General features: G+C 41.9%; 200 protein-coding genes (1 of these 200 cut by a window edge). 93 read left to right on the top strand and 107 right to left on the bottom strand.

Annotated elements, in window-relative coordinates; genetic code table 11:
• From IQ13_RS06220 to IQ13_RS06205, 4 genes are all read right to left on the bottom strand, one after another.
• Positions 1–191, bottom strand: the beginning of a protein-coding gene (locus IQ13_RS06220; protein WP_144885244.1) for a Gfo/Idh/MocA family protein. Its footprint begins 967 nt before the window's first position; 191 of the gene's 1,158 nt are visible here — the first part of the coding sequence; the start codon lies at positions 189–191; the stop codon falls past the left edge of the window.
• Positions 192–308: 117 nt separating this feature from the next.
• Complete coding sequence (locus IQ13_RS06215; protein WP_144885243.1) at positions 309–1,724, bottom strand: Gfo/Idh/MocA family protein; 1,416 nt, start codon at positions 1,722–1,724, stop codon at positions 309–311.
• Positions 1,725–1,758: 34 nt separating this feature from the next.
• Entirely contained in the window at positions 1,759–2,424 is a 666-nt protein-coding gene (locus tag IQ13_RS06210; RefSeq protein WP_144885242.1) for a gluconate 2-dehydrogenase subunit 3 family protein, read from the bottom strand.
• A gap of 43 nt (positions 2,425–2,467) precedes the next feature.
• Complete coding sequence (locus IQ13_RS06205; protein WP_144885241.1) at positions 2,468–4,216, bottom strand: GMC oxidoreductase; 1,749 nt, start codon at positions 4,214–4,216, stop codon at positions 2,468–2,470.
• A 277-nt stretch (positions 4,217–4,493) separates the two neighbouring features.
• On the opposite strand from IQ13_RS06205, the gene IQ13_RS06200 reads away from it, so the two are divergent.
• From IQ13_RS06200 to IQ13_RS06165, 8 genes are all read left to right on the top strand, one after another.
• Complete coding sequence (locus IQ13_RS06200; RefSeq protein ID WP_144885240.1) at positions 4,494–5,765, top strand: MFS transporter; 1,272 nt, start codon at positions 4,494–4,496, stop codon at positions 5,763–5,765.
• A gap of 125 nt (positions 5,766–5,890) precedes the next feature.
• Complete coding sequence (locus IQ13_RS06195) at positions 5,891–7,117, top strand: nucleoside permease (RefSeq protein ID WP_144885239.1); 1,227 nt, start codon at positions 5,891–5,893, stop codon at positions 7,115–7,117.
• A gap of 20 nt (positions 7,118–7,137) precedes the next feature.
• Positions 7,138–8,040 carry a hydroxypyruvate isomerase family protein gene (locus IQ13_RS06190; protein ID WP_144885238.1) on the top strand — a complete coding sequence of 301 codons (903 nt, stop codon included), beginning with the start codon at positions 7,138–7,140 and terminating at the stop codon, positions 8,038–8,040.
• Between the two features lie 71 nt (positions 8,041–8,111).
• On the top strand, positions 8,112–9,797 hold the full coding sequence (locus tag IQ13_RS06185) for a GMC oxidoreductase (protein ID WP_144885237.1): 1,686 nt from the start codon (positions 8,112–8,114) through the stop codon (positions 9,795–9,797).
• A 9-nt stretch (positions 9,798–9,806) separates the two neighbouring features.
• A complete protein-coding gene (locus IQ13_RS06180) occupies positions 9,807–11,489 on the top strand; it encodes a GMC oxidoreductase (protein WP_144885236.1) in 1,683 nt (560 codons plus the stop codon).
• Between the two features lie 36 nt (positions 11,490–11,525).
• Positions 11,526–12,164 carry a gluconate 2-dehydrogenase subunit 3 family protein gene (locus IQ13_RS06175; protein WP_144885235.1) on the top strand — a complete coding sequence of 213 codons (639 nt, stop codon included), beginning with the start codon at positions 11,526–11,528 and terminating at the stop codon, positions 12,162–12,164.
• A 72-nt stretch (positions 12,165–12,236) separates the two neighbouring features.
• Positions 12,237–13,139, top strand: coding sequence for a TIM barrel protein (locus tag IQ13_RS06170; protein WP_144885234.1), 903 nt, complete (start codon positions 12,237–12,239; stop codon positions 13,137–13,139).
• Between the two features lie 115 nt (positions 13,140–13,254).
• Entirely contained in the window at positions 13,255–13,680 is a 426-nt protein-coding gene (locus tag IQ13_RS06165) for a YybH family protein (RefSeq protein WP_144885233.1), read from the top strand.
• Between the two features lie 42 nt (positions 13,681–13,722).
• On the opposite strand, the gene IQ13_RS06160 is transcribed toward IQ13_RS06165, so the two are convergent.
• The 3 genes from IQ13_RS06160 to IQ13_RS06150 all read right to left on the bottom strand — a co-directional run bounded on the left by IQ13_RS06160 (position 13,723) and on the right by IQ13_RS06150 (position 15,327).
• Entirely contained in the window at positions 13,723–13,950 is a 228-nt protein-coding gene (locus IQ13_RS06160; RefSeq protein WP_144885232.1) for a hypothetical protein, read from the bottom strand.
• 84 nt (positions 13,951–14,034) lie between these two features.
• Positions 14,035–14,496 (bottom strand): hypothetical protein, encoded by a 462-nt coding sequence (locus IQ13_RS06155; protein WP_144885231.1) that lies wholly within the window; start codon positions 14,494–14,496, stop codon positions 14,035–14,037.
• A 60-nt stretch (positions 14,497–14,556) separates the two neighbouring features.
• On the bottom strand, positions 14,557–15,327 hold the full coding sequence (locus IQ13_RS06150; protein ID WP_144885230.1) for a glycoside hydrolase family 25 protein: 771 nt from the start codon (positions 15,325–15,327) through the stop codon (positions 14,557–14,559).
• Between the two features lie 126 nt (positions 15,328–15,453).
• On the opposite strand from IQ13_RS06150, the gene IQ13_RS06145 reads away from it, so the two are divergent.
• The 7 genes from IQ13_RS06145 (at position 15,454) to IQ13_RS06115 (ending at position 25,540) form a co-directional block, all read left to right on the top strand.
• Positions 15,454–16,581, top strand: coding sequence for a glycosyltransferase (locus IQ13_RS06145; protein ID WP_144885229.1), 1,128 nt, complete (start codon positions 15,454–15,456; stop codon positions 16,579–16,581).
• 56 nt (positions 16,582–16,637) lie between these two features.
• Entirely contained in the window at positions 16,638–17,708 is a 1,071-nt protein-coding gene (locus tag IQ13_RS06140) for an ABC transporter permease (RefSeq protein WP_144885228.1), read from the top strand.
• Between the two features lie 224 nt (positions 17,709–17,932).
• Positions 17,933–19,420, top strand: coding sequence for an MFS transporter (locus IQ13_RS06135; protein ID WP_144885227.1), 1,488 nt, complete (start codon positions 17,933–17,935; stop codon positions 19,418–19,420).
• Positions 19,421–19,430: 10 nt separating this feature from the next.
• The gene (locus tag IQ13_RS06130; RefSeq protein WP_144885226.1) at positions 19,431–21,188 is read left to right on the top strand and encodes a glycoside hydrolase family 13 protein; all 1,758 of its coding nucleotides are present in this window, start codon (positions 19,431–19,433) and stop codon (positions 21,186–21,188) included.
• Positions 21,189–21,209: 21 nt separating this feature from the next.
• Entirely contained in the window at positions 21,210–22,520 is a 1,311-nt protein-coding gene (locus tag IQ13_RS06125; protein ID WP_199758198.1) for a sugar porter family MFS transporter, read from the top strand.
• Between the two features lie 117 nt (positions 22,521–22,637).
• Positions 22,638–23,591 carry a carbohydrate kinase family protein gene (locus IQ13_RS06120; RefSeq protein ID WP_144885225.1) on the top strand — a complete coding sequence of 318 codons (954 nt, stop codon included), beginning with the start codon at positions 22,638–22,640 and terminating at the stop codon, positions 23,589–23,591.
• Between the two features lie 5 nt (positions 23,592–23,596).
• Positions 23,597–25,540 carry an alpha-amylase family glycosyl hydrolase gene (locus IQ13_RS06115; RefSeq protein ID WP_144885224.1) on the top strand — a complete coding sequence of 648 codons (1,944 nt, stop codon included), beginning with the start codon at positions 23,597–23,599 and terminating at the stop codon, positions 25,538–25,540.
• A 73-nt stretch (positions 25,541–25,613) separates the two neighbouring features.
• Here IQ13_RS06115 and IQ13_RS06110 read toward each other — a convergent pair whose 3' ends face one another.
• The 12 genes from IQ13_RS06110 to IQ13_RS06050 all read right to left on the bottom strand — a co-directional run bounded on the left by IQ13_RS06110 (position 25,614) and on the right by IQ13_RS06050 (position 39,864).
• Positions 25,614–25,889 (bottom strand): hypothetical protein, encoded by a 276-nt coding sequence (locus IQ13_RS06110; protein ID WP_144885223.1) that lies wholly within the window; start codon positions 25,887–25,889, stop codon positions 25,614–25,616.
• Positions 25,867–27,351, bottom strand: coding sequence for an alpha,alpha-trehalase TreF (treF, locus tag IQ13_RS06105; protein ID WP_144885222.1), 1,485 nt, complete (start codon positions 27,349–27,351; stop codon positions 25,867–25,869). The genes IQ13_RS06110 and treF overlap by 23 nt, the downstream gene beginning before the upstream one ends.
• Positions 27,352–27,376: 25 nt before the next feature.
• The gene (locus tag IQ13_RS06100) at positions 27,377–28,642 is read right to left on the bottom strand and encodes an MFS transporter (protein WP_144885221.1); all 1,266 of its coding nucleotides are present in this window, start codon (positions 28,640–28,642) and stop codon (positions 27,377–27,379) included.
• 59 nt (positions 28,643–28,701) lie between these two features.
• Positions 28,702–29,694, bottom strand: coding sequence for a LacI family DNA-binding transcriptional regulator (locus IQ13_RS06095; RefSeq protein WP_144885220.1), 993 nt, complete (start codon positions 29,692–29,694; stop codon positions 28,702–28,704).
• A gap of 134 nt (positions 29,695–29,828) precedes the next feature.
• The gene (locus IQ13_RS06090; protein ID WP_144885219.1) at positions 29,829–31,379 is read right to left on the bottom strand and encodes a vanadium-dependent haloperoxidase; all 1,551 of its coding nucleotides are present in this window, start codon (positions 31,377–31,379) and stop codon (positions 29,829–29,831) included.
• Between the two features lie 39 nt (positions 31,380–31,418).
• Entirely contained in the window at positions 31,419–32,348 is a 930-nt protein-coding gene (locus tag IQ13_RS06085; RefSeq protein ID WP_199758197.1) for a transporter, read from the bottom strand.
• Positions 32,349–32,388: 40 nt separating this feature from the next.
• Positions 32,389–33,498 carry a transporter family protein gene (locus IQ13_RS06080; RefSeq protein WP_144885218.1) on the bottom strand — a complete coding sequence of 370 codons (1,110 nt, stop codon included), beginning with the start codon at positions 33,496–33,498 and terminating at the stop codon, positions 32,389–32,391.
• Between the two features lie 36 nt (positions 33,499–33,534).
• Complete coding sequence (locus tag IQ13_RS06075) at positions 33,535–34,863, bottom strand: vanadium-dependent haloperoxidase (RefSeq protein WP_144885217.1); 1,329 nt, start codon at positions 34,861–34,863, stop codon at positions 33,535–33,537.
• Positions 34,864–35,147: 284 nt separating this feature from the next.
• The gene (locus IQ13_RS06070; protein WP_158637334.1) at positions 35,148–35,714 is read right to left on the bottom strand and encodes a hypothetical protein; all 567 of its coding nucleotides are present in this window, start codon (positions 35,712–35,714) and stop codon (positions 35,148–35,150) included.
• A 14-nt stretch (positions 35,715–35,728) separates the two neighbouring features.
• Positions 35,729–36,388: an HAD family hydrolase gene (locus IQ13_RS06065; protein WP_144885215.1), complete on the bottom strand. Its 660-nt coding sequence runs from the start codon at positions 36,386–36,388 to the stop codon at positions 35,729–35,731.
• A gap of 103 nt (positions 36,389–36,491) precedes the next feature.
• Complete coding sequence (locus tag IQ13_RS06055) at positions 36,492–37,673, bottom strand: energy transducer TonB (RefSeq protein WP_158637333.1); 1,182 nt, start codon at positions 37,671–37,673, stop codon at positions 36,492–36,494.
• A gap of 145 nt (positions 37,674–37,818) precedes the next feature.
• Positions 37,819–39,864 carry a kojibiose hydrolase gene (locus IQ13_RS06050; RefSeq protein WP_144885213.1) on the bottom strand — a complete coding sequence of 682 codons (2,046 nt, stop codon included), beginning with the start codon at positions 39,862–39,864 and terminating at the stop codon, positions 37,819–37,821.
• Between the two features lie 184 nt (positions 39,865–40,048).
• Between IQ13_RS06050 and IQ13_RS06045 the strand changes: the two genes are divergently transcribed.
• Positions 40,049–40,981, top strand: a complete 933-nt coding sequence (locus tag IQ13_RS06045; RefSeq protein ID WP_144885212.1) for a GyrI-like domain-containing protein — start codon at positions 40,049–40,051, stop codon at positions 40,979–40,981.
• 2 nt (positions 40,982–40,983) lie between these two features.
• Here the strand turns inward: IQ13_RS06045 and IQ13_RS06040 are convergent, their stop codons facing one another.
• The 4 genes from IQ13_RS06040 to IQ13_RS06025 all read right to left on the bottom strand — a co-directional run bounded on the left by IQ13_RS06040 (position 40,984) and on the right by IQ13_RS06025 (position 52,460).
• Positions 40,984–44,322 (bottom strand): VCBS repeat-containing protein, encoded by a 3,339-nt coding sequence (locus IQ13_RS06040; RefSeq protein ID WP_144885211.1) that lies wholly within the window; start codon positions 44,320–44,322, stop codon positions 40,984–40,986.
• Between the two features lie 32 nt (positions 44,323–44,354).
• Complete coding sequence (locus tag IQ13_RS06035; RefSeq protein ID WP_144885210.1) at positions 44,355–47,666, bottom strand: VCBS repeat-containing protein; 3,312 nt, start codon at positions 47,664–47,666, stop codon at positions 44,355–44,357.
• A 132-nt stretch (positions 47,667–47,798) separates the two neighbouring features.
• Positions 47,799–49,364 carry a RagB/SusD family nutrient uptake outer membrane protein gene (locus IQ13_RS06030; RefSeq protein WP_144885209.1) on the bottom strand — a complete coding sequence of 522 codons (1,566 nt, stop codon included), beginning with the start codon at positions 49,362–49,364 and terminating at the stop codon, positions 47,799–47,801.
• A 24-nt stretch (positions 49,365–49,388) separates the two neighbouring features.
• Positions 49,389–52,460, bottom strand: coding sequence for a SusC/RagA family TonB-linked outer membrane protein (locus tag IQ13_RS06025; protein ID WP_144885208.1), 3,072 nt, complete (start codon positions 52,458–52,460; stop codon positions 49,389–49,391).
• 266 nt (positions 52,461–52,726) lie between these two features.
• Between IQ13_RS06025 and IQ13_RS06020 the strand changes: the two genes are divergently transcribed.
• Entirely contained in the window at positions 52,727–53,716 is a 990-nt protein-coding gene (locus IQ13_RS06020; protein WP_144885207.1) for a LacI family DNA-binding transcriptional regulator, read from the top strand.
• Here the strand turns inward: IQ13_RS06020 and IQ13_RS06015 are convergent.
• Genes IQ13_RS06015 through IQ13_RS06005 form a run of 3 tightly spaced genes read right to left on the bottom strand, consistent with a single transcriptional unit; the run spans position 53,708 to position 56,528 of the window.
• Positions 53,708–55,147, bottom strand: a complete 1,440-nt coding sequence (locus IQ13_RS06015) for an O-antigen ligase family protein (RefSeq protein ID WP_144885206.1) — start codon at positions 55,145–55,147, stop codon at positions 53,708–53,710. The two genes, IQ13_RS06020 and IQ13_RS06015, sit on opposite strands and share 9 nt — an antisense overlap.
• Position 55,148: 1 nt before the next feature.
• Complete coding sequence (locus tag IQ13_RS06010; RefSeq protein WP_144885205.1) at positions 55,149–55,991, bottom strand: GumC domain-containing protein; 843 nt, start codon at positions 55,989–55,991, stop codon at positions 55,149–55,151.
• 60 nt (positions 55,992–56,051) lie between these two features.
• The gene (locus tag IQ13_RS06005; protein WP_144885204.1) at positions 56,052–56,528 is read right to left on the bottom strand and encodes an Lrp/AsnC ligand binding domain-containing protein; all 477 of its coding nucleotides are present in this window, start codon (positions 56,526–56,528) and stop codon (positions 56,052–56,054) included.
• 667 nt (positions 56,529–57,195) lie between these two features.
• Between IQ13_RS06005 and trmB the strand changes: the two genes are divergently transcribed.
• From trmB to IQ13_RS05975, 6 genes are all read left to right on the top strand, one after another.
• Entirely contained in the window at positions 57,196–57,903 is a 708-nt protein-coding gene (gene trmB / locus IQ13_RS06000; RefSeq protein ID WP_144885203.1) for a tRNA (guanosine(46)-N7)-methyltransferase TrmB, read from the top strand.
• 85 nt (positions 57,904–57,988) lie between these two features.
• Positions 57,989–58,210: a C1orf53 family protein gene (locus IQ13_RS05995; protein WP_144885202.1), complete on the top strand. Its 222-nt coding sequence runs from the start codon at positions 57,989–57,991 to the stop codon at positions 58,208–58,210.
• The gene (locus IQ13_RS05990) at positions 58,167–58,544 is read left to right on the top strand and encodes an MGMT family protein (RefSeq protein ID WP_144885201.1); all 378 of its coding nucleotides are present in this window, start codon (positions 58,167–58,169) and stop codon (positions 58,542–58,544) included. Before IQ13_RS05995 ends, IQ13_RS05990 begins: the two co-directional genes overlap by 44 nt.
• Positions 58,545–58,680: 136 nt before the next feature.
• Positions 58,681–59,385, top strand: coding sequence for an outer membrane beta-barrel protein (locus tag IQ13_RS05985; RefSeq protein WP_158637332.1), 705 nt, complete (start codon positions 58,681–58,683; stop codon positions 59,383–59,385).
• 99 nt (positions 59,386–59,484) lie between these two features.
• Positions 59,485–63,063: an amidohydrolase family protein gene (locus IQ13_RS05980; protein ID WP_199758196.1), complete on the top strand. Its 3,579-nt coding sequence runs from the start codon at positions 59,485–59,487 to the stop codon at positions 63,061–63,063.
• 123 nt (positions 63,064–63,186) lie between these two features.
• Positions 63,187–64,488 carry a sugar MFS transporter gene (locus IQ13_RS05975; RefSeq protein WP_242009489.1) on the top strand — a complete coding sequence of 434 codons (1,302 nt, stop codon included), beginning with the start codon at positions 63,187–63,189 and terminating at the stop codon, positions 64,486–64,488.
• A 50-nt stretch (positions 64,489–64,538) separates the two neighbouring features.
• Here the strand turns inward: IQ13_RS05975 and IQ13_RS05970 are convergent, their stop codons facing one another.
• The 18 genes from IQ13_RS05970 to IQ13_RS05885 form a co-directional block, all read right to left on the bottom strand.
• Positions 64,539–65,666: a hypothetical protein gene (locus IQ13_RS05970; RefSeq protein ID WP_144885199.1), complete on the bottom strand. Its 1,128-nt coding sequence runs from the start codon at positions 65,664–65,666 to the stop codon at positions 64,539–64,541.
• Positions 65,667–65,679: 13 nt separating this feature from the next.
• Positions 65,680–67,707 (bottom strand): OmpA family protein, encoded by a 2,028-nt coding sequence (locus IQ13_RS05965; protein ID WP_144885198.1) that lies wholly within the window; start codon positions 67,705–67,707, stop codon positions 65,680–65,682.
• A 37-nt stretch (positions 67,708–67,744) separates the two neighbouring features.
• Positions 67,745–68,770: a PorP/SprF family type IX secretion system membrane protein gene (locus IQ13_RS05960; RefSeq protein ID WP_144885197.1), complete on the bottom strand. Its 1,026-nt coding sequence runs from the start codon at positions 68,768–68,770 to the stop codon at positions 67,745–67,747.
• A 147-nt stretch (positions 68,771–68,917) separates the two neighbouring features.
• Positions 68,918–72,766, bottom strand: coding sequence for a T9SS type B sorting domain-containing protein (locus IQ13_RS05955; RefSeq protein ID WP_144885196.1), 3,849 nt, complete (start codon positions 72,764–72,766; stop codon positions 68,918–68,920).
• Positions 72,767–73,028: 262 nt separating this feature from the next.
• Positions 73,029–73,604: a DUF420 domain-containing protein gene (locus IQ13_RS05950; protein WP_144885195.1), complete on the bottom strand. Its 576-nt coding sequence runs from the start codon at positions 73,602–73,604 to the stop codon at positions 73,029–73,031.
• A 20-nt stretch (positions 73,605–73,624) separates the two neighbouring features.
• Entirely contained in the window at positions 73,625–74,323 is a 699-nt protein-coding gene (locus IQ13_RS05945; RefSeq protein ID WP_144885194.1) for an SCO family protein, read from the bottom strand.
• 83 nt (positions 74,324–74,406) lie between these two features.
• Positions 74,407–74,856, bottom strand: coding sequence for a cytochrome C oxidase subunit IV family protein (locus IQ13_RS05940; protein ID WP_144885193.1), 450 nt, complete (start codon positions 74,854–74,856; stop codon positions 74,407–74,409).
• Between the two features lie 37 nt (positions 74,857–74,893).
• Complete coding sequence (locus IQ13_RS05935) at positions 74,894–75,565, bottom strand: cytochrome c oxidase subunit 3 (protein WP_144885192.1); 672 nt, start codon at positions 75,563–75,565, stop codon at positions 74,894–74,896.
• A gap of 34 nt (positions 75,566–75,599) precedes the next feature.
• The gene (locus IQ13_RS05930; RefSeq protein ID WP_242009488.1) at positions 75,600–76,169 is read right to left on the bottom strand and encodes a cytochrome c oxidase subunit 3; all 570 of its coding nucleotides are present in this window, start codon (positions 76,167–76,169) and stop codon (positions 75,600–75,602) included.
• Between the two features lie 49 nt (positions 76,170–76,218).
• Entirely contained in the window at positions 76,219–77,139 is a 921-nt protein-coding gene (gene cyoE / locus IQ13_RS05925) for a heme o synthase (protein WP_242009487.1), read from the bottom strand.
• A gap of 38 nt (positions 77,140–77,177) precedes the next feature.
• On the bottom strand, positions 77,178–78,992 hold the full coding sequence (locus IQ13_RS05920) for a cytochrome c oxidase subunit I (RefSeq protein WP_144885191.1): 1,815 nt from the start codon (positions 78,990–78,992) through the stop codon (positions 77,178–77,180).
• 34 nt (positions 78,993–79,026) lie between these two features.
• On the bottom strand, positions 79,027–80,130 hold the full coding sequence (locus tag IQ13_RS05915; RefSeq protein WP_144885190.1) for a cytochrome c oxidase subunit II: 1,104 nt from the start codon (positions 80,128–80,130) through the stop codon (positions 79,027–79,029).
• A 52-nt stretch (positions 80,131–80,182) separates the two neighbouring features.
• A complete protein-coding gene (locus tag IQ13_RS05910; RefSeq protein WP_144885189.1) occupies positions 80,183–81,466 on the bottom strand; it encodes a quinol:cytochrome C oxidoreductase in 1,284 nt (427 codons plus the stop codon).
• Between the two features lie 38 nt (positions 81,467–81,504).
• Positions 81,505–82,170: a c-type cytochrome gene (locus tag IQ13_RS05905; protein WP_144885188.1), complete on the bottom strand. Its 666-nt coding sequence runs from the start codon at positions 82,168–82,170 to the stop codon at positions 81,505–81,507.
• A gap of 10 nt (positions 82,171–82,180) precedes the next feature.
• Complete coding sequence (locus tag IQ13_RS05900; RefSeq protein WP_144885187.1) at positions 82,181–82,771, bottom strand: DUF3341 domain-containing protein; 591 nt, start codon at positions 82,769–82,771, stop codon at positions 82,181–82,183.
• 35 nt (positions 82,772–82,806) lie between these two features.
• Positions 82,807–84,249, bottom strand: a complete 1,443-nt coding sequence (nrfD, locus tag IQ13_RS05895; protein WP_144885186.1) for an NrfD/PsrC family molybdoenzyme membrane anchor subunit — start codon at positions 84,247–84,249, stop codon at positions 82,807–82,809.
• Positions 84,250–84,406: 157 nt separating this feature from the next.
• On the bottom strand, positions 84,407–87,571 hold the full coding sequence (locus tag IQ13_RS05890) for a TAT-variant-translocated molybdopterin oxidoreductase (protein WP_144885185.1): 3,165 nt from the start codon (positions 87,569–87,571) through the stop codon (positions 84,407–84,409).
• A gap of 80 nt (positions 87,572–87,651) precedes the next feature.
• Entirely contained in the window at positions 87,652–88,896 is a 1,245-nt protein-coding gene (locus tag IQ13_RS05885; RefSeq protein ID WP_144885184.1) for a c-type cytochrome, read from the bottom strand.
• A gap of 245 nt (positions 88,897–89,141) precedes the next feature.
• Between IQ13_RS05885 and IQ13_RS05880 the strand changes: the two genes are divergently transcribed.
• The 3 genes from IQ13_RS05880 to IQ13_RS05870 all read left to right on the top strand — a co-directional run bounded on the left by IQ13_RS05880 (position 89,142) and on the right by IQ13_RS05870 (position 90,829).
• On the top strand, positions 89,142–89,426 hold the full coding sequence (locus tag IQ13_RS05880) for a DUF6787 family protein (RefSeq protein ID WP_144885183.1): 285 nt from the start codon (positions 89,142–89,144) through the stop codon (positions 89,424–89,426).
• Positions 89,427–89,468: 42 nt separating this feature from the next.
• Positions 89,469–90,032: a phosphoribosylglycinamide formyltransferase gene (gene purN, locus IQ13_RS05875; RefSeq protein ID WP_144885182.1), complete on the top strand. Its 564-nt coding sequence runs from the start codon at positions 89,469–89,471 to the stop codon at positions 90,030–90,032.
• A 62-nt stretch (positions 90,033–90,094) separates the two neighbouring features.
• On the top strand, positions 90,095–90,829 hold the full coding sequence (locus tag IQ13_RS05870) for a hypothetical protein (protein WP_144885181.1): 735 nt from the start codon (positions 90,095–90,097) through the stop codon (positions 90,827–90,829).
• Between the two features lie 50 nt (positions 90,830–90,879).
• Here the strand turns inward: IQ13_RS05870 and IQ13_RS05865 are convergent, their stop codons facing one another.
• Entirely contained in the window at positions 90,880–91,635 is a 756-nt protein-coding gene (locus tag IQ13_RS05865) for an FkbM family methyltransferase (protein ID WP_158637331.1), read from the bottom strand.
• Positions 91,636–91,725: 90 nt separating this feature from the next.
• Here IQ13_RS05865 and IQ13_RS05860 point away from each other — a divergent pair, with 90 nt between their 5' ends.
• The 3 genes from IQ13_RS05860 to IQ13_RS05850 all read left to right on the top strand — a co-directional run bounded on the left by IQ13_RS05860 (position 91,726) and on the right by IQ13_RS05850 (position 94,420).
• The gene (locus IQ13_RS05860; RefSeq protein WP_158637330.1) at positions 91,726–92,562 is read left to right on the top strand and encodes a class I SAM-dependent methyltransferase; all 837 of its coding nucleotides are present in this window, start codon (positions 91,726–91,728) and stop codon (positions 92,560–92,562) included.
• 83 nt (positions 92,563–92,645) lie between these two features.
• On the top strand, positions 92,646–93,740 hold the full coding sequence (locus tag IQ13_RS05855; protein ID WP_144885178.1) for a DUF695 domain-containing protein: 1,095 nt from the start codon (positions 92,646–92,648) through the stop codon (positions 93,738–93,740).
• A gap of 134 nt (positions 93,741–93,874) precedes the next feature.
• Positions 93,875–94,420 (top strand): DUF8685 domain-containing protein, encoded by a 546-nt coding sequence (locus tag IQ13_RS05850; RefSeq protein ID WP_144885177.1) that lies wholly within the window; start codon positions 93,875–93,877, stop codon positions 94,418–94,420.
• Between the two features lie 61 nt (positions 94,421–94,481).
• Here IQ13_RS05850 and ric read toward each other — a convergent pair whose 3' ends face one another.
• Positions 94,482–95,219, bottom strand: a complete 738-nt coding sequence (gene ric, locus IQ13_RS05845; protein WP_144885176.1) for an iron-sulfur cluster repair di-iron protein — start codon at positions 95,217–95,219, stop codon at positions 94,482–94,484.
• 50 nt (positions 95,220–95,269) lie between these two features.
• On the opposite strand from ric, the gene IQ13_RS21345 reads away from it, so the two are divergent.
• Entirely contained in the window at positions 95,270–95,407 is a 138-nt protein-coding gene (locus IQ13_RS21345; RefSeq protein WP_158637329.1) for a hypothetical protein, read from the top strand.
• On the opposite strand, the gene IQ13_RS05840 is transcribed toward IQ13_RS21345, so the two are convergent.
• Positions 95,399–95,872, bottom strand: a complete 474-nt coding sequence (locus tag IQ13_RS05840; protein ID WP_144885175.1) for a GNAT family N-acetyltransferase — start codon at positions 95,870–95,872, stop codon at positions 95,399–95,401. The genes IQ13_RS21345 and IQ13_RS05840 overlap by 9 nt on opposite strands.
• 41 nt (positions 95,873–95,913) lie before the next feature.
• Here IQ13_RS05840 and IQ13_RS05835 point away from each other — a divergent pair, with 41 nt between their 5' ends.
• The 11 genes from IQ13_RS05835 to IQ13_RS05785 all read left to right on the top strand — a co-directional run bounded on the left by IQ13_RS05835 (position 95,914) and on the right by IQ13_RS05785 (position 116,235).
• Positions 95,914–97,101 (top strand): dipeptidase, encoded by a 1,188-nt coding sequence (locus tag IQ13_RS05835; RefSeq protein ID WP_144885174.1) that lies wholly within the window; start codon positions 95,914–95,916, stop codon positions 97,099–97,101.
• A 108-nt stretch (positions 97,102–97,209) separates the two neighbouring features.
• Positions 97,210–98,400 (top strand): acetyltransferase domain-containing protein, encoded by a 1,191-nt coding sequence (locus IQ13_RS05830; RefSeq protein ID WP_144885173.1) that lies wholly within the window; start codon positions 97,210–97,212, stop codon positions 98,398–98,400.
• 19 nt (positions 98,401–98,419) lie between these two features.
• Complete coding sequence (locus IQ13_RS05825) at positions 98,420–99,604, top strand: acetyltransferase domain-containing protein (RefSeq protein WP_144885172.1); 1,185 nt, start codon at positions 98,420–98,422, stop codon at positions 99,602–99,604.
• Between the two features lie 10 nt (positions 99,605–99,614).
• Entirely contained in the window at positions 99,615–100,772 is a 1,158-nt protein-coding gene (locus tag IQ13_RS05820) for a serine hydrolase domain-containing protein (RefSeq protein ID WP_144885171.1), read from the top strand.
• 11 nt (positions 100,773–100,783) lie between these two features.
• Entirely contained in the window at positions 100,784–102,190 is a 1,407-nt protein-coding gene (locus IQ13_RS05815) for an APC family permease (RefSeq protein ID WP_144885170.1), read from the top strand.
• Between the two features lie 114 nt (positions 102,191–102,304).
• Positions 102,305–103,051, top strand: a complete 747-nt coding sequence (locus IQ13_RS05810; RefSeq protein ID WP_158637328.1) for a DUF2490 domain-containing protein — start codon at positions 102,305–102,307, stop codon at positions 103,049–103,051.
• A 78-nt stretch (positions 103,052–103,129) separates the two neighbouring features.
• Entirely contained in the window at positions 103,130–105,349 is a 2,220-nt protein-coding gene (locus IQ13_RS05805; RefSeq protein WP_144885168.1) for a penicillin acylase family protein, read from the top strand.
• A 26-nt stretch (positions 105,350–105,375) separates the two neighbouring features.
• On the top strand, positions 105,376–106,206 hold the full coding sequence (locus IQ13_RS05800) for an aminotransferase class IV (RefSeq protein WP_144885167.1): 831 nt from the start codon (positions 105,376–105,378) through the stop codon (positions 106,204–106,206).
• A gap of 110 nt (positions 106,207–106,316) precedes the next feature.
• On the top strand, positions 106,317–108,197 hold the full coding sequence (locus IQ13_RS05795; RefSeq protein ID WP_317129341.1) for a sensor histidine kinase: 1,881 nt from the start codon (positions 106,317–106,319) through the stop codon (positions 108,195–108,197).
• Positions 108,178–108,774, top strand: a complete 597-nt coding sequence (locus IQ13_RS05790) for a response regulator (protein WP_158637327.1) — start codon at positions 108,178–108,180, stop codon at positions 108,772–108,774. The genes IQ13_RS05795 and IQ13_RS05790 overlap by 20 nt, the downstream gene beginning before the upstream one ends.
• A 363-nt stretch (positions 108,775–109,137) precedes the next feature.
• Positions 109,138–116,235: a beta strand repeat-containing protein gene (locus tag IQ13_RS05785; RefSeq protein ID WP_144885164.1), complete on the top strand. Its 7,098-nt coding sequence runs from the start codon at positions 109,138–109,140 to the stop codon at positions 116,233–116,235.
• A 31-nt stretch (positions 116,236–116,266) separates the two neighbouring features.
• Here the strand turns inward: IQ13_RS05785 and IQ13_RS05780 are convergent, their stop codons facing one another.
• From IQ13_RS05780 to IQ13_RS05765, 4 genes are all read right to left on the bottom strand, one after another.
• Complete coding sequence (locus tag IQ13_RS05780) at positions 116,267–116,887, bottom strand: Zn-dependent protease (RefSeq protein WP_144885163.1); 621 nt, start codon at positions 116,885–116,887, stop codon at positions 116,267–116,269.
• Between the two features lie 14 nt (positions 116,888–116,901).
• A complete protein-coding gene (locus tag IQ13_RS05775; RefSeq protein WP_144885162.1) occupies positions 116,902–117,936 on the bottom strand; it encodes an LIC11966 family surface protein in 1,035 nt (344 codons plus the stop codon).
• Positions 117,937–117,954: 18 nt separating this feature from the next.
• Positions 117,955–120,024, bottom strand: coding sequence for a S41 family peptidase (locus tag IQ13_RS05770; RefSeq protein WP_158637326.1), 2,070 nt, complete (start codon positions 120,022–120,024; stop codon positions 117,955–117,957).
• Positions 120,025–120,142: 118 nt separating this feature from the next.
• The gene (locus tag IQ13_RS05765) at positions 120,143–122,161 is read right to left on the bottom strand and encodes an alpha-ketoacid dehydrogenase subunit alpha/beta (RefSeq protein WP_199758195.1); all 2,019 of its coding nucleotides are present in this window, start codon (positions 122,159–122,161) and stop codon (positions 120,143–120,145) included.
• A 112-nt stretch (positions 122,162–122,273) separates the two neighbouring features.
• Between IQ13_RS05765 and IQ13_RS05760 the strand changes: the two genes are divergently transcribed.
• Positions 122,274–122,633 carry a T9SS type A sorting domain-containing protein gene (locus IQ13_RS05760; protein WP_144885159.1) on the top strand — a complete coding sequence of 120 codons (360 nt, stop codon included), beginning with the start codon at positions 122,274–122,276 and terminating at the stop codon, positions 122,631–122,633.
• Between the two features lies 1 nt (position 122,634).
• On the opposite strand, the gene IQ13_RS05755 is transcribed toward IQ13_RS05760, so the two are convergent.
• The 5 genes from IQ13_RS05755 to IQ13_RS05735 form a co-directional block, all read right to left on the bottom strand.
• Positions 122,635–122,994, bottom strand: coding sequence for a phage holin family protein (locus IQ13_RS05755; RefSeq protein WP_144885158.1), 360 nt, complete (start codon positions 122,992–122,994; stop codon positions 122,635–122,637).
• 77 nt (positions 122,995–123,071) lie between these two features.
• The gene (locus IQ13_RS05750) at positions 123,072–123,470 is read right to left on the bottom strand and encodes a GxxExxY protein (protein ID WP_144885157.1); all 399 of its coding nucleotides are present in this window, start codon (positions 123,468–123,470) and stop codon (positions 123,072–123,074) included.
• A gap of 119 nt (positions 123,471–123,589) precedes the next feature.
• Positions 123,590–124,888 (bottom strand): M16 family metallopeptidase, encoded by a 1,299-nt coding sequence (locus tag IQ13_RS05745; RefSeq protein ID WP_144885156.1) that lies wholly within the window; start codon positions 124,886–124,888, stop codon positions 123,590–123,592.
• Positions 124,889–124,937: 49 nt separating this feature from the next.
• A complete protein-coding gene (locus IQ13_RS05740; protein WP_144885155.1) occupies positions 124,938–126,176 on the bottom strand; it encodes a M16 family metallopeptidase in 1,239 nt (412 codons plus the stop codon).
• Between the two features lie 105 nt (positions 126,177–126,281).
• Positions 126,282–127,466 carry an aspartyl protease family protein gene (locus IQ13_RS05735; RefSeq protein ID WP_242009485.1) on the bottom strand — a complete coding sequence of 395 codons (1,185 nt, stop codon included), beginning with the start codon at positions 127,464–127,466 and terminating at the stop codon, positions 126,282–126,284.
• 167 nt (positions 127,467–127,633) lie between these two features.
• On the opposite strand from IQ13_RS05735, the gene mqnC reads away from it, so the two are divergent.
• Both mqnC and IQ13_RS05725 read left to right on the top strand, forming a co-directional pair.
• The gene (mqnC, locus tag IQ13_RS05730; protein WP_144885154.1) at positions 127,634–128,758 is read left to right on the top strand and encodes a cyclic dehypoxanthinyl futalosine synthase; all 1,125 of its coding nucleotides are present in this window, start codon (positions 127,634–127,636) and stop codon (positions 128,756–128,758) included.
• 177 nt (positions 128,759–128,935) lie between these two features.
• On the top strand, positions 128,936–129,391 hold the full coding sequence (locus tag IQ13_RS05725; RefSeq protein ID WP_144885153.1) for a DinB family protein: 456 nt from the start codon (positions 128,936–128,938) through the stop codon (positions 129,389–129,391).
• 3 nt (positions 129,392–129,394) lie between these two features.
• Here IQ13_RS05725 and IQ13_RS05720 read toward each other — a convergent pair whose 3' ends face one another.
• Positions 129,395–129,781, bottom strand: a complete 387-nt coding sequence (locus IQ13_RS05720) for a winged helix-turn-helix transcriptional regulator (protein ID WP_144885152.1) — start codon at positions 129,779–129,781, stop codon at positions 129,395–129,397.
• Between the two features lie 120 nt (positions 129,782–129,901).
• On the opposite strand from IQ13_RS05720, the gene IQ13_RS05715 reads away from it, so the two are divergent.
• Positions 129,902–130,765 (top strand): SDR family oxidoreductase, encoded by an 864-nt coding sequence (locus IQ13_RS05715; protein ID WP_144885151.1) that lies wholly within the window; start codon positions 129,902–129,904, stop codon positions 130,763–130,765.
• A 109-nt stretch (positions 130,766–130,874) separates the two neighbouring features.
• Entirely contained in the window at positions 130,875–131,327 is a 453-nt protein-coding gene (locus tag IQ13_RS05710) for a GNAT family N-acetyltransferase (RefSeq protein ID WP_144885150.1), read from the top strand.
• Positions 131,328–131,330: 3 nt separating this feature from the next.
• Here the strand turns inward: IQ13_RS05710 and IQ13_RS05705 are convergent, their stop codons facing one another.
• The 9 genes from IQ13_RS05705 to IQ13_RS05665 all read right to left on the bottom strand — a co-directional run bounded on the left by IQ13_RS05705 (position 131,331) and on the right by IQ13_RS05665 (position 139,833).
• On the bottom strand, positions 131,331–132,059 hold the full coding sequence (locus IQ13_RS05705) for a 2-phosphosulfolactate phosphatase (protein ID WP_144885149.1): 729 nt from the start codon (positions 132,057–132,059) through the stop codon (positions 131,331–131,333).
• A gap of 60 nt (positions 132,060–132,119) precedes the next feature.
• Complete coding sequence (locus tag IQ13_RS05700; protein WP_144885148.1) at positions 132,120–132,593, bottom strand: SRPBCC family protein; 474 nt, start codon at positions 132,591–132,593, stop codon at positions 132,120–132,122.
• 126 nt (positions 132,594–132,719) lie between these two features.
• A complete protein-coding gene (gene gcvT / locus IQ13_RS05695; protein ID WP_144885147.1) occupies positions 132,720–133,805 on the bottom strand; it encodes a glycine cleavage system aminomethyltransferase GcvT in 1,086 nt (361 codons plus the stop codon).
• A gap of 206 nt (positions 133,806–134,011) precedes the next feature.
• Positions 134,012–134,902 carry a hypothetical protein gene (locus tag IQ13_RS05690; protein WP_144885146.1) on the bottom strand — a complete coding sequence of 297 codons (891 nt, stop codon included), beginning with the start codon at positions 134,900–134,902 and terminating at the stop codon, positions 134,012–134,014.
• 80 nt (positions 134,903–134,982) lie between these two features.
• Positions 134,983–135,453, bottom strand: coding sequence for a nuclear transport factor 2 family protein (locus tag IQ13_RS05685; RefSeq protein ID WP_144885145.1), 471 nt, complete (start codon positions 135,451–135,453; stop codon positions 134,983–134,985).
• Positions 135,454–135,563: 110 nt separating this feature from the next.
• Positions 135,564–137,807, bottom strand: coding sequence for a PspC domain-containing protein (locus IQ13_RS05680; protein ID WP_144885144.1), 2,244 nt, complete (start codon positions 137,805–137,807; stop codon positions 135,564–135,566).
• 19 nt (positions 137,808–137,826) lie between these two features.
• The gene (locus IQ13_RS05675) at positions 137,827–138,225 is read right to left on the bottom strand and encodes a PadR family transcriptional regulator (RefSeq protein ID WP_144885143.1); all 399 of its coding nucleotides are present in this window, start codon (positions 138,223–138,225) and stop codon (positions 137,827–137,829) included.
• Between the two features lie 294 nt (positions 138,226–138,519).
• Positions 138,520–139,344 carry a sterol desaturase family protein gene (locus tag IQ13_RS05670; protein WP_144885142.1) on the bottom strand — a complete coding sequence of 275 codons (825 nt, stop codon included), beginning with the start codon at positions 139,342–139,344 and terminating at the stop codon, positions 138,520–138,522.
• Positions 139,345–139,401: 57 nt separating this feature from the next.
• Positions 139,402–139,833 carry a putative signal transducing protein gene (locus IQ13_RS05665; RefSeq protein WP_144885141.1) on the bottom strand — a complete coding sequence of 144 codons (432 nt, stop codon included), beginning with the start codon at positions 139,831–139,833 and terminating at the stop codon, positions 139,402–139,404.
• 52 nt (positions 139,834–139,885) lie between these two features.
• On the opposite strand from IQ13_RS05665, the gene IQ13_RS05660 reads away from it, so the two are divergent.
• Positions 139,886–140,365: a hypothetical protein gene (locus IQ13_RS05660; protein ID WP_144885140.1), complete on the top strand. Its 480-nt coding sequence runs from the start codon at positions 139,886–139,888 to the stop codon at positions 140,363–140,365.
• Between the two features lie 67 nt (positions 140,366–140,432).
• Here the strand turns inward: IQ13_RS05660 and dnaN are convergent, their stop codons facing one another.
• On the bottom strand, positions 140,433–141,548 hold the full coding sequence (dnaN, locus tag IQ13_RS05655; RefSeq protein ID WP_144885139.1) for a DNA polymerase III subunit beta: 1,116 nt from the start codon (positions 141,546–141,548) through the stop codon (positions 140,433–140,435).
• Positions 141,549–141,711: 163 nt separating this feature from the next.
• Here dnaN and IQ13_RS05650 point away from each other — a divergent pair, with 163 nt between their 5' ends.
• From IQ13_RS05650 to IQ13_RS05640, 3 genes are all read left to right on the top strand, one after another.
• Complete coding sequence (locus IQ13_RS05650; protein WP_144885138.1) at positions 141,712–143,037, top strand: type III secretion system chaperone family protein; 1,326 nt, start codon at positions 141,712–141,714, stop codon at positions 143,035–143,037.
• Positions 143,038–143,064: 27 nt separating this feature from the next.
• Positions 143,065–144,168 (top strand): trypsin-like peptidase domain-containing protein, encoded by a 1,104-nt coding sequence (locus IQ13_RS05645; RefSeq protein ID WP_144885137.1) that lies wholly within the window; start codon positions 143,065–143,067, stop codon positions 144,166–144,168.
• Between the two features lie 154 nt (positions 144,169–144,322).
• Positions 144,323–145,579, top strand: coding sequence for a pyridoxal phosphate-dependent aminotransferase (locus tag IQ13_RS05640; RefSeq protein ID WP_144885136.1), 1,257 nt, complete (start codon positions 144,323–144,325; stop codon positions 145,577–145,579).
• A gap of 86 nt (positions 145,580–145,665) precedes the next feature.
• Here the strand turns inward: IQ13_RS05640 and IQ13_RS05635 are convergent, their stop codons facing one another.
• Entirely contained in the window at positions 145,666–146,130 is a 465-nt protein-coding gene (locus IQ13_RS05635) for a hypothetical protein (protein WP_144885135.1), read from the bottom strand.
• A gap of 135 nt (positions 146,131–146,265) precedes the next feature.
• Here IQ13_RS05635 and IQ13_RS05630 point away from each other — a divergent pair, with 135 nt between their 5' ends.
• The gene (locus IQ13_RS05630; RefSeq protein WP_144885134.1) at positions 146,266–146,592 is read left to right on the top strand and encodes an MmcQ/YjbR family DNA-binding protein; all 327 of its coding nucleotides are present in this window, start codon (positions 146,266–146,268) and stop codon (positions 146,590–146,592) included.
• A gap of 3 nt (positions 146,593–146,595) precedes the next feature.
• Here the strand turns inward: IQ13_RS05630 and IQ13_RS05625 are convergent, their stop codons facing one another.
• Positions 146,596–147,927, bottom strand: a complete 1,332-nt coding sequence (locus tag IQ13_RS05625; RefSeq protein ID WP_144885133.1) for a Gfo/Idh/MocA family protein — start codon at positions 147,925–147,927, stop codon at positions 146,596–146,598.
• A 111-nt stretch (positions 147,928–148,038) separates the two neighbouring features.
• On the opposite strand from IQ13_RS05625, the gene IQ13_RS05620 reads away from it, so the two are divergent.
• Positions 148,039–149,181, top strand: a complete 1,143-nt coding sequence (locus tag IQ13_RS05620) for a methionine aminotransferase (protein ID WP_144885132.1) — start codon at positions 148,039–148,041, stop codon at positions 149,179–149,181.
• 93 nt (positions 149,182–149,274) lie between these two features.
• Here the strand turns inward: IQ13_RS05620 and IQ13_RS05615 are convergent, their stop codons facing one another.
• Positions 149,275–150,822: a hypothetical protein gene (locus IQ13_RS05615; protein WP_144885131.1), complete on the bottom strand. Its 1,548-nt coding sequence runs from the start codon at positions 150,820–150,822 to the stop codon at positions 149,275–149,277.
• A 401-nt stretch (positions 150,823–151,223) separates the two neighbouring features.
• On the opposite strand from IQ13_RS05615, the gene IQ13_RS05610 reads away from it, so the two are divergent.
• On the top strand, positions 151,224–152,564 hold the full coding sequence (locus tag IQ13_RS05610; protein ID WP_144885130.1) for a M24 family metallopeptidase: 1,341 nt from the start codon (positions 151,224–151,226) through the stop codon (positions 152,562–152,564).
• Between the two features lie 109 nt (positions 152,565–152,673).
• On the top strand, positions 152,674–153,579 hold the full coding sequence (locus IQ13_RS05605) for a DMT family transporter (RefSeq protein ID WP_144885129.1): 906 nt from the start codon (positions 152,674–152,676) through the stop codon (positions 153,577–153,579).
• 66 nt (positions 153,580–153,645) lie between these two features.
• Here IQ13_RS05605 and IQ13_RS05600 read toward each other — a convergent pair whose 3' ends face one another.
• Positions 153,646–154,218, bottom strand: coding sequence for a hypothetical protein (locus IQ13_RS05600; RefSeq protein ID WP_144885128.1), 573 nt, complete (start codon positions 154,216–154,218; stop codon positions 153,646–153,648).
• A 403-nt stretch (positions 154,219–154,621) separates the two neighbouring features.
• On the opposite strand from IQ13_RS05600, the gene IQ13_RS05595 reads away from it, so the two are divergent.
• The 11 genes from IQ13_RS05595 to IQ13_RS05545 all read left to right on the top strand — a co-directional run bounded on the left by IQ13_RS05595 (position 154,622) and on the right by IQ13_RS05545 (position 165,556).
• On the top strand, positions 154,622–155,332 hold the full coding sequence (locus IQ13_RS05595; protein WP_144885127.1) for a GNAT family N-acetyltransferase: 711 nt from the start codon (positions 154,622–154,624) through the stop codon (positions 155,330–155,332).
• Positions 155,333–155,451: 119 nt separating this feature from the next.
• Positions 155,452–156,654, top strand: coding sequence for an argininosuccinate synthase (gene argG / locus IQ13_RS05590; protein WP_144885126.1), 1,203 nt, complete (start codon positions 155,452–155,454; stop codon positions 156,652–156,654).
• Between the two features lie 85 nt (positions 156,655–156,739).
• Entirely contained in the window at positions 156,740–157,729 is a 990-nt protein-coding gene (argC, locus tag IQ13_RS05585) for an N-acetyl-gamma-glutamyl-phosphate reductase (protein ID WP_199758194.1), read from the top strand.
• 71 nt (positions 157,730–157,800) lie between these two features.
• Positions 157,801–158,943, top strand: coding sequence for an aspartate aminotransferase family protein (locus IQ13_RS05580; protein ID WP_144885124.1), 1,143 nt, complete (start codon positions 157,801–157,803; stop codon positions 158,941–158,943).
• Between the two features lie 9 nt (positions 158,944–158,952).
• The gene (locus tag IQ13_RS05575; protein ID WP_144885123.1) at positions 158,953–159,177 is read left to right on the top strand and encodes a hypothetical protein; all 225 of its coding nucleotides are present in this window, start codon (positions 158,953–158,955) and stop codon (positions 159,175–159,177) included.
• On the top strand, positions 159,174–160,148 hold the full coding sequence (locus IQ13_RS05570; protein WP_144885122.1) for a Rossmann-fold NAD(P)-binding domain-containing protein: 975 nt from the start codon (positions 159,174–159,176) through the stop codon (positions 160,146–160,148). Before IQ13_RS05575 ends, IQ13_RS05570 begins: the two co-directional genes overlap by 4 nt.
• A 20-nt stretch (positions 160,149–160,168) precedes the next feature.
• Positions 160,169–161,389, top strand: coding sequence for an acetylglutamate kinase (gene argB / locus IQ13_RS05565; protein WP_144885121.1), 1,221 nt, complete (start codon positions 160,169–160,171; stop codon positions 161,387–161,389).
• A 10-nt stretch (positions 161,390–161,399) separates the two neighbouring features.
• Entirely contained in the window at positions 161,400–162,473 is a 1,074-nt protein-coding gene (locus IQ13_RS05560) for a M20 family metallo-hydrolase (protein ID WP_144885120.1), read from the top strand.
• Positions 162,474–162,618: 145 nt separating this feature from the next.
• Positions 162,619–163,011 carry a four helix bundle protein gene (locus IQ13_RS05555; RefSeq protein ID WP_144885119.1) on the top strand — a complete coding sequence of 131 codons (393 nt, stop codon included), beginning with the start codon at positions 162,619–162,621 and terminating at the stop codon, positions 163,009–163,011.
• 38 nt (positions 163,012–163,049) lie between these two features.
• Entirely contained in the window at positions 163,050–164,345 is a 1,296-nt protein-coding gene (argH, locus tag IQ13_RS05550) for an argininosuccinate lyase (protein ID WP_144885118.1), read from the top strand.
• Between the two features lie 50 nt (positions 164,346–164,395).
• Entirely contained in the window at positions 164,396–165,556 is a 1,161-nt protein-coding gene (locus IQ13_RS05545) for a hypothetical protein (protein WP_144885117.1), read from the top strand.
• 65 nt (positions 165,557–165,621) lie between these two features.
• Here IQ13_RS05545 and IQ13_RS21340 read toward each other — a convergent pair whose 3' ends face one another.
• On the bottom strand, positions 165,622–165,759 hold the full coding sequence (locus IQ13_RS21340; protein ID WP_158637325.1) for a hypothetical protein: 138 nt from the start codon (positions 165,757–165,759) through the stop codon (positions 165,622–165,624).
• Between the two features lie 429 nt (positions 165,760–166,188).
• Between IQ13_RS21340 and IQ13_RS05540 the strand changes: the two genes are divergently transcribed.
• Entirely contained in the window at positions 166,189–166,803 is a 615-nt protein-coding gene (locus tag IQ13_RS05540) for a hypothetical protein (protein ID WP_144885116.1), read from the top strand.
• A gap of 32 nt (positions 166,804–166,835) precedes the next feature.
• Here IQ13_RS05540 and IQ13_RS05535 read toward each other — a convergent pair whose 3' ends face one another.
• Positions 166,836–167,129 (bottom strand): hypothetical protein, encoded by a 294-nt coding sequence (locus IQ13_RS05535; protein WP_144885115.1) that lies wholly within the window; start codon positions 167,127–167,129, stop codon positions 166,836–166,838.
• A 257-nt stretch (positions 167,130–167,386) separates the two neighbouring features.
• Between IQ13_RS05535 and IQ13_RS05530 the strand changes: the two genes are divergently transcribed.
• Positions 167,387–171,148, top strand: a complete 3,762-nt coding sequence (locus IQ13_RS05530; RefSeq protein ID WP_144885114.1) for a DEAD/DEAH box helicase — start codon at positions 167,387–167,389, stop codon at positions 171,146–171,148.
• A gap of 150 nt (positions 171,149–171,298) precedes the next feature.
• On the opposite strand, the gene IQ13_RS05525 is transcribed toward IQ13_RS05530, so the two are convergent.
• Complete coding sequence (locus IQ13_RS05525) at positions 171,299–172,375, bottom strand: ligand-binding sensor domain-containing protein (protein ID WP_144885113.1); 1,077 nt, start codon at positions 172,373–172,375, stop codon at positions 171,299–171,301.
• A gap of 203 nt (positions 172,376–172,578) precedes the next feature.
• On the opposite strand from IQ13_RS05525, the gene IQ13_RS05520 reads away from it, so the two are divergent.
• On the top strand, positions 172,579–173,457 hold the full coding sequence (locus IQ13_RS05520) for a winged helix-turn-helix domain-containing protein (RefSeq protein ID WP_144885112.1): 879 nt from the start codon (positions 172,579–172,581) through the stop codon (positions 173,455–173,457).
• 66 nt (positions 173,458–173,523) lie between these two features.
• Here the strand turns inward: IQ13_RS05520 and IQ13_RS05515 are convergent, their stop codons facing one another.
• From IQ13_RS05515 to IQ13_RS05500, 4 genes are all read right to left on the bottom strand, one after another.
• Positions 173,524–175,641, bottom strand: a complete 2,118-nt coding sequence (locus IQ13_RS05515) for a hypothetical protein (RefSeq protein ID WP_144885111.1) — start codon at positions 175,639–175,641, stop codon at positions 173,524–173,526.
• Positions 175,642–175,920: 279 nt separating this feature from the next.
• Complete coding sequence (locus IQ13_RS05510; RefSeq protein WP_144885110.1) at positions 175,921–176,616, bottom strand: hypothetical protein; 696 nt, start codon at positions 176,614–176,616, stop codon at positions 175,921–175,923.
• A 312-nt stretch (positions 176,617–176,928) separates the two neighbouring features.
• Positions 176,929–177,612 (bottom strand): acyl carrier protein, encoded by a 684-nt coding sequence (locus IQ13_RS05505; RefSeq protein ID WP_144885109.1) that lies wholly within the window; start codon positions 177,610–177,612, stop codon positions 176,929–176,931.
• A gap of 176 nt (positions 177,613–177,788) precedes the next feature.
• A complete protein-coding gene (locus tag IQ13_RS05500) occupies positions 177,789–178,553 on the bottom strand; it encodes a hypothetical protein (protein WP_144885108.1) in 765 nt (254 codons plus the stop codon).
• 336 nt (positions 178,554–178,889) lie between these two features.
• Here IQ13_RS05500 and gloA2 point away from each other — a divergent pair, with 336 nt between their 5' ends.
• Positions 178,890–179,273: an SMU1112c/YaeR family gloxylase I-like metalloprotein gene (gene gloA2 / locus IQ13_RS05495; RefSeq protein ID WP_144885107.1), complete on the top strand. Its 384-nt coding sequence runs from the start codon at positions 178,890–178,892 to the stop codon at positions 179,271–179,273.
• 96 nt (positions 179,274–179,369) lie between these two features.
• A complete protein-coding gene (locus IQ13_RS05490) occupies positions 179,370–179,924 on the top strand; it encodes a cupin domain-containing protein (RefSeq protein WP_144885106.1) in 555 nt (184 codons plus the stop codon).
• Here the strand turns inward: IQ13_RS05490 and IQ13_RS05485 are convergent.
• The gene (locus IQ13_RS05485; RefSeq protein WP_144885105.1) at positions 179,921–180,559 is read right to left on the bottom strand and encodes a 3-keto-disaccharide hydrolase; all 639 of its coding nucleotides are present in this window, start codon (positions 180,557–180,559) and stop codon (positions 179,921–179,923) included. The two genes, IQ13_RS05490 and IQ13_RS05485, sit on opposite strands and share 4 nt — an antisense overlap.
• A 79-nt stretch (positions 180,560–180,638) precedes the next feature.
• Here IQ13_RS05485 and kdsB point away from each other — a divergent pair, with 79 nt between their 5' ends.
• Positions 180,639–181,367: a 3-deoxy-manno-octulosonate cytidylyltransferase gene (kdsB, locus tag IQ13_RS05480; protein ID WP_144885104.1), complete on the top strand. Its 729-nt coding sequence runs from the start codon at positions 180,639–180,641 to the stop codon at positions 181,365–181,367.
• Positions 181,368–181,498: 131 nt separating this feature from the next.
• Here the strand turns inward: kdsB and nadA are convergent, their stop codons facing one another.
• A complete protein-coding gene (nadA, locus tag IQ13_RS05475) occupies positions 181,499–182,512 on the bottom strand; it encodes a quinolinate synthase NadA (RefSeq protein WP_144885103.1) in 1,014 nt (337 codons plus the stop codon).
• Between the two features lie 594 nt (positions 182,513–183,106).
• Between nadA and IQ13_RS05470 the strand changes: the two genes are divergently transcribed.
• The 3 genes from IQ13_RS05470 to IQ13_RS05460 all read left to right on the top strand — a co-directional run bounded on the left by IQ13_RS05470 (position 183,107) and on the right by IQ13_RS05460 (position 186,255).
• A complete protein-coding gene (locus IQ13_RS05470) occupies positions 183,107–185,227 on the top strand; it encodes a peptidylprolyl isomerase (RefSeq protein ID WP_158637324.1) in 2,121 nt (706 codons plus the stop codon).
• Positions 185,228–185,388: 161 nt separating this feature from the next.
• On the top strand, positions 185,389–185,907 hold the full coding sequence (locus tag IQ13_RS05465; protein ID WP_144885101.1) for a DUF2480 family protein: 519 nt from the start codon (positions 185,389–185,391) through the stop codon (positions 185,905–185,907).
• A gap of 6 nt (positions 185,908–185,913) precedes the next feature.
• Complete coding sequence (locus IQ13_RS05460; protein ID WP_144885100.1) at positions 185,914–186,255, top strand: hypothetical protein; 342 nt, start codon at positions 185,914–185,916, stop codon at positions 186,253–186,255.
• A gap of 4 nt (positions 186,256–186,259) precedes the next feature.
• Here IQ13_RS05460 and IQ13_RS05455 read toward each other — a convergent pair whose 3' ends face one another.
• Positions 186,260–186,775, bottom strand: a complete 516-nt coding sequence (locus IQ13_RS05455) for a RidA family protein (RefSeq protein ID WP_199758193.1) — start codon at positions 186,773–186,775, stop codon at positions 186,260–186,262.
• Between the two features lie 10 nt (positions 186,776–186,785).
• On the bottom strand, positions 186,786–187,880 hold the full coding sequence (gene corA, locus IQ13_RS05450) for a magnesium/cobalt transporter CorA (protein WP_144885098.1): 1,095 nt from the start codon (positions 187,878–187,880) through the stop codon (positions 186,786–186,788).
• Positions 187,881–188,109: 229 nt separating this feature from the next.
• On the opposite strand from corA, the gene IQ13_RS05445 reads away from it, so the two are divergent.
• Positions 188,110–188,610, top strand: a complete 501-nt coding sequence (locus IQ13_RS05445) for a hypothetical protein (RefSeq protein ID WP_144885097.1) — start codon at positions 188,110–188,112, stop codon at positions 188,608–188,610.
• A 118-nt stretch (positions 188,611–188,728) separates the two neighbouring features.
• Complete coding sequence (locus tag IQ13_RS05440) at positions 188,729–189,862, top strand: hypothetical protein (RefSeq protein ID WP_144885096.1); 1,134 nt, start codon at positions 188,729–188,731, stop codon at positions 189,860–189,862.
• A 5-nt stretch (positions 189,863–189,867) separates the two neighbouring features.
• Here IQ13_RS05440 and feoB read toward each other — a convergent pair whose 3' ends face one another.
• Entirely contained in the window at positions 189,868–191,988 is a 2,121-nt protein-coding gene (gene feoB / locus IQ13_RS05435; protein ID WP_144885095.1) for a ferrous iron transport protein B, read from the bottom strand.
• 155 nt (positions 191,989–192,143) lie between these two features.
• Here feoB and IQ13_RS05430 point away from each other — a divergent pair, with 155 nt between their 5' ends.
• Genes IQ13_RS05430 through IQ13_RS05420 form a run of 3 tightly spaced genes read left to right on the top strand, consistent with a single transcriptional unit; the run spans position 192,144 to position 194,471 of the window.
• Complete coding sequence (locus tag IQ13_RS05430) at positions 192,144–193,781, top strand: M28 family peptidase (RefSeq protein WP_144885094.1); 1,638 nt, start codon at positions 192,144–192,146, stop codon at positions 193,779–193,781.
• 8 nt (positions 193,782–193,789) lie between these two features.
• A complete protein-coding gene (locus IQ13_RS05425; RefSeq protein ID WP_144885093.1) occupies positions 193,790–194,224 on the top strand; it encodes an IPExxxVDY family protein in 435 nt (144 codons plus the stop codon).
• A 13-nt stretch (positions 194,225–194,237) separates the two neighbouring features.
• A complete protein-coding gene (locus IQ13_RS05420; protein WP_144885092.1) occupies positions 194,238–194,471 on the top strand; it encodes a 4a-hydroxytetrahydrobiopterin dehydratase in 234 nt (77 codons plus the stop codon).
• 18 nt (positions 194,472–194,489) lie between these two features.
• On the opposite strand, the gene selD is transcribed toward IQ13_RS05420, so the two are convergent.
• Genes selD through rho form a run of 7 tightly spaced genes read right to left on the bottom strand, consistent with a single transcriptional unit; the run spans position 194,490 to position 201,309 of the window.
• Positions 194,490–195,551, bottom strand: a complete 1,062-nt coding sequence (selD, locus tag IQ13_RS05415; RefSeq protein ID WP_144885091.1) for a selenide, water dikinase SelD — start codon at positions 195,549–195,551, stop codon at positions 194,490–194,492.
• Between the two features lie 24 nt (positions 195,552–195,575).
• The gene (locus IQ13_RS05410; protein ID WP_144885090.1) at positions 195,576–196,469 is read right to left on the bottom strand and encodes a hypothetical protein; all 894 of its coding nucleotides are present in this window, start codon (positions 196,467–196,469) and stop codon (positions 195,576–195,578) included.
• 35 nt (positions 196,470–196,504) lie between these two features.
• Positions 196,505–197,998, bottom strand: a complete 1,494-nt coding sequence (locus IQ13_RS05405; RefSeq protein ID WP_144885089.1) for a MotB domain-containing protein — start codon at positions 197,996–197,998, stop codon at positions 196,505–196,507.
• Between the two features lie 28 nt (positions 197,999–198,026).
• Positions 198,027–199,088: a tRNA 2-selenouridine(34) synthase MnmH gene (gene mnmH, locus IQ13_RS05400; RefSeq protein ID WP_144885088.1), complete on the bottom strand. Its 1,062-nt coding sequence runs from the start codon at positions 199,086–199,088 to the stop codon at positions 198,027–198,029.
• Between the two features lie 14 nt (positions 199,089–199,102).
• Positions 199,103–199,294: a hypothetical protein gene (locus IQ13_RS05395; protein WP_144885087.1), complete on the bottom strand. Its 192-nt coding sequence runs from the start codon at positions 199,292–199,294 to the stop codon at positions 199,103–199,105.
• A 39-nt stretch (positions 199,295–199,333) separates the two neighbouring features.
• Positions 199,334–199,642 (bottom strand): hypothetical protein, encoded by a 309-nt coding sequence (locus tag IQ13_RS05390; protein ID WP_144885086.1) that lies wholly within the window; start codon positions 199,640–199,642, stop codon positions 199,334–199,336.
• Between the two features lie 17 nt (positions 199,643–199,659).
• Positions 199,660–201,309 carry a transcription termination factor Rho gene (gene rho, locus IQ13_RS05385; protein WP_144885085.1) on the bottom strand — a complete coding sequence of 550 codons (1,650 nt, stop codon included), beginning with the start codon at positions 201,307–201,309 and terminating at the stop codon, positions 199,660–199,662.
• A gap of 295 nt (positions 201,310–201,604) precedes the next feature.
• Here rho and asnS point away from each other — a divergent pair, with 295 nt between their 5' ends.
• Both asnS and IQ13_RS05375 read left to right on the top strand, forming a co-directional pair.
• Positions 201,605–203,041, top strand: coding sequence for an asparagine--tRNA ligase (gene asnS / locus IQ13_RS05380; protein ID WP_144885084.1), 1,437 nt, complete (start codon positions 201,605–201,607; stop codon positions 203,039–203,041).
• A gap of 53 nt (positions 203,042–203,094) precedes the next feature.
• The gene (locus tag IQ13_RS05375) at positions 203,095–203,763 is read left to right on the top strand and encodes a hypothetical protein (RefSeq protein WP_144885083.1); all 669 of its coding nucleotides are present in this window, start codon (positions 203,095–203,097) and stop codon (positions 203,761–203,763) included.
• Here IQ13_RS05375 and IQ13_RS05370 read toward each other — a convergent pair whose 3' ends face one another.
• From IQ13_RS05370 to IQ13_RS05355, 4 genes are read right to left on the bottom strand one after another with little or no spacing between them, the layout of a single operon-like run.
• A complete protein-coding gene (locus IQ13_RS05370) occupies positions 203,764–204,096 on the bottom strand; it encodes a DUF2304 domain-containing protein (RefSeq protein ID WP_144885082.1) in 333 nt (110 codons plus the stop codon).
• Positions 204,093–204,794, bottom strand: a complete 702-nt coding sequence (locus IQ13_RS05365) for a glycosyltransferase family 2 protein (protein WP_158637323.1) — start codon at positions 204,792–204,794, stop codon at positions 204,093–204,095. Before IQ13_RS05365 ends, IQ13_RS05370 begins: the two co-directional genes overlap by 4 nt.
• A gap of 2 nt (positions 204,795–204,796) precedes the next feature.
• On the bottom strand, positions 204,797–206,383 hold the full coding sequence (locus tag IQ13_RS05360) for a hypothetical protein (RefSeq protein ID WP_144885080.1): 1,587 nt from the start codon (positions 206,381–206,383) through the stop codon (positions 204,797–204,799).
• Entirely contained in the window at positions 206,380–207,438 is a 1,059-nt protein-coding gene (locus IQ13_RS05355; protein WP_158637322.1) for a DUF3089 domain-containing protein, read from the bottom strand. Before IQ13_RS05355 ends, IQ13_RS05360 begins: the two co-directional genes overlap by 4 nt.
• Before the next feature lie 64 nt (positions 207,439–207,502).
• On the opposite strand from IQ13_RS05355, the gene IQ13_RS05350 reads away from it, so the two are divergent.
• Positions 207,503–208,447 (top strand): isopenicillin N synthase family dioxygenase, encoded by a 945-nt coding sequence (locus IQ13_RS05350; protein ID WP_144885078.1) that lies wholly within the window; start codon positions 207,503–207,505, stop codon positions 208,445–208,447.
• A gap of 13 nt (positions 208,448–208,460) precedes the next feature.
• Positions 208,461–209,678: a chromate efflux transporter gene (gene chrA, locus IQ13_RS05345; RefSeq protein WP_144885077.1), complete on the top strand. Its 1,218-nt coding sequence runs from the start codon at positions 208,461–208,463 to the stop codon at positions 209,676–209,678.
• Here chrA and nadD read toward each other — a convergent pair.
• Together nadD and IQ13_RS05335 are read right to left on the bottom strand one after the other, a co-directional pair.
• The gene (nadD, locus tag IQ13_RS05340; RefSeq protein ID WP_144885076.1) at positions 209,658–210,245 is read right to left on the bottom strand and encodes a nicotinate (nicotinamide) nucleotide adenylyltransferase; all 588 of its coding nucleotides are present in this window, start codon (positions 210,243–210,245) and stop codon (positions 209,658–209,660) included. The two genes, chrA and nadD, sit on opposite strands and share 21 nt — an antisense overlap.
• 10 nt (positions 210,246–210,255) lie before the next feature.
• Entirely contained in the window at positions 210,256–210,489 is a 234-nt protein-coding gene (locus IQ13_RS05335; RefSeq protein WP_144885075.1) for a FeoA family protein, read from the bottom strand.
• Positions 210,490–210,544: 55 nt separating this feature from the next.
• Here IQ13_RS05335 and ybeY point away from each other — a divergent pair, with 55 nt between their 5' ends.
• From ybeY to IQ13_RS05315, 4 genes are all read left to right on the top strand, one after another.
• On the top strand, positions 210,545–210,976 hold the full coding sequence (gene ybeY, locus IQ13_RS05330; protein ID WP_144885074.1) for an rRNA maturation RNase YbeY: 432 nt from the start codon (positions 210,545–210,547) through the stop codon (positions 210,974–210,976).
• A 10-nt stretch (positions 210,977–210,986) separates the two neighbouring features.
• Positions 210,987–211,655, top strand: coding sequence for a CAP domain-containing protein (locus tag IQ13_RS05325; protein ID WP_144885073.1), 669 nt, complete (start codon positions 210,987–210,989; stop codon positions 211,653–211,655).
• Between the two features lie 72 nt (positions 211,656–211,727).
• Positions 211,728–213,596 carry a tRNA uridine-5-carboxymethylaminomethyl(34) synthesis enzyme MnmG gene (gene mnmG, locus IQ13_RS05320; RefSeq protein ID WP_144885072.1) on the top strand — a complete coding sequence of 623 codons (1,869 nt, stop codon included), beginning with the start codon at positions 211,728–211,730 and terminating at the stop codon, positions 213,594–213,596.
• Positions 213,597–213,822: 226 nt separating this feature from the next.
• Positions 213,823–216,282: a TonB-dependent receptor gene (locus IQ13_RS05315; protein ID WP_158637321.1), complete on the top strand. Its 2,460-nt coding sequence runs from the start codon at positions 213,823–213,825 to the stop codon at positions 216,280–216,282.
• A gap of 280 nt (positions 216,283–216,562) precedes the next feature.
• On the opposite strand, the gene IQ13_RS05310 is transcribed toward IQ13_RS05315, so the two are convergent.
• Positions 216,563–217,429 (bottom strand): helix-turn-helix domain-containing protein, encoded by an 867-nt coding sequence (locus tag IQ13_RS05310; RefSeq protein WP_144885070.1) that lies wholly within the window; start codon positions 217,427–217,429, stop codon positions 216,563–216,565.
• Between the two features lie 201 nt (positions 217,430–217,630).
• The gene (locus IQ13_RS05305; RefSeq protein ID WP_144885069.1) at positions 217,631–218,386 is read right to left on the bottom strand and encodes an acyl-CoA desaturase; all 756 of its coding nucleotides are present in this window, start codon (positions 218,384–218,386) and stop codon (positions 217,631–217,633) included.
• A 268-nt stretch (positions 218,387–218,654) separates the two neighbouring features.
• Here IQ13_RS05305 and IQ13_RS05300 point away from each other — a divergent pair, with 268 nt between their 5' ends.
• Positions 218,655–219,308, top strand: coding sequence for an outer membrane beta-barrel protein (locus IQ13_RS05300; RefSeq protein ID WP_158637320.1), 654 nt, complete (start codon positions 218,655–218,657; stop codon positions 219,306–219,308).
• 142 nt (positions 219,309–219,450) lie between these two features.
• Here the strand turns inward: IQ13_RS05300 and IQ13_RS05295 are convergent, their stop codons facing one another.
• The 4 genes from IQ13_RS05295 to IQ13_RS05280 are packed head-to-tail and all read right to left on the bottom strand — an operon-like array spanning position 219,451 to position 221,664.
• Positions 219,451–219,735, bottom strand: coding sequence for a hypothetical protein (locus IQ13_RS05295; protein WP_144885067.1), 285 nt, complete (start codon positions 219,733–219,735; stop codon positions 219,451–219,453).
• A gap of 38 nt (positions 219,736–219,773) precedes the next feature.
• Positions 219,774–219,959, bottom strand: coding sequence for a hypothetical protein (locus IQ13_RS05290; RefSeq protein ID WP_144885066.1), 186 nt, complete (start codon positions 219,957–219,959; stop codon positions 219,774–219,776).
• The gene (locus IQ13_RS05285; protein WP_144885065.1) at positions 219,940–220,215 is read right to left on the bottom strand and encodes a hypothetical protein; all 276 of its coding nucleotides are present in this window, start codon (positions 220,213–220,215) and stop codon (positions 219,940–219,942) included. Before IQ13_RS05285 ends, IQ13_RS05290 begins: the two co-directional genes overlap by 20 nt.
• Positions 220,216–220,227: 12 nt before the next feature.
• Complete coding sequence (locus IQ13_RS05280) at positions 220,228–221,664, bottom strand: NADP-dependent isocitrate dehydrogenase (protein WP_144885064.1); 1,437 nt, start codon at positions 221,662–221,664, stop codon at positions 220,228–220,230.
• Positions 221,665–221,754: 90 nt separating this feature from the next.
• Here IQ13_RS05280 and IQ13_RS05275 point away from each other — a divergent pair, with 90 nt between their 5' ends.
• Positions 221,755–222,678 carry a LysR family transcriptional regulator gene (locus IQ13_RS05275; protein WP_144885063.1) on the top strand — a complete coding sequence of 308 codons (924 nt, stop codon included), beginning with the start codon at positions 221,755–221,757 and terminating at the stop codon, positions 222,676–222,678.
• Between the two features lie 18 nt (positions 222,679–222,696).
• Here IQ13_RS05275 and IQ13_RS05270 read toward each other — a convergent pair whose 3' ends face one another.
• Both IQ13_RS05270 and IQ13_RS05265 read right to left on the bottom strand, forming a co-directional pair.
• Entirely contained in the window at positions 222,697–223,389 is a 693-nt protein-coding gene (locus IQ13_RS05270) for an SGNH/GDSL hydrolase family protein (protein WP_144885062.1), read from the bottom strand.
• 45 nt (positions 223,390–223,434) lie between these two features.
• Positions 223,435–224,202, bottom strand: a complete 768-nt coding sequence (locus IQ13_RS05265; protein ID WP_144885061.1) for a DUF3050 domain-containing protein — start codon at positions 224,200–224,202, stop codon at positions 223,435–223,437.
• 740 nt (positions 224,203–224,942) lie between these two features.
• Here IQ13_RS05265 and IQ13_RS05260 point away from each other — a divergent pair.
• The 3 genes from IQ13_RS05260 to IQ13_RS05250 are packed head-to-tail and all read left to right on the top strand — an operon-like array spanning position 224,943 to position 226,303.
• Positions 224,943–225,716 carry an HNH endonuclease gene (locus tag IQ13_RS05260; protein WP_144885060.1) on the top strand — a complete coding sequence of 258 codons (774 nt, stop codon included), beginning with the start codon at positions 224,943–224,945 and terminating at the stop codon, positions 225,714–225,716.
• Complete coding sequence (locus tag IQ13_RS05255; protein WP_144885059.1) at positions 225,713–226,033, top strand: hypothetical protein; 321 nt, start codon at positions 225,713–225,715, stop codon at positions 226,031–226,033. Before IQ13_RS05260 ends, IQ13_RS05255 begins: the two co-directional genes overlap by 4 nt.
• A gap of 54 nt (positions 226,034–226,087) precedes the next feature.
• On the top strand, positions 226,088–226,303 hold the full coding sequence (locus IQ13_RS05250) for a hypothetical protein (RefSeq protein WP_144885058.1): 216 nt from the start codon (positions 226,088–226,090) through the stop codon (positions 226,301–226,303).
• A gap of 36 nt (positions 226,304–226,339) precedes the next feature.
• On the opposite strand, the gene IQ13_RS05245 is transcribed toward IQ13_RS05250, so the two are convergent.
• A complete protein-coding gene (locus IQ13_RS05245) occupies positions 226,340–227,311 on the bottom strand; it encodes an SRA domain-containing endonuclease (RefSeq protein WP_144885057.1) in 972 nt (323 codons plus the stop codon).
• A gap of 387 nt (positions 227,312–227,698) precedes the next feature.
• On the opposite strand from IQ13_RS05245, the gene IQ13_RS05240 reads away from it, so the two are divergent.
• A complete protein-coding gene (locus IQ13_RS05240; protein ID WP_144885056.1) occupies positions 227,699–228,601 on the top strand; it encodes a carboxypeptidase-like regulatory domain-containing protein in 903 nt (300 codons plus the stop codon).
• Between the two features lie 243 nt (positions 228,602–228,844).
• Here IQ13_RS05240 and IQ13_RS05235 read toward each other — a convergent pair whose 3' ends face one another.
• Both IQ13_RS05235 and IQ13_RS05230 read right to left on the bottom strand, forming a co-directional pair.
• On the bottom strand, positions 228,845–229,741 hold the full coding sequence (locus IQ13_RS05235) for a DUF4382 domain-containing protein (protein WP_144885055.1): 897 nt from the start codon (positions 229,739–229,741) through the stop codon (positions 228,845–228,847).
• 125 nt (positions 229,742–229,866) lie between these two features.
• Positions 229,867–230,406 carry a nuclear transport factor 2-like protein gene (locus tag IQ13_RS05230; RefSeq protein WP_144885054.1) on the bottom strand — a complete coding sequence of 180 codons (540 nt, stop codon included), beginning with the start codon at positions 230,404–230,406 and terminating at the stop codon, positions 229,867–229,869.
• Positions 230,407–230,686: the final 280 nt, after the last annotated feature.

The raw sequence follows: 230,686 nt of genomic DNA, 5'->3' as shown, positions 1-230,686 counted from the left end.
TAATCGGTATAAATGCGCTCTTCATCCAAGAACAACATGTTGCCCGATTCAATGGCAACTGCAGGCACAGCACTAAGTGCACCTGCAACAAGCTCAACCTGTCCGTCCATATTTAATGCAATGCGGTGTACGGCGCCAATAAAAGCGTCCTTACCACCACCAATCATTGCCATGCGAAGTTTTCTGCTCATAGTATTAAAAGTTCAAAATGTTTTATACTCACTTTTTGTGAATGGTCAATGGTGAGTTGTGAATGATGCGAAGCTGTCAAAGGCTCTTTACCATTCACAACTCACCATTAGTTATTTTTACCAGCCTGTTCTGTACTCTCTTTTTACAAACTGATTTGCTTCGTCAAAGTTGGTGATTTTCATATTCTGTGCATCCCACAATAATTTTTTTCGGCCAAGATATTTATCACCCCATCCTGTAAGCTTTGGATTCTTGATCATCCATGAACGGATAGCCAAATTACCCATCAATATACTTTCTGTAAACGGACCGGCATATTCAAACGGCGAACTTGTTTCTGCATTACCATAACCAGCCATACACGCATTTACCCATTGTACATAGTGACCTTCAGGTACACGCTTCAATGTTTGCTTGGGTAATTTAGCTTCTTTCATACGACTTGTAGGTAACAAGCGTGGATTAGCACCATAACAATCGCACATCATTTTCCCTTTTGTGCCTTCGAAAATTACACCACCATCCCAGTTGCCCATTTCTTCATCGGGTAATAATTCTGCCGGACGTTGAGGTAACAAACCACCATCCATCCAGGTAACTTTTATTTCGCCTTTACCATCGGTACGTGGATAATTCAAATGAATAATCGATGCAGGCGGACAACTATCGATATATCCTGCTTCTGTCCAGGCACCTGTAAATTGATTAGGCAAACTACATTCTACTTCGTTCGGATAAAGAATGGGAAGTATACGATAGATAGGATCCATGATGTGGCAAGCCATATCACCCAATGCACCCGTACCAAAAGCCCACCAACCACGCCAGTTGAATGGATGATAAGCAGGATTATAATCTTCATACTTCGATGGACCAATCCACAAATCCCATTTCATCGTTGATGGAACAGTATGTGTACCGCTTGGTTTTGCTAAGCCTTGTGGCCATACGGGTCTGTTGGTCCATGCATATACTTTGGTTACTTTACCAATCAGTTTGGCATCGTACCACTCTTTCATGCTGCGTACACCATCGCCACTGCCGCCCTGGTTACCCATTTGTGTAACCACTTTGTATTTTTTTGCAGCTTCGGTAAGCATACGTGCTTCGTAAATATCGTGTGTTAACGGCTTTTGCACATAAACGTGTTTGCCTAACTGCATGGCTGCTAATGTAGCAACTGCATGTGTATGATCGGGAGTTGAAACCGATACTGCATCAATATTGTTTTTTTCTTTCTCCAGCATTTCACGATAATCGTAATAGAATTTTGCTTTGGAGAAACGCTTCATGGAGCCTGCTGCCTGTGCTTCATCTACATCGCAAAGCGCAACAATATTTACGTTAGGGCTTTTGGCAAACTCTGCCAGGTCACTGGCACCTTTACCACCGGCACCAATACCGGCGATGTTTAAACGATCGCTTGGTGCAATATAACCGGGGCCGCCGAGTACATGACGGGGTACAATAAAAAAACCGGCAGTTGCCACAGCTCCGGTACGGAGAAAGTCTCTTCTCGATTTGTTGCTCATAATAATAGTTGTTTGTATAGCTCGGAAAGTATGATCAGGTTGTTTTATCGAACGAAATACATTCTTTCAATTCTTTTTCGGTGTAGGAAAGTCCGTATTGTTTCAACACATCGTCGGGTACACCATTCCATTGGTTAGGTGTGTTACCCATGTACCCCAAATCTTTTACACCAATTTGTGAAGTATAAAATCCTGTTGCCGTGAGGTTACGCATCAGGTTAAAGAAAGCAACTCCTTGTTTCATTTCGGGTTTTGCTTTTTCAGGATAAGCAATATCATCTACAATAGCAATCTGCTGTTTGCTGTCGCAATCAATAAATGCTTTTTCAAAACGCTTGGTACTTTCAAGATCGAGCCAGCGCAAACCACCACGCATGGGTGTTTGGTGTTGCGGCATATCTTTTACAATAAACTCAATAAAGTCGGGTACACCGGCTTCTGTTGCACTGCCGCTAACATCATCCTTTGGTATAATAATGTCGCTAAGAACAGCTATTGTTGCCATTTCATGTTTGGAGAAAAAAGTCTCTGCCATTAGCTTGGCTTCAATCTCTGCTTCTTCTTTTGTACGATCGATGGTACTTGCAGGTGTTGCGGTTGATGCATTTACTTTTTCATCAGCTGTTTTACAGGCATCCACCAATACCGATGATGCAACGGTACCAACTAAAATGGCTTTAATGGAATCTCTTCTTTTCATAAAACAATATTTCTTGCAGCGGTGCAGAGTCCGCTGAGTTGGTTTATAAATTTCCTTTCTTCAATTCGCTTACAATGTATTCACTTGCACGCATGCTGAGGGCAAGAATGGTCCAGGTAATATTCTTATCGGCTTGCGATACAAAAGCAGCACCATCAACCACAAACAAATTTTTACAATCGTGAGCCTGATTGTGTTTATTTAATGCACTCTTCTTTGGATCATTCCCCATACGTGCAGTTCCAGCTTCATGAATAATTTTACCCGGAGTTTCCAACCCGTAACTGTTTTCCGGACCATCATCGCCACCCCAGGTAATAACAGCGCCCATGTTGTGCATGATTTCTTTAAACGTTTCCTTCATGTGTTTGGCCTGTTTAATTTCATGTTCACTCCACTTTACATTAAACTTCAAAACAGGAATACCGTACTGATCTACTACATCCGGATCAATGGCACAATAATTACTTTCTAAAGGAATGGCTTCGCCACGACCGGCCATACCAACATTGGCACCATAGAAATAACGGATATCTTCTTTCAATGATGCACCATAACCGCCCGCTTCTTTTTGTTTACCTGCAACAGCATACTTGCCATTGAGCATTTGAATGTTCATACCAAATCCATAAGCAGGTTGCCCCATGCCGCCCCAATACTCAATGTGATAACCACGGGGAAAATCAAGTTTCTTATTATCTAACCACCAAGGCGAATAAATATGCATACCACCCACACCATCTTCGTTGTATTTTTTACGACCAAACAATGTTGGCAGGTAACCACCCAACGCAGCACCGGTACTATCGTGTAAATATTTGCCAACTACATTGCTGCTGTTGGCCAAACCGTTTGGATGACGTGGCGATTTTGAATTCAATAATAAGCGTGATGTTTCGCAGGCACTTGCAGCAAGTATCACCACTTTGCCTTTTACCTGGTATTCGTTCAGGTCTTCTTTATTTACATAACTAACACCTGTTGCCAAACCTTCTTTATCCGTTAATACTTCACGTGCCATGGCATTGGCAATAACATCTACATTACCTGTTTTAAGTGCAGGGTAAATTAATACGTTGGTAGATGAGAAGTCGGCTTTTGCCACACTGCAGTTGCGGCCGCATTGCGAGCAATAAAAACAGGCACCACGTTCGGTAGTGCTTTCAATTTTCTTGGTAAGAATAGATAAGCGTGATGGAATAACCCGGACGCCTGATTGTATAGCAGCATTCTTAATAAACAATTCATGCAGACGTGGTTTTGGCGGAGGAAGAAAAAATCCATCCGGATCATTTTCCAAACCTTCGTTAGTTCCAAAAATACCAATCAGTTTATCTACACGGTCGTAATACGGTTTTACATCTTCGTAACCAATCGGCCAATCATCGCCTAAGCCATCAATGCTTCTGCGTTTAAAATCTTTTGGTCCGAAACGGAGAGAGATACGCCCCCAGTGATTGGTACGGCCTCCAAGCATACGTGCACGCCACCAATCCCATTGCGTACCTTTTTCTTTTGTATAAGGTTCGCCATCAAGCTCCCATCCGCCATAACATGCATCAAAATCGCCAAAGGGCCGATGTTTGGTACTGGCGCCACGGCGTTTACTTTCCCACGGGCCTTTTAATTGTGTAACATTTTTCTGCGGATCGTACATCGTGCCTGCTTCGAGCAAACACACTTTTAATCCAGCCTTGCTTAATTCGTAAGCTGCCATACCACCACCGGCACCAGAGCCTACAATAACAACATCATACGTTTTTGGCTGGACTTTTACCTGGAAATCTCCCATGACATGCAATTGGTTTGAAGGTTCTAAAGGTAATGACTAAATGAAAACAACAAATGCTAATTACACACGTAAGCCTGCCATTCCTGTAAATAAAGTTGTAATATAAAATAGTATCAACGAACGGCAATGCTGGTTTGATATTCATTAACATTTCAAACGTTTGCAAGTTTCCTTTGAAAAAAATTAAGGTTTGCACAATAAAGAAATAGCCTAAATTTAAAACCTCGATTTAATTGCCAATTAAAAGAAATCATAAACCAACTACAACCATTGCATCATGAACGCTATTAACCGTAACCAATTATTTATTGGAAGCTGTCTTGCCTTATTAGTTACTTCTCTTTCGTTTGGTATCAGGGCCGGTATTCTCGGAAAGCTTGGAACAGATTTTAATTTAAATGCAACACAGCTTGGTACGATTGCGGCCACTGCGTTTTGGGGTTTTCCGCTTGCTGTAATCATTGGTGGAATGGTGGTTGATTTGATTGGTATGAAACGTTTGCTGGAGCTTGCCTTCTTCTTTCACCTGGCAGGTATTTTATTGACCATTTTTGCAGGAGGTTTCTGGAGCTTGTTTTTTTCAACCTTATTAATAGGTATTGCCAACGGAACTGTTGAAGCTGCATGTAATCCATTGGTAACTACTTTGTATCCCGATAAAAAAACTACCAAACTCAATCACTTTCACTTGTGGTTCCCCGGTGGTATCGTTATTGGCACATTGATAAGCTTTTATTTTTCAAAGCTTAATATCAGCTGGCAAATACAAATGGGTATGATGCTGATACCCACATTGATTTATGGATTCCTGTTTTTAAAACTCAAATTCCCTGTTACAGAACGTGTGGCAGCAGGTGTAAGTACTGCTGAAATGTATAAATCACTGGGCAACCCTTTGTTCCTGTTTATGATCATTTGCATGTTCGGTACTGCTATTACAGAATTATTTACCGGCCAGTGGATTGATGTGTTGCTGCGTAATGTAACCGACAATGCGCTGCTTATTCTTACAGTAACAACATTTGTAATGGTAATTGGCCGGGGGTTTGCCGAACCAATTGTACACAGGTTATCGCCTGCAGGTGTATTGCTTATCTCAGCTATTTTATCAGCAGCAGGTTTGTATTTGTTGGGCCACAGCAGTGGTAACATGTTGTTTGTTGGTGCAATTGTGTTTGGTATGGGTGTGTGCTTTTTCTGGCCAACCATGCTTGGCTTTGTAGCAGAGTACTTGCCAAAAACAGGAGCTGTTGGATTGAACTTTATGGGCGGTGCAGGTATGTTTGCTGTATCGGTGTATATGATGTTTATGGGTAAGTTTTATGATGAAAAAATTATTGCAAAACTTCCTGCAAATTCTAACCTGGCCGATTACAATGCTGCTGCTCCCGGTTCGGAAATGGGAAAAGCATTAGCACAGGCAAAAGTTACAGCTGGTCCCGAAATAATAAATGCCACGCTTATTATTCCTATTGTATTAATTGTTGCCTTCGCTGGCTTGTATATTTATATGCGTGGTAAAAGCAAGCAAACGTTAGCAACAGCATAGTTGAAAAAACGAAGATTTTCACTATGCAGAAATAACATAAATTTAAACCCTCGTTAATGATAAGCAAGGTTTAGCAATAATGCTGAATACCTTTTTGAGCTAAAACCAACTTAAACCGATTTTGCATGTCTTCTACTACCCGTTTGCAATTATCCTTCATGATGTTTCTGGAGTTCTTTATCTGGGGAGGATGGTTTGTAACATTGGGTACTTTTTTAAATAACAATTTATCAGCATCCGGTGCTGAATCTGGACAGGTATTCTCAACACAATCATGGGGAGCTATTATCGCTCCATTTATTATTGGTTTAATTGCCGACAGGTTTGTAAATGCAGAACGTATTCTGGGTGTGCTGCATATTATTGGTGCGTTGCTGATGTACCAGATGTACAATGCAGAAAACATTGCAACATTTTATCCGTATGTATTGATCTATATGATCTGCTATATGCCAACACTGGCATTGGTAAACTCAGTATCCTTCAACCAAATGAAAAATCCGGAGAAAGAATTTTCGGTGATTCGTTTGTTTGGTACAGTAGGTTGGATAGCTGCCGGTTTATTGATCAGTTTCATATTTCATTGGGATTCTGCAGAAGGAACAAAAGAAGGTTTGCTCAAAAACACATTCCTGCTTTCTGGAGCAGCATCATTAGTGCTGGGCTTGTTTAGTTTTACATTGCCAAAAACGCCACCAAAAGGAAAAGGTACAAAAGTTACAGTAAACGATATCCTTGGTTTGGATGCATTAAAACTGTTGAAGGATAAAAACTTCCTCATCTTCTTTATCTCGTCTATTCTTATTTGTATTCCACTTGCATTCTATTATCAGAATACAAACTCATTTCTTTCGAGCATTGGTGTTGAAAATCCAACAGGTAAAATGACCATTGGCCAGGCATCGGAAGTATTGTTCCTGTTGTTATTACCCGTATTTTTTAACCGGTTTGGTTTTAAGAAAACAATATTAGTAGGCATGCTTGCATGGGCTGTACGTTATGTATTGTTTGCATTCGGCAACGCAGGCGATCTAACATTTATGTTATTAATAGGTATTGCCCTGCATGGTATTTGCTACGATTTCTTTTTTGTATCGGGACAGATCTACACCGACTCAAAGGCAGGCGAACAACACAAAAGTGCAGCACAAGGGTTAATCACTTTAGCTACTTATGGATTGGGTATGTTGATAGGTTTTGCAGTAGCAGGAAAAATTACAGACAGTTATAAGTTAGCCGATGGTACATTGGACTACAAAATGGTTTGGCTCATTCCCGCAGGAATTGCCTTTGCTGTGTTCTTGATCTTTGCCCTTTTGTTCAAAGACGAAAAAACAAATAAGACCGCTTAATAAAACAGAAAAAAATTTTCATGTCAAATCAATCAACCAGAAGAGACGCTATTAAAAAATTTGCAGCTGCAACCGTTGCATTAACTGCCGGCAATGCTGTAAGCGGCGGCACCATTGAACGTATTATGGAAGAGGATCAATATAAATTAAAGCGCAACATTAACCACTCGGTTTGTAAGTGGACACACGACTTTCTTTCGCTTGAAGAATTGTGTGTGGAAGTAAAGAAGATGGGCTTTTCTGCGATCGACTTGCTTACGCCAAGCGAATGGCCCATTGCCAAAAAGCATGGCATCCATGTTTCTATGTGCTACACCAATGGTAAGGTTAGTTTAACCGAAGGATGGAATAATAAAAAAAATCATGCACAGCTGATTGCTGCTTATACAGAAGCGATTCCGTTGGTTGCAGAAGCAGGTTATCAAAATCTTATTTGCTTCAGCGGCAACCGCAATGGTATGGACGATGAAACCGGTTTGCAAAACTGTGTAGAAGGCTTAAAGCAAATTATGCCTCTCGCAGAAAAGCACAATGTCATCATTCAGATTGAAGTGTTCAACAGCAAAGTGGATCATAAAGATTACATGGCTGATAATACTAAATGGACCATTGAATTATGCAAACGCCTTGGTTCGCCTAATTTTAAAATACTGTACGATATCTACCACATGCAAATCAGCGAAGGCGATATCATCCACACCATCAAACAAAACCATCAATACTTCGGTCATTATCATACAGCAGGTGTTCCCGGCCGTCATGAAATCATCGAAAACCAGGAGCTCTTTTATCCGGCCATTATGAAAGCCATTGTTGAAACCGGTTACAAAGGATATGTAGCACAGGAATACATTCCTACCGGTAAAACAAAAGAAGATAAACTGGCTGCTTTAAAAGATGCCATCAAACGATGCGATGTGTGACAGCATTATTTGATAATTATCAAACCAGCAAACAATCAAACCAAATACATTTAAAATTCTAAACTTGTCATATGCCTGAAAATAATGTCTACGATGCCATTGTGATTGGCTCGGGTATCAGTGGTGGTTGGGCCGCCAAGGAATTAACCGAAAAAGGTCTTAAAACAATCATGCTGGAGCGTGGTCGTAATATTGAACACATCAAAGATTACGTAAACGCTACCAAAGATTCCTGGGAGTTCCCGCATCGTGGTGCAAGACCAACACAGCAAATGATTGCTGATTACCCCGTATTAAAACGTGACTATCCCCTCAATGAAACTGTTCTTGATTATTGGGTAAAGGATAAAGAATGTCCTTACACAGAAGAAAAGCGTTTCGATTGGTATCGTGGTTATCATGTAGGCGGTCGTTCATTGATGTGGGGTCGCCAGAGCTATCGTTTCAACAAATGGGATTTTGAAGCCAATACAAAAGAAGGTATTGGTGTAGACTGGCCTATCCGTTACGATGATATTGCACCATGGTACAGTTATGCGGAACGTTTTGCAGGCATCCAGGGAACGAAAGATGGTTTGGAAGTATTGCCCGATGGCGATTTTATGCCGGGCATGGAACTGAACTGTGTAGAGAAAGAAGTAAAACAACGTTTGCTCGATCATTATAAAGGCAGCAGGCACATGATCATTGGTCGCAGTGCCAACCTTACACAACCACATAACAACAGAACCAACTGCCAGTACCGTAACCGTTGCTGGAGAGGTTGTCCGTTTGGTGGTTACTTCAGCACACAATCTGCAACCTTACCTGCAGCCATGGCAACAGGTAATTTAACACTGCGTCCTTTCTCGATTGTTACAAAAATTTTATACGATAAGGATAAAAAGCGTGCAACAGGTGTTGAAATACTCGATGCAGAAACCAATAAAACATACGAGTACAAAGCCAAGATTGTATTCGTTTGTGCATCGGCTTTTAACTCAACATGGGTGTTAATGAACTCTGCTACCGATGTGTGGGAAGGTGGTTTAGGCAGCAGCAGCGGCGAGTTGGGTCATAACGTGATGGACCATCATTTCCGTTGCGGTGCAAATGGTAAAGTAGAAGGTTTCAGCGATAAATATTTATATGGCCGCAGACCAACCGGTATTTACATTCCCCGCTTCCGTAATATTTATGATGATAAGCGTGATTACCTGCGTGGCTTCGGTTACCAGGGTGCTGCAAGCCGTGGCCGTGGAATTGAAGTGGCAGAATTCAGCATTGGTGCAGAACTGAAAGATGCATTAAGCGTACCGGCCGACGATTGGGGTATTGGTATTACAGCCTTTGGCGAAATGCTTCCTTACCACGAAAATAAAATCTCTCTCGACAAAACAGTAAAAGACAAATGGGGCTTACCTGTTTTGAAAATGGATGTAGAAATTAAAGAGAACGAGAAGAAGATGCGTATTGATATGATGAACGACGCAAAAGAAATGCTGGAGGCAGCCGGCGTTAAAGATGTAAAAACATACGATGCAGGTTATGCACCGGGCATGGGTATTCATGAAATGGGTACTGCACGCATGGGTCGTGATCCGAAATCGTCTGTACTCAACGGCAACAACCAGGTATGGGATGCGCCCAACGTGTTTGTTACCGATGGTGCATGTATGACATCAGCTTCTTGCGTAAACCCATCTTTAACGTATATGGCATTAACAGCACGTGCTGCTGATTTTGCTGTGAAAGAATTAAAGAAAGGTAACCTCTAAAAATTCATCATGGCAGATAATACATTTGATGCAATTGTAATCGGGTCGGGTATCAGCGGCGGCTGGGCAGCGAAAGAACTTTGCGAAAAAGGTTTGAAGGTGCTGATGCTGGAGCGTGGTGCAGAGCATAAACACATTGCCGATTACAAGACTGCAACCAAAATGCCGTGGGAGTTTGAGCACAGAGGAAAAACCACACAACAACAGAAAGAAGATTACCCGGTGATACACAGAGGTTGGGCAGCCAACGAACGTGTAATGGATGCATGGGCCAATGAAAAAGATTCGCCGTATACTGAAGTAAAACCATTTACCTGGTGGCGCAGTTACCGTATGGGTGGCCGCTCGGTGTTATGGGGCCGCCACAGTTACCGCTGGAGCGAACTGGATTTTGAAGCCAATGCAAAAGATGGTTTTGGTGTTGATTGGCCCATCCGCTATAAAGACCTTGCTCCGTGGTACGATCATGTTGAACGTTTTGCAGGCATCAGCGGTTCGCTCGAAGGATTGCCGCATTTACCCGATGGACAATTTCTTCCGCCTGTTCCGTTGAATATTGTAGAGAAAGATGTGGCTGCAAAGATCAAAGCCTTTTATAAAGGCGAGCGCCATCTCATCAACAGCCGTGTAGCGAACATAACAGTACCGCACGATCAACGTCCCGGTTGCCAGTTTCGTAACCGCTGCTGGGAGGGCTGTCCGTTTGGTGGTTACTTCAGCACACAATCATCTACCTTACCAGCTGCAGTAAAAACAAACAACTTAACAGTCCGGCCTTTATCCATCGTTACAAAAATTCTGTACGATAAAGACAAGAAAAAAGCAACGGGTGTTGAAGTGCTTGATACCATGGATAACAAAACCTATGAGTTTAAAGCAAAGATTGTTTTCGTTTGTGCATCGGCATTAAACTCTACCTGGTTGTTGTTTAATTCAGCTACCGATATATGGCCCGGCGGTTTAGGCAGCAGCAGTGGCGAGTTAGGACATAATGTAATGGATCATCATTACAACCTTGGAGTAAGCGGCGAAATAGATGGTTATGAAAACGTAACCGAATACGGTCGTCGCCCCGCAGGTTTTTACATTACCCGTTTTGCTAATTTACCCGGCGATAAAAAACGAAATTTTTTACGTGGGTATGGTTACCAGGGAAGTGCAAGCCGGCAAGGTTGGGGAAGAGTGGTTGCAGAGCTGAGCATTGGCAGCGAACTGAAAGAAGCACTCACAGAACCCGGCGGTTGGCGCATTGGTGCAACTGGTTTTGGTGAAATACTTCCTTATCACGAAAACAAAATTTCATTGGATCCTGAAGTAAAAGATAAATGGGGCTTGCCTGTTTTAAAAATGGATGCCGAAATGAAGGAGAACGAACTGAACATGCGCAAGGATATTAAAGAAGATCTGCAGGCCATGTTTGAAGCAGCAGGTGTAAAGAATATTTCTACGTACGATTCAGGACATGCCATGGGCCATGGTATTCATGAAATGGGTACTGCACGCATGGGTCGTGATCCGAAAACATCGGTACTCAACGGCAACAATCAGGTATGGGATGCGCCAAATGTATTTGTTACCGATGGTGCATGCATGACCAGCTCGTCCTGCGTTAATCCATCATTAACCTACATGGCATTAACGGCACGTGCTGCCGATTTTGCTGTGAACGAATTAAAAAAAGGCAACTTATAACTACTATAATCAATCACTTTTTAAACAACTTTTTATATGAATCGTCGTGATCTTTTAAAACAAATTGCACTGCTTACAGGTGGTGCTGTAATTGGTGGCGAATTATTTTTAACCGGTTGTAAAACCGGCGCTAAAGCCGATGCAGGTTTTACCGCAGCAAATATTTCGTTGCTTGATGAAGTGGCGGAAACCATTATTCCTGCTACCTCTACCCCTGGTGCAAAAGCAGCAAAGGTGGGCGAGTTTATGAAAGTAATGGTAACCGACTGTTACACACAAAAACAACAAGATGCTTTTGTAAGCGGCATTGGCGAACTGGATGAAGCCTGCAAAAAAATGCACAGCAAAGGTTTTATGGATTGTACACCGGAGCAACGCAAAGCCCTTTTAGTCAGTCTTGAAAAAGAAGCGAAGGAGTTTAACCAGAAACGTGATGAAGCCGATAAGCCATTGCGTGAAGAACACAAGAAGAAAAATGAAGCATTGGCATGGAAAGATCAAACTGAGTTTGAAGGATCGCCCAGCCATTATTATACAATGATGAAGCAGTTAACACTGCTCGGCTTCTTTACTTCAAAAACAGGCATGACCGAAACATTACGCCATGTACCTGTGCCCGGTAAATACGATGGTGCTTTCGCTTATAACAAAGGCGATAAAGCATGGGCTGAGTAAGCAATTTGTTTCGCTAAAATTTATAATAAATTTTTGCAGTGTTTACGCTGCATAAAAAAACGATTGATTCGTATGAGTTACAACCGCAGATCATTTTTAAAAACATCGGCAGCCGCAACAGCCGGTTTATCGTTGGCAGGTTTGCCTTTATTCTCTTTTGCAGATGATGCGGAAGCACGCAAGCTGCAATATGGTATTCAGCTGTACACTGTTCGTAATGATGTAGCTAAAAACCTTGCTTCCACACTGCAATACGTGGCCAAAGCCGGTTATTCGCAAATTGAGTTATACGGATTTGATGGAAAAGGATTCTTTGGCAAGCCGCCCAAAGAGTTAAGAGCCATGTTCGATGATTTGAAATTAAGTTCACCGAGCGGTCACTATAATTTTGGACCTGTGTTAACAGAAGGCAAACTTGATTTTTGGCAAAAGTCTATTGAGGCAGCCAACATCATGGGCAGCAAATACGTTACCATTCCCTGGTTAGATCCGAATCAACGTGGTGCTGATACATTACCAAAACTGGTTGACCTAGTGAATAAAGCTGCAGAACTTACAAAAGCAGCCGGTATGAAACTGGCTTACCACAACCACGATTTTGAATTTAAGAAATTGCCTGATGGTTCAACCTTCATTCAAACTTTATTGGATAAGACAGATCCTTCGCTGGTAGATTTTGAACTGGACTTATACTGGAGTTCGTTTATGAACGAAAATGCAGTAGAGTGGTTTAAAAAATATCCCGGTCGTTTTACACAGTGGCATGTAAAAGATGCAACGGTAAACGCAAAGGGTCAAAAAGAAAGTACACAGGTGGGCGATGGTACTATTGACTTTACCAGCATTTTTGCGCACAAGAAAACAGCAGGTTTGCGTTATGCTTATGTAGAGCAGGAAGCTTATACCATGCCCGAAGAAGAATGTATTAAAAAGAGCATTGCCTACATGAAGAAGAAAAAGTGGGGCAATAAATAAGCAACCTTATTCTATTGATAGTTTAGAGCCGTTTCAGCAAAACTGAAACGGCTTTTTTTTGATTTTACTTGAAGATGCGTGTAATTCGTGGCCGCTTTTTTTATTACATTCAGGTATGAAACAACTACTCCTGCTTACTGCACTGCTGTTTTCGTTCTCCTCTTTTGCGCAAACAAACGATGAACAACAGATACGTTCCATTTTAGCTGCACAAACCGAATACTGGAACAAAGGCGATATCGAAAACTTTATGAAAGGTTACTGGAACAACGATTCGCTGATGTTCATTGGCAAAAGCGGTATCACCTATGGCTATAACAACACACTGGAGAATTATAAAAAAGGTTATCCCAACCGTGATGCAATGGGCACACTTACCTTTCCCTTTATTCAGTTAAAGCGTATTTCTGCAGATGCATATTTTGTAATTGGTCAATGGCATTTAGCCCGACCCAAAGAAGGTGATGTGGGTGGACATTATACGTTGCTATTCAGAAAAATAAAAGGGAAATGGGTGATTGTTGCTGATCACAGCAGTTAAAATATGAAATGATACAGGCCATTGAAAATGTCCCGACTCATTTTACAACTTCCCCTTCCACAAACGATAATAGAAATAAATTAACCCGGCAAGCGAAGTCAAAAAAACAATGTAGTAAATAATATTGCCGATAGTTGGCGATCCTTCAAAGAAGCCCCAGTTGAGGTATAAACCAAAGGTCATGTGCAGCAGCAGGAACAACATGCCTACCGAAACGGTTTGTACAATCCGTTTCAGAAAATCCTGCGCTTCGGGTTCCATGCCACTCATGTTGTATAAATTTTAATGAAAGTTACGAACATAAAAAATGCTGTTGCACAAACTGTACAACAGCATAATGTATAAATTGTTTTCTTAGAGTGTAAAGCGAATAGCGAAACCACCCCAGTTGGCGTTAAAGCCATTACGGGTACCGCTGCCCAATTCAAAACTGGGTTGCCAGTCGAGCGCCAGGTTCAACGGCATATTGGTGAACTTATAGTCAACCCCCACTACTCCGTCAATACCTACAGCAGTAATGCCTTTGTACAAGCCCACATGCGCACCGGGGCCCACATACCATTTCAACGCACCTTCTGAGCTAAGGTTGCCATGTATTTCGTACAAGCCGGTAATGCGTGTACCATATCGATCGAAGTAACCGATAAACTCCAGCGCATTGTTGTCTTTAATAAATGTTTTAACGGATATACCACCCCCTGTCCAGAGTTTAGCACCAATGGCTGTTTTATAATCAGGACCTTCTGCTGTACTGTTTTGTGCAGAAGCGGCTAAAAAAATTGTTGCTAAGAAAAGTGTCAAGATAAGTTTTTTCATACGTGATCTGTTTTGTAAAAATTCGGTTTGTGTTACCGCTGTTCTGCGGCAAAAATATTACTATTTCAACAGCAGTTGCTGAAATTCTGTACTGTCGCCATTGAAAACATTAAAATCAACTTTACCTGCAATGCCATTTACACGGCCGCTTTCACTGTGCTGCCAGAAATGCCAGTTACGTTCAATACGTGGAGCAAGTGGGCGTAAATAATGCGCCACCCATAACGGGTATTCATCAAACGCATCATCGAGATAACGTTTATAAAAATCGGCATTGGTATAAATAATCGGCTTTACACCATAGGCAAGCTCCGCTGCATATAAAAAAGCTTTTACCCGTTGTTGCAATAGCGTTTTACTTACGCCATTTGTTTGTTCTACATCCAGCACGGGTGGTAAATCGCCTTTGGCAAGCTTCACCGTTTTAATAAAATTTTCTGCCTGTTTGGTTCCGTCTTTCGATGAAATAAAAAAATGATAGGCCCCACGTGTTACACCTGCTTCTTTTGCTTTACGCCAGTTCCGTTTAAAATGCGAATCGCTGCCACTGATGCCTTCGGTTGCTTTCATAAAAGCAAAACCAATCTGTACACCTGCTATATTCATGGCCTTCACCGATTCCCAGTTAATGGTTTGCTGGTAACGGCTTACATCAATACCATGCACATTGTATTTTGTAGGAATATCGATGCCAAACTCCTGGTAACGGATCATGCCAGCCTGGCGCTCCAGCCACCAGTTACGACCGTACAAAAAAACACCTGCGGAAAACACAAGAAAGATGAGTATCCAGGGAAGGTAGCGCAACGATTTATTTTTCTTTCGGGCCATAAACGGTTGCAAATCTAATTGGCCTGAAGCGCAAAAAAAGAGTTCGGTTGCATTTTAATTTTTTATTGACAGAACAGGCTTTGCAGATAAAGTTTACAGTTCGGGTATGGCTGCTTATTTTGCAGCATGTTGTGGCTGTTGCTCACTTGTTGTTTGTTACTACCGTATACAGTATTGCTGTTACTGTACCGTTATTGGTGGAGTAAAACAAAAACAGTTACTGTCAATCGTACATTTCAACCGTCAACCCGTTTCAGCATCATCATTCCTGCACGTAACGAAGAACAAAATATCAACGCCTGTTTGCAATCCATTGCACAGCTGAACTATCCCAACGAACTATTTGAAGTGATTGTGATGGATGATTTCAGCACCGATGCAACAGTTGCTACTGCACAACAGTTTCCGTTTGTAAAAGTGTTGGAGCTGAAAACATTGCTCAACGAAAAAATCAACTCGTATAAAAAGAAAGCGATTGAACTTGGAATCGTTGCTTCAACAGGCGATTATATTGTTACCACCGATGCAGACTGTATCGTTCCTGAAAACTGGTTATACAATTTCGCCTTCATCATACAGCAAAAGCCGACTGTTTTTATTGCAGCACCGGTTGCCATGAAAGAAGAACGCTCAGCGATTAAAGTATTTCAGTCGCTGGATTTTTTAAGTCTGCAGGGAATTACAGCTGCTTCGGTTGGTGCAGGTTTTCACAGCATGTGCAATGGCGCTAATTTGTGTTACAGCAAAGAAGCCTTTTACAAAGTAGATGGTTTTAAAGGAGTGGATCATATTGCCAGTGGCGATGATATGCTGCTGATGCATAAACTGTACAACCAATATCCCAACGAAGTGCATTACTGCAAAGCAGCAGATAGCATTGTACTGACGGAGCCCGTTGAAACGGTTGCAGCATTTTTCCGGCAGCGGATACGCTGGGCCAGCAAAGCAGATAAGTACGATGACAAACGCATCTTTGTTGTGCTGTTGTTGGTGTACCTGCTCAATGTATGGTTACTGGTACTTGCAATAAGTTGTTTCTTCATCAGTAACAATTTGCAATTGCTGTTACTGGCCTTGGGTATCAAAACAATTGCTGAGCTGTTTTTTCTTTTTCCGGTTGCCCGTTTCTTTCAAAAACAACAGCTGTTGGTCTGGTTTCCATTGGCACAACCTTTTCATATTGTGTATACGGTTATTGCAGGCTGGTTGGGTAAGTTTGGTAACTATGAGTGGAAGGGAAGAACAGTTCGTTAATCGACCCAGATGAATCGAATAATTAATTAGCTTCAATTTCTGTTCGCTACTATAACATGCAGGTACAAGATCAATCAAACATTCAAACGTTCTGGAAAAAACTGCGTCGCAATAAAGGCGCTGTGTTTGGATTGATCGTTATTGTTCTCGCCATTGTTACTGCGTTGTTTGCTTACGTACTTGCGCCTGATGCCACACCCGATGCCAATCGCATTATAGTTGAAATTGCAGCAAAGAAGCCGGGCTATCAACAACAGTTTTACCTGCAGGAAAAAGAAACAAGCCACAAAGGAAACTTGTTGTTTGGTAAAGAAGATGCTGTGCAATACATCCCCATCAGTTCGTACCAACAAAAACAGGATACCTTGTTTGTACAGAAATATGTAGATGATGGCGTTTCAGAACCGATGTATTTTCTGCTCAATGGAAAACAGGCTGCACAGCTTCTTACTACCAAAACCTTTTGGCTGGGTACTGATAAATTCGGTCGTGATATTCTCAGCAGACTCGTTGTTGGTGTGCGTGTTAGTTTAAGTGTGGGACTCATTGCTGTACTTATTTCTCTTACCGTTGGCATTTTTCTTGGTGCTGTTGCCGGTTACTTTCGTGGCTGGATAGACGAAGCCATTCTCTGGCTCATTAATGTGGTGTGGAGTATCCCCACTTTGCTGTTGGTGTTTGCTATTACGCTTGCATTGGGTAAAGGTTTCTGGCAGGTGTTTATTGCCGTTGGTTTAACGCTTTGGGTAAACGTAGCCCGTTTGGTGCGTGGACAAATCCTCAGCATTCGTGAGCTGAATTATATTGAAGCAACAAAAGCCATGGGCTTTTCGCACAGTCGTACCATCTTCAAACATATACTTCCCAACATCATGGGTCCGGTTATTGTAATTGCAGCCAGCAATTTTGCGAGTGCGATTGTTATTGAGGCTGGACTTAGTTTTCTGGGCGTAGGTGTGCAGGCACCACAACCCAGCTGGGGACTCATGATCAAGGAAAACTACAACTTCATCATCACCAATAATCCCATGCTGGCCATTGCACCTGGCATTGCCATTATGTTATTGGTACTTGCGTTTAATTTATTGGGCAATGGGTTGCGGGATGTGCTGGATGTAAGGAATTAAATAAGAAACCGTCATCTTGACGAAGGAAAGATCTCCTTAGCTTAGAAAATTTTGGAGTAAATCAGGAGAGCCTAATTTTAAGAGATGTCTCGTTCCTCGACATGACGAACCACTTTTCTTTTTCCCAACATCAACCGTTTGCAGGCTATGCGCAATCGGCAACTTCTTTTATCTTCATTACCGATTGCTGCCACGTGCAGTTAGTCCATATAAACCAACTGCGCATGTCTATCTCAAAACCACGTTTAAGCTTCTGGCAAATCATAAACATGAATGTTGGCTTCTTCGGCATTCAGTACAGCTTTGGTTTGCAGCAGAGTGCTGTTAATCCCATCTACGATTTTTTAGGTGCCAAGCCCGACGAAATTCCCTGGCTCAACTTAGCAGGTCCACTCACCGGTTTAATCATTCAACCCATCATTGGTGCATTGAGCGATAAAACATGGCATCCCCGTTTTGGCCGTCGTACACCTTACTTTTTTATTGGAGCGATGATCTGCAGTATTGCCTTGTTTCTGTTTCCGTTCAGCAGTGCGCTGTGGATGGCTGCCGGTTTATTATGGATACTCGACGCCGGTAACAACACCGCCATGGAACCGTATCGTGCATTCATTGCCGATAAGTTAGATGCTACACAACAGCCCACCGGTTTTCAGGCACAAAGCTTCTTTACCGGCTTTGGTCAAACACTGGCAAACGTTTCACTCTTTATCTTTCCGTTGATCTTTATTGGTAAAACAGGTAAGCTGCCAACGTGGGTATTTGCTTCGTTCTTTTTAGGTGCCGTTTGTTCCATCGGTTCTATCTGGTGGAGTATACGTACCACGACCGAAATTCCGCCGAGTGAAGAAGAGTTAAAAACATTTAATGAAAAAAACAAAGGCATGCCGCATCCGGCTGTACAATTTTTTCTTTCCATTATTACAACCGTTGTTGCTTATATCATCATTGCTGTTTTATTAATTCCGTCTTTGTTTGTAAAAGGATTGATGCGCCGTGTATTGAATTATGCAGAGCAACATCCCACACTTAAAATTCTGTTTGCACAGAATATTGAAATTGTAGATGCCATTACCAATATGCCGAAAGTAATGTGGCAACTGGCACTGGTGTATTTATTTCAGTGGTATGCGTTATTCTGTTACTGGCAAAACTCATCCAAGAGTATTGCATTGTCTGTTTGGAAAACTTCTCCTGAGCAGGATGCAGGCTTGTATGAAAAAGCAGTTAGCTGGACAGGACTTGTAAACGGCTGGTACAACGTCGTTACGTTTTTATGTGCATTTGTACTCGTGTACTTCGCCAAAAAATATTCGCCCAAACTGGTACACTTCGGTTGTTTGGTGTTGGCAGGTATTGGTTTACTCTTCTTTCCGTTTATTGAAAATAAATATTTGCTGTTCCCTGCCATTACCGGCTTTGGTATTGGATGGGCCAGTATGATGGGTATTCCTTATCTCATTGTAGTGAGCAAAATTCCGAAGGAACGTTATGGTGTGTACATGGGTGTGATTAACATGATGATTGTAATACCCATGTTCATTCAAACCACAACCTTTGGTTTTATTCTCAGAAATTTCCTGGGTAACAATCCCGGTAATGCCGTTGCATTTGCCGGCGTGTTCTTATTAATTGCTGCATTGCTTACGTTGCTCATTAAATCAGATAAACCGGCAGCAGATGCAACAGTGAGTTTTTCCGGAGGCCATTAAACAATTTGAAATGAACTATCTGCGTATTTTTTTATTGATGCTGTTGTTTGTGTGGGCACTCAGCTCCTGCAAAGAAAAAAATGCAACCGCTGCAAATCAAACAAGCATCCAAAATAAAACCTGGTGGAAAGAAGCGGTGATTTACCAGATCTATCCCCGCAGTTTTAAAGACAGCGATGGTGATGGAATTGGCGATATCAAAGGCATCATCTCTAAACTCGATTATATTCAATCGCTGGGTATTGATGCGGTGTGGCTGAACCCGATTTACGAATCACCCAATAAAGACAATGGATACGACATCAGCGATTACAGAAATGTATCGAAGCAGTTTGGCAGCATGAACGATTTTGATACGCTGTTGGCAGGATTTCATAACCGTGGAATAAAAGTGTTTATGGACCTGGTGGTAAACCATTGCAGCAATGAACATCCGTGGTTTAAAGAAGCAAGTAAAAGCAGGAACAGTCCTTACTATAATTATTTTCATTGGTGGCCCGCAGAAAAAGGAGAGCCGCCTTACCGTTTCAGCATCTTCGATGAGAAAGGTTATGGTTGGGAATTTAATAAAGCCACCAACTCATACTACCTGCATTACTTCGGCGATTTTCAACCCGATCTCAATTGGGAAAATCCAAAGCTGCGGCAGGAAGTGTATGATATTATGAAATTCTGGAGCAAGAAAGGTATTGATGGTTTCCGTATGGATGCATTGGCGTTTATTTCAAAAGATACGACCTGGCCCGGCTTACCTGCAGAATACAATGGCAACTGGCCGTTGTACTATGCAAGTGGTCCGCACCTGCACGATTATATCCAGGAAATGAACAAGGAAGTATTAACGCCTTACAAGCTTGCAACCGTTGCAGAAGCAATGGGCGATGTGCCACGGGTGAAAAAGTTTGTGGATGAAGACCGCAATGAGTTGAACATGGCGTACAATTTTGAAGCAATTGATTTTGGTTACTTACCCAACGAATATAAAATGCCCGACCCCAAAGGATGGGATTTGGTAAAGTGGAAACAGATTTACAAACGCTGGGACAGTGCATTCAGTGAAAAAGGATGGGGCACTGTTTATCTCGCCAATCACGATCAGCCAAGGATGGTTACACGTTGGGGAAATGATGCACCGGAGTTTCGTGAGCTTTCATCAAAAATGTTAAACACATTTATTCTTACCATGCGTGGTACTGCTTTCACTTATTACGGCGATGAAATTGGCATGAACAATATCAAGTTCGATAAAGTGGAAGATTACAATGATGTAGAACTGCTCACCAACTATGCACAGGTAAAAGCAAAGGGCGGCGATTTAAAACGTTTTCTCGAAGGCATGAAAATTTCTTCCCGTGATAATGGCCGTACACCTATGCAATGGGACAGTACAGCAGGTGCAGGTTTTACATTGGCAACACCCTGGTTAAAAATTAACCCGAATTATACAACGGTGAATGTTGCTGCTGCCGAAGCGAACAACAACAGTGCACTGCATTACTTCCGTAAGCTCACCAAACTGCGTAAAGCAAATGAAGCGTTGCAATACGGTACATTTACATTGGTTGATGCAGATAACCCCGATGTATTTGCATACACAAGAACACTCAACAACAAAATATTTCTGATACTGCTCAATTTTAAAAACAAAACTGCAACTGTAAAAACAGGTTTGGATCTGAGCAAAGGAAAAACCGTACTCAACAACTATGGATCAGCGAATGTGTCTGAAACACTGCAACCTTATGAAGCATCTGTCATTGAATTATAACCCGTCCAACTATTTTTGATTATGAACAAAAAAATCATTCTCTGGTCCATTGCTGTTGGTTTAGGAGGCTTGTTGTTTGGTATGGATGTAGCCGTTATATCCGGCGCAGAAAATGCCATTCAGCAACTCTGGCAACTCAGCGACTGGACGCATGGCACCGCCATTGCAATGGCTTTGTATGGTACTGCGTTCGGTGCTGCATTCGGTAACATTCCTGCAAACAAAATCGGTCGTAAAAAATCACTTATCTGGATCGGCATTATCTTTTTAGTATCATCGGTTGGTGCTGCATTGGCTCCCGACGTGTACTCCTTTATGTTCTTCCGTTTCTTAAGCGGTTTAAGTATTGGTGCATCATCAGTTGTTGCACCGGTGTACATTTCGGAAATTGCTCCTGCAAAATATCGTGGACGTTTAGTTATCTCGTTCCAGATGAACATCGTTGCCGGTATCCTGTTGGCGTACTTATCGAATTACTTATTGCAAGGCGTAGGTGGTGCAAACGACTGGCGCTGGATGCTGGGTATTGTTGCGTTGCCTTCATTGTTGTTCTCACTAATTATGATGGTTGTACCCGAAACACCACGCTGGCTTCTGTTGTTTAAAAACGATGAAGCGCATGCACGTGAGGTGTTGGCCATTACCGAAGATGATATTGATAAAACCATCAACGAAATAAAAGCATCGGCTACACAAACAAAAGAACCGCTGTTCAACAAAAAGTTTTACAAACCATTATTGCTGGCATTTTTGCTGGCAACATTCAATCAACTGTCGGGCATCAATGCCATTATTTATTTTGCACCACGTGTATTTGAAATGGCAGGACTTGCCAAAGCATCGGCCTTTCTTGGTACAGTTGGCATTGGTGTGGTGAACCTGGCGTTTACCATTCTAGGTTGGTCGTTGATTGATAAGTTTGGCCGACGCACACTCATGTTCATTGGCTCCATCGGTTATATCATTTCACTCAGCTTAATTGCATGGTCGTTCAACACCGGTGCAAGCGATTATATTGTGTACTATGTGTTCCTGTTTATTGCCGCACATGCAGTAGGACAAGGTGCGGTGATCTGGGTATTCATTTCCGAAATATTTCCCAACTCGGTGCGTGCTGCAGGCACATCATTCGGCAGTTTAACACATTGGGCATGGGCTGCAGTAGTGGCACAGGTGTTTCCTTATTTTGCCGGAAATGTAGGTGGTACAACCATCTTCGGTTTTTTTGCTTTGATGATGGTGCTGCAACTAATTTATGTATGGCGGATGATGCCCGAAACAAAAGGTATTGCATTAGAAGATATGGATAAAGCAACCGTTGTGTTGCATTAAACAAAAGCAGAGTAAAATACAGGAGTTGAAATGCTTAAAACTAATTCTTTAAAATAATTGCTGAAGCCCGGCCTCCCTCTCTAAAGGAGAGGGAACGAGGGTGAGGCTTGTTTTTGTATGGGAAAAATACTTTGTATTGGAGAAGCACTCATTGATATGATTTGTACCGACAAAGGAAAATCATTATCGGATGGTGAACATTTTTTAAAGAAACCCGGTGGTGCACCAACCAATGTTGCTGCTGCCATTGCTGCATTAGGTGGCGATGTTGATTTAAGTGCAAAAGTGGGTACAGATCCGTTTGGCGATCATTTGATACAGGTGATGAAGGATTTTCGAGTAAACACCGATCATGTAATACAGGATAAAAAACATTTCACCACGTTTGCCTTTGTATCGTTAATGGAAAACGGCGAACGTGATTTTTATTTTAACCGTGGCGCCGATGGCGAACTGAGTAAGCAGGAAGTGGATCGTATTGATCTTGCCAATTATTCGATTGTTCACTTTGGTTCGGCAACCGGTTTTTTACCCGGCCCCTTAAAAGAAGCATACGCTGGTTTGTTAAGCCGTGCATTGAAGCAACTGAATTTTGTGAGCTTCGATCCCAACTATCGTCACCTCTTATTCAAAGACAACCAGGATTCGTTTATTCTGCAGTCGTGGTACTTTATGCGGCATTGTCATTTCTTTAAAGTAAGTGATGAAGAAGCATTGATGCTCTCGAAAAAGAACACAGTAGATGAAGCAGCTGCACATTTTCTGGAACAGACCAATGCTGTATTTGCCATTACACTTGGAAAAGATGGTACACTGCTCGGTATGAATGGTGCTACTTGTGTCATCGACAGTATACCGATTACTCCTGTTGATACCACCGGTGCAGGCGATGCCTTTACCGGTGCTGTGTTGTTTCAGTTACGTAATTACAGTTTACATGAAATAAAACAATTACCTGCTGAAGAGTGGATCAGGATCATCATCAATGCCAACAAAGCAGGCGCCCGTACCTGTGAATATCTCGGCGCTATGGAAGCTTTTAAACATTTAAGCAGCGACATTTTCAATTAAGTTTTATGTACACATTTGGCGTGCACGAGCATATTAATGCATTATTGAAAGAACAAAAGATTGATGTGGGTGGTAAAGACAATTTGTTTTACACCCGCATGCTGGCGAATACTTCGCCCATTCTTGAATTGTATCTGCAACTGTACGAACATCATCCATCTGCAGAATTGTTGTTTGATGAAGTGGTGAAGACAATCATTGCTTCGTACAAAAAACGACCCGCTGTATTAAAGCAACGGGATATTCAAAAGCTGGAAAAAGAATATTGGTTTCTCAGCAACGAAATCAATGGTATGAGTTTGTATGTAGACCGTTTTGCAGGAAGTCTCAAAAACATGCAGACCAAGCTCGATTATTTTGAAGAGCTGGGTGTAAACTTCTTACACCTGATGCCCATTTTTGAAAGTCCGGCTAATGAGAGCGATGGCGGTTATGCTGTTTCCAACTTTCGTAAAGTAGATGAGCGTTTTGGTTCGCTTGAAGATCTGTTGCAGTTACAGGAAGAAATGCGTAAACGCAACATGTACCTCATGCTCGATATTGTGCTCAATCATACTTCGCACAAACATGAGTGGGCCATGAAGGCGAAGGCAGGCGAAAAGAAATACCAGGATTATTTTTATTTCTATAACGACCGTAGTGTGCCCGATCAATACGATCGTACCATGCCTGAAATTTTTCCGGAGAGTTCGCCGGGCAATTTTACGTACGTGCCTGAATGTAACAAATGGGTGATGACAGTTTTTCATAACTATCAATGGGATTTGAATTATACCAATCCCAATGTGTTTATTGAAATGCTCGACACCATTTTCTTCTTTGCTAATTTGGGTGTAGATATTTTACGTATTGATGCCCCGGCCTTCATCTGGAAACAACTCGGTACTACCTGCCAGAATTTACCACAGGCACATACACTGTTGCGTTTAATTAAACAATGTGTGCAGGTAGCTGCGCCGGGCATGGCATTATTAGGCGAAGCCATTGTTGCGCCGAAAGAAATTATGAAGTACTTCGGTACAGAACAATACACAGCACGTGAATGTGATTTTGCCTACAACGCAACACATATGGCTTTGCAGTGGGATATGCTTGCAACAGGCAACACCAAAGTAATGCTGGCAGCACAATACGAACTGTTGAAGAAACCATACGGAACATCGTGGATTACGTATACCCGTTGCCACGATGATATTGGTTTGGGTTATGATGATGCCATGATTGAGCAGGCGGGTTTTGAGGCATATGCACATCGCCGTTATCTGAAAGATTATTATTCCGGTGTGCATCCAGATACTCCTGCTGTTGGGGCTTTGTTCTCCAGCAACCCTAAAACAGGTGATGCTCGCATCAGCGGTTCACTGGCATCGTTGTGCGGTTTGGAAAAAGCACTCAACAATAAGAATGCAAAAGCGATTGATGAATCCATTCAGAAAATATTGTTGATGCAGGCACATAGTTTTTTCCTGGGTGGTGTACCGATGTTGTTTTATGGCGATGAGATCGGTTATACCAACGACTACTCTTATTTAAATGATGAAGGAAAAAGTTATGATAACCGCTGGATGCATCGACCAATCATTGACTGGCAAAAGAACGAACGCCGCAAACAGGACGGCGCTGTTGAGCAACGCATCTTCAGTTCAACCAAAAAATTACTGCAGCTACGTAATCAACTGGAGATGGTTGGCGATTACAGCAACATCACCTGGATTACACCGCACAATATTCATGTAGCCGCATACATGCGTGAACGTAACGGCAAGCGTATATTCTGTGTGTTTAATTTCGCAGGCAGTGCTTCATTCTTAACCTGGTTTGCATTCAAGGAAAAGGGGAATCCGCCTTCTGCATTATTCGATCACTGGAGCGGCGAAACATATACTGTTGGTAACGATCATGAATTTTTTGTGCTGCCGCCGTATGGGTTTGCATTGCTGGAGGGATGATGTGACCTGACAGGTTAAGCCTGCTTTTGGTATAACCTGATTAAAATCCAACTGCATGCGTTAGCCCAACCTGTCAGGTCAGGCTGAGCATTTGCTTAAAAGATGAAAGAAGAATAATCCCAATCACTTCACCTTTTACTTCAACAGCAATTTCATGATTCTGTTTGTGTAATTGCAATCGTCCTTTAAAGATGCTTGTTGTAGTTGATTGTATAAACAATTCAATGGCTTTCCTGTGTTCAATACGACAAACACATTCGCTATTGTGTTCATAAACAACAAAGCGAAGTTTACCGTTGTGTGGTTCAACAGCAAACGTAAATGCATCATTCAGTTGAATGGGCTTCATACTTCTTCATCAAAGCTAATAAAACGCCGTTGGTCCAGCCAAAACCATCCTGGCCTGTGTATTCACCGCCGCCGGCTTCAAGATGTGTATCCTCCACATTGTATTTTTCCATCAGCTTACCGGTGCGTGCAAACACATCTTTATTGAGTTTGATCCAACGCTTTGCAATTTCAGTAGCCAGCGCATGATGACCATAGTTTTCCAACCCCACAATACTCATCCATTGCAGCGGCGCCCAACCATTTGGTGCATCCCATTGCTGACCTGTTTCGTACAATGTAGTGAGCAAACCCCCATCTTTTAAAAACAATTGCTGTAATGCTGCAGCAACTGCATCGGCCTGTTGCTGTGTGGCAATACCAACAAACAAAGGTGCTGCCGTTGCAAGCGATTGTACATTGGTGCAACTGTTGGTAACCGTATCGTAATCGGTAAACAGTTGCAATGCATTATTCCAGCAATATTTGAGAATTGCCTGCTTTCTTTTTGCTGCTGCAGTTGTATACAAAGCAACATTTACCTCATCGTTACTCATGTTGTACACTTTTGCAAGCAATTGTTCCATGTTGTACAACAAACAATTCAAATCAACAGGTATAATTTCGGTTGTATGTATCGTTGAAAAATCGTTGATATTGCTGAACCAGCGACAACTGTAATCCCAACCCGACTCTGCACCTGCACGTAAATGTGCATACAAAGCATCAGTTGCTTGTGTTGCAACATGCGTTAACTCCACATCTTCACGAAACGATTCCGGTCTTGCGGTTGTATAGGCATCACAATAACGGTTCAATACCTCCCTATCATTCATCAGCACAACATGCTGTTCAAAACGATGTGTAGCGGATAACTGTTCACTTCCCTTCATCCAGAAAGTATACTCTTTCGCTAACGCATCTTTGTACTGCAATAAAACTGCTTCACCTTTTACCTCCGCCAATAACTGCAGCATAAACGAATAGAATGGCGGTTGTGAACGGCCGAGATAATAGGTTCTGTTTCCGTTTGGAATAAACCCGATTGTACGAATCAGGTGTGTGAAATTATTTACCATGCTTTCTAGCAAATCAATTCGTCCCGATTCTTTTAAACCCAGCATAGTAAAATAACTGTCCCAGTAATACACTTCCCGAAAACGACCGCCGGGCACAACGTATGCATTGGGCAATGGAAGCAGAGATCCGTTCTGTTGCAAATCGGGCTGACGAGTTAGTTCATTCCACAACGCATCAATATGTGCAACAATATTTTCTTTTGTTTCATGGTCTGCTGTTACAGCTTTAGCCGGGAGTTTAAAATGTTTTGCAACAAATTGCTGCAGGTTAAAGTTTGCTTTTTGTTTTTCTGCTGCATATTGTTGCAGAATAAACGTTGGAGGTGTAACAGGTACACAATCCACAAATGTTTTTCCATCTTCAAAAATGCGGCTCATCTGCACATCTTCAAATAACGGATGCATTTCAAATATCTCAAGCTGTTTCACCTTAATGTCCTCCTGTAGTTTTAATATCAACCAATGCACCTCCTTTTGGCTGCAAACGTTTAAACACAATCAGCAGCAAAATCAACACAACGATGGGTACCAACGATAAATAAAAAGCTGTTTCGCCGCCGTATGCCTGCGACAGATGCCCTGTAATTATGGAACCTGTTGAACCGCCCAATGCACTGAACACAACAATCAATCCGCTCATGGAACTGTGCCGGTGTGCAGGCAGATTACTGAGAATAACCGAATTGATAGCCGGATAGATGGGCGCCAGGAATAAACCGATCAACGGAAATGCAAATGCTACAACAGGTACATCGGCCAGTGTTTCTTTTACTCCTGCTGAAATATTCGCAGCCATCGGCATGGTGATGAGAACAATTACAGCAGCACAAAGCAGGCACACAACCAACACATAAATCCAATCGATCTTGCGTAAAAAGATACCTGCAAGAAATCTTCCTAACCCGATAGATGCTGAAAGAATGCTGGCCAACTGTATACTTAAGCTTGTGGAAATATTCAATACATCTTTATTGAATGTAGGTAACCAGCTCATAATGCTTTGTTCAATCAACACATAAAAGAACGCACTGAAAATAAATACCAGCACCAAAGGCAGAAAAATCAACCGGAGCATTTCAACAAAATCACTTGCTGCCGATTTATTTTTTTCCGCTTCTTTGATTGACGATTCATCAAGCTTTGTAGTAAGCAACAGTACAAATGCAGCTGCGGCTAATCCTCCAAGAATGTAATACGTGTTAAACCAGGTAAGCGATTTCGGATTACTGTTATCCACCATCGATGCAAACAGGAAGTAACCGGATAGTACGCCTACCATAAAAAACGATTCCAGAAAATTCATAAAACTGAGATGTTCGCTTTTCGATTTTGTTACCAATCCTATTGTTGCGAAGACACTCACCTTTATCAATGCAAAGCCAATACCGGCTGCAGCAAACAACATCTTCGTCATATAAAATGTTGGAAGCGACGGTATGCTTAAACACATTACAGCAACCAATGCAAGCGCAATAAGCATGGTGCGTTTATAACCGATCTTGTTTACATACGATGCAATCAGAAAAGAAGTAAAAGCAATGCTCATATCTTTAAATGCTTCGAGCACACTTGCAGAACTTTTGCTTACGTCAAAATTATTCTGCACCTGCAGTATAACAGTACCAACACTGTTAAGCAGTATGGCAAACACAAAGTAATTCAGGAAAAGCGAAAGCTTAATGCGAAAGGTTGACATGGCAAGTAGTATTGGGTTTTAAATATACCCGATACCATGCACTTACCAAAGCAATTACACTATAAAGAACCACCTTTTACCAACATTGATTCAATGCAAACGTTTTCGGCAACAGGTTCGCCTTTTAAACGTGCCAGCATTTGTGCGAAAGCCTGCTTTCCCAACTTGTATCCGCTTGTTTCTACGTACGTAACAACAGGGTTAAACAAGGTTGGAATAAAGCCATTGCTGATGCCAATAACTGCTACATCATCGGGTACTTTTACATTGCGTTGATGAATGGCACGCATCACGCCGATTAAAATTAAATCGCCCATACAAAAAATAACATCGGGTGGATTGGGAGATGCAAGTGCATCCAATACAATTTTTTCAGATGGCTCTGCCTGTTCGGGATAATCAACTGTAACAACAGCATCGGGCGCTTGTGCGTTCATTGTTTCAACAAAAGTTTTACAACGCACTTTTGTAATACTTAAATGCGGATGACCAAACAATGCCAATACATTTTTCTTTTTCTTTTCAATGATGGCCTCTGCTGCAATACGTGCAGCATCTGCGTCGCTTAAGCAAACAGTATGCACACCTTTTTCTTCGGGAACACGATCGAAGAAAACAACAGGCACATCCATATCTTCCATTTTTTTAAAATGAGAGAAATCGTCTGTTTCAATAGACACAGTAGCAAATAAACCCATCACCATATGTTTACGGAAAATGGCCATGTTAGCTACTTCAGTAGCCGCACTGTCGCCCGATTGCATGATCAATACGGTGTACCCATATTTTCTTGCTTCATCTTCTACGGCAGCAATAAACGAATCGTAAAAAAAGTTGGTAATAGTAGGTACCAGAATACCCAGCACATTGCTTTGTCTGGTACGCAACAGCACAGCATAACTGTTAGGTTCGTATTCCATAGCTGCTGCCAGTTCTTTTACTTTCAGTTTTGTTGCTGCTGAAATATCGGGATGATCTTTGAGTGCACGGGATACAGTAGAAATGCTGATGCCCAATGCTTCGGACAATTTTTTTAATGTGCTTTGCTGCATAGTTTCAATCAAATCAATAGTGATCCTAAAGATAACTTTTCCTGCATCATAACAAAAAGAAGCTGCTGTACATAAAAACTCCCCTGTAAAAACAGGGGAGCATAATTAATACTACCAATAGAAATAAAAAACTGTTAGTTAGCACCATCTGTATTAGCCCTCGCAATAGCATAATTACCAACTACATTACCGCACTTTAAACCTTCTTCACAATCGCTGCGGTAATGAATGGCTCCATACAAACGGGATAAAGAAGCTTCCTGCGCCATGGCTGCATACGCCTGTTTACGTTCAGGAATAATTCGTCCTAAAATAGTTGCAGCTGCACCACTAAAGGTTGAGTGACCACTTGTATAACTTGGAAAGTTCGGTAAACCTGTCCATGTTTTTATTGCAGGATTTACCTGCGATGGACGTGGATTGAAGTAAAAGAATTTCGCATCCCAGCAGGCGATTGCTGCATCCATCATACTCATGTTGAGCAATGCCATGTTACGTGCCCAACGCACTTCGCTGAAACGTTGTGCAATAAAATCATCGGCTGCAATGGCGTTCCAATGGCCGGGAGGTGTATGTGTAGCCAAACCATCGGCCCAATAATGCACAATCGCCAGTTGTTCACGTGTTGCATTTTTACTGTAGTATAATACTTCTGCTACTTCCTGTTTAAATTTTTCTGATTTGGTTGATGGTGGCGGACCGGGACGCACTGCAGTTACCAAGGTTGCAGAATCGAACAGCCAGGTACGTACACGACCAAACAGCGGTAGCATTGGCGGACGCTTTGGTGATTCCTGGCTGATCCACGGTATTTCGCCTGTTACTGCTGTTTGTGTTTCCATTTGCTGCCACAAGGTTGCATTACCAACAGCAGCACCTGCTCTGTCGCCTCTTGCACGTGTAACAAATTTTTGTGCTACTAAGCGGCCCAATGCTTCACCTGCTTCAATATCACTACGCACATTCATACCCGCCATAATTCTAGCATTCTTATGTTCTGTTGCCAGTTGCTGAATAGCAGCCTGCTCTCCGGGAAAAAATAATTTCAACAGCTCCACCATTACGCCAACCACCACTGCATCTTCACTCGGGTACGATGGTAAATCGCTTTGCGGCAACAAGGTTGTAATGGTATTGTTGATTTTATACGGTGCAGCACGATTGTATAATTTTTTGTAATGCCATGCAGCCACCAACGCATCGTATTGCGCAGCGCTTACATACGCATAGGCTCGTGATGCATAGGGCGGATTAGCAAATGGAAACTGCGGATTGTTAAACGGGTTATTGGCATCAGGTACGGGGTATGTACCATCCGCATTTTGATAAGGTGGCAGATTATATTTAGCCACCAGACCACGCATAATTTCGTTCCAGCGTAATACTGCACCTGCGCCCCAATACTTCATACGTTCTTCCTGCGCAGCCGTCATCGATTTCTGATATCCTTTAATTTCATTCAACTCCGCTGTATAACCCGGACCACTTGCTGCGCCGGGTGCTGCCACTGCAAATTCATCGGGAGCAGTAAGCAATATGGGTTTCCATGTTCCTGCATTTGCATCAATGTTCGACGGATTTAATGCAGGTGCATTTTTAGTGCGTTCTGTAATTTCTTTACTGCACGATGCAACAACTACAGCGAGCAGTAACAGATTTGTAATTCGTTTTATGTTAATGTACATGGTTTCGTTTTTACGTGTATAAAATCAGTTTGCGCAGCATTAAGCTTTCTTTTCTTTCTTGTTTAAGTTGAATACATAGAACACGGCGCCGTTGGCAGAAAAACTTTGTCCCATGTTTCTTCCTGCAACCACCTGGCTGGCACCACCTGTTAGCGAAAGCTGCGGCAACTTTTTAAATACATACTTGATATTAAAACCAAGCGATGTAGCATTCATACGATTACTGATGAAGGGCATATTGTTTTGTGTAATATCAAAACCACCTTTGGTTGTCCAGTTGTTGAGTACCGCTTCTGCAATTAACCATTGTGTACGGTAACCTGCACGGATGTTGTAGCTGGTTGCATTGGGCATGTCCACTTCATTGGAAAGAATAAAGCGATCGGTATAATACGAATCACGATCGAGTGTAACATTACTGCGCCATACATAAGTAGCTGATGCAGTTGCAAACCATTTGTTATCGTAATAATAATCGAGCATCAGCCTCGCCATTGCTGTTTTACTTTGTAAGCCGATTGATAGCGGCAACAGATCAGCATTATAATTGCTCATGGGTACAGAACCACCGAGTAAACCAATTAATGCCATACGACTGTCGCCGATCTTTTGGTTGATTGCACGATACTTTAACATCAGGCTTAAATCCTGCATATCGTTCTGGCCACGTAAGGTTCCTGCACTTGCTTTGGTAGTAACGTAGGGCACATTAAATAAAACGTTCAGTTTTCTGGTAGCGCCATAATTACCCATCACCGCAAACATTTGTGTAGAAACATGTCCAAGGTTGAGGTTTTCTCTTTTGTTTGTTCCTTCCCAATAATTTTTCCAGGTAGTGTAGGAGTAGCCGGGGCCTACGCAGAATGCGTTCTTCTCCATCATAATGGCATCAATATCTGTTTGGGCAGAAGATTGTTTTACAGCAATGCATAACAGCATTGTCCATAAAAATTTTATAGTCAACTTCATTTGATGATTGTTTTGCAACAGCTGTTGCGTTTACGAACAATTAAAACTTAACAGTACAACCAATATTAATCGAGTAATCGGAGAAAGCAGCATCTCCTTGTGTATAGATGCCCGTTGCTTTGGTACGCATTTTATCAGCATAACTCTGTGTGCGGTTTTTGCTGAACCAATAAGGCACCGTTGCAAACAGATTTACTTTTTTCAATTGATAAGCAACGCCGGGTTCTGCACCAAAAATGCGACCGGGACGACGGAAGCCGCTGCTGCCACCAATCAGATCTTCCGATGGTATTGCTTCTAAACGCACACCTGCTGATGCAGAGAATGCACCCAGCATCAAATTCAAACCACCACGAACCATGTATTGATCGGGCACACTCATTACACTGCTGCCGTATAAAATATTGGCATTGGTTGTTGTACCACCTCTTGCAGTTGATACGCCATTTTGTTCACGTGGATTACTGAGATAATAGAAATTACCATACGCACTCAGCTCTTTTGTAAATACATAATATCCGTTCAGCTCCAGTGAAATACCGGTGCCGCCATCACCCAGTTGAATCGATTGATCGACAGGACCCAGAACTTTTGTTGAATCGTTCTTCCAGAAAAAATCGTTGTAACGGTAATCGCCGGTTGGCAATTTCAATCCTAAACCAACCTGGATATTTCCTCTTCTGCTTTTTAATGGATCGAGCATCCAGCGATACGCTGTAATACGGATATCACCTATGCCGAATGAACTTGTTTCTCTTCTTGCATTCGGGCTGGTGCTGCTGTTACCGTAATGTTCATACATCGATGAACGACGGTTGGAGATGATGGGCATATTCACTGCAATCGACATACGGTTGTTGAGTTTACGTACCAGTGTAAAATCAACAGCATGTTGCCAGTTGCGTACATCGGTTCCTTCGGCTACACGATGTTTTTGTTCTTCGGTGCCCACAAAGTGGCGGAACGAATGGAAATATCGATAGCCTGTTGTAAGCTGCCAGTTATGACTGTCTGCCGAAGTATCGGCATGACTGCGTGTACACATGGCACCATTGCTGCGTACAGCTACGCAACCTTGTGCACACAGTTGTTGTGTAACAGCCAGCAATAACATGACTGATACTATTTGTATAGCAATTAATTTTTTCATGATGTTTGGTTGTTGTTGTGATTGTTAAGGTGCAGCTCAATTAGCTCTTAACCTGATACGTTGAACAATCAATTCGCCTACCTGCTTTCCTGCTTTCAATCCTTCATCGTTATCGAAACGATAGTGAATGCCACCATACAATCTCGACATGGCTGCTTCTGCTGCTGCCGCACGGAATGATTTAATTTCCCTGTTTGCAATACCAAACTCCAATAACGATGTATCGGTGAACGATAAGTTTTCACCAAACCACGAAGTCATAGTTTCGGCAGCTGCTGCAGAGTTGGTAGCATGGCCGCTTACATAAGAAGGAAAAGGAGGTGTTTGAATATACGGGCGCCATTCCTGGCTTACATGTTTATTAATAGCTGTTTCGGGACGAACGTAATTGCTCTTGTATTTTTCTTCCCATCCTCGAATGAAGGCATCAAAAAATGCAATGGATGTAAGTGCATACGCACCAACAGTTGAATTAAAATCGGCCTTTGCTGCTTTTGCTGCAATACCTACAATATTCAACCAGTGGCCCGGAGGCGAAAACTTTTTGGTAGCAAACATTACATGTCCGCTTACATTCATCTTAAACGGATTATCATCCCAGAAATCGGCAATATGTTTTTGTTCTTCTGTTAAACTGTCTCCCACATTTTTCACTTCCATCATGTATTTGTAATACACGCTGTTTTTGTTTGCAACATCAAATACCGGCGGACGAGGAATTTCGAATTGCGAAGAACTGTCCAATACCATTGGACGTATTTTACCCCAATGCGGCTCCACCGCAGTGGCGTACATAGGTGGTGTAGGTACCCAACGGCCATTTTCCTCACGTACGGTGAATTTTTCAGCACCACGTGTTTGTGCATAGTTATCTCCTTTGCTCCAACGTAATACAGCTGCAGCAATGCTATCCGAAAAAGCAATCGTATTCTCCAGCATATCAGACGGCATCCCGGCCGAGTCGGCGTTATTTTTTAACTCGTTGTAATAGTCCATCATGCTGCCTTCGGGAAATGTAACAGCGTTACCCACCTTTGTAAATGCCAGCAATGCAGCCAGTGAATAATCAACCGGTGCTTTACTTATATCGGGCTTGGGCATGGCGGGCATATGTTTTATTTGACCGCTCATGCTTCTGTAATTTTTATCGCCGGCAGCCACGCATTCGTAAGCTGCAATGTTTGCATACACATAATTACGTGCAGCAATCATGGGCGGAAAATTATTCTCCAATACTACGTTGTTGAGTTTCTTCACTGTTTTACTATACAACAACGGATCGTTGGTGTACGCTTTATAATCTCCTTTGGGTTTACATGCAATCAGGGATACAGCAACGAATGCTGCGAATACAATTTGTTTCATCTGCAATTATTTTTTCAGATTATCATTTCCAATGCTGTTGCCATCAAGTGCGATGGCTCATTTCATCTTCTAATGCTTGCTTTTTTTGAATAAGATCATGTACTGCAGCTGCAGTGGAAACAGGTTTATCCCAACTCACCGGGACGAGCCTGTTAAAAGAGCTATGCTTTTGCACTTTTACACATTGCACTATTGTACGTTTTAATGTAACGTTCTGCCACCCTCATAGCAGAGACGAAACAACAATACAATCTGCAGATCTGTAAAATTGTAAGGAAAAGCAATTAACCAAAAAGTTCGGGTGGTTGTTCTGCGGTAAGAAGAAATGCAGAACGTGTAGCTGCTGAAAAGGTATGGTTGAATGGTTGACGCAGTTGCTCCAATGCATCGAGCGACCAATGGCTCAACTGCTCACAGTAGTCAAATGAAAATGCTTTGTACGATGGGGCGGGTTGTTTACCCGATTTTTGTTCCTGCTGATTTTGCAGATCGTTGACAAGCTTGAAGAAATTTTCCCGGGCATTTACCAACCGGGCTTTATCGGTATCAGGAATACATTTATAAATCATTTCACCACCTTCGAGTTTACGCTCTACATATTTGTAATGCATACCGTTGATGGTGATTTCGCCACTTACACGTTCGAACTCTTTCCAATCGGTTTGATAAGGTAAGCTTACCGGTGCTCGCACTTCAATCAATGCGCTTGCATCGTAGTCGTTGTTATCAATCTTTTGTTCAAAATGGGTATCGGCTTTTTGCTGTACGTAATCCATCACTAACCGGTAACCAAACCAGTTAAACAGCAGTATGGAGAGAAAAAATATGGAAGCAAAAATTCTCAACAGCAATTCGTTAATGTGCTTTAAAGATAAAGTAATTCATCAATGTTGAGCACATTTAAGGCAGGAACTATTTGTAAAATATTCTCATATTCTCCGAAATCGTTTGCAGAAAAATGCCCGGTGATAGCTACCGCCTTCATTCCTGCTGCAAGGGCGGCTTCCACACCTTTCGGCGCATCTTCAAACACAATGCAATGCTCGGGTGGGGTGTTTAATTCGGCTGCCAGTTTCAACCAAGTTTCGGGGTGCGGTTTGCTCAGCTGTACATCATCAGCGCCAACAATGGCACTGAGGTAACGGCGCAGATCCAGTTTATCCAATGCAAAATCGATATTGGCCTGGTTACTGGCTGTACCGATGCCCATTGGAATATTTTTCTGCAACGCTAATTCTAAAAATTCACGTGCTCCTTCCAGCACCGTTATTTCGTTGCCATACAAAGCCCGGTAGCGTTCTTCTTTTGCGGCAACAATGGCTCTTGCTTCTTCTTCAGTAAACGTGCGGCCAGGAACAATGCGGTGCATCAGTTCGGCCCCGTTGCCATAGAGTTGGTTCATCAAAGCTTCCCCTTCAAGCGGACTGCCCATTTCTTTCACCACCAGCTGCCATGTTTTAAAATGTGCCGGCATGGTGTCGATGAGAGTGCCATCGAGGTCGAAGAGAAAAGCTTTAGTCTTCATGTAATTGACCAAGTATTATACGTTTGATTCCGTTCTTTAGTAATGAAACATTAAAATTGATCAGTAAACCTAATTTGCAATTCCTATAAAAGGAAATGCTTTTTTATTTTGTGACAGATTTCATAAAACTTTCGAGATAAAAATACTCCATTTCACTTGACGAGGCTATTTGTTTGAGGGCTATCGAACGCCCAATTTCACCAGCATACATTTTATGCAAATACTTTATTTCATTAATAGTATATGAAGAGGCAAAATAATTAGAAAGAATTCGTCTGAATTCAGAAAGGCCCTCTGCATAAAACATGGCTTTTGATTTATCATACTTAGTTCTTTCTTTTAACCCCAGAGGTCGGAATTTTCTATATATAACTGAATCAAAATAGAGATTTAAAATAGATGTATCCGTAATTCTATTCACCAATTGTGAAGCATATTGAAACTCCTTTGAACTCTTTACTACTTTAGAGTAGTTCTTACTTATGCTATTTATGATTTCTTCTTTGGGAGCAATATCTACTTTTGGTTCTATCTTACTTTTTTGAGTTTCAATTTTTGATTCTGACGAGCCATTTCTGCTAAACCGAATAACATAGTCAATATCTTCTTCAACCTGACGACCATTCTGTATGGCAGGAAGCCATTGGGGTGAATTTCTAAAAACCACTAGTGCAACAGAATCGCAGAACCTGTCTAATCCCCTTATAATCCTGATATTTTTTAAGTAGCCATTATTGCCGACAGTAAATTTTAAAATCAAAGACCCCTCCACGCCAGCCATTAAAGAAGAATCAGGATAGACAAGATTTTTTATGATATATTCTTTAAATTTTTTTTCGCCTCCAGGAAATTGAGATAAGACTTCAACCTTCGTAAAAATCCGGTTATTATCTTTATAATAATTGAATCTTTCCTTTTCAAGCTGTGGATTTACATCAATTATTGAGGCAGAGGTAATAACAGCAGAGTCAATTCTTTTTCTCTTGTTTAAAAAAACGAGCAGATAATTATTGTTGTTACATGCAATTTCTTCATCGATATAACCAACTGATGAGACAGTGATTTTACAAGACACTGGTACTTCCAACGAAAAATTTCCGTTTTTATCGGTTGCTGTACCAAAAGTTGTATTAGGAACTCTTATAGTTGCAGATGTGAGAGGCTCACCTGAAACAGATTCTACACTGCCACGGACCGTTATGAATTTAGACTTACTATAATCTTGTGCGAATCCATTTAATCCCCAAAAAGATAAAAGTACTAGTAATGAGTAAAGGCTTTTCATAAGTAAACTGTTTTCACGAAAATAGAGCATTTATTGACAGACAAGTAAACATTCTAACGAAGTTACATAGGTTAAATACTAAAAAAATAACCACGTAGCTTCAGTCGTTCCACTTTTATCACGCTACTCTGGTAACAATACTTCATCACCGTTTATTCACAAACGTCCTCTTCTGCACACCCACGCCTGTAATGGTTACGCTCTTCCAGTTAGCAGGTAATACAGTTTTGATTTGTGTGATGCCTGTTGCTGTAATTTCCAAACCGCCAAAACCCATCAACACACTTTGCAAAATACCACCTGCACCAGTTGCGAAGTAAGGATTGGTGCCGCCCTTTGTTTCTGCAATTACACGAAACGGCGGATTGAGATTTGGAATGAATGCATCTTTAAACCAATGATACGCTTTCTCATGGTTGCCGAGTCTTGCATATAAGGTAGTGAACACTGCTTGTGTCATTGCCGGTGTTCCTTCATTCGGTACACGTTGTTCGTAGTACTCTAAATCTTTTCGGATAGCAGTTGCATCTTTTACTTCTTTCAACGGATAAGCTAACAAGTTTACATCGGCCTGCTTAATGCCTTCACCATTATAGGTTGCATGTTCTCTTGTTACACCGTCAGGAAATTTCAACACAGGAATATTGTTCGCTACATTCATCCAATCTGCATTGGGTACAATGCCTAACAGTTTCGCTGCTTCTGTTGCAAACTGCAGATTGGCTTTCGCAGCCGCATTCGTAAATGCGTTGTTATCGACATTCTCGGCCCACTCATCTGCAGCCACCACATTTTTAATATCGTATTTACCCGGGCCGTTGCGTTCTACTCTGCTTGCCCAGAAATCGGCTGTTGCACTTAAGATGGGATATCCTTTTTCTTTCAGCCACACTTTATCTTGTGTTACACAATAATAATTCCATGCTGCGATTGCCACACAGGCGGTGATGTGATGTTCGAACGGACCACTCAATGCCCACACGGGTGTTTCTTCCACACCTGTTTCTGCACTTTCCCAAGGGAACATGGCTCCTTTAAATCCTTTACTGAAAGCATTTCGCTTTGCAGCATCCAACCGTTGATAACGATATTCCACCATACTTTTTGCAAGCTCAGGCTTCAGTACAAGTAATGCAGGATACATCCACAACTCGGTATCCCAAAACACATGACCATTGTAACCCAAGCCGCTCAAGCCCATTGGTGATGGTGATAATGCAGTGCCTTCTCTTGTAAAGGAATACAAATGATAGAGCATGCTGTTTACATCCTGCTGATCCTGCTTTGCTTCTTCGTTTGTTCCTTCGATCGTTATACGGCTGCTCCACAACTCATCCCATGCCTTGGTATGAAACTGCAGCAAGCGTTCTCTGCCTTCCAGCTTTGCATAAATGGTTAAGCGTTCTGCTTCATTCAACGGATCATCGTGATGTGCTGATGTAATAGATGAGCCCGCAATCGAGTAACGATAAGTTTCACCTGCTTTCAGCTGTTTGCTGAACTTGAGCAGATGCATATTGTTATCCCACATTTCATGAATCACTCTTGGTTCGCTGCCATGATGTTCGGTAAACAAAAATGTATTGCTGGCACACATCAACAATTTACCCGTAGGACTTTTTGCTGAAGAAGTGAGTAAGCTCATGGTTACATGCGGACGATCAATTTCATTGTAATAATTCTGTACATCTTTCAACGCATCAGGTGCTTCCATTACACTGGCACCGGTGATGGTAATATTCTTTTTGGGTGTGATTGTAATATCCATCAACACCGTAAACGGCAAATGACGCAACGAATAGTAGGTATAGGTTACAGTTGCTTTATCTGCATAATCGAATGTTGTTGTAAAGCTGGCATGCTGCATATCCAGCTCCTGTTTCATATTCGATGCCGATTTTGCATCAATGCGTTTGCCATCTATTTCCAGGTAGCTGTTCAGCAGATTAAAACTCTTTAAGAAGTTACTTACACGGCCACGGCCATACAAATCGTATGCACCGGCCAATACCACATCTTTTACCTTGAATGGCTCCGGCGATGATACGACTCCGATCATTCCATTGGCAACGGTAATGCCGTAGTAGTTGGAAGGATCGAAATTCGTAGCAGCAATTTTCCAGGGATCAATTGTTTGTGCTTGGGTTGAAAAAACAATAGTGAGCAAAACAAAGGACAGCAAATGTTTCATGGCAACCGTTTTTAGTAAATCGTACAGGAAAGATAAAGAGTAAACCACAAAGAAACCGGCATGAGTTTACAATTGCAAGATGCAAACGTTTGCTATGGATTATTTCTTTCAGAACAAAAAAGTAAAGCGTTGTTTCTGCAGCTCGTTTTCACCTAAATTGCAGGTGCTTCAAACGATTTCTAAGATGAAAAGATTGCTGTTGCTTCTGCTGCTATTGCTCATTGCTGTTGTACTGTTTTTTTATTTCCGTATTCCTGCAAAAGAAGTGTACAGTTACAGAACGGCTTTTCGATGTACGAATAATTCAGCTATTCGCTTGCTGCACGACAGTACAAAATGGAAAAACTGGTGGGCCGGTACGCAACAAAGCAATACAATCTACAGTTACAATAACCGCAGTTATCTTTTTCGGAATATGACACTACCCGGTATTGAAACGATGACTTCGGTTGGTAACGATTCTGTTTCGGCTTTCTTCCAGGTGTTCCCTTACAATATTGATTCTGCCCATTTCGAATGGAGCTATGTGTTTGCATACAGTGCTAACCCGGTTACGAAAATTAAACAATACCTGCAGCTGCGTTCATTGAAAAAAGATTTCAAACAGTTTCTTGCAGCGGTAAAACCATTTTTTGAAAACGAGAAGAATACGTATGGTATGGAGATTGAAACGCAACGGGTGAAAGACTCCACACTTATTTCGTTAAAGAAAACATTTAATCATTACCCCACTACAGAAGATGTATACAGTTTAATCGCTGATGTAAAAAAATACATTCAAACAAAAGGCGGAGAAGAAAGTAATGCGCCGATGCTGAATATTTTTTCTGTTACAGATAACCGCTACGATGTGATGGTGGGTATTCCTACAAAAGCAGATGTGGAAGAACAGGAACCGTTTAAACGTAAAAAAATGATTCTCGGTTATATTCTGGTGGGCGATGTACAAGGCGGCATGGCTACTGTTGCCGCTGCTGAAAAGCGCATGGCCGATTATGCATTCGATCATCAGAAGACTGCACCGGCTATTCCGTTTCAATCGCTCATTACCGATCGTATGCAGGAAAAAGATACAAGCAAGTGGATTACCCGTATTTATTACCCTGTGCTGTATTAAATTTATTTGAATCGAATGATTTGCACTGCATCATTATTCTTTGCGAGAATATATGCCTGCATTCCCTTAATGGTTATTGATTTGATGTTACGTACCTGTCCGTTAATGGTTAAACCATTTACAGGTGCATACACAAATTTGCCTGCGCCTTTATTGATGAGCAATGTACCAAAGTCGGCATCCTGTCTTCCGATCTCGACATTGTTATCGTAATAGTTGCCGAGCAATAGTACATCGGGTAAGCTGTCGTTGTTGGCCTGCACAACCATTGCTGCACGATAGGTTGTTAACTGTGCTTCGTAGGGCAATGCTGTAACAGTAAATGTTTGATCGCCCTTGTTCTGCAAAAAAGCATTACTTAAATAATCAACCGAATACTTCTGTGCTTTTTTCAACTTATCTGCACCAAATAAATCATTCAGCGATGCTTTGGCAAAATCTTCTGCATACAAAAACTTCTTCTTCAACAATGGCAATTGCTTTTCCAATTCTTGTTTGGTTGCAAAGGGAATTTCTTTGTGCTGCAGGTAATACGTAAGTACCTGTTCGTTTCTGCCATTGGCATCAAAATCGTTTACGTATAATGAGAGTGGTTCATCTGCCGATGCTTTTAAGCGGCTGTTCAATCCGAAGTTGCCGGCAATGAAATCAAGCTCACCATTTGCATCCCAATCAAACGGCAGTACAAACATCCACCAACCTTTATTTGCTGTAATGGTTTGTTTGGTAAATGTATTGTTGTTAAAAATAAAGGCTTCGATACCGCCCCATTCGTAACATAGCAGAAGATCTTTTTTGTTATCCTTATTTACATCCACCCATTGTGCATCGGTTACCAAACCGGGCTGTACTAATTCTTTTGTGTAAGCAGCTGTTACATCGGTAAATGTTCCGTTACCGTTATTTTTTAGTAAATAGGATCGGGGTTTTATACCAAAATTCCATGGCTCCACTCTGCCGGGCAGAAAAATATCTGCAAAACCATCACCTGTAAAATCGTGCACTGCCATTTTACTTTGCGTTACAACAATGTCTGTAAACGCATCTGTCTTCTTTGTGAAATTTCCTTTACCATCATTCATGTACAGTAAAGGCAAGAGGTGTGAATCTCCTCCGTAGTATTCGTTTCCTCCGGAAGCAATCAAGAGATCCACATGTGTATCGTTGTTTACATCTGTAAAAAAAGCATCTGCGTTCTCGGTCATGCTATCGAGCCACATAGCAGGTTGTGCTTTGTAGCTGAATGTGCCTGCCGCTGTTTGTACATACACGGCGTTGCGGTAACCTTTTGATGAACCAATGAATACATCATCCAATCCATCGTGATTAATATCGCCGACTGCCAATGCAGGACCTTCGGTTGAATTCATATGCGGCAACAACGGTTCTCTTGCAAATTCGTTGAATACATTTTCAATATGCCGGTGATCAAGCTTTGTTGCTGCAGTAATATCTTCTATTGCATTTACTGTTGGCGGATGAAAGTTGATGATCTTGCTATAATCAAACAAAGGCAAGTCTTTTGTATATGCAAATTCCTGTTTACCTGTTTTGATGTTGATAGATTGATGCGTACGGTTGGGCCAGATAAGAAAAGCAGAATCGATCTTCGTTTCATCCAAACCAATATGCAACGGCACCAACATGCTCGATAAAAATCCATGCACGGGGTTGTGTTCATACGTACGTATTTCCTTACCTGCAAAGAGCACAACGGTTGAACCGATGGCATCGGGATTTTGTGCCGGGCCTTTTAATGTTATTGAAGCCGATGGTTTGAGTGCTACTGTATTGGTTTTGTTTTCGTACAACAGCACCGGATCGTTAATATTGTTCACAATGAGATCCTGGTCGCCATCATTATCCAGATCAGCATATACCGAACCATTGGAGAACGTAGGCAGATTGTTTGCAATACTGTCGGTTACATCTTCAAATTGCAGATTACCCTTGTTACGAAAGAAATGGTTGGGCAATTTTATTTCCGGAAACTTGTTTACCAACAGCATGTCTTTATCTTCAACAGTACCGCTGCGCATTTTTTGCTGCAGTTCTTCGTTCGACACAAAGTTGATGTAGTCGATATCATTCATCCGTTTTGGAATACCATTTGATACAAACAGATCTTTACGACCATTGTTATCAAAGTCCATCCACAATGCTGCCCAGCTCCAATCAGTAGCATTAATGCCTGCATATTGTCCCACTTCACTAAACAATCCATTACCTCTGTTCCACTGCAGGTTGTTGCGTGCATATTGATAGTTGTAGCCGTAGTTGATTTTGTTTTGAAAAATGTTGTAATCGTCCTCTGCCAACGAACGACGGATCATGTACGGATCGTAAGGCAACATATCCATTGAAATAATTTCGGGAAAACCATCGTTGGTAATATCGGCAGCATCCACACCCATACTAAACTGGCTGGTGTGCATTAAGCGTTTTGTTGTTTCTTCACTAAATGTTCCATCCTTTTGGTTAATGTAGAGATAATCGTTTTCATGGAAATCATTACCCACATAAATATCGGGCCAGCCATCTACATTCAGATCGCTCACTACCACACCTAAACCATAACCGATTTTTGTTCCGTTAATGCCGGTTGTTGCAGTTACGTTTGTGAAATAAGCATGTTGCTTTTGATCGGCTTTTGTAATAAGATCATTTCTGTATAAGCGCTGACCGGCTAATGAATCATAGGTATTGAGAAAGTTTTTGCGTGGTGCATAGTTACCATCATGGTTCACCGAATGGTTCAGCAAAAAAAGATCAAGATCTTCATCACCATCATAATCGAAGAACACAGCCTGCGTACTGAAGCCCGAAAAGTCTAAACCATACGCCGCAGCTTCATCAACAAACACCGGCACGCCATCTTTAATTTCTTTACATACGAGCAGTTGATTTTTTCCTTTCAGTACTTTATAGTTACCTACACGGCAAATGTAAATATCAAGCAAGCCGTCGTTGTTAATGTCCACTACCGAAACGCCTGTACTCCAGCTGCCATCCTGCGAAATGTTTGCAGCTGCCGTAACATCTGTAAACTGTAATGCTCCTTTGTTGAGGAATAATTTATTCTCACCCTGGTTGGCAGCAAAAAACAAATCAGTCAATCCGTCCTTATTAAAATCGGCAGCACCTACACCTGCACCGTTATAATAATACATGTACGAGAATAAATTAAATTCTGCTGTTGGTTTTAATTGATTTGTAAAATTCAATCCCGTTGCTGTACTTGGACGTACTTCAAACAAAGGATTTTCAATTTGCTTTTTTGTTGTACAGGCATTCGTTGACAACAGCATTGCAAAAAGCAAAGCAGTAAATGAGCAGGACATACTTCTGTTCTTTTGCATCATTCGTTTATTGCTTACTTAGCGTTGAGTTTATACAGCACTGGCGTTGCATTATTCTCGAGGAAGAGCAGGTAATCGCTGTTGCTTCGGTTCCAATGCACAATATCTCTGGTTTGTCCGTACAGGTTTAAACCTGTTTGTACTGCAGGCACAACACTGAAGCCACCTTTTTTATCGTTGAGCAATATTTCACCATAGCCTGCATCGAGCCTGCAAAACTGCGGCAACAGGTTAAAAAAGTTACCTGCAGTTACCAGATCATCGTAGCCATCTTTGTTTACATCAATCAACTGCACCGCATTAATGCTGGAAAGTTGTACCTGCCATGGTAATGCTTTGATCGTAAAATTTCCTTTACCATCGTTATAGGCAATACAAGACGATGCATAGTTCACTTCTTTCCGCTCTGCATCTTTCAGGCCATCGCCAAATAAATCCTGTATGGTTTTCTTTGCAAAGTCCTGGTGTTTGAGATTTAACTTCTTTAATGAGGGAACCTGGTCGGTTAGTTCACGCTTCATAAACACCGGCACATCGGTAGCATTGTACGTGCGTGTAATCATTTTATCAGTGATGTCGTTACCATCAAAATCTTTCATCCAGATCTTCACTGGTTTTTCCGCTCCCGCCTGCAAATAAAAATTTTCGCCCAGGTTGCCGAGTACCAAATCAGCATCACCATCTTTATCTATATCGGCCACTTTCATTGTTTGCCACCAGCCTTTATAATTTTCAATACCGGTTTTTTGTTCAGTAAATTGTTTGCCGTTGAATGCATACACTTTCACATTCATCCATTCGCCGGCTATAAGCAGTTCATTCCTTTTATCGTTATTGATGTCGGTTGCTGCTGCTGCAGTAATCATTCCTGCTTTTAAAAATACCGGAGCAACGCTTGCTGTTACATCGCTGAAGTTTCCATTGCCATCGTTGTGCAGTAAATAACTTTCGGGTGTTGCACCGTAACTCTGCGGCACACTTCTGCTGCCAACAAAGAGATCTTCGAAACCATCGCCATCGTAATCAAATGCAACGGCAGTACCACAGTTGGTATTAAACATGGGAATTGCACCACGCTTTAAACTGAAATTTCCTTTACCATCGTTGATGAATAACTGGTTTTGATAACCGCCAACCGCAGCTGCAGAAAAATTACCGCCGCCACCGGTAAACAAATCCATATCACCATCTTTATCGCAATCGAAAAACAGCGCTGCTGTTACATCGTTAAAGGCAAAGGTTTTAAAGTCGGGCACATCCGCCAAACGAAAACCATTTGAAGTTTGCAGGTACAAAGCACCGGGCTGGCCTTTTGCTCCACCAATATATACATCCGTTAAGCCATCGTTATTTACATCGGCTGTAGCTGCTTTCGGACCTTGTGTTGACAGCATGAAAGGGATATTGCGTTCGTAAAAGAAATCAACATGCTCATCTTCTTTATGTGCAGCAAACAAACTGTCTTGCTGTTGAAAATACGTAGCAACTGGTGGATATGCAGACCATACGTTTTTATTAGCCTTATTTACATCGTATTGAATGTTGTGCAGTTGATTAACCGCCGGCTTAACAATGGTTGTAAAGGATTGGTTGGGCCAGAAGATGCGGATGGAATCAACCGCTTCTTTACCTATACCAATTGTTTGCTTGTATTCAATGGAAGATTCAAATCCTCTTGCAGGAACAATTTCTCTTGTAAGCACCTGGTCTTTTTGATAAATACGAATCAGGCTGCCGATACCAAACTGATTCTGTCCTTCGTATTTCAGCTGCACACTGATGTAGTTGTTTTGATTCTGCTCCCTGCTGTTGTTTTTATAAACCAGCGCCGGTTGGTTTACATTGCTGATGACGAGATCCAGATCACCGTCATTATCCAGATCAGCATAGGAAGCACCGTTCGAAAATGTTTTTTTGCTAAAACCCCAGTCTTCGCCTGCATCTGCAAATTTTAAATTGCCTGTGTTGCGATACGCTTTGTTGGGAATAGGATTGGAAGGCATACGGTTGATGATGGTGCTCACTTCTTCTTTCTTCCCTGTCTTCACCATTTGCTGTGCAACCTCATTGGCAAAAAAATCAATGAAATCCTGATCGGTTACATCGTAGTAAATACCGTTGCACACATAAATATCTACGTTGCCATCATTGTCTGCATCAAACATGAGTGCACCCCAGCTCCAATCACTATCGGCCACACCGCTGAAGAATGCTGTTTCAAAAAACTTTCCCTTTTTGTTATTTACCTGCAATGCGTTTTGCGTGTACTGGTAATAGAAACCTTGCTTTACTTTCAGGTTAAACACATCATAACTTTCAAACGATGAGTTGGCACGCAAACGGTAATCATCACCTGGCAACATATCGGTTGTAAAAATATCCGGACTGCCATCGTTGTTGATATCCTGCATATCTGCACCCATCGATGAAAGACTGGTATGCTGTATCCGTTCTTCCAGTTCATCTTTAAAGGTTCCGTTGCGTTGGTTGATGTAGAGATAATCACGTTCAAAAAAATCGTTCGATACATACACATCCGGATAACCATCTTCATTTACATCGCCCACTGTAACACCCAATCCTAATGAAATTAAACTGCCATGAATGCCTACTTCTTTGGTTACTTCTTTAAACTTACCGTTATCGTTGCGATAAAAATGATCGCCGCCGGGTTTTAAAAAATCGGCTACCTGCCATTGTTCTGCTGGCAAATCACGCAGGCTGGGGTAGTTGAGTGTGTTTACCGGAATAGGGCTGTTGTTGATGATGAAGCAATCGAGGTCGCCATCTAAATCGTAATCGAAAAAAGAAGCGTGTGTACTGTACCCATCATTATCCAACCCATACTCCGCTGCTTTTTCAGCAAACGTTAAGTTGTGATTGTTGATGAATAGTTGATTACGACGTAAAGAAGAGTCGAACATATTGCCGGCGTTGCACACATAAATATCGAGCCAGCCATCTGCATTAATATCAACCAGTACAACACCGTTGCTCCATTGCTTTTTTTCAGTAAAGCCTGCCTTTGCAGAAATGTCTTCGAACTGCAGATTGCCTTTGTTGAGATATAATTTATTACTGCCCTGATTTGAAACAAAAAAAACTTCGGGCAATCCATCGTTATTTAAATCGCCGGTGGCAACACCTGCACCATTATAAAAATTGCGATAAGTAAAAATGTTGAAGTCTTTATCGTTAGTGAGTTTGTTTTCGAAACTGATGCCACTGTTTTCCACTTCGGTAAACAGTGTGTTTTTCTTTTGTTTATTGCAGGCAAGCGCCAGTACTACAAGCAACAGGGTGGTAAAATTTTTTGCGAACCTCATAATACAACACAGAATCGTTAAAGCTGTAAGATAAAACTGTTTGCGAAGCTGTAAGCAATTGCACACAACTTCTCTCTAAAAAAAAGAGGCCGCTGAAACCAGCGACCTCTCCCCTATTGATTATGATACAAACTAGTACCCAGGATTTTGCTTCAAATTCGGATTTGAAGAAAGAGCGATTGCAGGAATCGGGAAAATAACCTTTGTAGGGTCAGATTCAGCCGCACGTTCCTGTACAGGTTTATTAAACACACCGTAACGAATCATATCATTTCTTCTCCAGCCTTCGAGATATAATTCACGGCCACGCTCTGCCAATAACACAGTAAGCGTTGGAGCTGCAGTTAATGCTGTTGCATTACGTCTGCTTCTGATGCTGTTTACGATTGCCAATGGAGTTTCTGCATCTGTACCACCTCTTAAGATCGCTTCTGCTTTCATTAAGCGTACATCAGATAAACGCAGGAACACAAAGTCGTTTGTACTTCCCCAGCCACCATCGTTGATAGAAGATGGATCGAGCGGGAACTTATTGGTACGGATACCACTTGCTTCACCGTTAAAGAAAATACTTACGTTACGTGTAAACACCAGTGGGTTACCGCTACGGTCTTTCAGATCAACCAGCGGATTACCGATACGCTGACCTTGAGGACCTCTTGCCTGACCTACGTTGAAACCGGCTTTAGTACCCACCTGATCTGTAAAGCCTGGCAGCGTAGCGCTCTTACGAACGTCTGCATCTTCAAAGCTGTCGTAGAAATCAGAAAGTGTTGTAAAACCATTCCAGCCAGAAGGAGCCTGGTTGTAGTGACCACCCATACAAGTAGCCCACACCATGTTAATACCATCTGTGTTTCTTCTTACAAAAATGTTTTCAGAAGAAGCGCTGTTATTTGTCCAAACAAAGTTATCCCAATAGTTTGTTTCAACAGCCAGGTTTGTATTTGCAGCAACACTATTGCAGTACTGTATTACTTTATTCATATCAGCAGCAGCAAATGTGTAAGGACCTGCAGGAGCAGTTGCAGGCGCTTTGTAAACTGCCTTGTTCAAGTACAGTTTTGCTAACAAAGCCCAAGCAGCTTCTTTTGTTGCAACATGACGGTTTGTACCTGTAAATGCAGGTAAGCCGGCAACAGCAGATTCTAATTCAGTAATAATTAAATCGATCGCTTCTGAACGAGGAACAACTGAAGGGATGGCACTGGCAGGAGCAGTTGCAGGACGTACCTGCATCTGACCAAATGCATCAATCATTAAGAAGCGGAAATAAGAGCGGAGGAATTTACCTTCTGCCTGCGCCTGGCCTGTTAACAGTTCAGCAGCAAGTGTAGATTGGAACAATGCTCCGTTTAAACCATTCCATACGTTGTTAATCTGGTTATGATCGGGACCCCATGTGTGGAGGTGCAAACGACGCCATGTACCGAAGTCGTCCCAGTCTGTACCACGGGTAGGTCCTAAAATTTCATCGGTACTGTGTTCGTTCAACGCAAACCAGTTTTCCTGGCTAACCAGCTGGTTTAACTGACCATACACAGAAGAGATGGTTGGTGCTGCAGGTGTTGCGCCATCCTTAACCACACCTATCGTTTCCTGTCCACCCAACTCCGGCTCCAGCTTCGTACAAGAAGATGTAAACAAAGCAAAAGCAGCAGCTACTCCGGCAACATAACTTTTCATACTTGTTTTCATTTATAAATAGTTTATAAGTTAAAATTAGAATCCAAGATTAAGACCAAATGTTACAACACGGGGTCTTGGATAGTTTGTGTAATCAAATCCACGAGAAGGAACACCATTGATATTTTTATCAACGTTTACTTCAGGATCGATACCAGTATACTTTGTAAACAGTGCCAGGTTCTGACCAGAAGCGTAAACAGAAAGTGACTTCACTACTTTACTGTTCTTCAGGTTAAACGCATAGCTGAGGTTTACGTTTGAAATACGGATGAAATCACCTTTCTCCAGGAAGCGGGTTGAAACGCTACCAGGGTTGAATGGATTTTCAGGGCTTGTACCTGCTGCATAAGTTACGTTACGGCCATTGCGTAAGCTACCTTTCAGGAACAACGCATTGGCTGTATTGTTATATACGTGGAAACCCCTTACAGTGTTTGCAAACACACTCAAACTCCAGTTACCCAATGTAAAGTTGTTGGTTAAACCGGCGAAGAAGTTCGGAATGGCTGTACCTACGAGTTGGTTTTGTGCACCATTTTCGTAACGGGCGTTACCATTACCATCAAATCCACGGAACACAGGCATTGACCATGTAAATAACGGTTGACCGTTGGTAAATGTTTGCGCATAAGCACCAGTTAAACCCTGGCCGCTAACGCCACCTGTAATTACAGGTACAGGCATGTCACGCAATTCGTTTTTCACAAACGTCATGTTGTAGTTTGCATCCCATGTAAATTTCTTGCCTTTGATGATTTTATAACCAAGGCTAACTTCCCAACCCTTGTTAATTACATAGCCGGGTAAGTTAATAAACCAGTTAGATGTTGGGGCGAAACCACCAGGAGTAGGAGCGTTGAACAAAATGTTTGTACGCTTTGTGTAGAAGTAGTCAACAGTAATATTAAGTCTGTTGTCTTTTGTTGTAAGGTCTACACCTGCACCTGTTGTTGCAGCTTGTTCCCATTTCAGATCGGGGTTACCTGTTTGTACCAATGTGTTTTGGTTCGCACCATTTGCATCTTTGTAGTTGAACTGGCGGTTTACAGCACCATAAGAAGGCAAACCATCCTGGCTACCCAGCACACCATAGTTTGCACGTACGCTGAAATCGCTGAACCATCTACCAAAGCTGTTTCTCGCAAACTCTTCGTTAATGAGTTTCCACTTTGCAGCAAATGCAGGGAACACGCCATAACGGTTGTTTGCACCAAACTTAGATGACCCGTCTGCACGAACTGTCGCAGTAAGGAAGTATCTGTCGTCGAACGAATAGTTTACACGACCGAAGAACGATTGTAACTCGTTTTTATCGTAACCGGGATACAGGTCTGCGTAGTTCTTGAAGTTATTGAAGTCTTTCACAAACACATCCTTAGGACCAACTACAGGGGTATTTAATCCCCAACCTACACGCTGGCTGTATTCGGTAATAAAGTTCTGGTAAGAGAAACCACCAACGATGTTGAAGTTGCTTTTTCCAAAATCTTTATCATAAGTAAGGTAATGTTCAACCAAGGTAGACTTAAGATCTAAGTTTTGTTTGGTTGTACGGCCATTACCCTGGATAGAGTTGTTATAGTTTTGTACAGTAATACCATTTGGTGTAGATAATGTAGTAGTACCGCTGTATGCGTTTGTACTTAAGCGGGGATCTGCAAATGCAATACGCTCGCTCTTCATATTATCCAAGCCTAATACCACTTTGTACGTAAGTCCTTTAGTAATATTCCAGCTACCTGAAATACTGTTCAGGAAACGGTTTACACGATCGTTATCATCGAAGTAAGCCAGCATCTGAGCCGGGTTACGCTGATCGCCGGGCTGATAAAATGAACCATCAGGATTGTAAACAGGATACGTTGGGTTAAACTGCAAAGCAGCACCCAGCAAGCTACCCTGGTAACCTGCGTTATTACTTAATGGAGGATACTGGTTCTTTGTGCTTGAGAAAGTTGAAGCTAATTCGAACTTCAGTTTATCGCCCCAGAATTTTTGTGTAATGTTTGCACGTGCAGTTAAACGCTTCAGCGAGCTGTTACGGATAATACCTTGCTGATCGTCGTACGAACCACTTAAACGTACATTGGTTGATTTGGCATTGAAGCCCCAACCGAGGTTGTAGTTTTGTGATACACCTGTACGGAAAATCTGATCCTGCCAGTCTGTATTTGCTTTCTTATCCAGCAATTCAACCGCCGCAGCAGCAGTAACAGGATCTGCACCACCATCAATATTTGCTTTTTTAGCAGCCAGGAGGAAATCCTGTGCGTTCATCAAATCGTAGCGCTTTGCAGTTGTTGCAATACTTGTTGCAGCACTAAACGTGATCTGACCTTTTTTGCCGCCTTTACCACTCTTTGTTGTAATTAATACAACACCGTTTGCACCTCTTGAACCATAAATGGCAGCAGCAGATGCATCTTTTAATACAGTAATGCTTTCAATGTCGTTCGGGTTAAGGAACATCAATGGGTTTCTTGGAGTTGAGCTACCTTCTACACCGCTGGCACTACCTAATGTACCACCGCTGGCAATAGGTACACCATCCACCACATACAATGGTTCCTGGTTACCACGAATAGAGGCTGTACCTCTAATGTTGATTGTAGCAGCTGAGCCCGGTTCGCCGCTTGCAGGAGTTACCAATACACCAGGAGTACGACCTTGTAATAACTGGTCGGGTGTAGCAATTTGTCCTTTGTTGAAATCCTTTGTGGTAATGTTCGATACAGAACCTGTGAGGTCTTTTACTTTACGTGTACCGTAACCAATTACTACTACTTCATTTAAAGCAGCATTTTGTGTTTCGAGTGTAACAGCCATAGGACCATCTGTTATACTCACTTCCTTTGTACCAAATCCTACGGAAGAAATAACAAGTGTTTTAGCACTTGTAGGAGCGCTTAAGCTAAACGAACCATCGGGGCCTGTAGTAGTAGAAACCTTTGTTCCTTTAACTGCTACTGTAGCCGAAGGAACGCCTTCGCCTTTCGAGTCGGTTACCTTACCGGTAACGGTTTTTGTTTGTGCGGTTGCAAAGGCAACAAATACAAACAAACTGAGCATGGTGAGAATGCCTCTTGCAAGTTTCGTCAAGATCATAATCAGTAGTTTTTAAAATTGTTGAGGGTTATTTATCAACACACGTCTTGCAATGACAGCCCGGAGAAAGCCCAGAATGGCCGGGATATGAAAATTCTAAAGCAGTCTTATATGGCTACACGCAATCGGTAATGTTAATCTGTTGTGAATTTATAGTAGTTTTCAGGAATTCAATCCGGAAAAACATATTAAGTTTAACCATTCGGAACCGCAAACGATTGCGAAAATAATTGCGGTGGAAAAATTAACGACCCTAATTCTCGGTTATGGCAAATGCTACATTAAAAAAAATTGCGCAGGTATTGGATATCAGTGTTTCTACGGTTTCAAGAGCATTGAAAAACCATCCTGATATTTCTGCGAGCACCAAGCAAAAGGTGATGGAGCTGGCAGAAACCCTGGAGTACGAACCCAATGCTGTAGCAGTTAACCTGCGCAGTAAAAACACAAAAGTGTTTGGTGTAATGATTCCTTCCATTACCAATAACTTTTACGACTCGTTTGTAAATGCCGTAGAAGAAGAAGTAAAAAAAGCCGGCTACTCTTTAATGATCCTGCAAAGCGGCGACGATCCTGCCATAGAAATTGAAAACCTGAAGATATACCGGCAAAACCGTGTTAGCGGCGTGTTTGTTTGTTTATCGAAAGAAACAACAAACATCGATGCCTTTCATAAAATGAAAGAGGCAAATATACCGCTCGTATTTTTTGATAAAGTGCCGGACAATGATGCGTACGACCGAGTTTGCCTTGCTGATAAAGAGGCTGCAGAAATGGCCGCTGAAGCTTTGCTGCAGAAAAAGAAAAAAAACATTCTTGCTGTTTTTGGAAATACACAGCTTTCTATTACTAAACGCAGGCTCGATGCGTTTAAAAAGATTATGCAGCAAAATACTTCTGTAGACGTTGCATACGAATTTGCCGGCAAAAGCGAAGAAGCAGAAAGCATTGCACAACGTTATTTTCAATTAAAGAAAATGCCTGACGCTGTTTTTTGCATGAGCGATGAAATATTGGTGGGCGTAATGAAATGTATACAGCGTCTGCACATTAACGTACCTGCACAAACTGGTATTATTGCTTTGAGCGATGGTTATTTCCCCGGCATTTATTATCCGGAAATAACGTACGTTGAAACAAGCGGCTACCGTTTGGGTAAACTTGCATGCGAACGGATGATGGAATGTTTAAAAGGAAAAGAAGAAACAACCGAGCTGTTTGTAAGCTCCCGCTTTGCAGAAGGAGGCTCATTGTAATACTGTTGACTGCTGCTCCTTTGTTTTAACCTGCAGACGAATAAATATTCCGAGCAGCAGAAAATAGATGCTTCCAATTTTATCGGTTTCAATTAAATCGCTCAGCAGGTTTAATGTTACAATCATGCTCAGTATTACTGCTGCAGTAATTGCCAGCGAACGCTCAAACGCATCGGTTAATGTGTGGTATGCTTTAACAGCAATTGCAAACATGCCAATGAGTAATGCAAGCAACAGCAACAACCCGGGCAATCCCTGCTCAATTGCTGCCAGCAGAAAATAATTGTGTACCGATGATCTTTCTTCATTCTTACTTACCCAGGTTTTAAACGCAGCAACCGTGTACTCTTTATAATAGGTCGTAAACGTGTTCGGACCGTAACCCTTCAGCTTTTCCTCGTTCACCATTTTCACGCCGGCAATCCAGCGGTAAAAACGTTCCATCGTAGACATATCCTTGAGTGTGTAAGTTGCCTCAAGATGTTCGTTTAAATCGAAATGCTGACGGGTAGTATTAATATCAGGTGCAAACTTCATGTAGTTGTCATTCTCCACCAGTGCAAACAACGAAACAGCGGCTACAAGTAACGTAACCGCAATTAACGAAAGCAGGAAACGCTTTTGTACAGCATGCCAGGTTATAAATCCGGATAACAAACACAGCCATGCGCCACGGGAGTATGCAAAAAATAAAGCCACTAAAAAAAGTAGCATACATGCCAGCACCCACTTACGCATCCGCTGCGATGTATAGTTGTACCAAAGCAACAACACAGGCGAAAGACATACCAGCAGTGCCGAATAGTTTACATGGTTACGAAAGAACGGGTCGAGTGTGGAATTGATCGCCTCAAACGTAAATCCTTTTGCTGCATGCTGTATTAAACTATACAATACAGTAATAAGCATGGAAAAGATGAGCGCTTTCGAAGCCGTTGCAAAATCTTCTTTTGTACGTAAAAACAATAATCCTCCCACAACAAAGGCCATAATAAACCAACCCTTTGCCAGGCAGTATTTAATACTCAGCCAAACTTCTTGTGAAAACAAAACTGTTACCAGCATCCACAGCAACTGCAGCAACAATAAAACAACAAGACTGCTTTTCTTTATTTCAACAGGCAGTACATGCGGCTTCACTAAAAATAGTACCAACAGACTTCCTGCAAGCAGCAACATTAAAGGCTCGTCCGGTAAATCGGTAGAAAGTGTGGCTGTTACTTCAAACTCAGTTGAAAGCGGAATGGCAAACAATAAAACAAAAAACAGAAAGCGAAGGTTGAAACCAAATGCAATACCGGCCAATACTGCAAAGGGTAACACCAATAACAGGTTTTGCTGAAATACAATACCTGCAACAAAACAGGTTACAGCAGCTATAGCCGGTAGCCAAAAAGAAAAAACATCTTTTCTTGTAAAAATGCCCTGCATATCAGTTTTCTTTCAACTGCGAGCGCCATTCAATAAAAATGAACAACAATAGTGCAAACACAAAAGAAGCAACAGCAGCGAGCAGCACAGCTGCCAGAATTTTAGGTTTATCTTTTTTTAATGCAGGTAAGGCTTCTTCAATTACAAACAAAGCGCTTACATCGTTAATACTTGTTGTAAACTGTTGTATAAGCTTTTCTGTTTCGTTTAACCTGGTAATAAGCCCTTCTTTACGGGCTGCTAAAAATGCATCATTTTTATTCTCCAACAATTGCTCTACCTGTTGCAAAGTATCTTTTTGTACATTGAAATCGTGCTGCAGCTTTTGTTGTATTTCAATCTTCATTGTATTAAATGATGCAACACTTTTAGCATTTACTCTTGCAACTATTGCATTAGCAATAGCTGCTGCCAGTTTTTTATCGGTATCCCACACATTTATTTTTACATGGCCAAACTCGTTTTTATGGATACGCACATTTTCTTTGTATTCATAATCGGCCAGGTAAGCTGCTTTATCGCCTGCGGAAGAAAGTTTATAGTGTTCAACCAGTTTAAAACTGTCCACCATAAAACGGCACATTTCTTCCGATCGTGCTAGTGCCATTAAGCGATCGTTGTCCAACTCTCCACCATAATAAAAATATTGCTCCCAAAATTCGGTACGGTAAATGTTCGACCGATCGCCCAGATTAGGATTGGCTGCTGTAAACACCGCCGTACTTCTGTAATAAGGCTTCTGTAAAAACAGAATACCTCCTGTTGCTAATGTTGCAAGCAGTACAATAACCGCTACTTGTTTCCAGCGTTTCTTTATCAGTTCACATACGATATCTAAGTTCATACACAGTACACGGGTTGTAGGTTGACTAAAGTACAATTAGTTTTCTGTACGCTGTTCAAATCAGGCAAGGTTAGAAGCTACCTGTACTTTGCGGTTAAAACTTTCTTCCAGCGATATGAGTGTTTCGGTACGTTCAATGCCTTTTATTTTCTGCAACGCATCGTGCAAAACATAACGCAGCTGGTTAATATCCTTACACACCACTTCAATAAACATACTGTAATTACCTGTTGTATAATTGAGGCGTACAATCTCCGGAATCTTTTGGAGGTCTTTTGCAACCGTATCGTAGAGTGAGCTCTTTTCGAGGTATACACCTATGAAGGCTGTTATATCGTAACCCAGTGCTTTCAGGTCTACATTAAGCTTGGTACCTTTTACAATACCATGCTCCTGCAGTTTTTTAATACGAACATGGATGGTACCACCCGAAACAAAAAGCTTTTTACCCAAATCGGCATACGATATCTGCGCATCTTCCATCATTTCGGAGATGATCTGCATGTCGAGTTTGTCAAGATTCAATTTAGTGGCCATAACAGAATGCTATTTTGAAATTATTTCAATATTAGTAATATTTTTTTGAACACAATCGAAATTTTTAAAATTTATGTTTGAAAATGTTCAACAAAAGGGAAAGATGGTTTAATATTGCTCTGTAATCGTTCTTTGAACAACATACTGTGGAGTGATGAAATTTTCGGCAGACATGCCCTCTCGTCTCGGGGGTGGAGAATTCAGGATAAAGTCCGGCAACGGTACCTAACTGCTCCGTGGAGGTTCGACCCCTCCCTCTACAGCAAAACAAAACTCCAAAATACAAAAACCAATTACCAAGGCTGTATTTGTTTGGACTTTGGAAGTTGATTTTTGGATTTTACTTTTTGTTCTTTTACACTGTGGGGTGATGAAATTTTTGGCAGACATGCCCTCTCGTCTCGGGGGTGGAGATAACAGGATAAACGCAACATAGAGCCGACGTTACTTTTGGTAAGGCCGACCGGGGTTGACCACTAAACTTTGTGTTGCAGCTAACTGCTCCGTGGAGGTTCGAACCCTCCCCCTACAGCATCTTATTTCGGCGCAAACCGATAACCTTGCTTTCCGTACAGATTTTTCTCATGCTTTTTTACGATTGCCTTTTGTTTTTACAAAGGGCTTTTTTGTTTTTATTGCTTTCCCGCACCACTTACCTTTGCCCGCTATGGGACAAAAAAAGCTCATCCGTTTTGCAGAAATAGAAACCTTTGCCAATGTATTGCAGTACCCGCAACACATGAAGGGGCAGTGGGGTGCCTTTTTTAAAAATGAACATGCACTGACCCTGGAGCTGGCCTGTGGTAAAGGCGAATATGCTGTTGGGCTGGGCCGCATGTACCCGCAACGGAATTTCATCGGTATCGATTTAAAAGGCAACCGCATTTGGGTGGGCGCCAAAACAGCTATTAAAGAAAATCTCGGTAATGTGGCGTTTGTACGTTCGCAAATAGACCAGGTGAACAATTACTTTACCGCTGCTGAAGTAAGTGAAATCTGGATCACCTTTCCCGATCCGCAATTGCGTGCATCCAAACATAAAAAACGGTTAACGCATCCCAAATTCTTACGCCTGTACCAACAGTTTCTTCAACCGGGCGGCTTTGTTCATTTAAAAACCGATTCACCGGTATTGTATCAATTCACCAAAAAAGTAATTGAGCTGTACGATTTACCCTTGCACGAAGCAACCGACGATTTATATAAACAGCCAACCATCAGCGACGAGCTAAAAATTAAAACGCATTACGAAGGATTGGATATTGCACAAAGCAATCGTATTCATTACCTGCGTTTCGGTTTACCAACAGGCGAGTTATTGGTTGAAAAAGACAGCCTGTTAAAACAATGGGTGTTCGATACAGAAAAAGAATGAACAGCTGCAAAAAGAAGCAAAGAATTACTGCAACAAAACATACTGCTATTGGTTAAAAAGTTTTACTTCGTTTGCATTTTCAACTATGAACAAGTTAAAAGAAGGTATCGATTTTTATTACGATGAGCAGGATAACGTTGTGCTCACCGCAAAGTACCATCTTGACAAAGGCTATTGTTGTGGCCATGGTTGCAGACATTGCCCTTACGATTATGAAGCAGTTCCGGAACCCCGTCGTACCTTGGTAATAAAAGAACGGAACAATGCCCAGCAAAAAGCAAGCAACCAAACTACCAACAGCAGGTAAGGCAAAAGAATATTCTTTTTTTGATGATGTATACGATGTGGTGCGGCAAATACCAAAAGGCCGTGTAACATCGTACGGTGCAATTGCCGCTTACCTTGGCACTAAACTTTCCGCACGTATGGTTGGCTGGGCCATGAATGGTGCACACAATGTACAACCCAAAGTACCTGCACAACGTGTAGTAAACCGCAACGGTATGCTTACCGGCAAAGCACATTTTGCAACACCTACGCAAATGGAAGAGTTACTGAAAAAAGATGGTGTTGCTGTAAAGAATGATACGGTTGTTGATTTTGCAAAACGTTTTTGGGATCCGGCCATTGAATTAGCTTAACATCCATTACATATATTTCTCATAATACCCAATGGTGGGTATCGCTGCAAATAAGGCTGCATCTATTTTTGCTCCTCACCAAATCAAACGACTGTTGCTTATTACTGTTATAAGCACTGCGTCCGATCTCAACTTTATGCAAAAGATTTTTCTAACGCTTACCTGTTTATTTGTTTTCTCGTTCGTACTTGCCCAAAAGAAACAACCTGTATTTGTAAAAGCAAGCTTTGGCAGCAGCAATATTCATTACTATAACAAGGCCGATTCAAAATTTGCGTATGGCTTAGAACTGGAAACCTTGCTGCCACTTATACCCGGCAACAGCAACGCAAGCCGGTTATTATTGGCTCCACATGCAGGTATTGTATCAACGGGTTACGATGCCAACAGGAAAATGATGTTAATCAAACCATTTCAACGGCATTTTCGCATGTATAATTTTACAGCACATTTACCTTTAACCATCGCCAGTAAAAACTTTAATCGTGAAGATGGAGTAGCTGTTGGTGCAGGACCCTATGTGCATTATGCGTTGTTTGGCAGATACAAGAACACCGAAGATTATCCCGATACAAAAGAGTCTATACAGTTTGGCGAAAAAGCCAGCGACGATCGCAGCCGTATTGATTACGGACTGGGTTTAAAACTTATGCTGCGTATGAAAGGCGGTATGTTTGGCTTTCAATATAATTACGGTTTGAACAATCTTATACCTGCTGACAGAGCCGATGCAACGCCGCAAACCTATGTTGGTTCAACTTCTACCGGTACACTTACCTTTTCCGGTCCGGCAAAAATGGCCACCCGCAGTTTTTTGTTTAGTATGAGTTTTGAGTTATAAGAGAAAAATAAAAACCATCCGTTACTTAAGCCGAACATCACTTTTTTAAAAATTTTCAACTTCATACTGTACCTTACCATTTCTAAAACCTTATACAGTATGAGAAGATCTGCTATTGTACTGGCAATGCTTGGCTTTGCTGCGCCTCTTGCTGCGCAACAACCGGCCAAAGACAGTGTTAAAAAAGACACGATGCCTTATACGGCATTTGCCAGCCTTCCACTTAAACCAACCAGACAGGTGAAATTCAGCACTAAAGAAGGAACCTGGATGAGTGTGGATGTTAGTCCCGATGGTAAAACCATTGCCTTCGATTTGATGGGTGATATTTATACCATGCCCATTGAAGGTGGTAAAGCCACCCAGGTAACAAAAGGTATTGCGTATGAAACGCATCCACGCTTTAGCCCTGATGGAAAGAAAATATTATTTACCAGCGACAGAAGCGGCAGTGATAATATCTGGTACATTGATACCGAGAAAAAAGACACGGTACAGTTAACCAAGGAAGCAACAGAAGATTTTCCTGCAGCTGTATGGACGCCCGATGGCAATTACATCATCGCCAGTAAAGGCCGTCGTATTCCGAAGCTTTTCCTTTATCATAAAGATGGTGGCGGCGGTACACAACTTACCGATGGATCGCCTGCAACAAAAATGATTGATCCGTTTTTGAGTGCCGATGGTAAAACCATTTACTTCAGCATGCGTAACGGATCGTGGAATTACAATGCATTGTTACCGCAATACCAGATTGGTACATATGATCGGGTGAAAGGCATCATGAATTCCATCACCACCCGTTACGGTTCGGCGTTTACACCCACACTAAGCAAAGACGGACAGTGGATGGTGTATGGCAGCCGTTACCAGGATAAAACAGGTTTGGTTATCCGCAATATGAAGAATGGCGATGAACGCTGGCTGGCTTATCCTGTACAACGAGATGAACAGGAGAGTATTGCACCGCAAGGTGTATTACCCGGCATGGCGTTTACCCCCGACAGTAAGTTTTTAGTTGCCAGCTATGGCGGTAAAATATGGCGCATACCTGTTGATGGCAGTAAAGCAACAGAAGTAAGTTTTGAAGCAGATGTAGTGCTCGATATGGGTCCACGTTTGTATTTCAATTATGCCATTAAAGACACCACTGCAAAGCTTGCTACACAAATACGTGATGCCGTACCAAGTCCCGATGGTAAGAAATTAGCATTTACTGTATTGAACCGTTTGTATGTAATGGATTATCCCAACGGTACAGCAAAACGTGTAACCACTCACAACTTTACCGAAGCCATGCCTGCATGGAGCCCTGATGGTACACAATTGGTTTTTGTTACATGGAATGAAACCGATGGCGGTCATTTATACAAAGCAACATTGGGTACTAAACCTGCTGTTACAAAACTTACAACCGAAGCCGGTTTTTATATGCAGCCTGCGTGGAGTTACAACAACCGCATTGCGTTTTTCCGTGCACCGGTGCGTTTGTTTAAAGATGCAGAAGATCCGTTCTATAGCGGAGCAGAAGGCGAAATTGTATGGATTGCTCCAACAGGTGGTGCTATTACCAAAGTAGATAACGCCAACGGACGTGGCAACATTCACTTTACAAAAGATACTGAACGTATTTTCTTAAATGCAGGTGGCGGTACACTCATGTCGATCCGTTGGGATGGTACTGATCCGAAAGTGTATGTACGCATTACCGGCATCACCACCTATGGTTCTATTGCCGATGCGGATGATCACAGCAATCATGAACATATTGCAGTTAACAGCAAGGCCTATGTAATGGGTAAGGCCATGATGAAAACAGATCCGTTAAACTATTGCATGCTGCCCGAAGGTGCCAGCAGCCGTGAGCCGCAGAATCTTCCATCGAGTGCTGATATTATTTTAATGGCACCCGAAGGTAACCTGGCATTGGCACAGGTAAACAATAATGTATATGTGGTAACAGTACCCGAAACAGGAAAGCTAACCAGCATCAATGTTGGTACGCCTGCCTTCAGCGCATTCCCTTCCCGCCAGTTAACTGAAATAGGTGGTGAGTTTCCTGCATGGGAAGCAAACGGCAAACGTGTACACTGGAGTTTAGGAAACGGACATTGGGTGTACGATGTAGCACGGGCAGAGTTTGTAGAAGACTCTGTAAAAACAGCGAAGAAACTGGAAGCACAAAAAGCTGCTGATAGTGTAAAAGCATTACTGGCGCTGGGACCTGATGCAAAAAAACTGGCCGACTCTTTAGCAAAGAAGTATACCGATTCTATGGCTGTTGTGTTGAAAGCTGATACGGCACGTGCAAAACGTGAAGCATTGGCCAAAGAAGAGCAGAAGAAGAAAGAGAAATACAGTCCGGATGAAACACAGGTAAAAGTGTATTTCAATAAAGACATTCCTAACTCTACCATGGTATTGAAACATGCACGCATTGTAACCATGAAGGGTGAGGAGGTGATTGAAGATGGTGATGTGCTGATCGTGAACAACCGGATTAAAGCCGTTGGCAAATCGGGGACACTAACCATACCTGCAGGAGCAAAAGAAATTGATTGTACCGGTAAAACCATTACACCGGGTTTTGTTGATACGCATTCGCACATGTGGACCTATTGGGGTTTGCATAAAAACACATCGTGGATTTATGCTGCCAATCTTGCTTATGGTGTTACCACCACAAGAGATCCGCAAACTGCAGTTACCGATGTATTAACCTGGGGCGATATGGTAGAAGCCGGACAAATTCCCGGTCCACGTATTTACAGCACCGGTCCAGGTGTAGGTTACTGGATGTATAATTTAAAGAGCCTGGAGCAAACACGCAATGTATTGAAGCAGTACAGCAAATACTTCAACACACAATACATTAAAATGTACCTGGTTGGTAACAGGCAACATCGCCAGTGGGTAATTATGGCAGCGAAAGAACAACAGCTGATGCCGACAACCGAAGGTGGTTTGGATTTTAAATTAAACATGACGCAGTTGTTCGATGGCTATCCCGGTCATGAACATGCCATTCCTGTGTTTCCGTTGTACAACGATTTAACCAAAACCATTGCTGAAAGTAAAATGGCGTACACACCTACTTTACTTGTTGCGTATGGCGGACCTTGGGCTGAAAACTATTACTATACAACAGAAAGTCCGGTGCATGATAAAAAACTCAACTTCTTTACACCGTATGAAGAGCTGAGTGCAAAAAGCCGCCGCCGTGCCGGCGGTTTAGGTGGATGGTTTACACCGGAAGATCACGTGTTTCAAAAACATGCGCAAAGTGTAAACAGCGTGGTGCAGCAAGGTGGTTTAGCAGGCATCGGCAGTCATGGTCAGTTGCAGGGCCTCGGTTATCATTGGGAAGTGTGGAGCGTGGCCAGTGGAGGCATGAGTAACATGAACGCTTTACGCACTGCAACCATACTTGGTGCAACCGCTTTAGGATTAGATAAAGAACTCGGCAGTATTGAAGAAGGTAAACTGGCTGACATTATTATTATGGATGCGAATCCTTTGCAGAATATCCGCAATACCAATACCATCCGTTATGTAATTAAGAACGGACGCTTGTACGATGGTAATACATTGGATGAAGTGTATCCTACTCCACGCAAAATGGATGTGGGCAGCTGGACCAAAGAAGCACCAAAGGTGACGACTGAGGTAAAGGAGTAAGCTCATTGTTCTATAAACGAAAAGCCGCATCACGCTGAGTTGATGCGGCTTTTTATTTGTGCAACCGTTTGTTTTCGTCAATACATATCGTTTAGCTTATTTTCATTGCCCTAAAAACAACCAATGCAAAACGTAATTCAAATGACCGGAGCAAAGAAAGAAACGAATCTTATACCCATGATCATTGTGTGTGCCCTGTTCTTCATTTTCGGGTTTGTAACCTGGGCCAACGGTACGCTCATTCCTTTCTTTAAACTGTCGTTTGGCTTAAGCGACTTTCAGGCTTTCTTTGTTACGTTTTCCTCGTACATGGCTTACTTCTTTTTAGCACTTCCTTCCTCCTGGATTTTAAAGAAAACAGGTTTTAAAAACGGATTGGTATTGGGTATGCTCATACTCGGTATGGGTTCGTTGTTGTTTATACCGGCGGCTAAAACAAATTCGTTTGCACTTTTTTTAACCGGCATTTTTATACAGGGTTCTGCATTGGCACTTTTGCAAACTGCATCGAATCCGTATCTGACGATCATCGGTCCTATTGAAAGTGCGGCCAAACGCATCAGCATTGCCGGTGTGTGTAACAAAGGAGCCGGTATGTTGGTGCCGGTAATTATGGGCACGCTGTTTTTAAAAAATGCAGCAGCCATTGAAAAACAAATTGAAGCTGCAAGCGGTGTAGCAAAAGAACAACTGTTGCAGGAAGTGTTGGGCCGTGTGAACATGCCTTACATTGTATTGGCCATTGTGTTTTGTTTGTTTGCGTTGGTGATTAAGTTTACTTCTTTACCCGAAATACAGTTGGAAGAAGATGTGGTAGATGAAACGAGTGGCGAAGTGATTCACCATAAAAGTATTTTTCAGTTTCCACATTTGTTCCTCGGTGCACTCTGCATTTTTGTATATGTAGCGGCCGAAGTAATGGCAGGTGATATTATTGGTGTGTACGGCAAATCGCTTGGCATCAGTGCCGATATTTCCAAGTTCTTTACATCGCTTACATTGGGTGGAATGTTGCTGGGTTATCTAATTGGTATCATCAGCATTCCCAAATATCTGTCGCAGCAAATGGCCTTGCGCATTTGTGCTTTGCTGGGTATTGCCTTCAGCATTGGTGCATACCTTAGCAGTGGTTATGTAGCTGTTACGTTTATTGCTTTGCTGGGCTTAGCCAACTCGTTAATGTGGCCGGCTATTTTTCCGTTAGGCATCAGTCACCTCGGTAAGTTTACCAAAACAGGTTCGGCCATTATGATCATGGGTATTGCCGGTGGCGCCATTTGGCCAATGATCTATGCATTTCTGAAAGACAACCTGCAGCTCGATTTTCAACTGGCGTATTTTATTGCTGTACTTCCTTGTTATTTGTACATCCTTTATTTTGCGGTGAGCGGGCATAAGGTGGGAGTGAGGAAAAAATATGCTTAATTAATTTATTATGAAATGGAGAAGCCGCATTGAAAGATGCGGCTTCTCCATTATTTTCCAACAACTGGAACTATTTTTGTTACTATTATAGGATCAGAAAAAGTCTTTTTCTCATACTTTGGTTGAATACTAACATCGCTGTAGGATTTTTCTTCATACTCATTTGTTTCAATGATTGCAACTACTTTAACAGTAACATCAATCCCTTGCATTATATTGTCATTTGATAAAAGTATAAAGAATGTGCCTTGACACATTCCCATATTATTAAAGTTTTTAAATCCAGCAACCCCCTTCCCCTGATCAAATATTCGATATTGTTGACCAGCAAGAAAAAGGTTTCGATTTTGTTGATCTGAAACTGCATAGCTAACATCCTCTCCAATTTTTGGAACAAGCAAATCAGCTACTGCGCCAAGGGCCAATGCACCCAACGGGCTTACGAAATAGGTTGAAGCTCCTTTTGCTAGTTTACTTATAGATTGACTATTTTGTTTCCATGCCTGATTCGCCTCCTCACCTACACCAACCCAGTAGGCCCATGATACAACCTTCTTAGTTTTGTATAAACCCAACTCATTTACAGGAAGTGTAAAAAATAATGAAGTTTTATTACCATTATCGTTTGTTGTCGAATGAACTCGCTGAGTTTTATCAAAAATGAGAAGTTCTTTTCTTTCTGTGCTTTTTAATTCACGTTTAGTTTTTTGTGTATATAAAGTATCATACCCTATTACAACGTCTTTTGTGTATGTTTTATAAGTCGTTTCTTGTTTTGTTTCCCAAGTAACTTGTGTATTAAAATTTCGTGTTTCCTCATTTGAGGGAATTCGCTGAATCTTAATTTGACAAATTCTTCCACTCATTGCGGAATTCTTAAACCGAAATACATATACACCTGTTTGATTTACTGATATAGTCTTATTCTCAATTTTATGCGTTTTATAGTCCGAAAATTTTGAATTTGAAGGATACTCAAGAATCTCAATTTCTTTCATTTCCTTTTTACCTACTTCCTTAAAGTTAAAAATGATTTTATCTCCTTTAGCAAAACCTAATAATATTTCTTCATCTTTAAATCCTCCAATTCTAATAGTCTGTTCAGTTACGTCAACAACATCTTGAGAAATCGCTGGAAGTGAAAAGAATAAAATAATAGTAGTTAAAAGTATACGCATTGTAATAAGTTTTTTATTCTTCTTCTTTCGGCGGATAAGAAATATTGATCAAACCTCTTCTGTTTTTTGCACGGCCATCGGCATTATCACGGCCGTTGATGATTTCCATCTCCAGCGGACAACATTCACCAAATGATTCGAAGCTGATGCGTGCAGAATCAACACCCTTCGCCATCAAATAATCGGCACAGGCTTTGGCCCGACGATCAGACAATATCTTATTGTATTCAACCGAACCTAAACCATCGGTATAACCGCTGATCTGCACAATGGCGCCGGGGTTCTTCACCAGTATATCGTACAACGAATCGAGTTTGAAAGCAGCATCGGGTTTAATGTTGTGCTTATCAAAATCGAAGTAAACAGTTACCACAGTTTCCGGTGTAAGAATAATTTTACGGTCGAGTACAATATCGTTGTTGGTAAAGGTTGTGCTGCTCCAATCGCTCTCGTCTGTTTTAACAATGCTGACGTTGCTTTGCTTTTCGCTGTAACGGTGTTTGCTTACTGTTACTGTACCTTCTGCATCGGTTTCAATTGCTGTTTTGTAGCGTCCGTTTGCATCAGTGGTTACTTTCAGTTGCTTACCATTTACATTTATAACAACAGTTGCATTAGCTACCGGCTGGTTATCTTTTTTATCGAGCACAATACCCGTGAAGATTTTTTTCTTCGGCGCTTTTGTAACGGTGTAAGTTTCTAAACAACATTCCGAACCACGATCGCTGCTGAATACTGCATTCGTTAACAGGTTCTGTTGATCGCTTGTAAAAAAGTAAACATCATCACGAACCGAGTTTACAGGATAGCCCATATTTTCAACAGCAGTAAAGTTGCTGCCTTCACCTTTTGCTGTAAACAAATCAAATCCACCCATGCCTGCTTTACCATCGGTTGCAAACACCAATGTTTTGGTTGCGCTGTGGTAGAACGGTGTTTGTTCGTCGTGTGGCGTATTGATGGCTGCACCGGTGTGCATGGCTTCACCAACCGTACCGTCGGCATTTACAGGTGCATACCAAATATCGTAACCACCTTTACCACCAGCACGGTTCGATGAGAAGAATAAATATTTCCCATCGGCACTCAGCTGCGGATGTTTGCTGCTGCCATCCTTGTTTACTGTTGTAACTTCTTCTGCAGTACTCCAGCCATCTGCTGTTTTGGATGCATGATAAACAGCAAATACCTGTTTACCGCTTTCTGTTTTCCATTGTGTAAAATACAAATGCTTTCCATCGGCACTAGTTGTAGCAGCACCCTGGTTGGCTGTTGCATCGGCACCAACCGTAAGCGGTTCGCTTACACTCAATACATTGTTTGCAAGTGTTGCGGTGTACAAACGATTATGATTCGGATTTACACCTGCCTGTGCAGCTGTATCTTTTTCTGTACCGGTTACTACAAACTGATTGCCTGCATATACCGGTGCAAATACACCCTTATCTGTACTTACTGCAAATTTCTGCAGCGTGTACATAACGGTATCAGGCCTTGCAGTTTGTTGCTTCACATAGTTCAATGTCTTTAATTCATTTTCTGCTGCAGCTCTGTATGGATCGTTGGCTGTTGCTTTTGCTAAAAACTCATTCAGGCTTTCTTCTGCTGCTGCATAATTACCCAATGCACGCTGGCATACAGCGTACCAGTACAATGCATGTGCGTAGTTATTCATGTCAGCAGCTGCAACGGCTTTGTAACGTTCTGCAGCCTGCGGTAAGTAATGTGCCAGGCGATAACTTTCGGCCTGCTTATACAACAGATCGTTTTTTGTAACGCCTTTACCCATGCTGCTTCCCTGGCGGCCATGCTTGGCATTGAGTGGAAAATCAGCTTTGGATTTTTCCTTTGGTGAAGGTTTTAAATACTGCTCGTATAAATTAGCGGCAGTAAGAAAATCACCCGCTGCAAAATATTGTTCGGCTTGTTTTATGCGTTGATCGACCTGCGCAGTTGCCTGTTGCATAACAGTACATGCAAACAAACACAGTGCTGTGCGGCCGGCTGTTTTATAAAGGCTATTGGTATGTTTGGTTTTCATGAATTCTTTTTTATTGGGTTCTTTCAATGGCTTACAATTAAAAACGTGCACAACGGATAAAGTCGAACACACTTCTTGTTCCGCTGCGTTTGATGTAGGATAAGCTCAGTTCAAAACTGTTTACATTGCGGTTCATGGCGCCCAGCTTCGATGCATTTACATCGTAACTCAAACCCACCACAAAGTTTTTCCAATCCACACCAATAAACGGAGCTACTGCATCTTTTACACGATAGTAAGCACCAAACATAAAATCGGTTTCTTCATTTACATTCAGCTGCACATAGGTACCGAGCATGGCTTCTGTTGCTGTGCCCTGGCGGTTGATCAATACATGCGGAATAATGCTGGTACGTTCCGATAAATTATAACTGATACCACCATGCAACACATAACGAAGCGGAATGGTATTCAACGCTGTGCTTTGTGAAGTAACGATGGGGTCTTTCGGACGGTTGATGTGAAAGAACGATACACCGGCAAAGCTGTTGATTTTTTTATCGGGTGTTGCATCGTAATACAAAGCACCTGCACCTGCATCAAATACCGTTGTATTGGTCGTACCAAAACTTTCGCTGGTAGCATTGTTTGAATTATAGCCAGTGATGGGATTCCATTGATCGCCCCATTTGAATTTTGTTTGATCGACTCTGCGGTTGATTAAACCACCTTGCACCGCTAATACCAAGCGATGATTATTATCGGCACCAAACTTTACGCCTGTATATGCTACCGATACCTGTGCGTTGAGGTAATTAAAACCACCATCGCCAGCTTTTTGATTCAACAGATTAACACCAAGTGCAATGTTTTTATTGGTACGTGTATCAAACGATACACCTGTTGTACTGTACGGATTGGTAATGCTTCCCCATTGGTTACGGTATACACCCGATACACGGTATTCACCATCGCTGCCGCCTGTCATGGCCGGATTGATGTACATCGGGTAAGTGTAGTTCTGGGTGAAATGCGGATCTGTTTGCGCAACGGATTGAAGTACGCTTACCAAAAGCAGGCATGCTGTCAGTAAACCCTGTTGTGCGATGAATTTATTTTTCATGTGCATTTTTATTATTGTTTTTCAATTGCCACATGTTATATCTATAAAAATTATTGTCGCTGCTTGTATAAAATAGCTCGATAGTTTTTATAGATATTTCATTTTATAGCAGATATAAGATTTTGAATATTGTTTGTTTGTCATGGATTAGCGTACAAGTGTGATGGAGCCTTTTTGATCAATCGTACGACCGTCGGTCATTACAGCACGCAACACATACACGTACACACCTACCGGTTGTGCTTTGCCGTTTTGTGTTCCATCCCATCCCTGCGATTGGTTATTGATAAATGTAACCTGTTGACCCCACTGGTTAAAGATGCGCATCTCTACTTTGTTGATGTAGTTGCCGTAAATACGCAGCACATCGTTTTTGCCATCTCCATTTGGAGAGAACACGTTTGGCACAAACACATCTTTGTTCAATGCTTTCACCGTAATGGTATACGTCACAGGTGTACCTATACATCCATTGATGCGTGGTGTTACTGTTATGGTAGCTGTAATATCTGTATTGCCGGTATTGGTAGCTGTAAACTGTGGCACATTGCCTGTACCCGATGCTGCTAAACCAATTGCAGAATTTGAATTTGTCCAGTTGATCGTTACACCTGTTGCTGGTGTTGTTGTAAATACTGTTGCAGGAATCACTGTGCCGTCATTTACTGTAATATTTGAAGGAGCTGTTACAACGGGTATTTGATTTACCTGTACTGTGTAGGTTGCAGTAACAGCACACTGTCCGGCTGTTGGTGTAAATGTATATACGCCATCGGCCTGGTTGCTCACTGTTGCAGGACTCCATGTACCGGTAACACCGTTACTTGATGTAGTTGGTAATGCAGGTATGGTTGATCCGATACAGATGGAAGCACTTGTACCAAAGCTGAAAGTTGGAGTAAGTATCGGGTTAACGGTTACTGTAAATGTTTGTGTGGTTGCACATACACCGGCTGTTGGTGTAAACGTGTATGTACCACTTGCTGTATTACTTACTGTTGCAGGACTCCATGTACCGGTAACACCGTTACTTGATGTTGTTGGTAATGCTGGTACTGTTCCGCCATTGCAAATAGTAAGTGTTGTACCAAAGCTGAAGGTTGGCACCGTGTTCGGTACAACTGTTACTGTAAAGGTTGTTGTTGTTCCGCATTCGCCTGCGTTTGGTGTAAAGGTATACGTACCGCTTGTCGTATTACTTACTGTTGCAGGACTCCATGTACCATTGATGCCATTGGTTGATCGTGTTGGTAATACAGGCGCTGTGCTGTTTGCACAAATACTTGCCGTTGCACCAAAACTAAAGGTTGGTGTAAGTACCGGGTTAACGGTTACGGTTAATGTTGTTGGTACCGCACACAAACCGGCAGTTGGTGTAAATGTATACGTACCGTTTGCTGTGTTATCTATTGTTGACGGACTCCATGTACCGGTAATGCCATTGGTTGATGTGGTTGGCAATGCAGGTGCAGTTGCACCGTTACAAATACTCAATGCTGTACCAAAACTGAAGGTTGGTGCAACATTTGGATTTACTGTTACTGTAAATGTTTGTGTGGTTGCACACTGTCCCGCTGTTGGCGTAAACGTATAGGTACCGCTTGCACTAGTACTTACTGTTGCAGGGCTCCATGTACCGGTAATACCATTGCTTGATGTGTTGGGTAATGCAGGAACTGTGCCGCCACTGCAGATCGTTAAGCTTGTCCCAAAGCTGAACGTTGGAGTGTTGTTGGCACTAACTGTTACGGTAAATGTTTGTGTGGTTGCGCACTGGCCGGCTGTTGGTGTAAAGGTATACGTACCGCTTGCCGTGTTACTTACTGTTGCAGGGCTCCATGTACCGGTTATGCCATTGGTTGATGTGGTTGGCAATGCAGGTACTGTTCCGCCACTGCATATACTTAATGTTGTACCGAAGCTGAAGGTTGGTGTAATATTCGGATTTACTGTTACTGTAAATGTTTGCGTAGTTGCACACTGTCCGGCTGTTGGTGTAAATGTGTAGGTGCCACTTGCAGTAGTGCTAACTGTTGCAGGACTCCATGTACCGGTAATGCCATTGCCTGATGTATTTGGTAATGCAGGTACAGTTCCTCCATCACAAATAGTCAATGTTGTACCAAAGCTGAAGGTTGGTGTAATGTTTGGATTTACTGTTACCGTAAATGTTGTTGTGGTTGCACACTGACCGGCTGTTGGTGTAAAGGTATACGTACCACTTGCAGTATTACTTACTGTTGCGGGACTCCATGTACCTGTGATGCCATTATCTGATGTAGTAGGCAATGCTGGAACTGTTCCGCCACTGCAGATTGTTAAGCTTGTTCCAAACGTAAATGCAGGTGTAACATTGGGGTTCACTGTTACAGAAAGTGTTGCAGTTGTCGCACACTGTCCGGCTGTTGGCGTAAACGTGTAGGTGCCACTTGCAGTATTGCTTACAGTTGCAGGACTCCACGTACCGGTAATACCGTTACTTGATGTGGTGGGCAAGGCCGGTGCAGTTGCACCCGAACAGATACTTACGCTTGTACCAAAACTAAACGTTGGTGTAATGTTTGGATTTACTGTTACAGTAAATGTTTGTGTGGTCGCACACTGTCCGGCTGTTGGTGTAAATGTATAAGTACCACTTGTTGTATTACTAACTGTTGATGGGCTCCATGTACCGCTGATGCCGTTGCTTGATGTATTTGGTAAGGCAGGTACAGTACCGCCATCGCAAATGGTTAACGTAGTACCAAAGCTGAATGTTGGAGTTACAATCGGGTTGACTGTTACTGTAAAGGTTTGCGTAGTTGCACATTGACCGGCTGTTGGTGTAAACGTATAGGTGCCACTTGCTGTGTTGCTCACAGTTGCAGGACTCCAGGTTCCGGTAATACCGTTATCGGATGTGGTAGCTAATGTTGGAACAGCGTCGCCATTACAAATGGTTAAGCTTGTGCCAAAGCTGAAGCTTGGAGTAAGAACAGGGTTAACTGTTACGGATAATGTTTGTGTAGTCGCACACTGTCCGGCTGTTGGCGTAAACGTGTAGGTGCCACTTGCAGTATTGCTCACAGTTGCAGGACTCCATGTACCGGTGATGCCATTGCTTGATGTTGTTGGCAACGTTGGTGCTGTTGCTCCGGCACAAATACTTGCACTTGTTCCAAATGCAAACGTTGGTGTAATAACCGGGTTAACGGCTATATTAATGGTTACAGGATTTGCACAGGCAGAAGGATCGGGTGTAAATGTATAAGAACCCGATGCGGTATTATTAACTGTTGACGGACTCCATGTTCCGTTAATACCATTATTTGATGTAGTTGGTAAGGTTGGCGCTGTTGCTCCATTACAAATACTTGCAGGTATGCTGAATGTTGGAGTTGTTCGTGGAGTAACAGTGATATTGATCGTTACCGGTAAACCACACTGACCTGCAGTTGGTGTAAATGTATAAGAACCACTTGCTGTATTACTTACAGTTGCAGGGCTCCATGTACCGGTAATGCCGTTATTAGAAGTTGTAGGTAAAATGGGCGCTGTTGTTCCTGCACAAAAAGCAGGGATTGCAGTAAACGAAGGAACGATGATAGGATTTGATAAGATAACACCGGAAAACAAATTGGTTGTATTACCGTTTTCTGTTACTGCAAATCCGGCATATACACCTGCGTTCAAACCTGTGATAGTTACCTGGCCTGCACCGTTTGCTACGAGCGTAACCGGGCCTACAGCAACACCATCATCAGTATACGTTATATCATAACTAGTACCGGGTATTAATCCGTTGATCGTTACAGAACCATCTGTTCCGTTACAGGTAGTAGGATTAGCACTTGAAATAGTTGGTGCAAAAAAAGCATATCCATTTATAAAATAAATATGGCTGCTGTTAATACTACTTAGGGAAGTAAATGTTCCGAAAGTCTGAGCTTGAGAAAAGTACGAAAACAATAGCAGGACAATCGTTCCTACTATGGAAATTGGATTTTTGGGTTTCATTTTTTAGCTGTTAGTTCGTTTAATAGGCTAATTGGAAATATAAACTTAGTGCATAAACTGTTGATAAACTACTATTCCCGTATTTTCCCCGTAAAATTGTGGGTTTCTACTTAGCAATTCATGGATGCTGAAATAGTCATTTTAGTGTCGAAAACTACGAGCCGGCTTGCCGCAAGAAACAGCCTGTTTCTGAAAGTTACGGTAAGAAAAATGGGAATCATTACGATGAATAATTCCCATTTAAAAAATAATGATGCCGGTATTATGTATAATAAGGACTGATCATGAGGTACACAATAACACCGGTAACAGCCACATAAAACCACAAAGGCCAGGTAATGCGGGCCAACTTTTTATGTTTGTGAAACTCTGCGGTTAAACCACGATAAGCTGTAAACAAAATAAAAGGAAGAATGATACCTGCTAAAACAATATGTGTAATAAGAATAAAGTAATACACCAGTTTTATCAAACCACTGCCACCGTATGCTGTTTCGCCTGTAAATAAATGATGGCAGATATAAGAAACAAGAAACAATACAGAAAAGGCAATGGCCCACAGCATTAATTTTTTATGCGTACGGTAACGTTTGTCCTTTACAGCAAACAATGCGCCCAATAAAAACAGCGCCACAAACGTATTAATGAGTGCATTCAACCGTGCAAAAATGTGTTTATCAAAACCAAGGTTTACCTTAAGTTCCACATTCTTTAAAAAAAACACTGCAGCAAATACAATAATACTCACAATAAAAATAAGTACGTACGCCAGCTTATCGTTCTTTTCAATTGCAGGAGGCAATGCTTTTCCTCTTCTGTGTTCTTTGTAACTTGACATATTACCGAATGCTTGGATGATTATTTTCTAAACAGGTTTCGCTTTTTCTTTTTGTCTTTTTCCAAAAACAGTAAGCCAATATCTTTTGCCAGCTTTGCCATAGCAACGGTATCTGTTCCGTCGTACCAGCCACGGATTACCCTGTCTTTATCGAGCAGGTAAAATTTATTGGTATGCAGGAAAGCAGTATCTACTTCGCCACCATCAATGGTTGCTGCTTTAAATTCGTTGTAAGCTAAATCGTAAATAGCTTTTTTATCGCCCGTAAGGAACCACCAGTTGTTGTGCCGTACTTTGTATTTGTCGGCATACCGTTTCAAAGCTTCCACGCTGTCTCTCGGCGGATCAACGGTTAATGATATAAAATGCACCAGCGAATCTGTTTTTAAAAATGCATCCTGCATTTTCTTCATGTTACGAGTAAGTGTAGGACAAGGGTTGGGGCAGCGGGTAAAGAAATAGTCAACCACTAGGATTTTCCCTTTTAACGAATCAACACTCACCGTTTTACCGAGCTGGTTAGTGAATGTAAAGTTGGCAACCTTGTGCCATACTGTATCTTTTACAAGCTTGCCCTTTACCGTTTTTTCTGTAACCGTATCGAAGAAGTAACGTCTCGGCATTTCAACCGAACCTTCGCTGCTCCACTTCACAATGTAATAACTCAGTACCGGTATGCCTACCGCAAGTATTAACCCTAAAAATCCTTTTTTACTCATACACGTTTCATTCGCTGCTAAAAAAATCGTCCCGATACTCCTGCTAAAGGAAAACCGGGACGAATATGAATCAAGAACAATAATTATTTCAATCCGCCTTCATGCGCTCCGCCATGTGCCGGTTCAGCCTTCTGTTCGTATTTCACCGGTGTTTTCGGACGATACTCGTTACGAAGGTTTTTCCAGGAGTTACCATCCCACAAAAAGGCAACGATAAACCAGATGAACAATGCCAGCGGCACAACAATGGTCATGATCATGTTTCTGATTTCATCACCAAGGTGCATGAAAATAGAAACGATGTAAAAAGCTTTTGCCAATGAAAGGATGATGATTACACCTTTGATAGCCAAAATAAGGCTGTGGTTTACATCTGCACTTTTGTGCATGTTGTAAATAACATAACCAAGAATCAATTCAACGATTGTAATTCCTGAAAGGATGAAGGTTGTTCTCCAGATCCGCTTCTTCGAATCGTCGGTTGGTGCACCGTGCGGAAATGTTACTTCTCCTCCAAATGTTTGATGTTCCATATATAAATTATTTCAGAATGATAGTTATTGAAAAAGGTTAAACGAGATAGAAGAATAAGAATACAAACACCCAAACGAGATCTACAAAGTGCCAGTATAAACCTACTTTTTCAATCATCAGGTAATGACCTCTTCTTTCGAATACACCTCTCCACGTCATGATGGTGATAATGATATTGATTACCACACCGGAGAACACGTGAAAACCATGGAAACCAGTGATAGTAAAGAAGAAGTTAGAGAAGTTGGTTGAAGCAACCGTACCATCTGCATTCGGGAAAGGATTATGACCCCACCATGCGCCTTCGTGGTGCAGGTGTGTCCACTCCCAAGCCTGGCAACCAAGAAACGCCAAGCCACCAATGATGGTCCAGAGCATCCATTTGATTACACCTTTTTTATTACCGTGATGGCCTTCGTGTACAGCCAACACCATTGTAACCGAACTTACAATGAGGATAAACGTCATTAAACTCACAAACACCAGTGGTAATCCGCTACCTAAGAAGGGGAAGGATTGAAACACAAAGTTTGGATCGGGCCATGATGGGCTCGATACACGTACTGTACCGTACGCAATCAGGAATGCGCCGAATGTAAACGCATCACTCATTAAGAAATACCACATCATCAACTTGCCATACTCCACATTGAAGGGGCTTTTACCACCACTCCACCATTTTGTGTTTGCTGCTACTGTTTGTGCCATTTATCAGTTTTTAATTGTTCTCAATTTTTAAAAATCAGGATACCAGTAAGAAAAATACAAACAGGTAAATCCATAAAATATCTACAAAGTGCCAGTATAATCCGGCAGTTTCAACAGGTGCTGTGCTGTAATATTTTGTTTTGCTGTTGTACGCACGGAAAAACAAAACAGTTAACGCAATAATACCGCCTGCAACGTGCAGTGCATGTACACCCGTAATAATGTAAAAGAACGATCCTGCCACACTTTCACTGAACGTGATTTTGTTTGCCCACAGTTCTGTAAAACCAATAAACTGTGTTGCCACAAAAGCCAATCCCAATATTACCGTTGCCGAAATCAGCAAACGATACCTTGCCATTTCTCTCCCCTTCATTGCCTTTTGTGCCAGAAAAACTGTTACACTGCTGGCTATCATTAGCACGGTTGACAAATAAAAGATCTTTGGCACTTGCACGGCCTGCCATCCGGCCTGGTTACTTTTTACAATGTATGCACTGGTAAACCCGGCAAACATCATTGAAATACTACCTATTGCTACCCACAAAGTAAACCGATGGGGGTGCATTTTTTGTGTTCGTTCACTACTCATAACCTTCTCCATCTTTCAAACGCATTTTATTCTCAACTGCATTTGCAGTTTTGCTACCTTGTTATTGCTGTGCAATTTTATCGGCCAGCAATGCAAGCAGTACAATTGGTAAATATATGTAGCTGCTGAACATTACTCTTCTTGCACTCTTTACATCCATATTCATATACAGCCGTACACATTGTACAACCATAAACAGGTTTGCCGCAATCAGTACCCACATACTTACTACGCCACTCATGTTAAAAAAGTAAGGTAGCATGCCAACAGGTATCATCAGTAACGAATAAATAACTGTTTGGATAGCGGTAAACTTCGTTGGTCCTTTATCGGATGGAAGCAGTTTAAATCCTGCTTTACTGTAATCGGTATGTGCAACCCATGCTATTGCCCAAAAGTGAGGAAACTGCCAAAGAAACTGAATCGCAAATAGTATCCAGCCTCCTGTCCACGAAAAACTTTCGCCATCGTAAGCAGCTGCCCAGCCAATTAAACATGGTAACGCACCGGGAAGAGCACCAACCAATACTGCAATGGAGTTTACTTTTTTAAGCGGCGTATAAATAAAGCCGTAAATAAATAAACTGATGAGCGATAAGCCCGCTGCATACCAACTGAAGTACAAACCTAAAATCAAAGAACCTGTTATTGCTGCAATGAAAGCGAACGTTGTGGCTTCCTGCACACTCATTCGACCGCTTGCGACTGGTCTTGTACCAGTGCGTTTCATTACTGCATCTGTATCTTTTTCTGCTATCTGGTTTATTGCGTTGGCACTACCTGTTACCAGCATACCACCCAACAACAACAACAAGATGCTTCCAAAATCATATTCAACTACATTGGGTGCAAGCATGTACGCAATTACGCTGCTGAACACCACTGTAAAACTGAGCGTGAACTTAATGAGCTGTCTGTAATCTTCTATCTTACCTCTAATACCCGTTTTGGGCTGCTTGCTATCTGCCTGTGTCTTGCTCAAAATGTTCGTTCATATCGACACGTATCGTGTCGGTTCAATTAATGTTTACTCTCGTTTGCACCTACAGGTACAGTTTGAGCGATATGATCTTGCCCGTCTTTACCATAATCGTATGCCCAACGGTGTACTTCAGGAATTTCACCATCCCAGTTACCATGACCCGGGTTGATTGGTGTTGTCCATTCCAAAGTATTAGCGCCCCAAGGGTTTTGAGTTGTTACTTTTCTTCCTTTCCAGATGCTGTAGAAGAAGTTAAAGATGAACAGTATTTGCACCAGGAATACGATGATGGCAACAATACTGATGAACTTATTCAGCTCTCCAAACTGTTTGAAAGATTCCCAGATATCGTACTTGTAGTAACGACGTGGCATACCTGCTAAACCTTCGTAGTGCATTGGCCAGAAGATGAGGTACGCACCAACCATCGTTATCCAGAAGTGAATATAACCGAGTGTGTTGTTGAGGTAACGGCCATACATTTTCGGATACCAATGATAGATACCGGCGAACATACCGAACATACTTGCCACACCCATTACAATATGGAAGTGCGCAATTACGAAATAGGTATCGTGCAACTGAATATCCAGTGCAGAGTTACCTAAGAAAATACCTGTTAAACCACCAGAGATGAACAAGCTCACAAAACCTAATGCAAACAGCATGGCAGGTGTAAAGCGGATGTTACCTCTCCAGATTGTAGTTAACCAGTTAAATACTTTGATGGCACTTGGTACCGCAATCAATAACGTTAGCAGTACGAAGAAGGCGCCGAGGAACGGGTTCAAACCGGTTACAAACATGTGGTGTGCCCATACCAGGAACGCCAAGATTGTAATGGCGAATAAAGAACCGATCATCGCCATATAACCAAAGATTGGTTTGCGGCTGTTAACCGATAAGATCTCTGATGCCATACCCATTGCCGGCAACAGGATAATGTATACTTCAGGGTGGCCAAGGAACCAGAACAAGTGCTGGTAGAGAATTGCACTACCGCCTTCGTTTGGAAGCGCCTGTCCGTTAATATAAATATCGCTGAGGTAGAAACTTGTTCCGAAATGACGATCGAAGATGAGCAGGATAAAACCTGAGAACAATACAGGGAATGACAATACACCCAATACTGCGGTAAAGAAGAACGCCCAGATAGTGAGCGGCATTCTCGTCATGCTCATACCTTTTGTACGCATGTTGAGTACTGTAGCAATGTAGTTCAAGCCACCAAGTAATGATGATACTACGAACAAAGCCATTGATACCAACCACAAGTCCATACCCACTTTCGAACCGGGAGATGCTTCACCCAATGCACTCAACGGAGGATAAGCTGTCCAGCCACCACTAAATGGACCTGTTTGTACAAACAATGAAGAAAGCATTACTACACTGGCAATAAAGAAGAACCAGTAAGAAAGCATATTCATGAAAGGTGATGCCATATCACGTGCACCCACCTGCAAAGGAATAAGGAAGTTAGAGAACGTACCACTTAAGCCTGCAGTTAATACAAAGAACACAAGCACAGTACCGTGCATGGTTACCAATGCATAATAAGCTTCGGCCTGCAGCTGACCACCTTTTGCCCATTCACCCAGCAAGGCTTCCATCCACGGAAACTTTGCATCGGGGAAACCGAGTTGCAAACGGAAAATAACAGAGAACAAACCACCCAGCAATGCCCAGAACATACCGGTAATTAAAAACTGCTTGGCAATGGTTTTATGGTCCTGACTGAATACATACTTCGTAAGGAAGGTTTCATGGTGATGACCATGATGCACTTCGTGATGCGTTTCATGCGGAACGCTTACGGTAGAAGAATGCACATGTGATGTCTCGTTACTCATAATCTTTTTTTATTCAGTTCTATTGACAATACAATTATTTATTAATAGCTACAGCATTTTTATCTGCAGCAGTTACAGCTGCTGTTGAATCAGCTGCGGGTTTTATTGCGCTGGGATCTTTGTCGGGAAACGCCAGGTAATAATTTGGCTTTTGTTTCGCCATCCAGATATCAAATTCTTCCTGTGTAACAACTTCAATAATTCCTTTCATTGAATAGTGACCGTTACCGCACATCTGATCGCAGGCAATTTCATATACGAAATTGGGGTTGCCGGTACGCTCTTTCATTTCTTTGGTAGTGTACTTCGGCGTAAACCAAAGTGTAGTAGGAATACCGGGTACCGCATCCATCTTTAAACGGAAATGGTTCAAACCAACGTCATGAATTACGTCACGGCTGCCAATGATCAATTTAACGGGGCGGCCTTTAACGATGTACATCGTTTGTGTGGTAACCACATCGTCGAAGTTTGTAGGATCAGCTTTCAGCTTCAGCTCTTCGTTATCTTCGAAGATCTGACCAAACGGATTACTGTTTGCATCGCTGATAACACGGAAATATGTTTTACCGAAAATTTTGTCTTTACCAGGGTAACGCATCATCCAGCCAAATTGCTTACCAACAATTTCAACTTCCAATGCACCTTTTGGAGCATCTGATGTGATGCGGAACCAGAAACGCAAACCAAATACCACCAGTACTGTTAAGAAGATAGCCGGAACAACTGTCCACACTAATTCGAGTTTGTTGTTGTGAGGGAAATAAAAAGCTTTACGACCTTCTTTTTCCTGGTACTTCCATGCAAAGAAGAAAAGAAGAAACTGTGTAATTACAAACACCAGGCCTGTTACAGCCGTAGTGATCATAAACATCTCATCAAACTTTTCGCCTTCAACAGAAGCAGACCCCTGCGGGAACAATGTTGTTTTATATAACAGCTTATTGCAGTAGTAAACAGCAATAAAGCCAACAATCATAAATCCAAGCAGCATAAAACCATTGATGCGGTTATTTTGCTTGCGTGATGTTTCTTCACCTTTTAATACACTCACATATTCGCTGGCCTTCGCAATCTGGAAGATGACAATAAACACCAGGACGGCTGCTGCAATGATCAGATATGTTGTAGTAGTCATAGCTTGCGCAAATTATTTATAGTTGGTCAATTGTTTTTCTTATGTTCAATTATCAGGTATGGTGAATGATACTTTCCTTCACCAACGGATGGTTTTTCGGTAACAACGGAGCCTTTGTTAGATACTTCGCTGTAAGGAAAATAACCAAACCGAGGAAACCTGCACCTACGCCCAGACTGAAAACAAAATGGCCGAGTGAGTTTGATTCTTTACCTAATTCTTTCAACGGACCGGGAGTGATCATTTGATAAAAATCGAGCCAGTGGCCGAAGATGATGATCACCGCCATTAACGTTACTACAGTGTAGTTACGCTTTGAGCCACGACGCATCAGAATTAACAACGGAGCCAGGAAGTTGATGATGAGGTTCAGAAGGAAGATACCTCTGAAAGTACCCTCGCCTTTACCACCAAAACCTAAGCGATCAATAAAGTATGCTGTTTCTTCGGGCTGGTTACTGTACCAGATCAACATAAACTGTGAGAACCACAGGTATGTCCAGAAGATAGAAAAGGCAAACATGAACTTTCCAATATCGTGAATGTGCTCTTCGTTCACATATTCGAGGTAACCCTGGTTTTTGAGGTACACTACAAATAACATGATGAGTGATAAACCTGCAACCCATGAGCTTGCAAAAGTGTACCAGCTGTACATGGTGCTGTACCAATGTGCATCAATGCTCATTAACCACATCCACGGCAACGTACTTAAAACTGTTAAGCCGTAGGTTACCAGAAACGCAGCTGCAATTGCCAACGATTTCCAGTAGAAAGAACGTTCGCCCTTTTGCGCAAGATCTTCTGCAAGCGACAGCTTACGGAACGAATGGCGGAACCACATCCACAAACCAACTGCAGTTACAGACAAAATGGTATAGAACATTGGGTTTAAGAAACCACTCTTGTGTAATAATTTTTCATCGTGCTTTACGTGCTCTACATCTTTCCAATGATAAATGTGATGATCATCAGAAACCCAAACATATCCTAACAGAATAACAAGCGCAATGGGACCTAACACATTCATAGCACCGGAGATTGCTTCGGGTACACGGCGGAACACCAACGGCCAACCAGCCTGCGCCAATGTTGTAGCAGCAATAAAAAAGAAGCTGGCAGCTACCACCAATAACCAGAAGATGCTGTTGTGCATTAATGCCATCCAGAATTTGGTAGCACCATACGCTTCTGCACCATGACCTTCACCGTGACCACCAGAAAACGGATGCAGAAACACTACACCGAGGATGAGGGTTAATACACCTACACCCATCAATGCATAACTCCATTTTTTTAATCCGCCCGGTATTTCAAATTGTTCTTTCAGTGCCATTGAACTTCGTTTATAGTTGAATGTTAGTTTGGTAATTCTTATTTCGTTGCCTTAACTGTTGTGTCTGCTGCAGGCTTTGCAGTTGTATCTGCTGCTGCTACTGGTTTTACACCACCCGGCTGCATGCTCTTTACATAGTGAATAACCATCCAGCGTTGTTTGGTGCTCAATTGCGATGCATAGCTACCCATCAGGTTTTTGCCATAGGTAACCGAGTACATCATTTGGCCCGCAGGCATGTTCTCATATTTTGCATCGCCCACCAATGTAGCCGGCTTTGCAGGGTAAGGGCCATCGCCACCTTTATAAATTGGACCATTACCGTCCAGTTTTTCGCCGTGGCAGATACCACAGTTAACGTTGTATAAACGCTTTGCCTCAGCCATATCCTTTTCGTTAAGGGCAGGGAGCGGATTTACTACTTGTTTAGATGCCACGTAGTTTGCGGTATCGCCGGCAGCATCTTTCGCTAAAGGAAACGATGCAACACCACCACGCTTTACTGTACCAGCTACAGGAGTAGCATCGTAATAAATACCGGCTTCAGTAAGGTTGCTGTGGTCAGCATAGGTTTCTACTGCACGGCTGTAAGCCATATCGGGCATATAAATTTTGCCCGGCTCACGGCGGGGGCCGTTATTGCAGGCTGCTGCTGCCAATACTACTGTAACCAATCCAAGTGTAACAATCTTTGTTGAACGCATTGCAATATGTTTATGCTGTAACGATTTCTTCTTTTTCAAATGCTTTTTTCGCTTTGTCGTAACGACCTAACCACCAACCGGTCTCTGCTTCTTTTTCAAACACCTCTACGGCTCCGGCATTTTTGAAAAAAGCCTTTACTTCTTCTACGTTTGTTTTATCCGTCACTTCAATCGGCATTACAAACAAGTCGTCTGTTGCACGCAAGTGAAAATGATCTTTGGTTACAAACGGAGCCAGCTGGCAGAGGTAACAAAATGTAAGCACCATGCCCACCGCTGCACACAATACCGTTAATTCAAACACAATTGGAATGAAAGCAGGTAAAGGAAAATGCGGCTTACCACCTATGTTCAAAGGCCAGTCTTTGGTAAATACCCAGCTCATGAAAGTTAAGGCAGTAGTTGTACCGGTAAGGGCATAAATAAAGCCGGCTGTATGCAAACTGGTATCACGCAATCCCATTGCATGGTCTAAACCATGGATGGGGAAAGGCGTATATACATCATGAATCTTATAACCTGCTTTGCGGGTATTCTTCACCGCAGGAAACAGCGTTTTTTCATCATCGAAACAGCCAACTACGAATTTTTTTACAGACATATTTTTTAGCTTTTAGCTTTCAGCTTTTGTTCAAATTAATGTGCGTGTGCATGTTCGTGTGCAAACTCTTCCACACTTTGCTCTTCAATACCATCCATTTGTTCCTTGTAGCTTTCGCCATTCTTCTTCAATACATGCTTGATCTCTGCAATCGCAATTACAGGGAAGTATTTCGAGAACAGGAAGTAACAGGTAAAGAACAAACCGAAAGAACCGAGGTAGAAACCAACTTCCCAAATGGTTGGACGATAGTACACCGACCATGAAGAAGGCAGGTAATCACGGTAAAGAGATGATACGATGATTACGAAACGTTCGAACCACATACCCACGTTTACCACAATACTCATTAAGAAAGTAAAGGCAATGTTGCGGCGCAGTTTTTTGCTCCAGAACAACTGTGGCGTAATTACGTTACAGGTCATCATTAACCAGTAGCTCCATCCGTAAGGACCGGCGATACGGTATTTGAAGAAAATATCCTGTTCGTACTTCACGGCACTGTACCATGCCATGAACAACTCTGTTAAATAAGCACAACCCACAATAGAACCGGTTAATACAATCACCTTGTTCATGTTTTCAATGTGGCTGATAGTAATATAATCTTCCAGGTTCATGATCTTACGTGTAACCAGCATCAGTGTTTGCACCATGGCAAAACCGGAGAAGATGGCACCCGCAACGAAGTAGGGAGGGAAGATGGTGGTATGCCAACCGGGAATAACCGATGTAGCAAAGTCGAATGATACGATTGTGTGTACTGACAATACGAGTGGCGTACTTAAACCGGCCAATACCAGTGATAAGCTTTCGTGACGTTGCCAGTGTTTGGTAGAACCTGTCCAGCCGAAAGAAGCAACACCATAGAATGCTTTTGCCCATTTCTTTTTAGCACGGTCACGCAAAGTGGCCATATCAGGAATCAAACCGCTATACCAGAATAAAAGAGATACCGTAAAGTAAGTAGAGATCGCAAATACGTCCCACAACAATGGTGAGTTGAAGTTCACCCATAAAGGACCACGAGTGTTGGGGTAAGGCATTACGAAAAAGGCCATCCATACACGACCCATGTGCCAGATCGGGAACTGACCCGCACAAATTACCGCAAAGATGGTCATCGCTTCTGCAGCACGGTTTACACCCGTTCTCCATCCCTGGCGGAAGAGCAACAAGATTGCAGAGATCAGCGTACCGGCGTGACCAATACCTACCCACCATACGAAGTTGGTGATATCCCAACCCCATCCGATGGTTTTGTTCAGGTTCCACATACCTGTACCGTACACAACCTCTTTATAAAGGCTCACTGCACCAAATAACAGGAGGGCAACCGAAATAATGAAACCGATCCACCACAAACGTGTGGGAGCAGCTTCCACCGGCTTACAAATATCCTCTGTAACATCGTGGTAGGTTTTGTGACCATCAACCAATGGTTCCCTTACCTGTGATTCGTACCTTAATAATGACATACTTGTTTTCGCTTTTAGCCTTCAGCTCTTCGCCGTAAGCTTTGGTTTTATGTTTTGTACTTGGCTCCAGATTTCTTTTCGTCTTCTGTTGCGTCGCACTCTTCAACTTAGTTCAATTCTATTCAGCAAATCCCTATTGTGGGAACGACACCTTTTATTAATGTGCCGCTTCTGTTGCTGCTTCTTTTTTCTCTTCGTGCTTTTCTTCGCCGTGTGCTTCGTGGCCTTCTTCGTGGTTACCAACTGTACGGTCGGTATTACGCACTTTCGCCAGGTAGCTTACGTTTGGCAACACGTGAATTTGTTCCAACACATAGTAATTACGGTTGTAACCTTCCTGTGTACGCACTTTATTGATAGCACTTTCCTTATCGTTTACGTTACCGAATACGATAGCGTTAGTAGGACAAGCCTGCTGACAAGCTGTTTTGATATCGCTGTCAACCAATGGACGGCTGTCTTTCTTAGCAGTCAGCTTCGCTTCCTGTAAACGCTGTACGCAGAACGAACATTTTTCAATAACACCACGGCTACGAACTGTTACATCAGGGTTCAACACCATGCGTGTAAGATCGTCGTTCATATCAAGTGTTACTTCGTTCAGGCGGCCATACTCAACCAACGGATTCTGGTTGTCTTTAAAGCTGTCTGCACCATTCCAGTCGTGCCAGTTAAAGCGACGAACTTTATACGGACAGTTGTTGGCACAATATCTTGTACCGATACAACGGTTATACGTCATTTGGTTCAAACCTTCGCTGCTGTGGTTGGTAGCGGCAACCGGACAAACGTTCTCACAAGGAGCGTTGTCGCAATGCTGACACATCATTGGCTGGAATACCACATCCGGATTTTCCATATCACCGCTGAAGTAACGGTCGATACGTAACCAGTGCATATCGTGGTATTTACCTACCTGTGTTTTACCTACAACCGAAACGTTGTTTTCTGCACTACATGCTACCACGCAGGCACCACAACCATTACAAAGGTTCAGATCGAGGCTCATACCCCATTTAATACCCGGCTTGTCGAATACAGGATACAATGTTCCTTTTTCTTCCAAACCATCGATACCACCGTATGGTCCAATTTCGGCCATACGTTCATTAATGAAGTATTTTGGATCTTTCTTGAATACTGCAAGGCTTGTTTCTTTTACCACTTCCACACGGTTATCGTAGGTACCATGTGTCTGCATCTGCACCACATCATACATCTTATCTGTCTTTTCAACAGCTACATCTGCAACAACGTATTCGTATGTTGCACCATTGAAGCCAACAAATGGATAGATGTTTTGACCGGCACCTTTTGCAGCACGGCCCACCTTTTCACTGCGTCCGTAACCGGTAGCCACAGCAATGGTGCTGTTGTTTGTACCCGGAACAATGATCAGCGGCAATTCGATTGATTTGCCGGCTGCAGTTATTTTCAACACACGCTTTGGAGGATTTACTTCGTACTCGTCGAGTTCGGCTTGTGTTGCATAGCCAAACTCTTTAGCTGTTTCGGGAGATACAATTGCGTAGTTATCCCAACATGCACGGGTAAGCGGATCAGGCATTTCCTGCAACCATGGGTTGTTGGCCATTTTACCATCACCGATGCTTACTTTTTGGTAAATCACCAGTTCGTGCTTACCGCCTTTTTTAGCAGCACTTAATTTAGCCACCGCATCGGTTAATGCAGCGCCGTTGAATGATGCACCTGCAACAACAGGAGCTGCGGGTTCCATTACACCATCCTGTAATGCCTGGTCAAATGCAATCTGGCCACCCAGTTTGCTGATCCAGTATGCTTTGAAATATGTTTCGTAATCCGCAACAGTGCTTCCGCTCCACTTTAATAAAGAAGTAGCAAACGCTCTTGTTTTAAATAACGGATGAATTGTAGGCTGAATGAAAGAGAGGTAGCCAGATTTTGCTTCGGCATCGCCCCAGCTTTCTAAATAATGATGATCGGGAAGGATGAATTTACATTCTGCAGTGGTTTCGTCTTCACGTTCGTTGAACGATACAGACAAAGAAACTTTTTTCAACGCATCTGCAAACTTCTTACCATCACGGTAAGTGTACACAGGGTTTGCACCATGAATGAATACTGCACCAACCGCACCTGCATTCATATCGGCAACCAGTTGTTCAAACTCAGCATCAACACCTTTACGGTAGTTGAGCATGGTACCGTAGTTTACAGTTTTGCCGTTTGCGCCAATTTTATCATTGATTGCATTGACAATGATCTGTGCATTTACATCGTTGCTTCCGCTAACCACTACCGCATTACCACCTGCTGCCAGTAATTCTTTTGCAGCAGCATCAATACCTGCAGCCAAACGCTTATCTGCAATAGCAGGAGCTGTTACTGCACCACCAACCTTTGCATAAAGTGCCAACAATGCAGCACCCAGTTCGCTTGGCTTGTGTGTGTAACGTTCGTCGGCACTTGCACCAGTTAAGCTGTACATGCTTTCGAACTGGAAGTGACGGCTCATGGTTGGGTTCTTCTCGTTGATTTTACGCTTACCGGCATATTGCTTTGCAAAGTCAACCGGGTTGAGCCATGTACCGAGAAAATCTGCACCAAAGCTTACAATTACATCAGCTGCATCGAAGTGGTAAGAAGGAATTCCTTTTTTACCATAAGAAACTTCGTTTGCCTGGATGATACCGCTGTAAGAAACGGCATCGTATGTAACATGCTTGGCAGTTGGATATTTTGCTTTGAACTCATCAATAACTGTTAATACAGTTGGTGAGTTAATTGTAGACGTTAAGAGTACGATTTGTTTGCCGGCTGCAGCAGTTAAAGCAGCTGCAATTTTTTTGTCAACAGCTTCGTATGTGGGCGCTTCTTTAAAACCTTCGCCGGTTTTTTCCATCGGGAAACGTACACGTGCAGTATCGTACAGGCTTAATACCGATGCCTGTACACGCTGTGATGTACCGCCTTTGGTAAAGCCTAATTCGTTACCCTCAATTTTAATGGGACGGCCATCACGCACTTTCGCAACCACAGGTATCACATCTCCATCAAGTACAAAGGTTGTTGCGTAATAGTTGGCAACGCCGGGAACAATATCAGCAGGCTTGTTAAGGAAAGGAATTGCCTTTTTTACAGGAATCTCACAACTTGCAGCAAGTGTTGCTGCGGCTGTGCTGAAGCCGAGGTACTTTAAGAAATCACGACGGGGAGTTTTTGCTCCGTTATCGTCCATTTCAAACGGCAGTTCTTCTTTGAATTCGTTTGCAGCATCTTCTGTGTATGCTTTCGTCGCATTCAACTGTCCAAAACTTTGCCAATACTTATTCTTGCTCATATGCTAATTAGCGAATTTGAAAAATTAATCCTTCGATGTTTGCTCAGGATGATTCGGTTATTGCGTAACCTTTCCTATTATTAATAGTGACATTTTTGACACTCTGTACCACCAATCTTCTCAACGGTTACACTGTCCATTTTGCCGTTCTTAATGTCGTTGTGGAACTTCTCGTACATGCTGTAGAAGCCGTTTTCTTTGAACTTCACATTTGTTTCACGATGACAGTTGATACACCAGCCCATGCTTAAGTTGCTGAACTGATAAACTTCACCCATCTTCTGAATTTCACCATGACAGGTTTGACATTGTACGCCACCGGCTTTTGTGTGCTGTGAGTGGTTGAAATACACGTGATCGGGCAGGTTATGGATTTTGATCCACTCAATTGGTTTGCCTTCGCTTGTGTATTTATTTGCTGTTGGATCCCAGCCGGCGTATTTATATAATTTCTGAATTTCTGCAGTACCGTTTACTTCTGTACCATCTTCTTTAAAGATTTTTTCGCCTTTATATTCATTGATGGCCATGTGACAGTTCATACAAACATTTACACTGGGGATGTTTGCGTGCTTGCCTTCCATAGCACCACCATGGCAGTATAAACAGTTTACCTGGTTAATGCCGGCGTGTACTTTATGTGAGTAGTAAATAGGTTGTTCCGGCTGATAGTTTTGCTGACGGCCCAAACCGATAGCGCTTTGAGCAATTAAATACCCACCAGTTAAGAAAAGGAGTATGATACCAGTAGCAATGTATGCTTTGTTTTTCCAGAAAGCTACAGGCTCGCCACGTACTACACCGTCTTTTTCGTCGGTAAGTTTCTTGAGGTTACTGTTAATCTGCAATAAGATCAATGCTACAACCGCCAATACCATTGCCAGAATACCAAACAGGAGAGAGTTGTCTTCAGCAGGTTGATCTGCAGTTGTTGTAGCTGCAGGTCCTTCCGGCTTTTTCGTTGCCTCAATATTAATATAACCAATAATGGCATCAATATCTTTTTCGCTCAAACCGGGAAAGCCAGTCATCAGAATTCCGTTGAACTCTTTAATGAGGTTGGCGGCGTACGCCTCGGTTTTAGCAAAACCAGCCGGATTGTGAATCCAGGCGTACAGTTTTTTACGATCGCTCCAAGGACCACGCTCCTCTACACCAGCCAAAGCAGGGCCGGTTAACTTCTTGCCTACAGCATGACAGCTGGCACAATTGGTCTGGAACAGGGCTTTACCGTCCTGCGCAAACGAATTACCGGCAAATAACAGTGTTACAACGAATAAGCAGAGCGTGAACGACTTGCGGAGTAATAGATTTGGTTGATTCATAACGTTCTGGAACCGTATTGTGAATGGGAGAAATATCCCGTTATACAGGCTGCAAAAATAGGGGAGGATACTGACATAATATCCACACTTTGAAAAAAATTTTTACTTAGTTGTGACTTGACAATGAATCGTTTGCCAAAAAAATTGCTTTCAATTTATCTTGAAAAAACTGAACGGCTTGTTTACCTAAGTTTTTTAGATGTGTACCTGCTTATTAAACAAAGTTTTCCCCCGATTTTTGCTTGATGTTTGAAAAACTACGAACGAAATGGAAGGTAACGCCTTTGCAGCTGGCGTTGATCCTTTGCACTTTTGCCATTGGCGGCAGCCTTACCGGGTTTGTGGGCAAACGGATCATGCCCCTGTTTGGCATCGAGAGCCCCTGGCTCTACCTTCCGGTTTATATTCTGCTCATTACCCTCATCTGGCCCATGATGGTATTGCTGATAAGCATTCCTTTTGGACAGTTTCGTTTTTTTACCGCCTACCTCAAAAAAATAGGAAAACGGATGGGTTTGGTAAAGAAATAAGCCAAAACCGACCATTTTTCAGCAAAAAACCAACTAAAACCAATGAAACGTATAGCCATTTTTGCATCGGGCGCAGGCAGCAATGCCCGGAAAATTATTGAGCATTTTAACCATCACCCCCGCATCAGCGTGGAGTTGATTGTGTGCAATAAGCCCGGCGCAGGCGTATTGAACATTGCCGACGAACACGGCATCCCTACCTTATTATTAGATAAAGAACAGTTCTTCCGTGGCAATGCGTATGTAGATGAACTGAAGGCCGACGAAATCGACTTCATTGTTTTGGCGGGCTTTTTATGGAAGGTGCCTGCAGCACTTATACAGGCTTACCCCGGAAAAATTGTGAACATTCACCCCGCTTTGCTGCCGAACTATGGAGGCAAGGGCATGTACGGGCATTTTGTGCACGAGGCCGTAATTGCCAATAAAGAAACCGAAAGCGGCATCAGCATTCACCTGGTAGATGAGTTGTACGATCATGGCAAAGTGGTGTTCCAGGCCAGCTGCGAAGTAAAAGCCGATGATACGCCCGAAACCCTGGCCCAACGCATCCACGAACTGGAGCATAAACATTTTGCACCGGTTATTGAAACCCTGCTTTCGTAAATCCATCCTAAAATATCGCAGTCCGCTGTTTTTTTTTACAGTTAGGAAGTATCATTGCAGCATTGAAAAAATTTGTTCTCTATATTATTATAGTATTGATGGCCAAAACAGGTTTGGCCCAGGTACAGTTAACCGGTACTGTTTACGACAGCACCAAACGAAATATTGTAATGGGTGTACAGGTAGTGTGCACCTGTGGTACGATGAGTTTTACCGACAGCGCCGGTAATTACAGCATTTATGTGAGTGAAAAAGATTCGGTGTTCTTCTTTTTTAATAACCGACCTACCCAAAAATTTGCTGTATCAACCATTAAAGATTTTACCGCCTTCGATATTTCGATTCAAATGCATGTGCCCGGCCGTTACAAACAGCTCAAAGAGATTATTGTGTATGGCAAAAACCGCCGGCAGGATTCAATTGAAAACAGGCTGCAGTACGATAAGGTGTTCAACCACGATAAAGGAGGTATCCGTTTTACCGGATCATCGCCCGAAGCAGGCGTAGGTGCAGGTATTGATTTAGATGCGTTGATTAATGTTTTCCGTTTCCGGCACAACAAAAGTATGGCCCGTTTCCAGGAACGTTTGATACGGGAAGAGCAGAACAAATACATCGACTACCGTTTTAATAAAACCATTGTAAAGCGACTTACCACTTTAACCGACGGTCCGCAACTCGACACCTTTATGGAACGTTACCGGCCGCAATACGAACTGCTTACACAGGTGCTCGATATAGAACTGTATATGTACATACAGGCTGCGGCAAAAGATTTTCAAAAAGGAAACAAATAGCCTTGTAATTCCTCGCCTGATTTATTACACCAACAAAGCAGAGTAAATAGTTACGGTTGCCGAACAGCAGCTACAAAATAGTAATTGAGCTTTTTGTAATACTGCTCTTCAAACTGCTGCCGGTTTAATGCAGGTTTGTTCTTCATAAACTGATGCAGTAGCGAAACCTTGTAACCCTTCGTTTCAAAAAACTGAAACAATTGTGCCGGAGTGTTATCATACACATCGGTACCGCCGATTCCACATTCAAAAACAATAACGGGTTGGTCTTTTTTAATCAGCTCTTCTGCTCCCTTGAGCACATCCAGCTCGGCACCTTCCACATCAATTTTAATAAACGCAATTCTGCCCGGTCTGTTTTGTAAAAGATCATCAAGCCTTGCAGTTTGTACAATTATTTCTGTATCAGTTTCGCCTTTCCGATCGTAGTTGCGTTTTTTGATGCCGCTGTAAGAAGGGTTACTCGTAACATAATTAAACGTGGTAGCTCCGTTACGATTACTCAGAGCGCAATCGAACAACTGTACATTCCCGTTGCTACTGTACTTATGCTTTAACCGATGGTAGAATAAAGGAAGAGGTTCGAAACCAAAGTGCATACCGTTGGGCGATTGTTGCAGCATCACATCGAGGATTTCGCCGTAATGGGTACCCACATCAATCGCATGGCTGTTGCTTTTACAAACAAGGCGAATGATTTGCTTCGTCTGCTGATCGTACAGTTGATTTCGGGTAATACTTACCGGCAGCTTCTTTACCAAACGCTTCAAGTGCAACAATATTCCGGTATTAAACAGTTGTAACATATGGGGACAACAACAGGTTTTTTCATTGATCTGAGTTGGCAAGATAACCCCTTTTGTACAGAAAGATTTACTTTGCTGCAAATTGAATGGATGCAGCTGAAAAAAATCTTCAACGCTTTCTTTCGCCCGGACAGGCTGGCGTTGCTCGACTACGACATTGTGCCCTCTCCCTTGTACAAAAAAGAGCAACCACATCAACAACTGTTACAACAGCTGCAACAGCAACAGAACCATTACAAACAATTGCTGCAACAGGCACTGCAGTACAAGGATAATTTTTGCGACATCAGCATACAAGAAACAAATGCAAATGCTGCCCCGGTTTGGAAGAACGATTTTTTTCCCGGTCTTGATATTGTTATACTGTACACCTTACTTGCTACCGTAAAACCAAAGCGCTATGTAGAAATAGGCAGCGGCACCAGCACAAAAATTGCTGCGAAAGCAAAAGCAGAACAACAGTTAACCACAACCATTACCTGCATTGATCCCTATCCACGAAAAGAAATTACAGCTGTTGCCGATGAATGGTTGAATGTACCGTTACAGCAGGCGCCGCTTTCGTTGTTTGAAAACTTAGAAGCAGATGATGTATTGTTTTTTGATGGCTCGCATTTATTACATGCCAACAGCGATGTGCAGTGGTTTTTTATGGAAGTACTGCCACGCTTAAAAGCAGGAGTTGTGGTACAGGTGCATGATATTTATTTGCCGTACGATTATCCGCAAAACATGTGCGATCGCTTTTATGCCGAGCAATACATGCTGGCGACCATGTTACTGAGTAATACTGAACGTTACGAAATAATTGCACCAAACTTTTATATGAGTGAAGATGACGAGCTGAACAAAATTCTAGAACCATTGTGGACAGAATTGCCGGGTGTAGAAAAGCATGGAGGATCTTTTTGGTGGAGGGTGAAATGAAAATAATAATAACTAATTTCTCATTCCTAATGCAAATTTCAGTTAGAAGCTAGAAATAAATATCAACTTATAAATTCAACCTAATGAGCTTTTTAAAGAATCTCTTTGGAACAAAAGAAACATCAATAAATTCATATCTAGACTTCTGGAATTGGTTTACAAAATATGAAACTGATTTCTACAATGTAGTTAAGAAAAATAAAGATATTGAAACGCTATTTTTTGATAAAATATCACCGAAGATCAGCGAGCTGCAAAATGGCTTTTTCTTTGTAACCGGCATGTATAATGATCATACTGCTGAATTAATTATAACCGCCGATGGTGATATAAAAAACATTGCATTTGTTGAAGATCTTGTCGAAGCAGCTCCATCACTTGAAAAATGGAGGTTTACAGCGCTGAAACCTGCACTAAACATAGAAGATGTAAACATCAGTATGGCTGGCTACGAGTTTACTGGTACAAATTTGTTCTTTTATGCAAATGAAAACGCTGCGTATCCGGATGAAGTAGATATATCAATAATTCATAACGAGCTTAATGATGAAAACAGAAATCAGATTTCTACCGGAGTATACATTTTTCTAGATAACTATCTAGGTGAGCTTGATTTTATCAATAATATTGACAACCTAAGCATAGTTGGTTCACATGAAGCTGAAAAAGAACCTGTACCCATTTCAAAACTTAAAGACTTTCTAACATGGCGTCAAAAAGAGTTTGTTGAAAAATATGAAGCAGTTCGCTATGATACAGAAAACGATAGCTATTCAATGCTTGAAGCCGAACTTGAGAGTGGCAATAAACTATTTGCTGTAATAAATACCGAACTCTTGGATTGGGATAGCAAGGCTTCTCATCCGTGGATAGCTACATTGACACTTAGGTATGATGGAAGTAACAACAACGGAATGCCAACTGATGATGATTATGAACTACTAAACCAAATTGAAGCAGAAATAGGAAAAGAACTTAAAGACTTTGATGGGTATCTTAATATTGGGCGACAGACAGCAAATGGAGAAAGAGAAATTTTCTTTGCTTGCAAAGAATTTCGTAACCCATCAAAAGTCTTTTATCAAATATCCCAGTCTTACAAAAAAAGCTTTAAAATTAACTACGAAATATATAAAGATAAATATTGGCAATCGTTTGAAAAATTTATAGCCAGATAATATTATTATTTACTCCGTTGTTGGTCGGGAGGCACAACCACGGCGGGCTTGATCGTCCCATCATCTGCTTAGTAAACATCGCCTATATTATTTCCCTTTTTCAGTTGTACTTTGCCTTTCCAAAATTTTCGAACATGGAACAAACAAACCTTGGCATCGGCACACGCCTGCAACATACACAACACGGTCCGGGTGTAATCGTGGGTATCCGTTACGCCACCTATTTAATTTCCTTCATCCACAGTGGTGTAAAAGAAATTGATAAAACAGATACGAACCTCGATGAGATCATTCCTGAAAATATCACCGAAGAAATTGAAACGCACAGCGAAGTAGAAAAATCGCTGCTGAAAATCTTACGCCTGTGGAATGGTATAAGCGAAGTGGTTCCGCTTGGCGAAAAATGGGAAGGCGGTACGTTGCTGCTGCAACCGAAAGACAAATCGCTCAAACCCAAAGAAATTCCTGTAGAAGATTTCTTTCACAAGATTGTGATACTGCGTGATCGTTTGCGGGTGCTGGAACAAAACATCAACAGCAACAAAAACCTCAGCGACGAAGAGAAGGTAAACATCCAGCAATACATTACCCGTTGTTACGGTTCACTCACCACTTTTAATGTATTGTTTAAAAACAAAGAGCATTGGTTTGTGGGCGAAAAAAGCAACAAAGACGAATAAACAGCAAGGCCGCATTACTGCGGCCTTTTTTTTCTCATGTTGATGTATGCAAGGGTACAGCTTACAGGTGTGCTTTTGCACATACCTGTTGCTCTAACTGTTTTGCTTTGGGAAAAAGAATATTGTTCTCCAGGTGAATATGTGTGTGCAGATCGTCTTCAAACTCTTTCAGCTTGGCATACAACACCCGGTATGTATTACATGCTTCAGCAGGCGGATTGTAATTATCGCTGAGCACTCCTATTTCGTGAAAATGATTGCCTGCATCTTCGTGTTCTGCTTCCATCATACGGATGGGGTTATCCACTGTTCCAAAATGTGGGGCAGCAATGGTTACCTTGTTGCGGGCTGCAGCAGCCAGCTGGGCAACATAAGGAAAGAGAATCAGTTCTTCTTTCTGCAGATGATGCGTAAGTTCTTCGGCCACTTCATCAAATAAACGGGCAATGGCCACTACTTCGGGTCGATGGCCGCCATGCACCTGTGCAACCTTATGTGCATACTGGCGCACAACAGCAATATTGTTAGCCACATAGCTGTGATGCTTTTCAACAATGTATTGTGCCAGTTTATCGAGCTGCCATTCGTTGAAGTTTGTGTTGTTGTCGGGTACTGCGTTACCAATGTTGTACAACTGCTCGGCCAATTCGTTGTAGGAAATGTTTTTCTTTCTGCAGATATCGCTTACGGTTACTTTACCACCGCAACAGAAATCGATCCCGTATTTTTTAAATACATCGGCTGTACGGTAATCTTCTGTTACAAGTTCTGCTACTGTTCTTTCTGCTATTGTTTGCATGATTGTGATTTTTTGTAAGGCGAAACTACCGCCGTTAACAACCATGCATTATGCGTTCAATCATAAACAACCCGCATGACAAAGAAATTACAAAACGATCCCGTGTGGCCTGTTTATACGAGTATCAAAGCAAAAGCGCCACCGTTGATGGTGGCGCTTTTGCTTTATTCAACAATAGTTTATGCTAATTCTTTCTCCATATACACTACACCATCCAGCGGATTTTCGTAGTAAGATGTTGTTTCAACAAAACCATACTGCTTGTATAAACCAATGGCTGGTTGCAGTTTTTCCAAAGTATCGAGTTTCATTTTGGTATAACCCATCATCGCTGCATCCTTCATTACCTGCTCTACCAACACCTTCCCAATTTTGTGTTTGCGGTAATGCGGACGAACATACAAGCGCTTCATTTCACAAACACCTTTTTCTTTCAAAGGAGTAAGTGCCACACAACCGGCAATTTCGCTGTTCCATTTTGCCACATATAACACACCCAATGGCGGACCGTATTTCTTCAGTGGATTTTTTATTTCTTCCTGAAAGCTCTGGAAGCAGAGATCTTCATCCAGTTCCCGTTCATATTCTTCAAACAGTTTACGGGCCTCATCCATCAACCATCCTTCCTGTTGGATATCTATTAACTCAATCATTTGTTTTAACTTAACTGCAAACTTACAACCTTTACACGCTCATGCTACTGCGAATTGTTATTTTATTGTTGTTGCCTTCTTTTCTGTTTGCCCAGAAATATCAAAAAATTCACCACGGTTCGGTGTTGGTAGATACGCATAACGATATTCCGTCATCTTCTATTGAAAAGAAAGTTGCGTTTGATACAGATCTCAGCGGGCAAACACATTCCGATTTACAACGCATGTTTAAAGGTGGCGTAAAAGGTCAGATGTTCTCGATCTTTTGCGGAGGTGAACAAAAAGAACCGTTTGCATTTGCCAACCAGGAAATGGACAGTGTGTACGCATGGGTAAAACGTAATCCTTCTAAGATGATGCTGGTGTATACGCCTGCTGATTTTAGTAAAGCCATCAAAGAAAAAAAGCTGGCCACCATGTTTGGGGTTGAAGGCGGGCACATGATTGAGAATGATCTTGCAAAACTCGATGTATTGTACAAAAGAGGCATGCGTTATATGACGATTACCTGGAACAACTCCACGCCTTGGGCAACCAGTGCAGCCGATGAAACAACAGCTGGCGGAGCTGTAAACAGCGAAGGCAAAAAAGGATTAACCGCTTTTGGTAAGCAGATAATTCAACGGATGAATGAGCTGGGTATAATGGTTGACGTTAGTCATGTTGGCGAACAAACTTTCTGGGATATCGTCAGCACTTCAACCAAACCCATCATTGCATCGCATAGTTGTGTATGGAATCTTTGTCCGCACAGAAGAAATTTAAAAGATGAGCAGATCAAAGCCATTGCAAAAAGCGGCGGCGTGATCTTTCTTAACTTCTATGGAGGTTTTATTGATAGTACGTATGAAGCAAAGCGGGATGAACTGTTAAAGCAATACCAGCCGGAAATTGATTCGCTGATCAAAACAAATATGCAACCGGATTATGCACGCATAATTACTGCAGAAAAATATAAAGACAGGCTGTTAAATATTCGTCCATCGTTATCGGTACTCATCGATCATCTCGATTATATTGTAAAACTGGTTGGTGTAGATCATGTTGGTATGGGCAGCGATTTTGATGGTATTGAAGTTCCCCCACGTGAATTGAATGGAGTGGAAGATTATCCGCTCATCACCAAAGCTTTGCTCGAAAGAGGTTACAGCAAAAAAGATATTCGCAAAATACTTGGCGGAAATTTTATGCGGGTGTTTACAGCCGTTACAAATAACGAAAGCAAATGATTTGTTTGCAAACATCAATTCTTCTTTCTACCTTTTTAATGCCGACCTTCGTGTCGGCATTTTTGTAGCTGCATTTATGCAACTACAACCACCATCAATCAACTACACATGCAACAACCACTATCTGTTTCTAAACGCATTACATCTATTGATTTGCTGCGGGGAACGGTCATGATTATTATGGCGCTGGATCATGTTCGGGATTATTTTCATGCCGATGCCTTTTTGTATGATCCGTTGGATCTTGCCAAAACATCCCCTGCTTTGTTTTTTACAAGATGGATTACCCATTTCTGTGCACCCGTTTTTATTTTTCTGGCGGGCACTTCTGCTTTACTCAGCGGACAAAAAAAATCGAAGAAAGAACTTTCACTTTTCCTCCTGAAAAGGGGCGCCTGGTTAATTTTTCTTGAGCTGACGCTGATTACGTTTTTATGGAATTTCGATTTAGCGTTTACCAATATTTACTTCATTGTTATCTGGACCTTGGGTATAAGCATGGTGATTCTGGCAGCACTTATTCATTTACCTGTTAAATTCATTTTCGTCATCGGTCTTGTTTTGGTTGCTGCACACAACCTGTTCGACCAGGTGCACGTACCCGGTAATTCGCTCAAAGCTTTTGGATGGTCGTTGCTACACGATCAAATGTTTTTTACCTGGCAAGGAAAAAATATCCTGGTAGGCTATCCGGTTCTCCCATGGATTGGGGTGATGGCGCTTGGTTATTGCTTCGGTACATTGTTTACTGCTGCATACAGTGTGCAACAGAGAAAAAAACTGTTACTGCTTATTGGCGGCACAGCCGTTGCGCTGTTCATCATCATTCGTTGTATAAACGTCTATGGCGATCCTGTTCCGTGGAGTACCCAATCGTCTCCTTTCTATACGTTCTTGTCATTTATTAAAGCCAATAAATATCCGCCTTCGCTCCTGTATGTATTAATGACGTTGGGACCAGCCATCTTGTTTCTGGCTTTTACCGAAAATACGGCCAACAAAATTTCAAACATCATTTCGGTTTATGGCAGGGTACCCATGTTCTACTACCTTACACATATTTTCCTGGTTCACCTTTTTGCTATGCTGGCGGCAGAGTTCTTTACCGATTTCAGCTGGAAGGCTTGGATACTGAAACAACCACTCTGGTTTGCAGAAGATTTAAAAGGCTATGGGTTTTCATTATCGGTGGTTTATCTTGTTTGGATATTTATTGTTGTTGCATTGTATCCATTGTGTAAACGATACGATCGCTACAAAATCAACCATAAAGAAAAATGGTGGCTGAGTTATTTATAACATCACATCAGTAAATAGTATGCAGCAAACAATCTCATCATCGAAACGAATTGAATCCATCGATCTGCTTCGGGGTATAGTAATGATCATTATGGCACTCGATCATACACGTGATTTTTTTCATCGGGAAGCATTTACCGGCGATCCGCTCAATCCTGAAACAACAACAGCTGCGCTTTATTTCACACGCTGGATCACCCATTTCTGTGCACCGGCTTTCGCGTTTCTTTCCGGTGTTTCGGCCTGGCTGCAAAGCAAAAGAAAAACAACAAAAGAGCTGAGTTGGTTTCTCATCACACGTGGCCTTTGGCTGGTGCTGATAGAAATAACAGTAATGACATTTGGAGTATTAGGCGATATCTACTTCAGTACAATCGTTCTTGCAACAATATGGTCCATTGGCATCAGTATGGTTCTGCTGGGTTTACTAATCTGGTTACCGTTCCGTGCATTACTGATCATCGGGCTACTGATCGTATTTGGGCATAACCTGCTGGATTTTGCTGAAGCAGAGCGCAACGGCGCTGTTCCTGTGTGGTGGAGCTTCTTGCATCGTCCTGCTTTTCTTCAGGTAAGCAGCAAGTTTACATTGGGCATCATGTATCCTTTTTTGCCATGGACAGGTTTGATGATACTCGGTTATTGTTTCGGTAAACTTTTCAGCAATACAGAAACCGAACGCAGAAATAAACTCATGTTATGGATGGGCGTTGCTGCGTTGGTATTTTTTGTGATACTCCGCTGGATAAATGTGTATGGCGATTCACAACCATGGAGTAATCAAAAGACCGGGCTGCAAACATTTTTCTCTTTTATGAATGTGCAAAAATATCCGCCATCATTACTGTTTATGTGTGCAACAATTGGTGGCGCACTTATCTTCTTATCATTTATAAAAAATACCGGCGGACGGTTTGCACAATTCGCTATTGTATTTGGCCGTGTTCCACTCTTTTATTACATCGTGCATTTTTATGTGCTCCATCTCATTTCAATTATGCTTTTCTTTTCAAGAGGACATAGTGTAGCAGAAGGTATGAACGTACCCATTCCGTTTAAATTTATTATACCGGGAGAAGGTTATAGTTTATGGATCGTGTATGTTGTTTGGCTTTCGGTTGTAATGGCCTTGTACCCGTTATGTAAATGGTACGATCGTTATAAAACAAATCATAAAGAAAAGAAATGGCTGAGTTATTTGTAATATTGAAATTATGAAACAGTATCTCCGGCAATTCGTTTGTATAAGCCTATTCTTTTTAGCTGTTGCTGTTACGTATGCACAGCAGAGTTATTTTCCCGATGCTGAATGGCAAACAAAAAAACCACAGGAGCTGAAGATGAATGCAGCAACGCTCGACAGTGCTGTTGCTCTTGCGTTACGAAGCGAAAACAAAGTTGAACGGGATTTACGTATAGCCAATATAAAATCCTACTCTCGGGAACCGGGCTATAAAATTATCGGGCCCATGAAAGAACGTGGCGGACCTGCAGGGCTGGTTATTAAAAACGGGTACATTGTTGCACAATGGGGCGATGTGAACCGTGTTGATATGACATTCAGCGTTACCAAGAGTTATCTTTCTACCGTTGCAGGCTTAGCCGTTGATCAGGGTTTGATCAAAAACGTAACCGACAAAGTTGGGCAATATGTGTGGGACGAAAGTTTTGAAGGACCACATAATGCAAAAATTACCTGGCAGCATTTACTTACACAATCGAGCGATTGGAGCGGAAGCTTATTTGGTTTGCACGATTGGGCCGATCGCCCGCCAAAAGAAGGAAGCATTGACGATTGGAAAAACCGCAAACTGCTGGAACCCGGCACCAATTACGAATACAATGATGTACGTGTAAACTTGTTGGCCTATTCGTTATTACAGGTGTGGCGCAAACCATTACCCATTGTGCTCAAAGAAAAAATTATGGATCCCATTGGGGCATCTACTACCTGGCGCTGGTTTGGTTACGAAAACTCATATGTAACGATGGATGGTCTCACTGTACAATCGGTAAGTGGTGGTGGTCATCATGGTGGCGGCATTTTTATCAATACATATGATCATGCACGGTTTGGTTTGTTGTTTCTGCGCAATGGCAAATGGAAAAACCAACAGTTGCTCTCCGAAAAATGGATCGCTGCCATACAGCAACCATCTGCTGCTAACAAAAACTACGGTTACTTGTGGTGGTTAAATACCGAACAAAACTGGAAAGGTATTTCAGCTAGTGTTTACTATGCTGTTGGTTTTGGCGGCAATTACATCATTGTTGATAAGGAACACGATCTGGTTGTTGTTGCACGCTGGCTCGATGACAGTAAGGTTGCAGATGTGTTGCGGTTAATTATCCAGTCTGCAGAAAATAAATAAGCAGCAACTTCATGCATAACAATACCAGCACTCAACAACCAACATTAAAACGTGCCTTGGGCCTTAGTACCGGCATTCTACTCGTAGCAGGTATGATGATTGGTTCCGGTGTGTTTAAAAAGATTGTGCCCATGGCACAAACGGGTTTAAGCGAAACATGGATTATTGTTGCATGGATCGGTGCCGGGCTCATTACCATGTTTGGTGCGTTTACGCTTGCCGGCCTTTCTGCGTTAACCGAAGAATCGGGAGGTGTATACGAATACCTGCGTCTATCGTTCGGTAATTTCTTTTCGTTTCTGTTTGGCTGGACCGATTTTACCATCATCGGTTGTGCATCCATTGCTGCACTCGGTTTCATTTTTGCACAAACGGTGAATGTATTTATTCCATTAGGAAATCCTTTTCATACGCTCGAGCATGTTTCGATTGCCGGTTTTATTTTTCCCTTTCAGGATGGCGGCATTAAGATGCTGGCAATAACAGCCATTATATTACTCACATGGGTCAACTACCGTGGTGTGCAAAATGGCGGACTCGTTAACAACATCATCACATCGGCCAAAATACTCGGTATTCTTTTGTTGATTGTGTTGGGGCTTTCGTATGCTGGTACAAACGAAACAATACAGCCAACCACATCTGCTCCTGCAACGGAACTGCATGGTATGGCCTTATTCAGTGCTGTACTTGCTGCCATGCTGAGTGCATTCTGGGCTTACGATGGCTGGAGTAATATTTCGTTTATTGCAGGTGAAATAAAAAATCCGAAACGTAACATTCCCATGGCAATCATTAGTGGTGTGGCGATTGCCATGCTGTTGTATGTGCTGATCAATTTAGCCTATATGCATGTGTTGCCGTTGCACACATTAAAAGCAGTTGAGGAAAGCCAGATAGGTGCAGCCGTTGTTGCAGAAACATTGCTGGGCAAGGCTGGTCAATCGTTGATTGTTGTGCTCATCATGATTTCGGTATTTGGCACAATCAACGGCATTATCCTGGCACATGCACGCATTTACTACCGTATGGCACAGGGAAATTTCTTTTTCAAAAAAGCAGCAACGGTGCATCCTGTTTACCGCACGCCATCTGTTACCTTATTGTATACCATGATCTGGAGTTGTGTACTTGTACTGTCGGGCACGTTTGATATGTTAACGAATATGGTGATCTTTGCCGGATTTTTGTTTTACAGTCTTGTAGTAATTGCATTGTTTAAAATGAAACGCAACGGAACAATCAAAACAAAAGTGATCGGTTACCCCGTACTACCTGCGTTTGTTGGCTTGTTCTCAATTGCGTTATTGGTTAACACCGTTATTACACAACCCGTGCAATCGCTTACTGGTTTGGTACTGGTACTTAGTGGTGTTTTCTTTTACCTGTACTTTAAAAAGCAGCACAGTACAGGTTAGCATGCCTTTTGTTTTGCAGGATATGTTTTCAAAAGACATGAATCAGTAATAAGTGTGATAGAACTCACCGATAAAAAAAGTTAGTCATTTTATTTTTGTACAATGTATTTGCAGTTGAACAAGTATCTACCCGTCCTGTTTTTAATTTTCTCGTTAAACGCTGCAGCACAACGCACACGTGAAGTGCAGCATCAAAATCATTTCTGGACAAGTATTAACACACAGGCCCGCATCAGCAATAAAATTTTTCTTGTTGGCGATTTTCATGTTCGACGTACGAATTACTTAAAGAACAACAACTTTTACTATACCCGTGCAGGTGTTGGGTATATAATTAACAAAAACCTGAGTGTATCGTTAAGCGGCGGCCACATGTGGCTGGCCAACAAAACAGCTACCACCGAACTGTTTGTAAATGAGAACAGGTTGGTGCAGCAGGTACAGCTTAATCAGCCATTGGGCAAAGTACAACTGTCTCAACGCTTCCGTTTAGAAGAGCGTTGGATTCAGAAAGTGGTCAACAACGAGCTTACAGATAATTATCGTTACAGCACACGTTACCGCTACCAGTTAGGTCTCAACATTCCGCTAAGCAAAAATAAATATGTGCCCAGCATTGCACTGAGTGATGAGTTGATGCTGCAGACAGGCAAGGATATTGTGTACAACAACTTCGATCAAAACCGTTTGTTTGCCGGCATCAAACAACAGATCACTCCATCGCTCGCATTCGACTTTGGTTACATGCATGTATGGCAACAACGTTTAAGCGGTTATCAATACAATCTTAACCACACCATCCGCTGGTTCTTTTACTGGCAGCCCGATTTCAGAAAGAAACACACAACTGCCAATCCATAACTAAGGCCGTTGCTGTAAAGCTTTTTGCGGGCACACAACGAATACTTAGCTTAGTGGTAACTGTTAATGGTTACTGCTATGCGTTATTTTATTTTACTGTTTCTTCCTTTCTTTTCTGCTGCACAGCCTTTTTCATCTGCCGAAATAAAAAAATGGCAGCAACAGGCAGCTGCTGTCAACATCATTCGTGATAACTGGGGAGTTCCGCATGTTTATGGAAAAACCGATGCGGATGCGGTATTCGGTTTACTGTATGCACAATGCGAAGACGATTTTAAACGGGTGGAGATGAACTATATTGAAAAGCTGGGTCGCAAAGCAGAAGTGTTAGGCGAAACTGCTTTGTACGGCGATCTCTACATCCGCTTACTCATCGACAGTGCAGAAGCTGTGGCCGATTACAACAAAGCGCCTCTTTGGTTGAAACAATTAATGAATGCTTGGGCCGATGGGATCAATTATTACCTCTATAAACATCCCGAAGTAAAACCGGCTTTGCTCACCCGCTTTAAACCCTGGTACCCGTTGTTGTGGACCGATGGCAGCATTGGTGCCATCAGTACCGGCGATGTTACCGAAGCAGAAGTAAAAAATTTTTACAGCGATAGTATCAAAATGTCTTCGGCTTATATAAACGCATTGAAAGAAGAGCAGCTATTCGCCTACGCTGCAGTTGCTGAAAATAAACAAACCGATGGCAGCAATGGTTTTGCTGTAGCGCCCTCGAAAACAGAAAGCGGCAATGCCATTCTTTACATCAATCCGCACACCACTTTCTATTTCCGGCCCGAAGTACACATGAACAGCGAACAAGGACTGAATGTATACGGCGCCGTAACATGGGGACAGTTTTTTATTTACCAGGGCTTCAATCCTTATTGCGGATGGATGCATACCAGCAGCAGTGTTGATGTGAGCGATATGTATGCCGAAGAAACAAAACGACAGGGCTCCGGCTATGTATACAAATACAATAAGCAATGGTTGCCGGTAAAAGAAAAGCTGATTGAGCTGCAATACAAAAGCAATGGTCAAATAGTAACAAAAAAAATCAGGGCGTTCTACACACATCACGGACCGGTTATGGCAAAACGTGGATCGCAGATCATTAGTGTAAAAAGCAACAACCGTGATCTGAAAGGTTTAATACAAAGCTGGCTACGCACCAAAGCAAAAGGATTGGATGATTATAAAAAAGTAATGGATCTGCAGGCCAATACCAGCAACAACACCGTATTTGCCGATTACAAAGGAAACATTGCTTACTGGCATGGCAACTTTGTACCTGTGCGTGATAAAAATCTCAACTGGGGCAAAGTAATGGATGGCACTACAACTGTTACTGAATGGAAAGGACTGCATAAAGTAAATGAAACAGTTCATGTTTATAATCCGGCAAACGGATGGATACAAAACTGCAATTCCACACCATTTACTGTAAGTGGCGATGCCAGCCCCAAGAAAAAAGATTATCCTGTTTACATGGCACCGGATGGTGAAAATTTTCGAGGCGTGAATGCGGTACGGGTGTTGAGCAAGGAAAATAAATTCACCATCGATAAAATGATCAAGGCGGGTTACGATACCTATCTTGCTGCATTTGAAATTTTAGTTCCGGCATTAATAAAAAACTACGATGCTAGCGTAACTGCAGACAATGCTTTTTATAAAGATCTTGTTGAACCCATGCAGGTATTGAAGCAATGGGATTATCGTGTAGCCGAAAATTCAGTTGCTACGGCTTTGGCTATTGAGTGGGCACAGTTACTTGGCCCGGGCATTCGCAAAGTGTATATTGAAGATGGCGAAACCGACCAGGTTGATGCAACAAAACTTTTTGCTGACTCAGCTTCGGCTGCACAGCTACTCAACCCGCTCTTAGAGGTGGTACGTATGTTTCAAAAAAGATATGGTAAGTGGAATGTTGCCTGGGGAGAGATCAACCGCTTTCAACGGGTGAGTAACGATATTCAGCAACAATACAACGATAATAAAGAAAGTGTACCTGTTGCCTTTGCATCAAGTGCATGGGGCATGTTGCCTGCCTATAACAGCAACTACTATCCCGGTACAATAAAGCGTTACGGCACCAGTGGCAATAGTTTTATTTGTGCTGTGGAGTTTGGAAAACGCATTAAAGCCAAATCGCTTTTGGCTGGTGGTGTAAGTGGTAATGTGCAATCGCCGCATTTCAACGATCAGTTGCTCATGTATACAAAAGGACAATTTAAAGATGTACTGTTTTATAAAGAAGATGTACTGAAGCATGTGGAACGTTCTTATCACCCGGGCGAATAATCCTTTTAACTATTGAAGCAAGAAACATGTGGACGTTTATTAATGGCGATTGGGTAGAAGCAGCAAAAGCAAGTGTACATGTAAGCGATTTAGCCATACAGCGAGGTTATGGCGTATTCGATTTTTTCAGAACAGTGAATCATAAACCGTTATTTATTGATGATCATCTTGCACGGTTGAAACAATCTGCATCAATACTTCGGCTGTCGTTACCTTATACTTTAGATGCGCTAAAACAAATTATACTGGAACTCATCAACCGTAACCAGCTGGCAACTTCGGGTATACGTATTACCGTAACCGGTGGTTATGCTGCGGATACGTATTCCATCAGCACACCGAACATCATCATTACACAAGCGCCACTAACAATGGATGATGTTTTTGATGAGAAAAAAAGTATCCGGCTTATAACAGAAGAATACGTACGGGAATTGCCAACAGTAAAATCCATTAATTATCTAATGGGTGTTTACCTGCAGCAAAAAGTAAAAGATGCGGGTGCTGATGATGTGTTGTATGTAAAAGACAGCTGCATCAGCGAACTGCCCCGGTCGAATGTATTTGTTGTTACGCACAACAATGAATTACTTACTGCAGATACAAATGTGTTGCACGGTATTACACGAAAACATATTCTGCAACTTGCTTCGTCGTTCCTTAAAGTTAAAGAACAGCCTGTACATATAGAAGATGTATTGCAAGCAAAAGAGGTGTTTGTAAGCAGCACAACCAAACGCTTACTGCAGGTACATTCGGTAAACGGCAACAGCATTGCAAACGGCAAACCCGGCAACGTTACTCAACAACTGTATCAACTTTTTTTACAGCTGGAACAAAATAATACGCTGCAATAGTTACTACAAATAAAAACGGTTTGCGAACCGCTGTTCTATAATACCAACAAAGGAGTATTTCAGTTCTGTAAATATCCGTTTACTTTGTATCACTACTTTAACTTGCTGCTATTTATAAACGTTTACGATACCTGATCTTTTGTTTACTGCTTTGCTTTGGCGCAACAGCACAAATACAGTTTTTCCATAACGAATCAAAAGCAGACATCAACACGTCGCTCGTTCTTGCTTACGGAGATACATCGGCACAAATGGATCTTGAACGGTTTGCTGCTATTAAGAACAACATGCAGCCGGTTTCCGCTGTCAAGTTTAACCTCAGTTATAAAAATGAAATGCTGTGGTTGTATATTCCTCTGGCTGCAGTAAAAGATTTTTCTTCGTTTACACACATTATGTTGCGTAACCCGCATCTCAACAACCTGCATGTTTGGGTGTTTGATGGCGACAGCCTTGTAAAAACATTTGCCCCAACCGGCGATCATTTACCTTTTGCAAGCCGAACCTTACGCTACGCCGATTTTGTTTTTCCTATACCCGAACAAAACCGTAACAGGCTTTCTTTGTTAATACTGCTCGATAAACGCAATGAACAATTAAACGTTCCCGTTCACTTTGTTACGGAAGAGGGGTTTTCTTCTTACAACAGGCGTAAGAATTTATTAGCCGGTTTAATGTCGGGATTAGGATTATTTTTATTCCTGTTTACGTTCTTCCTGTTTTATACGATGCGTGAAAAACTGTACGTGTATTACAGTCTTTACGTTTTAATGGTGTTCTTTTATATTTTCAGCGATTATGGGTATTCCTTTATGTACTTGTTTCCCAACCATCCGCTGCCGGCCGATTTTACGAGGCCGCTTTCTATTTCGCTTGCGTCGCCATTATACATGCTTTTTGCCATAACGCTGCTAAACATAAAAGAGCATTTACCTAAGCATTACAAGTGGGTTGTTGGCTTTGTTATTTTCTATCTCAGCGCTTTAGTCATCAGCACGTTTGTTATACCTAATACGGGAAAAATCCGCATCCTGCTTGTTTGGCTGATGCAGATTTTCCAAAACACCGGTGCCATTATTATATTGGTAACCGCAATTGCGGCATGGCGTAAAAAGATTGCATACGCAGGTTATATCATTTGTACAAGTCTTGTGCTGCTGTTTGCCTTTTTTGTTTTTATGCAATATGTTTCGGGCTACATCACCGATACATTGATTACCCGTAATATGATGAACATTGGCTTTGCCACCGAGGTAAGTATTCTTGCATTTGTGCTTACACTTCGCTTTAAAAAATACAAAGAGCAAAGTGAACAATTGTTGCGGACCACCAACCTGCAGCAGGAACAGATTTTCCAGAACATCAGCAACTACCAGGAAAAAGAGATGCAGCGTTACAGCAGTTTGCTGCACGATTCTGTCGGAGCTCGTCTTTCGGCAATAAGATTGAATCTTGAATCGCTGAAACAAAAAATACCTGAAATACAATTGACCAAATCAATTGAAGATATTGGTGAGCTGGCTAACGATGTGCGGCAGTTTTCGCACAATCTATCACCCGTTTTGTTACAAAAGAAAGGCTTGGTTGGTGCAGTGAAACAAATTGTAGAAGGCGTAAACGAAAGCCAACGTATTTTCATTCAGTTCGAATCGATAGGCTCGCTGCAGAAGGTAAGTTTCCGTTACGAATTAATGGTGTACAATATTTTGCAGGAGCTTATTCAAAACATTCTTAAACATGCACAAGCCACAGAAGTAATTATTCAGCTGATACTTGAAAAAGAGTTGATTTATCTTTTTGTGGAAGATAACGGCAGGGGATTTAACCATTTATCAATCAAAGAAGGACTTGGATTTTCTCAAATCCAACAATTGGTTACTTTCGTACAGGGAAGTCTTACAATTGATGCTAAAGAAGGGTACGGTTGTAAGGTAACGCTTGAATTTCCTGTACTACCAGATGAAGCCAACCATGCGACTACTTATCGTTGATGATCATCCTTTTTTTTCGGAAGGATTAAGTAATGCCCTGCGACCACACCCGGAATACGTGGTTATAAACAGCGTACAATCGGGTAACGATGTAATGAGCGCCTTGCTGCAAGATGAAGCAGATATTCTTATCCTCGATATTAATTTGCCGGGTATTAACGGGCTTGATTTATTACCCCGCATTAAACAAAAATATCCCCAGCTGAAAATTATGCTGCTGAGTATGTATATGCCTGCCGATATACGACTCGATCCGGAGAAGCAACCCATTGATGCCTATGTACTGAAAAATTCGGGAACTGATATTCTGCTGGCAGCGTTGGAGCAATTAAAAGCAGGGGAACGTTTTTTCGATCCGAACATCCAATCTACAAATCATCATGCCAACGATAACTTCAGCCGTAAGTTAAAACTCAGTTCCCGAGAGCTGGAGATATTACAATTGCTGAAAGACGGTTACTCCAATAAAGAAATTTCGCAAAAGCTGTTTCTTAGTGAACTAACGGTAAAGACTCACCGAAAAAATATTATGGCAAAAATGGATGCGAGGAATATTGCTGATCTGTTGCGGAAGTGATTGATTACAACAATACTTTACATCTTATTTTTATTTTATTTATTTAGCGGATAACGTAATAAACAAAACAACTTCTGCCTGGTCTCAAAAAATACTCCTTTGTTGGTATTGACATTGCTAAATAAAAGAACTTACTTTATTAATCGAAACTATCTGGTTTAGAAGTCCAGCTTTCCCATAAGATAATTACAGTTAAAACACTATTTCTTGGAATAGCCATGAATAATAGTTTTACCTATTCCTTTTCATCGCTGTCCACTCTTCTTTGAACAACCAATTGCTTTCTTACCTTCTGAGCTCCCGCATAACTGCTACAGAAAACCCTGTAACCAAATCACATTGTATCACCATCAACTGTTTATTATGAGACAAGTTGCACTGTGCTGTGTATTGTTATGTACGTACATAGCTGCATTTCCCCAAAACCCGCTTTTACTAAAAGATGTATCCCCAAGTTCTACAGGCGGAACTATACAGCAAATAGTTAAAACAAGTAACTATACGTTTTTTAACGAAAACGATGGAGGAGCAGCTACAGACAGAAGTTTGTACCGCACCGACGGAACAAGTGCCGGCACGATTAAATTAAATCTCAGCTATCCCGGTTATATAAGTACAAAAGCAGATAAGCTTACAGCGCTGGGAAATAAAATTGTTTTTGCAGGCGATAACATTGCCGGTTATGGCGAAATATGGGCAAGTGATGGCACGCAGGCGGGCACAGTTGCCATTGAACGATTTCAACCTATTGACAACAAAGTTCCTGTTGTGGAAATAAATTCAATGGGTTCTTATACATACTACAGTGTAATTGATAAAGATGCAGGAAACATTAATCGTGCATACTTAAAACGAACTGACGGATCAGCAGCGGGCACTTCACTGGTTTATGATTTCAGCGCTTTTGCCGGCTTACCCCAAGTTGTTTTTCTTACACCGATGAACGGCATTCTTTATTTTATTGTATACGACCAGGGGGGCACCGGTGCAGACCAGTTATGGAGAAGTGATGGTACCAATGCAGGAACATACATGGTCTATAACTTTACTACAGCAAATGCTGTTGCAAGCTTTTTAATGGTGGCCGGAAATAATATTTATGTTATGACTGTTTCACCGGGAGTAGGTAATATCCTTTGGAAGAGTGATGGAACGGCAGCGGGTACAGCACAGGTAAAAACAATACGTACAACTCCGGGTGGTAATAATTATCCCCGCTATTTGGCTATTGGTACCAATCTGTTCTTCGCAGGTTTAGATGGTAATGGTAATGAATTATGGGTAACCGATGGAACAACAGCCGGAACAAATATGGTTGCTGATATTAATCCCGGTGCAGCCGGTTCCAACCCGATTAATTTTACTGCTCTGAATAACACCCTTTATTTTTCTGCAAATAATGGAACAAATGGAGTTGAACTGTGGAAATACAACGGCACTGTTGCTACAATGGTGGAAGATATTTTACCGGGGTCCGGCAGCAGCTCTCCCTCTTTCTTAGTTGAATCCAATGGAACTATTATGTTTCAGGCAACAAATGGTATAACGGGTAACGAATTATGGATCACAGATGGCACTGCTGCGAACACCAAATTAGTTGCAGATATTAATCCAACCGGTTCTTCCTTGCCCAATTTATTAACCCCCGGTAACCCCGTTTATTTTGCAGCTAATGATGGCGTAAATGGCTTTGAAGTATTTAAATATGATAACTCAGGAGGCATACAGAATATAAAAACCAAACTATATGTAAACGATAACAACACCGCAGGCGATGTGTTTGCAACCGCCATTGGTAATAATGCTAATGCAGGAACTGCTGCAGCACCTTATGCAAGTTTACAATATGCAGTATCGCAAGCAACCCCTGGTGCTGTTATTTATGTAGATGCGGGAACCTTCTCTGAACAGGTAATTATTGATAAAGCCGTAACTATTATTGGCGCAGGCCAAACGCTTACCTTTTTTACGCCACCATCTTCTTCATTAGTACCGGCTCCGGGACCCTTTAGCGAAATAGGATTATTTGAAACGACCCAGAATATTGGCGATGTGCACATTTCCGGTCTTTCAATAAACAGTAACAATACTTCACAAAACATTATTATACAAAGTGGAGGCAGCGTAAAGAACTGTACACTTTTAAATGGCAACCAAGGAATCTTTTTCAGAATAGAATCTGCTACAAAAACAGCACTCATTGAAAACAACACGATTCAACCAACAGGTATTGGTATTAATTGTCAGGGAAGCGGATTAACAACTATTATCAGGAACAACAACATCACAAAACCTTCCGGCATGTATTCAGGAATTTTTGCCGGACTTGATTTTGGTCCGCTGCCGCAACTCACTGTTCAAAACAACATTATCAATAATTATTTTGGCGACGGAATGCTTGTATCAAGTTACAATGGCACTTACACATCCAATAGTTTTACCGGTACCGGCTCGTTTGCTATTAACAGAAATGGTAATGGAGGAAATACGCCCACAGCTACTTGTAACTGGTTTGGCTCTGCTGATGCTGGAACTGTAGCATCGAAAATAAATGGAAACTTTATCTATACTCCTTTTCTAACTGACGGAACAGATGCAAGCAGCAATATTGGTTTTCAACCTGCCGTTTCCTGTCCTCCGGGTAACACATGGTATGTAAATAATAACAGTTTAAATGGGGATGTATTTACAACTGCTATTGGTAGTAACGCAAATGCAGGAACACAATCAGCACCATTTGCTACTATACAATATGCAGTAAACGCAGCTGCTGCAAATGATCTTATTTATGTAGATGCGGGAACATATACAGAACAGGTAACCATTACAAAAGGAATTACCATTATAGGTGCAGGCCAAAACCTCACTTCCATTTTAAAGCCCGCTACAACAGTTGCGCCTCCCGGTCCGTTTACTGAACAAGCTGTAATACAGACAGCACAAAATATCGGCGATGTAAACATCAAGGATCTTTCGGTAACGGGTAACCTTGCTTCAGGTGTATCGCCCATCATTATTCAGAGTGGTGGCAGTGTTAGAAATTGCAAACTGCAAGGGGGTAACCAGGGTCTGTTTGTAAGAGTAGACGCTGCTACAAACCCATCAGCAAAAACGTTTGCTGCAGAAGGCAATCAATTTGATGCAGAATATATTGCTTTAAATTTTGAAGGTGCTAATATTACAGGTACAGTAAACAACAACACACTAACTGTTAATAATCCAGGCTTCTCAGCTGGTATGTTTGCCTTTGTTAATCGAATTACTGTAACCAACAACTTATTCAATAAATACATTTCCAGTGGTATACAAATCTCTGCATCCACATCAGCCAGTATTACACAAAATGCATTTACAGGCGCAGGTGCGTTAGCTATTAACAGAACTGGTGGTGCAAATGTTACAGCCAACTGTAACTGGTATGGCGTTACTAATGCAGCATCTGTAATCACCAAAGTAAATGCGGGAGTTAATTACTATCCTTGGTTTATTGATGGAACCGATGCAAGTACCCAACCCGGATTTCAGCATAATGAAACATGCGGAGCAAGCAGCAATGTTTATTTTGTAAATGACAACAGTACCACGGGTGATCTTTTTACAACTGTAGTTGGTAATGATGCGAATGAAGGAACCACCCCCACATCACCATTAGCAACCATTGATGCAGCGCTTACAAAAGCATCACCGGGAGCTACCATTTATGTAGATGCAGGAACTTATTCGGCGCAAAACACAACAATCAGTAAACAGGTTCAAATCATTGGAACAAATTACAATACATCACCCAACAGCTCATCTGATCCTTTGCTGATTAATCCTGTACGTAACACAGAATCCATCATCGACAATTCAACGTGGATAATTGGCGCCGACGGTATAAGTATTACAGGCTTAACCTTTACTCCAACAGGTAATGCTGTTAGCTTAGTTAATACATCTTTTGGAAATATTACGTTGAGCAGAAACCGGTTAAGATTAAACAGCATATTTCCGGCATTCGTTTTAAATGGTGCTGGCACCGGTGCCAGTATTTCTTCGCTTGTTAACTGGAATTTGATTATAAATGAAAACAGATTTGAAAAAGAAGATGCTTCCTTAGGAAATTCAGTGAGAATAAACAAGTTTGGCGGTGTGAATATTTATAATAACTCATTTGTAGTAACAGGCACTACCGAGCGTACACAAAACAGTATAGTAATAGGCAATGCAGGTGTTGTAGCCTACTTAACTATAACGAATAACGTTTTTGATAAGGCAGCAACAGCGTTAAACACAAACAGCTTGGGTTATACAAATATTAATAAGAATACCTTCTCCAACACAGGCTCTGCATTTGTTGGAAATAACAGTTTTGCCGAATCTTCTGATGTTTTGTTTACAAATAATACACTCGATGGAAGTACCGGTATTGTACCTTTTGTGCAGTATACCCGACAGGGCGGCAATGCGGTTGGTGCTACATCATCGTTTAAGGTTGAAGGCAATACCATTTCGGGTACAGCTATTGCAGGTACAACTACTCTGCTGGGCAGCATGAATTTAATTTTTATGAACAGTGTTTTAAACCCGTCACTAACAATTAGAAATAATAAAATCACCTATGCAGGAGATTTAAGTACAGTACCTGCACATCTCATACGTCCCATTATGGTTCGTGGTAACCTGTTAAATGCTATTATTGAGAAAAATGAAATCAATTTAACAGGCTTCAATCAGCAACCAAAAACAGCAGGAATTGATTTGCCTGTAAGCCCGGCTATTACTTTACATCCTGATAACGGAAGTAATTCTTTCCTCCAAAGCGGTTCCGTTGTTAATATTCTCAACAATAAAATCAATGGCTTTAAAAATTCGTTTGCAGTTTATGATGCTACAAATGGCAGAGATACTTATATTGGTTATGGCAATATTTATCCGGGTGTAACTGTAAATGTTAATAATAACAGTTTCACCAGCGACTCGATTTCAATAAACAACGGAACAATTCCTGCTGCCAATGTAATTAACGCATCCTGCAACTGGTACGGTTCTGCAGCTGCACAGGATTTTATTAAGAAGCTTACATTAGCTACTGTTAATATTGTTCCATGGCTTACTAACGGAACTGATACTGACGTAGCAACCGGATTCCAACCAGTACCAAATTCATGTGACGGTTATCCAACCTTAATTACATTAAACAGTTCAACCAATGTAACATGTAATGGCACAGCTAATGGCTCAATAAACATTACCACATCGTACGGCAAAACTCCGTTTACTTATACATGGACAAAAGTTGGCGATGCAACATTTATTTCGAATGCCGAAGATCCAACTGGTCTTGCAGCGGGCACTTACCGTCTGTCAATAACGGATGGTAATGGATCTAACGTTTACATTACGGACCCTGAAGCAAATGGACCAGGTGTAATTGAGGTTACCATTACAGAGCCTGCAACGTTAACCGCAACCGCAAGCGGCTCGAATAATTTATGTTATGGTCAATTAAACGGATCGGCTGCTGTTGTTGCCCAAGGCGGTACGGAACCATATAGCTATAGCTGGAGTAATGGATCTACCGGCGATGCAATCAGCAACCTTGCCGCTGGAACCTATACAGTAACAGTTACCGATGCAAACGGCTGTACAAACACCGCATCATATGAGGTAACACAACCTGCTCTTTTAACTGCATCCATTACAAATAACTCAACAGCTTGTTCTAATAAGGCAACAGTATTGGCCAACGGTGGTACAGCCAATTACACCTACTCTTGGAGTAACGGAGCAACCACTCCATCTATCAGCGATGTACCTGTTGGAACATACACAGTAACTGTTACCGATGCAAACGGATGCACTGCAACAGCCAGCATTTCACTTACTGTAAGTGAGCCTTTTAACCCGTCGGCATCTGTTACAAATGTGAGTTGCTTCAATGGTAATAATGGAATAATTACCATTACAAATGCCAATGGTACTGCGCCATTTACCTTTAGCAAAAATGGTGGCAGTTTTGAACCGGGCAGTTTACCTTACAGCTTTACTAATTTGACTGCAGGTACATATACAATTGCAGTACGTGATGCAAACGGTTGTACCGGCTTTGTTACAAAAACAGTTTTACAACCAACAGCATTAACCGTTTCAGGTACGGTACAAAGCACCTGTTATAATCAAAGTACAGGCAGCATTACTGTAACAGTAAGTGGAGGAACACCTGCATACAGTTACAGCTGGAGCGGACTCAACGGTTCGTTTACTTCAACACAATCAAACATCAGTAATCTTGCTGCGGGTAATTACACACTTACCGTTACCGATAAAAACGGATGTAAGTTCACTTTGCCGTTAGCTGTTACATCACGAGCTGAAATACTTGTAAACGAGATTGTAAACAATGTTACCTGTCGTGGTGCTGCAAATGGTTCTATAAGCGTAAATGCAAGCGGTGGTTCCGGTGGTAGCTTCGGTTATTTATGGAACACGGGAGCAACAACAAACAGTATCAGTAATCTTGCTCCTGGTAATTACAGTGTACGTATAACAGATAACGGAAGCGGTTGCGTGGTAAATAAATCATATACTATTACCCAACCGGCATCGGCACTTTCACTATCAACTGCTAAAACAAATGCAACAGGTTGTAACAGCCTTGGTACCATTACTGCAACAGGCAGTGGCGGAACCGCACCTTATACTTACACAATAAACGGAACACCTATTGGCGCAAATACAATTAAAGGTTTGTATGCAGGTGATTATACTGTTACAGTTACCGATGCCAACGGCTGCTCAGTAAATAAAGTTGTAAGTATAACCGATAATGGAAGCGATGAATACGAAGGCAACAACAGTAAAAACCAGGCAAAGGTAATACCGTTCAGTATGCCTGTATTAGCACGAATAGCGCTCGCAACAGATGCAGCAGACTGGTTTAAGTTTACAACAGGAACTGCCGGTAATTATGTTGTATTTGTTACGCATCCTTCAATCAATTTCACCTACAATCTGTATGCAGCAGGAAATAACACAGCAGCGTTAACGCCTTATCAAACAAATGCATCGGGTAAATGGTATGCATTACCTGCTAATACAACTTACTTCGTTAGTATAACAGGAGGCTTATCGTACAACTGTTATACATTGCTTGTTACACAGGAAGTAAACGGACGCTCTGCACCAATTACAGCTCCTGTACTTAAAGCTACAGAGCCGGAGGTAAGAGTGCTCGGTGCATCTGTTTATCCCAATCCACATCATGGCAACTTTACACTAAACATTGAGTCGCCCGAACAAGGAACAGCAGTTGTTGAAATGTTTACTGTAAACGGACAGAAGCTCAGCGAACGGAAAGTGGATATAGTAAAAGGCAAAGGCAATGCTGTGAAGTATAAGAATATGAATTACGCAATCCTCTTCTACCGGGTTCGAATGGGTACGCATATTGTAACCGGAAAAATTATCAGTCCGAATTAAACGGAGAATAAGAACAGTGCAACGCCCCGGTTTATGCGGGGCGTTTAATTTTTAATTTCTGTTTACAGCTGTTGCATAATCCGGTTATCTCATCCAGTTTCATTTTTGCCTCCGCATCTACCATCGTGCATTGTTGATCGGCACAATGGTCGAGCCAAAAATTATGGCCCATTTCGTGCACTACTACTTTAAATAACCGCTCTCGTATTTGTTGTGCACTCTTTGCTGTTTTCTTTAAACGCCAGGTTGAAACAACACAGGCATTGCCGGGTTTATAACCAAGTCCCATCACACCAAAATCAACATATCCGCTTTTGCTTGTTGATATATCTTCTTTCGTTAGTCCGACAATTGTTATAGCAGAATCGGGCTTTATTTCTTTAAGCCATTTGATTGTTGAATCGGCACGGTAACGGTTGCGGGGTTTGTAATATGTATTTGCCGGAAATTGTTTTGGTTCAGCGATTACAATGCTAACAGGATAAAACTTTTCGATTGAATCTTTTAGAAAGGAAAGTGTAGCTGTATCAGTAAATGCAAGGGGCTGTAAAAGAATAACAGGTTTAGCTTCTTCTTTTGTTTTACTGTATGGCTCTTTGCACGACAGTAAAAGGGAAACGGCTAAACCTGTTACAACTAGTATTCTCATCATACTGCAACAGCAGGTTACTTTTTAAAGTAAGGGGTATGCCTGTCGGCATAGTCCTTATCTGTTTTACTGTAGTTATTGATCAGGTCGTTTTGAGTATCCACCAGGTATTTTGCAGTGGTATTAAAAACTCCAACACCTGCATTCAAGTCATTCACCGCTTTGTTATATTGATCAATATCCTGTTGTGTACGATCTTTTTGCTGTTTGGCGTCGAATGAACGCTTTAGCTTTTCAAAGTTTTCACTCTTAAGCAGAAAGTCAGTCATTTTCGGAACCTCTTTTTCCGACATGCGCTTAAACTGGTTCAATATTGTTTTGCAAACATTACCAAGTGTTGGGTCACCTGCAAAATGTTTTATTGTATCCAACACAGCTAAACCTTCATTCGCATAAGTTATAACGGCATTTCTGGCCTGTTCAATATCGTTTACCTTGTTCGTCTTCATGGCTTTGTTCATTTCGTTCCATTGCCAGTTACATTTAAAAAACAGCAGATAAATTTTATTCCTGTATTCCATAACCTCACCCGCCTTTTTCATTTTTTCCGAAAACTCAGAACTTCCTTCTACCAGCTTTATGTTATTCTTTGCTGCAAAATCTTTAGTTGCCTTCGAACGCTTTTCGCTTGCATCATTTAGTTTTTCTGATGTTTTTTCCTGCAACAGCAGATAGGCCTGCATTTCGTTGAACGACTGTTCAGCAATATCTTCCATGTTCACAATCTTGGCGTAATCTTCACTAAAAACAAGATACAGCAGCTTCAAATAATCGATACTGCTTTGCCACAACGTTTTATCACCTTTGTAAAGCGGTAATGCAATTACTTTATTACGACTATTCTCAATACCCGTTAGTACCTGCTGGCGCATGCGTTCTATTTTCTTTACTCTTCCGCTATGTGCAGCTGTACTTACATACGCCAGGTATTTTTGGTTTGCTTCTTCTTCTGCTTTTTCAATCATATTCATATAAGCAACAGGATCGTCCTGTGCTTGAGCCGAACCAAGTAATGTAAAAGCAACGAGCAGTGTAAGTATTGTTTTTTTCATATGCGTATGTAGTTTGTCTTATTTTATCATTTGTTGCACCAGCTTATAACAGATCTGAATATATGGGTCGGAAGAAATAAATGTTTTCACTTCATTATCCGATTCTGTTAATACGGCGCTTGCCAACAGGCGTTGTTTGCGTAGTTGATGATTATCTACTTTAAATTGCGAAACTGGTTTGTACGATTCAAAGTACTCCGCAAACAGAGTTTGCTTTTGTTTAAATGCAAATACATCTTTAAGCGTAAGTGAAAAACTTGCCGATTGTTCCATTGATTTATACCAGCTTTCAAACTCGCCGATTTTTTTAAAGTAACCCGATGTATCGATAAGCATCCTGGCTGTAGTTTGTAAATCTGCTTTTGTAACACCGGGCAGCGGTTTGTAGTATTTATTTGCTTCAATCGTATTTAAACGAAACGCTGTTGTCTGATCTTTTTCTCTTTCGGCAATCGACTGCAAAAGATCGGGCAAAATAACATCGGGTTCTACACCTTGCTGTTGCGCTGTTTTACCGGTTAGCCGGTACAAAGCCGAAGTTGTTATTTTTAAATAGACATCGGTTTTTTTTGCTTTTGCAGTTTCAAGTGTAATTGTTGTATCGAGCGGTAAAATAATTTGTCCTGTTGCTTTACCGTAAGTAGGTGTACCAACAACCAGCGCCCGGTTATAATCCTGCAAGGCGGCCGAAAATAATTCGGATGCAGAAGCACTGTAACCATTTACCATTACCAACACCGGGCCTGTGAAAATACTTCCGCTGTTTACATCCTTTAATGTCGCCGGCTTTCCTTCTCGCTGTTTGTATTGTGCAACAGGACCGCCATCAATAAAAATACCCGTAAGTTCAATTGCTTCCTGTACAGAACCTCCTCCATTAAAACGAATATCAATAATAAGTCCTTCGATATTTTCTTTTTTCAACTTCACAATTTCTTTTGCTACATCATTGGCGCAACCGTTTAAACCAACAGCTGTATTTTCCCAATCGAAATAAAAATCGGGGATAGAGATATAACCGATCTTTTTAGTACCATTCAATACATAACCCTGCACCAGGTCTTCTTCATCTTCTTCGGTAAGAAAACGCTCTTTGAATAAGGTTACCTGTCTTGTTGTGCCGTCGGGCTTTTTAACAGTCAGCACTAGTTTCTCCGACTTAATTGTTTGCATTAAACTATCAACTGTATTGAAAGGACTACCTACAACTGTTATTGCTGATTGTCCGGGTTGCTGTATGGCAATCATCTGATCGCCTGGATTAATTGCACCACTTTTATAACCAGAGCTGCCGGGTTGTAGCTGCTGTACAAGAATTTTTCCGGTTTCATCTTCATCAAACAACAAACCGAAACGTAACGGTGTTTGCCCTGTTCCTTCATCAAATGCTTCCTTTTCTTCTTCGGGCATATAAACAGTATGCGGATCGTAACAGTTCGCTACCGTATTACAAAACAATGTTGTTAATACATCATCGGCATTTTTCAACTGGCGGGCATATTGCTTTTGTACACTCGTCAACAACCGCTTTCGATAAACAGCTTCAGCACTGTCTGTAAATTTCTTTTGATTAATCCGCTCAGGATTTACGAGGAGAATATCGGTAACAGCATCCAGTATTTCCCACTTAAGTTGCCTGTACAGTTGTTGCTGCCGGGCGGTAAGCGAAACTGCATATTCTGTTTTGCGGGATCGGTTGAGCAGATCGGTTTGCGTAAGCGCAAAAGGTGTTTTACAAATGATTTGAGCAAGAGAATCATTTTGTCGGACACGTCTTTTCCAGATAGCAGTTACAGTTTGCAGAAAATCTGTTTTACCTGCTTTAATCTCTTCATCAAGCTTTTTTTCAAAAGCGTTCAATTGCTGCACATCTTCTGCAAGAAAAACAGAGCCATTTTCATCGGCTGCTTTAATAAATTGCTGAAAGAGTAAACTGCTGAATGCGTCATCGAATGGCCTGGGTTGTACGTGAAACTTTTCGGCCATACGTGTAATCATAAACGCATGCTGCATGGTTGTTTTAAAATTCTGGGCAAGGGTTTGAAGTTGAATAAATAAACCTGCTGCAACTAAAAAAAAGCCTTTCATGAAGGTTGCGTGTTTGCAATGAAAATACTTGAAAAAATCAAATTCTGTCCGGCTCTGTTTCATTATTTAACCGTCGTGCCCAAATGGCTTACAACTGTGTAAAGCAGAGCCTGGAAAACTAATAGCTGATGAGTTTTTGCATCGTTTCATGTAACCTTGCCTTTGCCATAAAATTTTGTTCCAGTTCAATATTAAACGGAATCGGCGTATCCAGCGAAGCACAACGCATTACGGGTGCATCGAGCAATTCAAAACAATGTTCGGCAATCCATGCTGCAATTTCACCACCAATACCGCCGATCAGTGTGTCTTCGTGCAACAATAACACACGACCGGTTCGTTGCACCGCTGCACGAATCGCAGCATAATCCAATGGAGCCAGTGAACGCAAGTCAAGAATATCAATGGAAATTTCAGGATGTTCCGCTGCATAATCTTCGGCCCAATGCACAGCTGCGCCATAGGTAATAATTGCTACTTCATCGCCACTGCGTACATGTCTTGCTTTGCCGATTTCGATTTCGTAATACGCTTCGGGCACAGCACCACTTACCGAACGATACAATGCTTTGTGTTCGAAAAACAAAACAGGGTTGGGATCATTGATGGCAGCAATCAACAAACCTTTTGCATCCATGGGTGTGGATGGATACACGATTTTTAAACCCGGTGTTTTGGTAAACCAAGCTTCATTGCTCTGACTGTGAAACGGACCTGCACCAACGCCGCCACCTGTGGGCATGCGAATCACCACATCTGCATTTTGTCCCCAACGGTAATGCAACTTTGCCAGGTTGTTAACGATTTGATTAAAGCCCACTGTTACAAAATCGGCAAACTGCATTTCCATCAAGCCTTTATAACCTTGCAGACTTAAACCCAACGCCGCACCAACAATTGCACTTTCACAAATAGGTGTATTGCGTACACGCTCTTTGCCAAACTCCTGCACAAAACCTTCGGTAATTTTAAATGCACCGCCATATTCTGCAATATCCTGTCCCATCAATACAAGGTTGGGATGCTGGGTCATGCTTTGATAAAGGGCTTCTTTGATGGCATCGACAAAACGCTTGTCGTGAGTGGTGAGTGGTGAGTGGTGAGTAATGTCTGAATGATCGAGATGCTTTACTGTTGACTGTCGACTGTCGACTACCGACTCCGCAAACAAATCCTCCAACTCTTCTTCCGTATCAATCTCCATCGGTTTTGCCTGGTAAGCAACCTGCAGCTCCTGTTCAATCTTTTCTTTCAGCTCTGCACGAATAGATTCAATACCTGTTTCAGTTAATACAGCTTCGTGCAGCAGATACGATTCGTAATTTTTGATGGGATCTTTTTCTTCCCATATCTCGAACAAATGTTTAGGAACATATTTAGTACCGCTGGCTTCTTCGTGGCCACGCATACGAAACGTCATGCATTCGATGAGGTAGGGTTTCTGATGTTCAATGCTGTACTGACGCACACCTTTGATGGTATCGATTACCGACAGAATATTATTGCCATCGATCTTTACGCCTTCCATACCATAACCTCTTGCACGTTCAACCAAACTTTCGCAACGGTACTGTTCATTGGTTGGGGTACTTAATCCATAACCATTGTTTTCAATAATAAAGATCACCGGCAGATCCCACACGGCAGCTACGTTCAATGCTTCGTGAAAATCGCCTTCGCTGGTACCACCTTCACCGGTAAATGCAAGAGAAATTTTATCGGCTTTTTTTAATTTATTCGCCAACGCCACGCCGTCGGCAATCGCTAACTGCGGACCGAGATGCGAAATCATTCCACACACATGATGCTCCTTACTGCCGAAATGAAAACTGCGTTCACGACCCTTGCTGTAGCCTTCTTTGTTACCCTGCCATTGCATAAAGAGTTTGTGCAACGGCATGCTGCGGGTGGTGAACACACCGAGGTTGCGGTGCAACGGCATGATCCATTCATCCTGCTCCAGCGCCAAGGTTGCACCCACAGCAATGGCTTCCTGGCCAATACCACTAAACCATTTGCTAATTTTTCCCTGCCTGAGCAATAAAAGCATCTTTTCTTCGATTAATCTGGGGTACAGCAGACTTCTGTAAATGCTGATAAGCTCGGCGTTGGATAGATGTTTGCGATCGAAGACCATAACAACAAGCAATATTCTGATGAAATTTCTACTGAAACCAATCGGGTCATCCTGTTCCGTGAATTCGTTTCAGTATAATTTCAGGTGAACAATAAAAACTGATAATCCTAAGATGAAAAACAAAGTTCAGGTTTCGGCCTATTCGGTAAAACATTTTCTGCTATTATTTCTTTTGCTCGGCTTTTCGTTGCAAACACCGGCAGCTGCAACAGCAAACAAAACAACACCTCAACCAAAAGGCGAATTAAAAGTTCGGCAGCGGGGCAGCAACCTGGAGTTCAGCTTTCCACGCACACAACACAAATCAGCTTTAAAACTCATTAATACCAACGGCAGCATGGTGAAAGCGGTAATGATTGATGAAGGGGTGGAATTGTTCAGTTTACAGGCATCGCAATTACCAAAAGGCATTTACCAATGTATTTTAGAAAACAGGGCGCAACGGTTTACAGTAAAACTGTTGCTGCAATAATTTAATTATCGCTTCTTCCTTCTTCTTTCAATACCATTTTGTGTACAATGGAATTAATGATGGACAAACAAATACTGAACAATAGTGCATACCAGAAACCATCTACCACAAAGCCTTTTACAAAGTAGGCATCGAGCAAAATAATACAGGCGTTTATTACAAAAAGAAACAGACCCAATGTAAAAATAGTAGCGGGTAACGTAAACAAAACCAAAATTGGTTTTACCACCGCATCAAGCAATGCCAATACAAATGCTACAGCAATTGCCGTAAAAAAATGATTGATACTGATACCAGGTAATAAATAAGCCAGCAAAAAAGCATTCACAGCAGTGATGAGCACCTTGAGAACAAATTTCATAGTTCAACACAGAGTTGAGGAGGTACAGATTAACACTGAAATTTATTATCCAACCCCCGGTTAAAAATTTTACTGTTTTAAACAGTATCAATTATTCCATTAATTCTTCGTCTTATACCTTCTTTTAACAGAACTACATTAAAATTAATTAATAAACCAAGGCGCTTATCAGCAAGTTTCAAATAAGTAACAAGTTGCGCCTCATGAACAGGTAATAATACTTCTACCGATTTAAGTTCAAGAATTATTTCATTTTCTACCAGAACATCGATAATGAATTGCTTATCGAGCTCTTCGCCTTTGAAATATACCGGTAACGAGACTTGTTTTTCAACCTTCAATCCGGCATCCCTTAACAATTTAAGCAGACAAACTTCATATACAGATTCCATCAAACCCGGACCCAGTTCCCGATGTACCTCAATGGCACTGCCAATAATCGTTTGTGTTATGCTGTTGTAATCTTCAAGCTTCATACAACAAAATACACATCGCAACTTTAATCTCCAATATGGGCACCCTCATCATTCTTTCTCCAACTGTGTTCTCAACATCTCTTCAACTCTGTGTTGAAGATTGTAAGCAAAGCGCACAATTAAACCACCACTAACTCATAAAACTTCTCCGGCTGCAGATATTTATTTGCCAGTTCCTGCAATTCTTTTGCCGAAATCGTTTTGATGATGTTCACCGAATTATAAAAATAGTTTTCATCCAGTCCGTTTAAAATTAAATTTTTCCAACGGCCAATGATATGAAACGGACCATCAAGATCACCAAGAATTGTACCGATGAGATAATTCTTCACCAGTTGCAATTCTTCTTCATCCACCAGTTCATCACGCAGGTCACGCATTTCATTATACACTTCAGTAATGGTTGCTTCACATACATCTCTGCCGGCTTCGGTGCTCACCATCCATGCAGTTGTAGAAATATGGTTGAGGATATAGCTGTGAATACCGTAGGTATAACCTTTTTCTTCACGGATATTACTCATCAAACGTGAGCCAAAGAAACCGCCAAACAACGTATTCAGCACCTGTACTTTTTGAAAGTCGGGGTGATGACGATTCGGGAACGGTTGTGCCAAACGGATAGCACCCTGCACACCTTTCTCATCATTCATGATGCGGTATTTCATTTGCTCAGCCGGCGTTAGCGGATGAACAATACTTGGTATTTCTTTTTTATTCAACGGCAGCTGACCAATCGTGCTGTTGAGCTGTTGCACAAAATCTGCCGGCAATAAACCCGCTGCAAAAATGATGCACTTACCTTCGGTATAATATTGCTTATAGTATGCCTGTAATTGTTCCTGTTGCAGGGCATCATAATCTTCTTTGTTGCTGTACACACCATACGGATGATTTTTACCAAACACATACTCATCAATTAAACGGCCTGCAACAAAATCACATTTCTTCAAATTCACCGTCAACCGCTGCTTCATGTTCTGTCGATAGATATCCAGTTCGTGCTGCGGATAAATGGCATCGGTAATCATTTCGGCAACAACCGGTAAATGCGTTGCTAAATGACGGTTGATGCAATGCAGTACAATATTGGCCGTTTCGTTGTAACAGCCACGTGTAAGGTGCGAACCGTAATAATCGAAATGCTCGTTCAGTTGAAAAGCAGTTTTATTTTTAGTACCGTTCTTGATTAAAAAGTTAGTAGCTGCTGCAATATTATTCTGCTGCTCGTACCAGTTACCTGCGCTGAACACCAGTTCCACACTCATTACTTCCTGTGTGCCTGCATTTACAGCGTATACTTCCACGCCATTATCCAGCACGTATTTTTCATACGGTTTTAACTTCAGTTCAAACTCGGTTGCATCTTTTATAACGGGAGCGATTGTTCTGTTCAATTGTTCGGTTGCTATGCTCATTCGAAATTTCTTGTTTTTAATTTTTTGTTTGCTTCGTGCTGGTGCCTCATTAATTCTTACTCAAATAATACAAGGTGTTACTGTTGCGCTCGTCGAATATTTTCTTGCTTTCGGCCAGTACTTCTTCTGCAGTAATGCTTTGGTATTTGCCCAGTTCTGTATTCATCAGCTCTGCATCGCCCAACAGTTCGTAATAAGCCAGACTGTTTGCACGACTCATCACGCTCATATCTTCAAACAAAATGGTGCTTTCGGTTTTGTTAATCACTTTCTGCAGTTCCTTTTCATCCACCAGCTCCTGCGTCATCTTCTGCACTTCTTCATTCACCGCTGCTTCTGCATCTTCAATCTTTACACCTTTTACCAGTTTGCCCTCAATCGTAAGCAAACCATTATCGATTGAACCGAAATGATAACACTCAATATTACTGAAGAGATTTTTACCTTTCACCAACTGCTCGTACAAACGGCTGCTGGCGCTGCCACCCAATATGTCGGTAATTAAATCGGTAATGTAATAACCACGTTCGAGGCGTGAGGCCATATGCCATGTTTTTACAAATGCATCCAACGGTACATCGGCTTTTACTTCAAGTCTGCGGGCTTCTGTTTGCACCGGTTCTTTCGGAAGTGTACGTACATATTTTTCACCCGCAGGAATAGGACCAAACCATTTTTCTGCAAGCTGTAACACTTTTTCTGTTTCTACATTGCCGGCTACAACCAAAATAGCATTCGACGGTGTATAGTGTTTAAAGAAAAAATTCTTTACATCCTGCAGTTGTGCATCTTCAATATGTTTCAGCTCTTTACCAATCGTCATCCATTTGTAGGGATGTTGTTTGTACGCCATCTCCCGCATTTTGTGCCATACATCGCCATAAGGCTTGTTGAGATAATGTTCTTTAAACTCTTCGCTCACCACTTTGCGTTGCACATCTAAACTTTTTTCACTGAAGGCAAGACTCAGCATACGATCGCTTTCTAACCAAAATGCAGTTTCAAGATTTTCAGCAGGCAACTGACAATAGTAGTTAGTAAGATCGTTGGTGGTGTATGCATTGTTTTCGCCACCGGCCAACTGCAAAGGCTCGTCGTAGTCGGGAATGTTAATGGAGCCGCCAAACATCAAATGCTCAAACAAATGCGCAAAACCTGTTTGGTGTTCATGTTCATCTCTTGCGCCCACATCGTACAACACATTCACCACAGCCATGGGCGTAGCTGCATCTTTATGAATTAATAATCGTAATCCGTTCGATAATGTATAACGTTCAAACTGTACCATAATTTGCTTTTTCTTCTTCACTTAAAAAGAGAGATCACATCTCATACTTTTTCCTGTTAAGGAAAGGAACTGTAAAATTCGGTAAAAAACGAATGAGGGAAGCTGTTACTTTAAAATACTGCCAACTTTTAACTCAATCATATTCGGAACGGTGTTGCGGAATATGAGAATGCGCACTTTTTGTCCCGGGTGTTGCAGCAGCAGTTTGTATTGGTTAATGTTATTGCTGAAATTATTTTCAATACCGAATATTACATCGCCGGGCATTAAACCCGCCTGTTCGGCAGGAGATCCTTGCTGTATTTCTGTAATCACCACTTTACCATCAATAAAATAATAATTCATACCGGTGTACGAATAATCAAACGCATCACGCATGTGCGAGTTAGGCGATAAATGGATTAACCGTTCCGGATAGTTAAACACAATATTAAACCTGCGCAACAGATCGCTGCCCAACAAACCGGCAACCGAAGGGTAACCGAGTACATTCAGCGAATCGTCGTACACATGAATGGGTACTTTTGAAAATTTGTATCGGCCAATGCGCATTTTTTTCATGGTTGTCAAACGCATATTGATCTTGCCAATTAACCCTTCTACCTGTGTGTTTACCGATTTTTTATTCTTACTCAAAAAAGCACTGTCTTTCATCAAGCGTTCACTCAACAGCACACACAATCCTGCACCGGTATCGAAATACAAATTCAACAGGTTGGTACGCTCATCCTGCACCTGGTGTGTGGTAATAGGTATCGATGCAAACGATGGTTTCAGCACTGTTCCGTTTTTGGGATATTTATAAGCACCCGGCGTATACACACTCATCATTTGTTTATCGTAATCGAGCGCCACAATATACCTGCGCAAAAACGAGTAACCGATAATACCATCTACCCGTAAACCGTAAACCGATGTTAGAATTTCATAATCGTTGATGTGGAAATCAAGGTTCGTCACATCCAGCCCGGGAAAATGCAGTGTACCGTTTTTGTAGTATTGAATCGGTTTTATACCACCAATGCCACGGACGGTACGATCGCTCGGTTCAATAGTTAGTTTATAGTAAAGAGCAGTCAGCGTGTCTAGCGAAATACCGCCGCTGCCGGAGTCTAAAATAAAATTAAGCGTATCGGGCAGGTTGTTGAGTGTGGCGTGTAACACAATTATACCGCCGCTCAGTTGTTCGAACCGGAAACTGGTAAGCAGACGGGCAGGCGGAAAATCGTTATCCTGGGCAAGCAGTTTGCCGCAGAGCAGGAGCAGGCATATCGTTCTGATAAGATTCACGTGTACTACAAGTTAGACAATGGAAACAAGAAAAATGCTTCGTGGTTCATAAATTATCAGGCTGTACCTTTGCAGCTACCGATAAACGCAGATAAACACAGATGAGCGGTTAAGCAGGATTCTTCGCATCTGCCTGTTTCAGGTATTCATTTCTTAATTTGATTTCTATGAATCTGAATGATCTTTATCAAAAGGCTTCGAACTTTGAGTTTTTAACGGTTGAAGAAGGTATCTATCTTTTCGAGCATGCACCGTTAACCGAGCTGATGTTTGTAGCCGATGAATTACGTAAACAACAGGTGCCGCATGGGAAAGTAACCTGGCAGATAGACCGGAACGTGAACACGACCAATGTGTGTATTGCCAATTGTAAGTTCTGTAACTTCTTCCGTATACCCGGCCACCCCGAAGCATACATTACCGATATTGAAACGTATAAGAAGAAGATCGATGAAACCATCCGCTGGGGTGGCGATCAGTTACTGCTGCAAGGCGGTCACCATCCCGAACTTGGACTGGATTTTTATGTAACGCTGTTTAAACAATTAAAAGCTTTATACCCCAACATTAAACTACACACCCTCGGACCACCCGAAGTGGCACATATTACCAAGCTGGAAAAAAGTACACACCACGAAGTGTTGAAGGCGTTAAAAGAAGCTGGTATGGATTCGTTACCCGGTGCAGGTGCAGAAATTTTGATTGATCGTGTTCGTCGTTTAATCAGCAAAGGCAAATGTGGTGCACAAGAATGGCTGGATATTATGCACGAAGCACACAAGCTGAATATTACGACCAGTGGTACCATGATGTTTGGTCATGTTGAAACTTTGCGTGAACGTTTTGAACACCTCGAAAAAATCCGTGAAGTGCAAAGCCGCAAACCGGCTGATGCAAAAGGTTTCCTTGCCTTTATTCCGTGGACTTTCCAGGATGTGAATACGTTACTGGCAAAGATCCGTGGTGTACATAATTTAACTACAGCAGAGGAATACATCCGCATGATTGCAATGAGCCGTATTATGCTGCCGAATGTAAAGAATATACAGGCGAGCTGGTTAACAGTAGGTAAACAAACAGCACAGCTCGCATTACATGCAGGTGCCAACGACTTTGGCAGTATTATGCTGGAAGAAAATGTGGTGAGTGCTGCAGGTGCGCCGCATCGTTTCACCTACAAATCTATCCAGGAAGCTATTCGTGAAGCAGGGTTTGAACCACAGCTCCGCACACAACAATACGAGTGGAGAGAATTACCGGCGGTAATTGAAGAACAGGTGGTGAATTATTAAGAAAATAGAAACGCAGATGACTGCGGATGAGAACTGATAAGAACAGCCGGTGCCATTGCATCGGCTGTTTTGTTTTATGTTCTTAGTTTAATTCTAGATCTTGGCTAGTGGAGACACAGTCAATTAACTACAAAAATAATTTCTTTAGCTTGCACAAATATATCAACCTCATCATTCATGGAATCAACACTTCTTCACTGGAAAACAAGCCGCAGTATTTTTTCGGGAATGTTTGAAAAATACAACCTTGAACAACTCAATACTATTCCTGCTGGTTTCAATAACAATCTCATCTGGAACATCGGGCATGTCATTGCTGCACAGCAGGGGTTGGTTTATCGTTCATGCAATATACCGATGTGCATCAGCGATGATTTTTTTAACCGTTACAAACCCGGTACAAAACCCACTGCAGCTATTATACAACAGGAAGCCGATGAAATAAAAGAACTCCTTACATCGCTCATTGAAAAAACAGAAGCTGATCTCACAAACAACATTTTTCAAACGTTTAACCAGCGTAAAACAGTTACAGGTTTTGATTTACACAACCTGGAAGATGCTGTTACGTTTAATAATTACCACGAAGGATTGCATCTGGGTTATTGCATGAGTATTGCCAAGTTCATCTGAACATTACGCCGTTTTCGTTTGCAGTATCGGCAGCAACTCCAGCATGTTTGCACGGCGGTGCTGCAAACCCCATTCGAGCATGGCTTCTACAACCTTGCTCAATTGTTTGCCCGATTTGGTTAGTTCGTATTCTACCGTTACAGGTGATGTTGCATATACAGTTCGGCTGATGATGCCGTTCATCTCCAGATCTTTTAACTCCTGCGATAACATGCGGGGTGTGATCTTGGGTATTTCCCTTTCAATTTCTTTAAACCTTTTTTTGCCGAACAGAAGTGTGCCGATAATCGGCATCTTCCATTTTCCCTGGAATGCATTCAATGTATCCTGTATTGCCAGCACATACGATGTGGGGCATTTCTGAATGTTCTTAAGTGTTGCTGCTGCCATGTTATTGCGGTTACTATACTTTTTGATAGCAGTATACTAAAGTATACTGCTATATTTTATATAGTAAAGGTAGGGTAGTTTTGCTCCATCAAAAAAAATTAAACAAGTAAAACGTAGATCATGATTTTAGTAACAGGAGCAACCGGTCAGTTGGGAACAATTGTTGTAAACGAATTATTAAAAAAAATACCCGCAAGCGAATTGGCCGTATTGGTAAGAGATGAAAACAAAGCTGCTGCTTTTCAACAACAGGGCGTAAGTATTCGGGTGGCAACTTATCAGGACAAAGCAGCATTGGCAACTGCGTTGCAGGGTATTGATAAAGTATTATTCATTTCGTCCAGCGATTTTAATGATCGTCTTGGCCAGCATAAAAATGTGGTGGATGCTGCAAAAACAGCAGGTGTAAAACATTTGCTGTACACCGGTGTAACCATGCAAAACTTCGAAACATCGCCTCTAAATACTTTTATGAGCGATCACTACCAGACCGATGCTTACATTAAAGCAAGCGGACTGACGTATACGCTTTTGCAGCACAGTTTATATGCAGATGTTATTCCGATGTTTGCCGGACCACAGGCAACAGACACGGGCATCTTCTTTCCTGCAGGTGAAGGCAAAGTAAGTTTTGCAGTAAGACAGGATCTGGGTGAGGCTGCAGCAAACATTCTTGTAACTGAAGGTCACGAAAACAAAACCTACGAACTTACAGGAGAAGTTGCCTATTCATTTGCCGACATTGCCACCACACTTTCAACCTTAGTAGGAAAAACAGTGCAGTACATCAGTCCAGAGCCTGCTGCATTTGAAGAAGCGTTAAAAGGCCTTGGCTTACCTGCCGAAATTATTGGTATGTCAGCTGCATTTGCTGCAGGTATTCAAAACAACGATTTCAATTATGTAAGCCCGGCATTGGAGCAATTGCTCGGCCGCAAACCAACAAGTTTGCAAGCGTATTTAAAAACGGCTTACAACCTGTAACTGTTGCAGTACCATAACCGGCCTGTTTTATTGTTATGTGCAGTAAAACAGGCTTTGTTGTTTTCGCCTTTGCTGTAAGCGTTTTATCTTGTGTACACAGTTACAGCACATGCTTACGTTCAACAAAACAAGTTCGGATGATGCCGATTTCCGGCTGCTGGTTGCAGAACTCGACCGGGATCTTGCTGCACGTTATGGTGAGCAGCAAACTTTCTTCAACCAGTTCAATAAACTCGATCATATTCATCATGTAATTGTAGCATACCACAATCAAACGCCTGTTGGTTGTGGTGCATTCAAGTTATTTGAAGAAACGGTTGTTGAAATTAAACGCATGTATGTGCAACCGCAGCAAAGAGGCAAGGGTATTGCAGCACTTCTTCTTCAACAATTAGAACAATGGGCAAAAGCAGAAGGCTTCACCGCCTGTGTGTTGGAAACAGGATTAAACCAACCCGAAGCTATACGATTATACGAAAAAACAGGCTATGAACGCATACCCAATTACGGACAATACATTGGTGTAGACATCAGTATTTGCATGCGCAAAGAATTGCATTAAATTTTAGTGCGCAAGCAACATCCCTTCTTTATACAAGGGAAGTACGTTGGCAACATCGGGTGTCATACAAAAACGGATGTCTTCAATTAAACCAAAACGATCTACCAAACGGTGATAGTGTGTGAGGTTGGGGGCAAACGCATGCAGATCATCTTTCACTGCATTGTACTGCATCTCTGCCGTTAACGAGCTGTCGCAATGAATGGTAAAATGTTCTTTTATACGGCTGATAACAGCACCTGCAAACAACGTGTCTTCTAAATTATAACGGTCTTTCCAGCCTGCACAACCCAACACTACGTTTTTCTTTTCTTTTACCAGGTAATCGCACACCGCACTGAGGTTGGGAAACGATCCGGTAATAATGGTATCTGCATTGTTATCAAGGGCCATCTGCAGCAACTTGGTGCCGTTGGTTGTGGTTAATACCAATGTACGGCCCTTGATAAAATCGGGGGAGTATTCCAGTGGAGAGTTACCGTGCTGCAACCCGTCGGCAATTTTACCATCACGCTCTCCTGCAGCAATACCGTTTACGTTTTTGCTGAGGGCTATGGCTTTTGCCACTTCATCAACCGGTATTACACATTGTGCACCGTTGTATAATGCCGATGCAATGGTTGAGGTAGCACGAAACACATCAATAATTACAACAACTGCATTACGTAAATCGTACAAGTGTAACAATGCGGGAGAAAGCGAAGTATAAAGCGTGGGTTTGTTATTTTCCATGAGGCCGCAAAAATAAGAAAGAGCCAACAAACAGTTTGTTGTTGTTGAAAACGATGTTTGTTACGTAAGCAATGCCTGCCACTTAGTTGATTCGGCATACTCCTTTATAACAGTATTGCGCTGCTGCAGCAGCTGGTGCAGGTAATTCTTCAGGTAAAAACGGTTCAGCATTTTACCGGCAGCACCGTACGGTGTTTCAAATGCCAGTTCATCGATCATGATGGTTCCGTTCTGTACTTCTTTAAAATGATGTTTGTGTGTGTACGCAACAAAATCGCCTTTCTCCATTACGTCTTCAAAGTAAGCAGGGCTTTGCATTGCGGTAATTTTTACCGTCATGGTTCTGGTTTTAAACAAGTGCTTAGCCTTCCAGGTTACCCATTCGCCTTGTTTGATCAACCCCGATGTTACACCTGCAATTGCTTCTTCGTTGTTGTGTTGCTGCGAAACTTTGTGCAGGCCGATGTGACGGCTGAGATCGAACACCCGTTCAATTGGCGCTGCAATAAATGTTGTAAGATGAATGGACGGCATCGGCTGCTGGTTTATTTCGGCTGATTGTGTTAAAAAAATGAGTCACCTGATTCTTAGCTGAACAAAGAAAGCAGGTGACTCATTGGCGTTGCATATTACTGCAAGAATAATGCCTTGCTGATTCGTTTAAAGAAAAGGAATCTTTACCACTTTTGCTTTGAGCAGTTTATCTCTTACCTCTACATAAATTTCGCTGTCAAATGCTGCAAAAGCCGTAGCCACATAACCCAGGCCAATTGCTTTTTGCAAAGAAGGCGATTGTGTACCGCTGGTTACTTTACCAATTTCGTTACCATCGGCATCTTTGATTTTATAGTCGTGACGGGGAATGCCTCTGTCGATCATTTCAAAACCAACCAACTTCCGTTCTACACCATTGTTTTTTTGCTGCTCAATAATTGTGCGTGCTGTAAAGTCTTTGCTGAATTTGGTGATCCAGCCCAAACCTGCTTCCAGCGGAGAAGTGGTATCATCAATATCATTGCCATACAGGCAAAAACCTTTTTCCAAACGAAGCGTATCACGTGCGCCTAAACCAATGGGTTTTATACCCGCAGCTTTTCCTGCTTCAAAAATAGCATCCCAAATTTTATCGGCTGCACCGTCTTTGTCTTCAAAATAAATCTCCACACCACCTGCACCGGTGTAACCGGTTGCACTTACCAATACATTTTCTACACCTGCAAACACACCTTTTGCAAATGTGTAGTATTTCATGTTCAACACATCAATTTCGGTAAGTGGTTGCAGAATTTTGGTAGCGTTCGGACCCTGTATGGCCAGCAAACAGGTTTTATCACTGATATTGTGCATCTCCACATTGCCTGTGTTGTGCTTTTGGATCCAGTTCCAGTCTTTTTCAATATTACTGGCGTTTACCACCAGCATGTACACTTTGTTTTCTTCAATACAATACACCAGCAAATCATCAACAATACCACCTTGTTCGTTTGGCAGGCAGCTGTACTGTGCTTTACCATTTGTAAGTTTCGATGCATCGTTGCTGGTAACCCGCTGAATAAGATCGAGTGCTCCTTCACCTTTCAGCACAAACTCACCCATGTGGCTTACATCAAACACACCGGCATTGTTGCGTACGGCCGCATGCTCATCGTTAATACCGCTGTAAGAAATAGGCATATTGTATCCTGCAAACTCAGCCATCTTGGCGCCGAGTGCAATGTGCTTACCTGTAAAGGGAGTTGCTTTCATGTGTGATTTTTATATTTTTTATAGCCACATACTACAGCCATAAAAAATCAGCAGCACTGATGATAAAATTAGTTCTGCTTCTTTTTATGGCCATTGCATACTTTTTTGCTCATTTAATCGTGCGCACAAAAGTAAAGGAAGCTTTTGGATTGCTGCTGCATAAGTTTGCGCAAAACGATTGCGCAAAACATTTTAAAGTCGACTGCTTAATTCGCCAACGCAGCCTCCAGTGTTTTTTCAATGCGGTACGCATGGCTCGAACCCATGGTTACAAAAACATGTTTACCTTTTTTCGCCTCCTGCAGCAAAGCATTGCACAAATAATTATCACGAATGAGATTACAGTCGTTAAAAATTTCGGCGAGATAACCGGGAGGCCATCCAAACTCATCGCTTGTTTCACGCCAGTTTTTTAACTGCGGAAAATCTTTGTCCCAGATGCTGTCAACTTCTTTTACATCTCTGAGCATGCCCCGCAAGCCAACATAATCGGTACGGCTGTTGATGTATTGCTGCAACTTTTTTTCAGGATCAGAAGGTTTACCAAAACGGTAATTGCTGAAATAGGGGCGCAGCGAATAAAACAGTGCCAGTTGTTTGCCGGGGTATTTTTTTGCCAGTAACCGCACTTCCTCTTCCTTAGGAGGTTCCCACGTATAGTAAGGCACTTTGTATTGTTTGGCAAGACGAACTGTTTCTCCTTTTTCGCCATAGAGCTTAACGGGGTTTTGCAAGCCGGCAAATAAAAAACCGAGTTTGCCTTCTACAAAAACAACATTGGGCTGCATTGATGTAAAGATGCTGCGCAGGCTGTCGAGTTGTGGGTCATCAATATCTTTTGTATGTTGAATACCTACTACACATACAACGCCTTGACCGGAATTGATGCGGTAAATGTACGGCTGGCGATGTGCTTCAACACTATCATATGCTTTCATATCCATTACCGGTACAGTAAATGTTTTCATATCATCTACTGTATAATAAGCAGGTGAACGCCAGATAACGCCGGTAAATAAAAGAATAACAAAAGCAGAAGCTATTATCAACAGGCAAATGCCAATGATAACAAGGAATTTTTTGAGCTTCGTTAGCATAATAGATGATTTGGCCATGCAGCAAGTACTGCATAAGCATTAGATGATAAGGTAAACGACTTCAGTATTGTTGATAGCTGTTAGTGATCTACACTAATGATACGGGTAACCTTCCAGCCCTGGTCTGTTTTTTTCCATGTATGAATAAACTTGAACACACCGCAATCCATTTTTCCGTTTTCTTTATGGCAGAAACGATGTTGCGCAATTTGCACAATGCCGTAATTGGGAATTACATATACTTCCATTGTCTCTGGCAATAATTCTCTGGTAAGATCCGGCGTAGCAGTTTTCATTCGTTTAAATGCAGCAATATTATCAGCATAGAAGGTAAGCCCGCTTTTGTCGTGGTAAAACTCCAGGCTTGTATCTACAAAATTGCTGAACGAGTCGACGTTTTTATTAAAGTGCGAAAACCAGCTGCTGTCGAGTTTGAGAACAAAGGCGAATAATTCTTTATCCTGATATTTTTGATTGGCCTGTTGTGCATGCGCTGCACCAAACACAACAATAGCAATTAAGAGGGCTGTAATAAATTTCAACGTACGCATAATGATAGTTAAGGTTTAATGGTAATGATGATGATTGCGCCGGAGAAAAAATAGCCCCTTTGTCTTTTTCAAAACATCGGGGCCGTTGGCTGTTCCAACTTTAACCGAGTTTATAATGCATTTACTGTTACTGGCTGAAACAGTGTAGCATCGTTTGTTATTGTTGCTTCTTTCTGCACCACCTGTTTGCTTGGCGAAGCAGGTGATTTGGGTGCTTCAGGATTGTAGCGGTAACGCAAACTGTCATTTTCTTTCTTACGGTTCTTCAATTCTTCTTCACGTTCTTTCAGTTCTTTCTTTTCACGTTCCAGGCGCTCCATTTCGGTTTCAAGATTTTCATCTTCACGTTCTGCTTTTTCAATTTTGTCTTTACCGTCTGCACGCTCCAGTCCGTCTTCAGTCATAATATATTCGATGTCTGTATCGTTCCAGCCACGGTTGCTCCAGCGATGATCATCTTCCCACTCCCAATCGCCACCACGACCATTGATGGTAATGTTGTGCCATTCTAAACGATCTACTGTTCTGTCGATATAGATACGCTTTCCAACAGGCACTTCAACTGTTACCACCACACGTTGATTGCGGAACTTCGATTGCTCACTCACGGTAAAGCCTTTATCGAGCGAAAGCACACTGTCTTTAAAGTTGATGTTATACTTGATTGCGCTTGCGTTGCTTTGTGCTTTGTCTCTGGTTGGACCAGAGCTGCGTTTATCGTAGTTTACATGAAACAGGCTGTCGCTGCTTTTTACAATACGTAAACGGATATTGTTGATGTATAAGCTGTCGCCATCGAGTGTAAACACATCATCAATACTAAATGCACTGCCGTACACTTTTACTCTCGATGAAGGTACTTTCACAATCATTTTTCCTGCAACCGGCTGCGCCATTTCCACAAGCTGCTGTTCGTGTGCACTTACACGGAAGTTATTGGTGAAAGAAGAAACAAGAATAATGAAGCATACCAAACCAACAAACCAGAGAAAACCAAACGTGTAACCGAGATAAGGATTGCGGGTTTTTGTACCAATAATTTTACGGATAACCCAGGTTAACAACGCAATAACCGGTACTGCAAAGAAGAGTAACAAGGTGCCCCATGCAGCTACATGTTGCCAGGTGCCTTCTAAAAAGAAACCTTTAAAAGGGAAGGCTGCTACACCGGCAAATGTTACACCAATCAATGCCATTAACAAGGAGAAAGCAATTACACCGGCAATAAACAGGAAGAAGGCTTTGAACAATACACCAATTGCATGACCAATACCGCCTCTTCTGCTGCGTTGTACAGTTGCACTTGTTGCATCTACCGGTACGGGTGTTGCTTTGCTTTTATACCCACCCAACTCTTCGCTTACACGTTGTGCACCTTCGCTGATGGTTGTACCTACACGCTGTGCACCTTCTTTAATTTCTTCACCCATTTGTGTTGCTTTTTCACGAATGGTTCCACCACTGCCAAGTTCTTCCTGTACTGCGTTTTTAATACTGTTCACATCAATCTTTTCGCCACGCATCTGCAGTTTTTCTGTGGCTGTGCTTGCTAATGGCAATACAATCCAGAGAATAACATAGATCACAAACAATGTTCCGCCAAAGCCACCGAACACAAAGTCGGGTTCAAAGTTGAAGCTGAACATAGCGTTACGGAAGATGGATGAAATGATACCAAGAATAAGTGGCAAACAAAACACCACACGTGGTACCCAAACAGGAATATTAAAATAGCTGGCTAAACCACTGGCAACACCACCAATCATTTTATCATCGGGGTTGCGGAACAAACGCTTGCGGATGTTCGACTTGAGATCTTTCAGTGGTAATACAATCCACAATACAATGTATACCAGTACACCTGTACCAAAGCCACCAAAGGTGATGAGTGCAAACAGGATGCGTACAACGGTAGGATCGATTTTTAAGTAATGGGCTAAACCGCTACATACACCACCAAGGATTTTATCGTTGGCATTACGACCTAAACTTCCACGGGGTTCTTCTGTTGCAGTGTGCGTGTTTGAGCTTGCAGATGCAGAAGATGCAGCACTGTAGTTACCAGCGTTTGAAGCACCTGTTTCATTATCCATTTGCTCAAAATCTTCTACACTGCCCATGCTGCTGCAAATAGTAGCAACACTTTCTTCGGTAATGCAGGTAGCACCTTTCTTCAGTTCTTCGTTAAAGAGTTCGGCAATACGATCTTCGATATCATTAATGATTTCATCCCGGCCTTCTTCATTGGCAAAGTAGCGACGCAGACTGTCGGTATATTTCTGCAGTTGCTCAAATGCCGCTTCTTCGATGGGAATTACCCGGCCTTTGAAATTTATATTGATTACCTTTTTCATAATAATAACAGTTTAATGGTTAAAGTGGACTTTCAGGTGAAGGGGGATGCACTTCAATGGTTTCGCCCGTAACAACCGCATTGGGTTTTCCGTTAGAGCGGGTTACTGTGGCAACAGAACTGGCCATTTCGTTCCAGGTTTGTTCCAGCTCTTTGTAAAAGGCGGCTCCCTTTTCTGTAAGTGAAAAATACTTGCGGGGCGGGCCGCTGCTGCTTTCCACCCAACGATAGGTTAACAGATCGGCGTTTTTCAGGCGGGTTAATAGTGGATACAGGGTTCCTTCGAGGATGTTAAGGTTCGCCTTTTTCATTTCCTCTATTATATCACTGGGGTACACTTCGCCCCGTTGGATAACGGAGAGAATGCAAAACTCCAGGACTCCCTTTCGCATCTGGCTTTGTGTGTTCTCGATATTCATAACCTGAGGAGTTTGTTTTGATGATGTGTAGAAGGTGGACCGGTTTTGGGGAGAGCTCTTCCTTTAACCACTCTCTTGTACACAGCTTAATTACATTGACAAAACAAAACTAAGAGATATTTCAGTACTATGCAACACAAAGTACCATCTTTTTTTTAGTAGTGGGCAGATAACGATAGCATGCAAAAACTAAAGCACTGAAAAACAGTGCTTTAGTTTTGAAAATAATTTGAAGAATTTTTGAAAAATTTTTTGAGAAGCTCGGTTTCTGCTTCAAATTCCGGAAAAATAAGACTATGCTTCCGGTTTTTTGAAGGGTTTTGTAAGGAGTGTCAGTACCTCTTCGTCCTTTTCGGCGGGGTAATAACGGTCGAGTCCGTACTTTACCTGTTTAATATCCAGGCTGGAAAAGGTGCCGAGTAAGCGATCCCAGATGGAAAAAACCGCTCCGTAATTACTATCTGTATACGGCTGCTTCCAGTGGTGGTGCACCTTGTGCATGTTGGGCGAAATGAGCACCCAGCTCAATACTTGGTCCAGTTTTACCGGCAGGCTGATGTTGGCGTGGGTAAAAGCAGTGGCCAATACCACCAAGGTTTGGTAGATCATGACACTGTACATGGGTGCCCCCGAAATAAAAATGAGCAGCAGGAAAAAAATGCCCCGCAGCAAACTATCGCCGGGATGATGACGCAAGCCGGTTGTTACATCAACATTGGTATCGCTGTGGTGAATAAGATGAAAACGCCACAGCAGCGGAACTTTATGCATCACCAAATGCACCAGCCAGCTGCTGAAATCCAATGCCAACACACCAATGATAACAGTAAGCAGAATGCTGGCGTTGGTCCAGTAAACAATACCAAATTGAGTTTCGGCACACCAATCGCTCAGCTTAATAATAACGATAGCGAGAAATGTATGAATAATGAGATGAATAACCGTAAACACAAAGTTTACACCTGCGTGCCGCAGTTTTGTTTTTTTGTATTTCAGCGGAAACAGCGGAATAGCTCCTTCAACAATCCAGAAAAACAATAAGCCGCCAACCAGTATGGCCATCCGTTCAAGAGGGCGTTGCTCAAGCGTTTGAAAATGGGCAAGTAGTTCGTTCCACATGGTAAAAGCTGTTTCAGGCAAAAGTTACGAAGGCTTTGATGGATGGAGAAAAAATGTTTAGCCACGTCCGACGGGAACGTCAGAAGAGCTGTTTTTCACTTCTTCAAACTCTTTACCGCAATCAAAACAATGGTAGCGTTGTTCAGAAGCCAATGGATAGCCTCCCAGTAAATAGGTAAACAAAGCACTGAGCCAATTGGATGGTTTACGGTTGCTTACAATGTATTCCACGTTATGCGAACCGCAGTAAGGACATGCACGGTTTTCTTTTGCTTTGTTGATAATGGTACGCAGCAGATCCTGTGCCCGTTCTTTTTGTGTTTCGTGCACCATCAGTTTAATACCGCCGATAGCATTGGTGAGCAGCGGATCGATAGTGACTGTGTTTTCATCTTTGAGCCAGCAGTTGATGCCTTCTTCCTGCAGTTGCAGCAGGTGAAGATTGGCATCGATGTAGTTGTTGTAGGTATTGAGAAGCGTGAAGCTCATGTGTTAAAAATACAATGAAAAAGATTGATTATTTTGAACAGGAATAATACCGATGACAACATTTACTACCGATAAGCCATTAACCAAGCGCCAATTCCTGTTACAAACCTCCTATTACCTTATTGCCTATTTGGTGATAGTAATAGTAGCAATATTGTTTTTTCCAACGAAAGCAGATAATGCCCCTTATTTATCAATCGGTTTTTTATTGGTAGGCATTGTTCGTTTATTACAGGCAGAGAAAATACAAGAGATTAGATTTGATGAGGAGAACAAAGAACTTCACTTTTATTCAAAAGGATATTTAACGAAACTGAAAAAGCTTAAAACATCGTTCGAAAATCTGCATGTACAAAAAGACGATTGGGAATCGAAAAGCAAGTGTCTTCCAAAACGGAAAATTCTTTCGCTTGAAATATTGAAAGAAAAAACGCTTGTGTTTACTCTTGATAAGACGTTGGATTATTTTTCAGAGGAAAAGATGCGTGCTATCATTGCTGCATTTCAAGCAAACAACATTCCTGTGCAATAAAAAAATCCCGCTCTTACGAGCAGGACTTTTATCGTTAGTATTGGTTTCTATATTCTTTCGCTTGTATTTATTGATTCAACATCAGCGGCATTACCAGCATCAGCACATCTTCACCTTCGTTTTGTTCGGTAGGTTTAATTAAGCCGGCTTTGGTTGCTGTGCTTAGTTCCATTTTCACCTCATCTGTTTCAACTGCATTCAGCATTTCAACCAGGAATTTTGCGTTGAAGGCAATCTGCATGTCTTCACCATCATACTGGCATTTCATACGCTCATTTCCTTCAAAACTAAAATCAACATCCTGTGCAGCCAATTGCAGCTGGCTTCCGTTGATGCTTAACACCACCTGGTTGGTGCTCTTGTTACTGAACACGCTTACACGGCGTAATGCACCGGCCAGTTCGTTACGGCTGGCGATCATGCTGTATGGATTATCAGCAGGAATAACTACTTTATAATCGGGGAAACGTGCATCAATTAAACGACACACCAACTCAGTTGTACCATGTATTACAAACAGGTGATTGCTGTTGTACGAGATGGTAATTTCATCGTCGTTACCGGGCAATGCCGTTTTTAATAAGTTCAACGGCTTTTTCGGAACAATAAAGCTTTCGTTTTTCGGACAGCTTACATCGGTACGCTTGTAACGCACCAAACGATGCGCATCTGTTGCAACAAAGGTCAAGCCTTTTTTATCGAGTTCGAAATATACACCCGTCATTGCCGGACGCAGATCGTCGTTACTTACAGCAAACAAGGTTTTGTTGATGGCTGTAACCAATGCAGATGAAGTGGTGGTAAACGAAGTGGTATCATCAGCAACCGGTTCTTTCGGGAAATTGTCAGGGTTTTCGCCCATTACTTTATACTTACCGTTATCGCTGGTAATTTCAATACCAAAGTTTTTATCGATGTTGAACGTAAGTGGCTGATCGGGCAGATTCTTCAACGTATCCATTAAAATACGGGCAGGAATACAAACACGGCCGTTATCTTTCGCCTCAATATCCATGTGTATCTTCATCACTGTTTCCAGGTCGGTAGCAACAACAGTGAGTTTATTTTTATTGATCTCAAACAAAAAATCTTCCAGGATTGGCAACACAGTATTGGCGTTAATTACACCATTGATCTGCTGCAGTTGTTTCAGTAAAGCCGATGACGAAACGATAAACTTCATAACGCTGTTCTTGATTTAATAACGGGGAAGGTAATGAATAATTAGCTGTTAAACCTGCAAGATAAGGGTTAAATTATCAACTTGTTTTACGCTTTTCTTTAGGCTTTTGGCTGCCAACCATACGGCGAAATGATTGTACTTTCGGCTTCCTAATTCATTGCCGATGTTCGACAAATTATTTGGCCGGAAAAAGAAAAACGAAAGTCCCGAAATCAAAACGCCTCCTGTTTCTTTCGGCCGGTACAGCGATAATAACAAAACGCTGCAAAAAACCAAACGCTGGACCGATGCGGATAACCTCTTTAAAGAAAACCGTTACCACGAAAGCATTGCTGCCTTTTTCGATTATCTGCGGGACGATGCTGTGCAGAATGTTGTTTCCGAAGGAGCAGCAGGCGAACACCGCTTCCGTATTTACCAGGGCAGCAAGCTGGTGCGGGGCATTTTTAATAATGAAACGCTTTCGGCCGAAGTAACACTTGCCCGTATGGCCCAACCGTCGGTTCCGGTAATGCGCCGCCTGCTGGAACAAAACTTCAACCTTTATTACTGCCGTTATGGTATGGAAGACGACCGGCTTTGTATGCGCTTTGACACCGAACTGGCAACCGCTAATCCTAACAAACTGTATTATGCGTTTAAAGAACTGGCCACAAGAGCCGACAAACAGGACGATTTGCTGTTACAGGATTTCCAAACCTTGCTGCCCATCGATACCGAACATATTGAAGTAATACCCGACAGTGAAAAAGAAGTAAAGTACAACTACCTCCTGCAATGGATTACCGAAACAACAGCGCTGGTAAACATGCTCGATGCGGATAAAATGAGTAATGCCATTTCAATGTTGTTACTGAACCTTGCCTACAGAATTGATTTTTTACTGGTGCCCGAAGGCCGGTTGTTGTACGACCTGGAAGATCTGGTAACTGGTTATTTTCTGAAAGATGAAAAACCGGTGACCGAAAAAAACAAACTGATGCTGCAGGCTTTCCAGTCTATTGGAACCTACTCAAAAGAAATTGTGTTTCCTTGTTTTTTCCGCAGCAAACACAGTTTTGCCATAACACAACCAACACCGCAAAAAACAATTTCCGATTCGGTTTTTGGTTCCAACCAAAGCATGATCTGGTTTCGTGATAACAACTACCCCGAAGTAGCGCAACAAATAAGCGAATATGGCTTGGGTTACTGCCAGTATAATTTCAGCTTACCCAAACCCATCAGCGATTTGTATCTTATTCTCATGAAAGTATCGTACGCTGCTTTCTTTCGTGATCTTGGTTTTTCACCTGCATTATACAACAGCGAAACAGGAGAATTTAATGTGAGCACGATTGAACAGCAAGTTGAAACCATCATCAACAACTGGAAAGAAAAATATCCGCAGCTTGCGTTTAAAACCGAAAACCTGAAATACGATTCGCTGCTGAGCTTTACACATTCCTTTACTGCAGAAGTGGAATTTGTAAACACCGAAGCGAGGTAAACACATCATCAAGTTAAATCATTCATCATGCCATCAACGGTTGAGATAGTCGATTCATTTAAAGATGCCATCATTCAGATTGCCACACAAACAGGCACGGGTACAGGCTTTTACCTGCGTAAATACGATTTGATTGTGACCAACAATCATGTAATTGAAGGAAACGCAGAAGTAACGATTGCCGGTAAAAAGTTCGACAAAGCCTTGAGCCGTGTTTGGTATACCGATCGCAAACATGATCTTGCTTTTCTGCAACCACCTGCACAAATTCAGCTACCCGAAATTTCATTAGGCGAATATGGCCGTTTAAAAGATGGTGATCCGGTTATTGCCATTGGTCACCCGTATGGTTTAAACTATACCGCAACGCAGGGTGTTATTTCCAAAGTAGATCGTGTACGGGAAGGTTTAAAATACATCCAGATTGATGCAGCCATCAACCCCGGTAACAGTGGCGGACCATTGGTAAACATGAGCGGAGAAATTATTGGCGTAAACACGTTCATCATCCGTGGCGGCGATAATCTTGGTTTTGCATTACCCGAACAATACCTGCGTACGGCCTTGGATATTTATGCGCCGTACAAAGGCAAACCATCTACCCGTTGCCATGCCTGCGAATTTTTGGTGTTACCCGAAAACCTCGATAGCGGAAAATATTGTCCCTCCTGTGGTACCGAAGTAAAGTTGCCGGAAATGCCGAAAGAAGAATACGAACCGGTAGGCGCAGCAAAAACCATTGAAACAATTTTGAAATCGCTGGGTAAGGATATTAAGCTGGCAAGAGAAGGAGCCAACACCTGGAGTGTAAAAGAAGGCAGTGCACGCATCATCATCCGTTACAACCCGGAGAACTATTTTATTGCCAGCGATGCGTATTTGTGTCTGCTGCCATCGGATCCGCAGCAGATTAAACCGCTTTATCGTTTTCTGCTGCAGGAAAATTACCGCAACAGGGGTTTAATCCTCAGCTGTGTCAATCAAAATATTGTGCTCAGTCGTATTATATACGATCTCGATTTAACAGCTGAAAACGGTGTGCAGCTTTTTCAACAGCTATTTCTAAAAGCAGATGCGTACGACGATCTGCTGAAAAAAGATTACGGCTGCCTGGAACGTATAGAAGAATAACAAAGCAATCTTCAACAAAGCGTCATAAAAAACGATCAACTGTTCGTTTTCGAAGTGGTTATCCTACTTTTGCGCTTTCTTAAAAAGCAGGTAACAATGTCTAAAAAAAGGCTGCGTAACCATCCGCCTCAAGCGGAAATAAAAATCGATACACATGAAACTGTCTCATCTTTCCGAAACACTGGTTGGTTCAGAAATTGTGAAACTCGGTAACCAGATCAAGGAACGTATTCGCATGGGCGAACGTATTTACAACTTTACCATTGGTGATTTTGATAGCAGTGTATTTCCTATTCCACAAGAACTGGAAAACGAAATTATTAGCGCTTACAAACAACACCATACCACGTATCCGGCAGCAGAAGGCATCCTGGAACTTCGCCAAAGTGTGTTGCAGTTTTTAAAGGAACGTGAAGGGTTAGAGTATGGTGTGAATGAAATTCAGATTGCTTCCGGCGGTCGTCCGCTTATCTACGCCATCTTCCGTGCAATTGTTGATAAAGGCGATAAAGTAATTTATGCTGCCCCTTCATGGAACAATAATCATTACACACATTTTAATGAGGCCGAACATGTGGTGATTGAGGCAACACCTGAAAATAATTTCATGCCAACGGTAGCTGATATTGCCCCGCATATTAAGGGTGCGGCTTTGCTTTGTTTATGTACACCGCAAAACCCAACCGGCACCATGATACCCAGAGCAGAACTGGAAAAGATCTGCGATATGATACTGGAAGAAAACAGAAGCCGTGCTGAGGATGAAAAGAAACTGTACCTCATGTTCGACCAGATGTACTGGACGTTGACGTTTGGTGAAAATATGCACGACAACCCAGTAACACTTCGTCCCGAAATGAAAGCTTACACTGTGTTTGTAGATGGCATCAGTAAAGTATTTGCTGCTACCGGTGTGCGTGTGGGCTGGAGTTTAGGTCCCGAATACCTCATTGGTAAAATGAAAGCGATCCTTTCGCATGTGGGTGCATGGGCTCCCATGGCCGAACAAAAAGCAACAGCAAATTACCTGTTGCAAAAAGAAAATGTAGATCGTTACCTCGTTGCGTTTAAACAAGCCATTCATTACCGCCTCGAAGAAATTTCGAAAGGTTTTCTGCAGCTGAAGCAGGAAGGTTTTGATGTTGATGTAATTGCTCCGCAGGGTGCTATTTATTTAACCATTAAGGTTGATCTGAAGGGAAAGAAAACAGCAGAAGGTACTGTTTTGCAAACACAGGCCGATGTAACCAACTACTTATTGGCTGAAGCAAAACTGGCGATTGTTCCGTTTTATGCGTTTGGTGCAAGTAAAGAGTCGCCTTGGTATCGCTTAAGTGTGGGCACCTGCAGAGAGGAAGAAATTCCTGAATTTTTGGGAAAGCTGAAAGAAGCCATGCAAAAGCTGAGCTAAGCAATGATAAAAGAAAAAGAGAGCGGTTGAAAATTTCAACCGCTCTCTTTTTTGTATCTCTGTTCATCGGTGTGGTCGTTAAGCAACTAATACCGGAAACGAATAAGCTTATTTTCATCTGCAATCAACAGCTTTCCTTCCTGCACTACTTCAACAGCTGTGCGTGCACAACATTGGTCGCTGCAAAACTTTTTCACCAACAGGTATTGCATTGGTTCGTTTTTAATTTTCAGCGCCATCGTATCTGCTGCACGCATTGTGTAGAGTTGCTTTTTTGCACTGTCAATCAAAACAGGCACTTCGGTATACGGCGAATTTTGTTTGATGAAGAGTTTAACATCAGCAGCGGTTATTGTTGGGTTTGTTCCAAATACCAGGTCACGCCCTGTTGCTTTATCGGTTACAGCAAAACGCAGGTCGCTCCAGTAGGCAACACATACAACAGCCGGACAAATAAGATCTTCTTTGCACACATAGGTACTTTCGGTTTTCTTTTTACAGGAAACAAAAAGCAGCAGTATGGCAAGGATGATAAGAAGTGTTTGTTTCATACCTTTCTGACCATAAACAAATTACTTTCGTTGCATGAAATATCCATAAAAAGTAACAAGCTGATTTTATACGCAGAGCGATGATAATATTTATGGATATACTATGTGGCAAATAAATACAACCAAAAGAATCACATGAACATTGAAACCATTCGTGACTATTGCCTGAGTAAACCCGATGCAGAAGAAACACTGCCCTTTGGTCCGGATGTAATTGTGTTTAAAGTCAATAACAAAGCATTTCTGTTGCTACCTCTCGATACAGAAGAACTCCGCTTCAACGTAAAATGCGATCCTGATCTTGCCATAGAACTGCGGGAGCAATACAGCAGTGTATTACCCGGCTGGCACATGAACAAGAAACACTGGAACACAATAGTCGTTGATGGAACGATTCCTTCAAAAACCATACGTGAATGGATCGATCATTCGTACGACCTGGTGAACAAGAAAAAGAAATAACACTTAAACCTTCGGCAGCTGGTAACCGTTATGATATTTGCTCAACAAATATTGTTGATTAACGGCTTCATCTGTAAAAGCTCCCTTCGCTTTATTCCACAGTAATTTTTTTCCGCTTCTGAAAGAGATGTTGCCCATTTGTGCTACTGTTGCTACATGCGCTCCAGCCTGTATAGAACAGTTCAACTCTTCTGCTTTGCGGGATTTTACCGCATCAATAAAGTTGACCCAATGTTTATCCAATCCGCTATCAGAAGATTTCTGAAAAGGCATGATCACTTTATTTTTACTCTGGCGCTCTTCAATTACTTCCCAACCACCACGGTTTAAAATAAGTGTTCCGTTATTGCCAATGAACGCAATGCCATGATCTCTGCCATACGAACCATTGTCAATACCCATTGCAGAATCCCACACAAGGTTGAACTTGTCAAACTCGTACAGCGTGGTTAAGGTATCAGGTGTTTCTTCATACAAATCGGGATAGGCAAATTTGCCACCAAGCCCCACAATGCTCTTCGGTAAATCGGCTTTCATGCCGATCAACGCATAATCTAATAAATGCACCCCCCAGTCGGTCATCAATCCACCTGCATAATCCCAAAACCAACGGAAGTTGAAATGAAAGCGGCTGCTGTTGAACGGTCTTGTTTTAGCCGGACCAAGCCATTGCTTATAATCTACACCTTCTGGTGGCGCAGAATCGGGAACAACAGGTCCTGGTTTCATCCATCCCTGGTAACACCAAACCTTCGCTGTGCGGATATTGCCTAACTGCCCACTGTGCACAAACGCAACGGCATCCTTAAAATGCTGCTGACTACGTTGCCATTGTCCGGCCTGTACAATTTTGTTGTAGCGTTTTTGTGCAGCCACCATGCGGTTGCACTCAATAATCGAATTACCAACGGGCTTTTCTACATACACATCTTTACCTGCTTCACATGCATGAATCATCATGAGTGCATGCCAATGATCGGGCGTGCCGATGATGACTGCATCAATATCTTTTTGCTCCAGCAGCTTGCGGTAATCGCCGTATACTTTTATTTTGGAAGCATCAGGATTGGTTTTACTCAACTCGCTCAAACGTTTATCGATAACCGATTTGTCCACATCACAAACAGCCACAAGATTTACTCCCGGAATTTTTAATGCTGCCATTACATTACTCCATCCCATTCCTTTAATACCAATAGCACCAATATTCACCTGGTCGGAAGGAGAAATACGACTCTTGAAAATGGAAAACGCATTGGATTCAAAAGCTGGTATAATGATACCTCCTGCGGCAAGTAAAGCAGATTGTTGCAGAAATTTTCGGCGAGCATTCATTGTTAAAAGGGTTTAGTAAAAAGAAAGATAAGTATTAAACGCTTTAACAGCTGTAAGTTATTGGCAGAAAAAATGTTCGGCAGAAGCGTTCCTCTTCTTTACTTTGTAGCTATGCAAATCAAAAGCAAGCTCCCCAACGTTGGTACCACCATTTTTACAGTGATGAGTGCGTTGGCAACTGAACACAAAGCGGTCAACCTCGGACAAGGGTTTCCAGATTTTCCCATGAGTGAAGAGTTAACAGCCAAAGTTGCGGAAGCGATGAAGAACGGGCATAACCAATATGCACCCATGCCCGGGCTGATTGGTTTACGGGAGAGCATTGCAGAAAAGGTTGAATTTCTTTATAAAACAAAAGTAAATCCTGATACAGAAATTACGATTACACCCGGTGGTACATATGCGATCTACTCATCATTAACAACGATACTGCAACCCGGCGATGAAGTGATTTTGTTTGAACCGGCATACGACAGCTATATTCCCAACATCGAGATCAACGGTGCAAAAGCAATTCCATTGCCCTTAACCTATCCTGATTATAAAATTGATTGGGATCTGGTTCGTTCATCCATCAACGCCAAAACAAAAGCCATCCTCATCAACTCACCACACAATCCCACAGGCAGTGTGCTGGATAAAAATGATATTGCTGAATTAAAAAGCATTGTAGCAGGTACAGATTTGTTTATTGTAAGTGATGAAGTGTATGAGCATTTGATTTATGATGATCTGCCGCACGAAAGCATGTTGAAATACCCGGAGTTATTCGAACGCAGCTTCGTTAATTTTTCCTTTGGTAAAACCTACCACTGTACAGGTTGGAAGCTGGGTTACTGCATTGCACCGGCTGCGTTTACCAAAGAGTTCCGAAAAGTGCACCAGTTTAATTGCTTCAGTTGTTTTACACCGGCACAGGTTGCACTGGCTGACTATTTAAAGAATAAAGAAGCGTATTTATCGCTGCCACGTTTTATGCAGCAGAAGCGTGATTATTTTGTGGAGTTAATGAAGCAGACAAAATTCGATTTGCTGCCGACCAGTGGTAGCTATTTTGTTTGTGCGAGCTATGGCCGCATTAGTGATGAAGCAGATAAAGATCTTGCCATACGTTTAACCAAAGAAGCGGGTGTAGCAACCATTCCGCTTTCGGCATTTTATCATAACCAGAAAGATGATAAAGTGGTGCGGTTCTGTTTCAGCAAACAAAACAGAACATTGCAACAGGCTGTTGAACGCTTGATGAAGATTTGATGTTGAGCAAACTTGTCATGCCGACGAAGGAGGGATCTGTCAAAGACAATGCAAGTGCCCGGCAGATTCCTCGTGCCTCGGAATGACAAAAAACTATCTCCTCTTACTCTCCATGTACTTACCATGTACCACCTGTTCCATGGTTTTGTTGTACACTTTACTTTCAGCCCAGGAAATAATATCGAGGTATGCAAACGACCTTGTTTGAAAACGGTTCTTTTCCAGGTGTTTGATTTCGTTGAGTAATTGCTGCAACGCTCCTTTTATTTTATCGGGCGATTGCTGGAAACTTGTTTTCAAAAATTTAAACACCGCTTCTTCAACAGTGGTTAAGTTTTTCATCTTCTCCATAAACCGGTGTACCGATTTACTGAGCGAATCAAGAATTTCATAATTGCCCAATTCGTAATGGCTCAGCAAATGCATCAGGCGGGAGTAACATTGCAGATCGATACGCATATCCATGGGACCATGAATAATGCGATGCAGGTAATCGATGGCTTTTTCATAATTGCCACTCCCAAAATGTAAGGATGCAATTTTATAGTTGAACACGAGTATGCGGTGCTGATCTACAAAAATGGAATACTCATTCAGCTTCTCTTCAATTTGCGGTACAATCTTTAACCCTTCTTTAAACGTGCCTTTCATCAAGTGGCCGTTTACCCTCGAGCTGTTGATGTAGATAGAAGTATGTGTGCGGAAATTATCGTGCTGCTGCGCTTCCGGCGATTTTTCCCAGTCTTCAAATTCCTTTAACGTGTCTTCAAACTTTTTGAAGTTACGTAAATCGAAATGTGCATTCAACAGGGCTTGCATGCCTTTAATATAATGTCCTGTTTCAATCGCTTTCAGGTGCGGCTCTTTCCGGTACAGGTCAACCCACTTTTCTGCATACTTGTAATACATTAAAAAGTCCTGGCGAATAAATGCATACCAACAATAGCTTTGATACAGATACAACTCTTCGTAAAAGCCATTCACCTTGGTTAAATCTTTCGGCAAATAACTTTTGAAGAATGCTTTGATATCAATTTCATCATCCTCATTACGTGCATGCCCGTTCATGACATACCAGCGGTACAGCAATAATGCCAGATTCGATAAACGGGTCACACGATCAATATGGCTGCTGATCTGAAACGCTTCTTCAGCCATTTGCTCGGTTTTATCGGTAGTGCTGCGGGTAATGTGTAAGGTTTCAATCTTCTTTTCCAGCGAAATCAACTGCACCAGTGTATTGAACTTTTGATTGACACGTGCAAGCTCTTTTGCCTTTTCAATAATGCGTAAGCTTTGCTGCTTTAAACCTTTGTTGTAAAGTAAACGGGCATTGTCGAGGTGTTCACTCAACTGCAGATCCACATTCTCGCCTGTTTTCAGTAACCGTAAGCTGGCCAGTAATTCTTTGTACAGGTGTGTTTTAAGATTGGCGAGTTTGGTTTTGCTGTTATCAGAGATTTTTTTCAGCAAAATGCGTTCGTCATACTCCTGCATTTTATCCAAAGCATCAAATAACTGGATGATCTTAAGGTCTTCTTTCGACGAACTTCGTTTAATGTAGAGCTTAAAATGCCGTTTCTCGGCTTTTTCAAGGGAGTGTACTAATTGAAATAATGTATCTGAAAAACGGTTGGCCATAATATTTTTTTTGTATGAAACCCGCATCCACACTGCATTTCATGCTTCTCCTATTGATTTGGCATCATATCAAAAGCCTTTTTTTGATTTGATGCGCAAATTACGCAGGTTTATTTTTGTATCGGATTCGGGCTTAAAAAATATGGAAGCAATCGCTAAGTGAGCATAGCATCGTAACGGCCAAGGATCAAGTCACCGGCAAGTGACTCTCGAAAGATACAGAACTATTTTTTTATATGGCAAGCAATCGTTAACGGTCAGCTGTTTCTACAGGTGACCTTTTTCTTTTAAAAGGTTTGCTAAAATAATGTAAAAAATCATTCCACAAAGTTTTTTCTCCGGCTTTTCTTACACATGTAATACTTTTTGCCTTTCGTACATTCGATTAGTAAAATTATTGTATGCGTAACTATTTTTTTCTGCTCTTTTTGCTCACTACTGTTTGTTTTAGTCATGCACAAGTAATTCCGATGCGTGAACAGGCCAAAGTAATTGATGAAATTCTTGCCGACCGTTTCAATAATCTGCTGCCCGTTTTAATGGAGCGTAATGGTATTGATATGTGGATCGTCATATCGAGAGAATACAATGAAGATCCGGTGATTCGTACCATGCTTCCATCTACATGGATCTCTGCACGCCGCAGAACAATCATTGTATTTTATAATAATCCTGAGAAGAAAGTTTTTGAAAAACTGGCCATTGCCCGTTACAATGTGGGTGAAAACATCAAAGCCGAATGGGACATGACCAAGTTTCCCAACCAGTGGGATGCACTGTTGAACATCATTACAACACGCAACCCGAAAAAGATCGGCATCAATACTTCTACACACCACAACCAGGCCGATGGACTGGATGTAACAGATTACAATGAACTGATGCAGAAAATGCCTGCGGCATTCAAGTCGAAAGTTGTGAGCGCAGAAAACCTTGCAGTCAATTGGCTGGAGACAAGAACCGAACGGGAAATGCAGATCTATCCGCAGCTCGTATACGCCACCCGAAAAATTATTGAAGAAGGATTTTCAGAAAAAGTAATTACGCCCGGCATTACTACAACCGATGATGTAGTGTGGTGGTTTCGTGAAAAGATCAGAAGCATGGGTTACGATACATGGTTTCATCCATCAGTATCTGTTCAACGCAACGATCCGCAAAACTTTGAACATTTAAGAAGCTTCTCTAACAGACCGAAAGATGATGTAATACAACCCGGCGATCTGTTACATGTAGACATTGGCATTACCTATCTGCGCCTCAATACCGATGTGCAGGAACACGCATATATCTTAAGGCCCGGCGAAACGGAAGTACCCAAGAGTATCCGGGATGCGTTTACAAAAGCAAACCGTTTGCAGGATATTCTCACTTCGCAATTCAAACAAGGCAAAACAGGCAACCAGATTTTAGCTGATGCACTCGCACAGGCGAAGAAAGAAAACATTGAAGCGGTGATCTATACGCACCCGTTAGGCTTTCATGGCCATGCAGCCGGACCAACCATTGGTATGTGGGATCAGCAGAATGGTGTACCCGGTGCAGGCGATTTTCCGATGAACTTCCGCACCGCTTACAGCATTGAATTAAATGCAGCATCAGATATTCCCGAATGGAAAAAGAGCATTCGCATTATGCTGGAGCAGGATGGTTATTTTGATGAGAATAGCTTCCGTTACATCGGGGGCAGACAAAAAGAAATTTATGTAGTGCCGAGAATGAATAAGAATGTGGGCAATTGATTATTTACACATCAACGTTACGACCTGACAGGTTAAATAACATTATTCTGTTTGTATGTAATTATAGCAACTGTAAATAGTGGCTTAACCTGTCAGGTCAACATTTAACTTGAATATTTCCCCAACATATCGTGGTATCTTCTTTATGCTGCTGGCGGCATTTGGTTTTTCGGTCATGGGCGGTGCAGCCAAAGTACTCAAAGGAAGCTTCAATGCCGGGCAACTTGTGTTCTGGAGAAACATTGTTGGGCTCTTATTTATTACAGGCAGCTTACTCAATCGTGCACCACAACAAACAGGCGGCAAACTGCTCCGCCTCATCTTTCGTGGACTCATGGGTACTTCAGCCGTGTACATGTTACTATATTGTATTCTGCATTTGCCGTTGGGTACGGCGATGAGTTATAATCTTACTTCTGCGTTGTTCATTGCACTCTTCACGTTTCTTTTATTTAAAGAATACGAAGGTCGTTGGGTTATCCTGGCGGTGCTGCTGGGCTTTGCAGGTATGTTGCTTATTTACAAACCAAGTATTCACCTGCCTTGGTTTTATCATTTGGCTGGTTTGCTCAGTGGTATTTTGTCGGCCATTGCCTACATCACTGTTGGCAAACTCACAAAGTATTACGATACAAGAGTGATTGTGCTTTCGTTTGTGCTCACAGGAGTGTTGGTGCCATTGCTCTTCACTTCCATTCGGGCACTGTTACAATTACCTGCCGATGAGATTCTTTTCATTCACTGGCGCTGGCCGCAGCAAACAGAATGGTTGTATGTTTTACTAATGGGCAGCTCTGCTTTATTCGGACAATATTTTGTAACCAAGGCCTACGGCGCCGATAAAGCCGGCATTGTTTCAGCCATCAGCTATGCCGGCATCATCTTCAGTATTTTCATTGGTATGCTGCTGGGCGATGCGTTTCCTGATGCGGTTTCATTACTTGGTATTCTGCTTATTATCTGCAGTGGATTGATGATCTCATTTATAAAGAAGCGGCAAGACCTGACAGGTTAAGCCCTTGTTTGGTCTTACCTATTATTTTGCTGACAGCCTTATAAACACTAAACCTGTCAGGTCGAATCATTCCAAAGCCACTTTCTTAATGATTTCGATTTCTTCCCCCTGAACCATATGGTGTCTTATGAATTTCTCCTTTCCACCAAAAAGCTCCAGAAAGAACGCTTTTGTAACAAGGGTTGGCTTATCTATAATATATGCTTGATAAGAAGAATATCTCCAGCTATTCCAATCTTCAGCATATTGATGATGAAACGGATTTCTGTGAATGTACCATAAGCACCATATCAAGTATTCTTCGTTTTGCAGTAGTTTCCGCTTGTAAGGTGTCATGAACAAGCCTCCCTTTCTCCCGTACTTAAGATTCTTCCATTTTACAAATGCATTTGCAGCATCACTCATCTTCTTCGAAAAATCAGCAGAAGCAGTATGGTCCTGTATTCTTACGAGCAAATGATAATGATTGGGGAGAATACAATAAGCATGAATTTCACAAACAGGCAGAAGAAACTTTTTGATTAACTGAAACCAATGATCATAATCAGCATCGGTGTGAAACAGTACTTCATTACCAATGGCCCTGTTATAAATATGGAAAAATTCACCAGGAGTAATTTCTTGTTGGCTAGCTGACACGGCTTAGTTGTTTTATTGAATTGACGGATTAGACCTGACAGGTTTGTTCCCTACATCTATCCATTTCGACTATTTGCACAGACTCTTTTAAACTTAACCTGTCAGGTCTTGCATCTTCACTAACTATCGTTCTTAAACGTTTACAAAAATTTTATGTCTCATTTATAATATTATCGTTTACTTTTGTGCCTCAATTTTCAAACAGTTGATCAACACAAATACATATAACACAATTGAAGTAAGTGCCAACAACAGCACTTGTCACTTCTATGTATTTTCCCCACGACCTCGACGTGTATTCTGACAGGACGAACCCCTCACCATGGTCCCTGTCAGTGAACATTCTCCCCGGAATTTTTCTCAGGATTGGTTATCCGCTTTTTCATAAGGCTTTTATGCAAACATGGACAATCAGGAAATTATCATACGTGTAGCCAATAGTGGCGACACGCACTACGCAGAAACGATCACCAACGAAATGGAGGAGAGTGCCAAAGCACGTGGCACAGGTATCGCCAAACGCAGCCCCGAATATGTAGCCAACAAAATGAACGAAGGCAAAGCAGTAATTGCTTTGCTGAAAGACGGCACATGGGTTGGCTTCTGTTATATTGAAACATGGAGCCACGGTGCGTTTGTGGCCAACAGCGGATTGATTGTATCACCAGCTTTCCGTAAAAGTGGTGTGGCAAAACAGATCAAGAAGAAAATATTCGATCTCTCCCGCCAGCTATTCCCCGACGCAAAAATTTTCGGACTCACCACCGGTCTGGCCGTAATGAAGATCAACTCCGAACTCGGTTACGAACCCGTTACTTACAGCGAACTTACACAAGATGAAGAGTTCTGGGCAGGCTGCAAAAGCTGTGTGAATTATGATATTCTCATGAGCAAGCAGCGCAAGAACTGTATGTGTACAGCCATGCTCTACGATCCAAAAGATCATTACGAGCCCGAAGAAACCAAGCAATACTTTGAAGAAAATAAATCAGGCTTCGAACGTTTACTCCGCTTTAAAGAATGGAAATTCTTAAAAGCATTTCGCCGGAAAGAAAACGGTGGAAGTGGCGGCGAAAGCAAAACAAAGAAGTTCCTGCATTTTTTTCATTTATAATGCCCTGCTCCCGAAAGAGGAGTAAGGCTGCAACTGATTTTTATTGGTGTTGCGCCTGCCCTCCGCAACTTTAGTGAAGGAGGGTCGCACACTTCAACGTTCTATAATTCTGTTCAACAATGGCAAACAAAAAAATTGTTCTCGGCTTCAGTGGTGGTTTAGATACAACTTACTGCGCCAAATATCTCAGTGAAGATTTAGGATACGAAATTCATTCGGTAATTGTAAACACCGGCGGCTTTAGTGAAGAAGAACTGCAAAAGATCGAAGCACACGCCTACAAGCTGGGCGTAAAAACACACACAACTGTTAATGCAATAAAAGGTTATTACGAACGCATTATCAAGTATCTCATTTTCGGAAACTGTTTAAAGAACAATACTTATCCGCTGAGTGTAAGTGCGGAGCGTTTAAGCCAGGCCCTGCACATTGCGGAACATGCAAAAAAATTAAATGCCGATGCAGTAGCACATGGCAGCACTGGTGCAGGCAACGACCAGGTGCGTTTTGATATGATCTTCCACATCATGATTCCCGGTGTAGAGATCATCACACCCATCCGTGATATGAAGCTGAGCCGTGAAGAAGAAATTGCTTACCTCAAGAGCAAGGGTGTGGAAATGAATTTTGAAAAAGCAGCGTATTCTATTAATAAAGGACTGTGGGGAACGAGCATCGGTGGTAAAGAAACACTCAACAGCAAAGGCATGTTGCCGGAAGAAGCATGGCCAACGCAGGTAACCAAAGCAGGAAATGAAGAAGTTAAACTTCATTTCGAAAAAGGTGAACTGAAAGCGGTGAACGATCAGCAGTTCGATCATCCGGTTGATGCCATCAACTATTTACAATCAATTGCCGGAGCTTACGGTATTGCACGTGATATTCATGTGGGCGATACCATCATCGGCATTAAAGGCCGTGTGGGTTTTGAAGCAGCCGCTCCAATGGTGATTCTGAAAGCACATCATGCACTCGAAAAGCATGTACTCACCAAATGGCAGCTGCAATGGAAAGATACACTCGCACAATTCTACGGTAACTGGATGCACGAAGGACAAATTCTTGATCCGGTGATGCGTGATATTGAAGCTTACTTCATCAGCAGTCAGCAAAATGTTACAGGCGATGTGTTTGTACAACTGATGCCTTACCGTTTCCAGGTAATTGGTATCGAAAGCAAATACGATCTCATGAGCAGCAAGTTTGGGAAGTACGGTGAAATGAACACCGGCTTTACAGGTGATGATGTAAGAGGCTTCTCAAAAATATTCGGCAATCAAACATCTATCTGGACTTCGGTTCAGGAAGAAAATAAAAAATAACAAATGAGAAATGAAGAATGACAAAGTAGCTGTAGCATCGGCCTTCACTTTTTCATTTCATATTCTTCATTCTTAATTTTTAATTATGGCTATTAGAGTAGGAATCATTGGTGGTGCAGGTTATACAGGTGGTGAACTCATCCGTTTACTGGTGAATCATCCAAATGTAGAGTTGTCTTTTGTGCATAGCAGAAGCAATGCAGGTGAACCTGTTTATAAAGTGCACCAGGATCTTGTTGGTGAAACAGAATTGAAATTCACCGACAGCCTCACCCCTTTAGGAGACGGGGGCCTGAATGTATTATTCTTATGCCTAGGTCATAGCGAATCAAAAAAGTTCTTAGCTGAGAATACAATTGATCAGCGCATTAAGATCATTGACCTGGCGAATGATTTTCGTTTAGCGAATAGTTCAACAAGTGGTAGCCGCAAATTTGTTTACGGATTACCTGAGCTGAACAAAGAACAAATTAAAACTGCAAACAACATTGCCAACCCCGGCTGCTTTGCTACCACGCTTCAACTTGGTTTGTTGCCCTTGGCAAAAGCAGGTTTGCTGAAAGAGGTGTACACAACCGGTATCACCGGTAGTACAGGAGCCGGCCAAAGCCTGGCTGCCACTTCACATTTCAGCTGGAGAGCAAATAATATTCAGGCCTATAAAACATTAACGCATCAGCATCTCGGAGAAATCGGTGAATCGTTAGTACAGTTACAACCCAACAGCGACATTGCTGTAAACTTTGTTCCCTGGCGTGGCGATTTCACCAGAGGTATTTTCATCAGCTCACAAGTAAAATGTGATAAGAGTCTCGATGAACTGAACAAACTTTATGAAGATTTTTATACTGATGCTGCATTTACACATGTGATTAAAGAAGCTGTTTTCTTAAAACAAGTAGTGAATACAAACAAGTGCCTCATTCAACTGGAAAAAGTGGGTGACATGCTCGTTGTTCATTCAGCAGCTGATAACTTATTAAAAGGCGCAAGCGGACAAGCAGTACAAAACATGAACCTGTTGTTTGGCCTGGATGAGAAAACAGGATTGAATTTGAAAGCAAACTATTTTTAAAATAACCACGGAGACACAGAGAGCACAGAGCAATCTCTGTGTCTCTGAGCCTCTGTGGTAAAACTTACAACATGAATTTATTCGACGTTTACCCCATCAACAACATCGCAATTACAAAAGCCAAAGGCTCCTATGTATGGGATGATCAAGGCGAGCAGTACCTCGATCTTTACGGCGGTCATGCTGTCATCAGTATCGGACACACACATCCGCATTGGGTAAAACGAATTGAAGAGCAGTTAAACAAAATTGCTTTCTACTCCAACTCCATTAAAATTCCGTTGCAGGAAGAACTGGCAGCGAAGCTGGGTAAAGTAAGCGGCAAAGAAGAGTATCAACTTTTCCTTTGCAACTCAGGCGCCGAAGCAAACGAGAACGCATTGAAGCTTGCGAGTTTTCACAACGGACGCAAAAAAATCATTGCTTTCAACAAAGCCTTTCACGGTCGTACGTCACTGGCTGTTAGTGCAACAGATAATAAAAATTATATCGCCCCGGTTAACGAAACCGATAATGTGATCTTCCTTCCGTTGAACGATGAAGCTGCACTGGAAGCTTGTTTCAAAAAACAAGGCGATGAAATTTCTTCGGTGATCATTGAAGGGATTCAAGGCGTAGGTGGCATCAATGTTGCAGAAAATTCATTCCTCAAAAAGATCCGTTCACTTTGCGATCAGTATGGTGCGGTTTATATTGCTGACAGTGTTCAGTGTGGTTATGGCAGAAGCGGTAAGTTTTTCAGTCATGATTTTGCAGGGGTGAATGCCGATATATACAGCATGGCAAAAGGCATGGGCAATGGTTTCCCCATTGGCGGAATCATCATTGCACCACATATCAAACCCAAACATTTCCAGTTGGGCACCACCTTCGGCGGCAATCATTTGGCTTGTGCGGCCGCATTAGCAGTGCTGGAAGTAATGGAAGAAGAGAAATTGATGGGCAATGCGGTGATGATCGGCAAATATTTACGTGAAGAATTAGAGAAGATCGAAGAACTGGAAAATGTACGTGGCCGTGGTTTAATGATTGGCTTTGATGTGCCGGAAGAATACAAAGACCTCAAGAAAAATTTATTGCTCAACCAAAAGATCTTCACCGGCGAAGCAAAACCAAATGTAATTCGTTTGTTGCCAAGCCTTGGTTTGAAGAAGAGAGATGCAGAAATGTTTATTGATGCTGTGAAGGAAGAACTTGAAGCGATGAAAGGATAATGCTTTTTTATGAAACAAAATGTAACCGGAAAATTAGCAGTCGTATTTCTTCTTTTAGCAATACCATTCTTAATTGACAGCATTTTGTTTTTGGTAAATCCATCATTTAGTCAGTATAGCATGACCGGCTTTTTGATGAAAGGATATTTTGGAATGTTGCCCCTGTTTATATTTTATATGCTGGTTGCAACACTGGTAATTTATATCTGGAATAAAAAAAGAAAAAAGAATTGAAAAATTTCATTTCCGTTCATGATGTAGACAACATCAACGCTCTTGTACAAAAAGCGTTGGCCTATAAAGCAAACCCGCTTGCTGATAAAGCATTAGGTGCTGGCAAGCGCATGGGTTTAATTTTTCTTAATCCCAGTTTACGTACTCGACTTAGTACACAGATCGCTGCTGAGAATCTCGGTATGCAACCCATCGTATTTAATGTAGGGAGCGAAGGCTGGACCTGGGAGTTTGAAGAAGAAGCTATCATGAGTGGTACAACAGTGGAGCATGTAAAAGATGCAGCACCAATTCTCGGAAATTATTTCGATGTGTTGGCCATCCGTACGTTTCCTTCTTTACAAAACAAGCATGATGATTACAGCGAACTGTTTATTAAACAGTTTATCAAATATGCAGGTGTTCCGGTGGTGAGTTTAGAAAGTTCAACACTGCATCCGTTGCAGTCGTTGACCGACATCATTACCATCACTGAAACATTCAAAGAAAAACGCAAACCCAAAATCGTATTGACCTGGGCGCCGCATATCAAACCGTTGCCACAATGCGTGAGCAACAGTTTTGCACAATGGATCAATGCTTGGGGCGAAGCTGATTTTGTGATCACCCATCCGGAAGATTATGAACTGGATGAACAATTCACCAAAGGTGCCACCATTACACACAACCAGGATGAAGCATTAAAAGATGCAGACTTTGTATATGTGAAAAACTGGAGTACCTATACCGATTATGGTCGCATTTACTGTAACGACCCAGCGTGGATGTTGACAGAAGAAAAACTAAAAACAACCAACAACGCCAAAGTGATGCATTGCTTACCTGTTCGCAGAAATGTGGAGCTGAGCGATGAAGTACTCGACAGCAGCAACAGCATTGTTACCCAACAGGCGAGCAATCGTGTTTGGGCCGCACAAACAGTGTTAGCAGAAATCCTGAAAAGCCCCCATCCCCTGAAGGGGGGTGCTTAACACCGATTAATTGTAGCAGTATGAAGGAGAATATGTTTTATGGCGCAAGCCATTTGATTTTTCAAAAAGCCGAGGAGCTTCGAAACAGAATGACACCTGCAGAGGAGTTGCTCTGGAAACATATTCATATAAATGAGTGGAAACTAAAATTTAGAAGACAGCATCCGATTTCAAACTATGTTGTTGACTTTTATTGTCATGCTGCCAGGTTGGTAATAGAACTTGACGGAGGTATTCACGAGGTTGAGGAAGTAAAAATAAACGATCAGGTTCGGGAACGAAACTTAAAGTCACTTGGATTAACAGTTCTTCGCTTTAAGAATGAAGAGGTATTTCAAAATAAGTCAACAGTTTTAAAAACGATTAAGGATACAATAGCGACCATTCAAGAAAACAAACAGCTTGTGATTGAAAAGGAAAAATTAGTTGTTATTAAAATAGGTGGGAATATTGTTGATAGCGAACCTGTTTTGGCGTCTTTTCTTGAAAGCTTTTCAAAACTTGTCGGAGGGCATACTAGCCCCCCTTCAGGGGATGGGGGCTTCAAGGCAATTTTAATACACGGCGGAGGTAAGGTAGCAACCAAAATCGGCGAATCATTAGGCATCGAAAGCAAATATGTAGATGGTCGTCGTATTACCGATGCCGCAACCATTGATTTAGTAACAATGGTGTACGCCGGACTTATCAACAAAAAAGTAATCGCACAATTGCAGTCGCTTGGCTGCAATGCCATTGGTGTTACCGGTGCAGACGGCAATTTAATTCCTGCGAATAAGCGTCCGGTAAAAGAAATTGATTACGGTTTTGTAGGCGATGTAAAGTCAGACAAGATCAATGCACAAAACTGGAGCGGCTTGTTAGAGCATGGATTTATACCAGTGGTTGCGCCGATTACACACGATGGTAAGGGTCAACTGCTCAACACCAATGCAGATACGATTGCTCAGGAAGTGGCAAAAGCCATGAGCAACTTGTATGAAGTAAGTTTGATCTATTCCTTTGAAAAAGCAGGTGTATTGCTCGATGCAAATGATGATGCAACCGTCATCAGCAACATCGATCCCACATCATACGAACAATTAAAAGCAGAAGGAAAAATATTTGCGGGCATGATCCCGAAACTCGATAACGCATTTGCTGCGTTAAACAGTGGTGTAAAAAAGGTAGTAATTGGTAAAGCAGAGCATTTGAACGATCTGATCAACGGAGAAAGCGGAACATCCATTACAAACAGTTAAACAAATTATTATGGCCAACCAGGACATCAGCCAACTACACACAGAGGCAGTTGAATTATTAAAACAGCTGATCGCCACGCCGTCTTTTTCAAAAGAAGAAAACGAAACCGCAGAAATTCTTATTCATTTTTTTGCACAAAAAGGCATTGAACATTTTCGTGTAGGCAACAATGTGTATGCAAAGAACAAGTTTTACGATGCAGCAAAACCATCGGTGTTACTCAACTCACATCACGATACCGTAAAACCAAATGCGAAATACACAAGAGATCCATTTGAACCGATAGTGGAAGACGGGAAATTATTTGGCCTCGGCAGTAATGATGCAGGCGGTTGTTTGGTAAGCTTAATTGCAACCTTTCTTTACTACTACGAGAAAGAAAATCTTTCGCACAACGTGGTGTTTGCTGCAAGTGCTGAGGAAGAAATCAGCGGTGTGAATGGTATTGAACTGGTGTTGCCTTATCTCGGTAATATCAACTTTGGTATTGTGGGCGAACCAACCAAGATGGATATGGCTGTTGCTGAACGTGGATTAATGGTGATCGACTGTATTGCACAAGGTAAAGCCGGACATGCTGCACGCAAAGAAGGCGTCAATGCCTTGTACATTGCCATGGACGACATAAACTGGATCCGTAATTACAAGTTCGATAAGGTAAGTCCGTTGTTAGGTGAATCGATGTTGACGGTAACGGTGATTGGTACCGAAAACCAGCAACACAATGTAGTACCACCACAATGCAAATTTGTAATTGATGTGCGGGTGAACGAACTCTATACCTTCGATGAAATACTTGGTGAGTTGAAAGAAAACTTAAAGAGCCAGTTCAAACCACGTACAACAAGAATGAAATCAACTTCTATCGCCATGGATCATCCATTGGTGAAAGCAGGTATTGAGTTGGGTCGTGGTTATTATGGTTCACCCACAACAAGTGACAAAGCATTAATGCCGTTCCCTGCATTGAAGATGGGCCCTGGTGATAGTGCAAGAAGTCATACAGCCGATGAATATGTATATGTTGATGAGATCAAAGGTGGGATTGAGTTGTATATAAAATTATTAGACCGTATTTTATAGTGTTGCCGGTTTCCAGTTACTGGTTGCTGGTAAAACAACGCCAACAACATGAAATATCTGTAAAAATTATTGAGCTATTTTATTATATCAGCGATAGAGTTTTTACAGATATACTTTGTGGCCAAAATAAAATATCAACTAGCACATGAAAAGTTACCGGGAGCTTGATGTTTATAAGGAGTCGAAACAACTAGCTATCGAAATACACAAAATGAGTCTTTCTCTTCCAAAGTTTGAGTTATATGAAGAAGGAAGCCAAATAAGAAGATCTTCAAAAGCCGTTACTTCTGCAATAGTTGAAGGATACGGCAGAAAAAGATATAAACAGGATTTCATTCGATTTCTTGTTTATGCACAATCAGAATGTGATGAAACAATTGTGCATTTAGATTTCCTGCATGAAACTGAGTCTCTGAAAGAAACGAGTTTGTACAGTAGTTTCTTTGAGCGCTATACAGTTTTGAGTAAGAAAATAAACAACTTTATTCAGTGGGTAGAAGATAACTGGAACAACCTGCCTCCAACGGAGATCAAGTAACCAGCAACCGGAAACCTGTAACCTGAAACAAAAAAATTATGAAACTCTGGAGCAAAGAAAACAGCAGCACATCTGCGTTGGTTGAACAATTCACTGTTGGTCGTGATAAAGAATTTGATTTGTTGTTGGCAAAGTACGATGTGCAAGGCTCCATTGCGCATGTAACCATGCTGGGTGAAGTGGGTTTGATGAGTAAAGAAGAAGCAGAACAGGCTGTTGCCGGACTGAAAGAAATCGCTGCAACCATTGAGCTTGGCTCTTTCATTATTGAAGAAGGCATAGAAGATGTGCATTCACAGGTTGAATATCTGCTTACCCAAAAGATCGGCGACGTTGGTAAGAAAATCCACAGCGGAAGAAGCCGTAACGACCAGGTGGCGGTTGATATTAAATTGTACCTGCGTGCAGAGATCAACAATATTAAAGACGAAGTAAAAAATCTGTTTGATCTCTTGATCAAAACCGGCGATCAGCATAAGCATACATTACTGCCCGGCTATACACATTTGCAAATTGCCATGCCATCTTCGGTTGGTTTATGGTTGGGTGCCTATGCCGAGAGCTTGGTAGATGATGTTGAATTATTAGCAGCTGCTTACCAGGTGGCCAATAAAAATCCATTGGGCAGTGGTGCAGGTTATGGCTCATCGTTTCCGCTCAACAGAAAACGTACAACGGAATTGTTGCAGTTCGGCACGCTTAACTGGAACAGTGTGTATGCACAAATGAGCCGTGGTAAAACAGAGAAAGTAACAAGCATTGGCATGAGCGCTGTTGCAGCAACACTCAGCAAACTGGCGATGGATTGTTGCTTGTACATGAACCAGAACTTTGGTTTCCTTTCGTTCCCCGATGAGTTGACTACCGGCAGCAGCATTATGCCGCACAAAAAAAATCCGGATGTGTTTGAACTCATCCGTGCAAAATGCAATCGCATCCAATCAATACCAAACGAGTTGACATTACTCATCAACAACCTGCCTTCCGGTTACCATCGTGATATGCAGTTGACCAAAGAAATTCTGTTCCCTGCTATTGAAGAACTGAAAGCTTGTCTGCAGCTAATGCAGCTCATGCTCAGCAACATGAAGGTGAAGGAAAATATTCTCACCGATGAGAAGTATAAATATTTATTCAGCGTGGAAGCTGTGAATGAATTGGTGAACAAAGGCGTTCCTTTCCGTGAAGCGTATCAACAGGTGGGTAATGCCATCAACAAAGGAGAATTTGAATACGATCTGCAACAGTTACATCACACACACGAAGGAAGCATTGGCAATCTCTGCAACGAAGAAATTACAGCAGAGATGAACAAAGTACTCACAAAATTCTAAACCGTATAATATGTAACCGCAACAGTAATTGTTGCGGTTTTTTAGCCTTTATGAAAAAACAAGTGCTCTTGCTTTTCTTTTCCCTTTGCCTGATCAGCTGGGGTTATAGCCAGAACAAAGCTGCTGCAACAGTAAGCGTTGAATGCATTGCCGATACAGACAGCATCTGGATTTCTCTTCAGCAATCGGCGTTTGTAAAAGCAGGAACCCTGATGGTTGTGGCAAAAGCCATGAATACCGGAGTAGTTGATACCTTGTATTATCCTGTCATTGATACACTCAACAGTTTTCTTGTAACCGTACCTGAAAATTTTCAGAACGATAAAATTGTTCTGTCAACTTTTTATTACCCCGGACTTAGACAAGTAACCGGTATTCTCAACAACAACAAAATTTCTTCTTCGCTGCTCATGTATGTGTTCGGGAAAAACATGCCCAACTACAACAAGGTAATAGAAGTAAAAGAGGATAAACATTTCGTTTTACCAAAACTGGTATTCGAAAACAAAGCAACGGTGTTCTTCAATTTTGTGGGCACAAAGCGCAAACAAAAACCGGATATATCAATTGATCTGTTGCCCAAAGCAAAAGACTACGATTCGGTTACAACAGCAGTTTTCAATTTTGGAGCCAACTTATTTACGTCTGCAGAATACGATTCACTGAAACGCATCAATCAACTTCCGCCCAATGCTGTAAGAGTGGAAGGAAAAGGGAAAGAACTGCAGCAGATCATTGTTACCGGCACACGTAAAACCAAACTGGAAAAATACAAAGAGCAATTTGCTTCCGGTCTCTACGAAAGCATCATGGAACGGGAGTTTAATTTCCTCGATAACGATGAAATTCTCACCTACCCCGATTGTATCAATTATTTGCTTACAAGAATGGCCGGGTTAAGCCTCAGCACAGACCGATCAACCGGTGAACAGGCCTTGTTTTGGCGAAAGGAAAAAGTAAAAGCGTATTTCATTGATGAAATGGAAGTGGATTTTAACCAGGTACAAATGCTCGACGTTTCAACCATTGCTTACATGAAATTTTTACCAACACTACTGGCAGGTAGCATGAACTCCGGTAATGGTGGAGCTGTTGTTGTGTACACCCGTAAAGGAGAATTTGTACGGCAGGGCTCTTTTCAAAACAATTATATCTTTTCCATTAAAGGCTATACCGCTTCTGATTATATATTGTTTTCTGGAGGAAAGTAACGGACATAAAAAAAGCCATACACTCGCAGCTGTAATGGCTTTTAAGCGTAAAGTTTCTTCATAAGCTATTCGGCAAAATAATTTTTCCATCTTCTGAATTGTTTTGTTTGCGGCGACTCGAACGACTCCACCAGCAAATGAACAATCTGTTTAATGGAGAGAACAACAGAAGAACTTTTCTTAACAGAGGTTGTCTTTTTCATATAATTGGATTTAGGACTATAAAATTAATTCGCAAAAAAAGTTTATGCAAGCGTAGAACTGATGTTTTTTCACTTGCGAATTTTACGGGTTTGCATGTAAATTGTACGATGCTCCCTGTTCCTGCAAAAAGCATTTCGAATTTTTTTTCAACTAAACCCTTGGTTTAAAAGGAGTTTTGTATACATCGGTGCGCAGCAACACCGCTCTCTTTTTGTTTATTCGCTGATTTCTGCAAACTGCAACAGCAGTAAGGGTTGTAAAAAATTTTCGAAAACTAATTGTATGTACTAAGTGGTACTAATCGGGTCTGTTTATGCTTGCTTCTCTAAAAAAACAAGTAAGCATGTATTTTTCGCATTAGTTATTCTTCTTACAAAACCACTATAAAACACCGGATTGTTTTTTTATATTGCAACAAATCTCTATCCATGAACCAAAAGCTACTGCTGTTAATCTGCATCACAATCTGCTGCACCTTGAACGTTTTTGCCCAAAAAAGTACCTTCACGACCATCAGGCCCGATCTTGAAAAAGTAATCAACGATTATCCCAATCAGTTTGCACTAATCAAAGGACAACAAAACCAGGCCGAACCGAATATCATTGAATACAGCTCAAAAGTTGAAATGAAAGGAGCAGTTGAATCAAAGATCATCGGCTATCCTGCCAATAAAAAAATCAACTGGTTGTGGGAGGCAAAGCTGTTTGTAACCGCAGATATCAACACGCTGAAAAAACAATACAAAGCTTACTACAACGATATATTGGGTAAATCGTTGTTCAGCAAAGGCGCTAACAATAGTATTCAGCCAACAAATGCCTATTCTGCACCAAGTGAAGAGTTGCGTTTATGGAGCAACCAGTTTCACATCAACGATGCCACGGGCGAGTTCAGTAAACTGGTAATTGACCTGATTGCAGAATTTCAGAATTTCGAATGGGTGGTATACCTGCGGGTGTACGATAAAGAAAAAGATGAAGAAATGCGACCCTCAAAAGATACCAACGATCCGTGGCGATACGGATCGAACAGCAACCAATAAACAAAAAAGAAGCGCTGCCGGCGCTTCTTTTTTTATGCTGCTGGTACAAGCACCTTATTACTGCTTTTCTTGCGGTCAATATAATTCCAAAGCCACATCAACGTAAACGAAGGCACAAAGTCTGTTCCCGGTAATAATTCTTCGGCCAGGTTAAATAACGAACCAAACGATCCTTTCCAGCCACCAAACGTGCGGTAAAAAATAATAGCCGAAACCGGCGCCCAAAGCACATCTGCAAACTCACCCAAAAACGGAACGGCATAGCTGGCATAACCCACTGCGTCCATTACAAGACAAAAGAAAATGGATGGTTGTTGTTTGTTCATGTTTCTGTTTTTCTGCTTAGCAAGATTTACGAAGTGCTGCAAGCGTTGCATGCGTTTACATTTTTCAAGGCAAACGTATAAAGATAAGAAGCTTTTCCTGTACCGCAATCGCTTTTACAACGTTGATAATTCTTTCTGTTTTTAACAGGAAATGTGACCTGAATGCTTTTACATTTGCAGATTAGCCTTTTCTGAACACAGCACATGTTTGCTTTGGCTGATACCAAATTGATTATCGAAAACAAAAACTGTTACGCTTGGCTTTACCTCATTTGCTGAAGTTTGCATACAATCACGGTACGGAAGAAGTGGTTCGTCGTGGTAAAAAAATCCACGCCATCGGTTTTGCCGAACTGGTAGAACACGATGAACTGATGGGCACTGTCGTGTTTCGTGTGCGTGACGATTCGTACTCCACGTTTTACAAGGTGTACATCCAGAAGTACAAAGATGCCAATGCCATGAATGTGCGTTGCAGCTGCCCGTACAACCTCGGCGATATTTGTCGCCACGAGGTAGCATCGCTTTTTCAGTTGCAGGATCTCATCGATAAAAATATTCTCGGCTTAAAAGATCTGCAGTACGATCAACGGCATACCGTTGTAAAAATGAAAAGCATCGAGCTCAAAACCATCCGCACGCTTACTGCAGCTGCTGCCTTAAACGATGCCGAAGTTTTTCTGCGCAGCAAAAAAGCAAGTATTCTTTCGGCAAAAGACGAATGTGTAAAAGCCGAAGTGCAGATGAACGGTGAAACATGGCCGGTAACCATTCAGAAAAACGACGAACGCAATTTCGATACTTCCTGCACCTGTGCCGAAAATGCACACGCCATCTGCGAACACAAAGCCATCGTATTTATTCAATTACTAAATGCGCACGGACCATTGTACTTCGACAGCATCCGCAACATGGATAAAGAAAAAGGAAAGCTGTTAGGCATCTATGGTTATTCGCTTTCCGACAACTGGCAGGAGAAATTTGAATTCATTTATAAAGATGGTAAACCTTTTCTGCGTGTACTCGATCCGGGTGTAAAACGGGTGGAACCATCTGCTGTAAAAAAACCGGAACCTGCAGCAACAGCAGTTGCTGTAAACGAACAGGAGAATACAGCTGTTGAAACAGAAGAAGAAGTAAAAGCGCTCACACGTTTAGGTGTGGTGCTCAACAATAACAGCAAACAGTTTCCGTACTTCAGTATTGATGTGGTGAAAGGCGAAGTGGATAATGATACCAATGAGTTCATCGGCAATATTGAAAAACTGGATGTAAGTAAGTTTATCGAAACCGACGACCTTGGTGAAAATGATAAACAACTCCTGCAGTTGTTACGTCGTTTGCAACCTGCAGAAATCAGCAAGTTTGTCAACCGCAATTCACCCTTCTCCGGTATCTGGGAAAACATCATCCATCACGAAGAAGACGATTTGCCCGAAGATACCAAAACACTGATGCTGGAATATTTACTTCCACGCATTCAGAAATTATTTGCCGAAACAAGTTCGCCGGTATTACTCTTACCAAAAGGAAAAGAGTTCAAAACAAAAAATCTTGTTCCTGTTACAACAACCGGCACTTTCCTGAAACCATTCTTTGAACTGAAACAGCAAAAGAATAAATGGGAGTGGAGTTGTAAAGTAAAAATCAACAGCGTACCGTTGGATGTACATGAGAACGATTGGAACAGTCCGCTCATTTTTTTACTCAACAATGAAGCACGCACCTGGGAAAAACAGGAAGATGCACAACTGGTTATCGATTTTACAGCAACTAAAAACCGGCTTATCAGCAATAGTGATCTGTCGGAGTTTCTTTCGAAAGAAGCCTTGAAGATTGCACGTGATTACCATGTGGAGTTTGATGCTGCATTGATCAAAGAAGTAAAAGCTGGTGAACCGGATATTACCTTACAACTGCAGGAAAAAGGCGATTACCTGGTAATGATTCCCACCTTCAGTTACAAAGGGTACAAAGTGCGCTCCAGCGATAAAGACGAAATTATTTTACCCGGCGAAGATGGACTCATCATCGTTAACCGCAACCGTGAAAAAGAAAATGAGTTTGTTGAAAAGGTAGAGAAATTGCATTCGCAATTCATCAAACCCGAAGGCGGTACACAACTGGCATTAAAAGGAGCAGAGGTATTAAAAAACAACTGGTTCTTTTTGTTTGTAGATGCCATGAAGGAAATGAAAGTACCGGTGGAAGGCTGGGAAGTGCTGAAGAATTTCCGTTTCAATACAGCTAAACCAAAAACCGAAATCTATATCAGCAATGGAGTTGATTGGTTCGATGCAAAAGTGAAAGTGGTGTTTGGCGATCAGAGTGTAAGCATTGCCGAAGTAAAGAAAGCGTTGGCCAACAAGCAATCGCTGGTGCAGCTGGCCGATGGTACTTTGGGTGTGCTGCCCGAAGAGTGGATCAAACGTTATTCCATGCTCTTCCGGGTGGGCGAAAACAAGCAGGACAAACTGCGTTTATCAAAATACCACATCAGCGTTATTGATGAACTGTACGAGAGCCGTGATGAAACTGAGCTCATGATTGAGCTCGAAGAAAAATACGAACGCCTGCGTGAGTTCAAACATATTCAGAAAGTAGATCCGCCTGCACACCTGCAACCCATTCTTCGTCCCTACCAGGAAAGTGGTTTCCACTGGCTTAATTTTTTAAGCGAAGTGGGCTGGGGTGGTATTCTGGCCGATGATATGGGTTTGGGTAAAACCATCCAGGCCTTGTCGTTCTTGCAACATGTGCATACAAAAAACAACGGACTGAAAGCCTTGGTTGCCTGCCCCACTACGTTGATGTACAACTGGGAAAACGAGATCAAAAAATTTACACCGGCACTTACCTATCATATTCATCATGGTGCACAACGCAGCCGTGATAAAGATTTCTTTACCGGCTTCAATGTCATCATCACCACCTACGGTACACTGCGCAGCGATATTAAATTGCTGAGCGAACAGAATTTCGATTGTGTGGTACTCGACGAAAGCCAGGCCATTAAAAACCCCAACAGCAAAGTGGCCAAAGCAGCCTGCTTACTCAAAAGCAAACACCGTTTGTGCATGAGTGGTACGCCGCTGCAGAACAACACCTTTGATGTGTACGCACAAATGAACTTCCTCAACCCCGGTATGCTGGGCACGGTAGAACATTTCCGAAACGACTTTGCAACACCCATTGATAAGTTTGGCGAAAAAGAACAGAAAGAACATTTGCGCAAACTGTTGTTTCCGTTTATCCTTCGTCGTACAAAAGAACAGGTGGCAAAAGATCTGCCTGAAAAAACAGAAAGCATTCTGTATTGCGAAATGGAAACCGAGCAACGCCGTATTTACGATGCGTACCGCAACGAGTACCGTTCAAAAATTCTCGGTACCATCGAAGAAGTGGGTATTGGTCAATCGCAGTTAACCATTTTGCAAGGGTTGATGAAGCTGCGCCAGATCTGCGATTCGCCATCGATCTTAAACGAACCGGAAAAGCTGCCGAACCATTCGATTAAACTGGATGAACTCGTTCGTGAGCTGGAAGAAAACATGGGCAACCACAAAGCACTGGTGTTCTCTCAGTTCCTGGGCATGCTGGGATTGATTCGTGAAAAACTGGAAGAGCTCAACATTCCGTTTGTGTATTTTGATGGAAGTACATCTGCTGCAGATCGTGAAAAAGCGGTACAGGATTTCCAGAACAACGAAGAAACAAGAGTATTCCTCATTTCACTCAAAGCGGGTGGTGTGGGTTTGAACTTAACAGCTGCCGACTATGTGTACATTGTTGATCCATGGTGGAACCCTGCTGTAGAACAACAGGCCATCGACCGTACGCATCGTATTGGTCAAACCAACAACATCTTTGCGTATCGTATGATTTGTAAGGATACCATTGAAGATAAAATTCTGCAGCTGCAAGAACGCAAGCGTTCATTGGCACGTGATCTGATTGCTGATGACAATGGTTTTGTAAAAAGCCTCAGCAGAGAAGATGTGGAATACCTGTTCAGTTAATCTTCCTCAACAACATAAAAAAGGATGCACAGTGTGCATCCTTTTTTATGTCAGGACGTCGAAGACGTCAGACATTTTTTAAGTAATGGCACCAGCTATTGGTAGTAAAAAGCCAACAGCTGTTATGCACCTATAGTGAAACATTAATCGCTAACAGCCTTCTTTAATAAAGTTGATAAGGGTGATGTCTTTTAAGCGAAATACTCCTCCCGAAAAACCAAACCACATCTCTCCGTTTTTATCCTGCAAAATACTTTGCACATGGTTTTTGGTGCGGCCTTCATTTTCGGTATACGTTGTAAATGTGGTACCATTGAATTTACTCACGCCTCCGCCTAAAGTACCCATCCACAAATAGCCTTGCTTGTCAACCAGCATTGTCCACACATCGTTTGAGGCCAACCCGTTTTTATCGGTGTAATTCACAAAGCCATCGGTATTATACCGGCTCAAGCCATGTCCCCAGGTACCGAACCAAAGATTACCGGCCTTATCCTGTGTAATCGACAGCACATTGTTGCCAGCCAGGCCATTGGCTACGGTATAATTGGTAAACGTTGTCCCGTCGAATTTTTTTACACCATTTCCGTCTGTACCAAACCAGATAGCGCCACGCTTATCTTCGTACATACTCCACACCAGTTTCGGTGTAAAACGAAACTCCCGGTTATGTGTAACAGCAAGCGGCAGGTCTACTGCAGTAAAGCTGGTACCGTTGTAACGGCAAACACCTTTCATGGTGCTCACCCAAAGCTGTCCTTTGCTGTCGCATAACAAAGTCCAGGTATCATTCGAGGGTAAGCCATCTTTTTCCGTAAACAGGGTAAACGTTTTGCCATTGTACATGGTAAGACCATTGTTAGTGGCCATCCAGATATTGCCTGCTTGATCCTCTACAAGTTTTCTTACTGCATTTCCGCTGATGCCTTCCTTTGTGCCGAAATACACAAACTGTTTACCGTTGTAGCGGCATACGCCATCGTTATTGGTACCAAACCAGATATTGCCTGCTTTATCCTGCAACATGGTGCGGATGTAGTCGCTCACCTGTAAATCGGTTTGCTCCTGTGGTATCAGTTTTACAGACAGGAACCTGTAAACCGGAATACGTTTGGGCTCCGGCTGACCGTTGCCAATGGCCACTGATTGAAATTTGATATTGCTGTTATTTTGCCCGATGCAGGAGCCGAAGAGTAATGCAAATACAAAAAACGGGATCTGTTTCATAAATGTTCTTTTTGTGTGAGATTCGGTTTGTAATCATGATGCTCCACTAAATTAATCTGCCGGGCAGGCGAAAGGGGTAAAACAGTTGTAAATAGATTGTAAACGGTTGTAAAACCTTTGCAAACAAAGGCTGTAACAACGGGTATTGATTAATTTTAACGGGGAAAACTTGCAAACCCATTTTTTAAAACTAGCCGTTACGCATGAAGGGAAAACAATGGTTACTGGTTGCCGCAAGCGGAATTGTGTTGTTGCTTGTTGGGTTTGTAAGCAAACAGACCAACAATAATCGTTTCGACTCCGCTAAAGAAATGATTGTGATGCGGCAGATCGCTCACAGCATTTTACAATATGCCGGCGACAGCAGCACACAGGTAGTACCGCCAACCCGACTGGCAAAAGGTTCGTTCAGCATTCCGTTCAACAGCAGTTTTTCATTTAAACCCGATTCGCTGGTACAGATCATCGACCGCATTATCCGCAGCAACCATCTTCCTTCCGATTATATTGTGCAGGTTACCGAACCCTTCAACAACAAAGTGGTTTTTGGCTATGCCATCCTTCGCAGCGAACAGCAAAACATTGTGCCCTGCAGCGGACGCAACCAACCGTCGTTTCCGTACAACATTGTCATCAGTTTTAAAGAAGAACCTTTTACTCCTGCAATGTGGTTTATTGCCGCAGGTATTCTTTTACTTGCTGCTGCTGCTTTCGTGGGCTGGCGTATCAAACGCCAACCTGCAGAAAGCAATACAACATTGAAAGATGAAAAAACTGCAGATGCTCCTGTGTTCAGCATTGGTAACTATTTGTTTTATGCCGATACACAACGCTTGTTGTTGGGTTCTGATGAAACGATTTTAACCAGTAAAGAAGCAAAGCTCTTAAGCATTTTTGCTGAAGCACCCAACCAGGTTATTGACCGTAACAGGTTGCAGAAAGAAGTGTGGGAAGATGAAGGTGTGATTGTAGGTCGCAGTCTCGATGTGTTTGTATCAAAATTGCGCAAACGGTTAGAACAGGACCCCGCTATAAAAATTGTAAGTATTCATGGCAAGGGTTATAAGTTGGAAATCGGTTAACGGTCTGGAACAATAAAAAAGGAAGCACGGGTGCTTCCTTTTTTTATAAACAGAACCTCTTGTTTTTTATTCCGCAACAAACTGAACATGGTATGTTTTTACAACGCCTTTGTAGTTGAACGTTACAACAGCCTTTCCGTCTTTTGCTGCAGCTTGTGTTACATTTACTTGTACAAGTTGGTTGTTGGCCGAGGCAGTTACTTTGGGAACGGTAGTTTCGCTTGCAGGTACTTTCACCGTTGCCTGGTAAAGATTGTACTCCGTAATACCATTGGCATTGGTTGATCGTACAGGTGTGGCAGGAATATCAATGGCTTTTCCATTCACCTTTATAGTCACAACCGGCACAACAGGTCGCACCAATTTCTTTGTCTTTGAACTGAAACCAAGTCCACTTAAATTGAACAGCACTTCTGTGCTATCGCCTTCAGCTACTAAAAAGAGTGCATGCTTTTGATCGAGCTTGTCTACATACTTCGCTACATCAATTGTGAATTGCGTTACTTCCTGTTTGGCATTGGCAGGTACAACAATTTCACCGATCTTTTTACCGTTCCAGGTAGCATTATCCCAGGGACCGTCGAGCCATACATTCACCTTGAACGATTTTGCGGTGGTGGGTGTAAGGAACAGATGAAACTTCGTTTGGTTGCCCGGCTTCGTTCCTTCAAAAGCTTTCAACCCGTTTTTGTTTTGTGCCAGTCCGCCAAAGCCAAAATATTTGTAACCGATGATGTTGCCGTTTTTTACTTTTTCAATCGGCATGTGGTTATCCCAGATATCCCATGAATCCTGCTGGAGTGATGTTGCTGACAGATAACAGGCATACCCGGCAGAATAATAGCTATAAGGATCGAGGCCATAGAAATGAAAACCCTCCGAAGTTACTTCGGCACCTTTGTATTCTTTACCCTGACTGTCTTTGGCAGTCCACAATTGATTGGTTGCATAAGGATCGTATGCTCTGATGGTAACCTTTCCACCATCAGCTACCGGTTTTTCATCAGCAACAACCGTAACCGGTGCTACCATCGGCTGGCGGGCATAACCAAAACCACGTGGCGGACGGTGATAAAAGGCATACCACTGTCCGTTGATCTCCTGTATACTGCCATGGGTATTATGGCCTGCGTTACTTGTTTGCAAAGCACTACCATCCTGGTTCAGTACCGGTGCACGGGAATCCACCAACACGCCGCCACTCTTCCACGGGCCCAACGGAGAATCAGCATAGGCATAACGCAGGGTAGAGTTCGAACTGCTCAGGCCATAATCCGGTCCGGAATAACCGCTGTACACGGTTACAAATTTGTTCCCCACTTTGCGGATCGAAGAAGCTTCAAAAAAGTTGAAGGTTCCCAAATCTTCATTGGGGAAAATAGCAGGATACACCGTACCTGCGGGTTCACGCAGCTGTCCGCCATAACGTGCACTTGCAGGCAGAAACGGTTTGATGATGCTGGTGCCGGGCCGCAGCGTGTACATCGTGTTCTGATCCAACTGTGCGGCAGACGATCCCTGGAAACCCCAGTAGCCATACGCACGGAAACCAATGGCGTAGTCCGGATCTTTCGGATCTGTGATGTATTCAACATACACAGCAGGGTCAAATCCTAAAATACTTCCCGGCACAGTTGCCTTGCCGTCGGCTGTTAAGTTGATGGGCGTAAATGGACCATCAGGACGATCACCCTTGGCTACCATCGCCTCCCGGTTGCGGCCACGGCTGTGCGGGTACAGGTAATATTCTTTTTTGCCGTTCTTGCGTTTTACTTCTACCAGGTCGGGGGCATACATCACATCCCACTGGTTATCGATCGGGTACGTAAACACAGGACCTTCATCCCGCCAGCTCGATAAATCTTCTACCGGCGCCGACCAGATGCGGATGTCGGGACCGCAATAACTGTTCACCCGCAGATCATGCGAACCGATAATATAGGCCCGGAATTTTCCCGGCCTGTCGGGATCTTCAAACACACGGGGCTCACCGTCGGGCAAATGTTCCCACAACGGGAGATAAGGATTACCTGCCCCTTTATGAATAAACTTATTAGTCGTTTTTGTTGCAGTTAATTTGTTTTGTGCGTTTACACCTGGCAGTGTACACAGTAACATGAAAATGAAAAGAAGTACCTGTTGCTGAAAACGGAACACCCTTTTGTACGATTGATTAATTACCATCTGCTTGTTATTGGTTTTCTTGTTGATTCCGGGTTAGGTACAGGATCTGTTTTGTACGAAATCCGGTTTGCTAACCTACTGTTCGTATCATCAACGCAATGGATTGATGCGTGCCTGAGAGACGAAAAGGGAATACAATTTGTGTTTTGAATATAAGTCAATTTAAGACCTGTAACAATAGACAATAATCCCGCAGGCTTGTACCAAATACAGATCCTGATAATCGCATAAAAAAACGCCTGCCGGATGGCAGGCGTTTTTTATTTCCCGGAACCTTGTTTACAATTCGGTTGCCAGTTTATCAATCAGCTTACGACCCATCTGTAGCATAGCTGCATCATACTGCTCCAGGTAAAGCTCCATTTTCTTCTTGACCGATTGATACAGTTTTGCTTTTACCGGCTCAATGCTGATAGGCATGGTTACCGTTCCTGTTTTTGCAATGCTTTGATCGGCATTCAGCACCTGGTACGACACCTGCAACGCATGTTCCTGTGGTACCAGCGTTACCGTTTCCCAGCCAAAACCATAAATACCGAAGAAAATATAATGCCCGGTATCATCCAGGTCAAATGCCGAAGGAATTTTTTCAACAGTTAATACAATCGATTGGTTGCTGAGCTTCGGTTTCAAAACTCTCGCAGCATAACTGTTCACCGTTGTGGTAAAACCATTCAGCGCCATTTGCGGGTTCAGCTTACAGGCATTAACGTAATTCCATTTCCAGTAAACAAGCAATGGCAACAGACTTGCTGATTTTCTGCGGCTCTCGGAAAGCACCGAACCCATCGATGCAACAGTCGACTGCACCGTTACCAATTCGTTTTTCTTTTTTACAGGTGCCGGTACACTGCCATAATGATTGGCCACCCATTTATCGGTTTTACGTGGACTGATGCAGGCGCTCACGAACACAAGCGCTGCAAGAACAAGAACTGTTTGACGAAGGAATCCGTTTTGTTGTTTTATTGGCATACAGGTAAAGTATTGCTGTTTGCACGCAAAGATTAACGAATAATGCTTCCAACAAAATTTGTTTGGTAAACGTGTTGATACGCAAACAGGCGTGCAGGTTTGAAAGATTGTGTCGCCTGGCATGACATACAACGTTCACAGCTTTGCAGTCGGTGGGGCAATTGTTGTACGTCGCCCCTGGTAACGAGTGGTGAACGTTGATACTAAAGATAAAATTTCATTCAAAAGCTTAATAGAATTACAGGTGTTGACCGACGCTCTGCGTCGCCACTCGCTGCCGCAAAACTGCATGTTACTTGCAGTGCTTCTCTGTCAGACAAAGGTTGCTTGTCTCGTCAACACTTCCTCTTCTAAATCTAATTCCTTGCTGAAAAACTCTTTTACTTTTCTAGCTATTTCATTTCGATTTATTGTTGAACTGTTACGCCTTGACTTCAAATAATTCTCTCTTACAAGTTTTTCTGTCAATTGTCCAACGGTTGCAAGTTTGAATTCCTTCGCAAAAAAATTATATGCCGCCCAACTAATTACTATGAAAAAAGTCAGGCCGCTTAATGCAAGTTTCCAATTAAAGAAGAACATAATAAGCGAACCTGCAACACCGCTGAATATTGTCCACCTCAACCATCCTTTTATATCTAAAATATCAACAGCCATATCTAACTCATTCTTTAGCTCTTTAATTTTTTTTCTACGATTAGGTCGAGGAAAGATTTGTTGAAGATTTGTGTCAGGCGTAATTGAGTTTTTATCTGTAGCCTGTATCGTAGCTATAGCATTGCGAATTTTGTAAAATCCTTGTTGATTCGTGCAGTCGTCTACATTGTCGCCCTGAACTCTGCTTGTGATTATGTCGCAGAGTTCACCGAAGGTTTTGACGTCTTTAAGTTCTGTGTCGCCGAACTTGAATCCAAAAGATTTTTCAATTTTTACCAAAACATCTGAGATGTCTCCTGGGTCTATATTCTTTAGTTCTATGGTAGTAGTGTCGGTCATTTAGCATTGCAAGTAACGTACAGGGCTTTCAGGTGTGGCGGCATCCATCGAACGTCCAGCCCCGAACTGCTGCCCGGTTTAGTTTATGGTTGAAGATAAGCACTACGCCGATGCTTGCAAACAACCGAAGTTTATTCCGTCGCCCAGTCATAGCAGCACACCAATGTTGGTCGATGTCATGTTTTATTTATTCTTTCAATTTCCTGAAGAAGAACGTCCAAGTCGTGCTTAAAATTCACTTGGGTTCGATTAGGAAGGACTTCTTTGGCTCTAATTGAAGTATGGAGATATGCGTCGGCAATTTTGCGGCTGGACTTGTCCAAGTTATTCATGCTGTCTCTAAAACTTTTAGTTCCGTAGCCGCCACATACTTCTGCGAAGTTTGACTTCCCAAAAACTGGCGGAATGTGGTCTATAATTGCCCGGACAATCATTGGAATTGCTAAATACATTTCGTTCGAATAGGCAATGTTCAATTCTCTGCAAAACTCACAAAGCTTTGTAAAATCCGTTAGTTGGTTTTTTATGTTTGCAAGTTCTTCAATCCTTGATGGTTCAACAAACCAGTGGTTTTGAACTAATTGCTTCTCTTGCTTTTGCTTGTGACCAAATTCATCTTCTATAAAGTGTTCGGTGACTCTTTTGCCCAACTTTTTAAGCACTTCTTCAGAAATCCAGTGATCGCCCGGTATAAAACTTTTTGACAGCAAGTTATTTGTTCGACAGATTTCTAAAAGCTGGTCTGCAGTCTCTATTTCATTACGTTCAAACTGAAAAATTTGAATATCCATTAATTCATTGAATGAATACCTATTTCCCTTTACAAAAATTGTTTCTTTTCCCTGCTCATATGCATTAAGAACTTTGTCAAGTTCAGTTCCATTGATAAGGAGAATGTTGTATTTGCCCCACTTTGTGCCAATCAAAATGTTATATCGCATTAAGTATATGATTTCGCCCAACGTTCACAGCTTTGCGGTCGGCGGGGCAATTCTTTTACGTCGCCCCTGGCGACGGGTAATGAACGGTGATACTAAAGATAAAATTTTATTCAAAAGCTTAATGGATGAATGTCAGCTGGTACCAATAGCCCAGTAGCATTTCAGGTGATGACCGACGCTTTGCGTCGCCCCCCGCTGCAGCAAAACTGCATGGTGTATGCATGTCTTGTCAAAACTCAATCTTAATTTACGGGTTGCTGTCTACACCAACCGCTAAGAAAAAATGATAAACACGCTACACTTTCTTCCTCGCATCTTTGCAATCAAACAAGCACCATGCTCAACGCTGTTCATCATATCGCTATCATCTGTTCCAACTACGAACAATCAAAACAATTTTATACCGAAGTACTGGGGCTCACCATCATCCGGGAAGTATATCGTGCCGAACGGCAATCGTACAAACTCGATCTGGCAGTAAATGGTCAGTATATCATAGAACTGTTTTCCTTTCCTTCACCACCGGCAAGGCCATCCCGGCCCGAAGCCTGTGGACTGCGTCACCTCGCCTTTGCAGTAACAGATCTTGCAGCTGCAAGTACACAACTGCAGCAACACAACATTGTAACCGAACCCATCCGCACCGATGAATTTACCGGCAAGCGCTTTACCTTCTTTGCCGACCCCGATGGTTTACCCATTGAGTTGTACGAAGCATAAACTGCTTGCAATTCATACAGCTTTTGTTGCAACACATCGCTTTCGGCTGGCAGCATTTATGGATGCATACTAGTTTCGTTGCATAAACATACTGTTATGCATAGCAGCTTTTCACACAGCATCGAAAATGCACTTGGCGAACAGATTATTTTTCATGCCGTTGTTCCGCACCCCGATGGTGAAAAATTACTTGCCGAAAATTTTGTAGCACCCAATATTGGGCCTGCCATGCACACACACTGGCTGCAGGACGAAGTGTTTACAGTGGTAAACGGTAACCTCGGTTATGAAATAAAAGGCGAAGGAAAAAAATTTGCCGGCCCCGGTGATACCGTCTTTTTTAAACGGGGTGTTCCCCACCGTTTCTGGAATGCAGGTACCGATAGGCTGCATTGCAAGGGCTATGTACAACCGGCTTACAATACCGTCTTCTTCTTATCGGCATTGTTTGCTGCACAACAAAAAAGCGGTGCTGCAAAGCCCGCCTTGTTTGAAATTGCTTATTTAGCCACCCGTTATAAATCGGAGTTTGATATTACCGAAATGCCTCGCTTTGTAAAAACGGTGGTATTACCTGCAGTATATATAACAGGTAAATTATTGGGTAAGTACAAACAGTTCAACAATGCACCTGCTGCAGTTAAAGCTTAATCGAGCAGGCGCAGTTTAATGTTTTTATACAACACTTTACTTTTCGGATCATGCCCCTGCAAGGCAATGGTACCACTGCTCAGTAAGCGTCCTTCCATTCCTTTGGGGCGTTCGGGATGTTCGGGTTCTGTATAATCAACCACTTGTTGCTTGTTTACAAAAACGGTTACATGTTTTTCTTTTACAACAATGTGCATGGTAAACCATTCATTGTCTTTGGCGGGAGCTTCTTTTACATCTTGCACAGCGTATAAGCCGGCAGTGCGTCGCCAATCGGTATGCGAATTATTCACCTGTACTTCGTAACCTTTTTGCGGCCATCCACTTTCCTGGTATTGGGTGTGAAAATAAACACCGGAATTCGAGCCGGGCATCGTCATGATATCGAGCTGTAGCTCGAAATTTTTAAAATCATGGGCACCTGCATCACCATCGTAAAACAGGTGTGCTACTTTTCCATTCACTGCAATTGCTCCGTTTTCTATTGTAAACGTTTCAGCATTGGCACCAACTTTCCAGCCGTTAAGCGTTTTGCCATCAAACAAAGAAATCCACTTTTTTTTCTTCATGGGCGCTGCGGCCGATAGGAATACAACTAAAATAAAAAAGGTACAAATGCGGGTTAAAGCATGCATAGAATTCGTTTAAGAAAAACAAATGTATCATTTCATTTCAGTAATGCGGCATTGTTTAAAGTTCGTTTACATTTGTTACATGCGAATTATTGCTGTTATACCTGCCCGTTATGCGGCCACCCGTTTTCCTGCTAAGCTCATGCAGTTACTCCATGATAAAACCATTATCAGAACCACGTATGAAAATACAGTAGCCACCGGTTTGTTCAGTAAGGTATTGGTTGCAACCGACAGCCCCGTTATTTATGATGAAATAGTAAACAATGGCGGCAATGCAGTAATGAGTACAAAAGAACACGAAAGCGGCAGCGACCGTATTGCTGAAGCAGTTGCAGATATTGATGCAGATATTGTGATGAATGTGCAGGGCGATGAACCCTTTGTACAAAAACAATCACTTGAAAAATTATGTGCGTTATTCAGTGATCCTTCGGTTGATGTAGGTTCGTTGATGCACATCATTACTGATGAAGAACAGGTAAACGATCCTAACTGTGTAAAAGTGGTGGTGAATAAACAAATGGATGCATTGTATTTCAGCCGCAGTACCATTCCGTTTAAGCGGGATAGTACTGCTCCGGTACCTTATTACAAACACATTGGTATTTATGGGTACCGCAAAGAAGCCTTGTTATCGTTTATTCAGTTACCTGTTTCTTTATTGGAGCAGGCCGAAAAACTGGAGCAGTTACGTTTACTGGAAAATGGTTACCGCATACGAATGGCAATAACAGAACCTGTTGGCGTTTCGATAGATACAGCAGCCGATCTGGAAAAAGCACGGGCTTTGGTACGTAAAAACCGCTAATCTTTTAAAAAAAAGACGCAAAATCTTTTACATTCTCAAAATCGTGTCTATCTTACACTCGGTTTTTCATAGGATATTGGATTTTAAAACGGGGCAGGATTTCTATCTGGCCCCTTTTTTATTTTTATCCTTTATATCAGTCCAAATTGTGCACTCAACTCCAGCATACGGTCAATGGGCTTTTTCGCTGCCAGCCGTAATTCTTCATCCATGGTAATTTCAGGCACCTCGTATTCCATGCACAGGTAAATTTTTTCCAGCGTATTGCGTTTCATGTGCGGACAATCATTGCAGGCACAGCTGTTATTGGGCGGTGCAGGAATAAATGTTTTCTGCGGATTACTCTTCATCATCTGGTGCAGAATACCGGTTTCTGTAGCCACAATGTATTCGGTAGCGGCATCTTTCTCGGTATACTTCAACAGCTGGGTGGTACTGCCAATATAATCTGCCAGTCGTAAAACCGGTTCTTCACATTCGGGATGGGCAATGATTTTAGCGTTCGGATGACGCAACTTCAGCTTACTGATCTTTTCCACACTGAAAATTTCATGCACCATACAGGCACCATCCCACAGCACCATGTTGCGGCCGGTTGCTTTGTTGATGTAAGCTCCCAGGTTTTTATCGGGCGCAAAAATGATCTTCTGCTCTTTGGGCAGGCTTTCCACAATTTGTTGTGCATTACTGCTGGTGCAAATGATATCGCTGAGGGCTTTAATACCCGCACTGCAGTTGATGTAGGAAATAACCAGGTGATCGGGATGCTGGGCTTTGAATTGTGCAAACAGGGGCGGCGGACAACTGTCGCTCAAGGAACAACCGGCTTTCAGATCGGGTATCACCACTTTTTTAGTAGGGTTGAGGATCTTCGCTGTTTCGGCCATGAAATGCACACCGGCAAACACTATCAGATCGGCCTGGGTTTGTTGTGCTTTTTGTGCCAGCCCTAAACTGTCGCCAATGTAGTCGGCTACGTCCTGTATATCGGGTTCCTGGTAGTAGTGCGCCAGGATGATTGCATTTTTTTCTTTCTTCAACCGTTCAATTTCTGCAAACAGATCCATTTCAGGGTCAAGCTCAATGTCCAGAAAGCCATTTTTTTCTACATTCAATTTCGGATCCGTTACAAGCGTTGTACTCATGATGCAAACTTTAATTTCGATTCAAAGCTACTTCAAAAAAACTTGTGCATTTACCCTAGTATATCTTACTAATTATCTTTTTTATTAAATAATCTATTAGTATTATGACTGTGAATTCGTGGATATCTGTGAACAGGAATTTTTTGTTTTTACTGATGCTTATCGGTTATACACAGTTATTACCAACTCATTCACATTAGCAAATACAATACAGACAAGGCTTTTTGTTGTTTATACACAATGGGGGATTATAAATTGTTTGTACAACTACAGTAGTAGTTACTTCAAAAAATGCTGTGATCGAAATGAGGATAACTGTGGGGTTGTGAACGTTACTTCGGGCAGGTTGGCTGCCGGTATAATCTGCTCACTTTTCATTAACGGTTTTATCCCCGTTTTCAACAGCAGGAAATCCACAGGAAAACGGGTTTATCAACACAGGGTTGTGCATTTAGTTTCGGGGAAATGAAAAGATCGGGCTGCCAAATTCTAAAACCTTTGTCCTGTGCTGTTTACGGGAGTTTTCCACAATTTGTTCAAACATCTTTTTCCCCTATTTTTGCCGCTCACTTTTATAACGTACAATATATTATTATGTCCATTATTCAGCAGATTCGTGAAAAGTATGCAGCTGTGAGTATTGCTGTGATTGCTTTGAGCCTTATTGGATTTATTTTGACAGATTATTTTGCCGGCCGTGGCCGTGGCGGCAGTTCGCAGGGCACATCAATTGGTTCTGTAAACGGAAAGAACATTGATGTGAACACATTTAGCCAGCGTTTATCAGAAATGGAGAATGGTTACCGTTCGCAGGGTATGGACATTAATGATGAAATGCGTCAGCAATTGAACGAAATGTTGTGGAATAATGAAGTAGAAGAAATTATTCTTACCGTAGAATACGAAAAGTTAGGCTTGGTATTCAGTTCAGCTGATCTGGATGATGCATTGTACGGATCTAATCCTCCACCTGCGCTTGCACAACAGTTTAAAGATGCAAACGGTAATTATGATGTAGCTGCTGCACGCCAGTTTATCAACTCTTTAAAGAAGAAAAAGGCAAACGATCCGCAGCGTGTATATGTTGAGCGTAATATCATCGATTATATTATTCAGAACGGTTTACGTATGAAGTATGCTGCTTTGGTATCTGGTGCAGTGTTTTATCCAAAATGGTTAAGCGATAAAGAATTGAACGACCAAAGCAGTATTGCGTCGATCAGTTATGTAGCTGTTCCTTACACAACTATCAGCGACAGTGCGGTAAAAGTGAGCGATGAGGATATTAATGCCTATGTACGTAAACATAAAAATGAATTTAAACAAACAGAAAGCCGCAACATTGCTTACGTTGTTTTTGATGCTGCTCCGAACAAAGCAGATAGTACTGCCGCTTTAAATGAGGTAGTGAAAGTGAAAGATGCGTTTGCAACTGCTACGGATGCAGCACAGTTTATTATTGCCAATAGTTCTGCAACACCTTACTATGATGGTTATGTGTTGAAATCAACCATGCAAGTTCCGAATGCTGATTCAATCCGCAACTTACCTGTTGGTGGCGTATTCGGTCCTTATATAGATGGTGGTAACTACGTGTTGGCAAAAATGATTGCTAAGCGTGAAATGCCCGATTCTGTAAAGTGCCGTCACATCTTAATTGGTACAGTCGATCCACAATCAGGTACTGTTTTAATGACTGATAGTGCTGCAAAAGTAAAAGCCGACAGTATTGCGAAAGCAATTGCCGGTGGTGCAGACTTTGCTGCAATGGTTACGAAATATTCTACCGATCAAGGTTCGAAAGAGAAAGCTGGTGAGTACGAATTCACATCTCAACAGTTTGGAAGTCTTGCAAAGGAGTTTGCTGAATTTATTTTTTACAACAGCAAAGGCAGTAAGCAGGTAGTGAAAACAAATTTCGGTTACCACTACATTGAAATTCTTGATCAAAAGAAAATTGAACCGGCTTATAAAGTTGCTTATTTCTCACGTACAGTTGAGCCAAGTGATGAAACCATCAACAGCGCAAGTACAGCTGCTGCACAGTTTGCTGCAGAAGCACGTAATGCAAGCCAGTTCGATGCTGCAGTAACAAAGAATAAGCTTGTACCACGTGTAGCTGAAGTGCGTCCTACCGATTATTCAATTATTGGTTTGGGTGGTGCACGCAATTTTGTACGTTGGATTTATGAGAATGGCAAAGGTGATGTTTCTGAACCTACAACCTTAGGCGATAAAGTTGTCGTTGCTTTAATTACCGAAGAGCGTGAAGAAGGTTTGCCCGATGCGAAAACCGTTCGTGTACAGGTTGAAAGCATTATCCGCAATCAGAAGAAAGCAGCTGAAATTATTTCGAAAATCGGTAACAACAGAGATTTAAACCAGGTAGCTGCTTCATATAAAACAAATGTGCTCCGTGCAGATAGTATTTCTTTCTACTCTCCGTTCATCGCAGGTGTAGGTATGGAACCAAAATTAACAGGTGCAGCATTTAACCCGGCTAACAAAGGAAAAGTAGGCGAACCCGTTGCCGGCAATTCTGCAGTATTCCTGTTCCGTACAGAAAATGTTGGTTTATTACCTGCAGGCAATGCAGCTTATACCGATCGTCGTGCGCAAATGGAAGGCGGTATGAAACAAAGTGCCGCAAATGCTTCGTTGCAGGCATTACGCAGTGCAGCCACTGTTAAAGACAGAAGAATTAAGTTTTATTAATCGAAACTTTAAGAAATAGCGAATGGGCATAACGAGAGTTATGCCCATTTTTATTAACAGTAGTTTTACGATGGAATGAATGAAAAACTACGATACTATTCTTTCGTAAAAAAGGAAATGGCATATTTGAAGTAATTTTACTATCCTAATCTTTTTTAATTATGAGTGAAGTGATAGTAAACCGTGTTGCAGAAAGTTCTTTACAAACCATTGATCTTGAAAGCATGATGCCTGTTGAAGAGCCGGTTCTCTTCGATTTAAAGGACTATCTTTTTATGGGTCTCATTGTTAAAGAAAAAGAGTTTCGTGCTTCTCTGCAGCAAACAGATCTTTCGGCGTATGTGGATAAAACGGTGTTGGTAACCTGTAGTACAGATGCCATTGTTCCAATGTGGGCGTATATGCTGGTAGCGGCTTTATTACAACCTGTGGCAGCAGAAGTATTTCTTGGCTCAAAGGAAGAATGGAAAAAGCAGAAGTTAATGCAGGCGATAGCAGCACTTAGTGTAGAAGCATATACCAATCAACGTGTAGTTGTAAAAGGATGTGGCGATGAGCCAATTCCGGAGTCGGCCTATATGGAAATCACCAAACGCTTACGACCTATAGCAAAAAGCATCATGTACGGCGAACCATGCAGCACCGTTCCTATTTATAAACAACCAAAATCAACGGCTTAAAACTAAGTGGCATTTAACGACTTTCGTAACTACCATCCCTATCGGCTCACTCCCAGGCAACGGAAATTTCTGAAACATTGGGAAAAACGTAGGACCATTCCCAAATGGAAGTATATTCTCTTCCATGGGGTTTTGCGGGAAGGTTTAGTTTGTATGCTGGTGATTAAGCTCCTGCAATTTGTTTTCGACCCACAAGCATTTATTGGTTTTTATGTCAACCCCATGGGTGTTTTGTTCATGCTGCTTGAAGTATGTTTTTGGTTAGGCGGTGGCGGTATCATCGGCTGGTTTAAACACCGCAGCTTTGAAACAGAATATGAAATGCTCAAGAGTATGGAGCATTTCTAAAAGCTTATTCTACTTCTACAACCAATTCAATTTCTACTGCAATATTCGATGGTAAAGCAACCATACCCATGGCAGCACGGGCATGCTTTCCACGCTCACCAAAAATAGCTACCAGCAAATCGCTGCAACCATTAATTACTTTCGGTTGATCAGTAAAATCGGGCAAACAGTTTACATAGCCGTTCACTTTTACAATCCGTTTTACTTTACTCAAGTCGCCACCCAATGCATCTTTCAAGGTCGCAATTAAACTGAGGGCAGTAATTTTTGCAGCTTCGTAGCCTTGCTCAATCGTTAAGTCTTTACCCACCTTACCGGTTATGTTTGTTCCATCAGCTTTTGATGGACCGTGCCCCGCCAGAAACAGGAGATTACCTGTGCGCACATACTTTACATAATTAGCAATTGGCTTACTGACGGGTGGTAATTGTAACCCCAGTTCTTTAATTTTCTGTTCTTCGTTTTGTGCAGCAGCTGTGAATGAGCTAAGCAGCAACAGGAATGCAAGCAGTTGTTTCATATGCATAAATTTAAAACCATCCTCTTTTACGAAAGATATACAGCATCACAATCGGAATGAGAATCATCATTCCGCAGGCGAGATAAAAGCCGAACTGGTGATGTGCATAGGGAATAATGTCAAAGTTCATCCCGAACATGCCACCGATGACGGTTGCCGGCGCCAGTAAACAGGTTACAATCGCCATTACTTTCATTACTTCGTTCATCTTCAGATTCACATTGCTCAAATACAGATCGTGTAAGTTCATCATCATATCACGATAGTTTTCTGCAAGATCTGCCGCCTGTACAATGTGGTCGTACACATCTTTAAAATACTTGGTGGTGCGTTCATTGAGTAATGCGCTTTCGCTGCGCAGAATACCATTAACCATATCTCTAACGGGCGTGATGTTGCGTTTCAACACAATCATTTCTTTACGCAGCTGGTTAATTTTTGCAAGCGAACGGTTATTGGGACTGCGGATGATATCTTCTTCCAGTACTTCAATCTTATCACTCAGCTTTTCCATTACAACAAAGTAGTTATCTACAATCAAATCAATCAGGGCATAAAACAAATAATCGGTACCGCTTTGCCGTAGTTTATTGTTGCGGAAATGTATTTTATCACGCAGCGGATTAAACACATCTCTCGATGCATCTTCCTGGAAACTGAGCACAAACTGTTTACCCAATACAATCGAGATCTGTTCCGTTTCTACAGCAGAATCTTTTTCATTAAAGTAAAGCATGTTCAACAGGCAAAAGATTACGCCATCAATTTCATCCACCTTTGGCCGCTGTCCAATACTCATAATATCTTCCATTACCAATGGATGCACATTAAAGTGGTTGCAGATCTCTTCAATATCCTTGCGGCGTATACCATCCACATTAATCCAGGTTACACTGGCAGTATGCTTGTATCGGAATGCATCTTTTACCTCGCTTAATTTTTCTTCATAGAGGTTTTCATGATCATAATCGTATACATAGAGGTTTATCTGTTCGGGTTCTACACGGTGGGGGATAACGGTTGGGTTAACGTGCAGGATGCGTTTGGTACGCAGCAGGTTAAAAGGGTTTAAAACAATGTCTAAATAGGAGCTCCGTTTACCCATAAGGAAAAATTTAAACGAATTTAAATATTCAGTTCGCAACATCAGCAGTCTTCAGTAGCTTTAAGACAGGAAATGTGCCTTACCCTCGGCACGGGCATGTGAACATTTAAAACATTAAACCAGCGTACACATGAAATGAGTCATGATAAAATATTCATTTTATCAGAAACGGAGATGAATATTTTATTATGACGAATACCATGTGGCCAAATAAAATATAAATCAACACATGAAACAGTATTTACTCCTGTTTGTAACGATTGCTGCAGTAATTGCCTGCAATAATGATGCTTCCAAAGAAAAAGAAAGCGATTTAACCAAAGAGGTGAACCAGCCACAGCAGTGGTTTGCAACGGACACGGTAGTGATATGGGATTGCAGTGCAGAAGATGAAACCATGAAACGCATTTATGCCCCTATTGACTCTGTTACCGTACCACAGGCGATCATTAATGGTGTTAATAAAACATATGCCGAGGTGAAGCTTGAGTTCGATCATATATCCGGCGACACCCTGTTTGTAAAAATACCTTCTGCCGAATGGTTAACCGAACGTGCCGGTAACTCCGGTGCAGAGCAGTATCTTTCGTTTGCTGCCTTAAACCTGCTGGAAGCAAAGGCGGTAAACTATGTGCATTTTGATTTTGTTGCAGGAGTACACGCCCGCCCTACAACCTGGAGCGATAAAGATTTCAGCGACTGGAAAAAAGATCCATCATCTGTACAATAAAATAGCTGTAGTTGTGGTTTAAGCATTGCCGGATTTGTTGTCCGGTTTGTTAAATCATGTTTTACGGGCAACGAAAACAGTTGCCTCCAAGTCTATGCAATAACCAACCACCCGATTTATGAAGAAACTTTTACCCATTTTTCTACTTGTAACTACACTTTATTCTTGCCGCACTAACCGCATCCCCAACGAGGAAAAGGATTTACTATCACTCATCAATCGGCTTAATAAAAAAGGCAGCGACGATAAGTTGATGGCCGAAATTCAAAACGTTTATAACAGCGGTTATATTAAAGCCAAACAACGACTCGATAATTACCAATACGATCCCGTTCCTGCAAAGTGGGACCGGCTTATTGCTGAGCTGGAAGGCATACAACGGATGTATGATATTGTTAACCGCAATGCATATGCTATCCGCATGGTGAAGCCGGTGAATGTGTATCCACGCCTGATGGCTACCAAAGATTCTGCAGCAAACGACTTTTATTATTACGCATCCGACCAGTTATTGTTGAATACAAGGGCGGGCAACAGAGAAGCGTATTATGCATTTGATAAAGCAATGCAATACGTATCCAACTACCGTGATGCTGCAGTAAAAATGAAAGAGGCGTTTGATAAAAGTATTGTACAGGTGTTGGTCAATAATTTTGAATACGATGTACTGGGCCTGGGCAGTTTTGGATGGAATTCATTGAACGGAAGAGATCGCCAGTATCACAGCAATATGATTCGTGATTTGGGTGGACAGGGTTCCAACAGCATTCCTGCACGCTTTTATGATCAATACGAATTAAGAAGAAACGGAAAGTCGCCCGACTTTGTAGTGGATTTAATCTGGCGCAATGTTCGGTTTGATCAGAATCCAGACCGTAACAGAACTTATAACCGAAGCAAGCAAATTGAAACAGGAAAGGATACGGCCAATAAACCGATCTACACTACTGTTGTGGCAACCGTGTATGTAACCGAGCGTGAGTTGAATGCAACCGGCGATCTTAATCTCATCATCACTAATACCGATACACGTGAACAGGTTCTGTGGGATCGTATTCCGTCAAACTATCGGTACACGTACGAGTTTGCAAGATATACCGGCGATAAGCGGGCACTGGATAATAATGATTTGACGTTGATCAACCGCAGCAATAACCAGCCACTGCCTTCACGTGATGATGCAATGGGAGAAATGATCCGTCGGATCTATGATCAAACAGTCAACAGAATCAGGAATACTGTAAGCTGGTAAAGTAATTAACTCAACAGCTGGTAAGCCACGAAGCTGATAACGTAAGCCAGTACGGTCATATACGTTAATTGAATGAGCGGCCATTTCCAGCTGTTGGTTTCTCTTTTAACAACTGCAAGTGTACTCATACATTGCATAGCCAATAAGTAAAACAGCATTAAGGAAACACCGGTAGCAAGCGAATAAATCTTTTCGCCTTTTTCATTTACTGCCGAATTCATTTTCTGCCGCAGCGTTTGTTCATCAGCACCATCACTGTCTACCGAATACAGGGTTGCCATGGTTCCAACAAACACTTCACGTGCCGCAAAAGAGGTAATCAGGGCAATACCAATTTTCCAATCGTAGCCAAGAGGCCTTATAACGGGTTCAATATATTGTCCCATAATACCGGCGTAGGAGTTTTGCAATAAAGCAGCTCCTTTCTCTTTTTCCAACAGATCTTGTTGAGCAGGATTTGCAGCAATCTGTTGTTCGTAGTGCGCAGTAACTTTTTCTAAACGATCACCCGGTCCGTAACTGCTCAGTGCCCATAAGAGCAAACTAATGATCATGATAACCTTACCCGCATCAAACACAAAAATCTTTGCTTTCTCAATCATAGTGAGCAATACATTCTTGTAACGGGGATGCCTGTACAACGGAAGCTCCAGGATAAAAAAGCTTTTCTCTTTGATGTTGATGAATCGTTTGGCAACATACGCAACAAACAAAGCCATCAATACACTAAATACATAAAGCCCCATCATTACCAAACCCTGCAGACTTAAAAAGCCGAGGTAATATTCTTTTGGTACAACCAATGCAATCAAAATTGTATAAACCGGTAGCCTGGCACTACAACTCATGAGCGGAGTAACCAATATAGTGAGTAAACGTTCTTTACGGTTTTCAATATTCCGCACACTCATAATGGCAGGTACGGCGCAGGCAAAGCCACTGATCATGGGCATTACACTTTTACCGTTAAGCCCAACCTTGCGCATAATTTTATCGGTTAAGAAACCAATGCGTGCCATGTAACCGGTTTCTTCCAGTATGGTTGTGAGGCCAAACAGGATCATGATTTGAGGCACAAAAACAAAAATGCCACTTAGCCCGGCAAGTACACCATTGATGAACAGATCGGTGAGTTTGTTTTGCGGTAGCCAGCTGCTGAACCAATTGGAAAGATTGAGGAAAAACAACTCAATCATATCCATCGGGTATTGTGCTATCCAGAAAATACTCTGGAACAAAAGGAACAACACCGTTAATAAAATAGCATAACCCCAAAAACGGTGCAGCAGCACTCTGTCGAGCTTTTCTGCAATCATTTGTTTTTTAACAGGCGACTCCTCAGTGATCGTTGTTTGTACAATTTGTTTAATGCGCTGGTAGCGCTGCATAATTTCTTCGGCCTGTATGCGGGTGTGCTGTACTTTGTTGCGTTGTTCAATTTCTTCAATCTTTTGCTGTTGCTCTTTTGAAAGCAGAAACGATTCGTGATTGATGAGATGATGAATGGCTGAGTAATCGCTCAGCTGCGGTAACAGCTCTTTGACTTCTGTTACAGCTTCGCTTGCAAGATTTTTATTGGGAATAAAATCGAAAGCCGGCGGACGGTACTGCTGTTTCGTGGTTGCTTCAACAGCTTTTTTCAGTTGATCAATACCTTTATTCTTCCGTGGGTTTACCGGCACAACCGGAATCCCCAACTCACGTTCCAGCGCCTTCACATCAATCTGGATGTCTTTTTTACGGGCCACATCCATCATCGTCAGCGACAATACAGCGGGTATTTTCAGATCAATAATCTGCGATACAAATAACAGGTTACGCTTTAAGGTACTTGCATCGGCAACTATAATTACCACATCGGCTTTTACATCGCTGTCCTGGTTCATCAACACTTTATAGCTCACCCATTCGTCTGCACGACGTGGGTATAAACTATACGAGCCGGGTAAGTCAATCAGCTCGGCGGTTGTATGATCACTGATCTTAAATTCACCTGTTTTTTTGTCGACTGTAACCCCCGGAAAATTGCCCACTTTCTGGTTTAAACCGGTAAGTGTATTAAACAAGGAGGTTTTACCGCTGTTGGGGTTTCCAACTAAAGCAATATGGATAGTATTTGTGGCCATGAAAAGCAAGTGCAAATGTAGGAGCAAATTTTCTGAGGATGTTTACGAAGTTCGGAAACATTCTGAGCCAATGTAAAGAGCTGTTTAATTTTTAATGGTCGTGGGTAAGTAACCAAGCATCTGTTTACCTTTACAGCCAAATTGCTCCTACGTTCATGAAAAATGTTGTTGTTGTAAGTATCGCCTTCTTTGTTTTTACAATTTCCAATGCACAAAAGCTTAATAAGGCAGATAAGATTAGTCTTGAAAATCTCCGTAGTCATGTAAGTTACCTTGCAAGCGATCAGCTGGAAGGACGCCGTACAGGTACAAAAGGCGAAGAGCTGGCGTATGTTTATATCTCACAGCAGTTTGAGAAGAACGGATTAACAGCAAAAGGTGAAAAAGGCTTTTTACAACCTTTTGAAGTAAACGAAGGAAAACAGGTTCTTCCTTCCAGTTTTTTTATTATTGATGGCGAGCATTTAAAAGCAGAGATTGATTTTTTCCCGTTGGCATGGAGCGCAAACGGAAGTATGGAAGCGGTTGCAGCTGCCAGCTTGCACGAAAGCGGCAGTGCGTGGTTTTGGGATATCAAAGAGTTGTTGAGTGATAATGAAAAGAATCCCCATTTCGACTTGGTAAACGCAATCCGCACCAAAGAGAAAGATGCTGTACAGAAAGGTGCAACAGCGTTGATTATTTACAACAGCGGAACAAAGGATGCCGGTTTGAAATATGATGGGAAAGACCGATCAGCTTTATCAACCATTCCGGTAATTGTTTTACAGCAACGAATAGCAGCAAAGCTGGCTGCCGATCCGTCGCACATGATGGATATTAAGTTGAAGGTTGAACAGGGCGATAAGATCCGTAAGGGTCATAATGTTGTGGCGTACATTGATAACAATGCAGCTACAACCATCATCATTGGTGCGCATTACGATCATTTGGGTTATGGAGAAGATAACAACTCTCGCCACACCGGCGAAAAAGCGATTCACAATGGTGCTGATGATAATGCAAGTGGTACTGCTGCTTTGCTTGAACTAAGCAGGTTGCTGAAGCTGAAAGGCGAAAAAACAATCAACTATCTTTTCATTGCTTTCAGTGGAGAAGAATTGGGCTTGTATGGTTCAAAATATTTTACCGATCATCCAACCATCTCTTTCAACAATGTCAACTACATGATCAATATGGATATGGTGGGTCGTTTCAGCGATAGTTCCAAAACGATTACTATTGGCGGTATCGGTACTTCTCCTGCATGGGGTACGCTCATCAACGAAAAGAAACCCGCCTTCAACATTAAAGTAGACAGCAGTGGTACGGGTCCTAGCGATCATACATCGTTCTACAGAAAAGATCTTCCTGTTTTATTTTTCTTTACAGGTCTGCATACTGATTACCATAAACCCAGCGATGATTTTGATAAGATCAACTATGTTGGTCAGCTGCAGATAGTAAAATACATAACCCGTTTAATCAGCAGAACCGAGAAAGAGCCAAAGCTTGCTTTTACGAAAACAAGAGAGCAGCAAACTACTACGTCAGCACGTTTTACAGTAAGTATGGGTATTATGCCCGATTATACATTTAGCGGAGCGGGTGTAAAAGTTGATGGTGTGAGTGCAGGAAGAGCAGCAGAAAAAGCCGGAATTAAAACCGGAGATATTGTGGTGAAGTTGGGAGAGTTTGCTATCAGTTCAGTAGAGAGTTATATGCAAACCCTGAGTAAGTTTAAGAAAGGAGATGCTACAAAAGTAAAAGTGAAGCGAGGTGATAAAGAACTCGAGTTTGATATTGCTTTTTAAAATAGTGTATGAAACTGAAAATTGACAACGAGTTACTGGCCGAGGAGTTTTTTGAGGACACCTTGCTGTTGGGCATCATGGCATCGCTCGAAAGTCATCAGTTTGTATGGCAGGTGAATCAATCGCTCCGCTTCGATTTCCGCATCAACAACGAAATAGAAATTCAGCTCACCAAGAAAAACAGGAATTACTTTTTTTCTGTGTTCGAATTTCAGGAACCGCATAAAGCTCTTTGCTATTATCTCTACAAAAACCAGTACGATGGCGAATACCTGTTACCGGAATTTAAGCATCTCGATTATCTCTGGCTGATTAAAGGTGATCTGCCTTCAAAAGAGGATGAACTGGCGTTGATCAATGATATCCGGTCATTGCCTGCAGTACAGTTGGTAATAGAGTTGAACAACGAAAAAATCAAGAACAAACAACATTTAATTCTCTGATAAATTAAACGCTATGTGGCAGGAAACAGACAATAAGCTTTACCGCAAATTTGAGTTTGCTAATTTTTCTGAAGCCTTTGCTTTTATGACCCGTGTTGCATTGGAGGCAGAGAAAATGGATCATCATCCGCTCTGGACAAACGTTTGGAACAAGGTTGAAATTTGGTTAAGCACACACGATGCTGGCGATGTGGTGACAGAGAAAGATAAAAAGCTTGCCGCAAGGATCGACAAGCTTCTCCAATAAAGATTGTTGAGTCAATTCTTAAGCTAAGATGTTGATTATTTTTTCTGTCTGGTTTATCATTCGTCCAATCGGTTGTGCAAATTGAGTCATTCCACTTTCTGCAAATAACTCTTGCACTTTGGTTGCAGCATCTGCTTTAACTGCAATCAGTAATCCCCCGTTTGTTTGCGGATCGGGCAACAGGTTAAATGCTTCCATTACATTTACACCGCTACCAAACGAAACCTTGCTGTTATAGCTGTTCCAGTTACGGTAGGTTGCATCGGGTACAATGCGTTGTGCAGCATATGCTCTTGCGGCTTCAAGAAAAGGAATATGCTGATAGTTTAGTTCTGCAGAAAGATTACTTCCTTCAGCCATTTCAATTAAATGACCAAGCAATCCAAAACCGGTTACATCAGTCATCGCAGTAACAGCAGCGAGTTTTCCGAGTTGCTCACCAATTTTGTTCAACTGTTTCATTTGTTTTGCTGCAATGCCTATGTGTTCTTCTTTCAACAACGATCTTTTTTCTGCAGTACTCAATACACCAACACCAATAGGTTTGGTGAGGAACAAAAGATCGCCTTCGGTTGCTGTGTTATTTTGTTTGAGATGTGTATGCTGTACCAGGCCATTCACTGCAAGGCCAAAGAAGGGTTCAGGGGAGTCAATGCTGTGTCCACCGGCTAATGGAATACCTGCTTCTGCACAAATACTGCGGGCACCATCAAGTACTTGTTGCGCTAACGCAGCGGGCAACTTTTCAACGGGCCAACCAAGAACAGCAATAGCCAGTATTGGTTTACCGCCCATAGCATATACATCGCTGATGGCGTTGGCAGAAGCAATTTGTCCAAAGCTGAAGGCGTCATCCACTATGGGCATAAAGAAGTCTGTCGTGGAAATAATAGCCTGACCATTGCCAATGTCATAAACTGCAGCATCATCTTTACTGCTGTTGCCAACAAGCAAACGTTGATCTGTGATGGATGTAAGATTTGATTGAAGTATCTGCTCTAATACGGCCGGTGCAATTTTGCAACCGCAGCCAGCGCCATGTGAAAATTGTGTAAGACGAATCGGTTCTGTAGAAGTCATGTACAAAGTTAACAGCAGATTTGATTACTGCCGCTTAATTCGTACGGCTGCGCTTTGTTTGGTATCGGATGTAAAACGAATTTCATAACGCTTATCATCTGCACGGATAATGAGCAAGCCGGTATTCGGAGGAATGCTGCCCTGGTTTTCTGCATACAGCGAAATCAGCAGATCTTCTGAACGAGAAGGAGCTGCTAAGCGTTGTTTCAGGCCCTTATCTGTTAAGGCTACCTTACTCAAAAGAATGTTGTTATTGGTAAATACGGAAACGCTGTCACCATCTACCAAACCATCATCGTAGAGTTCGATGTTAATGCTGTCACTGGTGACATTGATTGTTTGCAGAATATTCAACGGGCGTTCTGCCAGCTTAATCGTGTCGGCATTGCTTGATGGCGATCCTTTAGTTTCTTCCGCTACCGGTTTATTAGGTGCAATAACGACTGCATTTTTTTGTTCAAGAATTTTGAGTAGTCCTGATTTGGAAGGATCGTCTTCTTTTTTCAAAAATGTTTTTCCGGCGTCTTCGAAAAGTTGTGTCACACGTTTATGGGCTTGCTTCCAGTCGCCTGTTGCTTCTGTACCATTTCCGCTGATAAACAGAATGTGCGTTTGGAAATTGTTGTTGTCGCCAGGTGGATTTTCATAGATGGTTTTCGTTTCAGTGATCACCATATAGCCATCAAACAGCGTTCCTTTGATGTCGCAAACTGCATAAAAATTGCCATCCAGCAAAGTAGAATAGGAGTAACCTGTAAGCTTGTTGCCGTCCTGAAAAATCAGCAGTTCGTATTTGTAATTAGCCGATAGTTGTAACGGATGTGTACTTGTAAAACGCCCACGCCAAAGGCCGGACACATCTTGTGCCGCTACCGAAAGACAAAGCACGAGTAAGCATAAAGTGGTTACAAACTTCATGTTACAAAGATGGTAATTGGAATGATATAAAACTGTTATTCTTTACGCCGCAAAACCACTGATGCGTTCTTGTTGAGCGTTGATGTAAAGTGAACCTGGTAGCGTTCATTGTTGGTTGTAATTACCAGCAAACCGGAGTTTGGCGGAATTCGTCCAAGGTTTTCAGCAAAAAGCGTCAATTGTATGGTTTCTCCGTTGTTGATCGGAATGGTTTTTTTAAACGCATTTGCTGTTAATCCGATTTTCGAAAGTAGCAATTCATTATTTAGAAAAACACTAACCGTGTCGCCATCAATTTCACCATTATCATAAAGCGAAAGAATTACACTGTCACCAGAAAGTTCAAGTGCATCGATAATTTCTATTTGTCTTGTTACAAGAACAGGATTGTTAATAACGGGTTGTTTTGAAGGCGGAACAGGCTTGCCGCTTGTATTTTCAACAATTGTAGTACCAATGGTGCTGATGCTTGTTTGCTGTTGCGTAGGCGCAACAGGTGTTACAGGTTTTTGATCAACAGGTTGTGTATTTGGTTTGTTGATAGCTGCGTTTGTATTGTTAGCGACGGGTTGTGAGGTTTGTGGTTTGTTGACAGTTGTGGACTGTGGTTGTGTTTGCGCACTAGGCTTGTTTTGGTTAACCGCAACGTCGGTTGGTTTCGGTTTAGTAGCCCCAACGGTTGCGTTATTTTTTATAATGTCTTTCTGAGTGATCGTCTGTTGCTGATGATTCTGGGCAGTTGGCTTATTCTGGGTAACTGTTATGTCAGTCGGTGTCGGTTTTGGTTTGTTGACAACAGCAGTTGCATTATTTTTTGCAGTGTCTATAACAATGTTTTGTTGTTGCTGTTGCGTAGTTGGTTTGTTTTGATTGACTGCTATATCGCTTGGCTTTGTTTGTGTTTCAGTTTTGTTGATTGTCGTGTTTACCTGCACAGGGTTTTTTGTAGCAGCTTTTTGTTGGGTCGTTGCATCATTGTTCGTTGGTTGATTAGCAGCAATGTCACTTTGCTTCGGCTGTGTTTTTTCCTCAAACAGCATTTCCTTGGTCAGCTGTTTTTCATCCAGTCGTTTGTATAGCTGTGTCGCTAAATAATTGCGTTCACGGCTTACTGAAACAGAGCCGGTAATAGGTAAGAATTTTTTTGTTCTCGAAGTACTCCATTCGCCCGGCATTACAGAAACGGTATCATGATCTGTTTGTATTTTAAAAAACATCACTGTTTTTACACCGCTTGTTTTTTCTTTGAAATTATTGCTGACTGATTTTTCATCTTCAACAATTAATACACTGTCAGCGATACGTGCCGTTACCTTAACCAGGTTATAGTACAGAACATCTTCAACGATGAATAAGCGTTGGCAATAACCAACCAGTTTACCGTCTTTCTCTTTTAAGGTCAATTCAAAATCTACAGTATACTTTGGACTGTCTACTTCCATTTTTCCTTTGTAAACACCTGTAACTACTTGTGCCTTCGAAGCAAAGGCCATAAGAAGGAGCGAGAGTAGAAGTAAATAGTTTTTCATGTAGTTGTTTTAGGCAGACGGCCTAGTGCTATACCGGCTGCTGTGTTAATTGATCAATATTGGATACTGAGACTGTTGTACAGGGTACTTTATGTAATAACGCTTCAAGTTGTTCTCTATTATGCATGCCTTTGAGATACCATTTGTCGTAGTAGGTAAGCAGTATGCGGAAACAGTCGGCAATACGGTCCTCGATAAGGGCATTGATGGCTTCTTTGGTTTCCAGTCCGCCAAGGCGCTTTTTAATACGGATAATGGCATTTACCAGCCGTTCCCGCTCATGTTTACCGTATTCCTGCACCAAAAATTTGAGTCTTTCTTCAAAGGGAATGTCTACAAAGAATAGAGGGAAGCTGCGCATCTGTTTCCACAAGTTGATAGGAATATTGACGTCACCAATACGCTGGCTTTCGTCTTCTACCCAAATGGGTTCAGGTCTTAAGGACGCTTTCCAAAGTGAAAGTGCTAACAGGTTTTCAAACTGCTCCTGTGATGGCTGCGGAGGCATACCAAGATTACCGAACGCAGAGCCTTTGTGTTTGGCTAATCCCTCCAGATCAATGGCATTCTCCTTTCGTTTCATCAAGGCTTCCAATAGATAGGTTTTACCACTACCGGTGAAACCTCCCAGCACTTTAAAGCGGTAGTCTTTTTCAAACTGGGCCAAAGCCCATTTGCGGAATGATTTGTAACCACCCACAAGCGTGTACACGTCAAAGCCATATAAGTCGAGTAACCAGGCTACTGCTCCGCTACGCATACCGCCACGCCAGCAGTGAACCAAGACTGTTCTTCCGGATGTGGATTTATTGTCGCCGGTTTTAAAGTTGTCACAGATGTGTTCGGCCTCTTCTACCATCTTCCGCATCTTCACGCCAAAATAGTCAAGACCTATTTTAATTGCTTTTTGCCGGCTTTCCTGCTTATAAGCAGTACCAACAACTTTTCGCTCCTCATCTGTAAATAAGGGGAATGAAAACGCATTGTTGATATGGGCATGCTTGTATTCGCCCGGACTACGTACATCCAAAACAGGCAACTGTTCCGTGAGTGGAAGAAATTCGTCGATCGTGATTTTTTTAACGGCCATACGCAGCTGTAAAATTATTTATTCTTGCGGTATGCAAGCAAGAGTGTAATGAGCCATAGAAAAATGGCAACACTGAAGAACGTAATAGTTAGCTGCTTGGCGATAAGAAATGATTGCAGATCGCTGGTAAAAAACCAGGTATAACACATGGCAAGAAAAGACAGAATGCCAATGGCACGACAGATATTGACAATTCGGGATAGCATAAAATAAAAAACAGTCCTGCAATCTGCAGGACTGTTTAGTTAGTTTTCTTTTATTTGGATATTTACTTCCTTACCTTTTTTCTCCAGTTTTATCTTTCCTCCATCGTCGGTTTTAATTTCAACTTTACCGTCTTTTCCTTCCACTTTAATTCCATCTTCGGAGTTGATCTTTACGCCGGTAGAATCAGCACCCGTAATAGAAATGCCTTCGCTGTTAATTTTTATTTCGCTGGAATCACCTTTGATTTCAATCTTCGACTCACTTTCAGCTTTTTCATTATCGCTTTTTTGCGAATCATCACAGGCATAAAAACCAAGAACAAGAAGTAATAAAAGAAACTGTTTCATAAAGAAATATTTGTGGTTTATCCATTCATGCTGGTAAGGAATTCCATATTGTCTTTCGTACCACGCATGTGCTGCAATAAGGTATTCATTGCTTCTTCTGTATTCATATCGGCCATGTGTTTGCGCAATACCCACATACGTTTTGCTACATCTTTATCAAGTAACAAATCATCACGACGTGTACTTGATGCAACAATGTCAATGGCAGGGAAGATACGTTTGTTGGCGAGTTTACGATCAAGAGCAAGCTCCATGTTGCCGGTACCTTTAAATTCTTCAAAAATCACCTCATCCATTTTACTACCTGTATCTACAAGTGCAGTTGCAAGAATAGTTAAGGATCCACCGTTTTCAATTTTACGTGCAGCACCAAAGAATTGTTTCGGCTTTTGCATTGCATTTGCTTCAACACCACCACTCAATACTTTACCACTTGCAGGAGCAACGGTATTATGTGCACGTGCAAGACGGGTAATAGAATCAAGCAGGATCACCACATCGTGTCCGCACTCTACTAAGCGTTTTGCTTTTTGCAAAATAATGGTTGAAACTTTTACGTGTTTTTCAGCAGGTTCGTCAAATGTAGAAGCAACCACTTCTGCTTTCACACTGCGTTCCATATCGGTAACCTCTTCCGGACGCTCGTCTACCAGCAAAACAATCAGGTATACTTCCGGATGGTTTTCTGCAATTGCGTTGGCTACTTCTTTGAGCAAGACTGTTTTACCCACTTTTGGTTGGGCTACAATTAAACCACGCTGACCTTTACCAATTGGCGTAAACAGGTCCATAATACGTGTGCTGTAGTTGCTGGAAGTTGTAGAGAGGTTTAATTTTTCAAACGGGAAGAGCGGAGTAAGATAATCAAACGGAACCCGGTCACGAACTTCTTCCGGACGTTTACCGTTGATGGTATCTACTTTCAGTAAGGCAAAATATTTTTCACCTTCTTTTGGCGGGCGAACAGAGCCATATACGGTATCACCGGTTTTCAAACCAAATAATTTGATTTGTGAAGGAGATACGTAAATATCATCCGGGCTTGACAGATAATTATAGTCGCTGCTGCGTAAGAAGCCATAACCATCGGGCATCATCTCCAACACGCCTTCACCTTGTATTACACCATCAAACTCGATATTAAAGGCTTGTTCTTTCTTTTGCGGATATTGATGACGTTGTTGTTGTGCGGGGCGTTCCGGTGCAGGAGCCGTTTCTGCTTCCTGAACAGATTCTGCCAGCAACTCGCTTAATTCCATTTCAGGAGGACCAGCAACAAAATCATCATCACCCGGAATAATAAAACCTGCTGGAATAATTGGTTCAGCTGGTGAAGCTGGTTTTTCCACTTTTTTCAAGGTTTTCTTTTGGGCAGGAGCAGGAGCTTCTTCTTTTTTCTTTTTCGCTTTTACAGGTGCTTCCGCATCGTCACCGCTCTCCACAACTGCTTCTTCTGTACCGGAAGCGGTGGTTGTTTTCACAATGCGTTTGCGTTTGCCTTTTTCTTCGGTTCCTTTTGTTTCACTGGACATAACGGCTTGTTTATCGAGGATTTTATAGACCAATTGTTGTTTGTCCATTTTCTTGGCACCGGTAATTTTCAGTTGCTCTGCAATATCGAGCAACTCAGGAACGAGCATATCGTTCAGTTGTAGGATGTCGTACATAAAAAATTTAGTTCATTAACACGGGATGATAATTCGTAAAACTTTTTTTAGATCTGTAAGTTTGAAATGATACGTTTGGGAACTTGGAATGACCGAATTTGATGAGCTCGTGGAAGATCGGATTTTTAAATATCGGTCGGTTTCCTCTGCAATGTTACGTGAAAATCGGAAAAACCGAAAAAAAAGTATTGTGCAGTAAAATCAAGTCCTGATGGGCTTTTTGACCCAACCACATCGAATTTGATGAACAAGCTGTAAAAGCAGTAGTTATCTTTGCCGCTCAAATTTCAGCAATATGTTTAACAAAAGAGTTAAAATTAAGGAACTGCTCACGTGGGAGCCGAAAGATCAGCAGGTAACCGTTATGGGTTGGGTACGTACGTTTCGTAACAATCAGTTTATTGCCTTGAACGATGGAAGTACCAATAATAACCTGCAGGTGGTAGTAGAGCTGGGCAAGTTTGATGATGAATTGCTGAAGAGAATTACCACATCGGCTTCTTTGAAAGTGAGTGGTCATGTGATTCCATCGTTAGGGAAAGGACAAAAGCTGGAAGTTAGAGGGGAGACAATTGAAATACTAGGCGATAGTGATGCAGAGAAATATCCGCTGCAACCAAAAAAACACAGCCTTGAGTTTTTACGTGAAATTGCACACCTCCGTTTCCGTACCAACACATTTGGTTCTGTGTTCCGCATCCGTCATTCCCTGGCGTTTGCGATTCACAAATTCTACAATGAAAAAGGGTTTGTGTACATGCATACGCCTATTGTTACCGCCAGCGATGCTGAGGGTGCCGGCGAAATGTTTCGTGTAACCACCTTACCGTTAGATAATCCGCCACGCAACGAAGATGGTTCGGTGAATTTTAAAGAAGATTTCTTTGGACGTTCTTCGAACCTCACAGTGAGTGGGCAGTTGGAAGGTGAGTTGGGTGCAACGGCGTTTGGCGAAATTTATACTTTCGGTCCAACCTTCCGTGCGGAGAATTCGAACACAGCACGACACCTGGCAGAGTTCTGGATGATTGAACCTGAAATGGCTTTTTGCGATCTGGAAGACAATATGAATCTTGCCGAAGAATTTATCAAGTATATTATCAAATACGCAATGGAGCATAACAGGGAAGACCTGGAGTTTCTTGCGCAACGTTTGGCAGATGAAGAAAAACAATTGCCACAAGACAAACGAAGCGAAATGGGCTTGATTGAAAAGCTCGAGTTTGTTGTGAACAACAGCTTTGAGCGTATTACGTATACGGAAGCGATTGATATTTTACTTCAATCTCCTGCATACAAAAAGAAAAAGTTCCAGTACGATGTGAAGTGGGGCATTGATATGCAGAGTGAGCATGAGCGTTACCTGGTTGAAAAGCATTTCAAAAAGCCGGTAATTGTAACCAACTATCCTAAGGATATCAAAGCCTTCTACATGCGACAAAATGATGATGGCAAAACAGTAGCAGCAATGGATATTCTCGCGCCCGGCATTGGCGAAATAGTGGGCGGCTCACAAAGAGAAGAACGTTTGGATAAACTAGAACAGCGCATGGCAGAAATGCATATTCCTGCGGAGGAGTTGTGGTGGTACCTTGATACACGCAGGTTCGGTACAGTTCCGCATGCAGGTTTTGGTCTTGGATTTGAACGTATTGTGCAGTTTGTAACTGGTATGGGTAACATTCGTGATGTTATTGCATTTCCACGTACACCCAAGAATTGTGAATTTTAAGCATCAAGCAGCAATGAAAAGCGTTTTTGTATCTTTAGATCAAATTCTAAACCATGCAAAAAACGCTTTTTGTTTGTACAATCATTTTTATTGTATTAACGGCTGGTAATTGTAAAAAGCCAGCTACACCCTCGGAGGAAACCGGCGACTATCAACCCCTTACTGTTGGTAGTGAGTGGAATTATACTGTTACAGGATCGAACGCTGGTTCTTACAAAGTAACAATCCTCAATAGAGATACCACTATTAATGGCAAAGTATATAGTGTAGCGAGTAACTCGGCAGGTGTAAACGAATACTATGCAAAGTTCAATGGTGAATACCTCCGTTACAACAAGTTTGCAGAATTGAATAACCAAACCATTGAGCTTTTGTATTTAAAAGATAAGCTCGCAAAGGGGGCAACCTGGACAGAAGTGAAAACGGTGAATATAAGTCTTGGTGGCTCATCTGTTCCTGTTACTGCAACACTGGTGTTTACCATAAGTGAAAAGGGAATTGATTATGTTGTGAATGGAACAACGTTCAAGAACGTAATTAAAGTGACTGTGGCCCCAAGTTTCAGTATTTTTGGTAGTACGCAAAATCCTGATTCGTACGATCTGCAATACTACTATGCTTTTAATGTTGGTTTGATCTATAGCAAAACAAGCATTGTTATGGCGTTGGCAGGTATCAATCAAAACGCAGAGACAAGGATTGGGGCGTATACGATAAAATAGTTATTCGTTTTCAAGTTTGTCGGCTTCAGCTATGGCCTCTTTTCGTATTACGTCGGTGATCATTTGTTCCAGCCTTCGTAAGCGTGCATATAGTTTAAGTGAAACGAAGACAAAAAGTAAAATACAGAGGTAAAATACAAGATCTGCCCCTCTGCCTACACCAAGTTTGTGTGCAATTATATTTGTCCATTCTGGAAACAGTATAAAAGTGATTGCTGTCCCAACGAGTGTTGTAAATACTAATAGATCTGCGATATTATTTCGTCTTCTTATGAAAAACACGAATGCTGCTACTAATATTCCACTGATTAATATTATTTGAATACCTGTCATTCGAAGAGTTTATGCAAAATTAAATCGAAAAAAATGCGAATACTATTCCAAACTGGTTGTCCCTTGGATTTGGAATAATCTGTATAACTAATGCTTACAGATACTTCAGTAAACCGTAATCTGTTTTTTTTGACCAGGAATAGTATTTCCGAAGCGTGTGCCATACGGTTTTCGGTAAGAATGATTTTTGTTGATGCTTTGGATGTCATCGCTCGCAGGCCGTTGTGCGCATCACTTAACAGGAGTCCGGAAAAAATGTAGTTGATATATCTTCCAAAAAATAGTAGTATTTTTTTTTGAATTGGTATATAGCCTGACAATGTTGGTACAAGAAAACGTGATCCGAAAACAATATCTATTGTATCATCTTCTAAGGGATGTAGCAGAGTTGCGACATCTTTTGCTGAGTGTTGACCATCGGCATCGAAATGAACGATATAGGTAGCACCCTTCGATAAGGCGAAGTTCGTTCCTGTTTGAAGAGCGGCACCTTGTCCTAGGTTTAACTTGTGTCTGATGTAATGAACAGGTAGATTTTTTAAATATAGGGATTGTCGTATAGTAGAGCCGTCATCAATAACTACAACAGAGTATTTTTTTTCAACAAGCATAGAAACAACATCACGTAGAACCTCATTCTCATTGTAGGAGGGTACAAGTACAAATACAGACTGATTATCGTTTTGTAAATTGTTCAAGGTTATTTAATTGAAGTTGGCTTAATTTCGGCAATATAAAGCTGAGTTGTATTCAAAGTTGCGAGATGTTTTGCGTTGCTGTAAAGAATGAGTAGGCTATCATTGTTTGTCATTGGTTTATTTGCTACAATCAAAAGTTGAATATTTTTTGTTGTATAGAAATTTTGTCTTACCAGAATTGGAATTTTTAGCGTAACAGCAATGTTAGGCTTGTATTTAAAGAAGGCGTAAAATGGATCGTTATAGGTCAATATTGTTTGCATATTTCCAAGTGAGTTCTTGGTAAGCAAATCGTCAATCTTTGCCCGGTCCATTTTATGGTATTTTTCTTTATCAGGAATGTTATGATTGAAGAAATTTACATAAAATTTGATGGTAGATGATAGATTATAAATAAGTATTAAGGCAAAAAATTTTTTCGCAATTTTAGAAAAAGCGTAACCGGGTCTTGTCGTTTTACTTTTCAGGAACCATGCTGTGATCGCAAGTATTAATAGTGATGTGACAATATAATATCTTCCCTCAGTCACATAGGTCCAGCCTCCGGGATCACCCGATCGACTATTTAGAAAAAGAGATAGTGTGATTAATGTAAGGAAAGGCAAAAGAAGGATAGAAGTCAACAAATAGATATATTTTTTTCTAATTAGAATATCGTTGGTTTTATATAATTCTTTTGCTAGCATTAATATCCAGAACACAAACAAGGCAAGTACAATTAGCGAATAGTAGTTACGTGTAATTTGAAAAACGGTATAAAATTGATTTTCGATGTATCCGAAGTTTAAAAATGTTTTTAAAAAAAACGGATATACAAAATATAGATTATAGATATACACACCGTAGTTATCCATAGAAATTGATTGCGATAATGGTTGATAGGTGTATGTGTATAGGAAGATCTCCTGAATAGAAATGCTAATAATTTCAATTATGAATAAAACAAGACTTTGTTGTTTCAAAGTATATTTCTTGTAACGGTGCCCAATTAAAAACAGTAATACCGGGATGAGAATTGTTATTGGATAGTATTGATAACGGAATGCTGATGGAAGAAAAAGAAGTCCTCCATAGAGAATCAGCCACGGCAATTTTTTTTTCGTTTGTGATTCTACTAATGAGTATGCATATGAACATGAGCCGATACAAAAAGTAGCAGCTGCAAGATCACTTACTCCTGGTTGTTTAATAATTTCAGGGTTTAGGCCTATGATAAGGAAACAAAGAATTTGTACTCTTAGCGATAGATCCAGAGCAGAAAACAGTACTCGTAAAAAATAAAAAAGTAATGAAAGGCAAAGAATAAGTAGCAGAGTATTAGCGAAATTGATATCTCCGGTAATTTTAAATATTCCGGATAGTAAAATTGTTGGCAAGGGCGGCCATAATCTTAGACCTTCAAAGCGGATAGCGGAAAGGTCGAGCGGGTCTGATCTTTGAAACCCGAGTCCATTGCCATTGGCTAAGTTTTCCGCTGCGGCGTTAATCATGTAATAGTCTGTATCCTGCAAGGGAAATGCTAATAATAATAGCATTCGTGTAACGAACGCAAATACAATGACCGCTGTTAGAATTTTTGAGGTGCTCATCTTGTGTTCGTTAGATGATGATAGGCTTCAATTCTCTCTTTTATATTTTTCCTTATTGAGTAATAGAAGAGATTATAATCACCCGCATGATAATTCTTTGTTTTCAAGAAAATGCCAAAGAAAAATTTAGGTCTGTTTGTCCAGAGAACATTGCCGTGTATCTGCGCCGAGTTGGTATGTAAATAACGTTTATTGAACTTGTAGAGTACAGAGCCGTCATTGTTCATTCGGGAAATGAGTGAGTCGGTTGTTGTCCAGCTTAAAGGGTTTGTAACAATCGCTTTCGATTTTTCGTTTTGAACATATGTAGGTAAATAGCCTGTTCTGAACGTTCTCCACGAATTGATACACCCGGTTTCCGTTGGCGTTTTACAAACTTCTATGTATTGAAACAGGTTTTTAGCTACAGGTAGCCCTACAATGTAGGCTGCAACCAATTGAGTTTGCAGGTTTGTTTGCTCAAAGTATTTCTTCAAAAGCATAGCAGCATGTACGGTACCCTGGCTATGTGAAGCAATGATGATTGGTCTTCCATTATTATAGTTTTTGAGATAATAAGCAAAAGCGGTCTCTACATCCCTGTAGGCGAGGTTCAATGCATCTTTGCTTTTTGTTGTGTCTGTTGTAAAGAACGAAAAGATATGTGCTTGTCTGTAACGGGGTGCAAACACCCGACAGTTCCCGTTAAATACGCTGGCTTGGTATAAGATACTAGTATAGTCGGTTTTTGCATTCAGGTCTGCATCGTTAATTGATGCATTCCATATTCGCCCGTTCAGCTTTGGATCGGTAAGAGTTGTTGGGTGAATAAAGAAAACATCTACACTGGTATCTATTGGTATATTTCGCAATGGCAGTGGTATACTGTCTGACGGATCTTTCTTCCATGGATGTGCAGCCCAGTATTTCAGGTCAGAGTAATCAGGAATACTATCGGATATTTGAAAAGATGTTTTGTAACCACTTGTCTGTGCTTTGTAAGAAGGAAAGCATCCCGGGAGAATACAAGTAAAAAGTGCTGAAAGAAATAAAAAACCTTTCTTAGAGTCAATCAATTTTGTAATTTTTGCAATTCAAACCTAATAGAAAAGCAGCACTTAAGAAATAAAAACTTTTGTTATGACAATTCCTGTTGTTGATTTGGCTGATTTTACAAGTGGAAATCCGGTGCTTAAAGAGCGTTTTGTAAATGAGCTTGGACGTGCTTACGAAGAAGTTGGCTTCGTTGCCGTAAAGAACCATGGTGTTCCTGATGAATTGATTGCGGATCTCTATAAATATCTGCAGCAATTTTTCTCATTGCCTCTCGAAAAAAAGCGTAGCTATGAAATTCCTGAATTAGCCGGTCAGCGAGGATATACTTCATTTGGAAAAGAACATGCAAAAGGCAGTGAGGCGCCGGATCTGAAGGAGTTTTTTCAATACGGTCAGAAAGCAGAAGGTGAGGAGTACATACCGGAAGAGTATCCGGATAACGTATTGGTGAGCGAAATAGAGAAGTTCAATCCAACTTTTCATAGCGCTTATCGTGCATTTGAGGAGAGTGGAACAAAATTATTACAGGCAATTGCTTTATATCTAGGACTCGATGAGTTTTATTTCGATGGGTGGGTTCGTAACGGAAACTCAATCCTGCGTGCGATACATTATCCTCCAATCACAAGTGAACCAAAGAGCGCTATACGGGCAGAGCAACATGAGGATATTAATTTAATAACCTTATTAGTTGGAGCTTCAGCAGATGGACTGCAGATTTTGACAAAACAAAATGAGTGGGTTGGCGTTACATCGTTGCCTGAACAAATCGTGGTAAACGTTGGCGATATGCTGCAGCGTCTAACCAACAATAAACTGCGTTCCACAACGCACCGTGTTGTTAATCCACCAAGAGAGCTTTGGCATACTTCCCGGTTTTCGATTCCATTCTTTTTACATCCAAAAGGCAATATGTCGTTGGCTTGTTTGGAAAGTTGCATTACTGCAGATAATCCAAAGCATTATCCCGATGCTACTGCAGGTGCGTACCTCGATGAGCGTCTCAGAGAAATCGGATTAAAAAAATAATAAATACGTTCTTCTGAAATTCATTCGTCACATCCCTTTTTTAAAAGCCGTACTGTTATACACATTGACGGCTTTTGGTGGTCCGCAGGGCCACATTGGGATGTTAATGAAAGTTTTTGTAAAAAAGCGAAAGGATTTAACGGAGCAGGAGCTAACTGACCTCTTTGCATTTTGTCAGTTACTGCCCGGCGCCAGTTCGACGCAAACAATTACACTGATCGGCTATAAACGGGGTGGTTTACCGCTAGCGTTGGTAACGCTACTAATTTGGATTGCTCCAGCCTGCTGTATTATGGGTGGACTTTCTTTTTTTGTACACTATCTAGATAAGCGTACGCTGCACACGGATATTTTTAAATTTCTCCAACCCATGGCTGTTGGGTTTCTGATATATGCAACTTGGCATAGTTACAAAACAGCTATTCATAATGCTGTGACCAGGGTAATTATGATCATTGCTGCGTTTGCAGTGTATTTCTTTATAAAAACACCGTGGGTCTTTCCGATCATCTTAGTTATTGGTGGAATAGTAACAAATTTTGTAAACAAAGGAGAACCGAAACAAGAGGTCAAAAGACGAAAGATTAAATGGACGAATATTTGGCTATTTGCTATTGTTTTTATTCTTGCGGGCTTCTTAAGTGAAACAGCTCGTAAGCAGGAATGGGAGAATAGAAGAGCATTTAATCTTTTTGAGAATTTCTATCGTTTTGGCAGCCTTGTTTTTGGTGGGGGACAGGTACTCGTTCCGATGATGTATGAGCAGTTTGTAATCAGGGAAAAGACGCAATATATGACTGGTGAGGAGTTGTTAACTGGTGCCGGGTTTGTACAGGGAGTACCTGGGCCTGTCTTTTCAATGGCATCTTATGCGGGCGGTATGGCAATGCGTGATTTGGGAAAACAAAGTCAGCTGATTGGAATTGCTGTGGGTGCGGTTGCAATCTTTTTGCCGAGTTTGTTGTTGGTATTGTTCTTTTATCCAATCTGGAATAATCTTAAAAAGTATACAGTCGTTAACAGATCACTTGAAGGAATTAAAGCTGCTACAGTGGGCTTAATGGTCGCCTCGGCGTTTTATGTTGCCAGAGACATATCAATTCTTGAATTCAAAACAGTTAGTTACCTTAACCTTATTGTGATTTTTTCTACAACTGTATTGCTCTCTACAACCAAGATTCCTCCCCCCATAATAGCTTTTGTGTGCTTGTTACTTGGCTGGATTTTTTAGTTTGTAATATCCTGATTTTTCAATTTCATCCAATACTTCATCAGGTACAAGGTAGCGGATCGATTTACCTTGCTGCACTAACTCACGGATATGTGTAGCCGAAATTTCCAGTAGTGGTGCTTTTAAACGGGTAAGTTGTTTGATTTCTGGTTGATCAGCAGGAAAGCCCGGTCGATCATAAACATAAACAGGGTAGTTCTGCATAATTGTTTCTGCATTCTTCCATTTGTCTAGGTTTTGCAAACTGTCGCTCCCCATGATGAGTACAAATTCATGTTGAGGATATTTCTCTTCCAGATAAGTAAGTGTATCAATTGTGTACGAAGGTTTTGGTAGATTAAATTCAATATCAGTTGCTTTAAACCCCGACGTTTTTTGAATAGCTAGATTCACTAGGTAAAGACGGTCGTATTCGTTAAGCAAAGTTTTTTGTTGCTTAAACGGGTTTTGTGGTGATACAACAAACCATACCTGTTGCAGATCGGTTTCATTTAATAGGTGTTGCGCAATAATTAAATGACCGGTATGGATTGGATTAAAGGAACCGAAATACAAACCAGTTTTCATGGCTGACTTTTTAGGTAGTTTTTGCAGTTGTTACGATGATGCTCTGTGCTTCTTCCAACCGTAGGCTTAGTTGATAGCCCGCCACCTTAATACTGATAGGGTCGCCAAGAGGTGCCTGCATCTCCATGAGTACCTCCTCTCCAGGTACACAACCCATCTCCATGAGTTTGAGAAATATCTCGTCATTTTCAAAAGAATGAATAATCGCTTTCTGTCCTGGCACTAGTTCCGATAGTCGTTTCATATACTTTGCAAAAGTACCGCAATCCATAACTGAATCTTCCCGAATTTTGAGGTCTATGGCAGCGAACTGTGTTAATTTTTTTTACCAGGATATCAGGTTTTCTTTTACGAAACGGAATGCGCTAAAATACGCAATAGCGATGCTGTTTAAGAAGGAGGGTTGTATGCTTCGTAGTTTAAATGTAATCTTTTGCACCGACGATGCTTTGCTGGTTATTAACAGGGATTTTTTAAACCACGACTATTACACCGACATCATTACTTTCCCAATTAATAAAGATAAATCAGGTCTTGAGGCTGAGTTGTATATCAGTATTGATAGAGTAAAGGAGAATGCAAAAGAGGGTAAGGTTTCGTTTAAAGAGGAGTTGCATCGTGTAATTTTTCATGGATGCTTGCACTTAGTTGGTTATAACGATAAATCTTCACAACAAATTAAGAAGATGCGGGAACGGGAAGATCATTATCTGCGTTTATACCTTCAATAAATCGCACACAATGTTCCACGTGAAACATGCCTTTGTTCTTGCCTTCATCTCTATTTGTACGACTGGTTTATCGCAAGGTATTCTTACCTTAAAGGATAAGCCCTTTGTATATAGCCATTCGTATGATTCTTCGCTTATCAAGACATTAAACAACTCTGCTGTTTATAAGTCCTTGTCGAAGCCAGAACAGGAGTCGGTTTATTGGTTGAATTACTTCAGGCAAAATCCTCGTCGGTTCCTCAATACAATCATCAAAGAGTTCTTAGTTCAATTCCCTGAAGCCAAATCGGCTTATACACGATCTTTAGAGGTCGACATTCTTAAAGCTCCCCAAACGCTTACGCTCGTCTTGCCCGACTCTGGTCTGAATACTATGGCCGCAGCCCATGCTTTGGACTTAAAGAAGCGAAACGGTGTCATCAGCCACATTTCTTCCTCAGGTAAAAATTTTGTGCAGCGAATACAGGCTGCCGGGAAATATACCTGTGGGGCTGAGAATATATTTATTGGAAGCTTTAATGGATTAGAGTCCCTTATTGCACTTCTGATCGATCATGGAGTGCCGGATAAAGGGCATAGGGTAAATATTCTTAACCCCAGATTTCAGCTTGTAGGAGTTTCGTTTATTCAAAGCTCTGGTGATAAAGGTTTGCTCGTGCAGGACTTCGCATGTCATTGATGTTCCACGTGAAACATCGTTCTGTTCACAGCCAATTAGAGGTTATCTTTGCAGCCTTAAAGCGTTGTTTACATGTTTCCAGATTATGATGTTATTGTTGTAGGTGCCGGTCATGCGGGTTGTGAAGCGGCAGCTTCTGCTGCAAATATGGGTAGCAAGGTGTTGCTGGTAACCATGAACATGCAGACAATTGCGCAAATGAGCTGCAATCCGGCTATGGGTGGCATTGCAAAAGGGCAGATTGTTCGGGAAATAGATGCGTTGGGGGGATATAGTGGAATTGTAAGCGATAAGAGTATGATTCAGTTCCGTATGCTGAACCGGTCGAAAGGCCCGGCTATGTGGAGCCCCCGTACTCAAAACGACCGCATGCTCTTCGCCGCAACCTGGAGGGAAATGCTGGAGCAAACGCCCAATGTTGATTTTTACCAGGATATGGTGCGAAGCCTGTTGGTAAAAGACGGAAGATGTTACGGTGTTGTTACAGGTCTTGGGCATGAGATTAAATCCAAGTCTGTCGTAGTAACCAGCGGAACCTTTCTGAACGGGGTAATTCATATCGGAGAGAAGCAGCTAGGTGGTGGACGTATATCAGAGAAAGCGGCTACCGGCATTACAGAGCAGCTTGTGGAATTGGGCTTGGAAAGCGATCGTTTAAAAACAGGAACACCTCCCCGTATTGATGGCCGTAGTCTTGATTACACGAAAATGGAGGAACAAAAAGGCGACGAAGAAATTACCGGGTTTTCCTACATGGATGTTCCCAGGATAAAGGCAGAAGAACAACGCAGTTGTTTCATTACCTATACAAGTGCTGAGGTGCATGATGTTTTGAAAACAGGTTTCGACAGAAGCCCGATGTACCAGGGCAGAATACAGGGTACAGGCCCCCGCTATTGTCCCAGTATTGAAGACAAGATCAATCGTTTTGCAGAACGGGAGCGTCACCAGCTTTTTGTAGAGCCGGAAGGTTGGAACACCGTCGAAATCTATGTAAATGGCTTTTCGACATCACTACCCGAACAAGTACAATACGAAGCGCTTCGTAAGGTGCCGGGTTTTGAAAATGCCCGGATGTTCCGTCCCGGTTATGCCATTGAATATGATTTCTTCCCGCCAACACAGTTAACCTATTCATTAGAAACAAAGCAGATTCAGAATCTTTTCTTTGCGGGCCAGATCAACGGAACAACAGGATACGAAGAAGCAGCCTGTCAGGGATTAATGGCGGGTATTAATGCGCACCTGAAAGCAGCCAAACAGGATCCGTTTATTTTAAAAAGAAGCGATGCATATATCGGGGTATTGATCGATGACCTCATCAGCAAAGGAACCGACGAGCCTTACCGCATGTTTACCAGCCGTGCAGAATACAGAACATTACTGCGTCAGGATAATGCCGATCTGCGGTTAACCGAACTGAGCTATAAAATGGGATTGGCATCGCAGGAGCGAATGGATAAAACCCGCAACAAACTGGAGGCTGTTGAGAAGTTGAAAACAACATTGGCAGAGGTTGCGTTGAATCCGGAAGAAATCAATGCTTTTCTTGAAACAAAGAATAGTGCGCCGCTTACACAAAAACAAAAAGCACTGCAGTTGTTATTGCGTCCCGGTATTCAATTAAATGAGCTCGTAGCTGCATCACCTACTTTACAACAAATCGCAGGAAACCAAACGAAAGAAGTGTTTGAACAAACAGAAATACAGGTGAAGTATGACGTGTACATCGAAAAGGAAAAAGAATTGGTACAGCGCATGAGCCAGTTGGAAAACCTGGAAATACCCAACAGTTTCGATTACAACAAGATTTCTTCATTAAGTACGGAAGCATTACAGAAGTTTAATAAAATACGACCACGCACACTTGGACAGGCCTCACGCATTTCTGGAGTAAACCCAAGTGATGTGCAGATATTAATGGTGTATATGGGTCGCTAATTAATCCATCAGTTTAGTAGAAAAAGGTAATTTTTTGACAGTGAAGAAAATTCGTTTCTCCACTGATGCTACTCCTTTTACTCTCCGTCATTTATCTCTACGATATTATTCGTTTTTGTTACAAATTTGAGTAACCGAATCATCAAACACAATGCGAAAGCATGTGTGTTCCTATTTATATAATTGTATCAGTAATGGTTCGGTGTTAGTATTAAATACCGGACAAATGAAGAAGTTTACCATTAGCCTTATCATCTCTCTGTTGTTTTTTTCAACGTTACCTGCTCAAAACGCTGTGCGTGGAAAAATTACGTTCAAAATAGTTACAAACGAACAACAACCGCTTGCAAATGCAACAGCAGAATTATTACGCAGCAAAGATTCATCTTTAATAAAAACAGCGCTATCCGATAAAAACGGATTGGTTGAATTTGAACAGATACCCCTTGGTCTGTACATCATCAGAACAAGTGCTGTTAATTACGAAAAACATTTTTCAGCAGTAGTAACGGTAAGTGAAGAACAGCACAATACAGCTGTTGCAGATGTAGTTATGAAACCCGTTGCAACACAATTAAAAACCATTGAAGTAACCGGCCGCAAACCATTCATTCAGCGTTTGGGCGATCGTATTGTGGTAAATGTAGAAAACAGTGTGGTTAATGCTGGCAGTTCTGCATTTGATGTACTTGAACGTTCTCCCGGAATTTTAATCGATGCAAATGATAACCTGAGTATGCGTGGCAGAAGCGGTGTGATCATTATGATTGATGGAAAGCCATCACCCATGAGCGGGGCCGATCTGGTAAATTATTTACGCAGCTTACCTGCAAATGCAATTGAACGTATCGATCTTATCACCAATCCATCATCGAAATACGACGCAGCAGGCAATGCAGGCATCATCGATATCCGCATGAAAAAAGATCAGCGCTTCGGAACCAATGGCAGCATCACTGCTGGATATGGACAGGGTGTTTATCCCAAAGCAAACGGTGGTATCAATTTCAATCACCGTAATAAAAAAGTAAACCTGTTTGGAGGATACAATTACAGTTACAGAAAAAATCTCAACAACCTTTTACTCGACCGAAACTTCTTTACCAACTCCGGCGAGTTTACGGGAAAAGATGAGAAGAATAATTATACAACCATACCCGGTAATTTACATACACTGCGTTTGGGTGCCGATTTCTTTCCATCCAAAAAAACGGTGTTTGGTTTTGTTGTTAACAGTAATGCCAACCTGTTCGATCCCGCAAACAGAAACAGCTCTGTCGTAAGTGATGCGTATAAACAACCGGTATTTACATTCCGTACACAATCAAAAAATCACAACGAAAACAAAAACGCTGTAGTCAACTTTAATATTAAACACAGCTTCGACAGTACTGGCCGGGAATTAACCGCCGATCTTGATCTTGGTTATTTTGGAATAAACAATAATTCTCATGTGGCTACGGCATATTACAAACTCGATGGCAGCAGCCTGCAGCCCGATTATATACTTGATGGTTTACAGGATGGTATTCTTCGCCTTGCAACATTAAAAGCAGATTATACACATCCATTAATAAAGAAAGCAAGAATTGATGCAGGATTTAAGAGCAGCCTGGTACATGCCGATAATGATGCACGCTTCTTTGATATGAGCAGCGGTACGCCTCAAAATGATGTGAACAAAACCAATCACTTTTACTACGATGAGAACATTAATGCAGCATATGTGAATTATAAAAAGGAATATACAAAGTTCGACTTTCAGATAGGGTTGCGTACCGAAAACACCAATGTGAAAACAAGACAGGTAAAAGGCGATGTGCGTTGGGACAGCTCGTATACACAACTTTTTCCAAGTGCATTTTTCAATTACAGGTTGAAAGAAAACCAAACAATTGGTGTTTCTGTCAGTCGTAGAATAGACAGACCAAATTATTCGCAGCTGAACCCATTTATGTTTTTGATTGATGTGACCACGTACTCAACCGGTAACCCTTCCTTGTTACCGCAGTTTACCTGGAGTTACGAATTGAATTACACCATTAAGAACATCAACTTCACACTGGGTTATAGCAAAACAAAAAACAATCAGAACATTGTTATTACACGGTTCAAAGATGCATTTCCGAATATACCCAGCGATGATAACATAACAGTACAGATTCCTGTAAACCTAACGTCGTCTGATTATTACGGTTTAACTGTTGCTGCGCCTGTTCGCATTAGCAAGTGGTGGAACATGATGAACAATGCCAATATTTTTTATAATCATTTTAACGGTAACCTGTCGGGTACCAACTTGGATAATGGAAAAGTTGTTACGAACTTGAGCACGAATAACAGCTTCACGTTTGGTAAGGGTTGGACGAGTGAGTTATTTGCTAACTATAACTCAGGTGGTCAATACGGTTTTATGGTGATGCGTCCGCAGTGGGGTATTGGTGCAGGTGTTCAAAAAAGTTTATGGAAAGGAAAAGGACAGGTGGGCTTAAACATTACCGATATCTTCTGGACCAATTTGCCAAAAGGTACAATTACGTACAACAATTACATTGAATATTGGAAAGCATATCGTGAAACAAGAGTAGCCAATCTCAGCTTCACCTACCGCTTTGGAAACAATAAAGTACAACAGGCACGACGCAGAACAACGGCTTCGGAAGAAGAACGCCAGCGTGCCCAGTAACGAACCTGAAGAAGATGAAAGAGTAGTATGCTGCTGTTTTGTCTTTCAGGCACAAACTGTTCATCAGTTGCATGCTTCGTAATGTAAGCAAAACAAACAGGTACATTTTTTCTCATGTTGATTTAACGGGCTGGTAGTCTTATCGGCCCTCTTTTTTTGTAACAGAGAAATTGCACAAAAATAAATGCACACAAAAAAGCCCTTTCTTTTTTAGTGCAGGAATTCAATACACAAAGAAGAAAGGGCTTTTAAACCAAAACCCTAAGAAAGAAATGTATTGTTACGACTGCTGCACCTGTTTTTTGCGTGCAATCTGCAGTAATTGTAAATGTGGCTGCAAATGCACCAGGTTGTCTTTTTGCAGAAACTGACGCAGGTGTTTGTGAAAGTGACTGTAATCGTAATAACTGTAAACGCCGTAATGAAATGTTTGCGGACGGGAAACAATATGACTGACTGCTTTGCGTATTCGCAATACCTGTAAAGCCTGCTTACTGCTTACACCTGTACCCGCTTCAAAATAACGTTGCAATGTGCGTGATGAAATCGAATACTTCGCAGCAAGCTCTTCAACCGATGTTTCGAACGAATTATGAATAGCAGCCTGCTGTAAAATTTCAGTTACAATATGCATCGGCTGTAACGATCCTTTATACTGCTCAATCATTTGTTCGTAATGCTGCGACAGAATCTGCACACGCTTCTCAAATGAATGAGCATGTTTTACATCGTTAATGAGTGATTGATCGATGAGATAACTCAACGGAAACATGGTACCGCTGTATTCAGAAAAGTTAACCTTCTTTTCAAAAATGACCGGGCTTACTTTAAACTTAATCCCAAACAATACATTACCCGGCTGATGAAACGCTTCAATATTATTCAGCCTTGGTAAAAACCCGTCGCCTTTAACAGGAAAACGGTTCTGCTCAATCTGCATTTCATAAGGAGTACCTAAGTTAATGAGATAAGAGTAGCCAAGGTTGGGGAATAATACATCGCTGAATCCATCCGGATATTTCTGCCAGAGATGCTCAAATTTGGTTTGCCAGAAAAAGTCTACAAATAAAGACAGTGGCCCCGATACATAATGTCGGTGATAGTTGTTTTCAAAGTGTTCGCTATGAACAAATTCAATGTGTTGCACGAAGGCAAAATACAAACGGCCATGTAAAAACAGTTGTGGTTTATGTATGAACGGCTGCCGCTTATCAACAACTTACGTTAACGTTTTTTTAGTAATACGAACAAGAGTAAGTGTTGAGGCATGCAATGACAACAATTGCCCGTATTAAAAAAGCCACAACAACTTGCTGTGGCCTTTTTAAAATAGATGCAAATGCAAAACTTATTGTTGCTGCCGTTGTACATACAAGGGCTTTAGTTTAATAATACGCAGCGCATGCAGTATACGCATAATGATAAATGTAAGATCGAACTCAAACCACTTGCGGGCAAAGTTGGCATTGTTTTGATCTTTGTGGTGATTGTTCTGAAATAACTCACCCATCAGCAATACACCCCATGGCGTTGTGTTTTTACTGTGGTCTTCTATTGAATAATTGCGGTAACCCATTTTATGACCAAACCAGTTTACAATAGCACCTTGTATGGGGCCGATGAAGAAATGAACAGGCAATAATAAAAACCACCACATACTTGGCGCAAAAAAATAGTAGAAAGCAATATAGCCTACTACAAAAAAGCCACGGGTAATATTGTTATGACCAAACTTATCCAGCTTATCCCATACGGGCAGATAATCTTTGGTAAACCGTGCATCAGGAATGTTTTTACCGGTAACAAAACCGCTGAAGATGCGTGCTGTATGCATCATCATTTGCCAGATGTCTTTAAAGAAATGTGGTGAGTGCGGATCTTTCTCTGTATCGCTGTAAGCATGGTGCATACGGTGCATCACCGCATACGCACGGGGCACCAGAAACGAAGAGCCTTGCACAAACCAGGTTAAGAAGTAAAATGTTTTTTCTACAAAAGGCTTGGCCGTGTACATCTGGTGGCTGGCGTAACGATGCAGAAAAAAAGAATGGAAAAACAAAGACAAGAACCAATGGAGGAAAAAAAATAAAAGAATCGCTGTCATGAAAATAGAAATAGAAAATTTGAAATGTGGTTGCAAAGAAACGCCAATAATCATTGTAAACAAGGAGTGTGGAAGAGATTAACAGGAATAGATGAATGCTTTTGTACAAGTGAACCTTTGTTAGGTGTGACAAACACAGCAGGAACGATCAGCCAGAAAAACTGACAACAGTTTCAGATTTCTGCAGAATGAATGATACAAGTCATTGTATAACCACATGTTGCCGCACTACCTTACTCATCCCACCGGCTCATTTAAAAGACAGGCTATGTTACGGATTACACTGCTGTGCCTGGCACTGGTTGTGTTTGGCACGGGCGTTACTGCACAGGATGCAGGTAACGGAAAACAGAAAAACAGCTTTCTGATTGTACAGGGAGGGCTGGCTGTACCCATTGGTGATTTTGCATCGGGCGATTTAACCAATGAAAATGCGGGAATGGCGAAAACAGGTTTCAGCGCAGGCTTGCAATACAACTACCGCATTCATAAAAATTTTGCAATCATGCTGCAAGGGCATTATGCCAACTTCGGTATGAAAGATGCCTTCAGTAAAAACTTCCCGGGCGCCAGCATCGATCACTGGCAATATGCAGGACTCGTTGTTGGTCCGATGTTGTTATTACCCGTTAACGATAAGATGTTATTCGATGTACACCTGGCATCGGGTGTACTATGGGCCAACTCGCCCAAAGTAAAATACCAGGGACAAACCATTGTTGATGAAGACTGGGGTACTGCTGTACCTGTACAAACAGGCTTGCAGTTCCGCTACATGACCAACAACAACCTTGTATTATTTGCAGGGGGTAACTACATCTATATGCAACCCGAATTCCGTATTGAAACAACCGATCCTCCGGATGTAAAACAGAACATGCAGACACTGCACTTTCAGATCGGAATTGGTTATAATTTCTAAGAGGCAACAGGAGAGAAACAAACCAATAAATAAACAGGGTGCCGGCAGCCGGTCCACTCATTCCGGTGGGGGTAGTGGGTAAGGCGGCCGGCCCCTGTTGTTAGGTGAAGGCAGCAACGACGGTTGTTTACCACTGATTGGTTTATTCCGCTTCGCTTACTTCTATATTTACCACTGAATGAATACGCACCTGTTTACCCTTGGCCTGCAGCTCACCAAAAAAAGCGTTGATTTGTTCCATGTTCCGGGTAAGCACATCAATACGCTGCAGATGATGCGGATCGTCTTTGCCGAAACGTTCATTGGCACTGAAGTTTCTCACTTCATGAAAATTAGCCTCCTTCGAAAACAAATCCATTAACAGTTCCCGTGCATCTTCGGCTGTAAAACGGCCATCAATTAAATCGGCTTTCAGTTCTTTTTGCATAATTTGATTTTTCTAAAACGTTGATGAAATCGGAGTTGTTATTTACTTTTTTCTACCTGCACACCCTCTCTTTCCGAAGACAGGATGCCGATTGTAAGCGCAAGGAAACTAACGGCAAGCGCCATAAACAAAAGGCTGTACAACTGTTCTTCTATGTAAAACGAACACAGAAAAAAAACAAGACCCGACAGCAGACTCAGGATACTAAGCAGCAATTGTTTCATAGGTGGTTTGTTTTAGTTGTACCTGAATCGTTGCGCTCATCTGTACCGTGCCGTTGTTGCTGCTGATGAGGCTGCGCAGATTGGCCAGCTCCTGTTGCAGGTAACGTAAACGGCTTTCCCGGTAACTGATGTCTTCCTCGCTGCTGGTTTGCTCAATCTTACTTTCGTGAAATTTGATTTTCACCTGTAACAGTTGTGTAAGCAGCTCAATAGATTCCTGTACAGTATACTGTCCTTCGATTAATTGTAAGTGCATGTTGTTAAGTTTTTATTGTCCCTGGCCTAATGAGAACGCAGCTGTACCGTTAAAGCTGTAGAGGTTCTCTGTTTTAATGGTATCAATTTGGTTTTCGGTTGCTTTACGCAACAGCTCAATAATGTCTTCTTTTTGCATGGGTGTACCGTTCGTTGGTTTAAAGCGGCAGCGCCAGTGGTCGGTACAGAAGGTTTCTTCGAAACCGTTGGGCCAAACCTTAATGCCACGGTTGGTGATCATGGAAAGACCAACTTCTTTTGTTTGCAGCGGTTGCAGCAATTGCGCCAGCTCATCGGCCGATGTGCCGCTCCAGTGTACAAACAGGTCCACACCTTCCAGCTTTTTCGCTGCAGCCTGTTTGCGTTGGTACTTGGGTAACTGCAGCGGAGCTGCTTCGGCATAAGAGGCCGGTTGAAACTGTTGCGGCTGTTGACCCAAATTGGCAATCACCGCTTCGGCAAAAGCACGGGTGCCTACCTTTTGCTTGCTGATGCCTTCCCGGTAAATATCGTAGGTATGAATACCATCTTCAATGGTGCGTAACCAGGCATTCTGAATCTTCGCCGCAATTTCGGTTTGACCAATATGGCTCAGCATCATGATCGCTCCCTGCAATAAACCCGAAGGGTTGGCTCTGTCCTGCCCGGCTACACGTGGTGCCGAACCGTGAATGGCTTCGAACATCGCACAGGATTCGCCGATGTTGGCCGAGCCAGCCAAACCTACTGAGCCGGTGATCTGTGCAGCCACATCCGACAACACATCACCATAGAGGTTAGGCATCACAATCACATCAAACAGTTCGGGTGAGTCGGCCATTTTTGCCGCACCGATATCGATGATCCAGTGTTCGTTCTGGATTTCGGGATATTCCGCAGCTATTTCATCAAACACTTTGTGAAACAAGCCGTCGGTCTGCTTCATAATATTGTCTTTGGTAAAGCAGGTCACTTTTTTGCGTTTCTGCTGGCGGGCATATTCAAATGCATAACGGATAATTTTTTCGCAACCGGGGCGGCTGATGAGTTTCAGACACTGCACCACTTCATCGGTTTGCTGGTGTTCGATACCGGCATACAAATCCTCTTCGTTTTCACGGATAATAACGATATCCATCACCGGGTGTTTGGTTTTCACAAACGGGTGCAGACTGCGGCAGGGGCGTACGTTGGAATACAGGCCCAGGAACTTGCGGGTAGTAACATTTAAACTTTTGTAACCGCCACCCTGTGGAGTAGTAATGGGTGCTTTCAGAAAAATTTTGTTGCGGCGGATGATATCCCACGCTTCCGGCGCAATGCCCGATGTGTTACCGGCGAGATACACTTTTTCGCCTACTTCAATTTCATCAATTTCTAACTGTGCACCGGCTGCTTGTAAAATGGATAAGGTTGCATCCATAATTTCGGGACCGATGCCGTCCCCTTTTGCTACTGTAATACGTGTCATAGAATGTTGTATTGTTTCGGGGAGCAAAATTGTAGCAGGAAAAGCATAAGTTTTTATTTATATTTACTATGTAATCCATAAATAGTTTTTATGAACTATACACTCAATCAGTTACAGGTATTTTTAAAAGTGGTGCAAACAGAGAGCATCACCAAAGCATCGGAAGAACTGCATTTAACACAGCCCGCTGTATCCATCCAGCTGCGCAACCTGCAGGATCAGTTCGATCTGCCATTAACAGAAGTAGTAGGCCGTAAACTCTACATCACCGATTTCGGAAAAGAAATTGCAGCAGCAGCCGAGCAGATACTGCAACAGGTGGAAGCCATCAACCACCGCACCCTGCAGTACAAAGGAGAACTCAGCGGACGCTTAAAAATTGCCGTGGTATCAACCGGTAAATATGTACTGCCGTATTTCATTGCCGACTTCCTCAAAGCCAACAGCGGTATCGAACTGCAGATGGATGTAACCAACAAACTGAAAGTGGTGGAAAGCCTCGAGAACAACGAAGTGGATTTTGCACTGGTATCCATCTTACCCCTGCACCTGCATGTAGAAAAAATTGACCTTATCCGCAACAAATTATTCCTGGTAGGCAATACCGAAGAAAAATTCCGCAAAAAAGAATACAGCAAAGAGCTGCTCACCGAGCTGCCGCTGATCTTCAGGGAGCAGGGTTCGGGCACCCGCCAAACCATGGAGCGTTTTTTAAACCGCCAGCATGTAACGGTACGCAAAAAACTGGAGCTTACTTCCAACGAAGCTGTGAAACAGGCCATCCTTGCCGGACTGGGTTATTCGGTGATGCCCCTCATCGGTATCCGCAACGAACTGCAAAACGGTGAGCTGCAGATTATACCTGTAAAAGGGTTGCCGGTAAATACCACCTGGAGTTTGATCTGGCTGAAGGGAAAGAAACACGGGGCCGCCGCCACGGCTTACCTGCAATACCTGCGCAAAGAAAAAGCGGCGATTGCTGCCACCCGGTTCGACTGGTACGAACGTTACTGATCAACAACAACAAAGCGTTTATTTGAGCATGCCTTCCAGGACGGGTGCCAAACGCTGTGCCCATTTCTGGTATTCCTGTGCAGAGGGGTGTAAGCCATCGGGTGCCAGCAAGGCCGGGTTGGTGCGGGCTTCTTTGGTGGAAGCCGTAATATCGAGATAGGCCACTCCATACGCCAGCGTAACCGAGCGGTTGATGCTGTTGTACAAATCAAGTTCTTTACGGATGCGGGCCGTATCGCTGCCCGACGCAAACGGCGTAACACTGTAATCGGGTATCGACAGCACCACCACCTGCTGTGCTCTGCCACGGGCCAGCACAATCGATTTTTCCAAAAGCTGTGTAAACCGTTGCCGGTAACCCGTAGTATCGGCACCCAGCTGGTACTGGTCGTTGACGCCGATGAGCAAACTCACCACATCGTGTGCTGCCGGGTTTTGCGTGTTGATGGCGGTTTGCAGGTTGCTGCTGGTCCACCCGGTAGTGGCGATGTAGGTCAACGCCGACACCACAATACCTTTCTGCTGCAGGAGGGCAACGGTTTGTGCCGGAAACCGTTCGGTAGCCGTTACACCCTGGCCAATGGTATACGAATCGCCCAGTGCCAGCCAGCTTTTGGCCGTTACGGCAGGGTTGGTACTAACCAATGCCGCCGGTTCTTTGGCCCGGCAGGCAGCCAGCAACACCCATAAAACAATTGACCAGCGTAGCATGGTAGGACGAAAAATTTTTCCGGCAAAGCCGGTGATCAACTAAAATCAGGCAACGGTTATTTCCTGCAGCACGGCATCCCACAGGGCCTTGCGCAACTGCAACGCTTCCACACAGGCTGCTGCCGCTTCGTTCCATTTGGCCTCGTCGTTACCGCAAAGTTCTTCCACCATCTGCAAGGCCAGTTGACTGTGATGATCGCCGTCCACTTCAATATGCCGTTCGAGATAATACTTGAAAATGGCCAGCTGCTGCGGGTACTGCTGCGATAAACGGATAACCAGCTCGTGAAACATGTCGGGAATCAGATCTTCCCGGCCAAACGTAAACACCGCCGCCTGCACATGCACCGGTGCAACGCTGATGAGCGAAAAGGTAAAGGAACAAAAATCCACCACCGCTTTGGGCAGCTGCAACTGCTGCAAAGCCTGCTGTACAGGCACCCCCTGTTGCAGGTAAACCAGCAGCTGCTCAATGGCCGTGGTATCGGCACCCATCTGCTGCATGGCCTGCAGGTACAGTTCGAAATGGCTGGTACGGTTACCGGCCGCATCCACATCGCTTTCCTCGCCGGTAACAATTTCGTTAATGAGGTAACGGGTGTTGGCGCTGCCCACCGGTACCCACGGTGTATGTACACAGGTAAGTTTGTTTTGTAAACTCTTGAGCAGACTCATAAAATCCCACACGGCAAACACATGGTACTGGCTGAACTGCTGTAGATGCTGCAGCTCCTGTAAGCCGGGGTATAAGGGATGCTGGATAATAGCGTTGCGAACGCCGCTGATGCGTTGCTGTAATACAGTGAGGGGCATGCTTTTATCTTTTTTTAACTGTACGAAACTAAGACGGGAACGGATTGAAAAAGCAGGATGTTGAAACAGTAGAACGGATTTTTCTTGTGCCTTGCGCCTTGAGTCTTGCCTCTTGCCTCATTTCTTTCCCTCGGATGTTATCATTTGGGTTTTGGATTTTCTCGTTGTTGCGCACACCTGCCCGACTGTTGTTGTTCAGGCGGGAATTACACAGAAGAACACAGATAGGCTATTTGCTGATAGTTGAATTATTTCTGTGTAAATCTCTGCCATCTGTGAGCCAGCATTGCGCCTTCTGCCTTGAGCCTTGTACCCTGGATGTTGATGATTGTATTTTGGATTTTCTTTCTTGTGCCTTGCCCCTTATTACCTTTAAGCGATGGCCGATGCACATACCAAAGCACAACGCTCCTACAACAAGAGCCGCATTAAAGGCAAAAACACATGTATGAAATGATATTTAGTACAATGTGACTTAAAAGCAAATGCAACGAATAAGAGTGTAACTACTTTGCAGAATGCTTAGTAAAAAACCAATACAACTACTCGAAATATTTTTAATGAATGATCAACCATTCACTTGCCCTCATTGTGGAGCAAGATGTGAAGAACTTGCAGATTTTTATCATACAAATGCAAAGAGTGGAATACAATACTGTTTGAATGATTCTTGTGGGTTTATTGCTATTGGAGAAGAGGATGAATATTATCTTAAATTGTGGAAAGTAACATAGCCACTTATGAAAGAAGGACAAAAGCTCTGGACAAGAGACGAACTTATTCTTGCTATTAACCTATACTGTAAACTTCCTTTTGGAAAGATGCATAAAGGAACACCTGAGATAATAAAGTTTGCCGAAATGATTGGAAGAACGCCGTCGTCAATTGCTTTAAAGCTTGGTAATTTTGCAAGCTTCGATCCAACATTAAGAGAACGAGGAATAAAAGGTGCATCAAATGCAAGTAAACTTGATAAAGCAATATGGGATGAGTTTTATAATAATTGGGATGCAGCTTTAATCGCCAGCGAAGAACTATTAGCAAAACAAAAACATTCAACAGTAGTAAAGCTTAACAAAATAGATTTGTCTGATCTGCCATCTGAAGGAAAAGAAAAAGAACGGGTAGTAAAAGCAAGAGTTAACCAATCTATTTTTCGAACAGTAGTTTTAGCAACATATAATAACGCATGTTGTATCACTGGTATCAACAATCCTGAGCTTCTAATCGCCAGCCATATTGCACCTTGGAGCATAGATGAAAAAAACAGACTCAATCCAATGAATGGTCTTTGCCTAAATGCTTTGCACGATAAAGCTTTCGATAGAGGATTAATTACAATAAATGCAAATGATTACACCATTAAAGTTTCCTCCAAGCTCAAACAGAAAAAATCGCCAGTGACCATAGAACAATATTTTCTAAAGCTAGAAGGAGAATCTATTCATCTGCCCGATAAGTTTTTACCTGCAAAGGAATTGCTGAAAAAGCATAATGATTATTTCAAACCATGAACATTAAATTCTCTTACCGCTACCGTGATTATGCCAATTATAAAAAACACAACGAGATTGTTTTTATCAATTCATCTAACAAGCCAATTCAGGAAATCGAACAGTTCATTTTAGATCATTTGTTTGATGACAAATTGTTTTACTCAACAGAATGGAAAGTACCCGATTTGCATTTTGATGATTGGGATCCAGATATCGATCATTTTGTACATGAGTTTATTTCAGTAAGCAAAACAAGTGAAGCGCCGTCAACGAGTATGACACTGGATGAATTTTTTAATGTGATTGAGTATGCAGAAAACAATTGGAAGTTATAGTGTGATATGTAAGAAATAGCCAACTTGCAATACGTTTACAGTAAAAAGGAATAAATGGAAAATAAAATTGAGGACGAAATAACGAGACAAGATTTCATGAGTTTTTTTCGGGACAATGAAAAACTAAACTTGCTGAATGTAGATGATAGGATAGAGGTATTTTCCACAATTCTTCTTGGTAGTTCTGATTTTAAGAAAAAGCTATTTGATGAAATTTTCTCAGATTATTGTGTTACTCACTTGGAAATAATAGAAGTTGATCGTAGCTAAAGAAAAGTAATATGAATATACTAGTAGTAGTTTAATCTAGATGTCAACAAGCATACTTCTATGTCTTTCTAAATATTGAATATTTCCAGATGTTAATTTGTTGATTTTTTCTTTTCCATTAATTCCAATTAAATTAATGTCTGTTTTTTTGAGCGAGTCGGAAAGAATAATTTTCCCATTATTATCAAAGGAAATAAGATTTTTATCAAATAAGGCATCATAAGTTGGAGATAATAATATTCCGTTGTCCACATCAAGGCGTTCTTCATCTGTCGAGTTTTTCCAAGGAACAATGTGTGAAGCGATCAGAATTTCTTTTTTTGTATAATTGGTAACTGCACATTTAAACTCCCAACGAAACAGAATACTTTTTCTATACGCACCTTGACCAACTCTTGATGTTACCAACCCTTTTCTTTCGGTTTCATTAGGTTGTCTAATTTCATAAGGTTGGCCTTCTTCATTTACAAGATTTAAATTAAGCAAATCCTTTGGAACATTAAGTTGTTTACCGACACGTTTAAAAAAGAATTTAATTGCCGTTCTTTCGTTATTCTCTCTGTCAATTCCCTGAAAAAAATCAAAATCGATAACTTCTAACTCAGACTCAAAACGAACAAGTCCTTTAGCCACATAAATAAAAAGAAAAACCTTACGACCATTTTTCAAGTGATCTCTTAATGCTAAATTTCCACGTACAAAGGTCATGTCGTTTATTTGTCCCTCCCCTGTATATGAAAACACATCTTCACTTTCCCATTGATCTTTATAACCATGCTGATGTCCGGCTTCCCCGGAGAATAAGAAGATGAATGGGGTTTTTGCGGATGCAGAAATCCCACTTTGTCTAGACCCTCCATATTGGTCATGGATGTTGGCCCTTTTGTAAATTTGGTTTTGTATAAATGGAATAGTAGGCAAGTTGTAATTGTCTAATATATACAATTTAGTAAAATACTCAGGCGTACATGTTTTTATTGCCTTATCAGGTCCTACTTTGTTTGTCACTCATGACCTTTTTTCTATCCAAACCCCAAAAAAACCTCAAAAAAGCGCCTTTTTCCTTAGTTACATCAGCTAAAGCATTCGTTACAACAACTTAATCAAATGGTACAAGAATTAAATCGTTGTGTACACTGTCTTAATTGCATGTTGCAGCGCCTTAATTGCAGCATTCAACCTCTTAATGAATAGTTGCAATTGCTGAGTGATAGCTTACAGCAACTTGATTGATGCATGCAGTTACATAAAAACAAACTGCAGTTACGAATTACATAACAGCAAAACAAAAACAAACAACCGCAAGGCACTACCCGTTTTGTTGTATTGCAAAAAAACAGGTGCTGTTATAGTTTAAAGTTGCAAATCATCATTCTTCACTAAACACCTACAAAAATGAATGCACGTCAGGAGTCGAAACTCAGCATGTACAATGCAGTACTCACACACATCGAAGCAAATCCGGCAATCACCGCAACGGTACCCGCTTTTGCCACGGTAGCTACAGCACTACGCACAGTGTACAACAACATTATTACTGCTGCACAAAAGGAAGCACAGGCTACAGCCGGTATTACCATGGACAAAGCCGGAACAAAAACAGCACTTTGCGAAGAAGCTGCGAACATTGCCGCTGCTGTGTTTGCCTTTGCAATGGATGCAAACAATCACGAGTTAAAAGAGCAGGTAAATTATCCGGTATCAAAACTGCAGCAAACAAAAGATGAATTACTGGTGCCGCTTTGTAATAACATTCATGCAAAAGCAACAGCAAATATTGCAGCATTAGCAAGCTTTGGTATTACAGCCGGGCGTCTAACAGCTTTTCAAACAACCATCGATAATTATGCAGCACTCATTCCCGGTCCACGCAACGCTGTAGCTAACCGTGCAGCTGCACGTGCAACGCTTACTACGTTATTTAAACAGGCTGATGAGATGATTAAACTGCAAATGGATAAACTGGCACTCCAGTTTAAACCCGTCAACAGTGCATTCTATAGTGCATTTAAAACCAACAGATCGATTATCGATGCTACATCAACCAGCACCATGGTAAAAGGTAAAGTGGTAGATATGCTCACGAACTTACCAGTTCCGTCTGTTGCTGTACAGGTAGTGGGTCAGGCGTATGCCGCCACAACCAATGCCAATGGCGAATACGAAGTAAAAATTCCGGTGCCAGGTGTGTACAATCTCAGTTACAGTAACAATGGCTATAACAACAAAACCGAAAACAACATCAATGTATCACTTGGTCAGGTAACAACACGTAATACACAAATGGCACCTTTGTAAACGCTGTTGCAAAAAATAAGTTCTTTAACAGACAGGCCGTTGATTCCAACGGCCTGTTTTCATTGCAACCGCAAACAAGCCTTTCGGTACAACCGATGCGGTTGGCCGGGTTGTACAAAGAAGAGCCGCTGCTCATCGGCGTGCAGACAGAGCGTTGTATGGTACTGGTACAAAAGAAAAAGCCTCCACAAACGCCTTTATTGTAAAAGCGTGTGGAGGCCATCCTGTTAGTTGTCTGTTAACTTATTGCTTCAATACAATTTTCTTTAATTCTGTTTCTTGTCCGGCCTTTACAACAATGCCGGTAAGCAAGGTATCCCGGTAATTAGCAGCCGGATGAAAGCGTAAGCTATACGTACCCGGTTTTAAACCTTCCATCTCAAACTCACCATCACTATCGGGCAGTGCATAGGCCGTATCGGTGCTGTTAAACAGCATCGGCATGGCATTAGCGGCACGTGGTGCTACTTCCCCTTCCACCGAACCGGTTTTGTTTTTTGAATAAGCTTTAATGTATGGCTGCAGACAATACTTTCCATCTCTGTAACTGATGGAGCGGGCTATATCAAAATCGAGTTGGATGCGCACTTCACCATTCACAATTTCGGTGTGTTCTTTGTCTTTCAGCTTTACATACACATAAGGCTTGCGGTTACAGATGCTGAGCGGCATGCGTGTAACAGCACTGTCTTTTGAAATTTCGTTGGCGTTGCCTAATGTGATACGGATTTTATGAATGGTGCCGGTGTTTACAAAACCGGTAGCAAGCAATGTATCGAGCCCGTTGCGGAAGCGGAGCATGTCATAAATACCGGGTGTTATTTTCAGCGTATCCCAGGTGCCGTAGCGGTCGCAGTCTTTGTCGTCATCATCATCGTTGTCGTCATCATCATACTCGTCATCGTCTCTTCTGCCGGAAGTGGTATCTACTTTTACTTCTACATACCTTACATCTACCCATACATTGGTTAATCCCTCCAACGGATGATCGTTGATGCGGATGGTTACACGTTGCTTACCATCTGTATTGAGTGATTGTTCTTTGTTACAGGAGGCAATGAAAAATAATGCTGCGATTAACAAAACAACTGAAGTAAAGATGCTTGTTTTTACTTGTAAACGACGGAGGCTTTTCTTCATGATAGAGTTGATTTTAGCTGTAAAAAGTGGCCAAAATCATGCCAAACGGGGGAAACAGGTTGCGGCTTACTGCTTACAAAAAAGCCCCCGTTATCCGGGGGCCAGCTCATGCTATCTGCGATTGCTTATTTCTTTTGGAAGTGACTTACTTTTTCATCCAGCTCCACCATTTTACCATTCTCCAGCCGGATGTCGTTCACCACGTTCATGGAGTCAACAACTCCATTGGCGTTTTTCCCTACTTGTTTGTACCAAAGCGTAACCCACTCACTTTTTTTATCGGCCGAAATCACCGATACATAATCGTGCATGGTAATGGTAATATCCTGGTAAGCAGCACGGGCACCGGTAAAGAACTTGATGGCACTGTCACGACTTAGTTTGGTTTGCAGCATATCAAAATCGAGTGTAATGGAATCGCCAAGGGTGGCTGCCAGTGCAGTAAAATCTTTATCAACAAAAGCTTTTAACCCGCCCATGGCAGCGGCTACGTTTTCGTTACTGCCAATGCTCCAGTTTTTGTACGGAGAGGAGAGTGTGTACGGCAACTTTACTTCGGCTGCCGGAGCGGCTGCATCGGCTGTTGCTTCAGCTGTTTTGTTGGCGTCGTTGTTACAGGCTGCCAGTAAAAACAGCAGACAGCAGAAAGAAAAAATCTGTTTCATGTACAAGTGGTTTTGGTTTAAAATGACGATTAAAACATACCGGTTTTTACAGACCGGTAGCATAAGGTAGTGCTTTCCTTTTCGAAATGCAAGCACCGGAAATACTTTTTGCAGTTTCACTTGCAATTTTTCAACACAGAGAAAAGGAGATGCAGAGCGTACAGAGGGTTGCGAGTCTGGCCGCTCAAAGCGGCCAGACGTGAATAACAAAAACCATATCGTGCCTTTCGTGCGTTTCGTGGTTTTCTTCATCTGTGTTTATTTGTGTTCATCCGTGGCC

This window comes from Lacibacter cauensis, assembly GCF_007830055.1.
GTDB lineage: Bacteria > Bacteroidota > Bacteroidia > Chitinophagales > Chitinophagaceae > Lacibacter > Lacibacter cauensis.
Note: the sequence above shows the minus strand (reverse complement) of the source record. Positions and strands in the feature narration are given on the sequence as shown.

What these genes read in the sequence shown, in the direction of transcription:
- IQ13_RS06215 (WP_144885243.1), bottom strand. Translation starts at nt 1,724, where the DNA reads ATGAGCAACAAATCGAGAAGAGACTTTCTCCGTACCGGAGCTGTGGCA.
- IQ13_RS06210 (WP_144885242.1), bottom strand. Translation starts at nt 2,424, where the DNA reads ATGAAAAGAAGAGATTCCATTAAAGCCATTTTAGTTGGTACCGTTGCA.
- IQ13_RS06205 (WP_144885241.1), bottom strand. Translation starts at nt 4,216, where the DNA reads ATGGGAGATTTCCAGGTAAAAGTCCAGCCAAAAACGTATGATGTTGTT.
- IQ13_RS06200 (WP_144885240.1), top strand. Translation starts at nt 4,494, where the DNA reads ATGAACGCTATTAACCGTAACCAATTATTTATTGGAAGCTGTCTTGCC.
- IQ13_RS06195 (WP_144885239.1), top strand. Translation starts at nt 5,891, where the DNA reads ATGTCTTCTACTACCCGTTTGCAATTATCCTTCATGATGTTTCTGGAG.
- IQ13_RS06190 (WP_144885238.1), top strand. Translation starts at nt 7,138, where the DNA reads ATGTCAAATCAATCAACCAGAAGAGACGCTATTAAAAAATTTGCAGCT.
- IQ13_RS06185 (WP_144885237.1), top strand. Translation starts at nt 8,112, where the DNA reads ATGCCTGAAAATAATGTCTACGATGCCATTGTGATTGGCTCGGGTATC.
- IQ13_RS06180 (WP_144885236.1), top strand. Translation starts at nt 9,807, where the DNA reads ATGGCAGATAATACATTTGATGCAATTGTAATCGGGTCGGGTATCAGC.
- IQ13_RS06175 (WP_144885235.1), top strand. Translation starts at nt 11,526, where the DNA reads ATGAATCGTCGTGATCTTTTAAAACAAATTGCACTGCTTACAGGTGGT.
- IQ13_RS06170 (WP_144885234.1), top strand. Translation starts at nt 12,237, where the DNA reads ATGAGTTACAACCGCAGATCATTTTTAAAAACATCGGCAGCCGCAACA.
- IQ13_RS06165 (WP_144885233.1), top strand. Translation starts at nt 13,255, where the DNA reads ATGAAACAACTACTCCTGCTTACTGCACTGCTGTTTTCGTTCTCCTCT.
- IQ13_RS06160 (WP_144885232.1), bottom strand. Translation starts at nt 13,950, where the DNA reads ATGAGTGGCATGGAACCCGAAGCGCAGGATTTTCTGAAACGGATTGTA.
- IQ13_RS06155 (WP_144885231.1), bottom strand. Translation starts at nt 14,496, where the DNA reads ATGAAAAAACTTATCTTGACACTTTTCTTAGCAACAATTTTTTTAGCC.
- IQ13_RS06150 (WP_144885230.1), bottom strand. Translation starts at nt 15,327, where the DNA reads ATGGCCCGAAAGAAAAATAAATCGTTGCGCTACCTTCCCTGGATACTC.
- IQ13_RS06145 (WP_144885229.1), top strand. Translation starts at nt 15,454, where the DNA reads ATGTTGTGGCTGTTGCTCACTTGTTGTTTGTTACTACCGTATACAGTA.
- IQ13_RS06140 (WP_144885228.1), top strand. Translation starts at nt 16,638, where the DNA reads ATGCAGGTACAAGATCAATCAAACATTCAAACGTTCTGGAAAAAACTG.
- IQ13_RS06135 (WP_144885227.1), top strand. Translation starts at nt 17,933, where the DNA reads ATGTCTATCTCAAAACCACGTTTAAGCTTCTGGCAAATCATAAACATG.
- IQ13_RS06130 (WP_144885226.1), top strand. Translation starts at nt 19,431, where the DNA reads ATGAACTATCTGCGTATTTTTTTATTGATGCTGTTGTTTGTGTGGGCA.
- IQ13_RS06125 (WP_199758198.1), top strand. Translation starts at nt 21,210, where the DNA reads ATGAACAAAAAAATCATTCTCTGGTCCATTGCTGTTGGTTTAGGAGGC.
- IQ13_RS06120 (WP_144885225.1), top strand. Translation starts at nt 22,638, where the DNA reads ATGGGAAAAATACTTTGTATTGGAGAAGCACTCATTGATATGATTTGT.
- IQ13_RS06115 (WP_144885224.1), top strand. Translation starts at nt 23,597, where the DNA reads ATGTACACATTTGGCGTGCACGAGCATATTAATGCATTATTGAAAGAA.
- IQ13_RS06110 (WP_144885223.1), bottom strand. Translation starts at nt 25,889, where the DNA reads ATGAAGCCCATTCAACTGAATGATGCATTTACGTTTGCTGTTGAACCA.
- treF (WP_144885222.1), bottom strand. Translation starts at nt 27,351, where the DNA reads ATGCATCCGTTATTTGAAGATGTGCAGATGAGCCGCATTTTTGAAGAT.
- IQ13_RS06100 (WP_144885221.1), bottom strand. Translation starts at nt 28,642, where the DNA reads ATGTCAACCTTTCGCATTAAGCTTTCGCTTTTCCTGAATTACTTTGTG.
- IQ13_RS06095 (WP_144885220.1), bottom strand. Translation starts at nt 29,694, where the DNA reads ATGCAGCAAAGCACATTAAAAAAATTGTCCGAAGCATTGGGCATCAGC.
- IQ13_RS06090 (WP_144885219.1), bottom strand. Translation starts at nt 31,379, where the DNA reads ATGTACATTAACATAAAACGAATTACAAATCTGTTACTGCTCGCTGTA.
- IQ13_RS06085 (WP_199758197.1), bottom strand. Translation starts at nt 32,348, where the DNA reads ATGAAGTTGACTATAAAATTTTTATGGACAATGCTGTTATGCATTGCT.
- IQ13_RS06080 (WP_144885218.1), bottom strand. Translation starts at nt 33,498, where the DNA reads ATGAAAAAATTAATTGCTATACAAATAGTATCAGTCATGTTATTGCTG.
- IQ13_RS06075 (WP_144885217.1), bottom strand. Translation starts at nt 34,863, where the DNA reads ATGAAACAAATTGTATTCGCAGCATTCGTTGCTGTATCCCTGATTGCA.
- IQ13_RS06065 (WP_144885215.1), bottom strand. Translation starts at nt 36,388, where the DNA reads ATGAAGACTAAAGCTTTTCTCTTCGACCTCGATGGCACTCTCATCGAC.
- IQ13_RS06055 (WP_158637333.1), bottom strand. Translation starts at nt 37,673, where the DNA reads ATGAAAAGCCTTTACTCATTACTAGTACTTTTATCTTTTTGGGGATTA.
- IQ13_RS06050 (WP_144885213.1), bottom strand. Translation starts at nt 39,864, where the DNA reads ATGAAACATTTGCTGTCCTTTGTTTTGCTCACTATTGTTTTTTCAACC.
- IQ13_RS06045 (WP_144885212.1), top strand. Translation starts at nt 40,049, where the DNA reads ATGAAAAGATTGCTGTTGCTTCTGCTGCTATTGCTCATTGCTGTTGTA.
- IQ13_RS06040 (WP_144885211.1), bottom strand. Translation starts at nt 44,322, where the DNA reads ATGTCCTGCTCATTTACTGCTTTGCTTTTTGCAATGCTGTTGTCAACG.
- IQ13_RS06035 (WP_144885210.1), bottom strand. Translation starts at nt 47,666, where the DNA reads ATGAGGTTCGCAAAAAATTTTACCACCCTGTTGCTTGTAGTACTGGCG.
- IQ13_RS06030 (WP_144885209.1), bottom strand. Translation starts at nt 49,364, where the DNA reads ATGAAAACAAGTATGAAAAGTTATGTTGCCGGAGTAGCTGCTGCTTTT.
- IQ13_RS06025 (WP_144885208.1), bottom strand. Translation starts at nt 52,460, where the DNA reads ATGATCTTGACGAAACTTGCAAGAGGCATTCTCACCATGCTCAGTTTG.
- IQ13_RS06020 (WP_144885207.1), top strand. Translation starts at nt 52,727, where the DNA reads ATGGCAAATGCTACATTAAAAAAAATTGCGCAGGTATTGGATATCAGT.
- IQ13_RS06015 (WP_144885206.1), bottom strand. Translation starts at nt 55,147, where the DNA reads ATGCAGGGCATTTTTACAAGAAAAGATGTTTTTTCTTTTTGGCTACCG.
- IQ13_RS06010 (WP_144885205.1), bottom strand. Translation starts at nt 55,991, where the DNA reads ATGAACTTAGATATCGTATGTGAACTGATAAAGAAACGCTGGAAACAA.
- IQ13_RS06005 (WP_144885204.1), bottom strand. Translation starts at nt 56,528, where the DNA reads ATGGCCACTAAATTGAATCTTGACAAACTCGACATGCAGATCATCTCC.
- trmB (WP_144885203.1), top strand. Translation starts at nt 57,196, where the DNA reads ATGGGACAAAAAAAGCTCATCCGTTTTGCAGAAATAGAAACCTTTGCC.
- IQ13_RS05995 (WP_144885202.1), top strand. Translation starts at nt 57,989, where the DNA reads ATGAACAAGTTAAAAGAAGGTATCGATTTTTATTACGATGAGCAGGAT.
- IQ13_RS05990 (WP_144885201.1), top strand. Translation starts at nt 58,167, where the DNA reads ATGCCCAGCAAAAAGCAAGCAACCAAACTACCAACAGCAGGTAAGGCA.
- IQ13_RS05985 (WP_158637332.1), top strand. Translation starts at nt 58,681, where the DNA reads ATGCAAAAGATTTTTCTAACGCTTACCTGTTTATTTGTTTTCTCGTTC.
- IQ13_RS05980 (WP_199758196.1), top strand. Translation starts at nt 59,485, where the DNA reads ATGAGAAGATCTGCTATTGTACTGGCAATGCTTGGCTTTGCTGCGCCT.
- IQ13_RS05975 (WP_242009489.1), top strand. Translation starts at nt 63,187, where the DNA reads ATGCAAAACGTAATTCAAATGACCGGAGCAAAGAAAGAAACGAATCTT.
- IQ13_RS05970 (WP_144885199.1), bottom strand. Translation starts at nt 65,666, where the DNA reads ATGCGTATACTTTTAACTACTATTATTTTATTCTTTTCACTTCCAGCG.
- IQ13_RS05965 (WP_144885198.1), bottom strand. Translation starts at nt 67,707, where the DNA reads ATGAAAACCAAACATACCAATAGCCTTTATAAAACAGCCGGCCGCACA.
- IQ13_RS05960 (WP_144885197.1), bottom strand. Translation starts at nt 68,770, where the DNA reads ATGAAAAATAAATTCATCGCACAACAGGGTTTACTGACAGCATGCCTG.
- IQ13_RS05955 (WP_144885196.1), bottom strand. Translation starts at nt 72,766, where the DNA reads ATGAAACCCAAAAATCCAATTTCCATAGTAGGAACGATTGTCCTGCTA.
- IQ13_RS05950 (WP_144885195.1), bottom strand. Translation starts at nt 73,604, where the DNA reads ATGTCAAGTTACAAAGAACACAGAAGAGGAAAAGCATTGCCTCCTGCA.
- IQ13_RS05945 (WP_144885194.1), bottom strand. Translation starts at nt 74,323, where the DNA reads ATGAGTAAAAAAGGATTTTTAGGGTTAATACTTGCGGTAGGCATACCG.
- IQ13_RS05940 (WP_144885193.1), bottom strand. Translation starts at nt 74,856, where the DNA reads ATGGAACATCAAACATTTGGAGGAGAAGTAACATTTCCGCACGGTGCA.
- IQ13_RS05935 (WP_144885192.1), bottom strand. Translation starts at nt 75,565, where the DNA reads ATGGCACAAACAGTAGCAGCAAACACAAAATGGTGGAGTGGTGGTAAA.
- IQ13_RS05930 (WP_242009488.1), bottom strand. Translation starts at nt 76,169, where the DNA reads ATGGAGAAGGTTATGAGTAGTGAACGAACACAAAAAATGCACCCCCAT.
- IQ13_RS05920 (WP_144885191.1), bottom strand. Translation starts at nt 78,992, where the DNA reads ATGAGTAACGAGACATCACATGTGCATTCTTCTACCGTAAGCGTTCCG.
- IQ13_RS05915 (WP_144885190.1), bottom strand. Translation starts at nt 80,130, where the DNA reads ATGACTACTACAACATATCTGATCATTGCAGCAGCCGTCCTGGTGTTT.
- IQ13_RS05910 (WP_144885189.1), bottom strand. Translation starts at nt 81,466, where the DNA reads ATGGCACTGAAAGAACAATTTGAAATACCGGGCGGATTAAAAAAATGG.
- IQ13_RS05905 (WP_144885188.1), bottom strand. Translation starts at nt 82,170, where the DNA reads ATGCGTTCAACAAAGATTGTTACACTTGGATTGGTTACAGTAGTATTG.
- IQ13_RS05900 (WP_144885187.1), bottom strand. Translation starts at nt 82,771, where the DNA reads ATGTCTGTAAAAAAATTCGTAGTTGGCTGTTTCGATGATGAAAAAACG.
- nrfD (WP_144885186.1), bottom strand. Translation starts at nt 84,249, where the DNA reads ATGTCATTATTAAGGTACGAATCACAGGTAAGGGAACCATTGGTTGAT.
- IQ13_RS05890 (WP_144885185.1), bottom strand. Translation starts at nt 87,571, where the DNA reads ATGAGCAAGAATAAGTATTGGCAAAGTTTTGGACAGTTGAATGCGACG.
- IQ13_RS05885 (WP_144885184.1), bottom strand. Translation starts at nt 88,896, where the DNA reads ATGAATCAACCAAATCTATTACTCCGCAAGTCGTTCACGCTCTGCTTA.
- IQ13_RS05880 (WP_144885183.1), top strand. Translation starts at nt 89,142, where the DNA reads ATGTTTGAAAAACTACGAACGAAATGGAAGGTAACGCCTTTGCAGCTG.
- purN (WP_144885182.1), top strand. Translation starts at nt 89,469, where the DNA reads ATGAAACGTATAGCCATTTTTGCATCGGGCGCAGGCAGCAATGCCCGG.
- IQ13_RS05865 (WP_158637331.1), bottom strand. Translation starts at nt 91,635, where the DNA reads ATGTTACAACTGTTTAATACCGGAATATTGTTGCACTTGAAGCGTTTG.
- IQ13_RS05860 (WP_158637330.1), top strand. Translation starts at nt 91,726, where the DNA reads ATGCAGCTGAAAAAAATCTTCAACGCTTTCTTTCGCCCGGACAGGCTG.
- IQ13_RS05855 (WP_144885178.1), top strand. Translation starts at nt 92,646, where the DNA reads ATGAGCTTTTTAAAGAATCTCTTTGGAACAAAAGAAACATCAATAAAT.
- IQ13_RS05850 (WP_144885177.1), top strand. Translation starts at nt 93,875, where the DNA reads ATGGAACAAACAAACCTTGGCATCGGCACACGCCTGCAACATACACAA.
- ric (WP_144885176.1), bottom strand. Translation starts at nt 95,219, where the DNA reads ATGCAAACAATAGCAGAAAGAACAGTAGCAGAACTTGTAACAGAAGAT.
- IQ13_RS21345 (WP_158637329.1), top strand. Translation starts at nt 95,270, where the DNA reads ATGCGTTCAATCATAAACAACCCGCATGACAAAGAAATTACAAAACGA.
- IQ13_RS05840 (WP_144885175.1), bottom strand. Translation starts at nt 95,872, where the DNA reads ATGATTGAGTTAATAGATATCCAACAGGAAGGATGGTTGATGGATGAG.
- IQ13_RS05835 (WP_144885174.1), top strand. Translation starts at nt 95,914, where the DNA reads ATGCTACTGCGAATTGTTATTTTATTGTTGTTGCCTTCTTTTCTGTTT.
- IQ13_RS05830 (WP_144885173.1), top strand. Translation starts at nt 97,210, where the DNA reads ATGCAACAACCACTATCTGTTTCTAAACGCATTACATCTATTGATTTG.
- IQ13_RS05825 (WP_144885172.1), top strand. Translation starts at nt 98,420, where the DNA reads ATGCAGCAAACAATCTCATCATCGAAACGAATTGAATCCATCGATCTG.
- IQ13_RS05820 (WP_144885171.1), top strand. Translation starts at nt 99,615, where the DNA reads ATGAAACAGTATCTCCGGCAATTCGTTTGTATAAGCCTATTCTTTTTA.
- IQ13_RS05815 (WP_144885170.1), top strand. Translation starts at nt 100,784, where the DNA reads ATGCATAACAATACCAGCACTCAACAACCAACATTAAAACGTGCCTTG.
- IQ13_RS05805 (WP_144885168.1), top strand. Translation starts at nt 103,130, where the DNA reads ATGCGTTATTTTATTTTACTGTTTCTTCCTTTCTTTTCTGCTGCACAG.
- IQ13_RS05800 (WP_144885167.1), top strand. Translation starts at nt 105,376, where the DNA reads ATGTGGACGTTTATTAATGGCGATTGGGTAGAAGCAGCAAAAGCAAGT.
- IQ13_RS05790 (WP_158637327.1), top strand. Translation starts at nt 108,178, where the DNA reads ATGCGACTACTTATCGTTGATGATCATCCTTTTTTTTCGGAAGGATTA.
- IQ13_RS05785 (WP_144885164.1), top strand. Translation starts at nt 109,138, where the DNA reads ATGAGACAAGTTGCACTGTGCTGTGTATTGTTATGTACGTACATAGCT.
- IQ13_RS05780 (WP_144885163.1), bottom strand. Translation starts at nt 116,887, where the DNA reads ATGATGAGAATACTAGTTGTAACAGGTTTAGCCGTTTCCCTTTTACTG.
- IQ13_RS05775 (WP_144885162.1), bottom strand. Translation starts at nt 117,936, where the DNA reads ATGAAAAAAACAATACTTACACTGCTCGTTGCTTTTACATTACTTGGT.
- IQ13_RS05770 (WP_158637326.1), bottom strand. Translation starts at nt 120,024, where the DNA reads ATGAAAGGCTTTTTTTTAGTTGCAGCAGGTTTATTTATTCAACTTCAA.
- IQ13_RS05765 (WP_199758195.1), bottom strand. Translation starts at nt 122,161, where the DNA reads ATGGTCTTCGATCGCAAACATCTATCCAACGCCGAGCTTATCAGCATT.
- IQ13_RS05760 (WP_144885159.1), top strand. Translation starts at nt 122,274, where the DNA reads ATGAAAAACAAAGTTCAGGTTTCGGCCTATTCGGTAAAACATTTTCTG.
- IQ13_RS05755 (WP_144885158.1), bottom strand. Translation starts at nt 122,994, where the DNA reads ATGAAATTTGTTCTCAAGGTGCTCATCACTGCTGTGAATGCTTTTTTG.
- IQ13_RS05750 (WP_144885157.1), bottom strand. Translation starts at nt 123,470, where the DNA reads ATGAAGCTTGAAGATTACAACAGCATAACACAAACGATTATTGGCAGT.
- IQ13_RS05745 (WP_144885156.1), bottom strand. Translation starts at nt 124,888, where the DNA reads ATGAGCATAGCAACCGAACAATTGAACAGAACAATCGCTCCCGTTATA.
- IQ13_RS05740 (WP_144885155.1), bottom strand. Translation starts at nt 126,176, where the DNA reads ATGGTACAGTTTGAACGTTATACATTATCGAACGGATTACGATTATTA.
- mqnC (WP_144885154.1), top strand. Translation starts at nt 127,634, where the DNA reads ATGAATCTGAATGATCTTTATCAAAAGGCTTCGAACTTTGAGTTTTTA.
- IQ13_RS05725 (WP_144885153.1), top strand. Translation starts at nt 128,936, where the DNA reads ATGGAATCAACACTTCTTCACTGGAAAACAAGCCGCAGTATTTTTTCG.
- IQ13_RS05720 (WP_144885152.1), bottom strand. Translation starts at nt 129,781, where the DNA reads ATGGCAGCAGCAACACTTAAGAACATTCAGAAATGCCCCACATCGTAT.
- IQ13_RS05715 (WP_144885151.1), top strand. Translation starts at nt 129,902, where the DNA reads ATGATTTTAGTAACAGGAGCAACCGGTCAGTTGGGAACAATTGTTGTA.
- IQ13_RS05710 (WP_144885150.1), top strand. Translation starts at nt 130,875, where the DNA reads ATGCTTACGTTCAACAAAACAAGTTCGGATGATGCCGATTTCCGGCTG.
- IQ13_RS05705 (WP_144885149.1), bottom strand. Translation starts at nt 132,059, where the DNA reads ATGGAAAATAACAAACCCACGCTTTATACTTCGCTTTCTCCCGCATTG.
- IQ13_RS05700 (WP_144885148.1), bottom strand. Translation starts at nt 132,593, where the DNA reads ATGCCGTCCATTCATCTTACAACATTTATTGCAGCGCCAATTGAACGG.
- gcvT (WP_144885147.1), bottom strand. Translation starts at nt 133,805, where the DNA reads ATGAAAGCAACTCCCTTTACAGGTAAGCACATTGCACTCGGCGCCAAG.
- IQ13_RS05690 (WP_144885146.1), bottom strand. Translation starts at nt 134,902, where the DNA reads ATGCTAACGAAGCTCAAAAAATTCCTTGTTATCATTGGCATTTGCCTG.
- IQ13_RS05685 (WP_144885145.1), bottom strand. Translation starts at nt 135,453, where the DNA reads ATGCGTACGTTGAAATTTATTACAGCCCTCTTAATTGCTATTGTTGTG.
- IQ13_RS05680 (WP_144885144.1), bottom strand. Translation starts at nt 137,807, where the DNA reads ATGAAAAAGGTAATCAATATAAATTTCAAAGGCCGGGTAATTCCCATC.
- IQ13_RS05675 (WP_144885143.1), bottom strand. Translation starts at nt 138,225, where the DNA reads ATGAATATCGAGAACACACAAAGCCAGATGCGAAAGGGAGTCCTGGAG.
- IQ13_RS05670 (WP_144885142.1), bottom strand. Translation starts at nt 139,344, where the DNA reads ATGTGGAACGAACTACTTGCCCATTTTCAAACGCTTGAGCAACGCCCT.
- IQ13_RS05665 (WP_144885141.1), bottom strand. Translation starts at nt 139,833, where the DNA reads ATGAGCTTCACGCTTCTCAATACCTACAACAACTACATCGATGCCAAT.
- IQ13_RS05660 (WP_144885140.1), top strand. Translation starts at nt 139,886, where the DNA reads ATGACAACATTTACTACCGATAAGCCATTAACCAAGCGCCAATTCCTG.
- dnaN (WP_144885139.1), bottom strand. Translation starts at nt 141,548, where the DNA reads ATGAAGTTTATCGTTTCGTCATCGGCTTTACTGAAACAACTGCAGCAG.
- IQ13_RS05650 (WP_144885138.1), top strand. Translation starts at nt 141,712, where the DNA reads ATGTTCGACAAATTATTTGGCCGGAAAAAGAAAAACGAAAGTCCCGAA.
- IQ13_RS05645 (WP_144885137.1), top strand. Translation starts at nt 143,065, where the DNA reads ATGCCATCAACGGTTGAGATAGTCGATTCATTTAAAGATGCCATCATT.
- IQ13_RS05640 (WP_144885136.1), top strand. Translation starts at nt 144,323, where the DNA reads ATGAAACTGTCTCATCTTTCCGAAACACTGGTTGGTTCAGAAATTGTG.
- IQ13_RS05635 (WP_144885135.1), bottom strand. Translation starts at nt 146,130, where the DNA reads ATGAAACAAACACTTCTTATCATCCTTGCCATACTGCTGCTTTTTGTT.
- IQ13_RS05630 (WP_144885134.1), top strand. Translation starts at nt 146,266, where the DNA reads ATGAACATTGAAACCATTCGTGACTATTGCCTGAGTAAACCCGATGCA.
- IQ13_RS05625 (WP_144885133.1), bottom strand. Translation starts at nt 147,927, where the DNA reads ATGAATGCTCGCCGAAAATTTCTGCAACAATCTGCTTTACTTGCCGCA.
- IQ13_RS05620 (WP_144885132.1), top strand. Translation starts at nt 148,039, where the DNA reads ATGCAAATCAAAAGCAAGCTCCCCAACGTTGGTACCACCATTTTTACA.
- IQ13_RS05615 (WP_144885131.1), bottom strand. Translation starts at nt 150,822, where the DNA reads ATGGCCAACCGTTTTTCAGATACATTATTTCAATTAGTACACTCCCTT.
- IQ13_RS05610 (WP_144885130.1), top strand. Translation starts at nt 151,224, where the DNA reads ATGCGTAACTATTTTTTTCTGCTCTTTTTGCTCACTACTGTTTGTTTT.
- IQ13_RS05595 (WP_144885127.1), top strand. Translation starts at nt 154,622, where the DNA reads ATGGACAATCAGGAAATTATCATACGTGTAGCCAATAGTGGCGACACG.
- argG (WP_144885126.1), top strand. Translation starts at nt 155,452, where the DNA reads ATGGCAAACAAAAAAATTGTTCTCGGCTTCAGTGGTGGTTTAGATACA.
- argC (WP_199758194.1), top strand. Translation starts at nt 156,740, where the DNA reads ATGGCTATTAGAGTAGGAATCATTGGTGGTGCAGGTTATACAGGTGGT.
- IQ13_RS05580 (WP_144885124.1), top strand. Translation starts at nt 157,801, where the DNA reads ATGAATTTATTCGACGTTTACCCCATCAACAACATCGCAATTACAAAA.
- IQ13_RS05575 (WP_144885123.1), top strand. Translation starts at nt 158,953, where the DNA reads ATGAAACAAAATGTAACCGGAAAATTAGCAGTCGTATTTCTTCTTTTA.
- argB (WP_144885121.1), top strand. Translation starts at nt 160,169, where the DNA reads ATGAAGGAGAATATGTTTTATGGCGCAAGCCATTTGATTTTTCAAAAA.
- IQ13_RS05560 (WP_144885120.1), top strand. Translation starts at nt 161,400, where the DNA reads ATGGCCAACCAGGACATCAGCCAACTACACACAGAGGCAGTTGAATTA.
- IQ13_RS05555 (WP_144885119.1), top strand. Translation starts at nt 162,619, where the DNA reads ATGAAAAGTTACCGGGAGCTTGATGTTTATAAGGAGTCGAAACAACTA.
- argH (WP_144885118.1), top strand. Translation starts at nt 163,050, where the DNA reads ATGAAACTCTGGAGCAAAGAAAACAGCAGCACATCTGCGTTGGTTGAA.
- IQ13_RS05545 (WP_144885117.1), top strand. Translation starts at nt 164,396, where the DNA reads ATGAAAAAACAAGTGCTCTTGCTTTTCTTTTCCCTTTGCCTGATCAGC.
- IQ13_RS21340 (WP_158637325.1), bottom strand. Translation starts at nt 165,759, where the DNA reads ATGAAAAAGACAACCTCTGTTAAGAAAAGTTCTTCTGTTGTTCTCTCC.
- IQ13_RS05540 (WP_144885116.1), top strand. Translation starts at nt 166,189, where the DNA reads ATGAACCAAAAGCTACTGCTGTTAATCTGCATCACAATCTGCTGCACC.
- IQ13_RS05535 (WP_144885115.1), bottom strand. Translation starts at nt 167,129, where the DNA reads ATGAACAAACAACAACCATCCATTTTCTTTTGTCTTGTAATGGACGCA.
- IQ13_RS05525 (WP_144885113.1), bottom strand. Translation starts at nt 172,375, where the DNA reads ATGAAACAGATCCCGTTTTTTGTATTTGCATTACTCTTCGGCTCCTGC.
- IQ13_RS05520 (WP_144885112.1), top strand. Translation starts at nt 172,579, where the DNA reads ATGAAGGGAAAACAATGGTTACTGGTTGCCGCAAGCGGAATTGTGTTG.
- IQ13_RS05515 (WP_144885111.1), bottom strand. Translation starts at nt 175,641, where the DNA reads ATGGTAATTAATCAATCGTACAAAAGGGTGTTCCGTTTTCAGCAACAG.
- IQ13_RS05510 (WP_144885110.1), bottom strand. Translation starts at nt 176,616, where the DNA reads ATGCCAATAAAACAACAAAACGGATTCCTTCGTCAAACAGTTCTTGTT.
- IQ13_RS05505 (WP_144885109.1), bottom strand. Translation starts at nt 177,612, where the DNA reads ATGACCGACACTACTACCATAGAACTAAAGAATATAGACCCAGGAGAC.
- IQ13_RS05500 (WP_144885108.1), bottom strand. Translation starts at nt 178,553, where the DNA reads ATGCGATATAACATTTTGATTGGCACAAAGTGGGGCAAATACAACATT.
- gloA2 (WP_144885107.1), top strand. Translation starts at nt 178,890, where the DNA reads ATGCTCAACGCTGTTCATCATATCGCTATCATCTGTTCCAACTACGAA.
- IQ13_RS05490 (WP_144885106.1), top strand. Translation starts at nt 179,370, where the DNA reads ATGCATAGCAGCTTTTCACACAGCATCGAAAATGCACTTGGCGAACAG.
- IQ13_RS05485 (WP_144885105.1), bottom strand. Translation starts at nt 180,559, where the DNA reads ATGCATGCTTTAACCCGCATTTGTACCTTTTTTATTTTAGTTGTATTC.
- kdsB (WP_144885104.1), top strand. Translation starts at nt 180,639, where the DNA reads ATGCGAATTATTGCTGTTATACCTGCCCGTTATGCGGCCACCCGTTTT.
- nadA (WP_144885103.1), bottom strand. Translation starts at nt 182,512, where the DNA reads ATGAGTACAACGCTTGTAACGGATCCGAAATTGAATGTAGAAAAAAAT.
- IQ13_RS05470 (WP_158637324.1), top strand. Translation starts at nt 183,107, where the DNA reads ATGTCCATTATTCAGCAGATTCGTGAAAAGTATGCAGCTGTGAGTATT.
- IQ13_RS05465 (WP_144885101.1), top strand. Translation starts at nt 185,389, where the DNA reads ATGAGTGAAGTGATAGTAAACCGTGTTGCAGAAAGTTCTTTACAAACC.
- IQ13_RS05455 (WP_199758193.1), bottom strand. Translation starts at nt 186,775, where the DNA reads ATGAAACAACTGCTTGCATTCCTGTTGCTGCTTAGCTCATTCACAGCT.
- corA (WP_144885098.1), bottom strand. Translation starts at nt 187,880, where the DNA reads ATGGGTAAACGGAGCTCCTATTTAGACATTGTTTTAAACCCTTTTAAC.
- IQ13_RS05445 (WP_144885097.1), top strand. Translation starts at nt 188,110, where the DNA reads ATGAAACAGTATTTACTCCTGTTTGTAACGATTGCTGCAGTAATTGCC.
- IQ13_RS05440 (WP_144885096.1), top strand. Translation starts at nt 188,729, where the DNA reads ATGAAGAAACTTTTACCCATTTTTCTACTTGTAACTACACTTTATTCT.
- feoB (WP_144885095.1), bottom strand. Translation starts at nt 191,988, where the DNA reads ATGGCCACAAATACTATCCATATTGCTTTAGTTGGAAACCCCAACAGC.
- IQ13_RS05430 (WP_144885094.1), top strand. Translation starts at nt 192,144, where the DNA reads ATGAAAAATGTTGTTGTTGTAAGTATCGCCTTCTTTGTTTTTACAATT.
- IQ13_RS05425 (WP_144885093.1), top strand. Translation starts at nt 193,790, where the DNA reads ATGAAACTGAAAATTGACAACGAGTTACTGGCCGAGGAGTTTTTTGAG.
- IQ13_RS05420 (WP_144885092.1), top strand. Translation starts at nt 194,238, where the DNA reads ATGTGGCAGGAAACAGACAATAAGCTTTACCGCAAATTTGAGTTTGCT.
- selD (WP_144885091.1), bottom strand. Translation starts at nt 195,551, where the DNA reads ATGACTTCTACAGAACCGATTCGTCTTACACAATTTTCACATGGCGCT.
- IQ13_RS05410 (WP_144885090.1), bottom strand. Translation starts at nt 196,469, where the DNA reads ATGAAGTTTGTAACCACTTTATGCTTACTCGTGCTTTGTCTTTCGGTA.
- IQ13_RS05405 (WP_144885089.1), bottom strand. Translation starts at nt 197,998, where the DNA reads ATGAAAAACTATTTACTTCTACTCTCGCTCCTTCTTATGGCCTTTGCT.
- mnmH (WP_144885088.1), bottom strand. Translation starts at nt 199,088, where the DNA reads ATGGCCGTTAAAAAAATCACGATCGACGAATTTCTTCCACTCACGGAA.
- IQ13_RS05395 (WP_144885087.1), bottom strand. Translation starts at nt 199,294, where the DNA reads ATGCTATCCCGAATTGTCAATATCTGTCGTGCCATTGGCATTCTGTCT.
- IQ13_RS05390 (WP_144885086.1), bottom strand. Translation starts at nt 199,642, where the DNA reads ATGAAACAGTTTCTTTTATTACTTCTTGTTCTTGGTTTTTATGCCTGT.
- rho (WP_144885085.1), bottom strand. Translation starts at nt 201,309, where the DNA reads ATGTACGACATCCTACAACTGAACGATATGCTCGTTCCTGAGTTGCTC.
- asnS (WP_144885084.1), top strand. Translation starts at nt 201,605, where the DNA reads ATGTTTAACAAAAGAGTTAAAATTAAGGAACTGCTCACGTGGGAGCCG.
- IQ13_RS05375 (WP_144885083.1), top strand. Translation starts at nt 203,095, where the DNA reads ATGCAAAAAACGCTTTTTGTTTGTACAATCATTTTTATTGTATTAACG.
- IQ13_RS05370 (WP_144885082.1), bottom strand. Translation starts at nt 204,096, where the DNA reads ATGACAGGTATTCAAATAATATTAATCAGTGGAATATTAGTAGCAGCA.
- IQ13_RS05360 (WP_144885080.1), bottom strand. Translation starts at nt 206,383, where the DNA reads ATGAGCACCTCAAAAATTCTAACAGCGGTCATTGTATTTGCGTTCGTT.
- IQ13_RS05350 (WP_144885078.1), top strand. Translation starts at nt 207,503, where the DNA reads ATGACAATTCCTGTTGTTGATTTGGCTGATTTTACAAGTGGAAATCCG.
- nadD (WP_144885076.1), bottom strand. Translation starts at nt 210,245, where the DNA reads ATGAAAACTGGTTTGTATTTCGGTTCCTTTAATCCAATCCATACCGGT.
- IQ13_RS05335 (WP_144885075.1), bottom strand. Translation starts at nt 210,489, where the DNA reads ATGAAACGACTATCGGAACTAGTGCCAGGACAGAAAGCGATTATTCAT.
- ybeY (WP_144885074.1), top strand. Translation starts at nt 210,545, where the DNA reads ATGGCAGCGAACTGTGTTAATTTTTTTTACCAGGATATCAGGTTTTCT.
- IQ13_RS05325 (WP_144885073.1), top strand. Translation starts at nt 210,987, where the DNA reads ATGTTCCACGTGAAACATGCCTTTGTTCTTGCCTTCATCTCTATTTGT.
- mnmG (WP_144885072.1), top strand. Translation starts at nt 211,728, where the DNA reads ATGTTTCCAGATTATGATGTTATTGTTGTAGGTGCCGGTCATGCGGGT.
- IQ13_RS05315 (WP_158637321.1), top strand. Translation starts at nt 213,823, where the DNA reads ATGAAGAAGTTTACCATTAGCCTTATCATCTCTCTGTTGTTTTTTTCA.
- IQ13_RS05305 (WP_144885069.1), bottom strand. Translation starts at nt 218,386, where the DNA reads ATGACAGCGATTCTTTTATTTTTTTTCCTCCATTGGTTCTTGTCTTTG.
- IQ13_RS05300 (WP_158637320.1), top strand. Translation starts at nt 218,655, where the DNA reads ATGTTACGGATTACACTGCTGTGCCTGGCACTGGTTGTGTTTGGCACG.
- IQ13_RS05295 (WP_144885067.1), bottom strand. Translation starts at nt 219,735, where the DNA reads ATGCAAAAAGAACTGAAAGCCGATTTAATTGATGGCCGTTTTACAGCC.
- IQ13_RS05290 (WP_144885066.1), bottom strand. Translation starts at nt 219,959, where the DNA reads ATGAAACAATTGCTGCTTAGTATCCTGAGTCTGCTGTCGGGTCTTGTT.
- IQ13_RS05285 (WP_144885065.1), bottom strand. Translation starts at nt 220,215, where the DNA reads ATGCACTTACAATTAATCGAAGGACAGTATACTGTACAGGAATCTATT.
- IQ13_RS05280 (WP_144885064.1), bottom strand. Translation starts at nt 221,664, where the DNA reads ATGACACGTATTACAGTAGCAAAAGGGGACGGCATCGGTCCCGAAATT.
- IQ13_RS05275 (WP_144885063.1), top strand. Translation starts at nt 221,755, where the DNA reads ATGAACTATACACTCAATCAGTTACAGGTATTTTTAAAAGTGGTGCAA.
- IQ13_RS05270 (WP_144885062.1), bottom strand. Translation starts at nt 223,389, where the DNA reads ATGCTACGCTGGTCAATTGTTTTATGGGTGTTGCTGGCTGCCTGCCGG.
- IQ13_RS05265 (WP_144885061.1), bottom strand. Translation starts at nt 224,202, where the DNA reads ATGCCCCTCACTGTATTACAGCAACGCATCAGCGGCGTTCGCAACGCT.
- IQ13_RS05260 (WP_144885060.1), top strand. Translation starts at nt 224,943, where the DNA reads ATGAAAGAAGGACAAAAGCTCTGGACAAGAGACGAACTTATTCTTGCT.
- IQ13_RS05255 (WP_144885059.1), top strand. Translation starts at nt 225,713, where the DNA reads ATGAACATTAAATTCTCTTACCGCTACCGTGATTATGCCAATTATAAA.
- IQ13_RS05250 (WP_144885058.1), top strand. Translation starts at nt 226,088, where the DNA reads ATGGAAAATAAAATTGAGGACGAAATAACGAGACAAGATTTCATGAGT.
- IQ13_RS05240 (WP_144885056.1), top strand. Translation starts at nt 227,699, where the DNA reads ATGAATGCACGTCAGGAGTCGAAACTCAGCATGTACAATGCAGTACTC.
- IQ13_RS05235 (WP_144885055.1), bottom strand. Translation starts at nt 229,741, where the DNA reads ATGAAGAAAAGCCTCCGTCGTTTACAAGTAAAAACAAGCATCTTTACT.
- IQ13_RS05230 (WP_144885054.1), bottom strand. Translation starts at nt 230,406, where the DNA reads ATGAAACAGATTTTTTCTTTCTGCTGTCTGCTGTTTTTACTGGCAGCC.